The following is a 227076-nucleotide window of genomic DNA, read 5'->3' as shown; positions in this document are numbered from 1 at the left end:
CCGGTCGGCGGCGCCGATCACCAGCGTGATGACCACCGCGATCAGCGCGTAGGAGGCGAGCGCGACCGTCACCACGAGCAGCGTGTCGCGCACGGTGCTGGTCAGCGGGTCGTCCTGGATGGCGGCCAGGGCTCCCGCCCGGGACTCGACCTTCGCATGCGGAGCCGCCTGCGCCAGCGCGGCCGGCGTGGCGTTCCCGTCGATCAGCAGCGTGTTGACCGCCGGGCGCTGGTTGACGTCGAACGGCACGACGATGAACTTGCCCTGGGTGAAGAATCCCGGCACCGCGGGGATGACGCCCTGCGTGGTGATCCGCAGCCGCGACTGCCAGCCGATCTCGAAGGTGCCGCGCCCGCGTAGCTCATGCGAGACCAGCGCCGGAATCCCCGAAGCGGTCGCAGGCAGCGCGGGCAGGCTGATCGGCGTGCCGGCGAGCAGCTTCCGCCACCGTGCCAGGTCGACCGCGATGATCTGGGCGCGTTCTGGCGTGTGGCCGACCTGCACCGTGGCGGTCTGCGCGGGCACCACCCGCCGCACGCCGGGCACCTGGCGCACCCGCTCGACGACCTCGGCGGTCAGCTCCCGCTCCGAAGAGATCTTGAAGGGCGCTCCCACGCTCTGCCACGCCGCCAGCCGCTGGGTGCCGGCGACGCCGTCGGAGATCACCGACGCGAACACCGACACGCCCAGCGCGGGCAGCAGGATCAGCACCGGCAGCACGCTGAACGAGCGCGCCCTGGCCGCCCGCGTCAGCCCCAGGAAGGGCACGGCGGGCCGCATGCGGGCAGCCAGCCGGACGAACAGCCGCAACGGGTACGGATAGCAGCGGATGGTGATGAGCGCGGCGGCGAGCGTGAGCGCGAGCGGCACCAGCAGCAGGAACGGATCCTGGCCCTCCTGCGCCACCTGGGTGGTGAGCCCGCGGGTGCGCAGCAGGTAGGCGCCGGCCAGAGCGAGGCCCACGACCAGCAGCTCCAGCGTGATCCGGCGGACGGACGGGCGGGCCGCCACCACGTCGTCGCGCCGCTCGTGCAGCGGCGCCCGGTGCGTGACGGCGATCCGCGCGGCGGCGAACGCGAGCGCCGTGCCGATCACGGCGGCGGGCCCCAGGTGCACGATCGGCAGCACGGGCCCGGGAAAGAGGTACGACAGCGCGTACCCGGTCACGGCGGCGGGCGCGACCGCCAGCGCGACCAGCCCGGCACCGGTGCCCGCGACCTGCCGCAGCGAGCCGCCCCGGGCCCGCGTCAGGGAAAGGCCGTGGTCCATCCGGTCGATCAGGAGCTGCACGGCCAGCACGATCACGCCGAGCGCGACCAACAGCAGCCCGCCGAGCACCAGGAACATGACGGTCTGGGCGGTCGCCAGCGCGGTCAGGAAGTGGCCGAGCACCGTAGGCAGCCCGGTCATCAGCGTGCTGCCGGCGAAGATACCCGGTTGCAGCTTCATCCGCCGTTCGAACTCGTTCACCCCGGAGGCCAGCTCGGGCACGTCCAGCGCGGCGGCCGATCGGTGGTGGATCGGCAGGACCCACTGGTAGGACAGGTTGCGGTCGTCGCCGCTGAGCGCGGAAAGGCCGGCGTCCGGAATCAGCGCGGTGGTGTACCACTCCGAGTCGAGCTTGCCTGGCGGCACCACCTGCCTGACGTGCAGGATGTCGCTGTTGTGGGTCCAGTAGCTGTCGGCGGCGTCCTTGGCACGGAAGATGCCGACGATCTTTACGGCCGCGTAGTTGCTCTCACCGATGATCTTCGTGTCGCCGAGTTGGAGGTGCATCAGGTCGCGGGCCTCGCCCACGATGCCGACCTCGAAGAGCGGGATGGTCATCCCTCTCCAACGCATCTGGGTCGGCTCGCCCGGCGCGCGGCCCTCGACCCAGTCGACGCGCCGGTCGCTGTCGGACAGCCAGCCCAGGTTGATGAACGTCCAGCCGCCCGACTCGTGCACCGGCGTCTTGTAGGTCTTGGCGCTGGCGTGGCCGGTGCCGGTGCCCGGTGGCGGCACCAGGTTCTTCAGCGGCGCGGGCACGAGCTCGCGCAACTGCTCGTCCTGCGCCTCGAACTGGGCGCGCTCGCGCAGGTCCTGGGCGGCTCCGCTCGACGCGAGGACCGCGGTCAGGTCCACCCGCACGGCCGGCGCGCTGCTCAACGACTGGCGCAGCGCCTGGTCGAACGCCGCCTGCATGACCCGCGGCAGGCCCGACACGAGCAGGCACGCGCTCAGCGTGAGCAGCATCAGGACGGCCACCGCCCCGAGGTGCACCCGGGCGAGCAGCAGGAGCTTCACTGGTCGTCTCCTATCCGCAGTGTCCTGCCGAGCCCCTGCCTGCGCAGGCTGCGAGCCAGCCCGGCGACGATGCCGAACAGCACTGCCGCGACCAGGACCAGCATGATCGCCGTGGCGAGCCACGGGATGTCGAGCAGCACGGCGGGCGTAACGGCCGAGGCCTGCCCGGTCAGCACGATGTGCGGGACGACCAGGCTGCCCACGACGCCGGCGAGCGCGGTGCCCGCGGCCAGCGACAGGCCGATGACGAAGGCCTGCTCGACGGCCAGCAGCCCGAACACCTGCCTGAAGCTGACGCCGAGCGCGCGCAGGATCGTGAACTCCGCCATCCGCTCGCGGGCGGCGACGGCGGCGTTGACGAGGAAGCCGAGGGCCGCGAACACCAGCGCGGCCAGGAAGCCGAGGATGAGCGCTCCCTGCAGGCCGCTGGCCAGCGGGTCGTCGCGCAGCTCGGTGGCCAGCTCGCCCTGGTCGACCACGGTGACGTCCCATTCCGGCTTGCTCCTGAGCGCGGCGTGCGCGGGCCCGGCGTCACCCGCGAGCCACCACTCGGTGGCGGGCCTGGGCTGCTGGCCGGCCAGGTGTCCGTGAGCCTGGAGCGTGGCCCAGTCGACGAGGACGGCGGGCTGGCCGGGCTCCGTCGTGGGCATCTGGTCGACGACGCCGACCACCTTGACGTCGATGACCCTGCGGTCCAGGTTGATCTGCCCGCTCTGGCCGGCCGCCAGCTTGCTCGCAGCGGCGAGATCCGCTGTGAGCAGCACCGGCACCGGGCCGGGCTCGGCGGGCGGGGCGAAGGCGGCCACGACCGGCTCCCCGCCCTGCACCTCCAGCCTGACCTCCGGCGCGCCGAGGTCGCGCCCGTCCGCGCTCAGGCCTGTCAGCCTGATGTTCGCGACGCCGTCCTCCGGCGGGGTGGCGACGAAGCCGTGGACGGACAGAGGATAGGTGATCTTTCCGCTCCGCCCGGCGAGTGCCCGGAGGTCCACGCCGAGCCGGCCCTGGCCGAGGTCGGTCATCGGCAGCTCGCGCCAGACGCCGAGGGCGTCGGAGATCCGGACACGGAGCGGCAGGTCGCGGTCCATGCGCGCGGCCACCGTCAGCATGGTCGGCTCGCCGGGGAGCTCCAGCGCTCCGGCGCTCGGCCGGCTCGCGCCCAGCCCGCGCGCCATCTCCCCGACGGACTGCGCCGACAGGTCCGGGCGCAGCTGGAACAGCTGCTCCAGCTTGCCGGCGTCCAGGCTGAGCAGGGTGGCGGTGTCGCCGCCGACCTCGGTCTGGCCGCGGAAGGCCGGCGAGACGGCCGTGACGCCCGGCAGCGCGGCGAACGCGGTGCCCCGGCCGAACGTGCCCAGCTCCGGCCCGTCCGGCGGCCCGGAGACCCGCAGGTCCGTGCCCGCCTGGTGGCGCGCCTGGTCGAGCTGGGAGGCCCGCCAGGTGGAGGCGGTCGCCATGGACACGATGCCGATCGCGATCGCCATGGTCAGCAGCAGCGCGGGACCGGCGTACCTGAGAGGGCGTCTGCTCACCTGCCACGCGCCGAGCGCGGGGGCCAGGCTCGGCCGCCTGGTGGTGATCCGCTCGGCGACCTTCGAGATGCGCGGGACCAGCCGCAGGCCGAGCATGCCGCCGGTGAGCAGGGCCAGCGCGGGGCCGGAGATGATGAGCGGGTCGATGCCGAGGCCGCCCCCGGCGGTGGTGGTGACAGGCGCCCCGTAGTGCTGGAGCTGCCAGATCGCCAGCGCCGCCACCACCAGCAGCGCCAGGTCCGCGCCGGCCCGCTCGATCAGCCCGCGCCCGCCGCCGCGGCCGCGCGAGGCCTGCTGCTCGACATAGGTACGGCGCGCGCCGGACAGGGCGGGAAGCATGAGGAGCACGGCCGAGGCCAGCGCCACGCCGATCGAGACCAGGAACGTGCCCAGGTCCGCCGCCGGTGCGAGCCGGACGCCGGAGGCCTCTATCCAGGGCAGCGAGTTGACCAGGGCGAGCAGCGGCGGGCCGAGTAACGGCGCGACGAGCGCGCACGGCACCGCCACCAGGAGCGCCTCGCCGCCCGCCAGCGTGGCCAGGCGCAGCGTTCCAGCGCCACGCGAGCGCAGCAGCGCGACCTCCATCCGCCGGTGGTCGGCGAGCAGGCGGGCGGTGAGCATCAGCGCGTACGCCGCGAGCAGCAGGAGCTGCAGCACCGGGATCAGCATGGTGGAGCGGGCGACCAGGGAGGCCGTGTCGAGCTGGGTGAGCATCTCCGGCAGGCGCGTGATGGCGGTGCAGCTCGCGCAGCCGTTCGCCCTGAGTGACTCGGGGAGCTCGGCGACCCCGGCGGCCAGCGGGCGCAGCCGCTCCGGCGTAAGCGTCCGCAGGTCGGGGACGGCGGTCCAGGTGGTGCTGACGTTGGTGGCGAAGCGGGCCAGGAACGTCTCGCGCGGCACCATCAGCGGGCCGTACGTGGTGAACTCGCCTGTCTCGACGCCCCTGCTGAGCAGTTGCTCGCCGGCCCAGCGGTCGCCGAACGGGTCGTCGAGCTGGAAGACTCCGGTGATGCGGACCTTGACGGGCTCGCGGGCCAGGCGGCCGGCCACAGTGATCTCCCGGCCGGTCTCGAACCCGGCCGCCGTCGCCGCCGACAGGGGGATGGCGGCCTCGACCGTGTCGCCATCGCCCGTGGCGGGGCCGGGCCACGTGCCCGAGACGAGCCTGGCCTGCTCGTCCAGGCCGTCGTAGCTGCCGAACCTGAGCAGCTCGGGCACCTCGCGGCGCTCCTGGCCGGGCATCACGTAGGAGTCGGAGCGGAAGCTGGTGATGATGTCCGCGCCGACGCCGGTGAAGGTCGTGGCCACCTGGTCCCGTACGGCCCGGTCGCGCTCCGGGAAGGTCTCGCCCGTCACGGAGGAGCCGATGGTGAGGGCCACCTGGCGCAGCGGAGCGGTCTCCATCGTCCGGCGCACCCCGGCCTCGGCGATGGAGGAGGCGTACATCGTCAGCGCGACGAGGGTGGTGGTGGCGAGCAGGATCGAGCCGAACGCCGCCAGCAGGAGCAGCGGCTCGCTGAACGCCCGCTTGACGACCAACGGCCCCCGCATCAGTCCCCCTTCGCCTGTTTACTGAACCCTTGGGCAGGAAGGTGACCGGGGGCAAGTGATCGATTCAACGGTGACGGAGCCGATACGCTGCGGCGATGCGCATGTGATATCGAAACTGTGACAAAGTCGCCCTGGACTTACTCCGTGCGGCGAAGTACGGCGCCGGACATCAGAAAACGCCGCACCCCGGATGGGGAGTGCGGCGCTCCGGTGACAGCAGACCTACTTGGCGGAAAGCGCCGCGGTCTGCTTGGCGATCGCCGACTTGCGGTTGGCGGCCTGGTTCTTGTGGATGACGCCCTTGCTGGCGGCCTTGTCGAGCTGGCGGGCAGCGACGCGCTGGAGCGCGACGGCCTGCTCGAGGTCGCCCTGCTCGGCAGCCTCGCGGAACTTGCGGACGGCCGTCTTCAGGGAAGACTTGACCGCCTTGTTGCGCAGGCGGGCCTTCTCGTTCTGCCTGTTGCGCTTGATCTGGGACTTGATGTTCGCCACGAAGAAGCCTCGGTGAAAGTCTGGGTGATGGATGGGCGCGCGGGCTCGATGAGAGGGCGCGCCACACGCAAGTGAACAGGTTACCAATAACCCGGGTGGCTGCTCAAATCAACGACCAGGGTTTGTGGACTTTCAGGATAGCCACTGCGTCGCGTACTCCCGCCAGTCCTCCTCGGTCGCCGCGAAGTCCACGTACATCGCGAGGCCGAACCGCTCGCGCCTGCCGTGTTCAGACAGCGCCAGCTTGGCGCCCTGAGCGGCCAGGGCCACGCTCTCCGCGGCGTCACTCCAGGAGACGCCGTGATCGTGGTAGGCCGGTGCGCCTAGGAACACCCACTTGGACTCGGGCACCAGGTCGAGGGCCACCTCCGCCTGCCGCGCGACGTGGCCGCCGTAGAGCGACCCCAGCGGCATGCCCGAGTCGTACGTCATGACGGCGACCTGGTCGACGCGGGCCACGACCTGCTGGAAGAAGCCATGTGACCAGTACTTGTCGTGGTCGAGGGCGGCTCTGGCGGCCAGGCGCATGCCGGGGTACGGCTCAAGTTGCGGGGTGGACGTGGACAGCAGCTTCGTGTGCCGCCTGGTCTGGTCGAGGAGGGTCAGGAAATCGGTGTCGCCGTCGCCGATGGGCTCGAAGTTGTAGTGGATGCCGTCGTAGCCGATCTTCATGATGGCGGCGACGCCGTCCAGCACGTTCTGCCTGGGCCGGGGGTCGTCCAGGTCCAGAACGTTGTTGACTTTCTGGCCGAGCCAGGCGGAGACGCGGACGCCGGGAAGGTGCGTTTTTACCCATTTAACGAAATTTCCGGCGTTGGGGTATTTGGCTGGATCTAGGCGTCCGTCCCGGTTGAAAGGGCCGGAGTGGACGTACAGATCTCTGATGCCCGTGGCGCGGAGCTGTGTGGCGAGCCGCTGCACGTCCGGCTCGGTGCGGCGGCCGTCGACCCACATGTGTCCCAGCCACATGGCGTCATTGCCGGTGCTCTTCGCCCAGTCCGCGGGCGCGCCGGTAAACTGGATACGGAGCGTGCCGGCGACCAAGACGACCAGCGCGATCAGGATGGCCAAGGCGAGCGCGAGCACGCGCAAGCCGCGGCGGAAGACGGTTCGGGCAATCACCCGGGCATGTCACCATGAAAGACTGCTTGACCTCAACCCTGTCGAAACGGACTTCGGTGCGCATTCAGCCTGGCCAGACCGACCCCGCGTTGATCCGCAACTTCTGCATCATCGCGCACATCGACCATGGCAAGTCGACCCTTGCCGACCGGATGCTGCAGATCACCGGCGTGGTCGACGACCGGTCCATGCGCGCCCAATATCTCGACAGGATGGACATCGAGCGCGAGCGCGGCATCACTATCAAGTCGCAGGCCGTGCGGCTGCCCTGGGACGGGCACGTCCTCAACATGATCGACACTCCGGGCCACGTCGACTTCACCTACGAGGTGTCCCGGTCGCTGCAGGCGTGTGAAGGCGCGATCCTGCTGGTCGACGCCGCGCAGGGCATCGAGGCGCAGACGCTGGCCAACCTCTACCTGGCGATGAACAACGACCTGCACATCATCCCGGTGCTCAACAAGATCGACCTGCCCGCGGCGCAGCCGGAGAAGTTCGCCGAGGAGCTGGCCGGGCTGATCGGCTGCGACCCGTCCGACGTGCTGCGCGTGTCGGGCAAGACCGGCGTGGGCGTGCGGGAGCTGCTCGACCACGTGGTCCAGACGGTTCCGCCGCCCGTCGGCGACGCCGACGCGCCCGCCCGCGCGCTGATCTTCGACTCCGTCTACGACACCTACCGGGGCGTCGTGACCTACCTGCGGGTGATCGACGGCCACCTGGGCAAGCGCGAGCGCATCCTCATGATGTCCACCAAGGCCGCGCACGAGACGCTGGAGATCGGCGTCATCTCGCCCGAGCCCAAGGTGTCCGAGCTGGGACTTGGCGTCGGCGAGGTGGGCTACCTGATCAGCGGCGTCAAGGACGTGCGCCAGTCACGGGTCGGCGACACCGTGACCACGGTCGTCAAGCCCGCCGAGGAGATGCTGGCGGGCTACGACCATCCCCGCCCCATGGTGTTCTCCGGCCTGTATCCGATCGACGGCGACCAGTATCCCGAGCTGCGCGAGGCGCTCGACAAGCTCCAGCTCAACGACGCCTCGCTCATCTACGAGCCGGAGACTTCGGCCGCGCTCGGGTTCGGCTTCCGCGTCGGCTTCCTCGGCCTGCTGCACATGGAGATCATCCGTGAGCGGCTGGAGCGGGAGTTCGGCCTGACGCTGATCTCCACCGCGCCCAACGTCGTCTACCGGGTGGTCATGGAGGACGGCAGCGAGCTGACCGTCACCAACCCGTCGGAGTTCCCCACCGGCGGCAAGATCGCGCAGGTCTTCGAGCCGGTCACCAAGTCGACCATTCTGGCCCCGGCCGAGTTCATCGGCGTGATCATGGAGATCTGCCAGGGCAGGCGCGGCCAGCTCCTCGGCATGGACTACCTGTCGGAGGACCGCGTCGAGATCCGCTACACGCTGCCCCTCGGCGAGATCATCTTCGACTTCTTCGACCAGCTCAAGTCCCGCACCCGCGGCTACGCCTCGCTCGACTACGAGCCCGCGGGCGAGCAGGAGTCGGAGCTCGTCAAGGTGGACATCCTGCTGCAGGGCGAGCCGGTCGACGCCTTCAGCGCCATCGTGCACAAGGACAAGGCCTACGCCTACGGCGTCGACATGGCCAAGAAGCTGCGTGAGCTGATCCCCAGGCAGCAGTTCGAGGTGCCGATCCAGGCCGCCATCGGGGCCCGCGTGATCGCCCGCGAGAACATCCGCGCCATCCGCAAGGATGTTCTGGCCAAGTGCTACGGCGGCGACATCTCCCGTAAGCGCAAGCTGCTGGAGAAGCAGAAGGAAGGCAAGAAGCGGATGAAGATGGTCGGCCGCGTCGAGGTGCCCCAGGAGGCCTTCGTCGCAGCTCTGTCGACCGACTCCGGCGCCGACAAGCCCAAGAAGTAGCGCTCTCGGAGTCCGAGGACGTCGGGCGCGGCTGGAAGCGGGGCTACCCGTCACCTCGCCGGGCTCTCGCGCGCAGCACGAACGCGGCGAGCACGGCAGCCCCTGCCAGCGCCTGGGCGACCAGGAAAGCGGTGATCCCCGCAGGCCGCGTCGTCAGGGCCATGGCGGCGGGCAGGCAGCCGAGCAGCGCCAGGTCGACTCCGGTGAGCGCCCAGAACACCGGCCCTGTCGGGATGGCGCCGCCCGCCATCTCGATGACCGGCATCGAATGGTCGACCGGCGCCCTCCTGGCCATCCGCAGGGCGGCGGCTGCGAGCGCCGGCGCGGTCAACGGCCCGAACAGCCACCAGCCACCGCCCGCACCGCCCAGGACGGCCGGCTGGGCGAGCTCGACAACCACCAGCGCCGACGCGGTCCACACCCCGCCGAGCACCGCGGGCAGCAGCGCGCGCGCCAGCAGTGCGGTGCGGGGCCCCACGCCGAGCAGGCGCGCCAGCGCCGGGTTGTCGCCGTCTCTGCGCGCCCCAGACACGCCGGTTGCGGCCACGGCCAGGCCCCCTGCCAGCACGCTCACGCCCACCGCGGGGCCGTGCGCGCCCGCCTGCGCGAGTACGGCGGGCAGCGCCGCGGACGCCGCCAACATCGCGAGCCGCGCCGGGCGGCGCGCCAGCCGGAGCCAGTCCGGCCACGCCATGGCGAGCGGTGCGGGCATCGACGGCCACCGCGCCGAGCGCAGCTTGCGGGCCCGCCAGTGGTTGTCCTCGGCGATCCAGGTCAGCGCGCCTGGATCCAGCGTCACGGCCGCGGACGCCACATGCCCGGCCCTCGTGGAGGCTGCCAGCAGGGACCTGGCGGGCATCCGGCCGAGCATCACCCACGCACGCCGTACCAGAAGAGCGGCGAGGGCCGCCGCGCCCGAAGCGGCGGCGGCCACCGCCGTCAGGGGCGCGCCCGCCGCGGCGGCGAGCGGCACGCGCGCCGGCCCGAACGCCGCGACCAGGGCCACCACCAGGAGCACCGCGAGCGCCGTGGAGAGCCACACGTGCCACGAAGAGGACGCCTGGCCGAGCACGGCCAGCGCCATCCCGCCCGCGCTCGCGGACATCCCCAGCACCATCGCGCCGACGAGCCGCCACGTGAGCTGGTCGGGCGCGCCCAGCACGGACAGCAGTGCCAGCCCCAGCACGGCCCCCGCCACCAGCGCGAGCACCGCCAGGACCCGCGCCGGGCGGGCGAGCACCGCCCGGCGATCCAGAGGTGTCAGCACGAGCCACGCCGCGTCGGACGGGGACAGCAGCACCGGCCCCAGGGCCCGCGCCCCGGCCAGGGCCGCAGCCAGCGACAGCGCCAGCAGCGCTGTGCCGGCCCCCATCCTGGTGACGTCCGCGTGACCGCCCAGCGCCTCCACCGCGGCGAGGGCGGGCCGGCCCAGCACCGCCACGGTCATCGCCAGCATGAACAGGGTCGTGTAGCCGTCGAGCAGGCCGGGGGAGGTGCGGCGCCGCGAACGGACGAACGCCCGCACCTCGCGCACGGAGGCGGCAGGGTGGGTGCTCATGTGGTCCCTCTCGCGGTGCTCACCCGGCCGCCGGCCGGTGAGACCTGACGGCCCCGCGCGGCTAGCGCCTGGTCGTGGGTGGCCATGACGACGCCGCCGCCCTCGGCGGCGTACTCGTCCAGCAGTACGGCCAGCCGCTCGCGGAAGCCGGTGTCGAGGCCGCGCTCCGGCTCGTCGAGCAGCAGGAGCTCGCTGGGCCTCAGCAGCGCGGTGGCGAGGAGGAGGCGCTGACGCTGACCGGTCGACAGGTTCAGCGGCGGCGCGTCGGCGCGCTCGGCCAGGTCGAACAGGCCCAGTGCGGCGTCCACGGTCAGGCGCGGTCCGGTGTGCACGGTGCGTGTCAGCTCCAGGTGCTCGCGGACCGTGAGCCCCGGATACCAGGCCGGCTCCTCGCCCACCAGCACCGCCCGCCGCCAGAAGGCGGGCTCGTCGGCGGGCGGCGCGCCGAACACCTCCACCGTGCCGCCGGTGACGGGCAGGAGCCCGGCCAGGCAGCGGAGGAGGGTCGACTTGCCGGATCCGTTGGGGCCGACCACGGTGACCAGCTCCGCCGCGGCGACGGTCAGGTCGATGTCCCGCAGCACCGGGTTGCCGCCGAGCTCCACGGAGAGGCCGCTGACAGCGATGATCATCTGACGCACGGTTCGAGCCTAGCCACCATGTGACAGGAGTGGCGATCCGGCCGGATCGCCGTGCGGGACGGGGATTCTGTCGGTGGCGGAGGCTAGCTTTGGGTCATCCGAACACCTGTGCGACTGGAGGGTGACATGATTGCTGCTGAGCGATTCGAGCGTGCTGCCGTGCTGGGGGTCGCCGTGGCGGAGGAGACGCGGAGGCTGATCCGGCTGCATCTGATGCCCGCGGAGGTGGGGGAGGACGGCAAGGTCGTGGTGGATGTACCGTTCCCCGACGCCGCCGTGGTGACGGCCCTGCTCGACGTGGCGGCGGACTGTTTCGGCGAGCGGGGCGAGTCGGTCGAGGAGACACGCCAGGCGGCCCTGGAGACGCTCTTACAGCTGGCCGACTTCGACGCCGACTCCCAGCTCAACGCGACAAATCGGTAAACCCATGCGGTGCTGTCGCGTTCCTGGGCTACCGTCGCGGTATGCGTGCTATTTCAGTAAATGTCGGAAAAGCGATTGACGCTGAGTGGGCGGGCAGGCTGGGGCGGACGGCCATCGACAAGCAGCCCGTGACGCACCGCGTGGCGGTCGGCGCCAACGGGCTGGCCGGCGACGAGCGTGCGGACGAGAAGAATCATGGCGCGCCGGGCCACGCCGTCTACTCCTATGCCCGTGAGGACTACGACTGGTGGGAGCGGGAGCTCGGGCGCGAGCTGCGCGACGGCCAGTTCGGTGAAAACCTGACGACGTCCGGCATCGACGTCAACGGCGCGCTGATCGGTGAGCGATGGCGGATCGGGACCGCGCTCCTCGAGGTGAGCGGGCCTCGGGTGCCGTGCGTGGTGTTCCGCAACTGGCTGGACGAGCCGGGCTGGGTCAAGCGGTTCACCGAGACCGGGCGGCCGGGGGCTTACCTGAAGGTCGTTGAGCTGGGGGAGCTGGGCGTGGGCGACGAGGTGGAGGTCGTCTCCAGGCCCGAAGGGAGCGTGACGGTCGCCGAGTCGTTCCTGGCCTATCACGGGGACGAGGAACTGCTGCGCCGCATCCTGGCCGTGCCCGGACACGACAGCCAGTGGGACCGGGTGGCCACCCGCGTCCTGGGGGCCGCCTTCTGACGCCCGGCCGGGCGACCGAACCTCGCGCGGACGCGGGCGCGTGCGCATCCGCGCGAGGAGAAGCGGGGCCGTCCGGCCCCCGCCGCCTCAAGAGCGTGCGGTGGGCCGGAGCGCGGAGGGCTACCTGAGAACCGTGTAGAGGGCCGAGGTGAGGGAGGCGCGGGAGTCGTCCTGGTCGATGGACCACATCATGGAGCCGCCCAGCCCCTTGAGGCGGATGTAGGCCGCCTTCTGCAGCAGCACCGCCGGGTCGTCGTACGACCAGAACTCGTTGCCGTCGTACAGCCAGACCGTGCCGGTGCGCAGGTCGCGGTGGCGCTTGCCGGGCTTGGTCACCAGGTCCTTGTAGTCCTCGCTGCCCGCCGCCCACTTGCCGGGGGCGGGCCCGGCGGCCGGCTTGTAGAGGCCGTCGCCGCCGGCCGTGACGCCGGTCCAGCCCTGGCCGTACGCGGGGACGCCGATGACGAGTTTGCGGGCCGGGGCGCCGCGCCGCAGGTAGTCGCGGACGGTCTGGTCGACGCTGTAGCGGACCTCGTTGGGGTCGCGGCGGTCGGTGAAGAGGTTGCCGTTGTGCCCGGTCCGGGTCTCCCAGCTGCCGCGCAGGTCATAGCCCTGGATGGTGGCGAAGTCGAGCTGGTCGAAGACGCGCCGCACCTCGAAGCCGGCGTCGATCTTGGCCGCGGCGGCGGGGAGGAAGGCGGTGAGCTGGGCCTTGGAGGAGAACGCCGTGAGCTGCGAGCGGAGTTCCTCGACGAAGAGGGTGAAGTTCCGCTTGTCCTCGGGCCGGATGATGTTGCCCTCGGCGCCTGACGAGCCTGGCCACTCCCAGTCCAGGTCGATGCCGTCGAACACGCCTGCTCCCGCTCCCGGTTCGAGGCCGGGGAGGTTCCCGCGGAGCCACAGGTCGACGCAGGATCGGGCGAGTTCGGCGCGGGACTCGGGGGTGAGCACGGCGTCGGAGAAGTACTTCGAGCCCGTCCAGCCGCCCAGCGAGATGAGGGCCTTGAGGCCGGGGTGCTTGGCCTTGAGCTTGCGGAGCTGGTTGAGGTTGCCGTTGAGCGCCTGGCCGGTCTCGTCGGCCACGCCGTCCACGCTCTGCTCGGCGGGGACGGGGCGCTGCCAGTCGGCCCACGGGTCGGCCGAGTAGCAGGCGCCTTCGGGGTTGACGAAGCCGAAGGCGTAGTTGACATGGGTGAGCTTGGCGGCGGCGCCGCTGGTGTCCATGTCCTTGACGTGATAGTTGCGCCCGTAGACGCCCCACTGGATGAAGTAGGCGACCCGCTTGAAACGGGCGTCCTTGCCTGTCTGGACCTGGGCCTGGGCCGGCACCGCGACCGCCGTGAGGCTGAGTAAGAGGGAGAGTGCGATGAGAAGCTTCTTCACGGAGGGCGCCTCCCGGGAGGATTCTTATAGGAAACTTTCCTATAAGTTGCCCGGATCGTAGAGCCACCGGATCGGGCAGTCAATGGCAGCGGGCACACTGGTAGGCGTGCCATCCACGTTGCCTGACGGAGATCCCGCGCCCGCTTCCGGCGAGCTGCCGGACAGCGCCCTGCTCGGCCTCGGCGAGCGGCCGTTCGGCTTCTACGTGCACGTCCCGTTCTGCGTGACACGCTGCGGCTACTGCGACTTCAACACCTACACCGCCACCGAGCTCGGTCCCGGCGCCTCGCACCGCGACTACGCCGACACCGCGATCGCGGAGATACGGCTCGCACGCCGGGTCCTCGGCGAGGTGGATCTTCCGGTCGAGACGGTGTTCTTCGGCGGTGGCACGCCGACGCTGCTGCCGGCCGAGGACCTGGCCAGGATCCTGGCGGCGATCGACGCCGAGTTCGGGCTGAAAGCGGGCGCGGAGGTGACGACGGAGGCGAACCCCGAGTCCGTCGATCCGCACTATCTGGAAAGACTCCGCGCAGGCGGCTTCAACCGGGTCAGCTTCGGCATGCAGAGCGCCCGCGAGCACGTGCTGAAGGTGCTCGACCGCCAGCACACGCCGGGCAGGGCCGCGCAGGCCGTGCTGGAGGCGCGCAAGGCCGGGTTCGAGCACGTCAACCTCGACCTGATCTACAGCACGCCGGGAGAGTCCGACGACGACTGGCGCGCCTCGCTGGCGGCCGCGGTCGCCGCCGAGCCCGACCATGTCTCGGCCTACTCGCTCATCGTCGAGGAGGGCACTCGGCTGTCGGCCAGGATCCGCCGCGGCGAGCTGCCGATGCCCGACGACGACGTGGCCGCCGACCGCTACCTGATCGCCGACGCGATGCTGGCCGAGGCCGGATTCCGCTGGTACGAGGTGTCCAACTGGGCCACCTCCGACGACGCCCGCTGCCGCCACAACCTGCTCTACTGGACCGGCGGCGACTGGTGGGCCGTCGGCCCCGGCGCGCACAGCCACGTCGGCGGCACCCGCTGGTGGAACGTCAAACACCCCGCCCCCTACGCCCAGCGCCTCGCCGAGGGCGTCTCGCCCGCGCACGCCCGCGAGGAACTGACCGCCGACGACCGCGTCACCGAGCGCCTCATGCTGGAGCTCAGGCTGTCATCCGGTTACCCGCTCGCCGACGTCGCCCCTCGGGCGCGCACGCGAGTCGCCGCGGCCCTGGCCGAGGGGCTGCTGGAGCCGGAGGCGTTCAAGACCGGCCTGATGGTGCTCACCCTGCGCGGGCGGCTGCTCGCCGACGCGCTGGTGCGCGACCTGCTCAGCTGATCAGCCGGATGCTGACCGGGTAGCGGTAGTTCGCGCCCTGGTTGGCGGCTATGGCGGCCTGGATCTGGAAGATCAGCGACACGACCCAGACGACCGGGATCAGCAGGAACCCGATCAGGACGATCGCCAGGACGCCGGCCACCATGTAGCCGATGAACACGGTGATCTGGAAGTTGAGCGCCTCGGCCGCCTGGTCCCTGACATACGGGGACTCGTCCTTCTTCACCAGGTAGAGGACCAGCGGGCCGACCCACGAGATGAGCAGGCCGAGCAGGTGCGCCACCATGGCCATGGTGGTGTCGTCGCTACCCGGACGCGGGCCGTACCTGCCGGGTGTGTGCGGCTGACGTTGCGGCGGACCCGCGTACCCCGGCGGCGGCGCGTATCCGGGTGGTGGTGCGTATCCGGGCGGCGGCGCGTATCCGGGCGGCGGTGGGGCGTACCCGGGCGGCGGCGGTGGCTGACCGTAGCCGTAACCGGGCTGAGGCTCCTGCCCAGGCTGGAAGCCGTACTGCGGGGGCTGAGGGGTGTACGGGAAGCCGGGCCGCGACTCGGGCTGGGGGCCGGGCTGTGGGTCGTACTGATGGCGGGGCTGTGACTCAGAGTCGGGGCCGGGCTGAGAGTCGGGCTGTGGGTTGTACGGGGAGCCGGGTTGGGATTCGGGCTGGGAGCCCGGCTGAGGGGCGGGGCCTGGGGTGGGGTGGGCGCTTGGCTCGGGTTGGTCTGCCCGGCCACCCTGCGGACTGTGCTCGGGCTGAGGACCGGACTGGCCGCCAGGACCGGGCCGATCGCCATGGTCGGGGTGGGCTGCGGGAGTGGGCTGCGCGCCCGAGGTGGGCTGGGCGCCCGAAGTGGGCTGGGCGCCCGAGGTGGGCTGGGGAACCGGGCCCGGCTGGGCATCCGGGTCAGGCTGGGGATTTTGGCCCGGCTGGGTGTCCGGGTCGGGCTCGGCGGTGGAGCCGGGCTGCTCGGCGGTGGAGCCGGGCTGGAGGCCGGGGTCGGGCGGGGCGGGGTCCTGCCGGCCCGAGGAACGGGCGCCGGGGATGCGGACCGTCGCGTCGTCGTCCGGTGGGGGGTGCGGGTCCTGGCTCATGATGCCTCCGTTACGAAGTCGATGAGTTCCTCTACCCGGCCGAGGAGTTCGGGCTCCAGGTCCGCGTAGCTGGAGACGGCGCCGAGGATGCGCCGCCACGCGTCGGCCGGCTCCACGCGCCAGCCCAGCGCGGCGATCACGCCTTCCTTCCACGGCACCCCTCGCGGCACGTCCGGCCAGGCCGGGATCCCGACCGAGGACGGCTTGACCGCCTGCCAGATGTCGATGAACGGGTGACCGACCACGAGCACGTGCGGAGAGGTCACCCGGGCGGCGATGCGGCTCTCCTTGGAGCCCGCCACCAGGTGGTCGACGAGGACGCCGAGCCGGCGACCCGGCTCGGGCGCGAACTCGTCGACGATCTCCGGCAGATCGTCCACGCCCTCCAGATACTCGACCACGACGCCCTCGACGCGCAGGTCGTGGCCCCAGATCTTCTCCACCAGCGCGGCATCGTGCACGCCTTCGACATAGATGCGGCTCTGCCTGGCCACCCTGGCGCGCAGCCCCTCCACGGCGATCGAGCCGGACGCGCTGCGCCTCGGGGCCCGCGCCGTGGCGGCCTGTGGCCGTACCAGCGTCACGACCTTGCCCTCCAGCCGGAACGCGGCGGGCTCGAGCGGGAACAGCCGGCGCCTGCCGAAGCGGTCCTCCAGGGTGACCGCCTCCTTGTCGCAGGCCACCACGGCGCCGCAGAAGCCGCTGTCGGCGTCTTCCACGACCAGATCCGGCTCGGCCGGCACCTGGGGAATCTTGCCCTTGCCCGGGCGCCGCCAGTTTCCCGCGAGAACATCACCCTCGTACACACGGGGACCGTAGCAAATCACCCTCTGACTGCAAGGCGCTTCCGGTGGCTGCTGCGGCGTACCAGCACCACGATCGTCACGATGATCGCGGCGAGCACGCAGACTCCGGGGACGAGCACCAGCAACGCCACCCCGCCCAGGACCCCGCCCACGGCGGCGGTCACGTCACGGCCGACGCCGAACCGCACGTCCGCCTGCTCCTGGGTGATGCAGGTGAGTTGGTAGTCGCCCGCGGCGGGCGCGTTGATTCGCAGGACCTGCTGCCACTTCGTGCCCTCCAGCGTGAGGTTCTGCGTGCCGGACACCGGCAACAGGGTGGCCCGGCCGGGGCCGCCGGAGATCTGGCACTGGTAGTGCACCCGCGTGTCGCTGGCGAGGTAGACGACGGGGGCGTCGGCCGGGTCGAGCGACACGACGGCCCGCTCGCCGGCGGTGAAGGTCTTGGTCGGCGCCACGCTCTCCACACTGTTGACCAAACCGCTGACGGAGAGGATCACGCCTGCGACGATGCACGCGACGGCGAGCCCCCAGGCGACGCCGATCCACCGCAACCGGGGCCTGACCGCCTTCGGGTCCACGGGCGGCGCGAACGGCGGCTGGAACGGTTGGCCGAACTGGTCGAAGGCAGGCTGGTCGAAGGCAGGCTGGTCGAAGGCGGGCTGGCCGTACTGCTGGGGCCCGCTCTGCTGGGGCCCGCTCTGGCCGTACTGCTGGGGTCCGCTCTGTTGGGGCCCGCTCTGGCCGTACTGCTGGGGTCCGCTCTGGTCGAACAGCGGTGCCTGGCCGTACTGCGGTGGTCCCTGGCCGTACTGCGGTGGTTGCGCGTATTGAGGGGGTTGCGCGTACTGCGGTGGTGGGCCGTACTGGGGTGGTGGCCCGTACGGTGGCGGCTGCCCGTGCGGGGGTGGCTGACCGTACGGCTGCGGCTGTCCTTGCGGTGGTGGGCCGTACTGGTCGGGCTGTCCCTGCGGTGGCGGGCCGTACGGGGAGGATTGTGGTGGCTCGTCGGAGGAATGCCCCGGCTCTGACGGGGGACCGTATGGCGGAGGGTGTGATTTGTCGGTCATGTCGGCAAGTGTGAGGCTTGTTATTCACGCACGCCAGCAGCGGTGAGCCCACGGCGTTATCGCACCTTGTGAGTGAGAGCCGTACACTTGGCACTCGGGAACACAGAGTGCTAGACCTGGCGTTTCCCGTAAGGCAGCGGTAGGAGGTGCGCACGTGCTCGACGATCGTAAACTCGCGGTGCTTCGCGCCATTGTCGAAGATTACGTGTCGACCAACGAACCGGTGGGCTCCAAGGCGCTCGCCGAGCGTCACAACCTGAAGGTCTCGCCGGCGACGGTCAGAAACGACATGGCCGCGCTGGAGGAGGAGGGGTACATCACCCAGCCGCACACCAGCGCCGGGCGGGTGCCGACGGACAAGGGATATCGCCTGTTCGTGGACAGGCTCTCCCAGATCAAGCCGCTGTCCGGAGCCGAGCGCAGGGCGATCGAGACCTTCCTGGCGGGCGCGGTGGACCTCGACGACGTGGTGACCCGCACGGTGCGGCTGCTCGCGCAGCTGACCAGGCAGGTCGCCGTCGTGCAGTATCCGACGCTGACCCGCTCCACGGTGCGTCACGTCGAGCTCGTGCCGCTCACCGAGCGGCGCGTCATGCTGGTGCTGATCACCAACACCGGCCGCGTCGAGCAGCGCGTGATCGAGCTGCCCGAAGTGGTGGAGGACACCCGCATCGCGCACCTGCGCGCGGTGCTCAACAGCTGTCTCGACGGCTGCGGGCTGGGCAACGTGCCCGACCTGGTGGCCGACCTGCCCGAGCGGCTGCCGGCCGAGGATCGTCCCGCCGTGGCGACGATCCTGTCCGTCCTCCTCGAAACGCTCGTCGAGCGCCACGACGAGAAGATCGTCTTCGCCGGTGCCGCCAACCTCGCCGGAGCCGGCTTCAGCGTCGGGCTGCGCGACGTGCTCGAGGCGCTGGAGGAGCAGGTCGTGCTCATGCGGCTGCTCGGCGAGACATCCACAGACACCCCGTCCGCGCTCACCGTGCGCATCGGATCGGAGAACGCCTACACCGGACTCCGCGGCACGTCCATCGTCGCAACGGGATACGGTTCAGGCGACAACCAACTGGCCCGGCTCGGCGTGCTGGGTCCCACGAGGATGGACTACCCCGTGACGATGGGCGCCGTGCGCGCGGTGGCACGCTACGTCAGCCAGATCCTGGCTGCATCTTAAGAGGTCGATAAGTGGCAAACAGCGACTACTACGCCACCCTCGGGGTGCGCCGTGACGCCAGTCAGGACGAGATCAAGAAGGCCTATCGCCGGCTGGCTCGCGAGCTGCACCCTGACGTGAATCCCGATCCCGCCACCCAAGAGCGGTTCAAGGAGATCACGCAGGCCTACGAGGTGCTGTCGGATCCGAGCAAGCGCCAGATGTACGACCTGGGCGGCGACCCGTTCGGCGGCGCGGGCGCGGCGGCCGGCGCCGGCGGCTTCGGCGCGGGGTTCCCGTTCAGCGACATCATGGACGCCTTCTTCGGCACCGCCGCCGGCGCGCGCGGTCCGCGAAGCCGCGCCCGCAGGGGCCGCAACGCGACCATCCGGGTCGAGCTCGACCTGCGCGAGACCGCGTTCGGCACCACCCGCGAGCTGGTCGTCGACACGGCCGTGATGTGCGAGGTGTGCCAGGGCGCCGGCGCGGCGCCGGGCACCCACCCCGACACCTGTGACATGTGCAACGGCCGCGGTGAGATCTCGCAGGTCACCCGGTCGTTCCTGGGCCAGGTCATGACCTCGCGGCCATGCCCGCAGTGCGGCGGCTTCGGCAGCATCATCCGCCACCCGTGCCAGGAGTGCTCCGGCGACGGCCGGGTGCGCACCCGCCGCACGATCAAGGTGCGCATCCCCGCGGGCGTCGAGGACGGCACCCACATCCAGCTCGCCGGCGAGGGCGAGGTCGGCCCCGGCGGCGGCCCGCCCGGAGACCTCTTCCTGGAGATCGTCGAGCGCCCGCACGAGATCTACGAACGGCGCGGCGACGACCTCCACTGCACCGTCCAGATCCCGATGACGGCCGCCGCGCTCGGCACCATCCTCACCGTCGAGACGCTCGACGGCGCCGAGGAGATCGACGTCCGGCCGGGCACGCAGTCGGGCCAGGTCATCACCATGTACGGGCGCGGCGTGCAGCGGCTCAACGAGACGGGCCGGGGCGACCTGCTCATCCACGTGAACGTCGAGACCCCGCACCGCCTCGACACCGCCCAGGAGGAGCTGCTGCGCGAGCTGGCCAAGCTGCGCGGCGAGGAGCGCCCGCCGGGCAAGTTCGCCCCGGGCCAGCAGGGCTTCTTCTCGCGGCTGCGCGACGCCTTCAACGGGCGCTGAGGCCGCCGAGCAGCTCTGGCGGCTGCTCGGGCCGCGGCGCCACCGCCATCAGCTCCTCCGGGAGCGCCACCCGCGCGGTGACGCCGCAGCGGAGCGACTCGTGCAGCCACACCCTGACGCCGAGCCGCTCGGCCAGCCTGCCCACCACGTGGTGGCCCAGGCACCGGGTGGGGGCCACCAGGAAGCTCTCCTCGCCGCGTAGCCGGGCGTTGGACGTGGCCAGCTCCTCGGTGGTCATGCCGACGCCGTGATCGGTGATGGTGATGCGGCACTCGCCGTCGTCGGCGCGTGCCCACACCTCCACCTGCGAATCGGGTGGCGAGAAGGTCAGCGCGTTCTCCACCAGCTCGGCCAGCAGGTGGGCCACCTCGGCCACGACCGCGCCCCTGAGCGGCGCGCCGTCCACCACGCGCAGCGTGACCCGGTGGTGGTCCTCGACCTCGGTCAGGGCCAGGCGCAGCACGTCGGCCACCGGGACGGGCTCCGACGAGCGGCGCGGTCCCCGCTTGCCGGCCAGGACCAGCAGGCTCTCGGCGTTGCGGCGCATGCGGCTCGTCAGGCGGTCCAGCTCGCAGAGCCTGGCCAGGGTGGCGGGGTCGGACTCGTTGCGCTGCAGCACGCTGATGAAGCTGAGCTGGCGGTGCACCAGGTTGCGGTGGCGCACGCCGAGGTCGACCAGCGACTCGGTGGTGTCGCGCCGCAGTGCCGTCCGCTCGGCCGCCATCCGTACGGCGCTGCGGTGCATGTCGCCGAGCGCGCCGGCCACCTCCGCGAACTCGTCGTCGCGGCGGCCGGCCCAGGGCAGCGCGGGGACGCCGGGGCCGGCGGGAGGGTCGCCGGACGGCGGGAGGCCGTCCTCGACGCGGGCGACGTGGTCGGCCAGCTCGCCCGCCTGGCCGGCCAGGCGCCGCAGGGGGCGCAGGATCGAGCGGGCGGTGAGCGCGCCGAGCACGAGCATGCCCAGGACCAGCGCGGCCCCCAGCGAGCCGAGCACGGTCAGGTGCCGGGTGCCGCGCTCCTCGGCCGCCAGGGCCAGCGCGCGCACCTCCTCCGTCACCGACTGCTGCACGCTCCTCAGGGCGTCGTCGTAGGCGGTGGTCGCGGTATGCCAGGCACGTGGGCTCACCGACAGCGCCGTGCCGCCCTCGACGGCCTCCAGCTCCATCGCGGCGACCCGGGCCGTCCGGCCGCTGTGCTGGGCGCCGGCCAGGGCCGCCTTGCCCGCCGGGGTGGCCAGCCGCTCGAACCTGGCGAAGGCGTCCGCCTTGGCGGCGCGCATCTGGAGGAGGCCGAGGTGGCTCTCAGGGGTGAACGAGCCCGCCGCGAACGCCCCCGTGATGGTGGCTCGCTCCTGGCAGGCCTCCTCCTTGGCTCTGCTGATGGCCTCCAGCGCCTGCAGTCCGCGCGCCAGCGCCGGATCGCCGCGCCCCGGCCCGGCGGCGGAGGCGTCCAGCAGGGCCGAGATCGCCCCCGTGAACGAGGCGAAGGCCGTCTGCGCGGTGGCGGTGCCGGAGCGCGCCGCCCGCAGGCCCGCGAGCGGGTCGCGCACGCCGGGTGTCAGCGCGTCGAGCCTGGCCCTGGCCCGGTCCGTGGCGCGGCGTCCGGAGTCCAGCTCGGCCGCGAACCGGGTGTCACCGGCGAGCAGTCCCACGGTGAGGCCGCGCTCGCGCTGGAGCGAGTGGATCAGCTCCTGCGTGGCGAGCACCCGGCCGGCGTGGCGGGCGGTCGCGGCGGCCTCATCCCTGGTGCGCCACCGGTCCGCGGCGCCCGCTCCCAGGCCGGCTATCAGCAGGAGCGTCGAGACGGCCAGCGGCAGGGCGAGGCGCGCCCTGACGGGCGGCGGCCAGGGGAGCCGGCGGGAGACGGTCATCGCGCTGACCCCTCGTAAAGTGACTCAGGAAAGTGCGACTGCACGTGACACGATATTGCGCTACGTGTTCGCTTGGCTGCATAACGTCAAGAATCTGGAGTGCCTGGGGTGACGGTTCCGGTGTTCCTCGCGGCGGATCTGAGCGGGTCCGAGCTGGTGCTCGACGGGCCCGAGGGGCGGCACGCCGCCGCGGCCCGGCGCCTGCGGGAGGGCGAGCGGGTCGACCTGACCGACGGGGCGGGCTCGGTGGCCGAGTGCGTGGTGCGGGAGGTGCGCAAGGACGCGCTCACGCTGGACGTGCTGGCGCGGTACGAGGTCGCGGCCCCGCAGCCCAGGCTGGTCGTCGTCCAGGGGTTGCCGAAGGGCGACAGGGGCGAGCTGGCCGTGGAGATGATGACCGAGGCGGGCGTGGACGTGATCGTGCCGTGGGCGGCCTCGCGGAGCATCACCCAGTGGAAGGGCGACAAGGTCGCCAAGGCGCTGCACCGGTGGCGGTCGACGGCGCGCGAAGCGGGCAAGCAGGCGCGCCGCTTCCATCTGCCCGAGGTGACGGAGCCGGCGTCGACCGCCCGGGTGGAGGCGCTGCTGACTGGCGCGGCCCTGGGCCTGGTGCTGCACGAGGAGGCGGCCGAGCCGCTGTCGCGGGTGGCGCTGCCGGCCGGCGGCGACATCGTCGTGGTGGTGGGACCCGAGGGCGGGGTGTCGGATCAGGAGCTCGCCGCGTTCCGGGGGGCGAAGGCGCTGCCGGTGCTGCTCGGCCCGACGGTGCTGCGCACCTCGACGGCGGGAGTGGCGGCGGCGGCGGTGCTGCTCGCCAGGACCGGCCGCTGGTGAGGGATCAGGTCACGGAGCGGCGGGGGGTGTGCCCAGCAGCGGGCTGGAAACGTCCGTCGGCGTGGGGACGGCGTCGCCCGGGGGGCACTCCTCGGCGGGGCACGACGTGGCCGGGATCTCCGTATCGGAGAACGTCGGCGTGGGGGTGGGGGTCGGGGTGGCCGTGGGACAGTCGGACGGCGGCTCCACCTGCTCCTCGGCGGCCGACGGGCAGGGGGTGGGCGTCGGGGTGGGCGTGGGCTTGCTGGTCGACTTGGCCGTCTCCGACGCGGGTTGCCGGGGCGGTGAAGTGATCGGGTCGGGGACGACCGGCGACGGCGGCACGTCGTCGCGGACGGTCGACTTGGGCGACGGGGGTCGGCTGGTCGAGGACTTGGCCGGAGGCGTGCTGCTGGAGGTGCTGCGCACCTCCTGATAGGGCTGCTCGATCACGCGCTGGCGCAGCTCCGGGACCACCATCACGATGGTGCCCGCCACCAGCACCGCGCTGGCGGCCGCGGCGCCCGCGCGCCACCAGAACAGGTTGCGCACTCCGCGCCGCTCGATGCGGGCCCGGATGATCTCCAATCCTTCCGGCGAGGGTACGACCGCGTCCGCCTCCGCGCGGAGCGCACGGCGCAGGATGTCGCCGTGCTCGTCGGGGGGCTGGGTCATGACATTTTCTCCAGGACGGATCGCAAGGCGGCCATGCCACGTGCCGTGTGGCTCTTGACCGCGCCCTTGCTGATGCCCATGGCGTGGGCGATCTCAGCCTCGGACAGATCACCGTAGTAGCGAAGGACCAGTGCCTCTCTCTGACGTGCCGGCAGGGATCTCAGTGCCTCGATGACGGCGGAGCGTTCCAGCTCACCGATCGCGCCGTTTTCGGCACTGGGCGCATCGGGCAGCCCCTTGGGTGCGTACTTCTCGACGACCGCGCGGTGACGCAGCACGGAACGGGACCTGTTGACGACGGATTGACGCAGGTAGGCGAGTGCTTTGTCGGGGTCACGCAGTCTGCGCCAGGCGCCATGGATGGCGACGAACGCGTCCTGCACGACTTCCTCCGCGGTTGCCATGTCGCGTACCAGCAACACGGCGAGACGCACCAATGACCGAAAGTGCGCGCTGTAAAGCGCGGTCACGGCCACGTCGGCATCCCACCCGACCGGCACCGCCCCCATGGACCTGTCGGCCAGGAGGGTTTCGGTGGTCACATCAGTGGGACGCGCGGCCTTGCCTGAGGGTTTACGCTCTTCCGGTTCCTTAGGGGGCATGACCCAGTCGTGTCCTCGCCAGGTGGCCTCGCCCGACCCTGAATCGTCTTTTTCGTTGAAGTGTCGCACACACACCCTAACCTCGCCGATCTTCGGGCGTCACGACGGTTCGGATTACCGATTCGCAACGCTGATCAGGGGCTGGGCGGCACACCAGGTCAGAGCCGGGCGGGCTAGCGAGGCCTATCGGTAAGGTGATCGGGTGACCGACTGCCTCTTCTGCAAGATCGTGGCCAAGGAGATCCTGGCCGAGGTCGTTCTCGAGACCGACAGGGCGCTGGCGTTCCGCGACAACAACCCGCAGGCGCCCACCCATGTGCTGGTCGTCCCGAAGGAGCATCACGCCGACGCGGCCGCCCTGGCGGAGGCCGACGCGGGGCTCGCCGACGAGGTGCTCAAGACCGCCCACGCGGTGGCCGTCGGGGAGGGCGTGGCCGAGGCCGGCTACCGGATCGTGTTCAACACCGGGCCCGCCGCCGGGCAGACCGTCTTCCACGTTCACGCGCACGTCCTGGGCGGGCGTGGCCTGACGTGGCCGCCCGGGTGATATTGGCGCGAGCAATCCGGCTGCTCCCGGCTACGATGTGTGGAGAAGCACAGCCAAACAGACCGGGAGGCATCAGGCCGCTGGCCTGCCCATGTCCGAACTACACGAAGCCCGACGCACGGCACCTCCATCGCGCACGCAAGCCAAGGTGCTGATTCCGGACGAATACCCCATGGTCAGCCTCCTGGGCTCCCGCGACGAGCTGCTACGCGTCATCGAGGGTGCCTTCAAGGCAGACATCCATGTGCGCGGAAACGAGATCACCGTCACCGGCAGCCCCGACGAGAGCGGCACGGTGGTGCGGCTGTTCGAGGAGCTGGTCGAGGTCCTGCGCAGCGGCGGCGAGCTGACGCCCGACGCGGTCGAGCGGAGCATCGCCATGCTGCGCATGACGTCGGACCGTCCGGCGGAGGTGCTGTCCCTGGACATCCTCTCCTCGCGTGGCCGCACCATCAGGCCCAAGACGGTCAACCAGAAGCGCTACGTCGACGCGATCGACAAGCACACGGTCGTGTTCGGCATCGGCCCCGCCGGCACCGGCAAGACCTATCTCGCGATGGCCAAGGCCGTGCGCGCGCTACAGGAGAAGCGGGTCAACCGGATCATCCTGACCCGGCCCGCGGTCGAGGCCGGAGAGCGCCTGGGCTTCCTGCCCGGCACCCTGTACGAGAAGATCGACCCCTACCTGCGCCCGCTGTACGACGCGCTGCACGACATGGTCGACCCCGACTCGATCCCCAAGCTGATGGCCGCGGGCACGATCGAGGTCGCGCCGCTGGCCTACATGCGAGGCCGCACGCTCAACGACGCCTTCATCATCCTCGACGAGGCCCAGAACTCCTCGGCCGAGCAGATGAAGATGTTCCTGACCAGGCTCGGCTTCAACTCCAAGATTGTCGTGACGGGTGACGTCACCCAGGTCGACCTGCCCTCGGGCACGGTCAGCGGCCTGCGGGTCGTCCAGGAGATCCTCGACGGCATCGACGACATCCACTTCTCCCGTCTGACCAGCGCCGACGTGGTCCGCCACAAGCTGGTGAGCGAGATCGTGGACGCCTACGGCCGCTACGACGCCCTCCAGGAGCCGAGCTCCGCCAAGGCCATCCAGCAGCGGAGCAAGCGTCGATGAGCATCGAGGTCAACAACGAGTCCGGCGTGGAGGTCGGCGAGGAGAGTCTGGTCTCGCTGGCCACCCACGTGCTCGGCGAGATGGGCATCAACCCGCTCGCCGAGCTCTCCATCGTGGTCGTCGACGAGGACGTCATGTCCGAGCTGCACGAGAAGTGGATGGGCGAGCCCGGTCCGACCGACGTGCTCGCCTTCCCCATGGACGAGCTGCGGCCGGGCGGTGGCGCGCGCGGCGACGCCGACAGCCCGGCCGATCCGGCGCTGCTCGGTGATGTGGTGCTCTGCCCCGAGGTGGCTGCCAGGCAGGCGTCCGAGGCCGGGCACAGTGCTCAGGAGGAGCTGGAGCTGCTGTGCACCCACGGCATCCTCCACCTGCTGGGCTACGACCATGCCGAGCCTGAGGAGCACAAGGAGATGTTCGGCCTGCAGGCCCGGCTGCTCGAAGGGTGGCGGGAGGTGCGCAGCTCCCGGTGAACGCCTGGTTGCCCTTGGCCGTCGTCCTCGTCATGGTCGGCGGCCTCATCGCCAGCGCGGAAACGGCGTTGACCCGCATCTCCAGGGTGCGGGCCGAAGAGGCCGTGCGCGATGGAAAGCGCGGAGCCCAGCGGCTGCACGCCATCGTCGCCGACGCGCCGCGCTACCTCAACCTCCTCCTCCTGCTCCGGCTGTGCTGCGAGATGGTCGCGACGGTGATCGCGACGCTACTGTTCATCGACCTCATGGACGACCAGGGCTGGGCTTACGTGTCCGCCGCCGCCGTGATGATCGTGGTCAGCTATGTGATCGTCGGGGTGATGCCCCGCACCCTCGGCCGCCAGCACGCCGAGCCGATCGCGCTGGCCAGCGCGCCCATCGTCTACGGGCTGACCAAGATCTTCGGTCCGCTGCCCAAGCTGCTCATCCTCCTCGGCAACGCGCTGACTCCCGGCAAGGGGTTCCGCGACGGGCCGTTCACCTCGGAGGCCGAGCTGCGTGATCTGGTCGACCTGGCCGAGGAGCGCAGGGTCATCGAGCCGGACGAGCGCGAGATGATCCACTCGGTCTTCGAGCTGGGCGACACGCTCGTTCGCGAGGTCATGGTGCCGCGTACCGACATGGTCTACATCGAGCGTGGCAAGACGCTCAGCCAGGCGCTGTCGCTCGCGCTGCGCAGCGGCTTCTCCAGGATTCCGGTTGTCGGCGAGAACGAGGACGACGTCATCGGCATCGCCTACCTCAAGGACATCACCCGCCGGGTGCACGAGTCCGGCGAGGACGGCGGCGAGGAGCGGATCGAGTCGATCATGCGCCCGGCCACCTACGTGCCCGAGAGCAAGCCGATCGACCAGCTCCTGCGCGAGATGCAGGCCAAGCAGACCCACCTGGCCATCGTCATCGACGAGTACGGCGGGACGGCCGGCCTGGTCACCATCGAGGACGTGCTGGAGGAGATCGTCGGCGAGATCACCGACGAGTACGACCAGGAGGCGCCCCGCGTCGAGCCGATGGCCGACGGCGCGCTGCGGGTGACGGCCCGGATGCCGGTGGACGAGCTGGCCGAGCTGTTCGACACCGAGATCGAGGTCGACGACGTGGAGACGGTCGGCGGACTGCTCGCCCACGCGCTCGGCCGGGTGCCGATCGCGGGGTCGGAGGCCGAGGTGGCCGGGCTGGAGCTGACCGCCGAGAGCCTGGCCGGTCGCCGCAACCGGATCAGCACCGTGGTCGTGCGCCGGGTCGCGCCGTCGTCGGGCGACATCGTCCCGGCGGCCGCCGAGCACGACTGATCGGCGGCTGATCGGCGGCGCAAGTCTTCTACAAGTCTCCTGCAACCGCCCTGGACCAGTCTCTTCATCGACGCCCTGTGCGGTGGGTGTCACGAGGGAAGCGTCCGAACGCCGGGTGGGGTTCGCGGCGGGAGGACGCTCCCCTGGGGGGACGGCAACGTCATGGTCTGCTAGCCGATCGCGACGTTGTTCGGCGTAAAGGGTGTTCTCGTCCGGATAGCCGGACGAGGGCACCCTTTTAGCATTTGATCGTTTATTGGCAACTCTGGTGGATTGCCGTTTTCGTCGGTCGGGGAGATTGCGATTCGGGGGTAATCATGGATCGCGGAATGCGGATCATCGCCTGCGGGCTCCTGGCCGGTGCCCTGGCAGGATGCGGCGGGGGTACCGCGGCAGTCGAGGGCGTGGACGTACAGGCTCTTGCTCAGATGCGGGAAATCCTCAGCAAGGAGCCCAGGCTGCCCGACGGCTTCTCGCCTCGGCGCGAGCAGGCGTGGCGGCCGCCGTTCACGGCGGCGGATCGCAACTGCCGCGCCGTACTGGACGCGGCCGGAGGGCGGGCGCCCGCGCGGGCGCTGACCGCGCAGGCGGCGGCCAGCTACCAGGGCGACGAGCTGGGCGAGCAGGTGGGCGTGGGCCTGGCCCGATACGCCGGCTCCGAGGCCGAAGGACACATCGCCGAGCTGTCCAGGGCCCTGGAGGCATGCCGGGCCGTGCGGGCGGGGAGCGGAACCCACCTGCGCACCACCATCCTGCCGATCAGGGACGTGGCCGACGAGGCGGTGGGCGGCGAGCTGCGCGGGCAGCTGAACGGCTATCCGTACACGCTGGACGTGGTGCTGGCCCGATCGGGTGACACGCTCGTCTCGCTGGTGCACACCAGCATGGCCGAGGTCGACCCGCAGCGCACGCGGCAGCTCCTCGACGCTGTCGTCAGGATGGCGACCGCCTAACCTGGTCCTCGTGACTCTCGATCCCGAAGACAGCAAGATCATTACGTTGGCCCGCGCCGCCAGGGCCCGCAACGGCACGGCCGAAGGCGCCGCCGTACGCGACGAGACCGGGCGCACCTACTCGGCCACCGACGTCACGCTCACCTCGCTCGCGCTCTCGGCCGTGCAGGTGGCGGTGGCGACGGCGGTCTCCAGCGGCGCGCGGTCGCTGGAGGCGGTGGCGCTGGTCACGGCCGGCGAGCCGAGCGCCGCCGACCAGGCGGTGGCGGCCGAGCTGGGCGTCAAGGCCCTGCTCGTGGCGGACCCGGACGGCACGCCGCGCGCCGGCGGCGGAGGCTGACATGCCGATGTCCCCGTTCCTGGCACGGTTGCGGGCCAAGGTCGGCCCCGACCTGCTGATGCTGCCGTCGGCGAGCGGCTGCGTGTTCGACCCGTCCGGCAGGCTGCTGATGGCCCGGCACGGCGACGTCGGGCTGTGGGCCGCGCCCGGCGGCGGCATCGATCCCGACGAGCGGCCCCAGGACGCCGTGGTGCGCGAGCTGCGGGAGGAGCTCCGCATCGACGTGGAGGTGCGCGGGCTGATCGGCGTCTACGGCGGGCCGGAGTTCCGCACCCGCTACCCGAACGGCCACGAGGTCGCCTACGTGATAGCCGTCTACGGATGCGCGCTGGTCTCGGGCACGCCCACCCCCGACGAAGACGAGATCACCGACGCCCGGTGGGTCACCGAGCAGGAGCTGGACGGACTCACCATGACCGCCTGGTCGCCGCGGGTGCTCCCCGACGCGTTCGCCTGGTGGCGTGACCAGGCTCGATGATGGGCCAGAATGCACTATGTGACTTCGCCAGACAACCATCGCGCCGGATTCGCCTGCTTCGTGGGGAGGCCGAACGTCGGCAAGTCCACGCTGATGAACGCCCTGGTCGGCACGAAGGTGGCGATCACCTCCTCCAAGCCGCAGACCACCAGGCGGGTCATCAGAGGCATAGTCCACCGCCCCGAGGCGCAGATCATCGTCGTCGACACGCCGGGCCTGCACCGGCCGCGCACGCTGCTCGGCGAGCGGCTCGACAGCCTCGTGCTGTCGACGCTCACGGAGGTGGACGTGATCGGCTTCTGCGTCCCGGCGAACGAGCCGATCGGCAAGGGTGACCGGTTCATCGCCGACAAGCTCACCGCCGTCAAGAACACCCCCGTCGTCGCCGTGGTCACCAAGTGCGACCTGGCCACCCGGGAGCAGATCGCGGCGCAACTCCTCGCGGTGTCGCAGATCGCCGAGTTCGCGGCCATCGTCCCCGTCTCCGCGCAGTCGGGGGAGCAGCTCGACGTGCTGGGCGACGTGCTCATCGAGCATCTGCCCGAGTCGCCGCCGCTCTACGAGGGCGGGCAGCTCACCGACGAGCCCGAGCAGGTGCTGGTCGGCGAGCTCATCCGGGAGGCGGCGCTGGAAGGCGTCCGCGACGAGCTGCCGCACTCGATCGCCGTGGTGGTCGACGAGATGCTGCCGCGCGAAGGCCGCGACGACCTGCTCGACATCTACGCGCACATGTTCGTCGAGCGGCCCTCGCAGAAGGCCATCGTCATCGGCCACAAGGGCGAGCGGCTGCGCGAGGTCGGCACCAAGGCCCGCCAGCAGATCGAGGCCCTGCTCGGCACGAGGGTCTATCTGGACCTGCGGATCAGCGTGGCCAAGGACTGGCAGCGCGACCCGAAGCAGCTGCGGCGGCTGGGCTTCTACGACTGACCGCTACGACCGGCGGCGGACGAGCGCGAGGACCGCCAGGACGACCACCGCGACGGCCGACGTTAGGGCGGCGAACCAGCCGTACCTGATCACCGGCTCGATCGACAGCAGGCGGCCCAGGTCGATCGAGATCCGATCCCGGATTCCGGCCGAGTCGGTCACGAACAGCACCAGGACCAGCGCCGCCACCGCCCCCGGCAGCACGGCCAGTGCGGCGACCCGAGGACGGGTGAGCAGCCCCGCCACCCCGCACCCCAGCGCGGCCAGTCCGGAGACGAGCGTGTAGACGCCGAAGACGTCGTCGATGCCGCGGATGTCGTTGGACACCCCGCCGCCGATCAACTCGCTCCTGGCCTCGACCCCCGCCCACGGCAGGATCGCGCAGAACACCAGCATCGCCCCGGCCAGCACGACGGCGAGCGCGTAGCCGCGACGCTTGGGGCGAACCGGCGAAAGGTAGTCGGCCACACGATCACGATAGGCCGACGGCGGCCTTCCGGCCACTATCCGCGAGGCGCTCCTCGCGGTGCGGGAAGGGCGGCTCGACTCCGTCGCAGGCGGCGGGCGTCGGAGCGGCCCTGGCCCGGCCTCTGGCCGCTTCACGCGGGCGACGGTGGTGAGTGGCCGGTCAGGACCGCGGCTTCGGCCCATTCGAGTCTGGCGCGGAGGGCGACGGCGTCGGGGGCCAGGGCGGAGACCAGGGTGACGGGGGCTGTAAGGGGCAGCGCGGCGACGCCGTCGGCGATGATGACCCGGGCCGCCGGAGAGGGGCCCGTGATCAGGGTGGTGCCCACGCAGCGGGCGTCGCCGTAGACAGCCGGCGAGGTGTCCAGGGCCGGGTCGCCGACGGTGAACTCCTGCCTGAGCAGGGGCTCGCCGTCGAGAGTGGCGTCGAAGCGGGCGTGGCAGCGGCCCGGTCTCTCGCCGTACCGGCCGAAGACGATCTCTTCGCGCCAGAGCACGCGGGCTTCCCGGGCGAGCTCCAGGCGCACCTCGATGCGGTGGGTGCAGCCCGCGGCGAGGACCGTCGGCTCGGGGGTGAACCGCAGCGTGGCTCCGGCGCCGACGCAGGCGGTGATCAGCATGCGGGACTCGCCCTGACCGGGCAGGACCAGGGTGCTCGCGACCGAGGCGAGCTCCACCGTGGTGCCGGGGGCGATGTCCAGGTCGAGCTCGAGGTGGTCGCCGCCGAGGGGGCCCGCCGCTGTGGAGACCAGGTGCACCGAGCGCGGGCCCGTCTGCCGGAGGGTCAGCGGGGGAGCGGACCTCAGCACCGGGAACGTGGTGCGGCCCGCCGTCAGGGCGGTGGACAGCTCGGCCCGGGCCCGCATGGCCCGGCGGCCGGCGGGTCGGGCACGATCGGCCGGCTGGGCCGTGGGCGCGGGCATGTCAGGCGTGCTGGCGGAGCCAGGCTTCGACCTGGTCGTTCACCCAGGTGGCCGGTTCCGTGGCGGCGGGGTCCTGCCTGATGGAGGTGAACAGGACCGGCCGGCCGGCTCGCACCGCCGCCGCGTCCCTGGCCATCACGCCGAGGTCGGCGTTCACCAGAGGGGCCAGGTCCGTCTTGTTGATGACCAGGAGGTCGGCGGTGGTGACGCCGGGGCCGCCCTTGCGGGGGACCTTGTCGCCACCCGACACGTCGAGGACGAAGATCTGCCTGTCCGCCAGGCCGCGGCTGAACGTGGCCGTCAGGTTGTCGCCTCCGCTCTCGACGATGACCAGGTCGAGCGGGCCGAAGCGGTGCTCCAGGGTCTCCACGGCGTCGAGGTTGGCGGCGATGTCGTCGCGGATGGCGGTGTGCGGGCAGCAGCCGGTCTCGACGGCGAGGATGCGGTCCTCGTCGAGGACTCCGGTCCTGCGCAGGAAGTCGGCGTCCTCGGTGGTGTAGATGTCGTTGGTGACCACGCCGAGCTGGAGAGACGGGCCGAGCGTCCGGCACAGGGCGGCAACCAGCGCCGTCTTGCCGCTGCCCACCGGGCCGCCCACGCCCAGGCGGAGCGCCCGGCCGTGGCCGTCGGGGGCGTGGTGATGGTCGTCGTGGCCGGCGCCCATGGGCAGGTCCTTCCTAGGAGACGAACAGTCTGATCTGGGCTCGCGCGTGCCGCTCGGCCAGGAGGTCCAGGGCCGGGGCGGAGTGGGCGGGCAGGGCCGCCCAGGCGGCGGCGAGGCCGGCCGGTGAGCGGGGATCGTGCCGGCCCTGTGGTGCGGGAAGCTCCCGGGAGAGGTCCGCGAGGAGGCGGTGGACGGCCACCGGGTCGAGCCCGAGCAGCCGGACCGCCGCCGTGGCCGGGCCGCTGACCGCGTGGTAGGCCGCCGCCATGGCGGCGTCCCCGGGCGACGCTCCCGCCGCGTGCGCCGCCGCCCCGAGCGCGAGCGGGTGATGAGGACTCGGTACGGCCTGCGCCAGCTCCTCCAGCACCGGCGACGGCCACAGGCGGCGCGCCACCCGGAGCAGCAGCCTGCCCTGCACGCGTGACGCCTCCCGCTGTGCGGGTGAGGCGGTCCGGGCGTCGGCTTCGGTGTCCAGATCGGCCCAGGTGGGCAGGGCGGGCCGGGCCGTACGGGAGGCGAAGGCGCAGGCCGCCGCGGAGAGAGCGGCCGCGACCGCGCCCGAGGTGTGGAGGCGGCCCCTCAGGAACGCCTCCAGCGACGGCACATCGTGCACGGCGCCCGCGGTCACCGCCTGCTCGACGCCGCCCGAGTGGGCGTGGCCTCCGGCGGGGAGGCGGGAGTCGGTGAGGAGCAGGATCGCGGGGTTCATCAGAAGAGGAAGTAGCGCTGCGCGAGCGGCAGCGTCCGGGCGGGGGCGGGCTCGATCAGGTCGCCGTCGATCCGGACCTCGAACGTGTCCGGCGCCACCTCGATCCTGGGCAGCGCGTCGTTGAGCGGCATCGCCTCCTTGCCGCGTCCCCGTACGTCCGCCACCGGCGCCAGGCGGCGGCGGACGGGAAGGCGGTCGGCGAGGCCGGACTCCAGAGCGTGCGGGGAGACGAAGTGCAGCGAGGTGGCGGCGGCCGTGGCCGGGGCGGCGCCGAACATGGGACGCGGCATCACTGGCTGGGGCGTGGGGATGGAGGCGTTCGCGTCGCCCATCTGGGCCCAGGCGACGACGCCGCCCTTGAGGACGAGCGCGGGTTTGACGCCGAAGAAGGCGGGCTCCCACAGGACCAGGTCGGCGAGCTTGCCCGGCTCGACCGAGCCGACCTCCGCCTCCAGGCCATGGGCGACGGCCGGGCAGATGGTGTATTTGGCGATGTAGCGGCGGGCGCGGAGGTTGTCGGCGGGGCCGCCGAGCGAGCCGCGGCGGCCCTTCATCACGTGCGCCGTCTGCCAGGTGCGGATGATCGTCTCACCGGCGCGGCCCATGGCCTGGGAGTCCGAGCCGATCATCGAGATGGCTCCGAGGTCGTGCAGCACGTCCTCGGCCGCCATGGTCGACGGCCTGATCCTGGATTCGGCGAAGGCCAGGTCCTCCGGGATGGACGGGTTGAGGTGGTGGCAGACCATCAGCATGTCGAGGTGCTCGTCGAGCGTGTTGACGGTGTGCGGCCTGGTCGGGTTGGTGGAGGAGGGCAGCACGTTGCCGTAGGAGGCGACGCGGATGATGTCGGGCGCGTGCCCGCCTCCGGCGCCTTCGGTGTGGTAGGCGTGGATCGTCCGGCCGCCGATGGCCTCCAGGGTGGACTCGACGAACCCGGCCTCGTTGAGCGTGTCGGTGTGGATGGTGACCTGTACGCCGCTCGCGTCGGCGACGGTCAGGCAGGCGTCGATCGCGGCCGGCGTCGTGCCCCAGTCCTCGTGCAGCTTGAAGCCGGAGGCCCCCGCCGCGAGCTGCTCCCACAGCCCTTCGGCCGAGACCGTGTTGCCCTTGCCGAGCAGCGCGAAGTTGAGCGGATAGGAGTCGAGCGACTCCAGCATCCTGGGCAGATACCAGGTGCCGGTGACGGTGGTGGCCTTGGTGCCTTCGACGGGCCCGGTGCCGCCGCCGACGATCGTGGTCACGCCGGAACCGATGGCCTCGTCGAGGATCTGCGGGCAGATGAGGTGCACGTGGGAGTCGATCGCACCCGCCGTGAGGATCTTGCCGTTGCCGGCGAGCACCTCCGTGGACGGGCCGATGACGATGTCCACGCCGTCCATCGTGTCCGGGTTGCCGGCCTTGCCGAGGGCGGCGATCCGGCCGTCGACGACGCTCACGTCCGCCTTGACCACGCCCCAGTGGTCGAGGACGACCGCGCCGGTGATCACCAGGTCGGCGGCGCCTTCGGCGCGGGTGGTCCTGGCCTGGCCCATCGACTCGCGGATCACCTTGCCGCCGCCGAACACCGCCTCGTCGCCCGCCCCGGCGGGCCCCATGGACAAATCCTCGGTGACCTCGATGAACAGGTCGGTGTCGGCCAGCCTGATCCGGTCGCCGGTGGTGGGACCGTAGAGGGCGGCGTAGCGAGCGCGGGAGAGCTCAGGCATCGAGCGCCCCCGCCTGCTCGGCGCGCAGGCCGGGCACCATCCGGTGGCCGGCGATGGGCACCAGCGTCACATCGCGCTCGACGCCGGGCTCGAACCTGACGGCGGTGCCCGCGGGCACGTCCAGGCGCATCCCCCAGGCGGCCTGCCGGTCGAAGTCCAGACCCGGGTTGGCGACGGCGAAGTGGTAGTGGGAGCCGACCTGCACCGGCCGGTCCGCGGTGTTGACGACCCGCACCGTGACCCGCTCGCGGCCCGGGTTCAGCGGGATGGTCCCCTCGGGGTGGGTGTACTCGCCGGGGATCACGGGATCGGCCTGTGCACGGTGACGAGCTTGGTGCCGTCGGGGAAGGTGGCCTCGATCTGCACGGTGTCCAGCATCTCGGGCACGCCTTCCATGACGTCGTCCCTGCCGAGCACGGCGCGCCCGGCCGCCATCAGGTCCGCCACCGTCCGGCCGTCCCTGGCCCCCTCCATCAGGAACGACGCGATGATCGCGGTGGCCTCGGGATGGTTGAGCCGCAGACCCCTGGCCTGACGCTCCCGCGCCACCCCGGCGGCGACGTGGATGAGCAGCCGCTCCTGCTCGTGTGGGGTTAGCCGCATGGCCGGACCTTAGGAACCGTTCGTTTCCGCGGTGTTGCCGGGACATGTCGAGTCGGTTTCCTTCAGGACCGGTCGCGAAGAGCTCGCCGACCGCCCGAGCCGACCGCGGGTGCGGGAGGTCTGCCCGGGAGACCCGGCGATGCTGTCGGTCAGTGACTCGAATCCGGATACGGCGGGCACGTCGTGCGCACCGGCTGCTGTTCGCCGTGTGAGATCAACCGGCGGCCCACAGGCGTGCCGACCGGACGATCTCCTCCAGGTCGCCGCTGTGCGCGCCGTGCCAGTAGACCTGGCCGCACAGCTGGCACTGGCCGTAGGCGTCGTAGCCCTGACGGGTTCCCGAGCGCAGCACCGCCTCCACGTCCCGCTTGGCGACCGTGGCCAGCTCGCCGTTGCAGGCCGTGCACCTGGTCCATGGGCGCAGCGGCGGGGTGAAGCGTTCGAGCAGGTCGCGGAGCTGGTCCGGGGCCCGCGAGCCGCGCACGTACGCGCCGAGCCACAGGGCGCGGCGGCGCAGCAGGCCGCGGTCCTGGGTGAGCAGCACGCGCCGCTCCTCGTTGGCCTGCACCACCAGGGACGGGTCGTCCATGTCGTTGTGGTAGGCCGCGTCGATGCCGAGCAGGCGCAGCCGCCTGGCGAGCGTGCCCAGGTGGACGTCCAGCAGGAAGCGTGGCTCGGCGGGCAGCGGCTGCGGCCTGGGCACCGCCTGGACCTCCACCACGTCACCGGCACGAGGCTGGTAGGACGGCGGCACGCCCCGGCCGTCGACCGTCATCGGGCCGACCTCCGTCAGCGGGATGCCGGCCGACTCCACATGGTGCCCCAGCGTGGAGGAGCCGTCGGTGACGATCCGCTGCGTCCGGGCGCGCCGGCTCGCGGGCAGGAACATCATCAGCTCTGGCGCGATGCGAAGAAGTGCGTCCCTTTCCGTCACAACGACCATTGTGCCGAATTCGGTAACGTACCTTTGTGTCGCTGACCCGCCGTGCCTTCCTCGCGCTGACCGCGCTGACCGGGCTGGGGGCCGCCGGGTGCTCGGCGGGTGACGCCGGGCCGACCGCGCTGCGGCTGGCGACCGGCCTGGCGGGCGGCCCGTACGAGGTGCTCGGCGACCGGTTCGCGGCCGAGTTGCGGCACGACGGCTTCGAGGTGCGGGTGCTGCGGACGGCCGCCAGCGTCGAGAACCTCACCATGCTGGCCGGTGGCCGGGCCGACGTGGGGTTCTCGCTGGCCGACAGCGCCGACGACGCGGTCCGCGTAGGCAGTCAGCCGGTGTCCGCGCTGGCCAGGATGTACATGAACTACGTGCACCTGGTCGTGGCCGAGGACTCCGCCGTCCAGGAGCTCGCGGACCTGGCCGGCCGCGCCGTCTCCATCGGCGCGCGGGGCTCCGGCACCGCGGTCACCGCCGCCAGGGTGATCGCCGCGGCGGAGCTGGCGAGCGCGCCCCGCGTCGGCAGGCTGGGGCTCGACGAGTCGATCAAGGCGCTGGCCGGGGGCGACATCGAGGCGTTCTTCTGGTCCGGTGGCGTGCCCACGCCCGCACTCGCCTCGCTCGGCGACATCAGGCTCGTCCCGCTGGAGCCGCTGGTCCCGGTGCTGCGCCGCGCCTACGGGCCGGTCTACGAGCCCGCCACCGTCCCCGCGGGCGTCTACGGCGGGGCCAGGGTCATCACGACGGTCGGCACCCCCAGCTATCTGATGTGCCGTACGAGTCTGCCCGACGAGATGGCGTTCACCGTCACCGAGACGCTCTTCCGCGCCCGCGACCGTCTCCAGGCCCCGTCCGCGCCCGGCGGCCGGCTGGACGAGCGCTACGCCATCGGCACCGGAGTGGTCCCCCTGCACGCGGGCGCCGCCCGCTACTACCGCACGGCGTACGGCTGAGGCAGCTCCAGCTCCACCACCAGCCCGTGCGGCGTGGCCGGCAGCAGGCTCAGCGTGGCGCCGCACCCCTTGGCGAGCTCCGCGGCGATGGCCAGGCCCAGCCCGCTGCCCGGCACGTTGGCGTGCGCGGTCGAGCGCCAGAACCGGCCCGCCGCGTCGGCCCGCTCCTCCTCGGCCAGCCCCGGCCCGTCATCAGCGACGCGCAGCACCCCGTCGCGCAGGGTGACTCTCACGGTGCCGCCCGCGGGCACGAACTTCTGCGCGTTGTCCAGCGCGATGTCCGCAACGCGCGCCGCCGCCCCCGGCACCGGCGACGCCCCCGGCACGTCGATCACGAGCCGGAGATCCTTGGCCGCGTACACCTCCCGCCACACGGCGAGCCGCGGCGCCAGCTCGGTCTCCCTGTCCTCGGCGCCCACCCCCGCCTCCACCCGGGCCAGCGCCAGCAGATCCTCCACCAGCAGCGCCAGCCGGTCCAGCTCCGCCATGGCCTCCTCGAACTCGGCCGAGCCGTCCGCCCGCAGATGCGGCTCCAGGTTCTCCAGGCGCAGCCCCAGCACGGTCAGCGGGGTGCGCAGCTCGTGCGAGGCGTCGGCGACGAAGGCGCGCTGCCGCTCCATCGCGGCGGAGACCGCGTCGGCCATCGCGTTGAACCGCTCCTCCAGCCGCCGCAGCTCCGACGGGCCGACGCCGGGATGCGCCCGCGCGTCCAGGTGCCCCTCGGCGATGGCCCGGGTGGTGCGGTCGAGCTCGGTGACCGGCCGCATGATCCAGCGGGCCAGCCTCCTGGCGGCGAACACCGCGTAGGCCAGCGCGATGAGCGCGCCCAGCGCCAGCGCCCCCCACACCAGCGAGACGTCCAGCCGGGCCTGGTCGGCACGGGCCTCCAGCAGCACCACGCCGGACAGCTGCGCGTCGCGCCCGGCGGGCTCGGCCAGCAGCACCTCGGCCGGGCCGAACGGGCTGATCGTCGGCAGGTCCTCGGTCGTACGCCCGGACAGGGCCAGCCGCATCGCCTCGCCGTCGTCGGAGTCGAAGTGCCCGGCCGTGACCAGGATCGTGCCGTCACGGTCCCGCACCCGCACGCCCGCGTCGTACAGCTCCGAGTAGCGCACCATCTCGTACGCCAGCGCCGTGCGGTCGCCGTCACGCGCGGACTGGTCGGCCAGCTCGGCGAAGCGGGTGGCGTCGGCGCGCCGGTCAAGGAGCAGCCGGTTGGTGCGGTGTGAGGCATAGGCGAAGCCGAGCGGCACGGCCAGCGCGGCGATCAGGAAGACGATCAGGGTGGTGAAGGTGACCACCAGCCGGGAGTTCACGCCGGCGACTCCAGGGCCGGCCCCAGGCGGTAGCCGGTGCCGCGCAGCGTCTCCACCAGCCCGGGGCGGCCCGTCTTCGAGCGCAGGCCCGCCACGTGCACGTCGAGCGAGCGGGACGCCGACAGCAGCGGGTCACCCCAGACCTCGTCCAGGATCTCCTCGCGGCTGCGCACCACGCCGGGCTCGCGGGCCAGCAGCGCCAGCACGTCGAACTCGCGCCTGGTCAGCGTCACCGGCTCACCCTCGACCGTCACCTGCCTGGTCTCCAGATCGATGCGGACGTCGCCGACGCTCACCACGTGGCCGCGCGAGGGCATCGGCCGGGTGCCGCGCCGCATCACGGCCTCCATGCGGGCCATCAGCTCGGCCGTGCGGAACGGCTTGATCAGATAGTCGTCGGCCCCCGAACGCAGCCCGCGCAGCACGTCGCGCTCCTCGGTGCGGGCCGTCACCACGATGACCGGCACCGCCGACCCCCGGCGCAGCCGGCGCAGCACGTCGAGCCCGTCCATGTCCGGCAACCCGAGATCGAGCAGCACGAAGTCGACGCCCCCCGCCAGGCGGATGGCGTCGACTGCCAGCCCCGCCCGCCTGACCTGGTGGCCGTGGCGGGCGAGGGCGGTGGTGAGCGCGGAGGCGAGCCGATCGTCGTCCTCGACCAGCAGAACTCGCATACGGACCAGATTAGATGCGGACCGGCACCGCGTTCTCAGCCTGCTGCTGCTCTTCGGCACGCGACAGCGGCTTGTCGCGGGTCTCCCGCATGGTCAGGTAGACCACCAGCGACACCGCCGCACAGGCGGAGACGTACCAGTAGAAACCGGACTCGATGCCGGCGTCCTTGAACCACAGCGCCACGAACGAGGCGGTGCCGCCGAACGCCGCGTTGGCGATCGCGTACGGCAGCGCCACGCCGAGCGCCCGCACGTGCGTCGGGAACAGCTCGGCCTTGACCACCGCGTTGATCGAGGTGTAACCGGTGATCACGAGCAGGCCCGCCAGGGACAGCACGAACGCGCCGAAGAAGCCGGAGACGGTCGACAGCGCCGTCATCAGCGGCACCGTGCCGAGCATCGAGCCGATGCCGAAGGTGATCAGCAGCGGGCGGCGGCCGATCCGGTCCGACAGCGCCCCGGCCAGCGGCTGGACGCACATGAAGACGAACAGCGCGCAGAAGCTGACCGTCGTCGCGGTCTGCTTGGGCAGGCCGGCGGTGTTCGCCAGATACTGCGTGAGGTAGGTCGTGTAGGTGTAGTACGCGACCGTGCCGCCCATGGTCAGGGCGATGACGAGCAGCGCTTCCCTCTTGTGCTGCAGCAGCGCCCTGATGGTGCCGCGGCCCTCGCCGGAGGCGCCGTCCTCGCGCTCCTCCTCGTCGTAGGCGTCGGTCTCCATGAGGCTGCGGCGCAGGTAGAACACGACCGCCGCGGCGAGCGCGCCGACGATGAACGGGATGCGCCAGCCGTAGGACTTGAGCGCCTCCTCCGTCATCGTGTTCTGCAGGACGATCTGCAGGCCGAGACCGATCAGCTGGCCGCCGGTCATGGAGACGTACTGGAAGCTGGAGGCGAAGCCGCGCTTGCCGGGCGGGGTCGCCTCGGTGAGGTAGGTGGCGCTCGCGGCGTACTCCCCGCCGACCGACAGGCCCTGCAGCAGCCGGGCCACGAGCAGCACAACGGCGCCGAAGTAGCCGACGGCATCGTACGTCGGGGCGATGGCGATCAGCAGGGCGCTGGCGGACATCAACGTGACGGTGAGTGTGAGCGCGGCCTTGCGGCCCTTCCTGTCGGCGTAGCGGCCCAGTAGCCAGCCTCCGACCGGGCGCATGAAGAAGCCCACCGCGAAGATGCCGAAGGTGTTGAGCAACTGCGCGGTCGTATTGCCTTCAGGGAAGAACGAGGCGGCGAAGTAGAGGGCGAAGCTGCTGTAGACGAACCAGTCGTACCACTCGACCAAGTTGCCGACAGAGCCGCCGATCACTGCCTTCCACGGCACGCGGGCTTTGCTCACAGGGATACCTCCTGGGGAGTAGTTGCAGGCCAGAGCCTGTCCGCAGAAGGTTGTTCGGGCAAGGGAGCGGGGCTCAGATCTAACGTCCGCTTAACATCGGCGCAACGCGAGGCCGTTAGCCGGTCCTGTCGGGCCCGACCGCCAGGCGCCACTCGTTCCACGTGTCGAACAGCTCGAACCCCATGGCCTCGTTGATCGCCAGCATGTGCGTGTTGGAGGTGGCGTTCCAGGTGATGACGCGGTCGAGGTGCGGTTCGCGCTCGCGGAGCCAGAACAGGTTGGAGAGCTTGAGCAGCAGGCCGAGGCGGTGGCCGCGGTGCTGCCTCAGCACGGTCGTGTCGCCCTGGTGCCCCCACCCGTCCGACCGGTCCGCCGCGAGGAGGACGCGCGTGTAGCCGGCCGGGGCGCCGTCGGAGGTCCGCCTGGCCAGGATCGTGTAGCAGTCGTCGCCCGCCTCCGGGATGCGCCGCTCGCCGACGCGGACGCGTTCGACGGGCGTGTTGATCTTCTCCACGCCCGCGACGCGCGGCGCGTCGTTCATCCCGTCCATCACGGCGGCCAGATCGGGCAGCAACTCCGGGCTCGCGGGGCCTGTCCAGCGCTCCAGGTGGTAGCCGGCCGGATCGGGGAGCATCCGCTCGAGCGCGTCCCAGTCGGCCTTGCGCAGGTCGAGCACGTTGCGGGCCTCGGCCACGCCGACCGTGCAGCCGTGCGCCCGCGCGCCGACGCCCTCGGCAGGCGTCGTGGCGAGCAGCAGCCGCCTGCCGTCGGCGCGCAGCCGGCCGACGGCGTGGGCGAGCAGGGCGGAGCCCAAACCGCGGCCGCGCCGCTCCGGGCGCACCCCGAACGCGAAGAGGCGGCCCGCGTGGGCGTTGTCGAACGTGGGCAGCGCCAGCACGTAACCGGCGACGACCTGGCCGTCCTCGACCACCACCCAGGGCTCGGCGCGGGCGCCGGGGAATCCCTTGGCGGCCATCACGCGGAAGCGGGCGGCCGGGAACGACGGACCCGGCACGTCGGCCGACGCGGCGAGGAACGCGTCGTGGAAGTCGTCGAACAGACGGCCCGGCCGCTCCGCGTCGATGCGCTGGATCTCCATGAGCTCACACAACCGCACCGCGGGCCGGGGACGCGAGCGGTTTACTGCTGGTAGTGCTCCACCTGGTCGGCCGGGCGGGCGGCGGCCCCGTCCGGGTCCTCGCCGGCGCCGCGGCGCGCCCGGCGCTGCCGGAGCAGGTCCCAGCACCGGTCGAGCGCCACCTCCAGCTCCTTGACCCGCGCGTTCTCCTCGTCGGTGGCGACCTCGCCCGACCTGAGCCTGCCGCGCAACTCGTGCTCCTCGTCGACCAGGGCGCTGATCGTGGAGAGAATCTCGTTGTCCCGCATGTCCAAGACTCTACTGACCTCGTGATAGAAAGCGCCCTATGTCTGGTATCGCGCTGGTAAGAAAGCCTGGCCCTCGAATCGCCGAGGGCATCGTCACCAACATCCAGCGTGAGCCAGTGGACCGCGCGCTGGCGGCCGAGCAGCACGCCCGCTACGTGGCGGCGCTCGGCGACGGCGGCTGGCGGGCCGTGCACGCCGAGCCCGCCGACGACCTGCCCGACGCGCCGTTCGTGGAGGACGCGGTCGTGGTGGCCGGGAGGCTGGCCGTACTCACCAGGCCGGGCGCGCCGGAGCGGCGGCCGGAGGTGGAGTCCGTGGCGGCGGCCGTACGGCTGCTCGGGATGAAGGCGGTGCGGATCACCGGGCCGGGAACGCTGGACGGCGGGGACGTGCTGCAGGTCGGGACCACCGTCTACGTGGGCAGGTCGGCGCGGACCAACGAGCAGGGGGTCAGGCAGCTCGCCGCGCTGCTGCCGGAGCGGAAGGTCGTCTCCGTGCGGCTCACCGGCGTGCTGCATCTGAAGTCGGCGGTCACCGCGCTGCCGGACGGCACACTCATCGGCGATCCGGCGTACGTGGACCTGCCCGGCCTGCTGGTCCCGCCGGAGGAGTCGGGGGCGCACGTGGTGCCGCTGGGCGGCGACCGGGTCCTGATGGCCGCCTCCGCCCCGGAGACTGCTGCCATGCTCGAAAAGCGCGGATTTAGTGTGACGGCAGTGGATATTTCGGAATTTGAGAAGCTGGAAGGCTGTGTCACCTGCCTCAGCGTGCTCATCCCCACCACCCCCTGACCAGCGACGGCCGTTCCGAGCACCGCCGTGACCTGCGTACTCTCACCATGTGAGAACGGGACGGTCCACGGCGAGACGTCTGATAGCGTGAAACCCATGCTGCGCGGACTCCTTCTTAGCTGCCGCGGCGGGGGCCACTAGGCCGGCTCCCTCGCCGCGGAGCCTGTCATGCGCGTCGGCCGCTTCCACTCGACCGACGAGGAGCACCCGACATGACCGCTCAGCAGCCCAGCCCGATGCCGTTCCAGCGCTACCAGCCCTTCGAAGCGATCCGGCTGACCGACCGCACCTGGCCTGACAAGGTCATCACCGAGGCCCCGCGCTGGTGCGCGGTCGACCTGCGTGACGGCAACCAGGCGCTGATCGACCCGATGGACGCCCACCGCAAGCTCCAGATGTTCGAGCTGCTGGTGAAGCTGGGCTACAAGGAGATCGAGGTGGGCTTCCCTGCCGCCTCGCAGACCGACTTCGACTTCGTACGCCAGATCATCGAAGAGGACCGGATCCCCGGCGACGTGGTGATCCAGGTGCTGACCCAGGCCAGGCCCGAGCTGATCGAGCGCACCTTCGAGTCGATCCAGGGCGCCAAGCAGGCCATCGTCCACCTGTACAACTCCACCTCCACCCTGCAGCGCCGGGTGGTCTTCGGCATGGACAGAGACGGCGTCACCGCGATCGCCGTCGAGGGCGCCAAGCTGGTCAAGAAGCTGGCCGACGCCAGCGACGTCGACGTGCGGTTCCAGTACTCGCCGGAGTCGTTCACCGGCACCGAGCTGGAGTACGCCGTAGAGGTGTGCGACGCCGTCAACGAGGTGTGGCAGCCCACCCCCGACCGCAAGGTCATCGTCAACCTGCCCGCCACGGTGGAGATGGCCACACCCAACGTCTACGCCGACCAGATCGAGTGGATGCACCGCAACCTGGCCCACCGCGACTCGATCATCCTGTCGCTGCACCCGCACAACGACCGGGGCAGCGCCGTGGCCGCCGCCGAGCTGGGCTACATGGCCGGCGCCGACCGCATCGAGGGCTGCCTGTTCGGCAACGGCGAGCGCACCGGCAACGTCTGCCTCGTCACGCTGGGCATGAACCTGTTCTCCCAGGGCGTCGACCCGCAGATCGACTTCAGCGACATCGACGAGGTCCGCCGCGTCACCGAATACTGCAACCAACTGCCCGTGCACCCGCGCCACCCCTGGGGCGGCGAGCTGGTCTACACCGCCTTCTCCGGCTCCCACCAGGACGCCATCAAGAAGGGCTTCGAGCACCTGGAGCGCGACGCGGACGCGGCCGGCTTGCCAGTGGACGAGTTCACCTGGGCCGTGCCCTACCTGCCGATCGACCCCAAGGACATCGGCCGCACCTACGAGGCGGTCATCCGCGTCAACAGCCAGTCCGGCAAGGGCGGGGTCGCCTACATCATGAAGGCCGACCACCAGCTCGACCTGCCGCGCCGGCTGCAGATCGAGTTCTCCAAGGTCGTGCAGGCCCGCACCGACGCCGAGGGCGGCGAGATCAGCCCGGCCGCCATGTACTCCATCTTCCAGGACGAGTACCTGCCGACCCCGCACAACCGCTGGGGCCGCCTCGGCCTGATGGCGCACCGCCACGAGTCCACCGTCGACGACAAGGACCGCATCAACGCCGACGTGCGCGTAGACGGCGAGATCCGCGAGATCGAAGGCGTCGGCAACGGCCCCATCTCGGCGTTCATCGACGCCATCGCCGGCGTCGGCATCAAGGTGCGGGTGCTGGACTACGTCGAGCACGCCATGAGCGCGGGCACCGACGCCAAGGCCGCCTCCTACCTGGAGTGCGACGTCGACGGCCAGGTCCTGTGGGGTGTGGGCATCGACGCCAACACCACCACCGCCTCCCTCAAGGCGGTCATCTCCGCGGTCAACCGCACCGCCCGCTGACCACCCCGTTTCCGCACCGGACCCCGCACGATCTGCGGTGCCCGGTGACCGGCGCACGCCCACAAGGCCAGGCGCCCCTCACTCGACCGCGTCCCCCGATCACGGGGCGGCGCGGTCGGGTCGTTATCCGGGAACGCAGTCGTACACCTCGCCGTAGCGTCTCTGGGCGATGCGCATGAGGTCGGTCAGATCTTTGATTCCGTCTCTGCCTTTGGCGACCTGGGACAAGTAGATGTCCAGGAGTCGTTCTTTGCCGCCGCAGCGGAATTTCGCGCTCACCCGGTACGGCTGGTCGGCCAAAAGGCCATTCGTCAGGTAGGCGGCCATGCCAGCACCGAGATCGGTAGGAAGGGTGACCCCGCCATGCCGTGTGTAAAGGCTACGCCGGTCATCGAGTAGAAAGTCCATATGCTCCTGGCTTGTCCCACCGCCCACTTGCAACCAGCCCACTTCAAGGGGATGAGGCTTCGTATCAGGGGACCAGCATTCACCGCTTTCCTCATTGCCGGCCGTTTTCTCCGAGAGGGGTGCTTTTACACCGCTCGCCAAGCGAAAGGCCTGCTCGGGGATAAGCTTGCAGACATATGGCGAGGCATCCATCATCGGTTGGGAGGGCGGAGCCGGTATGGAGACAGTGTCATTCTCCGGATCGCAGGCCGCGGCGACTAGTACGAGAGCCATCAGGGCGGCAGCTGGGCGAGAACGCCTCATTCGCCACCTCCGGGGGAGGAAATGCCAAGCCCGAGATTAGCGTTTACCGCACTGACGCTGCTGAGGTCGCCGCTAAAACGATCGAGCAGATCACTGCTTCCACCCTTCTTCCGCACCCATGCAAGGAAGCTGCTGTATTCCTGCGGACTCATTTCGGCAAAGGGCTTGATCGTAGACGGAATTCCGGTCGCGAAGATCCGATCTTTCCTGTAGGCGTCGTCGAGCATGCCCTTGTTCAGCATGGCAGTGGCGAGCATCTGCTCCGCTAGTCTCTCCACCGCCAGCCGGTTGTCCGCTAGCGCACGGTAGGTCTCATCCAGTTCCCGTCCGTGTTCGGACATCCGCTGGGCGACCTTCTCGGCGATTTCGTTGTACGTGGCTCCGGCGAGCTTGTCGTACCCCTTGCTTAGCAGCTCGCCGAATGCTCCCGCTGCCAACTCGCCCACTTGCCTGGCTCCCGGCACCGGGAGCAGTCCTATCGCGTCGCCCACCATGGCCTTCAGCGACTCATCCGCCTTCTTGCCGTCCAGCCCTTGGGCGATCAGCATCTGGCGGCGGATCTCCACGATATAGGTGAAGGGACTTGCCTCCTCCACGGTCCGGTCGGTCAGGAACTGCTTGGCGTCGGCTTTGTCGACCCATCCATTCTCATTGAGGTCGAACGCCTTGACGTCGGCCTCCGTGAATCCGAGCTGCTCGGCGTTGGAGGCGTCGAGGCCGACCGGGGGTACGGTGTCGAGCGCTGCTCGCATGTGTTCGGTCTGCGCTCTCACCAGCGCCTCGAACCCCGCGTCGTGAGAGGTGGCCAGCGCCAGCGCGTAGGACATGTCCTGGGCCGCGACCTCGCCGAAGGTCGCATGGTTCAGGTAGAGCCGGGAGAGCTGGTCGACGTTGGCGGCGATCGCTCGGGCCAGGGGGTAGCTCAGCGACGCGTACCGATCGAACGCCTCCCTGTCCCGGATCTCCAGGTTGCCGTCGGCGGCCTTGCCGAAGGCGCCGCGCACCTCGTCCGCGACGATCTTGGTCATCTCGGCGGCCAGCTTCTGCGAGGTCGCGTCCCGGCCGGTCGTCGCGGTGACCAGCAGGTCATTGAACGGCGCGTGGTCGTCCAGGTAGCGGGCGGCATCCCATCGGGTCGTGAGCAGGTAGTCCAGCACGGACTCCTTCCACCCCGCCGGGGTGTGGTCCAGCAGGGCATGGGACGCCTCCCGGCTGGACCTCGCCGCGTGGAACAGGTCGTCCACCACCGATGACCTGCCCTTCGCGCCCGGGACGCCGGCATGCGTCCCCGGTCTCAGCAGGGTGCCGAGGCCGAGCGCGCCGGCCAGGTCGACTATGGGGATCTGGGCGTCCGCGAAGGTGCGGCCCAGCCAGTCCTTGCCCGCCGCCCATCGGTCCTTGCACTGCTCGTGCTCGTAGACGATCACGTCACGCCCGACGGCTTCCATGAACTCCTTCGAGAACGGCGTCCTGCCGTCGTGGGCACTCCAGATGAGCGCCTGGGCCTGGTAGCCCGAGTACTTGATGTCACCGGTCTCGTGTTCGGCGCGGCCCTCCTTGGCCAGGTCCTGGAGGAAGGTTGCGCCCGCGTACGCGGGATTCCTCGGGTCGGTCCCTCGGGCCAGGGCCGTGCTCAGCATGCGCAGGACGTTCCTGCTCGATGTCGAGAGCTGGGCGGAGTCGGCGTCGCGCAGCCGCGTGGCGAGGGAGCCGGGCAGCCGCGTCACGCCCCGGGCGCCCAGGGCGCCGAGGAACGCCTTGACGAACTCCGCGTCCCCGGTCCGTGAGGCGTACCACTCCAGCTCCACCAGTGCCTGCGCGTCCCCGTTCGCGGCGTCCAGCGCGGCGCGACCGGCGAGCGCCCCGTCGAGCAGCCCCTTGGCCGCGTCCAAGCCGTCAGGCATCTCCAGGAAGCTCCCGGCGGGTGTGCTCAGGCCGAAGGTGACCTTCTGCCGCTGCAGTTCGTGGACCAGCTTCTGCCGCCGCCGCAGGTCCTCGGCCTGCGTGGTGACCCGTCCGGCCAGCTCCCGCAGTCGTATCGCCGGCGAGGCGTCCAGTCCGGCGCTGCGCAGCTCGCTGTGCAGGGCCCGCGCCAGTTCCTCCAGCCGCCTGGCCGCCTCGGTGTGCTTGCCCGCCATGGCGTCGAACGCGGGCTGCCTGACCCCGCTGAACTCCGTCATGGTTCGTCCGGGAGCGAGCCCAGCTTCTGGTGCGCGCTGTCCACGGCCTGCGCGAGCATGCTGCGAAGCTCCTGCTGATCCGCCCGAAGCTGGGCGTCGAACCGAGCACCTGCCGACCCCACCCATGCGTCGCCGTCCATCAGGCGGCAGGACGGATCGAGCGCCCACCAGTGCTCGTCCGACAGGCGCTGGATCCGCTGCGCCACGGCCCGTATCGCCTCGCGATCGAGGTCAGCCACGTTGATCCCCTCGTACGGCTCGCTGCACGAGAATTAGATCAGGAGGCGGCGTCTTCCGCGTCGGATCAACGGCAGGTCAGCAGGACAAGCTCATTGCCGGTGAAGGGTATGGCCGTTTCGGTCCGGAAATGGGCGGCGACAGTCACCTGCACTATGTGAGGCCACTTAGTGAACGTTGCGTTTCTTACGTGCAGCGCTTACTCTTCTTAGAGAACGGCTCGTTCTCTAAGGGGTGACCAGGTATGGCGCTCGTGCTCTCAGGGCTGATGCTCGCGATGCTGCTCGGCGCGCTCGACCAGACGATCATGGCGCCGGCGCTCCCCGCCGTGGCCGGGAGCCTCGGCGGCCTCGAGCAGATGCCCGCCGTGATCAGCGCCTACCTGGTGGCCGCGACCGTGGTCATGCCCGTGTACGGCAAGCTCGGCGACCGGTTCGGCCGCAAACCGCTGATGCAGGTGGCGATCGTGGTGTTCGTCGCCGGCGCCGTCCTGTGCTCGATGGCCTCGACGATGCCGCAGTTCATCGCGTTCCGGGCGGTGCAGGGCGTCGGGGGCGGTGGGTTGATGATCGGCGCGCAGGCGATCATCGGGGAGATCGTCAGCCCGCGCGAGCGTGGCCGCTACCTGGGGATGATCGGGGCGGCGTACATCGTCGCCGCCGTGGGCGGGCCGCTGCTCGGCGGGTTCTTCATCGACACCGTGGGATGGCGGTGGATCTTCGCCGTCTACCCGCCGCTCGGGCTCCTGGCGTTCGCCGTGCTGACCGCCACGCTGAAGCTGCCCAAGCCCGTCTCCCGCGCCCCGATCGACGTCGCGGGGGCGCTCACGCTGGCCGTCGCCGTGGTCGGCGTGGTCATGCTGGGGCAGACCAGAAACCCCGCCTTCCTCGTCGTCACGCTGGCCGGGCTGGTGGCATGGCTGGTGAGCGCCCGGTTCGCCGCCGATCCGATCCTGCCGCTGCGGCTGTTCAAGGACCGCGCGTTCGCCGTACCCGTGACGATCAGCCTGCTCATCGGGTTCGCCCTGTTCGGCACCCTCACCTACATGCCCGCATACCTCCAGATCGCGCTGCGTTCCTCGGCCACTCAGGCGGGGCTGCTGGTCACCGCCCTGATGGCCGGCGTGCTGGCCACCACGATCGTCTCCGGCAGGCTCATCACCAGGACCGGCCACTACAAGGGCTACCCGGTGGCGGGCACTGCGGTGGCGGCGGCCGGGCTGGCGCTGCTGCCGGCGGCCGCCGGCGACGCGGCCGCGCTCGCGGGCGTGATGCTGCTGATCGGGCTCGGCGTCGGGCTGGTCATGCAGGTCATGGTGCTGGCCACGCAGAACGCCGTGGACTACGCCGATCTGGGCACCGCCACGTCGTCGGTGACGTTCCTGCGCCAGATCGGCGCCTCCGCGGGGGTGGCCCTCGTCGGGGCGCTCATCACCCGGCAGTTCGCCGGCGGCGTCCTCACCGCCACGCCGTCGCGGCTGCCCGAGAGCGTGCGGGCCGCCTTCGCCGACGCCGTGCCGCTCGTGTTCGCCGCCATGGCGCCGCTGCTGGGCGTGGCCTTCCTGCTCGCACTCGCACTGCCCGCGCGTCCCCTCCGCACCACCGCGTACGCCCAGGAGAGATCATGAAACTTGTCGCACCCCTGCGTGCCTTCGGCCGCGGCGACCTCGCCCTGGCGGGCGGCAAGGGGGCCAACCTCGGGGAGCTGATCCGCAACGGCTTCCCGGTGCCCGACGGCTTCGTCGTCACCACCGACGCCTATGACCCCGAGCACGCCGAGGTGTCCGACGAGCTGCGCCAGGAGATCGCCGCCGCGTACGCCGAGCTCGGCGGCGGAGCGGTGGCGGTGCGATCCAGCGCCACCGCCGAGGACCTGCCGGGCGCGGCGTTCGCCGGGCAGCAGGACACCTACCTCAACGTCATCGGCGAGGACGCGCTCGTCGACGCGGTGCGCCGGTGCTGGGCCTCGCTTTGGAACGAGCGCGCCGTCGCCTACCGCGACAGGCTCGCCATCGACCACGCCGGCGTGCGCATCGCCGTGGTCGTGCAGCGGATGGTGGAGGCCGAGACGGCGGGGGTGATGTTCACCGCGAACCCCGTCACCGGGCATCGCGGGCAGCTCGTGGTCGACGCCGGCAGCGGGCTGGGCGAGGCCGTCGTCTCCGGCCTCGTCACCCCCGACCACTACGTGCTCGGCCCTTCGGGCGAGGTCGCCGCGTGCACGCCCGGCCGCCGCGAGGTGGTCATCAGAGGTGCGGCGGGCGGCGGCGTCACCCGGGAGAAGGGGGCAGGCACCGAGTCCGAGCCGCTGCCCGGCGCCGTGCTGCGCGAGCTGGCCGGGCTCGGCACCGCGGTCGCCGCCCACTTCGGCCGGCCCCAGGACATCGAGTGGACCTACGCGGGCGGCGAGGTGAGCCTGGTCCAGGCCCGGCCGATGACCGCGCTCCCGCCCCCGCCGCTGGGGCGGCTCAACCCGATGCGGCGCAAGCTCGGCTCGGTCCTGATCGAGTACGTGCCGGTGCGGCCCTACCCGATCGACATGTCCACCTGGCTCCCGTACGGCCCGGCGGGCCTGATGGCTCAGGTGACGGAGTACTTCGGGCTGCACGGCGCGTTCGAGGGCTTCCTGCGGGAGGAGGACGGCGTCGTCTACCGGATGGTGCCGCCGGCGCCGCGTCCGAGCCCGCGCGTGCTGACGGCACCGTTCCGCCTGGCCGCCAAGGCCAGACGGTACGACCCCGCGCGGTGGACGGACGACCCGCGCTTCCAGGCCTTTCTCGGCAGGACGCGCGAGCTCGCCGCCCTCGACCTGGGTGCGCTGCCCTGGCCGGAGCTCGCCCGGGTGCCGAGGATGGCGCTCGACGCCGTGCAGCCGGTGGCCGGCCTGCGCATCGACTACCTGCCCGCCAGCGGCCTGGCGCTGCTGCGGCTGCTGCTGGCGGTCAAGCTGCTCGGCAGGGGCAGGCTTTTCAGCGCCCTGATCGCCGGCGGGCGCACCCGCACCGCGGACGCCAACCATGCCCTGGAGGAGCTGGCCGAGGAGGCCAGGCTCACCGGCGCCCTCGACGGCGAGCGGCTGCCCGCGGCCTTCGAGACGAAGCTCCAGGCCTTCCTGGCCGAGTACGGCCACCGCGAGACCGCCACCCCGCTCCTGCTCACCCCACCCACCTGGGCCGACGCCCCCGAGACCGTGCTCGACCTGGTCAGGCTGCTGGCGGCCGAGCCGCCCGCCCCCGCCGCCGCCGGACAGGACGCGCTGGACCGGCTGCTCACCCACCCCCTCCTGCGCGGCAGGCGCGGCCGCGCCAGGATCGCTGGCTGGGTGCGGGCGGCCCGCGACGGCGTCGCCTTCCGCGAGGACAGCCACTTCTACTTCACCCTGCCGCTGCCCGTCCTGCGCAGGTCGCTCGTGGAGATGGGCCGCCGGCTGCGTGACGCCGGGGTGCTCGACGCCCCGCAGGACGTCTTCCACCTGCGGCTGGAGGAGCTGGAACGGATCGAGGACGGCGCCGGGATCGGCGCCGTCGCCGGGCGGGAGCTGCGCGCGAGGGTGACCGCCAGGTCGGCCAGGCGCGAGGAGCTCGCGGGCGTGCGGCTCATCGACCCCAGAGCGGTCTTCCCGGCCCGGGAGATGGGGGACGCGCTCGTCGTGGGCGCGCCCGCGAGCGCCGGGACGGCCACCGGCCCGGTGAAGATCATCCGGGATCCGTCCGAGTTCGGCCGGCTCGACGGCGGCGACGTGCTCGTCTGCCCCTACACCAACCCGTCGTGGACGCCGCTGTTCCAGCGGGCCGCCGCCGTGGTGGTCGACGCCGGCGGCAGCGCCTCGCACGCGGCCATCGTGGCCAGGGAGTACGGCATCCCGGCGGTCATGGGCACCGGCGACGGGACCTCCGTGCTGACGGACGGCCGGCTCGTGACCGTGGACGGCGACGCCGGCCGGGTCACGGCGGCGGCTCCGTAGGATTCCTGTCATGGTCACCGACCACCGCAAACAGCCGCGCCGCCGTGGCGAGGCGCTCAGCTCCGCCATCTTTCAGGCGGCCCTCGACGAGCTCGCCGAGGTGGGGTACGCCCAGCTCACCATGGAGGGGGTCGCCGAGCGCGCCGGGGCCGGCAAGGCGTCGCTCTATCGTCGCTGGCCCACCCGCATCGAGCTGGTCATGGCGGCCGTCTATCACTCGCTGCCCGACCTGGTCTCCGTGCCCGACACCGGCAGCCTCCGCGAGGACCTGCTCGACGTGCTGCGGCGGTCGTCGGCGGCACTGTCGGGGCCGGCGGGCGAGGCGATGCGCGGACTGCTCAGCGAGGTGCTGCGGGACGAGTCCGTCGCCAGGACCTTCCGGGAGAACTCGCAGGGCGCGAGCCGGAAGATGATGGCCGACATCGTCCGGCGTGCCGTCGAGCGCGGCGAGGTCGATCCGGCCGCCGTCACGCCGCGCCGCCTCGACTCCGGCCAGGCGCTGATCAGGCAGCACTTCCTCTTCCACGGCCCGCCCATCCCCGACCAGCTCATCGTGGACGTCGTCGACGAGGTCATGGTCCCGCTGCTGAGGGCTCCCTAGCGCAACCCCATCGTCGCGCCCACGAGGCGCATCGCGTGCTCGAAGGCCGTGCGCCGCTCGTCGATGGTGTTCTCCATCTGGCCGAAGAGCTCGAAGCTGACCCAGCCGTACAGCGCGGTCCACGCGGTGATCGCGCGGAAGACCAGCTCGTCGGGCGCGCCGGTCATGAGGGTGCGGAGGTTGTCGGCGTCGGGCCGCAGCGAGGCCGGGGGAGGGCCCACCAGGGCGGGCGGGTCCATCGCGCCGGCGTCGTGGGCCTGCGAGACGAGCAGCCCGAGCACCGTCACGTCGCGCAGCCGGGCCGCGATGGTGTCCTGCGGCGCGTGATAGCCGGGCACGGGTGAGCCGTAGAGCAGCGCGTACTCGTGCGGGTGCGCCAGCGCCCAATCACGCACGCCGTGGCAGATCGCCAGCCAGCGGCCGGCGAAGTCGTCGCGCGGGCGGGCGGCGTCGGCCTGCTCGACGGCCTCGCCCAGCGCGTTGTAGCCGTCGATGATCAGCGTGGTGAGCAGGTCGTCGCGGCTCGGAAAGTAGCGGTAGATGGCCGACGACACCATGCCCATCTCGCGTGCCACGGCGCGCAGCGACAGGCCGCCCGCCCCCTCGGTGGCGAGGTGACGGCGGGCGATGTCGGTGATCTCCCTGGTCAGTTCGGCTCTGACGCGTTCTCTCGCGGTACGGCTCGCTGTCATGCCGAGCACGCTACCAGAGCGTCGAACAGAAAAGAGAGCACCGCTCTTGACGAGCTGTGCTCTTTTGGGAGAGCATTGCTCTCGTAAGTGAACGACAGTCACCAGGAGGACGAAATGCTCGCCATCGCCAAGGGCGCCAACATGGCTCTGATGTTCCTGCTGGAGCTCGGCGTGCTGGCCTCCACGGGCTACTGGGGCTTCACCGTGAGCTCCAACTGGGCGATCAAGGTGCTGGCCGGGCTCGGCGTGCCCGCCCTGTTCATCGCCGCGTGGGCGCTGTTCGGCGCCGCCGGCGGCGAGAACGCCACCTTCCCGGCCATCGGCGCCGCCCGCGTCGTCCTGGAGATCGTCTGGTTCGGCGGCGGCGCCCTGGCGCTCTACGCCGCCGGAGCCGTGACCCCGGCTGCCGTCTTCGCCGCACTCTTCATCCTCAACGCGGTCCTCCGCATCATCTGGAAGCAGGCTTGATCATGGGAAAGCACGTCGTAGTCGGTTCCGGCCAGGTCGGCACGCATCTGGCCACCAAGCTCATCGCCCAGGGGCACGAGGTCACCGTGGTGACCCGCTCCGGCCGCGGCCCGGCAGGCGCCAGGAAGGTGGCGGCCGACGTCGCCGACAGGGCCCGGCTGACCGAGGTCACCAAGGGCGCGGACGTCCTCTACAACTGCGTGAACCCGCAGTATCACCGCTGGCTCACCGACTGGCCGCCGATGGCCGAGTCGTTCCTGGCCGCCGCCGAGGCGACCGGCGCGGTGCTGGTGATGCTCGGCAACCTCTACCCGTACGGTCCCGTCACCGGGCCGATGACCGAGGACCTGCCGCTGTCGTCGACCAGCCCCAAGGCCCAGGTGCGGGCGAAGATGTGGGCCGACGCGCTGGCCGCGCACCAGGCGGGCCGCATCAGGATGACCGAGGTGCGCGGCTCGGACTACTTCGGCCCCGGCGCGACCGACCAGTCCTACCTCGGTGATCGCTTCCTAGTGCCGCTCAGGGCGGGCAGGACCATCTCGCTGCTGTGGCCCGCCGACCTCCCGCACAGCTGGACATACCTGCCCGACGTGGCGGACGCGCTGATCGTCGCGGGCGGTGACGAGCGCGCCTGGGGCCGGCCGTGGCACGTGCCCACCACCGAGCCGCTGAGCTTCCGGCAGATCGGCGAGCGGATGGCGGCGCTGCTCGGCCGCCCGGCGCCGAAGATTCGGACGCTGCCGTGGCCGCTGGTGCGAACCATGGGTCTCTTCTCGCCCATGGTGGGGGAGCTCGCGCACACCCGCTATCAGTTCGTGGCGCCGTACGAGCTCGACTCCTCGGCCTTCCAGCGGACCTTCAGGGTCGCGCCGACCCCCATGGACGAGGCGCTCAAGGTTACGCTCGGCGCATGAGAATCGCCATGATCGGCCTGGGCGACATCGCGGAGAAGGCCTACCTTCCCGTGCTGTCCGCCCAGCCAGGCCTCGACCTGCACCTGTGCACCCGCGACAGCGCCAGGCTGGAGCGGCTCGGCGAGACCTACCGGGTCACCGGCCGCTCCACGTCCGTGGACGAGGCGATCAAGGCCGGGATCGACGCGGCGTTCGTGCACGCCGCCACGAGCGCCCACCCCGAGATCGTCGAGGCGCTGCTCAGCGCCGGGGTGCACGTCTACGTGGACAAGCCGATCGCCGACAACCTGGCCGACTCCGAGCGGCTCTCCCGGCTCGCGCGCGAGGAGGGCAGATCGCTGATGGCGGGCTTCAACCGGCGCCACGCCCCCGGCTACAAGGGGCTCGCCGAGCTTCCCCGCCATCTCGTGCTGATGGAGAAGAACCGCGACAACCACCCCGACGACCCGCGCCGGGCGGTGTTCGACGACTTCATCCACGTGGTCGACACACTCAGGTTCCTGGTCCCCGGGCCGGTCACCGGCACCCGCATCCGCACCCGCACCGACGGCGGGCTGCTGGAGCACATCGTGCTGGAGCTGTCCGGCGACGGCTTCACCGCCATCGGGGTGATGAACCGGATGAGCGGCGCGAGCGAGGAGACCTGCGAGGTCATGGGCGCGGGCGTCAAGCGCCGGGTGGTCAACCTGGGCGACGTGATCGACTACGCGGGAGGGGAGACCCTGACCAGGCGGCCCGACTGGGTGCCGGTCGCCCGCCAGCGCGGAATCGAGCAGATCTGCCTGGAGTTCCTCGCCGCCGTCCGCGACGACCGGCTGATCACCGCGGACGACGCGCTGGTCACCCATGCCATCTGCGAGGACATCGTCATGGCGAGCCTGCCTCCCGCCTGAGCCGCATGGACCGGTCGGCCTCCTCGTACATGCGGGCGAACAACTTGCCGCCGAGCCGGGTGAGCACGGTGAAGCCGTTGGTGTCGCTCAGCGGGCTGGAGGAGGAGACGACCCCCGCCACCGCACCGCCGTACACGGCGGGGCCGCCGCTGCCGCCCGCGGCGGCGTGGCAGTTGCGCGTCACCAGTACCCCGGGGCCGTTCTCGGCGCCCTCCACCGCGTCGCCCAGGCAGCGGTACATCCGGGTGCCCGGATACCGCTTGCCCTTCGGATAGCCGAGCAGCTCAAGCCCTCGCAGCGAAGTGCCCTTGCCGGTGGCCAGGGGGCGCAGCCCCCGCCCCGTCACGTCCTCCAGCGGCCGCTGCTCCGCGGTCGCCACCCCCACCAGACCGACGTCGTACGGCAGCAGGTCGGCGGAGTACGGCCGGCCGCGCCAGCGGGCCGGCACCCACGTCCGCACCACCGGCCAGACGCCCAGCGGCGGGCTGCCCCGGTCGTAGGCCGGCAGGAAGGCGAGCCGGCGCAGCATCCGGCCCTGGTGGTAGAGGCAGTGCGCGGCCGTCAGCACCAGGCTGCGGCTGCGCGAGCTGAGCACCGCGCCGCCGCACATCAGATGCGTGCCCGTGGCGGGATCGCGCCCGACCAGGACTCCGGTCAGCCGCCGTGCGCCCGTGAAGGGGCGGGACACCGGGGCGTAACCCAGCCGGTCGCCGTCGGGGGTGAGCACCTTGTGCAGAGGGATGTTGCGATGCGACACCTCCGTGACGGCGGCCGGGTCGAGCAGGGCCAGAGCGAGCACCAACCTGAACACGTACCCACTTCTAGCAGGAAACGATCACTGCTCTGACCTGCGACATCAGTGTTTACCTAACTGTGTACTGGGCGGCCAGCGCGCGCAGCCGCGCGTGCGCGGACTCGTACACCTGCGGGGTGCCGAGGCAGGTTTTCGGCAGCTTGGCGACCATCGTGTAGTTGGTGTCGCACACGTTGCCCACCGGTGCCTGCCCGGCCTGGCTGACGAGCTGATAGGCGTCGAGCGTGTCCAGGCCGGTCAGCGTGGACGTCCAGGTGACCAGGTCGTGCTGGCTGATGCGGTAGGCGTCCTCCAGGGGCCTGGCCGAGCCGGTGGACATCAGGTGCAGGTCGTCCTCCATGCGCGGCCACGGCGTGAGCACGCCCTTGATCAGCTCGACCGCCACCACCGTGTTCATGGCCGCCTCGACCGCGGTGCCGCACACCTCGCCGTGGCCCTGCAGGCCGTGGCCGTCGCCGATGGAGAACATCCCGCCCTCGACGTTGACGCCCAGGTAGACCGTGACGCCCGCGCGCAGCTCGGGGGTGTCCATGTTGCCGCCGTGCGCGTCGGGGGTGATCGTCATGCGGACCTCGTTCGCCCCCGGCGCCACCCCCACCGTGCCGTGCATCGGGTCGAGCGGCAGTTCCACGCTGTAGTCGCTGTTCCGGGCGTGGTAGACCGCGACGCCCCTGGCCACGTCGAGGTCGTAGCGCCAGACGCGCTCCTCCAGTGGCGGCTGCAGCATGGCGGTGGTGTGGGTGCCGGTCAGCGCGCCGAAGTGCGGGAAGGTGCTGGAGACGGCCCAGTCCCTGGCCGGGGTGATCGAGACGAAGTGCAGCGCCAGCGTGTCGCCCGGTTCGGCCCCCTCGACGTGGAAGGGGCCGGTGACCGGGTTGAGGTAGGGGAACTCGCACACCTGGGACGGCAGGTCGTCGACCGACTGGACGCGGCCGGCGAAGCAGTCCTCGGTGAACAGCTCCATGATGGTGCCGGGCCGGATCTTGCCCACGGCGGGCCGCCCGCCGAAGGTGTAGCTGTATTCCTCCGGCGCGGGACGGTAGGAGACGACGTTCATGAGACCTCCGAGGGCATCGCGGGCCGGCGGCCCAGGGCGGACAGGACGATCGCCACGATCAGCCCGACGCCGAGCCAGATGAAGCCGAGCACCTGGGCCGCGACGGACGCGTTGATCACGACCAGCACCAGCACGGCGAAGCCGATCACCGGCAGGACCAGGTGCGCGAGCCAGTTGCGGCTGCGCTGCCGGACCACGTAGTGCACCACGACCGCGATGTGCAGCAGCAGGAACGCGGTCATCGCGCCGAAGTTGACCATCGAGCTGAGCAGCCCGATCGCGTCGGCGTAGAAGCTGAGCCCGACGCCGAGCGCCAGGGACACCAGCGCGACGGCGAAGGTGGCGTTGACCGGCACCCGGTGCTTGCGGTGGACGCGGGCCAGGAACGACGGCAGCTGGCGGTCCCTGGCCATCGCGAACAGCAGGCGGGAGGTGGCGGCCTGAGCGACGAGCGAGTTGGCGAAGCCCCACGCGATCGCGGTCGCCACGGCGGACAGCACCCCCAGCCAGGGGCCGCCCGCGTACGTGGCCGTGTCGTAGAAGGCGTTGTCCAGGCTCGCGTCCGGGGCGAGCAGCGCCGCCCTGTCCGGCACGAGCAGCGCCGCCACCCAGGTCTGCACCACGAACAGCACCGCGGCCAGCGCCAGCGCGGCGACCATGGAGCGGCCGAGCCTGCGCGCGTCCTCCCGGTTCTCCTCGGCCAGCGTGGAGATGCCGTCGAAGCCGAGGAACGACAGCACCGCGACCGACGCGGCGCCGAGGACGAGTGTCCAGGAGAAGGACGAGGAGTCGTAGAGCGGGGTGAGCGCGCCCGCGGTGGCCCTGCCCTGGGCCAGTGCGATCGCGCCGACCACCAGGAAGATGGCGAGCACGACCAGCTCGGCGGCGAGCATGATCCGGGTGATCCGGGCCGTCATCTGGATGCCGAGGTAGTTGACGATGGTGTTGAGCAGGACGAAGGCGATCAGCCAGGCCCACACCGGCACCGCGGGCAGGAACGAGTTCATGGCGGTGCTCGCCACCAGGTAGAGCAGAGTCGGAACGAGCAGGTAGTCCAGCAGGATCGCCCAGCCGGCCATGAACCCGACCGGGGCGGCGATGCCGCGGCCCGCGTAGGTGTAGACGGAGCCCGCCATCGGGAACGCGCGGGCCATCTGCGCGTACGACAGCGCGGTGAACGCCATCGCGACCAGCCCGATGACGTATGCCAGCGCGACCATGCCGCCCGAGATCGCGAAGACGGTGCCGAAGATGCCGAACGGGGCGATCGGCACCATGAAGATCAGCCCGTAGATCATCAGGTCGGCGAAGCCGAGGGAGCGCTGGAGCTCCTGTCGGTAGCCGAACTGCTCGATGGTGCTCATGGGGACGGCTCCTCTGTCCGTGGGGGGAGATTCGTCACCCTAGAGGTAATGTTTTCTAATGAAAAGATTTCTGTAGAAAGAAATCCAGCCCGTCCGCTCTGCCGAGGTGTACCCGCTGCCTGACCTGCCGATTCACCAGCGTCAGCGGTCCCCGCGCGCTGGTGATCGTGGTCCCGTCCGCGACGGCGTCCACCGCCGGAACGGCCAGCGTCCCCGCCCGCCCGGCGAGGGCCGCGAACATGGCCACCGCCTCGTAGCAGCCCTGCCCGTGCGCGTTGAGCATGGGCGCGTCCGGCCCGAACCGGCCCGCGTAGCGCTCGGCGAAGTCCACGCTGGCGTCCGTGCCGAGGCCACGGAAGTAGCCCATCGAGGCATACAGCTCGCCGGTGCCGTCGCCGCCGATGGCGAGCAGCCCGTGCTCCTCCAGCGCCCCGCAGAGCCGGGCCGAGCCCAGCCCGGCGGCCGCGTAGGCCCGGTTGAACGCCACCAGGTCGCTGCCGATCAGGGTGAGCAGGATCGCGTCCGGCCGGGCGTCGGCCACCCGGTCCAGCCAGCGCGCCGCCTCGCCGTACCTGACGAACCGCTCGCCCACGACGGCGGCGCCCCGCGCGCGCAGCCGGGTGCGGGCGCTACGGTGCACCAGGCGCGGCCAGACGTAGTCGTTGCCCAGCAGGAACCAGCGCCGCGCGCCCCTCGCCCCGACCAGCCACTCGATGCCGGGCTCCAGCTGCCTGCCGGGGGTCTCGCCGAGGAAGTAGACGCCCGGGGCGTGCCCGCCGCCCTCGTACGGTGGCGCGTAGACGAACGGGACCCTGCCGCCGATCGCCCTGACGACCGCCAGCCGGACATCGCTCGCATGGGTCCCCACCACCGCGTGCACGGCCTTGGCCCCCACCAGCCCGCTCACCTCGGCCGCCACGGCCCGAGCCGCGCGCCCGCCGTCGACCAGCACCAGCTCGACCGGCCTGCCGAGCACGCCGCCCACGGTGTTGAGCTCGTCGGCGGCCAGCAGGGCGCAGTTGATCGCGCACGGGCCCACCATGCCGAGCACGCCGGACACGGGCACCACGAGAGCGATCCGGAGCGCCCCGGTGGGCAGGAGTCGCGCCTCGAAGGGATCGACGATCGCCGCCACGACGACGAGTATCCTCCTGGATAGCTCACAGGTGAAAGGACCGACGTTGATGGCTACCACCGGGCTCGGGTCCTCCCTGGCGTACCTGCTCAGCCGTGCCGAGCGCAGCGTCAACCGGGGCATGGCCGCGGCGCTGGCCGGCGAGGACGTCACCGTGGAGCAGTCGCGCATCCTGCGGGCCCTGGGCGACGGGCGCGGGCACTCTATGGGCGACCTGGCGGAGGCCGTGCTCATGCCGCACCCGACGCTCACCAAGGCGGTCGACCGGCTGATCGAGCGGGCGCTGGTCTATCGGGGCCCGTCGGCGGGGGACCGGCGCCGGGTGGCCGTCTTCCTCGCCGACCGGGGCGCCGACCTGCTGGCCCGGGTGGACGGCGCGGTGGCCGAGCACCATCGGCTCATCGCCGCCGCCTTCGGCCCGGAGCGCACCGAGCGGCTGATGCTGGACCTGGAGTCGCTGGTGGAAGAGCTCGACCGGGCCTAGCGGGCGGACCCGCCGGAGCGGGCCCGCCCCGACGTCACGGGTAGAGGCCGCGCATCTGGTGGGCTTCGGCCACCCGGCCGACCCCGATGACGTGGGCCGCCTGGCGCAGTGACAGGGCCCGCTCGGCGGCCAGCGACTTGACCTCGCCGTAGGCGCTCTGCATGAGCTCGTGCAGTCTGCGTCCGACCTCGCCCTCGCTCCAGGAGTAGGCCTGCATGTTCTGCACCCACTCCAGGTAGGACACGATCACGCCGCCGGCGTTGGCCAGGATGTCCGGCACCACCACGGTGCCGTTGGCCGCGAGGATCTCGTCCGCCTCGGGAGTGGTGGGGCCGTTGGCGCCCTCCACGACGAGGCGGGCGCGCACGCGCGGCGCGTTCGTCTCGGTGATCGCGCCTTCGAGTGCCGCGGGCACCAGCACGTCCACGTCCAGCTCGAACAGCTCGTCGTGGCCGAGGGCGTCGGCGTGGCGGTAACCGAGCACCTGGCCGGACTCGGCCACCCAGGCGCGCAGGTCGGCGATGTCGAGGCCGCCGGGGGCGTGCACCGCTCCCGAGACGTCGGAGACCGCGACGACCCTGCAGCCGGCGTCGGCGAGGTACTGGGCGGCGAGCGCGCCGACCTTGCCGAAGCCCTGCACCGCGACCGTCACGCCGTCCGGCGCGTGGCCGAGCGCGGACAGGGCCGCGATCTGGACGCCGCGCGAGGTCGCGCCCGACCGGCCGAGCGAGCCGCCCAGCGTCGCCGGCTTGCCGGTGACCACGCCGGGCACCGCGTAGCCGGCGTTGACGCTGTAGGTGTCCATGATCCAGGCCATGGTCTGCTCGTCGGTGCCGACGTCGGGGGCCGGGATGTCCTTCTCCGGGCCGATCATCGGCAGGATCTCGTTGACGTAGCGGCGGGTCAGCCGCTCCAGCTCACGGGTGGTGAGCGCGGTCGGGTCCACGGCCACGCCGCCCTTGGCGCCGCCGTACGGGATGCCGACCAGCGCGCACTTCCACGTCATCCACATGGCGAGCGCGGTGACTTCGTGGATGTCGGTGCCGGGATGAAACCGGATGCCGCCCTTGGCCGGGCCGCGGGAGACGTTGTGCTGCACCCGGTAGCCCTGCACGACGTCCATGCGGCCGTCCTCGCGCCGTACCGGGACCGAGACGGTCAGCGAGCGGCGGGGCGTGGCGAGCATCGTGTGGAGCCCGTCGTCGAGCCCGAGATGCTCGGCGGCCTGGCCGAGCTGGTAGAGAGCGGAATCCAGGGCCTGTCGGCCAGGTGTGATCTGTGCCGGCGTCCTTGACGGCACCATGACGCTCATGGAAGAGGTCCTCCTGTTATGGATGCCCAAAAATTGGGTAAGGCGCCGTTGCCTAAACCCTTATGGGCGTACTTGTCGTGATCAGCCTAGAGCGGGGTGTTTGTTGTTGCCTAGGGTTCTGCTGCAGTTCAGAGGCCGAGCCGCTGATCAAGATGCTCCGGACGCGACACTCTGGCAGGCTTGTGGCCCTATGTGTGCCGAACTGTTTAGCCGGGGGGTTTAATGCCCGCATTGGTGATCGGGCCGATGCTGCGCTATGTCGATTCTGCCAGCGCTTCGATCTTCGTGGAGACCGAAGAGCCCTGCGAGGTCACCGTGGAGGCAGGCGGCCGGCCCTACAAGTCGCCCACCTTCACCGTCCACGGTCACCACTATGCGTTCGTCGACATCACAGACCTTTCCCAGGAAGCGGCCCCCTATGCCGTAAAGCTGGACGGTGAGGAGGTGTGGCCGCTGGAAGGGCGGCCGCCCAGCCGGATCCGGCTGTTCCCGGCCGAAGGACCGCGCACGATCGCGTTCGGCTCATGCCGCACCAGCGTGCCGCACGACGCGGCGCACATCCTCACCCACGGTCACGACGTGCTGCGGTCCCTCGGCGTCCATCTGGCGAAGACGGACGCCGATCCGGGTCCGGACCTCCTGCTGCTCCTCGGCGACCAGGTCTACGCCGACGGTCCCTCGCCCGAGATGCTCGAGTTCATCCACTCCCGCAGGGACACCGAGCCCAAGAACGAGATCGCCGACTTCGAGGAGTACGCCGAGCTCTACCGCCTGGCCTGGACCGATCCCGACATCCAGTGGGTGCTGTCCACCGTCCCGACCGCGATGATCTTCGACGATCACGACCTGCGCGACGACTGGAACACCTCCCTGACCTGGCGCCACCAGATGGCCAAGACGAGCTGGTGGCAGCGCCGGGTGGTCGCCGGGCTCGGCGCGTACTGGGTCTACCAGCACCTCGGCAACCTCTCGCCGCAGGAGCGCGCGGACGACCCGCTGCTGCGCATGCTGATGGAGAGCGGCGAGGACGGCGCCGCCGCGCTCGACTCCTTCGCGGCCCGGGCGGACGCCGATCCGTCCAGCAACCGGTGGAGCTACGCCCGCGACCTCGGCCACAGCCGGCTCGTCATGGTCGACACCCGGTGCGCCAGGCAGCTCACGCCGCGCAACCGCCGGATGCTGGACCCGGTGGAGTGGGCGTGGCTCGAAGACCAGGCCTCCCAGCCCGCCGACCGGCTGATCATCGGCTCGTCGATCCCGTTCCTGCTGCCCGAGGGCGTGCACGGCGTGCAGAACTGGAACGAGGCGCTCTGCGACGGCGCGTGGGGGCCCGTGGTGGCGCGCCTGTCGGAGATCTTCCGGCAGGCCGTGGACCTGGAGCACTGGGCCGCGTTCAGGCGCTCGTTCGACGACCTGGCCAGGCTGCTGATCGGGCTGGGCAAGCCGGTCCTGGTGCTGTCGGGCGACGTGCACTACTCCTACGTCTCCAAGGCCCGCACCGGCCCGGTCTACCAGATCGTCTGCTCGCCGATCCGCAACCCGCTCAGCCGGGTGCTGCGCTGGGCCAACGTGCTGACCCAGTTCGGCGTCGCCACGCTGGTCGGCGGCCTGCTGGCGCGAATGGCCAGGGTGCCGAAGCCGCCGTTCAGGTGGGGAGTGATCAAGGGGCCGTGGTTCCAGAACGCGATCGCGACGCTCACCTTCCCCGAAGCCGAGGCCACCTGGTACGACTCCACCGGCGACGACATCAGGCAGGTCGGCTCTGTGCGGGTCGAATGAGGACGAATATCGTTCGGTGCTTGTGAAGAACGACCAATACACCGTCGCCGTGCCGTTCTACGACCTGTGGCACGAGGACGGGCACGTGCCGAGGGTCCGCGAGTCACTGCCGGCGGTGCTCCACGGCCTGCGAGGCGGCGTCATGGAGATCGGCGCCGGCACCGGGCTGATCACCGAGGTCATCGCCCGCGCGACCACCGGCGAGGTCTACGCCGTCGAGCCGTCGCCGGTCATGCGCTCGGTGCTGGTGTCCCGGCTCGCCGAGCGCCCCGACCTGCTGCGCCGGGTGACCGTGCTGCCGTACGGCGCGCTGGACGTGGACGTCGACGAGCCTGTCGAGGCGGTGGTGATGATCGCGGTCCTGCAGTCCTTCGACGCCCCCGGCCGCGCGGCGCTCTGGCAGGTCCTCGCCAGGCAGCTCCGGCCGGGAGGGACGCTGGTGCTCGACTGGCGCGACAGGAAAGCGCCCGTGCCCGGCGAGCCGGAGCTGATGGGCTCCTACGGGGTCGGCAGGCACCTCTACCAGATCCAGGGGCAGGTGCTGGCGGTCGAGGGCGAGCTGGTCCGCTCGCGCTTCCTCTACCAGATCCGGCAGCGCGGGGTGCTGATCAGCGAGGACGAGGTCGTCAGCGAGAGTCACCGGCCCCCCAGGTGGCGGCTGGACGCCGAGCTCGAAGCAGTCGGATTCGCGCCCGCCGAGGCTCCTGAGGGCCTGCTGGCGTGGCGCCTGCGGAGATAGCGGAAACCGGGGACGTGGTGGCCGCTCAGGAGTGCCACAACCGTTGGCCGGGCCCTCTTCGGACCCTACTTCGAGGGTGGAGGACGACGGCTGGTCCGCGCGCGGTACGGCCCGCGTCCCTGAGGGGGCGCGGGCCGTACCGGGTTGTCAGCGGAACGAGGCGATCGCGTCGGCGAGCTGGTCGACCGCCCAGAGGAGGTCCTCCTCGGAGATCACGATGGGCGGCGCGAGCCGGATCGTGGAGCCGTGGGTGTCCTTGGCCAGCACGCCGCGGGCCAGCAGCGCCTTGGACACCTCGCGGCCGGTGGCCAGCGACGAGTCGATGTCGACGCCCGCCCACAGGCCCCGCCCGCGTACCGTCACCACACCGTGGCCGATCAGGCCGCGCAGCCGCTCGTGCAGGACCTCGCCGAGCCGGGCGGCCCTGGCCTGGTATTCGCCGGTGTTGAGCAGGTCGATGACGGCGTTGCCGACGGCGCACGCGAGCGGGTTGCCGCCGAACGTGGAGCCGTGCTGGCCAGGCTTGATCACGCCGAGCACGTCCTCGTTCGCGGCGATGGCCGAGACCGGGACGACGCCGCCGCCCAGGGCCTTGCCCAGGACGTAGATGTCCGGCACCACGCCCTCGTGGTCGCAGGCGAACGTCTCCCCGGTGCGGCCGAGGCCGGACTGGATCTCGTCGGCGATCATGAGCACGTTGTTCTCGGTGCAGATCTCGCGCACCTGGGTGAGGTAGCCGTCCGGCGGCACCAGCACGCCGGCCTCGCCCTGGATCGGCTCGATCAGCACCGCGACCGTGTTCGCGTCGATGGCCGTCCTGATCGCCTCCGCGGAGCCGTACTTCACGACCGTGAAGCCCGGCGTGTACGGGCCGAAGTCGGCGCGGGCGTCCTCGTCGGTGGAGAAACTGATGATCGTCGTGGTGCGACCGTGGAAGTTGTCCTCCATCACGACGATGTTGGCCTTGTCCCGCTCGACCCCCTTGACCAGGTAGCCCCACTTACGGGCGACCTTGATCGCGGTCTCCACCGCCTCGGCGCCGGTGTTCATCGGCAGGATCATGTCCTTGCCGGTGAGGTCGCCGAGCCCGGCGCTGAACCTGGCGAACTGGTCGTGGTAGAAAGCGCGGCTGGTCAGCGTCAGGTGCTTGAGCTGCTCCTGCGCCGCCTCGATGATCTTGGCGTTGCCGTGGCCGAAGTTGAGCGACGAGTAGCCGGACAGGAAGTCCAGATAGCGCCTGCCCTCGACGTCGGTGACCCAGGCGCCGTGCGCCTCGTGGATCACGACGGGCAGCGGATGGTAGTTGTGCGCGCTGCGGCGCTCGCTGACCTCAATGAGCTCTGCGCTGGTGGTCATTCAGATCTCCCCCCTGATCTCCAGTGTGCAGCACTTGGGGCCGCCACCTGCCTTGCGAAGCTCCGACAGATCGACCGGGATCACCTCGTAGCCGCGCCGCTTCAGCTCGAGCTGAAGGTCGCCGGCCTCAGAGTTGATCACCACGTTGGTGCCGTCGCTGACCGCGTTGAGGCCGAGCACCTCGGCGTCGTCCGACGTCGCGAGCACGGCCTCCGGGAACATCCGGCGCAGCACCTGCCGGCTGCCTTCGGAGAAGGCGCCGGGGTAGTAGGCGACGTTGCGGCCGTCGAGGGGGAACAGGGCCGTGTCGAGGTGGTAGAAACGCGGATCTACCAGCGACAACGAGACTACCGGACGGCCCAGGAACTCCTGTGCCTGGTGGTGCGCGGTGATGTCGGTGCGAAAGCCGGTGCCTGCGAGGATGACCTCGTCGAGAGTGAGGAAGTCACCCTCGCCCTCGTTGACGTGGGTGGCCTCCAGCGTCTCGTACCCGCGCTCGACGAACCAGCGCAGGTACGCCGGGCCCTCCGGCCCCCGCTCGGGGAAGGCGAACCTGGCGCCGTAGACGCGGCCGTCGACGACCAGCGCCCCGTTGGCGGCGAAGACCATGTCGGGCAGCCCCTCGATGGGGTCGATCAGGCTCACCCGGTGACCGAGGCTCTCGTACACCGCCTTGAGACCCTCCCACTGCCGGATCGCGACGTCGCGATCGGCGCCGGCCTCGGGATGCATCCACGGGTTGATCGCGTACTCGACCGTGAAGTGATCCGGGCGGCACATCAGGAAGTGTCTGGGCATGCAGGGCTCCGTCGTTCTACGTGGGGAAACGTCCTCAGGTGGGGGACCGAGCACAGCATAAGAAACAGCGTTGCCGCAGGTAAGAGGGCGGTATTGCGTGTAGGTGCGGGTTTGTTGCGAGTCTCAGCCCGGGACCGGCGATCCGTTGCGCGGCTCCGCCAAAGCGCTCCCGGGAGGGCTGTCGACCAGCCTGGAGAGCACGATCGAGCTCTTGGTCCGCACCACGAAAGCCTGCGCCGCGATCCTTTCGATCACCTTCTCCACGTGGCGCACGTCGGTGGCGCGGATGTGCAGCAGCGCGTCCGCCTCACCGGTGATCGTGGCCGCGCCGACCACCTCCGGGAACTTGGCCACGGCCAGCGCGATGTCGGACGGCTTGGTCTTGCCCTGGCAGAACAGCTCGACGTACGCCTCGGTGGTCCAGCCCAGAGCCTGCGGCGCCACCCGGGCGCTGAAGCCGGTGATCGCGCCGCTGTCGCGCAACCGGTCCACCCGCCGTTTGACTGCCGAGGCGCTCAGCCCCACCTGATGGCCGATGTCGGCGTAGGTCGCCCGAGCGTCCTCGACGAGCGCGGCGATGATGTCACGGTCCAGCCGGTCCAGTTCCACGGGCTCTGTATACAGCTTCGGCCGTGTGGCGCGCGACGACCGAACCAGGGGAGACTGGGCGCTTCACTGCTGGCCGGAAGGTTGCGAAGAGATGAGCAGAACGAAGTTTCCAGATGGTTTCGTCTGGGGGACGTCCACGTCCGCCTATCAGATCGAGGGCGCGAACGCGGAGGACGGCCGCGGCCCATCCATTTGGGACTCCTTCTCCGACTCGCAGGCAGCCTGCGATCACTACCACCGCTATCCGGAAGACGTGCGGCTGATGAAGGACCTGGGCCTGGCCGCCTACCGGTTCTCGGTGAGCTGGCCCAGGGTGCTGCCCGAGGGGGCCGGCCGGGTGAACACCGCGGGGCTGGACTTCTACGACAGACTGGTCGACGAGCTGCTGGGTGCTGGGATCGCACCGTACGTCACGCTCTACCACTGGGATCTGCCCCAGGCGCTGGAAGATCGCGGTGGCTGGCCGGAGCGCGACACGGCGCACCTTTTCGCCGACTACGCGCAGGTGGTGCACGACCGGCTGGGTGACCGGGTGAACACCTGGTTCCCGCTGAACGAGCCGTGGGTGGCGGCGTTCGTCGGTTACGGCTCCGGCATCCACGCCCCCGGCAGGAGATCGGCCGCCGACGCCTTCACCAGCGCGCACCACATGCTGCTCGCGCACGGGCTGGCGGCCGGCGTGCTGCGCTCGGCCGGCGCCGCCAAGGTCGGCGCGGTGCTCAACTTCGCCCCCGTGCTGACACCTGCCCAGGTGACCGACTTCGGCAGGAAGCTCTCGGAGGAGGACGCCGAGGCGGTGGACAGGATCGACGACCTCGTGCACGGCCAGTTCCTGGAGCCGATGCTGCGCGGGCGCTATCCGGCCCGCGTGCTGGAGATCGTGGACCGGACCGCCGGTCTCGCGCACGTGCGCGACGGAGACCTGGAGGTCATCGCCCAGCCCCTCGACCTGCTCGGCGTCAACTACTACGCCCCCAGCGTCGTGCAGGCACAGCCGGGCGAGCCCGCCGACCCCGCCTATCCGGGCAGCGAGGGCATCCTGTTCACCACCGTGCCGACCGCCGTGACGGCCATGGGCTGGCCCATCGTGCCGGGCGCGCTGACGCTGCTGCTGCGCCGCCTGTCGAAGGAGTATCCCGACCTGGAGATGATGATCACCGAGAACGGGGCCGACTTCGCCGACACCGTGACCGTGGACGGCGTCCGTGACGCGGACCGCGTCAGCTTCATCGAGGAGCACCTGCGCGCCCTGCTGACCTCCATCGAGGAGGGCGCCAAGGTGCGCGGCTATCTGATCTGGTCGCTGCTCGACTGTCTCGAATGGGCCGACGGCTACCAGCGCAAGTTCGGCATCGTGCACGTGGACTTCGCCACCCAGCGGCGCCGGATGAAGGACAGCGCGCTGTGGTACCGCGCCGTGGTCAAGCGCGGCGGGCTCGGCGAGGACCGGCCGAAACGCCCCACGCTGGAGACCGTCGCCGCGCGCGCCAACGTCTCCAGGGCCACCGTCTCGCGCGTGGTCAACGGCGAGACCTCGGTCAGCGCCGACGTCCGCGCGAACGTGCTGCGGGCCGTCAAGGAGCTCGGCTACGTGCCCAACGCGGCGGCCAGGAGCCTGGTCACCCGCCGCACCGACACCATCGCGCTGGTCCTGTCGGTCCCCAGGCAGGGCGGCGACGCGCTCACCGCCGCCATCGTCCAGTACGTCACCAGCGTGCTCGAAGGCGCGGGCAAGCAGATCACCCTCATGCTCTCCGACACCGCGGAGAGCCACCGGCGCATCGTCCAGCACGTGGAGGCGGGGCTGGTGGACGGGGTGATCCTGCTCCCGTCCGACGGCGGCGACCCGCTGGCCGAGCGGCTGGCCCGCACCGACGCCCCCATCGTGCTGCTCGGCAAGCCCGCCATCACCTCGCTCGTCCCGTACGTGGACGTGGACAACGCCGCGGGCGCGAGCGCCGCCACCGAGCACCTGCTGCGGCAGGGGCGCCGGCACATCGGCATGGTCTGCGGCCCCACCCACCTGGTCACCGTCCAGGACCGGCTGGCCGGTCACCGCGACGCGCTGCAGCGAGCGGGCATGCGACCGCACCTCGCGCTCGCCGGCCTCACCAGGGAGTCCGCCGTGGCGGCGACCACGCGGCTCCTGAGTGACGATCGCCAACTGGACGCCGTCTTCGCCAGCAGCGACCACCTGGCCGCCGGCGCCCTGCGGGCGGCTGCCGAGGCCGGCCGCCGGGTGCCGGACGACCTGGCCGTCGTGGGCTTCGACGACATCGAGGCCGCCGCCTGGACCACCCCCGCGCTGACCACCGTCCGGGTCCCCGTCGCGGACCAGGCCAAGGCGCTGGCCAGGCTCCTGCTGTCGAGGCTGGAGGGCAGGCCGACCACCTCGATCGTGCTGCCCACCCGACTCGTGGTCCGAGAGAGCGGGTGAGCCCGCACCGCGGCGGTTAGCATCGAAGGACAGCCCCCCGCTGGAGGCCAGATGCGCTTGTTTCGCCGCCACCACGACGAGCCCGTCGATCCCGGGCAGGTCACCCGCATCGCACCAGCCGTCGGCTACGACGGCGACCTCTACCACCTGCCCGACTGGACGGCCCGCCGCCGCGAGGAGCGCGAGCTGGGCCACCGCCATGCCACCGACGGGCAGATCGACACGCTGACCCTGCAGACCGGCAGCGTGCCCCGCTTCCACGAGCTCGAAGACGAGCGGCTGGGCGAGCTGGCGGAGATCGAGGACCTCACCGAGCGGGAGGTCCAGCGGGCGCGGGCCGCCTTCGAGGCCCAGCGGATCAAGCTGGCCGAGTCGCAGCGCGCCTTCACCGACGCCCGCGCGGCCCTCGACGACACCCAGCCGAGGGTCGCCGAGCTGGAGCAGCCCAGCAGGCGCCCCGGTGACGGCCGCCCCAGCTCGATCGCGCTGTCGGGCAGCCACTGGCCCACCGTGCGCCGCTGGCTGCCCGCCGCGCTGCTGCTGCTCCTCCTGCTGATCGTCGAGGTGCCGATCCTCTATCAGGTGATCCTGAGCTGGGGCGACAGCATCGCGATGACCGCGCTGCTCGCCGCTGGCGCCGCCCTCATCATGCTGGTCGCCCCGCACATGTACGGCAGGGCGTTCCGGTCCTGGCAGGAGCACGGCAGCTCCGCCAGAGGGCGCTGGCTGCTGGCCGCCGTGGCGCTGGTCTGGCTGGGGCTCATCGTGGCCGTCGCCGTGCTTCGCAGGGACGCCCTCGTCAGGCCGCTGGTCGTGGACGGGCAGGAGATCGGGCCCACCTCCGACGGCGTCGGCCAGTTGCCCACGATGATCCTCCTGCTGGCCCTGCTCATCGCCACCGCGCTGATCGCCGCCGATCTCGGCCGCCGGATGCACAACCCCAACGACCGGAGGCTGCGCGAGCTGCGTGCCAAGCGTGACGCCGAGGCCAGGGCGTGCACCACGGCCCAGGCCGCCTACCAGCAGGACGCCGGCTACGCCGAGAGCATCGCGCAGTATCTGGAGTCCGCCGACCGGCGCAGGGCCGGCCGGACCCGGCAGCTCGACAGCGGCTACGACAGCCTGGCCACGGCCTACCTCGGCGGCGTGGTGGAGGGGCTGCGCGACCCGGAGGCGGCGAGCTGGGCCGAGCGCATCGTGGCCAGGCGCCGCGACGCCGGTGCCCGCGGCACCTGACGACGCCTGACCTCGATGCCGTCGCTCAGTTCGTGCCGAAGGTGAACCAGTTGACGTTGACGAAGTCGGCCGGCTGGCCGCTGCTGAACGTCAGGTAGACGGTGTGCGTGCCGGTCACCGGCGAGATGTTCGCCGGGATCGTCCGCCAGCTCTGCCAGCCGCCCGTGCCGGCCAGCGCGAAGTCACCGATCGGCGGCGCGGTCGGGCTGCCGAGCCTTACCTGGACGAGCCCGCTCACCCCGGCGCCCGCCCCGGACGCCACCCTGGCCCTGAACTGCGTGGCGGCCACGGTGCCGAAGCTCACCCCGTCGAAGCGGAGCCAGTCGCCGTTGGCGATGGCGCCGACGTTCTGGCCGCCGCCGGTGTCCGTGGTGCCCTCCACGATGGTGCCCGACTGGGCCTGGTAGCGCTCGGCCTGGATGGTCGAGCGGGCGTCCACGCCGCCCGGCACGGTCGGGGTGATGGTCGGCGTCGGCCCGGTGCTGCCGCTCTGCCACACGGCCACGTAGTCCACCACCATCGGCCGTCCCGGCACGGTGGCGGCGGTCGGCGTCGAGCTACCGGCGACGCCGTTCGGGAACGCGCCGCCCATGGCCACGTTGAGCAGCAGGAAGTAGCCGGCATGACCGGTCATGCCGGCCCACGTGCCCGCGTCGAACTGCGACTGGCTCAGGCTGTGGAACTGCTGGCCGTCCACGTACCAGCGCAGCTGGTTGGGGCTGACGCTGCGGTCCCACTCGAAGCGGTAGGTGTGGAAGGAGGACTGGCAGGTCGAGCCGGGGCAGGCGCGGCTGGCGCCGAGGCCGTTGGTCTCGTTGCACGGGCCGCCCGGGTTGACGCCGCAGTGCAGGACGGCCCACACGGAGTTGATGCCGTTGACGTTCTCCATGATGTCGAACTCGCCGATGGCCGGCCAGTTCCAGTAGTTGCCCCGGTAGGGGGAGCCGAGGGCCCAGAACGCCGGCCAGTAGCCGGCGGCGGCCGCGCCGGTGACGTCGGGCATCTGGATGCGGCCCTCGATGCGCAGGATGCGGCCGTCGGCCGGCTTGAAGTCGCCCCGCCTGGTCTCGACGCGCGCCGAGGTCCACTCGCCGGAGGAGCCGCGCTGCGGCGTGATGCGCAGGTTGCCGGAGCCGTCGAGGGCGAGGTTGGACGCGCTGGAGGTGTAGTTCTGGATCTCGCCGGTGCCCCAGTTCGCGGGGCCGCCGGGATAGTTGTGGCCGGTGTCGACGATCCAGTTGGCCGACGAGGGCGGCGAGCCCGCCGAGCCGTTGAAGTCGTCGGACCAGACCAGTGACCAGCCGGACGGGGTGGGTGGCACGGCCGCGGAGGCGCTTACGGCCACGTGGACGAGGAGGCCGCTGAGCGCGACCACCGCCGCTGCCATCGCGGCGAGCCGTCGGCGTCCCGCCGATCGAAGGGTTCGCACTGTCATCGCTGCTCCTGGGGGATGCGGAGGCGGATGGAGAGAGCGCTCTCTTAGCGAACGTAAACACAGTTCTTAACGCACTGTCAATATTCCGCACCACAAGCTTGACAGCGATTTGCGGGTGGCGCGACCGAGGCGGGAGAGCGCTCTCACTCGTTACAGCAGGTCCACGGACGCGGCTCCCGCTCCCTCCAACGCCTCCGTCCAGAACGCCTCCAGCAACGGGAAGCGGTCCGGACTCGACGTCTTCTCCCGCAGGAACCCGTGCACCGTCACGGCATAGCCCGTCATGTCAGGCAACAGCCGGGCGTCCCGCAGTTCCTTGATCTTCGCCTGTCTCGCCGCCTCGCTGAGATCCAGCTTGCCGACGTCCAGCTCGCCCCGGTTGTTGATCAGGTCGCTGAAGACGATGAGCTGGTGCGCCTTGTCCGGCTGCCGCTGCGCGCCGGCCTGCTTCACCGCGTACCGCAGCGCCCCCAGCACGTCGGACCCCTCACCCTCGGCCGGGCAGTCGAACAGCTTGACCGCCCGCGGCAGCACCTCGGTGACGCGGTGCTTGCGCACGCGCTCCTCGACGACCGGATTCGCGTTCGGATTCTCGGCCGTGGTGGCGGCGACGGCCACCGGGTCCTGGCGGCACGAGCTGCTCTCCGAACTCCCCGTCACCGCCGCGAAGGCGATCCAGTCGCACCCCTCGGCGAACGGGGGCAGCTTCGAGGTCACGTCGTTCCTGGAGGTCGCCGGATCGGCGTACGTGGTGGAGTCCACCACGACCCCGCACACGGCCCGCGCCTGCGTCCCGCACCCGGCCGTCCCCGCCGCGACGAGCGCCAGCACCGCGGCGGTCGCCATCCCGCCCCGCACCCCTCCGCGTCCCGGTCCCGGCCCGCGCCCGGCTCCCCGTCCCGCCTCGCCTCCCATGCCGCGCCCCTCACTGGTGCCCATCGCGACCTTCCGCGCCGCCTTCATGATCTCTGCGTACGTGACCCGCTCCCCGCGCCTCCTGGACACTCTGGTCAGGGCCTGTTGCGGGGGTGGTCTGTGGTCGTCGGCCGGTGTGGTCGGGGCTGGTTGTGAGGGTGACTTGCAGTCGTTGGCCGGTGTCGTCGGTGCCGGTCGTGGGGGTCGTCCGCGGTGCTTGGCCGGTTCCGTCCGGTTCCGCCGCGGGCGCCTGCGGCCCCTCCCGGCTCGTGCTGTCGCCTTCCGGCGTGTCCCGCTCGGTCGCCGGTGAGGGCGTGGCGGGTGGCAACTGGCGCCTGGTCTGCGTGGTCAGCTGCATCGGACGGACCTCGGCGTGCCACACCTCGATGCGCTCCTCGACCTCGTGAAGGATGCGCCCCATCTCCTCCCGCCCGGACACGCCCGCCGGACTGTCGCCGGTGGAGTCCATCGCGATGACCTCGCCCTTCCACAGCGAGGGGATCTCCTCCCGGCGGGGATGCGCGCGCATCACGCCGCTCCGGTAGGCGGCGATGACCTGCTCGGCCCTGGCGTGCAGGGCTTCGACGGCGTGGTTCCGCTCGATCAGCGCGCTCTCCCACTCCTGCGCGAGCTGCTCGATGTGCGCGCGGGCCCGCAGCACGGTCTCGCCGGCCTCTTCCAGCACCTGCTGCCGCCGTGCCTCCGACCGCCGCCACCGGGCTTCGGCGATCGAGATGAACGGGTCCTCCGGCGCCCCGGAGGAGGGAGGCGGCGCCGTACCGGCGGCGGTTCCCGCGTGCGGGCCTTCCCCCGCCGCCGCGGGCCACGATCCGGCGTCAGCGGGAGGCGGTCGTAAGTCGGCGTCAGGGGGAGTGGCGTGGCCGTTGGCGTGGGGGTCCGGGCGCAGATCGGACCGGCCCAGCTCGCGCATGATCGTCTGCCGGGCGCCGAGCGCGCGCTCCAGCAGGGCGGTCCGCCTGGCCGCCAGCTCCCTGTCGACCTCGGTGATCTGCTCCCGGGTCCGGGCGCGTACCTCCGAGACGTACGAGGGCTGGTATTTCGGATCGGTGAACTCGTTCAGCGGGTGCCTGCGCGCGTCCCGCATCCCCCGCCTGCGTGCTTCCTCTCGCTCGGCCGGCGGATCGCTCCGCCTGAACAGCCGCGACAAGAACGCCATCCGCGTCTCCCGGCTCCGGGTGCCCTGGATTCCCAGACTAATCGGTCACTTCCCGCCCTAGCGGTCATGTCCTCGATGAGCTCGGGAACGCACGAAGCCGGCCGCCTGAGACGGCGGCCGGCCACGTGCGGGAGGGGTGTGCGTCGCGGAACTATGCCTTCTCGGCCTCACCGGTGGCCTGCTCCATGACGTCCTCGGGAGAGGCTTCGAGGTCCTGCTCGGCGTCGGCGCCGGCCTGGGCCGAGGCCTTGTCCAGGCGGACCCAGCTCGTCACGCTCTCCACGGCGAAGAGCACGAACAGGTAGGCCGTCAGCACGGACAGCACCGCGGGCAGCCAGCCCAGCGCCGCGCCCACGCCGATGATGAGCAGCCGGAGCTCCCAGCCGAGGCCGGCGTGGAAGACCCAGGCGGGTGGCCAGATGCTCTGCCTGGTCCGGTAGACGGTGTCGTAGGTGTGGTAACCGACCACGTACACCAGCACGAACAGCAGCCACTTCGGCGCGTCGGCGGCCAGGCCGATCACGATCATGGTGAGGAACTCGGTGCCGCGCAACAGCGGCGGCGTGAGCCAGTCGAGGCGGCCCAGGTGGTCGCGGGGGGCGGTGGGCAGCACCAGGAGCACGACGAGCAGCGGCGGGACGAGCAGCATCGGGCCGGGCCTGAGCAGGCCGGTGGCGGTCAGCGCGATGACGGCCAGCAGCGCCGCGAGCGTGGCGGGAACGGGGGGAAGGCCCTTGCCGAGCTTGCCTGCCAGCGCGTGGACCAGGGGCCCGTCGTCGCGGTAGGCGAGCAGCCGGGCCGTCTGGATGCGCCGGCGCTCCTCGTCGGGGTCCGGCGTGGGGGTGGCTGCGGCCTGCGGGTGGGTGATCATGCGAGCGACCTCATGAGGCGTCCGGTCAGGGTGTAAGCGGCGGCGACGGTGCCCCAGATCACCAGCGTGAGGAAGGTAATGCGGGCGTCGAAGAGGGCGGCGGTGATCGCGATAGCCGCGAACCGCTCGCCGATGGGGAACACGATCATCTTACGGGCCCAGTGGACGGCACGGTACTTGCCGGCCTTGGACCACATCTTCAGCAGTCCGCGGATGCCGTGGCTGCGCTCCACCTTGCGGCGCTCCAGGGCCTTGCGCAGGTCCTTGTCGTCGGGTGCGGCCAGGGGCAGCGTCGGGAGCAGCGCCGGGGGCTTGCGGCGGTTGGAGACGCCGAAGGAGAAGTCGAGCAGGTGGCGCACGGACTGCAGGCCGATGGCCGCCAGCGCGAGGATCCAGATGTCGTCGCCGTTGCCCGACACCACCCAGCCGATGGACAGCCCGGCGAAGACGACATACTCCTTGAACCGGTCGAAGGTGGCGTCCAGCCACGCGCCGAGCACCCCGAACTTGCGGGCGTAGCGGGCGACCTGGCCGTCGACGCAGTCGAAGACGAACGCGAAGTAGATCAGCACCCCGCCCGCCACCATCCACGGCCGGTCGCCGGTGGCGAAACAGGCGGCGGCGGCCACGCCCAGCGCGATCGAGATGAGCGTCACCTGGTTGGGCGTCAGGCCGCGCCTGGCCGCCCAGCGGGCGATGAAGCGGGAGTAGGTGGAGACGAAGTAGGTGGTGAAGAAGCCGTCGGCGCCCTTGACCGCGTTGTCGAGCCTGGCCCGGTCCTCGTTCATGCCGGACATCTCGGAGCCGGCCTCGTTGGCCTCTTCCTGAGTGGTGACCCGGCGGTAGAACAGGTCGCGGCGGCCCCGGATGCCGACCGACACGCCCTTGCGCGTCAGGCCGAAGGCGATGAGCTGCACCAGGTCGTCGTCCTCGCCGAACGTGTCGGCCATGTCGGCCAGCTCGCGGCAGGTCTCGGCCAGCACCGGGGCGTTGCGCGGGCTGATGTGGATCGGGCCGAGCAGCACCGCGTTGGGCCTGGTCACCTTGTGGGTGGCCGTGCCGGCCGACACCACGCGGGACTTGCCGATGCGGGTGCGGACGGGGAGCCCCTCCACCCGGCTCATGCCGATCTCGGGCTCGGCCTCGTCGATCGGGACGGTCTCGGCCTGCTCCTCGTTCGCCTCGTCGGCCGCCTCGTCCGTCACGGGACGCGGCTCCTTGGCGACGAGCACCAGCGCACCGCGCTTGGTCTTGGTGATCTGGTAGATCAGCTCGTCGTGGACGACCGAGTTCTCGGGGATGATGAGGACAGGCTCCGTCGCGGAGGCGGCGACCTCGGCCAGTGCGCGCAGTGCGGCGGCCACGTCGCCGGTGGGGATCGTGGCAGGCTGCGGGTCCATCGTGCGGACCTGACTGCGCAGCCGCTCGACGACGGTGGGATTGCCGGGAAGTGCGGCTAGCCTCAGACCGGTCGGAGCGGTGTCGGGGCCGGGCGAAGAGCCCAGCAGGACCACGCGGGTCATGACTCCCTTTCGAGGCGGTAACGGGGGGTTGAACAACGGGCAATGCGGGACAGGCGTCAGAGTCTAGTGAGGGTTGCTGAAAGTCGCGTCACACCACAATGGGTGTAGCACGAACTTCCGCCACTTTGGTACGGCCATAGGATGGGCAAGTGAGTCTCTACCGTGACGAGGGCGTCGTCTTGCGCACTCAAAAGCTCGGCGAAGCCGATCGAATCGTCACGGTCCTGGCCAAGCGGACAGGCAAGGTGCGGGCGGTCGCCAAGGGCGTGCGCCGCACCACTTCGCGCTTCGGAGCCAGGCTGGAGCCGTTCACGCATGTGGATCTCCAGTTCCACACGGGCCGCTCGCTCGACGTCGTCACCCAGGCCGAGACGATCAGGCCGTACGGCGAGGCCCTGGCGATCGACTACCCCCGCTACACGGCGGGCACCGCGATGCTCGAGACCGCAGACCGGCTCACGCACGGCGAGAAGGAGCCGGCGCTGCGGCAGTTCCTGCTGCTGGTGGGCGGGCTGCGCACGCTGGCCGACGGCGAGCACGAGTCCCGGCTGGTGCTCGACGCCTACTTCCTGCGCTCGCTGGCCGTCGCCGGTTACGCCCCCGCGCTGGAGGCCTGCGCCAGGTGCCAGGCCCCGGCCGTCAGGGCGTTCGCCATCGTGGCGGGCGGCGTGGTGTGCGGCGCGTGCAAGCCGGCCGGTTCCGCGGTGCCCGCGGGGGAGACGATCGGGCTCATGACGGCGCTGCTGCGCGGCGACTGGGCGTCGGCCGACGCCTCGCAGCCGCGCCACCGCAGCGAGTGCAGCGGCCTCGTGGCGGCCTACCTGCAGTGGCATCTGGAGCACGGCATCCGCTCACTGCGACACGTAGAAAGAGAGCCTGTGTGAACGTCCGTCCGCCGTCGCCGCACCCGTCCGGTGCGACGCCGCCGCCCATCCCGCGCGACCTGGTGCCCAGGCACGTGGCCATCGTCATGGACGGCAACGGTCGCTGGGCCAAGGCTCGCGGGCTGCCGCGCACCGAGGGGCACAAGGCGGGCGAGGCGTCATTGTTCGACGTCATCGAGGGCGCACTGGAGCTGGGCGTCCCCTACCTGAGCGCGTACGCCTTCTCGACGGAGAACTGGAAGCGCTCACCCGACGAGGTGCGCTTCCTCATGGGCTTCAACCGTGACGTGATCCGGCGCCGCCGCGACGAGCTGCACGCCATGGGCGTGCGGGTGCGCTGGGCGGGCAAGCCCGGCCGGTTGTGGAAGAGCGTGATCTCCGAGCTGCAGTCGGCCGAGGAGATGACCGAGCACAACCGCAAGCTGACGCTGCAGTTCTGCGTCAACTACGGCGGCCAGGCGGAGATCGTCCAGGCGGCGCTCCGGCTGGCGGACGACATCGCGGCCGGCCGGGTCAGGCCGTCGAAGGTGAACGAGAAGGTGTTCGCCCGCTACCTCGACGAGCCGGAGATTCCCGAGGTCGACCTGTTCGTCCGCTCCTCCGGAGAGCAGCGCTTCTCCAACTTCCTGCTGTGGCAGTCGGCCTATGCCGAGATGGTGTTCCTGGACCGGCTCTGGCCCGACTTCGACCGCAGGGACCTGTGGGAGGCCTGCGAGATCTACGCCAAGCGCGACCGGCGCTACGGCGGGGCGCTGCCCAACCAGGTCTAGGGTTCCCGGCCATGGACCGGTCCGGACGTGGACGTGGCCGTGGACGTGGCAGCGGAGGACCGTGAGCTTGCCGTGGGGCGGCGCGGGGAACGTCACCTCCATGCGGCGACTGATCTGGAACACCGCCCTGATCATCGCGCTCTACTACGTGCTGCCTCTGCAGGAGGGCCTGCCCGCCTGGCTGGGGTGGCTGCGGGTGGCGGCGTTCGTGGCCGGGCTCGCACTGGTGGCCTGGAGCGTCGCCAGGGAGGTAAGGAGGCAGGTCCGCTCCGAGGGGCGCGGCCTGCCCGAGACGGGGCTGGCGCTGATGACCGTGGCCGGGGTGATCCTGTTCGCCCTCGCCGACTACGCGGTGGCGTCCTGGCGGAGCGGGGAGTTCGCGGGGCTGGAGACCAAGACCGACGCCCTGTACTTCGCGGTCTCCACGCTGGCCACGATCGGCTTCGGCGACGTGCACCCGGTCGGGCAGGTCGCCAGGGGGCTGGTGCTGGTGCAGATGGTGTTCAACGTGGTGGTGCTGGCCACCGCGGCCACCCTGCTCACCCGGCGGCTGAGGCGTGGGAGTGCGGGGGATGGGCCCAGGTGAACCCTCAGGCGCGGCGGCGGGCGCGGTAGGCCGCCACGTGCATGCGATTGCCGCAGGTGCGGCTGTCGCAGTAGACGCGGGACCGGTTGCGCGACTCGTCGACGAAGACATGGCCGCAGTCGGGGGCCGAGCAGGTGCGAAGCCGCTCCCACTCGCCCTCGACGAGCAGGTGGGCCAGCGCCACCCCGCAGTCGGCCGCGAGGTGTTCGGCCAGGGTCGCGTCCGGGGCGAAGTAGTGCACGTGCAGCGGGTGCCCGTCGTGCTCGGTCAGCCGGGGCGTGATCCGGGTCTCCGACAGCAGCGCGTTCAGGGTGCGCACGGCCGTGGGCTGGTCGGGGGCGACGAAGACGCGGTAGAAGGCCTCGCGCACCATCCGCACCTGGCCGAGGTCGCGGACGGTGAGCGTGGAGACGCCACTGACCTCCCGCGATTCGACGAACGACTGCAGTTCGGCCAGGCTCGCCAGAGCGTCTTCCCCGCCGGTGCTCGGCGAGGTGTTGATGAGCTCGACCACGGTGGCCAGCGCATACACCGTGTCATGGCCAAACGGCATATTGACTCCTGTCAGGGCCGGTTCTAGCGTGGTCGCAGCGTATCTCTCCCACGGGGGGTCGGGGGTTTCTGTGAGTGCACATCGCCGTATCGTGCTGATCGCGATCGTGGGTGCGCTGATCATCTCCACCTCCGCGCCCCTGGTTCGGCTGGCCGGCGTCTCGCCCGCAACCTCGGCCCTGTTCAGGTGCGCCTACGCGGTGCCGCCGATGCTGGTGCTGGCCTGGATGGAGCGCCGCCGGCTCGGCCCGCTGACCGGCCGGCCGCGCAACCTGGCCTGGCTGGCGGGTGTCCTGTTCGCGCTCGATCTGCTCTTCTGGCATCACACGATCGACTACGTCGGCGCCGGCCTGGCCACCGTGCTGGGCAATCTGCAGGTGTTCATCGTGGCGTTCGCCGCCTGGGCGCTGTTTCGCGAGCGGCCGTCGCGCAACATGGTGATCGGCACGCCGGTGGTGTTCGCCGGGGTGGTGCTGATCTCCGGCGTGTTCGACAGCGCGGCGTACGGCGCGAACCCGGCCCTGGGCGTGGCCGCCGGCGTCGCGACGTCGATCGCGTACGCGGGGTTCCTGCTGCTGATGAAGGCCGGGGCGGGACGCTCGGCGGGGCCGCTCGCGCACGCCACCGTGGTGGCCACCGTGGCCATGGCGGCGCTGAGCCCGCTGTTCGGCGGCGCCGACTTCGTGCCGAGCTGGCCGGCGCACGGCTGGCTGCTGCTGCTCGCGCTCGGCCCGCAGGTGCTCGGCTGGTCGCTCATCGCGTACTCGCTGCCCAGGCAGCCCGCCGCGCTCACCGCGCTGCTCCTGCTCGTCCAGCCGATGACGACGGTGGCCGTGTCGGCCGCGCTGCTCGATGAGCGCCCGTCGCCGCTCCAGCTCGCCGGGTGCGCGGTGATCGTGCTGGGGGTCCTCTACGGCTCGCGGCGCGCTCAACCGGCCAGGGACGTCCTGGAGCAGGACGAGCAGGTGCCGAAGACCTCGACCGTGTGAGTGATCTCGGTGAAGCCGTGCTCGGTGCCGACCGTCTCGGCCCAGCGCTCGACGGCGGGACCCTCCACCTCGACGGTCCGGCCGCAGCGGCGGCAGACGAGGTGGTGGTGATGCTCGCCGGTGGCGCACGCGCGATAGACCGACTCGCCGTCGTCGGTGCGCAGCACGTCGACGTGGCCGCCGTCGGCCAGCGCCTGGAGCGCGCGGTAGACCGTGGTCAGCCCGATCTTGGCGCCGTGCTGGCGCATCTCGGCGTAGACGTCCTGCGCGCTGCGGAAGCCCTCGCTCTGCCGGAGGGTGTCGTGCACGGCATCGCGTCTCGTGGTCATGCGACCTCCTTGACGCTCACGCTGCGTCGCTCGCTCACTGTGGACTCCTGGGACGATCTGCCTCGCCGTACGAACTTACCGACACCGAGGGCCAGGACGAAGCCGAGCAGAGCAAGAAGCACGATGGCGGCGCCGGGCGCCACCTTGGCCGACTGCGCCGAGACGAGCAGCCCGCCGACCGCGGCGATCACGCCGAACAGCATGGCCAGCAGCATCGTCGACCGAAAGCCCCTGGTGAGCTGCTGGCTGGTCGCCACCGGGATCACCATGAGAGCGCTGACCAGCAGCAGTCCGACCACCCGCATGGCGATGACCACGGTGAGCGCGGCCGTGACGGCGATGAGCAGGCTGAGGAAGCGCACCGGCAGGCCGCTGGCTCTGGCCATCTCCTCGTCCTGGCAGAGCACGAACAGCTCCCTGCCGAAGATCCCGACCACCAGGAGCACCGCGACGGCCAGGCCGCCGATGACCCAGATGTCCAGCCGGCTGACGCTGGCGATCGCGCCGAACAGGTAGGAGTTGAGCTTGGCGTTGCTGCCCCCGGGCGCGATGCCCATGAGCATGACGCCGCCCGCGATGCCGCCGTAGAACAGCAGTGCCAGGGCGACGTCGCCGCTGGTGCGGCCGCGTGCCCTGACCACCTCGATGGCGACGGCGCCGGCGATCGCGACCGCGACGGCGGTGAGCACGGGCGCGGTGCCGGTGAGGAAGCCGAGCGCGACGCCGGTCAGGGCCACGTGGCCGATGCCGTCGCCGAGCAGGGCGAGCCTGCGCTGCACGATGAAGGTGCCCACGGCGGGCGCGCAGAGCCCCACCAGCAGTGCCGCGATCAGGGCGAGCTGGAAGAACTCCCTGCCCAACAAGTCGATCATGCTTCTCCCTGCCAGCCGCGCAGCGGTCCGGCGGCGGCCTCGGCGGCGTGCGGATGCACGTGCTCGTGTCCCGGCCTGGCGCACTCGCCTTCCGGCTCGGGCGGCGGGCCGTCGTGCGCGATGCGGCCCTCCCGCACCACCACGCCGCGGGTGATGAGCGGCTCCAGCGGGCCGAGCTCGTGCGCGACGAGGACGATGGTCTTGCCGCCGGCCACCAGCGTGGCCAGCGTGTCGGCGAGCAGTTGCTGGGTGGCCGCGTCGACGCCGGCCGTGGGCTCGTCCATCACGTAGGTGTCGGGCCGGCCGGCCAGCGCGCGGGCGATCAGCACCCGCTGCTGCTGGCCTCCGGAAAGCGCCTGCACCGGGTCGGCCGCCCGGTCGGCGAGCCCGACGGACTCCAGCGCGCTCGCGACCGCCTCCCGGTCGTCGGCGCTGGTGAGGCGGAGCCTCTTCTGCCGGGAGATCCGCCCGGAGGTGACGACCTCGCGGACCGTCGCCGGCACGCCGCCGCCCACCGCCAGGCGCTGCGGCACGTAACCGACGCGCCACCAGTCGCGGAACCTGCCGGGCGGCCTGCCGTACAGGAGGGTCTGGCCGCCGGAGAGCGGCGTGAGCCCGAGCAGGGCGCGGATCAGGGTGGACTTGCCCGAGCCGTTGGCGCCCATGATCGCGACGACCTCGCCCGGGCGGACGGTCAGGTCGACGCCGCGCAGGATGGGCCGGCGGTCGAGCGTCACCCGGCCGTCGGTCATCGTGAACGCGTTCTCGCTCACGAGGTGCATCCCAGCGCCGTCTTCAGGGTCTGGAGGTTGCCGCGCATGGCCGACAGATAGTCGCCCGCGGGCTTGCTCTCCAGGGGGTCGAGCACCGCCGTCCTCGCGCCGGCCTCGCCGGCGAGCACCTCGGCGACCTTGGGGCTGACCAGCGTCTCGGTGAAGACGGTGGTCACCTTCTCGGCCTTGGCCAGCTCGGCCACCTCGGCGATGCGGGCGGGGGAGGGCTCGGACTCGGGATCGAGCGTGATGCCGACCTGCTTCAGCTTGTAGCGGTCGGCCAGGTAGCCGAACGCCTCGTGCGCGGTGATCATGGTCTTGGCCGAGCAGCCCGCCAGGCCCTTGGTGAACTCCTGGTCCAGGGTGGTGAGCGCGGCCGCGGTGGTGGCCGCCCGGTCCTTGTAGCCCTGCGCGTGCGCCGGGTCGGCGGCGGCCAGGCGCTCGCCGAGCTTGGTCGCGACGGTGGCGAAGCGGGACGGGTCGAGCCAGATGTGCGGGTCGTAGGAGACCTCGTGCTCGTGAGCCGCCTCGCCTCCCTCGTGCTCCTCGTGCTCGCCCGCCGGGATCGTGCTGACCGCGGTGGCGGCGTCGAAGCTGCTGTCCTCGGCGACCGCCTCGTCCACCGCCGGCTGCACGCCCTTGATGTAGACCGTCAGCGTGGCGTCCTCCAGGTCGGCCATCTGCTGCGGGCCGAGCTCCAGATCGTGCGGCTCCACGCCGGCGGCGGTCAGGCTCTTCACCGTGAGGTCGGGTCCGCCGACCTGCTCGGTCAGCCACTGCAGTGGATAGATGGCGGCGAGAACCTGCGGCGCCCCTCGAGGGGCGGCGGCGGTCCCGGAGCCGCATGCGGTGGCGGTGAGCAGCAAGGCGCCCGCGAGCATGCCGGCTGCACGCTGGCGGGAATGTCCTGACATCATGTGAGACAGTATGCTGCAAAATGAAAATGGTTGTCAAAACCGATGATTGTTGGGATGCCGGACGGCGGCGCTGGGGGGCAGGCCGGCACCGTACGGCATCCCGCCATCACCCCGGTTGCCGGAGCCCGGAGTGACGTCCAACCGCGGGGAATGGGTCAGGCGGTCATGGCTCGCCATCCTTCCATTCTGTATACAATCTACGGATTCCGAGCTAGCCCGCGCGGACAAGGTTCTCGGCCAGCAGGTCGCTGACCGCGTGGATCGCGCGCAGCGTCGGCACCTCGGCGCCGGTGAGATCGGCCAGCTCGACCACCGCCGCCAGCAGCACGTCCAGCTCCAGCGGCTTGCCCTTCTCCAGGTCCTGGAGCGTAGAGGTCTTGTGCTCGCCCGCCTTCTCCGCTCCCCGCAGGCGGCGCTCGATCGAGATCCCGGGATCGCAGCCGACGTTCCGCGCCACCTCGACGGTCTCGCGCATCATGGCCCTGACCAGCTCCCTGGTGCCGCTGTGCCGGCAGATGCCGGCCATGGTGGCCCTGGCCAGGGCGCTGATCGGGTTGAAGGCGATGTTGCCCATGAGCTTGATCCACACATCGCGGCGCACGTCGCGCTCCACCGGGCACTTCAGCTCGCCGGCCTGGGCCGCCCGGCTAAAGGCGGCGCACCGCTCACTGAGCTCGCCGTTCGGCTCCCCGATGGAGAAACGGGTGCCCTCGAGGTGGCGGATCACGCCGGGCTCCTCGATCTCGGTGGCCGCGTAGACGACGCATCCGATCGCGCGTTCCAGCGGCAGCGCGGTGGTTACCGCGCCCTCCGGGTCCACGCTCTGGATGCGATAGCCCTCGTAGGGGCCCTTGAGTCCGTGGAAGTACCACCACGGGATGCCGTTCTGCGCGGCGATGATGCTCGTGGCCTCGTGCAGCAGCGGCTCGATCATGGGGCCCGCGGCGGCGTAGCTGTTCGCCTTGAGGCCCAGGAATACGTGGTCCACCGGGCCGACCTGGTGAGGGTCGTCGGTGGCATGGGGGTGAGCGACGAAGTCGCCCCTGGGGCTGAGCACCCGGACACCGGATTCGCGTATGGCCCGCAGGTGCTCGCCTCTGGCGATGAGATGCACCTCGACTCCGGCCCTGTGGAGAGCTGCCCCCACATACGCGCCGATGGCGCCGGCGCCAAGAACAGCGACCTTCATGCACTCGCTCCGTTCTCGCGTCGGATCGTGCATTCGGTATACAGTATGGAAAATGTCGGGTCAAGGAGCCGGTGGATGACCGTTGTTCGACATGGACCTGCGGTGGGGACGGTGCCGTGGGCAGCCGCCAGACAGCCCGCGACCGGCGCCGTGCGTTCGCCACCCGGACGCGGAGAGGGCGGTCCCCGGGATGGGGGGCCGGGGACCAGGTGGAGCTGATCGAGTTGCCCCAAGGGGGCTAGACAGGCGGGTGACGACAGGGTAACCATGGCGTTCATACGGTATGCAGTATGCGGGAGACAGTCGCTGAGAAGGGTGCATGATGTCGGAAACGATCTCTGGTGGTCATCTGGTAGCCAAGGCGCTCAAAGCCGAGGGCGTGGACGTGATCTACACCCTCTGCGGTGGCCACATCATCGATATCTACGACGGCTGCGTCGATGAGGGCATCGAGGTCATCGACGTGCGCCACGAGCAGGTGGCCGCGCACGCGGCGGACGGCTACGCGCGGATCACCGGCAAGCCGGGCTGCGCGGTCGTCACCGCCGGGCCCGGCACGACGGACGCGGTCACCGGCGTGGCCAACGCCTTCAGGGCCGAGAGCCCGATGTTGCTCATCGGCGGTCAGGGGGCGCTCAGCCAGCACAAGATGGGCTCGCTGCAGGACCTGCCGCACGTGGACATGATGACGCCGATCACCAAGTTCGCCGCCACGGTGCCGAGCACGGAACGGGTGGCAGACCTCGTGTCGATGGCCTTCCGCGAGTGCTATCACGGCGCCCCGGGCCCGTCGTTCCTGGAGATCCCGCGCGACGTGCTGGATGCGAAGATCCCCCTGGAGAAGGCGCGGATCCCGAAGAACTACCGGGCCTCCACCAAGCAGGCCGGCGACCCCGAGGCGATCGAGCGGCTGGCGGACATGCTGGCGCACGCGGAGAAGCCGTGCATCCTGCTCGGCAGCCAGGTCTGGACCTGCCGGGCGACCGATGCGGCGATCGACTTCGTCCGCGCGCTGAACGTACCGGCCTACATGAACGGCTCGGCGCGCGGCACGCTCCCGCCGGGCGACCCGCACCACTTCCAGCTCAGCCGCAGGTACGCCTTCACCGAGGCCGACCTGATCATCATCGTCGGCACCCCGTTCGACTTCAGGATGGGGTACGGCAAGCGGCTCTCGCCGACCGCCACCGTGGTGCAGATCGACCTCGACTACCGCACTGTCGGGAAAAATCGGGACATCGACCTGGGGATCGTCGGCGACGCCGGCCTCATCCTGGCGGCGGCGGCCCAGGCGGCGAGCGGCCGCATCGACAACGCCGCGGCCAGGCGCAAGGAGTGGATCGAGGAGCTGCGCGCCGTCGAGACCCAGGCCTACGACAAGCGCCTGCCCCGCCAGCTGTCGGACGCCCAGCCCATCGACCCCTACCGCCTGGTCCACGAGATCAACGAGTTCCTCACCGAGGACAGCACCTACATCGGCGACGGCGGCGACATCGTCACCTTCTCCGGCCAGGTCGTGCAGCCCAAGTCGCCCGGCCACTGGATGGACCCCGGACCGCTCGGCACGCTCGGCGTCGGCATGGCCTTCGCGATGGCCGCCAAGCAGGCCCGGCGCGACAAGGAGGTGCTCTGCCTGTTCGGCGACGGCGCCTTCAGCCTGACCGGCTGGGACTTCGAGACCATGGTCCGCTTCGACCTGCCGTTCATCGGCGTCATCGGCAACAACTCCTCCATGAACCAGATCAGGTACGGCCAGGCCGCCAAGTACGGCGAGGAGCGTGCCCGGGTCGGCAACACGCTGGGTGACATCCGCTACGGCGACTTCGCCAAACTCCTGGGCGGCCACGGCGAGGAGGTCCGCGACCCGGCGGAGATCCGCCCGGCCCTGGAGCGGGCCCGGGAGTCGGGCAAGCCATCGCTGATCAACGTCTGGGTCGATCCCGACGTCTACGCGCCGGGAACCATGAACCAGACCATGTACAAGTAGGCAGGTCCCTGACATGAAGGCACTCGAAGGTGTCCGCGTCCTCGACATGACCCACGTCCAGTCCGGCCCGTCCTGCACCCAGCTCCTCGGCTGGCTGGGCGCCGACGTGGTCAAACTGGAGTCCCCGACGGGCGACATCACCCGGCAGCAGCTGCGTGACGTGCCCGGCGTCGACAGCCTCTACTTCACGATGCTCAACTGCAACAAGCGCAGCATCACGCTCAACATGAAGAGCGAGCGCGGCAAGGAGCTCTTCACCGAGCTGGTCAAGGACGCCGACATCCTGGTGGAGAACTTCGGCCCCGGCGCGGTGGACCGCATGGGCTTCACCTGGGAGCGGCTCCAGGAGATCAACCCCCGCCTGATCTACGCCTCCGTCAAGGGCTTCGGCGCCGGCCGCTACGCCAAGTTCAAGGCGTACGAGGTGATCGCCCAGGCGATGGGCGGCTCGATGTCGACCACCGGCTTCGAGGAGGGCCCGCCGCTGGCCACCGGCGCGCAGATCGGCGACTCCGGCACCGGCATCCACGTGGTCGCCGGCATCCTGGCCGCCCTCTACCAGCGCGAGCACACCCAGCGCGGCCAGCGGGTGCAGGTCGCCATGCAGCACGCCGTGCTCAACCTGTGCCGGGTCAAGCTCCGCGACCAGCAGCGCCTCGCGCACGGGCCGCTGCGCGAGTACCCGAACAGGACCTTCGGCGACGAGGTGCCCCGCTCGGGTAACGCCAGCGGCGGCGGCCAGCCCGGCTGGGCGGTGCGCTGCGCCCCCGGCGGGCCGAACGACTACATCTACGTGATCGTCCAGCCACCCGGCTGGAGGCCGCTGTCGGGCATCATCGGCCGGCCCGAGCTGGCCGAGGACCCCGAGTGGGCGACTCCGGAGGTTCGGCTGTCCAAGCTGGACAAGATGTTCCAGCTCATCGAGGAGTGGACCATCCGGCACGACAAGTGGACGGTCCTGGACCGGCTCAACGCCGAGAACATCCCCTGCGGGCCGATCCTGTCGACCAAGGAGCTGGTCGAGGACGAGAGCCTGCGCGAGGAGGGCATCGTCGTCACGGTCGACCATCCGGAGCGCGGGGAGTTCGTGACCGTCGGCAGCCCGTTGCAGCTGTCCGACTCCCCGGTCGACATCACCACCCCGCCCCTGCTCGGCGAGCACAACCAGGAGATCTACGGCCCGCTCGGCGTGAGTGCCGACGAGCTGGCCGAGCTGAAGACGAACGGAGTCATCTAGTGGAGCAGCGTGCAGGGGCCGCGAGCGCGGTCAGGGAGATCCTGGACAAGGCCATCGCCGAGGGGCGCACGGGTCTGACCGCCCCTGAAGGCCGCGGGATCTGTCAGGCGTACGGCATCGCCACCCCGGGCGAGGCGCTGGCCGGGTCGGCGGAGGAGGCGGCGGAGCTGGCCGCCGGGCTCGGCTTCCCGGTGGTGCTGAAGATCGTCTCACCGGACATCCTGCACAAGACCGACGCCGGCGGCGTGCTGGTCGGGCTGAAGACGGCCGAGGAGGTTTGGGACGGCTTCGAGCAGATCCTGGCCAGCGCCCGCGCCTACGACTCCGACGCCCGCATCGACGGCGTCCAGGTGCAGCAGCTGGTCGGCGGCGGCTACGAAGTCATCGTCGGCGCCGTCACCGATCCCACCTTCGGCAAGCTGGTCGCGTTCGGGCTGGGCGGTGTCCTGGTTGAAGTCCTTAAGGACGTGACCTTCCGACTTGCCCCGGTTTCGGGTGATGATGCGCTTGGGATGCTCGACGACATCAAAGCGGCGCAAGTGCTGCGAGGTGCCCGTGGTGCCGCGCCCGCGAACCGGGAGGCGCTGGCGGCGCTGATCGAGCGCGTGGGAAGCCTGGTCAGCGACTTCCCCGAGATCGTCGAAGTGGACCTCAACCCGGTCTTCGCGGACGCGAACGGCGCCGTCGCCGCCGACGTGCGGATCCTCATCGGCGAGCCCCCCGAAGAGGTCACCCGGCTCTCGCGGGAGGTGATCCTCGGGCAGATGACGCGGATCTTCAAGCCGCGTTCCGTCGCCGTCATCGGCGCCTCCGGGGAGAGCGGCAAGATCGGCAACTCGGTGATGCGCAACCTCATCAACGGCGGCTATCAGGGCCAGATCTTCCCGATCAACCCCAAGGCTCCCGAGATCCTGGGACTGCCCGCGTACAAGAGCATCTCCGACGTCCCGCACGACGTGGACGTGGCCGTCTTCGCGATCCCGGCCAAGTTCGTCCCCTCGGCGCTGGAGGAGGCGGGCGAGAAGGGCGTCGCGGGCGCCATCATGATCCCCTCAGGGTTCGCCGAGACCGGGAACGTGGCCGGCCAGCAGGAGATCGTCGACATCGCCAGGCGCCACGGCGTGCGCATGCTCGGCCCCAACATCTACGGCTACTACTACACGCCGGAGAACCTCTGCGCGACGTTCTGCACGCCGTACGACGTCAAGGGCAGCGTGGCGCTGACCTCGCAGAGCGGCGGCATCGGGATGGCCATCCTGGGCTTCAGCCGCACCACCAAGATGGGCGTCTCGGCGATCGTCGGCGTCGGCAACAAGGCCGACGTGGACGAGGACGACCTGCTGACCTTCTTCGAACAGGACGACAACACCCAGGCCGTGGCCATGCACCTGGAGGATCTCAAGGACGGGCGCGGCTTCGTCGAGGCGGCCCGCCGGGTCGTCAAGCACAAGCCGGTCATCGTGCTGAAGGCCGGGCGCACCGCGATGGGCGCGCGGGCCGCGGGCTCCCACACCGGCGCCCTGGCCGGCGACGACAAGGTCTACGACGACATCCTCCGGCAGGCGGGCGTGGTGCGCGCGCCGGGGCTCAACGACATGCTCGAGTACGCCCGCGCGCTGCCGCTGATGCCCGCCCCCAAGGGCGAGAACGTCGTCATCATCACCGGAGCGGGCGGCTCCGGCGTGCTGCTGTCCGACGCCTGCGTGGACGCCGGGCTGACGCTCATGGACATCCCGCCCGATCTCGACCAGGCCTTCCGCGCCTTCATCCCGCCGTTCGGCGCGGCCGGCAACCCCATCGACATCACCGGCGGCGAACCGCCCTCGACGTACGCGAACACGGTCCGGCTCGGGCTCACCGACGACCGGATCCACGCGCTCGTCCTGGGCTACTGGCACACGATCGTGACGCCCCCGATGGTCTTCGCCGAGCTGATCGCCCAGGTCGTGGCGGAAGAGCGGGCGAAGGGGAACATCAAGCCGGTGGTCGCGTCGCTGGCCGGAGACACCGAGGTTGAGGAGGCCAGCGAGTATCTGTTCGAACACGGCGTGGTCGCGTATCCGTACACGACCGAAAAGCCCGTGGCGGTACTCGGCGCAAAGTACCGCTGGGCACGGGCTGCCGGACTGCTCCGCTAGGAGCCGATTCGGAGCAGGCGAGGGGGCGCATCGGGGCCGCGCAGTAAGACAAACAACCCCCCAGGAGGTCCGTAGGTGGACACATCGAACACTCCGGCGGCGTCAGCGCCACCGGTTGAGGACGAACGAGTATGGAAAGCGGGCCGGCTTGAGCCGATGCCCATCAGGAAACTCCCCGACGCGCCTCCCTCGGTGCACATTCTGGGGCCCACCGTCTTCCTCGTGGCCCTGGGCGTCGGGATGGGCGAGTCCTACATGTGGCCCAGGCTGGTGCTGCTGTTCGGGCCGGAGATCAGGTGGCTGTTCCTGATCGGCGTGACGCTCCAGGCCGTGGTCATGCTGGAGATGGCGCGCTACGCCATGGCCACGGGGGAGAGCATCTTCTCCGGCGCGGCCCGGGTGTTCAAGCCGCTGATGTGGTTCTTCTTCATCGTCGCGATCGCCGTCTACATCTGGCCGGGGCACCTCTCGGCCGGCGCGGCGGCGCTGGAGGAGATATCCGGAATCCCCTGGGTCGTGACCGCCGTCGCGGGGCTCATCCTGGTCGGCGTGGTCTTCAGCTTCGCCAAGGTGATCTACAACGTGCTGGAGAAAGTGCTGTCGCTGCTCATCGGCACGCTCGTGGTCGGCACCTCGGTGGTCGCCGCCATGGTCGGCTCCTGGGACGACGTGGTCACCACGATCTCCGGCATGTTCGCCTTCGGCTACCTGCCGGCGGAGGCCATGACGGCGGCCTGGTTCCCGGTCATCGTCGGGGCGTGCGCGTTCGCCGGGCCGTCGGGCATGCAGCAGATGTGGTACACGCTGCACCTGCGTGCCGCCGGTGCCGGCATGGGCGCGCACATTCCCAAGGTCCGCGGGCTCCGGCACGCGGGCGAGGAAGAGGCCATGCCCTCGCGTGGCTTCATGTTCGACACCGACGACCCGGCGGAGATGGCCAAGTGGAAGGGCTGGCGGCGCTGGGTCACCTTCGACGCCCTGCTCCTCTTCTGGGGCATCACCATGCTGGTCACGATCTCCTTCACGGTGATCGCCCAGGCGGCGGTTCGGCAGAACCCCGCGGTCCGTACGGCCATCCAGGGCGACGACCGGGAGGTGGCGCTCAGCGCCATGTCGGACGCCGTCTCCTCGGCCGGCAGCTCGGCCCTCGGTGTGATCTTCCTCGGGTTCATCGCGCTGATCGGGCTGAACGCGACTCTCGGGCTGTTCGACTCCTTCTCGCGCGGCCAGGCCGACATGGCCTACAACTTCGTGAAGGGCGCGAAGAAGCTGCGCATGTCGCACCTGTACGCGGGCTTCCTGTGGGGGGTGATCATCTTCGGCATCCTGATCCTGCTGTTCGGCCCCGCTGACGGGCCGAGCGGGATCCTGGACACGCTGGCGTTCCTGTCGACCTTCGCGATGGGCGCGTACTGCGTGACGCTGCTGCTGGTCAACAACCGCATGCTGCCCAAACCGATCAGACCGAAATGGTGGACGAACCTGATCATAGGATTTGGCGCGTTCTTCTACCTCGGCATGCTGTTCTACAGCCTGTTCGCCTTCGGCGTGGTCGTGGGCTGATGATCGAACGGCAAAGCCTCGAACTCGCCCTGCCAGGGGCGTCGATCGGAGCCGGAGCCGGCGCCTTGGCCGGTGGGCTGACCCTTCTCGCAGGGCAGCCCGCCGGTCTGGTGGCGCTGTCGGCGCTGTCGCTCGCCGTCCCCCTCGCCTTCTTCGGCGGGCTGTACGGCGTCCTGCTCGGTCACGGAGTGTTCCGGCCGGGAACCTTCGGGCCCGTCGGCCTCTACTGGATAGCGGGCTTCCCGCTGTCCCGGCTGGTCCAGGAGAGCCTGACCGGAATCGGCCTGGCCGACGGCGTGCTTCCCTTCCTGGCCTATCAAGCGATGTTGAGCCTCGGCTTCGCGATCGGCTTCCTCTGGCTGCACGAGCGGTTCATGCCGCCATGGCTGCTGCGCCACGCCGAGGGCAACCCGCGGGCGGAGACGCTGCTCAGCCAGTACATCAGTCACGCTGAGCAGATGCGGCCGAGGTCGAAGAAGGGAGCGCGCCGATGAACGTGCCCGCCTGGGCCTGGCTCGCCACTGTCGGCGTTTTCGGCCTCGTGCTGGCGTTCGATTTCTATCTTGTCGCCCGTAACCCGCGCGAGCCCGCCTTCAAGGAGTGCGTGCGCTGGGTGTCGCTGTACGTAGCTTTGGCGGTGGTCTTCGGGGTCGGGCTGCTGCTGGTGTCGGGCCCGCAACACGGCGGCGAGTTCTTCGCCGGCTGGATCACCGAGTACTCGCTCAGCGTGGACAACCTCTTCGTCTTCCTGCTGATCATGAGCCGCTTCCAGGTGCCGCGCGAGCATCGCCAGAAGGTGCTGCTCATCGGCATCATCCTGGCGCTGGTCATGCGGGGCGGCTTCATCGCCGCCGGCGCGGAGGCGGTGGAGAGGTTCGACTGGCTCTTCTACGTCTTCGGCGCCTTCCTCGTCTACACGGCCTGGAAGCTGATCGGGCACGAGGAGGAGGAGGCGGAGTTCTCCGAGAACATCGCCCTGCGCACGGTCCGCCGGGTGCTGCCCACCACCGACACCTACTACGGCGGCCGGCTCACCGTACATCTCGGGCGCAGGATGGTGACGCCGATGCTGATCGTGATGGTCGCCATCGGCACCACCGACCTGCTGTTCGCGCTCGACTCGATCCCGGCGATCTTCGGACTCACCAAGGAGCCCTACCTGGTCTTCACCGCCAACGCCTTCGCCCTCATGGGGCTGCGCCAGCTGTTCTTCCTCATCGGTGGCCTGCTCGATCGGCTGGTCTACCTGAGCAAGGGCCTGTCCGTGGTGCTGGCTTTCATCGGAGTGAAGCTCATCCTCGAAGCCCTCCACCACGACGGCGTCTCATGGGCGCCGCAGATCCCGATCCTGGCGTCTCTCGGCGTCATCATCGGCACGCTCGCCGTGACCACGGTGCTGAGCCTGCTCAAATCGGCTCGGGACGCCAAGGTCGCGCAGGCGGCGGAGCCGGAGAAGTCGGAGTCGATGGAGCGCTGAACCTGCCGCGCGCGGGGGCGACCACCCCTGTGCGCGGCGCTTCAGCTAGCTGCGCGCACTTGTTTGCACATCATGCTCTGCGACCCACTGGGTCATGTAGTGCTCCGCCCGCTCGGCGGAGTGCTGCTTGCTGATCGCGGTGGCCAGGCCGATGCCGATCATCCGGCCGTCGGCGGGCTGTCCAGCGGGATCACCAAGGAAGAAGCGGACAAGCGCCTTCTTCATTCTTCTTGCACCTCCCATCACTGTCATCCTCTGCCCGAGGTGTTTCGGGACAAGCGTTCTCGTGTGAACGCCGAGTCAATTCGTGGACGGCGTGCGGGGACGCCGCCGTCGCACCGGCTTGGGGGCGGGCTCGACCGGCTCGTTCTCGCGCTGCTCCATGTAGGAGGCGCGGGTGTGCTCGGTGTGCTCTCGCATGATGTGGGCGGCGCGGTGCTCGTCGCCGGCCTCGATGGCGTCGATCAGCGCCGTGTGCTCCTGCCAGGAGGCCATGCCACGCTGGCGGGCCACAGGCGTGTGATACCACCGCACCCGGCGGGCCACCTGGCTGGCCAGCTCGGCCAGCACGCTGTTGCCCGACAGCGCGGTGACCAGGGCGTGCAGCTCCGAGTTGGTGGCCACGGCGGACTCGACGTCGTCGGACTCCACGGCCGCGATGCCGCGCGCGCACAGGACGCGCAGGCGGCGCACGCCGTCCTCGCCCGCGTGCTGCGCGGCCAGCCTGGCGGACTCGGTCTCCAGCAGCGCGCGGACGGCGAGCAGCTGGTCGGCCTCCTCCACCGTCGGAACGTGCACGAACGCGCCCTGGCCGGGGTGCAGGTCGACCCAGCCCTCGCCGTTGAGCTGCTGCAGCGCCTCGCGGACGGGCTGCCGCGAAACCCCGAGCAGCTGGGCCAGCTCGCTCTCCACGAGGTGCTGGCCGGGCTTGAGCTGGCCGGAGACGATGAGCTCCTGGATTGCCTCGATCACGCTCTCCCGGAGCGTGGCAGGGCGGGGGATCTTCGTGGCCGCCGCCTGACCGGCCTGATCCGACAGCAACATGAAAGTCTCCAGGACTGCTTAATGGATTTAGTCGACTGCCTACAGCATACCGCTAAGCATGGTCACCAAGTCGTGAGTCTCGTCACAGAGAGCCACGTCACAGCGCTGCCTATTCCCGGGGGCGCCATCACTGATGGCCGTCACAGGGGGATGGTGGCGGGCAGGCCGGGTGCGCGCAACCGCAGCGTCCCCAGTGCGGGCAGGGCCGCGAGCCCGCCGGCGATCAGCAGGGCCGTCGCGGGCGCGGACAGGGCCAGCAGGGCCAGGGCGACGGCCATCACACCCGCCACCGCCTTCGCGCTGTAGACCACGGCATGGATCTCGCCTACCCTCTCGACGCCGAAGAAGTCGCGCACCAGGCTGGCGACCAGAGGGTAGAAGGCCCCGCCGCCCAGACCGGCGGCTATGGCGCCGAGCCAGAGCAGCGGTCCACCCGCCTGCGCCAGCACCGCCTCGTGAGCGGCGAGCCCCGGCGCCGCCTGGGCGAGGCCTGACGCGGCGGACTCCGGCGTCACACCCGTCGCGGCGAGCTCGCGGAACGGACCGGCCGTCGTGACGTCCTGCATGGCCGCCAGCAGGAGGACCTGGCCGGCGGCGAGCACGGTCAGGACGGCGGCGAGCACCTGGCGGCGGCCGAACACCTCCGAGCAGCGCATGGCCGCCGACCGGCCCGCTCCGTTGAGCGCGACCATCAGGGCGAGCGCGCCCCACGAGCCGGTGGCCGCCACCGCGACCACGTCGAACAGGGACACGGCGCCCGCGCACGCCAGGATCACGGCGAGTGCGGGCAGCGCGCGCGTGCGCATGGCCTGGGCCAGCCCGAACTGCTTGACCGCCGCGGGGTTGCGGCGCAGGATCGCCGCGTCCAGCGCGTGCGCGCGCGGGTCCACGGTCTCGGGCCACCAGTGCCGGGGCGGCAGCCGCAGGAACCGAGCCGCCGCCCCGATCGCCACTGCGGCCAGCGCCGCGGCCACGGCGAACGCGACGGGCGTCGCGGAGGGGGCGATCCCGGCCCACACGAGCAGCGGCACCGCGCCGTACCCGAAGGCGCCGGTCGCCAGGCTGACCCGGACCGCGGGCCGGTCGGGGTACCAGGAGGAGACGGCCTCGCTGCAGACGCCGTAGACGGCCCCCACCCCGAGGCCGCCGAGGACGGCGTACCCGAGAAGGGCGAGAGCGTAGGCGGGCGCGGCTCCCGGCGCGAGGCCGGAGGTGGTGGAGAGCAGGGCGAGGGTCAGCAGGCCCACGGTGGTCAGGGCGGCGCCCAGGCCCAGGGCCGTGCGCACCGATACGCGGCCGCGCCGTACGAGGTGCAGGGCCGGCAGGGCGCCGGCGGCCTGGCACACGACGCAGGCGGCCAGCAGGAACAGGCCGGATGCGCTGCCGGCGAGCAGTGCGGCGAAGCCGTACTGGAGGGGGCTGATCGCGGCCATGGCCGCGAGGGCGAGCCACAGCATCCGGCTGCGGTCGGCGGGGACGGGTCCGACGAAGTAGGAGCGTCCACGCCAGTCCCTAACTACTTCTGCATTCTCCATACTGTATGGAATATCCAGGAAGTGGTCGGCTGTCGAGCCCCTAGACGGAGGATATTCCATACGGTATACCGTCTACAAAGGAGGCTCGAATGGACCTGTACGAACATCAGGCGAAGGAGCTCTTCGGGCGCCACGGGATCCCGATCCCCGCGGGCAGGGTCGCGGCCACCCCTGAGGAGGCCAGGGAGATCGCAGCCGAGCTGGGTGTGCCCGTGGTGATCAAAGCCCAGGTGAAGACCGGCGGCCGGGGCAAGGCGGGCGGGATCAAGGTGGCGGCGGGACCGGCCGGCGCCGAGGAGGAGGCCGCCGGCGTCCTCGGCATGGACATCAAGGGTCATGTCGCCCGCACGGTGCTCGTCGAGGCCGCGACGGTGCCCTTCGAGGAGTACTACGCGGCCTTTCTGGTGGACAGGGCGCAGGGTGGCTTCCTGGCCATGGTGTCCGGCCAGGGCGGCATGGAGATCGAGGAGCTCGCCGAGACCGATCCGGACGCCATCGTGAGACTGCCGATCGACCCGGTGGCCGGTGTGGACGCGGAGACCGCGCGGCTGCTCGCGGCCAAGGCCGGCCTGCCGGAGGCGGCGGCGCCGGTCCTGGAGCGGCTGTGGCAGGTCATGATCGAGGAGGACGCGCTGCTCGTCGAGGTGAACCCGCTGATCTGTACCACCGACCAGCGAATCGTGGCACTTGACGGCAAGGTCACCCTGGACGACGCGGCGGCCTTCCGCCACTCGTGGGAGTACGCGGAGCGTTCGGACACCTTGGAGGACCAGGCCAGGGCCAAAAGGCTCAACTATGTCAAGCTCGACGGCCGCGTCGGCGTCATCGGCAACGGCGCGGGGCTGGTCATGAGCACGCTGGACGTGGTCGCCGGAGCGGGCGCGGCCCCGGCCAACTTCCTGGACATCGGCGGCGGCGCGTCCGCCAAGGTCATGGCCGACGGGCTGGAGATCATCCTGGCCGACCCCGACGTGCGATCGGTGCTGGTCAACGTCTTCGGCGGCATCACGACCTGCGACGCGGTGGCCAACGGCATCGTCACCGCACTCGAACTGCTCGGCGAGCGCGGCCTGACCAGGCCCATCGTCGTGCGGCTGGACGGCAACAACGCCGAGGTGGGGCGGCGCATACTCAGCGACGCCAGGCATCCGGTGGTCCGCCAGGTTTCCACCATGGACGGCGCCGCCGAGATGGCGGCCAGACTCGCGGCAGGTGCGTGATGGCGATCTTCCTGACCAAGGACAGCCGGGTGCTCGTCCAGGGCATGACCGGCGCGGAGGGCAGCAGGCACACCGCCCGCATGCTCGCGGCCGGTACGGAGGTGGTGGCCGGGGTGACCCCCGGCAAGGGCGGGCGCTCGGTCGACTTCGGGGAGCGCGCGGTGCCCGTCTTCGGCTCGGTGGCCGAGGCGATGGCCGAGACCGGCGCCGACGTGTCGGTGGTCTTCGTCCCGCCGCGCTTCACCCGTTCCGCCGTAGAGGAGGCCGTCACGACCGCGATCCCGCTCTGCGTGGTCATCACCGAGGGCGTGCCCGTGCACGACGCCGTCCGCTTCCGCGCGCTCGCGGCCGGGCGGACCAGGATCATCGGGCCCAACTGCCCGGGACTGATCAGCCCCGGGCAGTCGTCCGCCGGCATCATCCCCGCCGACATCACCTCCTCCGGGCGCATCGGCCTGGTCTCCAAGTCCGGCACGCTGACGTACCAGCTCATGTACGAGCTCCGCGACCTGGGCTTCTCCACCGCCGTCGGCATCGGCGGCGACCCGGTCATCGGCACCAGCCACATCGACTGCCTCCAGGCCTTCCAGGACGATCCGGGCACCGACGCCATCGTGATGATCGGCGAGATCGGCGGCGACGCAGAGGAACGGGCCGCCGCCTACATCGAGCGGCACGTCACCAAGCCGGTGGTCGCCTACGTCGCGGGCTTCACCGCCCCCGAGGGCAAGACCATGGGCCACGCGGGCGCCATCGTGTCCGGCTCGTCCGGCACCGCCGAGGCCAAGAAGCAGGCGCTGGAAGCGGCCGGCGTCCGGGTCGGGCGAACCCCGTCGGAGACCGCCAGGCTCATGCGCTCGGCCCTGGGCAGGGCGGCGGCATGAGGTTCGACGTCAACCTCTCGATCCTCTTCACCGACCTGCCGCTCCTGGAGCGGCCCGCCGCGGCGGCCAAGGCCGGGTTCGACGCGATCGAGCTGTGGTGGCCGTTCGGCACGCCGGAGCCGCGGGGCGCCGAACTGCGGGCCCTGCGCGAGGCCGTCCAGGAGGCCGGGGTCCGTCTCGTCGGCCTGAACTTCGACGCCGGGGACATGGCCGCCGGCGAGCGCGGGCTGCTGGCCAGGCCGGACGGCGCCGCCAGGTTCCTGGCCAACGTCGACGTCGCGGTCGCCCTGGCGGGCGAGCTGGGCTGCGGCGTGCTCAACGCCCTGTACGGCAACGGTCCGGAGACCGACAGGCAGCTGGCCGTCGCGAACCTGCGCACGGCGGCGGACGCGGCGGCCGGGATCGGCGCGACCGTGGTCGTCGAAGCCCTCAACTCCCACGAGAACCCGAAATATCCCATCACGTCGTCCAGCGCGGCCTTCGACCTGATCGACGAGGTGGACAGGGAGAACGTGGCCTTCCTGGCCGACCTCTATCACCTGCACCGCATGGGCGAGGACGTGACAGCGCTCATCGACACGCACGCCGGCCGGTTCGGCCACGTGCAGATCGCCGACGACCCCGGCAGGGGGCAGCCCGGCAGCGGGCGGATGCCGTACCCGGAGATCTTCGCGCGGCTGGAAGCCGCGGGCTACCGGGGGCACGTCGGGCTGGAGTACCGGCACGAGGGGCCGGGCGCGTTCGCTTGGAGGCAGCAGTGAGCATCGGTTTCGTCGGCCTGGGAATCATGGGCAGCCCGATGGCGGCCAACCTCGTCAAGGCCGGACATGACGTCACCGGCTACGACGTGAGCGCCGAGCGGGTCGCGCAGCTCGTCGCCCAGGGTGGCAAGGGCGCGGACAGCGTGGCCGAGGCGGTCGCGGGCGCGGACCTGGTCATCACCATGCTGCCCGACTCGCCGCAGGTGGAGCAGGTGGCGCCGGACATCGTCCAGCACGGCCGGGCCGGACTGCTCTACCTGGACATGAGCACGATCAGGCCGGAGACCTCGCGCTGGGTCGCGCAACTGGCCGCGGACCGGGGCATCCGCGCCCTGGACGCCCCGGTCAGCGGCGGGGAGCGCGGCGCGATCGACGGCACGCTCTCCATCATGGTCGGCGGGGTGGCCGACGACGTCGAGGCGGCCCGGCCCGTCCTCGCCGCGCTCGGCACCACGATCGTGCACGTCGGCCCGCCGGGCGCCGGGCAGACCGTGAAGGCGGCCAACCAGCTCGTCGTCGGCGGCATCTACGGCCTGGTGGCCGAGGCGATCGTGCTGCTGGAGGCCTCCGGCGTGGATCCGGTGGCGGGGCTGGACGTCCTCGCGGGCGGCCTGGCGGGGTCCCGGATCCTCGATCTCAAACGGCACACCATGATCAAACGCGAGTTCGCCCCCGGCTTCCGCATCGACCTCCACCACAAGGACATGGGCATCGCGATCGCCGCGGCCCGCGAGGCCGGGGTCGCCCTGCCGCTCACCGGGCAGGTCGCCCAGCTCGTCGCGGCGGCCAGGGCGCAGGGGCACGGCTCGCTCGACCACTCCGCGCTGCTCAAGGTGATCGAAGGGCTCAACAGATGAAACGTGTTCCGTGCATGGAGGCCGTGGTCGCGGTGCTGGAGTCGGAGGGCGTGGACACCGTCTTCGGCATCCCAGGAGCCGCCATCCTGCCGCTCTACGCGGCGCTCCAGCACAGCTCGATCCGGCACATCACGGTGCGCCACGAGGAGGGCGGCACCCACGCCGCCGACGGCTGGTCCAGGGTGACCGGCAACGTCGGCGTCTGTATCGGGACGTCCGGACCGGCGGGCACCAACATGATCACCGGCCTCTACACCGCGATGGCCGACTCGATCCCGATGATCTGCGTGACCGGCCAGGCCGCCACCTCCAAGCTGCACCAGGAGGCGTTCCAGGCGGTCGACATCGTGGAGATCGCCAAGCCGGTGACCAAGTGGGCGGTGCAGCTCAAGGAGCCCGCCCAGGCGCCCTGGGTGTTCCGCGAGGCCTTCCGCGTCGCGCGCTCCGGGCGGCCCGGCCCGGTGCTCATCGACCTGCCGATCGACGTGCAGCGGGGCACCTGTCTGTACGACCCCGAGCTGGACGCGCCGCTGCCCGTCGAGGTGCGGCGGCCGCTGCCCCAGGTGGTGCGCCGGGCCGTGGACATGCTCGCCGCGGCGAAGCGGCCGATCATCCTGGCCGGCGGCGGCGTGATCATCGCCGACGCCGCCGAGGAGCTGCGCGCCCTGGCCGAGCACCTCCAGGTGCCCGTGCAGGTGACGCTCATGGGCAAGGGCGCCTTCCCCGAGGACCACCCGCTGTTCGCCGGCATGGCCGGGATCCAGACCCAGACCAGGTGGGGCAACGCCGCGTTCCTGGACAGCGACCTCGTCCTGGCGGTGGGCGCGCGCTTCGGCGACCGGCACACCGGCGAGCTCGACGTCTACCGCAGGGGCCGCCGCTTCATCCACGTGGACGTCGAGCCCACCCAGATCGGCCGGGTCTTCGAGCCCGACCTCGGCGTCGTCGGGCACGCCAAGCCGGTGCTGGCGGAGCTGGCCGCCGAGGCGCGCGGCCGCACGGCCGCCTGTGAACCCGGCAAGTGGGTGCGCAGGGTCGGGGAGCTGCGCCGCACCATGGCGCGCAGGGACGACTTCGACGACGTGCCGATCAAGCCGCCGAGGGTGTTCAAGGAGATCAACGAGCACTTCGGCAGGGACACCACCTTCGTCACCGCGATCGGGCTCTACCAGATCTGGTCCGGCCAGTTCCAGACGACCTACCTGCCCCGGCGCTACCTGGTCTGCGGCCAGGCGGGGCCGCTGGGCTGGGAGATCCCGGCGGCGCTCGGCGTCAAGTGCGCCTATCCGGAGCGTGACGTCGTGGTGGTGGTGGGCGACTACTCCTTCCAGTTCCTCATGGAGGAGGTCGCGGTGGCGGCGCAGTACCGCATCCCGTTCGTCATCGTGATGATCAACAACGAGTATCTGGGCCTGATCCGGCAGGCCGAGATCCCGTACGACATGAACTTCGCCGTGGACCTCCACTACGGAGAGGGCGGCATCGACCATGTCAAGGCGATGGAGTCCTTCGGCTGCCCGGCGCGCAGGGTGGAGGTGCCCGGTGACATCCGCGACGCGCTCGTCTGGGCGTCCGCCGAGGCCGCGCGCGAGCGGCTGCCGGTGCTCGTCGAGGTGATGGTGGAGCGCGAGGCCAACGCCGCCATGGGGCCCTCGCTGGAGGCGATCAAGGAGTTCGAGCCGCTGCCCGAGCTCATCAGCGTCGACTGGTCCGACTGAGGAGGGCCCATGCAACTCAAACCGGGCACAGCCTGGCAGGACGCCTACGCGGGATGCCGCTCAGCGGCGCCGGAGGCCTTCCACGACGACCGGGTGCTCAATCACTGGGGCGGGTTCTGGCAGCGTGACGGGCGGCCGGCCCCCGTCTTCTCGCCGCTGGACGGCACCGCCATCGCCGGCCCGCCCCGGCTGGACCGGGCAGGAGCGGGGCGGGCCGTGGCGGGCGCGGTCGAGGAGCACCGGCAGTGGCGGCACCTGCCCCTGGCCGAGCGCAAGGCGAGGGTCGCGGCGGCCGTGGAGTCCATGGCCGAGCACCGCGACCTGCTGGCCCTGCTGCTCGTCTGGGAGATCGGCAAGCCGTGGAAGACGGCCCGTGCCGACGTCGACCGCTGCCTGGACGGCGTGCGCTGGTATCTCGCCGAGATCGACCGCATGGTCGCCGGGCGCACGCCCCTGCCGGGGCCGGTCAGCAACATCGCGAGCTGGAACTATCCGATGAGCGTCCTCATGCACGCCATGCTCGTGCAGGCGCTGGCCGGCAACGCGGTCATCGCCAAGACACCCACCGACGGCGGGCTGGCCTGCCTCACCCTCGCCTGCGCGCTGGCCGTGCGGGAGGGACTGCCTTTCACCCTGGTCAGCGGGGGAGGGGCGGAACTGTCGCCGGTGCTGGTGGCGGGGCGGTCGCTGGGCTGCGTGTCGTTCGTGGGCGGCAGGGACGCCGGGGCGAACGTCGCGACCTCGCTGGCCGACCTGGAGCGCAGGCACGTGCTCGAGCAGGAGGGGCTCAATGCCTGGGGCGTGTGGGAGTACTCCGGCTGGGAGACGCTCAGCGGTCAGATCCGGAGCTCCTTCGACTACGGCAAGCAGCGCTGCACCGCCTACCCGCGGTTCGTGGTGCAGCGGTCGCTGTTCCACGAGTTCCTCGGCGCCTATCTGTCGGCGGTCGGGTCGCTGCGCTTCGGGCATCCGCTCGCGGTCGCCGAGCCGGACGATCCGCTGCCCGAGCTGGACTTCGGGCCGCTGATCAACGCCTCGAAGGCCAAGGAGCTGGCCGACCAGGTGGACGAGGCCGTGGCGCGGGGCGGGGTGCCGATCCACCGGGCGTCGCTGGATGACGGACATTTCCTGCCCGGTCAGGATATTTCGGCGTACGTTGCGCCGGTGGCGTTGCTCAACCCGCCCCGCTCCTCACCCCTGTTCCACGCCGAACCGTTCGGGCCCGTCGACACGATCGTGCTCGTGGACACCGAGGCGGAGCTGCTGGCCGCGATGAACGCCAGCAACGGCGCCCTGGTGGCCACCCTGTCCTGCGACGAGGAGGAGACCTTCGGCCGGCTCGCCCCAGACGTGCGGGCCTTCAAGGTGGGGCACAACAGACCCCGCTCCCGGGGTGACCGCGAGGAGCTGTTCGGCGGGCTCGGCGCCTCCTGGCGCGGCGCGTTCGTCGGCGGCGAACTGCTGGTGCGGGCGGCCACCCAGGGTGGCGACGGCGAGCGCCTGCCCGGCAACTTCCCGCACTACACGCTGCTGCCCCAGAACCCGCTCGGCTAGAACATCCCGAACCGGGTCGCCACGACCAGCACCAGGAAGGTCGCCATGGCGACCCGCAACAGCTTGCCGCCGACCTTGAGCGACGGCCACGACAAATAGGCCAGCCAGACGATGAACGCCAGCACCGGCAGCACCGCCACGCCGCCGGGCCAGCTGGTGACCACGAACCCGGTCAGCAGCAGGATCACCATCAACGCGGGCGCCACCCACCGGGGCACCTGCGTGAACAGGAACGCCAGCGGCGTGGCGCTGCGCTGCTCCACGGCCTTGCGCAGGCCCGTCGCCCCGGGCGTGAAGAACTGCTCGCCGGGCGGCAGAGGGCGCTTGGGCTTGGCGCCCTTGGCCGGTCGCGGCTGGGCGAGTGGATGCTTGCGGCGGTCGTTGTTGGTGGCCACGGGCCGAGCCTAGCGCCGTAAGAATCGCTCCGTCGGTGCGGATCCGTCTGACATCCTGATGTGCGTGCTCGCCGTGATCCGTTACACCGTTCCAGAGTCCCAGTCCCAAGACTTCGCCAAGCAGGGCCACGCCATCCTCGACACCCTCGCCGCCCAACCCGGCTACCTGCGCGGCAGGCTCGCCAGGTCGGTCGACGAGCCCAACCTCTGGGCGCTCGTCAGCGAGTGGGAGGGCGCCGGGTTCTACCGCCGGGCGCTGTCCGCCGCCCGGATGGCGATGTATCCCCTGATGATCCTCATGGTGAACGAACCCAGCGCCTTCGAGGACGTTTACCTGCAAGACGGGTCGTAGCGATACTCGCGCGCGGGGGCGCGCGAACGTCCCCTAAGCTGGGAGCTTCACCGAACCTTCCTCGCCGACCTCCAGCCGGAAAGAGATCCAACCAACATGGCACGACGCACAGACGTCATGGACACCATCGTCAGCCTCGCCAAGCGCCGCGGGCTCGTGTACCCGTCGAGCGAGATCTACGGCGGACTGCGCGCGTCGTGGGACTACGGTCCGCTGGGCGTCGAGCTGAAGAACAACGTCAAGCGGCAGTGGTGGCTGTCCATGATCCAGGCCCGCGAGGACGTGGTGGGCCTCGACTCCTGCGTCATCCTGGCCCCCGAGGTGTGGCAGGCCAGCGGCCACGTCGAGACCTTCTCCGACCCGCTGACCGAGTGCCAGTCCTGCCACAAGCGCTACCGTGCCGACCACCTCCTCGAGGCCTACGAGGAGAAGAACGGCAGGGCGCCCGAGCAGGGCCTGGCCGACGTCACCTGCCCCAACTGCGGCAACAAGGGCTCCTTCACCGAGCCCAGGCAGTTCAGCGGCCTGCTCAAGACCTACCTCGGCCCGGTCGAGGACGAGTCCGGCCTCGCCTACCTGCGCCCCGAGACGGCGCAGGGCATCTTCATCAACTACCTCAACGTGCAGCAGTCGGCGCGCAAGAAGATCCCGTTCGGCATCGGCCAGGTCGGCAAGTCGTTCCGCAACGAGATCACGCCCGGCAACTTCATCTTCCGCACCCGCGAGTTCGAGCAGATGGAGATGGAGTTCTTCGTCAAGCCCGGCACCGACGAGGAGTGGCACCAGTATTGGATCGACGAGCGCTTCCGCTGGTACTCCGATCTGGGCATCAACAAGGACAACCTCCGCCTGTACGAACACCCCCAGGAGAAGCTGTCCCACTACTCCAAGCGGACGGTCGACGTCGAATACCGCTTCAACTTCACCGGCTCCGAGTGGGGTGAGCTCGAAGGCATCGCCAACCGCACCGACTTCGACCTGACTGCCCACTCCAAGGCGTCGGGCGTCGACCTCAGCTTCTTCGAGCAGGACACCGGCGAGCGTTACGTCCCCTACGTCATCGAGCCCGCCGCCGGTGTCGACCGGGCGACGCTCACCTTCCTGCTCGACGCCTACACCGAGGACGAGGCGCCCAACGCCAAGGGCGTCATGGAGAAGCGCACCGTCATGCGCCTCGACCACCGGCTCGCCCCGGTCAAGGCCGCGGTGCTGCCGCTGTCGCGCAACGCCGACCTGTCGCCCAAGGCCCGCGACCTCGCCGCGCAGCTGCGCAGGCGCTGGAACGTCGAGTTCGACGACGCCGGCGCCATCGGCCGCCGTTACCGCCGCCAGGACGAGATCGGCACGCCGTTCTGCATCACGGTCGACTTCGACACCCTCGAGGACCAGGCCGTCACGGTGCGCGAGCGCGACACGATGAGCCAGCAGCGCATCTCCCTCGACCAGGTCGGCTCCTACCTGCGCCAGCACCTGAACGACTAGATCCGGCTGAACCCCGGGCCGCCGAGCCGATCATCCTTCGCCGGCCCGCTGTCCGGTTCCGCCGCCTTCACAGGCCGCCCGCCGTCCATCCGCGGGCGGCCTGCGACGTTCTGTGTCCGCGTCTGTCCGCGTGCACGTGTCCGTCCGCGCGGTGTGACACAAAACCGCGGCGGGTTCAGGCTCACCCCCTTCTCAGGGCCCCTTCTCAGGCCAGGTGGCGGCCGAACCACGCCAGCACCCGCTCGTACGCCTGCGACGCCGCCTGAGGGTTGTAGCGCTGGCCGGTGTCGTTGAAGAAGGCGTGCCCGGCGCCGGGGAAGGTGACGAGCTCGTGGGTGAGCCCGGCCTTCTCCAGGGCAGCCTCGGCGGCGTCGCGGGTGGCGTTGACGCGGTCGTCCTGCTCGGCGTAGACGCCGAGGACGGCGGCCTTGCTGCCAGCCATGTCGGCGTTGTCCGGCAGCGGACCGTAGAAGGGCGCTGCGGCCGCCAGGCGCGGCTCGGCTGACGACAGCATGAGCCAGGTCATCCCGCCCCCGAAGCAGAAGCCGATCATGCCGAGTTTGGCCCCCTCCGCCCGGTTCGCCAGCTCGCCCAGTGCCGCCTTCATGTCGGCGACGAAGCGGGCGGGCTCGATCTCGCCGAGCTTGGCGGTCACTTCGGCCGTGTCGCTGAAGGAGGCGGTGCCGCCCTCGCGTGACAGCAGGTCGAGCGCGAGCGCGGAGTAGCCGCTGGCGGCGAGACGGCCGGCGACCGAGCGGATGTGGTCGGTGAGGCCGCGGTTCTCGTGGATGACCAGGACGGCTCCCTTCGGCTCCGCGGCGGCCGCCCACGCGCCCTGCAGCGTCGCCCCCTCGGGGCCGGCGAAGGTGACGGCCTCGGTCGGCAGCGGCGACGGGCCGGCGGGGCTGGGCTGTGCCGTGGGGGTCGCGGACCCGGAGGTCGCCGGGCCGGTGGGGCCGGCCGGTGCCGCTTCCTGGGGCGCGCCGCAGGCGGCGAGCAGGGCGGTGGCGGCGGGCAGTGCGAGCCCGAGCAGGCCCAGGCGCCGCAGCGCCTCGCGCCGCGGGATCAGTCCGTCCACGTGGTCGGTGGCCACCTCTTCTGCGAGATAGCGCTGGAAGGGCGTCATGCGTGGAGGTGTACCCCCCTCCACCGAAAGACCGTATAAAGGCCGGGGTTACGTACGTTTTCGCGTGCTCTTGATGGCATGCCCTTGTACCTAGGAGAGGACAGGGGACCCATGGCACGCATAACACGCTTCGCGGCCGTACTGGTGGCCGGTGGAGCGCTGCTCATGACGGGCAGCGCCGCCTTCGCCGACCCGGAGCCGTCCGCCCTGGAGCTCAGAGTGGTCGTCGACGACTGCCCCGAGGTCAGGCCATGACCGATGCCGCACTGCTGGAGCGGGCGCTGTTCGAGGTCAAGCGGGTGATCGTCGGGCAGGACCAGATGGTCGAGCGGCTGCTGGTGGCGGTCCTGGCACGGGGGCACTGCCTGCTCGAAGGGGTGCCCGGCATCGCCAAGACGCTGGCCGCCGAGACCATGGCCAAGGTGGTGGGCGGCACGTTCGCGCGCATCCAGTTCACGCCCGACCTGGTGCCGTCCGACATCGTCGGCACCAGGATCTACCGCCCGTCGACCGAGACCTTCGACATCGAGCTGGGCCCGGTCATGGTCAACCTGCTGCTCGCCGACGAGATCAACAGAGCGCCCGCCAAGGTGCAGTCGGCGCTGCTGGAGATCATGGCCGAGCGGCAGGTCAGCATCGGCGGCGTCACCCACCAGGTGCCGACGCCGTTCCTGGTGCTGGCCACCCAGAACCCGATCGAGTCCGAAGGCGTCTACCACCTGCCTGAGGCCCAGCGCGACAGGTTCCTGCTCAAGGTGGACGTGGACTATCCCAGCGAATCGGAGGAACTGGCGATCGCCTACAGGATGAGCGTCGACCCGCCGAAGCCGCAGCCCGTCCTGAGCCCCGAGCAGGTGGTCGCGCTGCAGCGCCGCGCGGACGAGGTGTTCGTGCACCACGCCGTCGCCGAATACACCGTCCGCATCGTCTACGCCACCCGCGCCCCCGAGCGCTACGGGCTGCCAGGCCTGGGCCGGCTGCTCGCCTTCGGCGCGAGCCCGCGGGCCACGCTGGGCCTGCTGGCGGCGGGCCGGGCGCTGGCCCTGATGCGGGGCCGCGACTACGTGCTGCCCGACGACATCCGCGACCTGGCGCCCGACGTGATGGCGCACCGGCTGGTGCTGTCCTTCGACGCGCTCGCCGACAACGTCTCGCCGAGACAGATCGTGGACCAGGTCCTGGCCACGGTGCCGCTGCCGGTCATCGCCCCGCAGCAGGAAACCGCGGCATGATCTCCTACCTGACGGCCGAGCCCGCGCTGCGCCGGCTGGAGCTGACGATCACCAGGAGGCTGGACGGGCTGCTCCAGGGCGAGCACCTCGGCCTGTTCCCCGGCCCGGGCAGCGAGCCCGCCGAGGCCAGGCCGTACCAGCCGGGAGACGACGTGCGGCGGATGGACTGGAACGTGACCGCCCGCACCGCCGAGCCGCACGTGCGTGAGCTGGTCGCCGACCGCGAGCTGGAGATCTGGACGCTGCTCGACGGTACGGCCAGCATGGACTTCGGCACCGCGGCGATGGAGAAGCGGGAGCTGGCGCTGGCCGCGGTGGCGGCGATCGGTTTCCTCACCCAGCGCACCGGCAACCGGATCGGCGCCCATCTGCTCCACGGCGGCGGCGTCAGGGTGCTGCCCGCCAGGACGGGCCGGCCCCACCTGATGGCGCTGCTGCAGGCCGTTTTCGGGCTGCAGCGCACCCCGCCGGGCACCGCGGGGCCACTGCTCGGCGTCGCGACGGCCCAGCTCGGCCGGGTGGTCAGGCGGCGAGGGCTGGTCGTCGTGGTGTCGGACTTCCTCGACGACCCGCGGACGTGGGAGTCGGAGCTGCGCAGGCTCACCGCCCGGCACCAGGTGCTGGCGGTGGAGGTGGTGGACCCGCGCGAGCTGACCCTGCCCGACGTGGGGATCCTGACGCTGATCGACCCGGAGACGGGCAGGCGGCGCGAGGTCTCCACGGCCAGCGCGCGGCTGCGGCTCAGGTACGCCGAGGCGGCGGCCGAGCAGCGCGGCGCCATCCAGGACGGGCTGCGCCGGGCCGGTGCGTCCCACCTGCGGCTGCGCACGGACGGCGACTGGGTCCGCGAGCTGGTGCAGCACGTGCTGCGGCAGCGGCGGCTCGCCCGCCTGGCCGTTCCGGCCAGGCCCGCGACGGGCCCCGAGCCGGCAGGGCCCGAGCCCGAAGGTGGTGGCGCGGCATGACGCTGCTCTCACCGGTCTGGCTGCTGCTGCTCGTCCCGGTCGCGCTGCTCGCCGTCGCCTACGTGCTCGTGTCGCGGCGGCGCAGCGCGTACGCCGTCCGGTTCACCAACCTGGACCTGCTCGACAAGGTCGCCCCGCGCGGGCCCGGGTGGCGCAGGCACGTCTCGGCCGCGGCGCTGCTGGGCATGTTCGTGCTGCTGGTCGTGGGCTTCGCCAGGCCGACGGCGGAGGTCCAGGTGCCCAGGGAGCGGGCGACGATCATGGTGGCGTTCGACGTGTCGGCCTCCATGAGCGCCACGGACGTCGCACCGGACCGGTTCACGGCGGCCAGGCAGGCGGCCACGCAGTTCGTCCGCGGCCTGCCTCCCCGGTTCAACCTGGGGCTGGTGGCGTTCTCCTCGCAGGCGGCGGTGGCGGTCCCGCCCGGCACCGACCGGCAGACGGTGCTGAGCGCGCTCGACCGTCTGTCCACCTCGTCCGGCACCGCCATCGGCGAGGCGGTCTACTCCTCGCTGGAGGCGATCGCCGCGCTCGACACCGAGGAGGAGGCGCCGCCCGCGCACATCGTGCTGCTGTCGGACGGCTCCAACACGACCGGCCGCACGGTCTCGGAGGCCGCGCGGGAAGCGGCCTCGCGCGGCGTGCCCGTCACCACCATCGCCTACGGCACCCAGGACGGCGTCATCGAACTCCAGGGCAGACAGGTGCCCGTGCCGGTCGACGGCCCGGCGTTGCAGAGCCTGGCCGAGGCCGCGGGGGGCGGCTTCTACGAGGCGGCCAGCGGTGACGAGCTCCAGGCGGTCTACGAGGACATCGGCACCTCGGTCGGCTACCGGACCGAGCGGCAGGAGATCTGGCAGTGGTTCGTCGCGGCGGCGCTGCTCTCGGCGCTGCTCGCGGCGGTGACCTCGATGCTGTGGTTCGCGAGGCTGCCGTGAACGGGCTCGGCAGGCCGAGCGGGCCCGACTTCCGCACGATACCCCTCAGCGCCCCGGCCGAGCCGGTCCCGCGGCACGCCGCGGCCGGGGGCACGCCCGCCGCGTCACCCAGGGGCGGCCGGCTGCTGGTGACCGCCGTGCTCGTCGCGGCGCTCACCGGCGGCGCGGCAGGGCTGGCGGGGGCCGCGATCTTCCGGGGGAGCGAGCCGGCCCCCGCCACCGCGCTGCCCCGGGCGGCGCCGGTCCCGGCGGGCGGCGTGACGGGCATGAGCGCCACCGCGGCCCGGGTGCTGCCCAGCGTCGTCTCCATCGAGGCGGGGCGCGGCGGCGGGTCCGGCTTCGTGGTGGACGGCCGCGGCCACATCCTCACCAACGCGCACGTGGTCCGAGGGGAGAGCCGGGTGACCGTGGTGCTGAACGACGGGCGCAGGCTCCCGGCCCAGGTGCTCGGCACCGACTTCGCCGAGGACCTCGCCGTGCTGGAGACCGAGGAGGTGGTCGGCCTGCCGGCCGCCTCGCTCGGCAGGTCAGCGGACCTGTCGGTCGGTGACCAGGTGCTCGCGATCGGCTCGCCGCTGGGCCTGTCGGGGACGGTCACCGCCGGCATCGTCAGCGCGCTGGACCGCGAGGTGCGGCTCGGCGGCTCCGCCCGCACGGCCGTGCAGACCGACGCCTCGATCAACCCCGGCAACTCGGGCGGCCCGCTCGTCAACGCGCGCGGCGAGGTCGTCGGGGTGAACACCGCGATCGCAGCCGGGCGGGGCGGCGGCAACATCGGCATCGGCTTCGCCATCCCCATCGACCGCGCCGCCCCCATCGCAGAGCGAATCATCCGAAACTAGGGTCCGAGTATGCGATTGCTGGTGGTCGAGGACGAGGAGGATCTGGTCGACGCGCTGCGCGTCGGCCTGATCCGGGCCGGATACGCCGTGGACATCGCCTACGACGCCCCGGCCGCGCAAGAGAAGCTCCAGGTCAACACCTACGACCTGATCCTGCTCGACCTCAACCTGCCCGGTGGCGACGGCTTCCAGCTGTGCCGGACGGCCAGGGCCGCGGGCAACGGCGTGCGCATCATCATGGTCACCGCCCGTGACCGGCTCGACGACCGCGTGCGCGGGCTGGACGAGGGCGCCGACGACTACCTGGTCAAACCGTTCGCCTTCCCCGAACTGCTGGCCAGGGTCAGGGCGCTGCTCCGCCGGGACACCGGCGGCACCTCCGTGCTCGAAGTGGGAGCGCTGCGGATCGACACCGCGAGGATGGAGGTGTCGCTGGGCGGCAGGGCCCTAGCGCTCACGCCCAAGGAGTACGGCGTGCTGCACTACCTGATGACCAGGCCCGGGCACGTCGTCTCCAGCGAGGAGCTGCTCGAACACGTGTGGGACGAGCACGCCGACCCGTTCACCAACACCGTGCGCGTGACCGTCGGGAACCTGCGCCGCAAGCTGCAGGAGGACGGCCTGATCGAGACGGTGATCAGCCGCGGCTACCGGCTCAGGGAGCCAGCATGATCCACACCATCCGGTTCCGGCTCACCGTGCTCTATTCAGGCCTGCTCTTCCTGCTCGCGGCACTGGTGCTCGGCGGCATCTACTACGCCGTCTCCCGCTCCACCGAGCAGCGCTCGTACGCCACCGAGATGGCCAAGGCCTACCGGGACGGCCAGTACATCGGCAAGCGGGAGGTGGTGCTGATGGAGGAGGTCGAGAACGCGATCAAGCTCGGGACCCTCGACACCCTGCGCGCCTACTCCCTCCTCACGCTGGGCGCCCTCTTCCTGGCCAGCCTCGGCATCGGCTGGATCCTGTCCGGCCGGGTGCTGCGGCCGGTCCGGTCGATCACCCGTACCACCGAGGAGATCCAGGCCACGGACCTGTCGCGGCGCATCACCCTGAACGGGCCGCGAGACGAGCTCAAGGACCTGGCCGACACCATCGACACGATGCTGGAGCGGCTGGAGGCGGCGTTCCGGGCGCAGCGCCAGCTCATCGACGACGCCTCGCACGAGTTGCGCAGCCCGCTGACCATCATCCGGGCGAACGTGGACGCCGTGCTGCTGTCGCCCGAGGCCAGCGACGAGGAGCGGACCAGGGCGGTCGCCATCGTGGACCGGGCGACGACCCGGATGACCCGGCTGGTGGAGGACCTGCTGGCCAGCGCCAGACGCCAGGGCACCGCGTTCGCCGACGCCGACCTCGACCTGTCGCGGGTGGCGGGGGAGGCATGCGAGGAGTACGCGGCGCTCGCCACCGCCCGCAGCCTCGTGGTGACCCGCGACCTGACCCCCGGCCTGGAGACGACCGGTGACCAGGACGCCCTGCGGCGGGCGGTGGCCAACCTGCTCTCCAACGCCGTCCGCCTGTCGCCGCCGGGCGGGCGGGTCGGGGTCGCCTCCGGCAGGTCGGGGCTGGACGGGGGAGCGGCGGAGATCCTGAGCGGCCCGTCGCGGATGAGCAAGCTGCGCCCGTCGAGCCGCGCCGGCGCCAGGGCGCGCGCGGAGGCCGAGGGTCTGGAAGCGGGGAGGGCCGGCGTGGACGCCGGCAGGACGGGCCAGGCGGAGGCCGGCATGGCGAAGGCGGGGCCGCCGGGCGCCGGCAGGGCGGGCGGGTGGTTGTGGGTGGCCGTGCGCGACGACGGACCCGGGCTCGCGACGGCGGACCAGGCGCGGGTGTTCGACCGGTTCTGGCGTGGGGAGGCCAGCCGCCGCGACCGGCACACCGGCCTCGGCCTGGCGATCGTCCGCCAGATCGTGGAGTCGCACGGCGGCAGGGTGGCGGTCTTCTCGCAGATCGGCCAGGGCGCCACGTTCGTCCTCTGGCTCCCGTCCCGCGACGCCGCTCCCGGCCCTGTCCCCGACTACAACCCCCTCACCTGAGCCCTCACCCCAGCGCGTTCTGCCGGCGGCGGCAGACGGCCAGGGTGACGGCGTAGGCGAGGGGCGGCAGCACGAAGACCGCCACGCGCAGGCCGTACAGGAACAGGGTGTAGGCGTCGTGCGGCACGGTGAGGAGGGCGGCCGGGGCGCGCGGGTCCGGGGGGATCGCGGAGACCCAGGTCGCAGCCCAGAGGACGGTGAAGAAAGTGATCACCGCGATGCCGAGCGCGGTGCGGACCGGGGCCTGCGAGGGGCGGTCCAGCAGATGGTGGAAGGCGTCGTCGCCGGTGAAGCGGCGCTCCAGGAACGGATAGAACAGCAGGATCGTGAAGAAGGCGGTCAGCGCCAGCAGCGGGATCCACAACCCGATCGACAGCACGAAGCCGAAGACCGTGAGCTCCCAGCCCGGTGACAGCCGCAGGCCGCCTTCCAGCACCCCGAAGTACCAGAAGGGCTGGGCCGACGGCGGCGGCGTTCCGGGCCGGTACGGGCCGTGCTCCCAGACCGGGTTGACCGTGACGAGCGTGGCCGCCAGGGCGATGGCCCCGATCGTGAACAGGGCGGTGGCGGCGTTCTTGACCGCGAAGTACGGGAAGAACGGGCCGCCGGACACCTTCGACTCGGCGCTCCCGCCCGCGCGCCGCTCGGTGTGCTTCTGCCGCCAGGTGAGGATCAGCCCGTGCAGCGGCACCACGGCCAGCAGGATCCCCGGCACCAGCAGCACGTGCGTGACGAACAGGCGCGGCACGACCTGCCCGGGGAAGGCGCCGTCGAAGGCGAACGACGACAGGTACGTCCCCACCAGCGGGATCGACAGCAGGAGGCCCTGGGCCTCGCGCAGCCCGGTGAAGGCGAGGTGGTCGGCGGTGAGCGAGACGCCGAGGAACGACTCGAACAGCACCAGCGCGAACAGGATCACGCCCAGCATCCAGGTCAGCTCGCGTGGCTTCCTGAACGCGCCGGTGAAGAACACCCTGAAGAGGTGCGCCACGATCGCCAGCACGAACACGGTCGCCGCCCAGTGGTGGAGCTGGCGCATCAGCAGCCCGCCGCGCACGTGGAGGCTGGTCTCCACGACGGAGGCGTAGGCCACGTCCGGGTTGGGCTTGTAGAACAGCGTCAGGAACGTGCCCGTCAGGACGAGCAGGACGAACGAGTAGAGAGCCAGTTCGCCCAGCAGGAAGGACCAGTGGCTGGGGAAGAGTTTGCGCAGGTTGACGCGCGTCCAGCCGGCCAGGCCCAGGCGGTCGTCGAAGAAGCGCACGCCCTCTTGCGCGGTCTTGGCCGAGCCCACGACGATGCGCCGGGGCCGCCCGGGTTTGGTAGGAGTGGCCATCAGGGCCTCCTGTAGGGGGTGTGACCCGATTCTGCATGCGTTGCCGTGGATACTCAAGAATTGGTTTGAACCATTGGTATAAACCAATCAGTGAAGCAACGGAATATTGATTGGATTAGACCTGTCTTAGGGTGTTCACCAGGGGAAACAGTGACTTAACCTATGAGTGCAGTTTCATCATCAATTCCGCCGGTAGAGTCCGGAACAGGAGCGTTGATTGGAGCTGTGGTGGCCAAGTACGTTTACGACTTCACCGAGGGCAACAGGAATCTCAAGGACCTGCTCGGCGGCAAGGGAGCGAACCTCGCCGAGATGACGAACCTCGGGCTGCCCGTTCCTCCCGGGTTCACGATCACCTCGGAGGCATGCCGCCATTACCTGGCCGAGGGTTCCGTTCCCGACGGCCTGGAGCAGGAGGTCGCCGGGCACCTGGGCGCCCTGGAGGAGGCCATGGGCAGGCGGCTCGGCCAGGCCGACGACCCCCTGCTCGTGAGCGTCCGGTCCGGGGCCAAGTTCTCCATGCCGGGCATGATGGAGACCGTCCTCAACATCGGCCTCAACGACGAGTCCGTGCACGGCCTCGCCAAGCAGTCAGGCGGCAACGAACGCTTCGCCTGGGACTCCTACCGCAGGCTCATCCAGATGTTCGGCAAGACGGTCCTCGGCATCGACGGCGAGCTGTTCGAGCACGCGCTCGACACGCTCAAGGGCGCCCGGCAGGACACCGACCTCGACGCGGGCGAGCTGCAGGGGCTGGTCGAGACGTTCAAGGGCATCGTCCGCGAGCAGACCGGCGAGGACTTCCCCGCCGACCCGCGCGAGCAGATGCGGCTGGCCGTCATGGCCGTCTTCGACTCCTGGAACGCCCCGCGCGCCATCCTCTACCGCCGCCAGGAACGCATCCCCGCCGACCTGGGCACCGCCGTCAACATCGTGGCCATGGTCTTCGGCAACTGCGGCAACGACTCGGGCACCGGCGTCGCCTTCACCCGCGACCCCGGCACCGGCCAGCAGGGCGTCTACGGCGACTACCTGCAGAACGCCCAGGGCGAGGACGTGGTCGCGGGCATCCGCAACACGATCCCGCTGCAGGAGCTCGAACGCCTCGACAAGCGCTCCTACGACGAGCTGATGTCGATCATGGAGACGCTCGAGAACCACTACCGGGACCTGTGCGACATCGAGTTCACCATCGAGCGCGGCAAGCTCTGGATGCTGCAGACCAGGGTCGGCAAGCGCACCGCCGCCGCCGCGTTCTGCATCGCGATCCAGCTCGTCGACCAGGGCCTCATCACGATGGACGAGGCCGTCACCCGGGTCACCGGCGATCAGCTCGCCCAGCTCATGTTCCCGCGCTTCGACGGAGGCGGAGGCAGGAAGCGGATCGCCAAGGGCATGAACGCCTCGCCCGGCGCGGCCGTGGGCAAGGCCGTCTTCTCCTCGGAGCGGGCCATCGAGCTGGCCGAGCAGGGCGAGGACGTCATCCTGGTGCGCCGCGAGACCAACCCGGACGACCTGTCCGGCATGATCGCCGCCAGGGGCATCCTGACCAGCCGCGGCGGCAAGACGTCGCACGCCGCCGTGGTCGCCCGCGGCATGGGCAAGACCTGCGTGTGCGGCGCCGAGGAGCTCGAGGTGTCGGTGTCCGAGCGCAGGTTCACCGCGCCCGGTGGCGTGGAGGTCGGCGAGGGGGACGTCATCTCCATCGACGGCACCAGCGGCGAGGTCTACCTCGGCGAGGTGCCGGTCGTCGACTCGTCCGTGGTCGAGTACTTCGAGGGCACCGAGCCCGCCGATGACCTGGTGAAGGCCGTGGACCGGATCATGCGGCACGCCGACGCGGCGCGCCGGCTGGGGGTGCGGGCCAACGCCGACGCCCCCGAGGACGCGGCCAGGGCGCGCCGGTTCGGCGCGGAGGGGATCGGGCTGTGCCGGACCGAGCACATGTTCCTGGGCGAGCGCAGGCAGCTCGTCGAGGACCTGGTGCTGGCCTCCGGGGCAGAGGAGAGGCAGGCGGCGCTGGATGCCCTGGAGCCACTCCAGAAGTCCGACTTCATCGGGATATTTCAGGCGATGGGGGAGCTGCCGGTGACGGTGCGCCTCATCGACCCCCCGCTGCACGAGTTCCTGCCCGACCTCGTGGACCTGTCGGTCAAGGCCGCCACCGGCGAGGCCACCGACAAGGACCGCGCCCTGCTGGTGGCCGTCAAGAGGCTGCACGAGCAGAACCCCATGCTGGGCCTGCGCGGCGTGCGGCTCGGCCTGGTCATCCCCGGCCTGTTCGCCATGCAGGTACGGGCCATCGCCCAGGCCGCCAAGGAGGTGCCGGGGGCCCGCCCCGAGATCATGATCCCCCTCGTCGCCGCCGTACAGGAGCTGGAGGCCGTCCGCGAGGAGGCCGTCGCGATCCTGGCGGAGGCGGGCGTGGAGGCCCTCGTCGGCACCATGATCGAGACCCCGCGCGCCGCGCTCACCGCGGGCCAGGTCGCCGAGGCCGCCGAGTTCTTCTCCTTCGGCACCAACGACCTCACCCAGATGGTCTGGGGCTTCTCCCGCGACGACGTCGAGGCGGCGTTCTTCTCCCGGTATCTGGAGCTCGGCATCTTCGGCGTCTCGCCGTTCGAGACCCTCGACCGCGACGGCGTCGGCCGGCTGGTGGCCCAGGCGACCGAGGAAGGCCGCCGCGCCAGGCCGGACCTCAAGATCGGCATCTGCGGCGAGCACGGCGGCGACCCCGACTCGGTGCACTTCTGCCACGACACCGGCCTCGACTACGTGTCCTGCTCCCCGTTCCGCATCCCGGTGGCCCGGCTGGAGGCGGGCCGAGCCGCGCTGAGCGACAGCGACTCCGACAGCCGCTGAGCTACCCGGCCGCCTGCGGCTGCTCCTGCTCGGCCTCGGGCGGCACGTAGTCGTGGCGGACGCCCAGGTCGCCCAGCCACTCCCGCAGGCCGGCGACGGCGGCCGGGTCGGCCGCGACCTGGGCCGCGTACTCCGCCAGCGCGACCTCCTCGCCGTCGTCGTACACCAGACGGGCCGGGCCCGACCAGGACAGCTCCCACCGGGCCTGGCCGTGCTGGATCAGCACCGCCTCCAGCGCCCGCGCCACCACCCTGGCGAGCACCGGCTCCGGGGCGGTCCAGCCCTGCTCGCGGAGCCCTTCCTCCAGCTCGGCCTGCCTGCCGCGGGCGATCGCCTCGAAGGCGGCGTCCAGGTAGGGCCTGTTCGCCCCCACCACCCGCCGGCCCGCCAGTGCCAGGTCGCGCAGCGCGTGGGCGTTGCGGGCGGCGTAGACGCCGTGGGAGACCAGCTCCTCCCAGGACACGGCGCGCAGCGTGGTCAGCCCCTGCGGGCTCCACATCGACTGCTCGATGGCGTGCGCCGCCACGTTCGCGTCCTGCAGGAGCGTCAGCGCCGAGCGCGGGTCGGGCACCTGCTCCGGCTCCGGCAGCGCCTCGATGGCCGCCAGCCGCTCGGCCAGGCTCGGGTGCGAGTCGTAGGGAGAGGTCTCCACCGGCCGCTCGACCAGCTTGGCCAGCTCCGCCTGCCTGGCCGTGTCGTTCAGCAGCGAGTGGAAGCCCCCGAACACCGCCACGGGACGGCAGCCGCCCGCGCCGGTCATCGACAGGTAGTCGTCGGTGTAGACCTCCCAGGCGGTCGCCGTGTAGTGGATCTTGCGAAGCGCCTGCGCCATGGCCTGGCGCCCGGCGATCACCACCGCGAACTCGTCCGCCTCCAGCTCCTGCCGCCGCGAGACGGCCTGCGAGACGCGCAGGTAGAGTTTGGCGTACAGGGAGAACAGGCGCTGGATGAACGGGTGCCTGCGCAGGTTGTGGACGGTCGCGATGAGCGAGACCCGGCCCCGGTAGACCGGCGCTCCCAGGCGGGTGTGCGCGCCGCTGTAGTGGCCCAGCTCGTGCCCGAGCACCGCCCGCATCTCGTCCACCGTCAGCGTCTGCAGCAGCGGCAGCCCGATGTACATGCGCCGCCGGGTCGCCACCAGCCCCAGGAACCTGGTCTCCTCCGAGACGGCCGCGTTCACCTCGGGCACGAGGCGGATCTCGTCCGGCGGCGCGGTGCGCACCCGCTGTGCCAGGTCCTCCACCGTCCGCCACAGGGCCGGCTCGTGCTCGCGGGTGACCAGCACGCCGGGCTGCTCGCCGCCGCTGCGGCGGCTCACCATGATCAGAGCCTGTACGAGCGCGGCCGCGGCCAGCGTCAGGACGATCGCCGCCCGCAGACCGTTGGCGTGGAAGTCGATGAGCAGCAGCACGTCGAAGAAGACGGCCGCCGCCACGACGGAGCCGACCAGCACGTAGAAACCGGCGAGCAAGGCGAAGGCCAGCACGGCCCGCAACGCTGTGGTCATAGGGGAGGGCTCCCGGGGAAGGGGGTTCTCGCGAGGCTCGACACTAGCGGAGACCGGAAACTGGATAAAATCACAGCTCTTATGGTCGGTTATGACGAGCACGATCGAGCACGATGGGTTCCGGAGCCTGCCGGCAGCCCCGGACGCAGCGCGTTCGAGCGCGACCGCGCCCGCGTGCTGCACAGTTCCGCACTGCGCAGGCTCGCGGCCAAGACGCAGGTGGTGGGGCCGGCCGAGGCCCTCGGCGCCGGGCAGCACATCCCGCGCACCAGGCTCACGCACTCGCTGGAGTGCGCCCAGGTCGGCAGGGAGATGGGCGCCACCCTGGGCGTCGACCCCGACCTGGTGGAGACCGCCTGCCTGGCGCACGACCTGGGCCATCCACCGTTCGGGCACAACGGGGAGGTGGCGCTCAACGCCCTGGCCGCCTCCTGCGGCGGCTTCGAGGGCAACGCGCAGAGCCTGCGGCTGCTCACCAGGCTAGAGGCCAAGGTGCTCGCCGACGACGGCAGCAGCGCCGGGCTCAACCTGACGCGGGCCGCCCTCGACGCCTCCATGAAGTACCCGTGGACCTGCGAGCGGTCGCCGAAGTTCGGCGTCTACGACGACGACCTGCCCGTCTTCGCGTGGATCAGGGACGGCGCGCCCGACGGCCGGGTCAGCTTCGAGGCGCAGGTCATGGACTGGGCCGACGACGTCGCCTACTCCGTGCACGACCTGGAGGACGCGCTGCACTCCGGCCACGTCACCCCGGAGGCGCTCCAGTCGCCCGCCGAGCGGGCGCGGGTCTGCGAGATCACCCGCACCTGGTACGCACCCGGCGCCGACCCGGCCGAGCTGGAGGAGGTCTTCGCCAAGCTGGTCGCCGACCCGCTCTGGCCGCGCCGCTTCGAGGCCACCCTGGCCGACCTGGCCGGGCTCAAGGCCCTCACCAGCGGCCTGATCGGCCGCTTCTGCCAGGCCGCCCAGACCGCCACCATGGACGCCTACGGCCCGCGCCATCGCGTGGACCTGATCGTGCCGCCGGCCACGCTGCTGGAGTGCGCACTGCTCAAGGGCGTCACCGCCCACTACGTGATGACCACCGACGACCACCACGCCAACCAGGCCCGCCAACGCGACCTCATCACCGAGCTGGCCGCCCTCATCACCCTAGGCGCGCCGGCCACGCTGGAACCCGCCTTCCGCCCCGCCTTCCTGACGGCCGACAGCGACGCCGCCCGTGTCAGGGTCGTGATCGACCAGATCGCCTCGCTCACCGACACCTCCGCCGTGGCCTGGCACCACCTCCTTTCGCGATGACCTGCGCGGGCGGATACTGCCCCCATGACCACCTATGTGATCGTCGGCGCCGGCCTGGCGGGAGCCAAGGCGGCGCAGACGTTGCGCGAGGAGGGCTTCGACGGCGACATCGCGCTCATCGGCGTGGAGGCCGAGCGGCCCTACGAACGACCGCCCCTGTCCAAGGACTATCTGCAGGGCAGGAGCGAGCGAGACAAGATCTTCGTGCACCCACCGGGCTGGTACGAAGACAACGGCGTGGATCTGCGACTCGGCGTCCGGGCCACCCGCATCGACCTCGACCGGCACACGGTCAGCCTCGACAACGGCACGCGGCAGCCGTACCACAAGCTGCTCGTCGCGACCGGCGCGACGCCCAGGCGCCTGCCCGGCCCCGCCCTCTACCTGCGCACCGCCGCTGACAGCGACGTGCTCAAGGAGCGGCTGGCCGCCGGCGGCCGGGTGATCGTCGTCGGGGCCGGCTGGATCGGGCTGGAGGTGGCCGCGGCCGCGCGCCTCGCCGGGTGCGAGGTCACCGTCGTCGAGCCTGAGCCCACGCCGCTGCACAGGGTGCTCGGCCGCGAGCTCGGTGACCTGTTCGCGGCCCTGCACCGCCGCCACGGCGTCGACGTGCGCCTCGGCACCGGCGCGGCGGAGATCACCGGCACCGGCGTGCGGCTCAGCTCCGGCGAGCGGCTGGCCGCCGACCTGGTCGTGGTCGGCATCGGCGCCGCCCCCGACGTCGGCCTCGCCCGCGACGCCGGCCTGGACGTCGGTCAGGGCATCCGCACCGACGCGAGCCTGCGCGCCTCGCACCCCGACGTGTACGCCGCGGGAGACGTCGCCGAGTCCCTCAACCCGCTGTACGGCCGGCGGATCCGGGTCGAGCACTGGGCCAACGCGCTGCACAGCGGGCCCGCCGCCGCCAGGTCGATGCTCGGCCAGGACGTCGTCTACGACCGCGTGCCGTACTTCTACACCGACCAGTACGAGCTCGGCATGGAGTTCTCCGGCGACACGGCGGGCTACGACGAGGTCGTCTACCGGGGCTCGGCCGACGACCTCGAGTTCGTCGCCTACTGGCTGCGCGAGGGCCGGGTGATCGCCGGGATGAACGTGAACGTCTGGGACGTCGTCGACGACATCCAGGAGCTGATCAGGTCCGGCGTCACGGTCGACCGAAAGGATTTGCCGTCGGGTCCAGGGTGAACGGATTCTCCTCGGGCTCGGGCTCGGAGGTCCTGCGGGTCTTCGGGACCTTCTTCGACGCGCACAGGACCGTGCAGCGCGGCGTCTCACCGAGTCTGCCGCGCAGCGCCAGCGCCTCCTGCCGGGGCGACAGCGTCCGGTTGCCCGAGAGCCAGGCGTCCAGATAGTCCCAGGGCTCGACCATGCCCCTGCGCACCCACCAGAAGGATGAGCCGGTCTTCCAGGAGATCGCGAAGTAGAGGTTGGGGCCCGTGTCACGGGCGTTGCCGGTGTTGCCGACGCGTCCCAGCAACTGGCCGGCCGACACGCGCACGCCCGGCCTGATCCCGTCGGCGACGCTGTCGAGATGCCCGCCGAGGTAGCGGACGCCGTCGTCGCCGACGACGGTGACGAACCTGCCCTCACGGTGGGCGCCCGAGTCGGTGGACGGCAGCCACCTGTTGCGGGTGTTGACCTCGTCGACGACGCCGCCGACGGGCGCGACGAACGCGCATCCCTTGGCCGCCCAGATCGTCGTCTTCGGCAGCACCAGCAGCCTGCGCTGGTAAGTGATCTCGCAGCCCTTGACGGGGAAGGTGTAGGTGTACTTCGAAAGCTTGGGCGGCGGCACCCTGACCGGGTCGTCGCCCTCGGGGGGCCGCACGGCGGCCTGATGCGTCGGGGTCGGCACCGGGATGGTCGCGGTCACGGCCGGGGACGCCGTGTCCGTGGCAACGCCCGTGCCTGTGCCCGTGCCTGTGCTCGTGCCCGGCGCGTCCGACGGTGACTGCGCGCTGACACCGGCGATGCCGGTCGCCGTGGTGCAGGCGGCCGTCATCAGCACGGCACCCATCACCGCCGCCCACCGCACGCCCAGCCCCGGTCGCATGATCTCCACCCGCGTCACCGTATCCGACGACAACCTTTACCTTTGTAGCCGACGGGGACCGTTCCCATAACAGCTTTCCCGCTATCGGCAGGCACCGGCTCGCCCCTGCCGCCCGGCCTGTCACGAAGGCCACAGGATTCTCGCGCCGGGCGGTGAGAGTCTGTCGGAGTAGCGCAATAGACTCACCGGCGTGGCTGGCCGGATCCGTGATGTCGACATCGCACTCGTACGCGAGCGTTCACCCATCGCCGACGTGATCGGCGAGCACATCCAGTTGCGCAACGCGGGCGGCGGCAACCTCAAGGGGTTGTGCCCGTTCCACGACGAGAAGAGCCCGTCGTTCAACGTCACCCCCGAGCGCGGCATGTTCTTCTGCTTCGGCTGCTCCGAGGGCGGCGACGTCATCACGTTCGTCGAGAAGATCGAGCACCTGTCGTTCAGCGAGGCCGTGGAGCGGCTGGCCCAGCGGGCCGGCATCCAGCTGCACTTCGAGCAGGGCGGCTACGTGCCCCGGCGCGACCACGGGGAGCGCGCCCGGCTGGTCGAGGCGCACCGGGCCGCCGCCGAGTTCTACGCCGACAAGCTGCTCGGCCCCGACGCCGCCCCCGGGCGGCGGTTCCTGTCGGAGCGGGGCTTCGAGCGGGCCGACGCCGAGACGTTCGGGGTCGGTTACGCCCCCAACGAATGGGAGGCGCTGGCCCGCCACCTCATGGGGCGCGGGTTCACCGCCGACGAGCTCGTCAAGGGCGGGCTCGCCAAGCAGGGCCGGCGCGGGCCGATCGACCGCTTCCGCGGCCGGCTCATCTGGCCGATCAGGGACGCGACCGGGGACGTGATCGGGTTCGGCGCCCGCAAGCTGCTCGACTCCGACGACGGCCCCAAATACCTCAACACCCCCGACTCGCCCCTTTACAAGAAGAGCCAGGTCCTCTACGGCATCGACCTGGCCAAACGCGAGATCTCCAAGCGCGCCCAGGCGGTCATCGTAGAGGGCTACACCGACGTGATGGCCTGCCATCTGGCGGGAGTCCCGACCGCGGTCGCCACCTGCGGCACCTCCTTCGGCGAGGAGCACATCAAGATCCTGCGCCGGTTCCTGCTCGACCAGGCCGAGTTCCGCGGCGAGGTGGTCTTCACCTTCGACGGCGACGCGGCGGGCCAGAAGGCGGCGCTGCGCGCCTTCGCCGACGAGCAGAAGTTCGTCACCCAGACCTACGTCGCCATCCAGGCCGACGGGCTCGACCCGTGCGACCTGCGCGTGAAGCAGGGCGACGCCGCCGTCCGCGACCTCATCGCCAGCCGCGAGCCGCTGTTCCAGTTCGCCATCCGCAGCACCATCGCCCGCTACGACCTGCGCAGCAACGAGGGCAAGATCGCCGCTCTGGACGCGGCGGCGCCCATCGTGGCCGCCATCAAGGACACCGGCCTGCGCAAGCGCTACGCGATCGACCTCGACCGGTGGCTCGGGTTCATGGACGAGCGGTTCGTCATCCAGCGCATCTCCGAGGTCGGCCAGGCCCAGCAGGGCCGTCCCCAGCGCGCCCCCAGGGCCGCGCCCGTCGACCCTCACGTGCGGGTCGAGGCCGAGCTGCTCAAGCTGGCCGTGCAGCGGCCCGCGCTCCTCGGCCCCCGCTTCGACGCGCTCGACCCGCAGGCGTTCACCGCCCCGGACCACGTCATCCTGCACCGCGTCATCACGGGCGCCGGCGGCCTCACCGCCGCCGGGCACGGCGGGCGCGAATGGGTGGACCTGCTGCTGGAGCACGCCCACGAGGAGGGCGCCCGCGGGCTGGTCACCAGGTTCGCCGTCGAGGCGATCCAGGCCGAATCGGGCGCCGAGGAGCGCTACGCCGCCGCCATGCTCGCCGCCCTTGAGGCCGTCGCCGTCGATCGGGCGATCGCCCAGGTCAAGTCCCGCATGCAGCGGCTCAACCCGGTGGAGGAGCAGCAGGACTACAACAAGCTGTTCGGCGAGTTGGTGGCGCTGGAGCAGCAGCGCCGCGTGCTCCGCGACCGCGCCGCGGGCAGCTGACCCGCCGAGCCGCCGTGCTGCGGTGATGACGCGGCGGCGAGGCGGCGGCGAGGGCCGGGGGAGCGGCTGATCGGGCGGCGCGGAGCGAATGTGCGGACCGGCACGGCATAGATCGTCGGAGTCTTACGCGACGCCCTTCGAAGTACGCCGGTAGACGAAACTTCTCAGGCGGTAAAGCCGGGTGGTTGAGTCGGTATCCCGGATGATCCCCGATGGTTCCGACGGGGAAAAGCGCTGATGGGGCGGTGTCCGGGCAGCCAAGGGCGGGCGTCCGGCCTGGGGGCGTCGCCGGGTACTGCAATCCAGTTCGCGTAATTGACTTTACTTTCCTGATCAAACTCCAGCTAAACCCTTAATGGATCTCAATTCGGTAAGGGTGATCGCCTTACCTTCTGTGCCAAAAATGGGTCTGCCATTTTATGGAACCAATACTGCAGACTGTCTCCCGTGGGTGCATCGGTGCTGCCAAGTGGACCGCCATCCGTCGATCAGGTGGCGGACCTCGTCGCAAAGGGAAGGGAGCGCGGAAGCGTAACCGTCGATGACGTCGCAGCCGCGCTTGACCGATCCGAGCTGCCGTCCGACGCGCTGGAACGCGTCGTGCGGATGCTCGCCGAGAACGGTGTGGAGGTCCTCGAGCCCCAGGGCGACGAGGAACCTGCCCGCGCCGATGAGGAAGACGTAGGCAAGCGGGCGCCGACCAGCGATCTGGTCCGGATCTACCTGCGGGAGATCGGCCGTGTGCCGCTGCTGACAGCCGAAGAGGAGGTGGAGCTCGCCAAGTCGATCGAAGCCGGCCTGTTCGCCGAGGACAAGCTCGGCAACGGAGTCTCGCGTCTGGCCTTCCCGGAGTTCAGGGAGCTCGTCTGGCAGGGCACGCGGGCCAAGCAGCGCCTCATCGAGGCGAACCTGAGGCTCGTGGTGTCGATCGCCAAACGCTACGTGGGCCGCGGCATGCTGTTCCTGGACCTGATCCAGGAGGGCAACCTCGGTCTGATCCGCGCGGTCGAGAAGTTCGACTACACCAAGGGTTACAAGTTCTCCACCTACGCCACCTGGTGGATCCGCCAGGCGATCACCCGGGCGATCGCCGACCAGGCGCGGACCATCCGCATCCCCGTGCACATGGTGGAGACCATCAACAAGCTCGTCAGGGTGCAGCGGCAGCTTCACCAGGACCTCGGCCGCGAACCGGTGCCCGAGGAGATCGCCAAGGAGATGGACCTTCCCGTCGATCGGGTAGTGGAGATCCAGCGCATCGCGCAGGAGCCGGTGTCGTTGCAGTCTCCGATCGGCGAGGAGGACTCCGACCTCGGTGACTTCATCGAGGACGCCGACGCTGTCGTGCCCATGGAGGCGGCCGCCTTCATCATGCTGCAGGATCAGCTCGACGACATCCTGGCGACTCTGTCGGACCGCGAGCAGCGCATCATCCAGCTCCGCTTCGGTCTGGCCGACGGCCATCCGCGCACGCTGGAGGAGGTGGGCAGGGAGTTCGGCGTCACCAGGGAGCGCATCCGGCAGATCGAGTCGAAGACCCTGGCCAAGCTCAGACACCCGACCAGGGCCCAGATGTTGCGGGACTATCTGGATTGAGGGCAGTCAGGACGGCGGGCCGGGGATTCCTCCCCGGCCCGCCGTCGTTCACGAGCAGCCCTCGAACTCCGGTACGGCCACCGTCCCGATCTTCAGCCCCGTGGAGCCGAACCACTTGCGCAGCAACTTCTCGGCCGTGCCGTCCTGGTACATGCCGGTGATCACGCGGTTGACCTCCTCGCAGCTCTCCACGTCGCCCTTGCGCATGCCGACCCCCGTGCGCTGCTCGTTGAACTGGGCGTTGACCAGCCGCATCCCGCCGCCGTCCTGCTTGGCCAGACCGGCCAGGATGACGTCGTTGGTGGTGATGGCGTCGACCTGGTCCGCCTTCAGCCCGGCCAGGCAGGCCTTGTAGTCCTTGAACGGCAGCACCCGCGCGGCGACCTTGCGCTCCTCCAGCACCCGCGCGGCCGCGTTGGACCCTTGCACCTCGCAGATGCGCCGGCCCTTCAGGTCGCGCACGTTGCGGATGCCCGTCTCTCCCGGCCGCACCAGGATGTCCTGGTAGGAGATGTGGTACGGCCCCGCGAACAGGACCCTGGCCTTGCGGTCCTGGCTGATCGTGTACGTGGCCACGACGAGGTCGGCCCTGTCCTGGAGCAGCACCCGCTCCCGGTCGGCGGCCAGCACGGGGATGAGCTCGACCTCCTTGCCGAGCTTGCCGGCGATGTAGCCGGCGACGTCGACGTCGTAGCCCTCGAAGGAGCCGTCGGGGTTGCGGAACCCCACCGACGGCAGGTCAGGGCGGACGCCGATGACGATGCGGTCCTTGTCCACCACGCCTTCGGCGGAGCCCATGCCGCACGAGGCGGTCAGCAGCGCGATCAGGGCCAGCGCCGCCGCCGGTAGCAGCCGCTTCATCTGTACTCCCTCAGTCGAGGCCACACGCCGGCGAGGAGCAGCAGGCCGATGCCGCCCATCGCGAACGGGATCAGCCGCCACAGGCCGTCGAGCGCGCTCTCGCCTTCGCCGACCGCCCGCTCGAACACCGCCTCGTGTCGGTCCGCGAGCGCCACCAGCTCCTTGTCGTAGGCGTCGAAGGCCTCCCTGACCGGTCCCAGGCGGGCGCTGACGGCTTCGCCCGCCTTGCCCTCGGCCACCAACTGGCGGAAGGTCGTGTCCGCCGCCTGGAAGCGGGCGTAGGCGTCCAGGGCGGGGCGGCCTGTCTTGCCGCTGAGCTGGAGCCCCAGCATGCCGAGGTAGTCGCCGGACTTCTGCGCCACCTTGTCGTGGTAGGTGTCCAGGTTCCCCGCTTCGAGGTAGAGCACCTTCTGCGACTTGTCGAGGTAGGTGTGCTCGTAGGTGTCGGCGCGCTCCCTGTCCAGCAGGAAGCGGCTCTGGTCGCCCTGCATGCTGTTGCCGATGGCGCGGGCCCTGGCCAGCGTGACGACGGAGTCGAACCCCTCGGATTTTGCGGTCTGCAGATGGTCGAGATCCTGCCTGAGCACGCTCACCCCGGCGACGAGCGCCACCAGGGTCACCACGGTGGCGGCCACCAGCGCGAGCCCGAACACGCGGCGGAAGTGCCGCGCCAGGTAGACCTGCAGCCGCAGCAGGCAGACCAGCGCCAGCAGTCCCGCCACCACCACCGCCCACCGCAGGAAGGGCAGAGTGGCGGTCTTGTCGTCGTAGGTGCGGCGCACGATCGTGCTGCTCTCCAGCGTCAGGTTGTACGCCTGCGGGAGCAGGGTCTGCCGCATCAGGTCGGTGGCCTGCCGGTAGACCCGCACCACCTCGGCGGGCGGCGGGCCCGCCGGGTGACCGGACTGGGAGTCGAGCAGCAGCGCCTGCGCCGCCAGGCCCTCGTAACGGCCGAGCCCGTCCAGCACCGACTCGATGGTCCGCCGCTCGGCCTGATCGTCCCCGGCCAGTTCGAACGCCTTCAGCAGCGCCTGGTTGGCCATGGAACGCTGCTGCTCGTAGCGGGCGATGGCGGCCTGGCGGCGGGCGCCGTTCTCGCCGCCCATCACGAGCACGTCGGCGATCTGCGCGTCCATGTCGCTCAGCCCGAAGTAGAGCCCGGCGGTGGCGACGACCTGCGGGCCGGAGTCCCGGCCGATGACCCGCAGGCCGTCCCCGGCGGTAGAGGTGCCGGCCGCGATGGCCGCGAAGAGCAGCGCCAGCGCCGCGGCCGCGACGCCGGTGAGCACCCTGATCCTGCCGGGCACGCCACGCCGGACCGGCCGGGCCGGCCGGGCCGGCCGGCCCGGCGGCGCCTGCGCGGGCGGCGCCGGCGGCTGGGTCCGCATCACGGTCAAGGCGTCCCCTCCCTGATCGTGATGACCGTCCAGGCCCCCACGTGGATGCGGTCGCCGACGCCGACGGTGACGGGCGTGTTGACCGCGACGGGCTTGCCGTTGACCCGGGTGCCGTTGGCGGATCCCGGGTCGACGAGCATCCAGGAGCCGTCCGGCTGCCCGAGCAGCACGGCGTGCAGGTGTGACACGCCCGGATCCGACGGCGGCCCGGACAGGTCGATGTCCGGCTGGAGGTCGCGGCCCCTGCTGCGCCGCCCGATGCGCACCTGCTCGGCGGCCAGCGGGAAGGAGCGTTCCGGGCAGTACGGGGGGAAGGAGACGGCGTCGGCGTCAGGGCCGCCCTCGGCGATCACCTGCTCGTAGTAGGCGCGGTCGGCGGCGGTGACCGCCTCCCACTGGGCGCTGGTCACCGGGAGCCGCACCGGGGTGGCGGAGCCGTCGAAGGCGTGGCCGCACACCTCGCAGAACTGCCCGGCACGCGGCGTCTGGCAGATGGGGCAGCTCTCCGCCGCCTGCTCCCCGGCCGGGTGCGCTGCCGGCCGGGGCTCGGGGGCCGCGGGTGCGGCTCCGGCGATCTGCGAGCCGCACACGTCGCAGTAGTCGTCGCTGCCCGACGTGTGGCCCTGGGGGCAGGTCGCCATCAGCTGCCCCCCTCGGTCTTGCGCAGCCTGCTGGTGCGGACGGATCCGGTGTCGAGCTCGATCTCGTCGGCCTTGTCGACGTTCCGGCGCAGCCGGGCCGTACCGCTGCCCGGATCGACCTCGACCACCTTGTCCAGCAGCCTGGCGGTGTCCTCGCGGCCGGAGTCGGTGGCGATCTGCTTGGCCTTGGCCAGCCGGGCGGTGGCCGTCTGGACGTCGCCCGCGGCGCGGGCGCTGAGCCCGTCCTGGATCAGCTCGTGCAGCTCGGCCTGGCCCGTGTAGTGGGCGACCTTGCCGTTGATCCTGGTGGACTGGGCCAGGTCGTCGGTCCACTGGGCGAGCACGTTGCCGCTGGCGTAGACGTCCTGCGTGTCCGGCCGGACCAGCTTCACCCAGCCGGCGCGGATCTCCTGGCCGATCTGGCCGGGCGCGACCTCCACGCACAGGTGGTATTCGCGTTCCTCGGATCCCCACGAGCCGGTGGGGTAGTCGCCGGTCAGCGGGTTCACGTCGACCCGCTTGCCGGTCAGATCGAGCAGCGTGGGGGAGACCTGCTTGACGAACTTGAGCGTGGCGGCCTGCGGCACCCACACGCGCAGGGACAGGTCGGCCACGGTCTTGCTCATCGTGGTCTGGACGATCCGGCGGAAGAAGTCGTTCAGCTCGTTCTGGTTCCTGACGAACTCGACGGTGCCGAGCAGCGCCTCGGCCACCACGTGCAGCTGGCCGGGCACCCAGTCGGTGCCGATGCCGAGGCTGTCGCAGACGAACTTGCCGCTCCAGGCGGACAGCACGCCGCGGAACACCTCGTCGCTCTCGTTGTTCTGGCCGTCGGTCATCAGGATGGCGTGCCGGATCGCGTTGGGATGCGCCGACAGCAGGTGGCCGGCGAGTTTGAGCCACTCGCCGATCGAGGTGCCGCCGTTCGCGCTCAGCCGGGAGATCGCCCGCTGGGCCTCCGCCCGGGTGGCCGGAGTGGCCCGCACGAGCTGGTTGCCGCGCGGGTAGACGAGCCGGGCCGACTCCGTCCCGGAGACCACCGCGAAGAACACGCCGTCCCGCAGGGTCTCCACGGCCGTGGCGGCGGCCTGCCTGGCATCGCGGATCTTGCTGCCGCTCATCGAGCCGGACGTGTCGACAATGATCACTTCGGCGGCCTCGGTGGGGGCGGAGGTCGCCGGTACACCGCCGGTGGAGGCGATGGTGAGTACGGCGTGCACCTCCCGGCCGTCGGTGGGGAGGTACTTGTTCTGGTCGATCTGCAAAGTAAAGGTGGGCTGGTCACCCATGCGAGCCTCCTAGGGGGATCAGGACGATGGTCACGTTGTCTTGGCCGCCGGAGTCGAGCGCGTGGCGCAGCATCTCGCGGGCCTGTTCGAGCGGGGTGCCGGAGGTGGGGAACCGGTAACCCTCCAGATAGCGCCACAGGCCGTCGCTGCAGACGAGCAGCAGCCCGGGCGCGGGCGGGACGAAGGTGCGCACGCGCGGGACGACGTCGGCGTAGTCGGCGCCGAGCCAGGCGGTGATCTCGCCCGTCGGGGCGGCGTCGTCCTCGGTCAGCAGCGCGCCGCCGGGCAGCCAGTAGGCGCGGGTGTCACCGGCCCAGCAGAGCGTCACCCTGCCCGGCTCGGCGACCGCGGCCACGTAGGTGCAGGCCGGGGCGCTGTCCACGGACTCGGCCAGCTTGACCACGGCCTGCCCGGCCAGTGCGAACGCCTCCTCGTGCGGCAGGCCGCGGGCCAGCGCGGCGGCGGCCGCCTCCACCGCGGCGGCCGACGCCTCGTCGGCGCGCGGCGAGCTTCCCACGCCGTCGCAGACGACCGTCACGATCGACCCGGCGGGAGGCACCCTGACCGTCGCGCCCTCCTCCAGGGCGGCCGACGGCAAGGTGGCGATCTCCGACCCGTCGGCGGCCTGCGGGGCCGCGCTCTCCGACCCGTCGATCGCCGACGGGGCGGCGCTCTCCGTCCCGTCGGCCGGTGGCGGGGTCGCGCCGTCCGCCCTGCCGGCGGGCAGCAGCGCCATCGCGTCCTCGTTGCGGGCGCGGCGCAGGCCCTTGTCGGTCACGCCCGCCGCGCCGCCGTCGAGCTCCAGCTCCGCGTGGTCCCTGACGGTGGGCTGGCGCAGCCCGCAGTGCTCGCAGTAGCCCTCCGCGTCCACGGCGGGCGCCCCGCAGGCCGTACAGGACGGGGAGGTGAGCGCGTGGCCGCACGCCTCGCAGTAGGCGTCGCCCGCCATCACTTGGGTCTGGCAGACGGGGCAGTTCACAGCCACGTCCGGGGGCGTACCTCGTTGGCCTGGTCGACCAGGGCGTGGCGCTCGGCACGGGAGGGCGCCGCCACCGCGAGTCTGCGGTAGATGTCCTCCAGCCGGCGGCGGATGCCCCGCTCGCTGAACGGGCTGCCCGCCAGCAGCAGCCCCGCGGGCGGGGTGCCGGTGTCCAGCCAGGCCAGCGCGGCGCGCAGGACCTCGGCCGTGAGGTGCTCGCGGCGGCGCGGGTCGAGGTCGGCGAGCTGCTCCAGCCTGGTCGCCGCGGCGGCGAGTTCGCCGGGGACGAGCCCGGCGGGGTCGGGCCGCCTGGAGGTGGCGGCCACGAGCGCGACCTGCGCGGCCATCCGGTGGCTGGAGGTGACGGGCACCTCGTCGAGCACGCCGGGCCGGCCGTTCCTGGCCAGCCCGAAGGCGGCGCTGACGTAGGAGCGGTCGGTCCGCCACACGCTTTCGTACCAGCGCAGGGGGTTGTGACCGGCGCATTCCAGGGCGAAGCCCAGGCCCAGCCGGGGCGCGATCTCGCCCGGCAGCAGCGACACACAGGCGTCGAACGTCCGCACGGCCGACGGCAGGTCGCCGGCCCCCAGCGCCGCCACCGCGCGGTACCACGTGACGCGCCAGTCGCCGGGCAACAGGCGCTCCAGCTCGTCCAGGACCAGCGACGCCTCCGGCGAGCCGTCCTCGATGAGCAGCCTGGCCAGCGTCAGCCGGGTCTCCGGGGTCTTGGTCATGGCCCGCACCTGCGTCAGCAGCTCGCTCGGATGGCGGCCGGCCAGTCCGGCCAGCGCGCCCGCGGCCGGGTCCTCGGGGTCCACCAGCGGCACGGGCAGCGCGGCCACCGCGTCCCGCGGATCCAGGGCGTCGAACACCCTGTCGTCCGCGTCGGCCAGGCCCGTCCCCACCGGCGCGCGCTCCGGCCCGAACAGGGTGGAGTGGGCCGGGTACGGCACGCCGTCGGCTTCGGCGCTGATCTCGCGCAGCACGCCGACGAGCTGGTCCTCCATGTCCTCGGCGCTGGCGAACCTGGCGGCGGGGTCGGGCGCGGTGGCCCGGCGCAGCAGCCGGGCGAACGACTCGTGACCGCAGTCCTCGGGCAGCGGGACGGCCGCGCCGCCCCGGGCCGGGCTGAAGGACGGGATGGCCAGCACGGCCAGCGTCCTGGCCACCGTGTAGAGGTCGGAGGCGACGGACGAGGGCTGGGTGTCCAGTTCGGGCGCGTGGTAGCCGACCGTGACCCACGACGTGCCCGCGGGCGAGCCGACACGCTGTACGGCGCCGAGGTCGATGAGCTTGAGCCGCTTGCCGACCCGGATCACGTTGGCCGGCTTGAGGTCGCAGTAGACCAGCCCCTGCTCGTGCAGATAGCCGAACGCGCGCAGGATCTCGCGCCCGTACATCAGCGTCTCGCGCAGCGGCAGCGGGCCCTGCCTGCGCAGCTCGTGCAGCGACTGGCCGCCGACGTACTCCATGACGATGTAGCCGAGACCCGCCGAGCGCTGGAAATTGAAGATCTTGACGATGTTGTGGTGATCGACCGTCGTCAGGAACTTCCGCTCGGCCTCGGCCGCGGCCAGCGCCTCGGTGTCGGCGGTGTTGAGCAGGCCCTTGAGCACCACCCAGCGGCCGTCGAGGTTCTCGTCGGCGGCCAGGTAGATCCAGCCGAGCCCGCCGTGCGCCAGGCAGCCCAGCACCCGGTACTGGCCCGCCACCAGGTCGTCCTTGACCAGTTTGGGAGTGAAGGAGAAGGGGGTGCGGCAGTGCGGGCAGAACCCGTCGGGCCGGCCGGGCCGCCCGTCCCGCGACCGCCCGACCGGCTCGCCGCACGCCGGGTTGGCGCAGAAGCGCTTCTCCTCGGGCACCTTCGGGTCGGCCAGCACGGCGCCGGCCGGATCCCGGTACGGCACCGACGGCAGGTCGGCGATCTCGGCGAGCACGCCCGCCCGCGACCGCCCGCTGCTCACCGGCCCGGTCACACCCCTGCTCGAAGGCCCGCTGTGCACGGGGGCCGGGTGCTGGGAGCCGGTCTGTACGGGCGCCGACAGCGACGCCGGGGTGGCCGACGTCGGGAAGACGGCGACCGAGGGCGGACCGGACGGCGTGGCCGCGTGCCCGCACAGGTCGCAGTAGCCCTCTTCGATCGTGCCCGTGCAGCCGGGCTGCGCGCAGGACGTCATCGGCTTCCTCCGTGAATGGCACGCTTGTACAGGTCGACGGCCGTGGCCGCCTTCGTCAGGTCGCAGGGGGCGCTCCACAGCAGCGCCCGCGCCTGCGTGTAGAGGCGGACGGCCTCCGGGTCCTCGGCCATGCCCTTGCGCACCGCCTTGGCCTGGGAGGCGACGAGCAGCCCGCGTAGCTCGTCACGCCTGCCGACCAGTCCGAACAGCGCCTTCGCGGTGGCCCGCGCCTGCCGGGCGGCCTCCTCGGCCTGCTGTTCGAGCGCCGCGAGCCGCCTGGAGCGGGTCAGCCAGGGGTCGGCCGAGGCGTCCAGCGCGTCGAGCTCGCCGGCCAGCTCACTCACCCGGCTCCGCGGCTGCGCCTGGGGCGGCAGGGTGATCTTCGCCACGACGGCGCCGTGCGCCAGCCGGGCCTCGCTCTCCGCCGCGCGCACGCGGTCGAGTGAGGCGTCCAGATTCTCGCGCCGCCTGCCGTACTCGTCCCTGACGGCGATCGCCTGCTCAAGGTCGGCGCGGGTGTTCGCGAGGTGGCGGGTGATCGGGTCGAGCTCCTGCTTGACGGGGGCCGCGTCGAGCGGGTCTTCGAGCACGGCGGCGCGCAGGCGTTTCAGGTCGGCCCGAGGGCGGGCCAGGTCGAGGGTCTCGCCGAGGCGGAGCAGGAGGTCGTCCACCTGGCGCAGGGCGCTGTCGGCCTCGTCGAGGCGGGGGAGGAGGGCGGTCCAGGCGGCGTCGATCTCCGTGAGCGCGCTCGTGGCAGTCTGGAAGGCGGCGTCCATCCGCATCACGGTCTCGTCCAGGGTGAGCCGCTCGTCCGCCCTCGGTAACAAGGAGCGCTGCTCGACGGGCCTGGGCGGGGCCTTCAGCACGACCGAGGGCCCGGCCAGCAGCTCGGTGAGCGCGGCGAGCTCCTCGCCGCCGAGCCTGCCGCGTCCGGCCCGGATCTGCTCGGCGTCGCGCAACACGTTGCGGTAGGCGTCGTACAGCGACCACATGGTGGCCAGCGCGGCCTGCGCCTGGTCCCAGCGCTGCTGGGTCCGGCCGCGTAAGGCCGCGCCCTTGAGTAACTGGTAGGTGGTGTGCGATTCCAGGTCGAGCAGGTCCCCGGAGATGCGGTCACGCTCCGCGCCTCTCGCGCCGAGCGCGAACTCGGCCGCTTCCCTGCTCATGGGTGGTCCCAGACTGATCACGCTCCCCGTGCAGCAGGCCCCCGATGCCGTCGTCTACCGGCACAACGGGGGAACCTGTCCGGTTGGTTCCAAGGGTAGGGGAACCCCTGACTTGTCCCTGATTGAACCCTGTCTCACCTGCAAAACACTTAAAGGATCTCGTACGGTCGGTGACATGGGACGAATTCTTCTGATCATCGCAGCGGTCATCGCCGCCCTCATCCTCGTCGGCCCCCTCGTGGGCTTCATCTTCACCCTGGTCAAGTGGGGCCTCATCATCGGCGCGGTGGCGCTCGGCGTGATGTTCCTGACGAAGTGGGCCAAGAGAACATAGCGTCATGCTGCATCCCGGCGCATAGTGGGTTGATGGAGGCGCGGCCAGCGGTCGACGACGCCGCGCTCGGGCGCGAGGCGCTGTCCGTGCTCGAGGCGAACTGGACGGGAAGCGCCACCGTGCCCGCGCCCGGCCTCTATCCCCACCAGTGGAGCTGGGACTCCGCGTTCGTGACGATCGGCCTGGCCAGGCACCGCCCCGACCGGGCCCGCGCGGAGCTGCTCGGCCTGCTCAAGGGGCAGTGGGCGACCGGGATGCTGCCGCACATCGTCTTCCACACGCCCGAGGCGTACTTCCCCGGCCCGTCCGTCTGGCGCTCACACGACCACGAGTCCGCGCCGCCGGTGCTCACCTCCGGACTCACCTCGCCGCCGCTGCACGGGCTGGCCCTGTGGTGGCTCTACCGGCACACCGGCGACGTCGCCTTCGTCAGGCGGACCTTCCCCGCGATCGCCGCCCAGCACGCCTACCTCGCCGGCGCCCGCGACCTCGGCGGCTCCGGGCTGGCGGCCATCGTGCACCCCTGGGAGTCGGGCATGGACGACAGCCCCGCCTGGGACCAGGCGCTCGCCGCGCTCCCGGAGATCAGGTACGGCTACCGCAACGTTGAGCTCGACGAGCGTCACCCGGACAGCGACCACGACCGCTACGTCTGGCTGGCCCTGCGCTACCGCAACGCCGGCTACCGCCCCGAATACCTGCGCGACGACCACCCGTTCGCGATCGAGGACCCGATGTTCAACGGGATCTGGCTCGCCTCCTGCCATGCCCTGGCCGAGCTCGCGCCGCTGGCGGGCGTGGATCCCGGGCCGCATGCCGAGCAGGCCGAGCGCATCAGGGAGGCGCTGCTAGACCGCCTGTGGGACGGCTGCTTCTACGCCCGCGACCTGCGGGCCGACCGGCTGATCCGGATCTGCACCGTGGGCGCGTTCGGCCCCCTGCTCGACCCGGGGCTGCCCAGCGACCACGTCAACGCGGCCGTCGAGGTGCTCGAGTCGGCCAGGTTCATGGGCGCGACCGGCTACCCCGTGCCGAGCTGCGAGATCCGCGCCTCGCAGTTCGACCGCACCCGCTACTGGCGCGGCCCCTCCTGGGTGAACACCAACTGGCTGCTGCGGCACGCGGCCGCCGTGCACTCGCTCGAACCCCTGGCCCGGCAGCTCACCAACGGCACCCTGCGGCTGGTACGGCAGGCGGGCTTCCGCGAGTGCTTCGACCCGTTCGACGGCAGCGGCCGGGGGTGCAGGGACTTCTCCTGGAGCGCGGCGCTCACCCTGGATCTGCTCGCCGATACCGTTGAGGTATGAAAGCCTTCCGCCGCCTGCCCGCCGACGTCCGCAAGTCCCTGGCCCTCCAGCCGGGCGAGCGGGTGCTGACGTTCAGCCCCGCCGCGGGCGACGGTTTCGTGGTGGCCACCAACCTGGCCCTGTTCCTCGCCGACGGCACGCGGGTGCCGTACGAGACGATCGACAGAGCCGCCTGGGACGAGGAGGGGCTGCGCCTCCTCACCACGGACGGCGCGCGGCACCAGGCACCCGTGCCGGACCCGCGGCTGCTGCCGGAGACCGTGCGTGAACGGGTCAACGCCACCATAGTGGTCAACAAGCATGTGGCACTGCCCGGGCGGGGCGGAGTGCGGCTGGTGGCCAGGCGCCGGCCCGCGGGCGAGATGGTGGGCTGGACGTTCGTCTTCGACGAGGGCCTCGACCCCGAGGACCCCGGGCTGCGCGCTCAGGCCGAGCAGGCGCTCGAAGGGCTGCGGCGCAGCATGGGCGTGTGAGACGACACACGCCCATGCCCGCCCATCAGTAGGGAATCCCGCTCGTGTCGGCGGTCTTCGGCGTGTCGGCCTTCTCTTCCGGCCAGCCGGTGCCGGTGTCGCCGTCGTGGCCGTGCCGGTTGCCGAACGGCATCCGCTGCTGGAGAGGGCCCACCTTGGACCGTGCCATCTCTCCGGCCTTGGACATCTGTGCGCCGATCACCCCTGCGGTTTCCTGCACCCTGGGGTTGTCGGCCACACGCTGTGCCGTCCGCTTGATCTGCTCGTACCGTTCACGGCCTGCTCGGCTACCGAGCACGTAGCCGACAGCCAGTCCCATGACGAATGGCATTCGATATCGCATTTTGCACCTCCGCTCCCACGGCCCTACCCCGCTCACGATGCGACACGCACTCTCGGAGTGCGCTAATCTATTCCTGCGCGCGACGGAGAGGGTGAAACCCTGGCCGATCAGCGCGAACGTACGATCCCGCGTAGCTCAACGGCAGAGCAGCCGGCTGTTAACCGGCAGGTTATAGGTTCGAGTCCTATCGCGGGAGCCACACAGAAGACCCCCTCCCGGGATCGGGAGGGGGTCTTCGTCTTCGCTCAGGAGGCCCTGTTCTTCCTGCCGCCCAGGACGCCGAAGAACGACCAGCCCAGGGCCAGGATGACCGCGCCGATTCCGGCGATGAGGCCGATGTCGCCGACGTTGAGCATGGCGAGAATCGCGACCGCCGCGCCGAAGATGAAGGTCAGGGCCATCATGACGGTGAGGGACGTCTTTCTGTTCATGGTCACCACGATCACCCTGCCTGTGGCCACGGTGTATCCACCGATCGATGGACATCCACCGGTAACAGGGAAAAGATGCCGTTCGTGGGCAGTCCCGTAGGGGCGCGGGCGGAGAGCGCCTGGCTCCGTTCCTATCCCTTCTGGGACGCGTACTTCGCCATCGTGCTGGCCGCCACCGTCGTCGGGATCGTCGTCGACACCGGCGCCCCCGCCTCCGAGGCGGTCGCCGCGGTCCTGCTGCTCCTGCTCGCCCTCGCCTATGTGGGGTGGGGGCGCAAGGCGGTGCAGTCGGCGATCGCCCCCGCCGCGGCGAGCCGCTTCTACGCCGCCGCGATGCTCGTCCTGTTCACCGCCGCCGACCTGATCGAGCCGGTGGCGGCGATCGCCCTGTCCGCGCTGGTGCCGATGGCCTTCATGTCACTGCGCCTGCCGCACGCCGTCGTGCTGATGCTGGCCCTGTTCACCGCGCCCACGATCAACTTCATGACCGTGACCGGCGTGAACCCGTTGCTGATCCTCGCCGCCCTGGCCATCGGGGTGTCCGGGAGCGCGCTGCTCGGGGTGTTCATCGACCGGTTGAGCGTGCAGAACCACGAGCGCGCCCGGCTGATCGAGGAGCTCGACCGCACCAGGGGCGCGCTCGCCGCCGTCAGCAGGCAGGCGGGCGTGCTGGCCGAGCGCGAGCGGCTGGCGGGCGACATCCATGACACGCTGGCCCAGGGGTTCGGTGCGATCATCATGCTGCTGCAGTCCGCCGAGAGCGGCTCGGACCGGCACGTGGCGCTGGCCATGCGCACCGCCAGGGAGAACCTCGCCGAGACGCGCGCCCTCATCGCCGCGCTCACCCCGCCCGCGCTGGACGGCGCGAGCCTGGAGGAGGCGCTGGCCCGGCTCGCCACCGGCTTCGGCCTGCCGGTGGCGCTCGCCGTCACCGGCGGCCCCGCCGCCCTCCCCGCCGAGACGCAGGTGGTGCTCGTGCGCGCCGCCCAGGAAGGGCTCGCCAACGTACGCAAACACGCCCGGGCGAGCGCGGCCCGGCTGGCCCTCGACCACTCCGGCGGCTGGGTCCGCCTCACGGTCGCCGACGACGGCCGCGGCTTCACGCCCGCGCCCGCCACGGCGTCCGGCACTGACGGGCCCGACGGCGCGCCATCGGACGAGACGGGCGAGGCGAACAAGGCGGGCGGGGTGGCGGGTGCGGGTGGCTACGGGCTGCGGGTGATGCGGAGCCGGGTCGCGCGGCTCGGCGGCACGGTCACCGTGGACAGCGCGCCCGGCCGCGGCACCACGATCGTGGTGGAGGTGCCGTGCTCTCGGTGATGATCGTGGACGACCACCCCGTGGTGCGCGAGGGGTTGCGCGGGATGCTCGCGGGGGAGCCGGACATCGTGGTGGCCGGAGAGGCCGGGTCGGGAGACGAGGCGGTCGCGCTCGCGCCCAGGCTGCGCCCTGACGTGATCCTCATGGACCTGCGGATGCCGGGCGGCGACGGGCTGAGCGCGATCGAGCGGCTGGGCGACGGCTACCGGATCATCGTGCTGACGACGTACGAGGGACATGAGGACGTGGTGCGTGCCGTCGCCGCGGGTGCCGCCGGCTACCTGCTGAAAGACGTGTCGCGGGCGGTGCTCGTGGCCGCCGTGCGGGAGGCGGCCTGCGGTGGGACGGTGCTGTCGCCCGCGGCGGCCACCTGCCTGGCCGCCCGCCCCGAGCCGGCGCCCGCGGGGCCGCCCGCCGTGCTGTCCGCCAGGGAGCGGGAGGTGCTGGAGCTGGTGGCGCGCGGGCTGACGAACGCGGAGATCGGCAGGCGGCTCTTCATCGGCGAGGCCACGGTCAAGACGCATCTGGTGCGGGTCTTCGGCAAGCTGGGCGTCTCCGACCGCACGTCCGCGGTTCTCGCCGCGATGGAGCTGGGTCTGGTACGGCGGCGCGGCGACTGAAGATTTCACCCGTTGTAGTCATAAGGTCACACACTTTCTTGTTTCGCCGGACAGGTGTGGGCTCGACGGTTAAGGATGGGAGCTGCCGTGCCGGTCCCGTCCGGTGCGGCTGCCGCGGACAAGCCGGGGGGTGGCGTGGAAAGGGCGCCGCCGGCAGGAGGCGCCGCCGACCCGGAATCGGCGGGGCGCTCCGTGAACCGAAAAGTGCTGGTTACTGCGTGCGTACCTGGATCAGATCCCTGCGCCCCTTCGACGTCCTGCCCGTGCCGGCCCTCATCGAGCGGACGACCGACTTCCGTGAGGCCGAGCGCTTTCTCAGGCTCTTCCACGCCGAGCACCCGACCGCCGGCGGCCTGCCCGCGCGCCTGCGCGACGTGGCCAGGGACATCGCCCGCCACGGGACCTACGTGCACACCTTCGAGGAGTTGCAGTTCGGCGCCAGGGTGGCCTGGCGCAACAGCAACCGCTGCATCGGCCGCCTCTACTGGAAGTCGCTGAGAGTGCGCGATCGCAGGGAGGTGACCAGCGCCGAGGGGGTGGCCCTGGAGTGCGTCGCCCACCTGCGCGAGGCGGCGGGCGAGGGCAAGATCAGGCCGGTCATCACCGTCTTCCCGCCCGACCTGCCCGCTCGCCGGGCCCCGCGGGTGCTCAACGAGCAGCTCATCCGCTACGCCGGGCACCGCACCCGCGACGGCTCGGTCATCGGCGACCCCCGCCAGGCCGACCTCACCGCCCTGGCCCTGCGGCTGGGGTGGCGGGGCGGGCTGGGCAGGTTCGACGTGCTGCCGCTGCTCATCGACCCCGGCCTGGGCGAGCCGCTGCTGTGCAACCTGCCGGGCGACGCGGTGCTGGAGGTGCCGATCGTCCACCCCGAGTTCCCGTGGTTCGCCGACCTCGGGCTGCGCTGGCACGCGGTGCCGGCGATCTCCAACATGTGCCTGGAGATCGGCGGCGTCTGCTATCCGTGCGCGCCGTTCAACGGCTGGTACATGGGCGCCGAGATCGGCGCCCGCAACCTGGCGGACGCCGACCGCTACGACCAGCTCCCGGTGGTCGCCGAGCGCCTCGGCCTCGACACCTCCACCGAGCGCTCGCTCTGGCGCGACCACGCGCTGGTCGAGCTGAACGTGGCAGTGCTGCACTCGTTCGAGGCGGCGGGCGTGACCATGACGGACCACCACACGGAGTCGGCCCGATTCCTGACGCACCTGGCCCGCGAGGAGAAGGCGGGCCGCACCTGCCCGGCGGAGTGGTCGTGGATCGTCCCGCCCATCTCGGGCGGCGTGACCCCGGTCTTCCACCGCTACTACGACAACCCCGCCCTCACCCCGAACTTCGTGCCGCGCCACTGACGGGATCCTTGCGCCCCCGACCTAGAACATGCTTCTGTTATCGCATGGCCGAACTCGTACTCTCCTCGCTCGACCGAGGCGTGCTGACCCTCACGTTCAACCGCCCGGACCGGCTCAACGCCTGGACCGACGCCATGGGCCGCAGCTACTTCGACCTCCTGGCGCAGGCCGAGCAGGATCCCGAGGTGCGAGCCATCGTGGTGACCGGAGCGGGCAAGGGCTTCTGTTCCGGGGCCGACTTCCAGACGCTGACGTCCATCCAGTCGGGCACCTACGACGAGGCCCCGGACCCGCGGCCCAACACCTTCCCCACGACCATCGGCAAGCCGATCATCGCCGCCGTCAACGGCGCCTGCGCCGGCCTCGGCATGGTCCACGCGCTGGTCTGCGACCTGGTCTTCACCTCGGAGGAGGCCAAGTGGACCACGGCGTTCGCCCGCCGCGGGCTGATCGCGGAGTACGGCCTGTCGTGGGTCCTGCCCCGCGTCATGGGCCAGCAGAAGGCCATGGACATCCTCCTGTCGGGCCGGACCTTCACCGGAAAGGAGGCCGCGGAGCTGTCCCTGGCCAACAGGGCCCTGCCGCCCGGAGAACTCCTCGAAGCGGCCCAGTCCTACGCGCGAGACCTGGCCCGGCACAGCTCCCCGGCCTCGATGTCCATCATCAAGCGCCAGATCTGGAACGACTGGACCACGACCCTGGAGGAGTCGGCGAAGGCGGCCACCCAGGAAATGCTCGCCTCCTTCGGCCGCCCGGACTTCGCCGAAGGCGTGGCGAGCTTCCTGGAGCGTCGCGCGCCCGACTTCCCCCCGCTCTGAGGCGGTCCTACGAGAGCCGGTGCGCTCCCTTGGCGGGCGTGGCCGGCAGGAAGCGGGGCGGCGTCCAGGAGCGCTCGCGGTAGGCCGCGAGCACCGACTCCTTGACGCCCTCCAGGCGCTCCTCGCCCACCAGCGCGATCGCCGACCCGCCGAAGCCGCCGCCCGTCATCCGGGCTCCCCGCGCGCCGCCGCGCACGGCGGCCTCCACAGCCACGTCCAGCTCCGGCGAGGACACCTCGTACTGGTCGCGCAGCGACAGGTGTGAGGCGTTCAGCAGCGCGCCGATCTCGCTCGTGGCGCCCGCGCGCAGCAGCCCGACCAGCGCCTCCACCCGGTGGCTCTCCGTCACCACGTGCATGACGCGCTTGCGCTCGTCGCCCTGCAGGCGGTCGAGGGCGCCCGCCAGGTCGTCGACGTCGCGCAGCGCGGGGACGCCCAGCTTGCGGGCCGCCGACTCGCACTCCGCCCGGCGCTTGGCGTACTCGCCGCCGGCGTGCTCGTGGTGCACCTGGGTGTCGATGATGAGCACGCGCAGGCCCTTCGCCGCCAGGTCGAGCGGGATGTTGCGGGAGCCGAGGGTGCGGCAGTCGAGGAACAGCGCGTGACCCTCCTCGCACAGCGCGGAGGCGGCCTGGTCCATGATGCCGCAGGGCATCCCGACGAAGTCGTTCTCGGCACGCTGGCTGAGCAGGGCGATCTCCATGGGAGTCAGGCCCAGGCCGTGCAGGTCGTTGAGCGCCGAGGCGACGGAGACCTCGAGGGCGGCGCTGGAGCTGAGGCCGGCGCCCTGCGGCACGTCGCCGTCGACCGCGATGTCGGCGCCGCGCACCCGGTCGCCGAGCATGGCCAGCACGCCCACCACGTAGCGGGTCCAGCCCCGGGACTCCTCGCGGGTGGCCATGGTGACGGGCTCGGGGGAGGAGGCCTGGAGGGACAGCAGGCGGATCGTCTGGTCCTCGCGCGGGCTGACGGCGGCGGTGACGCCCCACGGCACCGCGAAGGGCAGCACGAAGCCGTCGTTGTAGTCGGTGTGCTCGCCGATCAGGTTGACCCGGCCGGGCGCGTGCCAGACAGTCTCGGGGTCCGCGCCGAAAGCGGCACGAAAAGCTTCAACAACGCGCATAATCCGACACCTCTCAACAATGGCCCGACCGTAGACTAGCGCGCGAGAAGGGTGCCGCGACACGAGGAGGGGGCGTGGAGGAGCTGCTGGATCCCGCGCTCGGCGACGTGCGGCTCTTCCTCGTGCACGACGACAACAAGGCGCGCAAGCTCCGCTACAACCTCGGCCCCGCCCGCGTGCTCACCTTCGGCGGCGCCTACTCCGGCCACATCAGGGCCGTGGCGGCGGCCGGGCGGCGGCACGGGTTCGAGACCATCGGGGTGATCCGCGGCGAGGAGCACCTGCCGCTGAACCCGTCGCTGGCCTACGCCGCGGCCTGCGGGATGCGGCTGGACTACCTGGACCGGGCCTCCTACCGGCTCAAGCACACCCCCGAGATGGAGGCGCGGCTGCGCGAGCGGTGGGGGGACGTGGCGATCCTGCCCGAGGGCGGCAGCAACGCGGCGGCCGTGCGCGGGTGCGCCGAGTTGCCCGGGGAGATCGGCGCGGCGTACGACGTGATCTGCTGCCCGGTGGGCACCGGCGGCACGCTGGCCGGGATCTCGGCGGGGCTGCCCGCCGGGAAGCGGGCGCTGGGTTTCGCGGTGTTGAAGGGGGGCGGCTTCCTGACGGAGGAGGTGGCCCGGTTGCAGCGGGAGGCCTATGGGCGGGTCTGGCCGAACTGGTCGATCAACCTGGACTACCACTTCGGCGGCTACGCCCGCACCACACCCGCCTTGAACGGACTTATCGCGAAATATCGAGTGGAAGGGGTGTATGTGGCGAAGATGTTGTACGGCGTGCTCGACCTCGTACGGCAGGGCGCCTTCCCCCGCGGCACCAGGATCGTCGCCGTCGTCACCGGTCAGCCCTCGACCCCCGTCGCCGAGTGAGCCGCCCCGACCGGCTTCGACTCGGGTGCTCGTTGTAGTGCAGCATGCCCGCCAGCCCCTGACCGGCCAGGCACAGCAGGAACAGCACCAGGAACGCCACCGACAGCGCGTTGTCCTTGATCTTCCTCATCCGTGGGCCAGCCCGATCGCGAAGACGAAGGCCAGGCCGGACACGATCACGAGCACGGTCAGCGCGAACATCACCCGCATCAGCCCTCAACCTCGCACTCGTACGGCAGGTCGCGCACCGGCTCGCAGCCCGCTGCCCTGATCCGCCAGCCGGTGCTGTAGTGGTGCAGGAACAGGGTGTCGCCCGCGAGCCGCACCTGCGCGTCATCGCCCCAGACGCTGACCTCGGTGACGCCGCCGCCGGCGCCCAGGTCCAGCTCGCGCAGCGCCTCGGCGCAGCTCTGGCCGGGGTCGGGCAGCTTTTCGGCCGTCTTCCCGGCGAGCATGGCGCAGGCCGCGTCCGCCTGCTCGGAGGCCAGGGCGGCGTGGAACCGCTCGGCCGCCCGGGCCGGTCCCGTGGTGTCGACCGAACAGCCGATGACCAGAGCGGCCAGAGCGACCAGCAGGCTGCCGAGGGTGAGCCTCATGCGCCACTGCTACCCGCTTGGTCATCTGACATGCTGATGCGATGCAGAGAACCGACACGCCGACCTCCTGGGACGAGCGCAGCACACTGACCACGTTCCACGACTACGCCCGCGCCACGGTGATCCACAAGTGCGAGGGGCTGGCCGACGAGGACGCCAGGAAGGCGCCGCTTGCCACGTCACCGCTGATGACCGTCGCCGGCGTGGTCAACCACCTGCGCTGGAACGAGCACTGGTGGTTCGAGGTGATGTTCCTCGGAGACGAGGACCGGGGACCGTGGACCGACGAGGATCCCGACGCCGAGTTCACGGTGGCGCTGGAGGTGCCGCTGGAGCGGCTGCTGGAGGAGTACGAGGCGCAGTGCGCGCGGGTGCGGGAGCGCATCGCCGGCATCGACCTGGACGCCCTGTCCAAGGGCAAGGAGAGCAGAGGCGGGCACCTCACCCTGCGCTGGGTGATCGGTCACATGACCGAGGAGACCGCCCGGCACAACGGCCACCTGGACATCCTGCGCGAGCTGATCGACGGCTCCACGGGCGCCTGATCAGCGGGAGTGGAGGCGGCGGAAGTCGTCGAGGCTCTGCCGGTAGAAGGCGAGATCGCTCTCCAGCTTCCGCCGGCTGAGCCGATCAGGCTGCGACTCCCTGAGCGCCCGGCCCATCTCGGTCCAGAACGCCTCCAACGGCAGCTCGGCGCCGCCCTCCGGGAAGAACTCCAGGGCCTGCGCCACCGCGTCGGCGGCGAAGCGCCAGCCGGCCGCGACCCGGCCGAACCCCTCGGCGTCCGAGGGATCCGCCGCGAAGAACAGCCCGCCCTCCAGCGCCCTGCTCGCGTACGTCGCGGCCACGAGCACCCACTGGCCGGGATCGATCAGCTCGGAACGGCCGGAGCCGAAGGTCAGCTCCTGCTCCCTCGCCGCCGCCTCGGCCTCGGCGGGAACGAGCACCTCCGCGTCGCCGAGCCGCAGCACCCAGCCGTCCTCCTCCCGGACGACCACCGCCTCACGCGAGGCGCCCTGAGCCTCCAGGTCGAAGTAGAGGTAGGCCTCCACGAGTGAACGGGCCAGACCGCGCTCAGGCATAACGCTCCGCCAGCTCCTGGTAGGCGGCCCTGACGACCAGCAGCCGGTCGAGCTGGAACCTCCCGGGCTCGGCCGCCCGCAACCGCTGCCCGCGCTCGGACCAGAACCCGTCGCCGGGCACCTCGTCCGCGCCGGGCGGGACGAACTTGACGACCTCCTCGACGGCCACCGCCGCGACCTTGAGCGCGCGCCGCGCCTCGGCCCCGTCGTCCACGGGCACGTTGCCCGCCGACAGGTCGGCCACCCACAGCCACTCGCCCGCGTCGAGCAGCTCGGACGGCTCCGGACCGCCGAACGTCGGATAGCCGGCGGGCAGCACGGCCTGCGCAGGCAGCCCGAACAGGTATTCACGCGACGCCCCGCACGCCTCGCACGTGCCGGAATAGCGGTTTGCCGGCCCTGCCTCGACGTCGATCAGCCCGCTGTGCCAGGTCGTGTCCGCCGACCCGCAGGCGCACGGGTGGAGATCGAGGTAGAGGTGCGCCTCATCCCTCGTCCGCGCCACCGCGAATGCCATAGCCGTCCTCTCCTCGGGAGGTCCCCATCATGCCGGAACGCGATCCCGCTCACACCTGGACCGTGTCCGGTGTGCCAGGCGCCCGGACCGGCTGCTGCTCGGTGCGGCGGCCGCATACGCAGGGCTCGCCCGCGGGGCACCGGCACTCCCGTTCCGGCGGGTACCAGCCGGTCGTGTTGGCGAGCACGCGGAGGTGGGCCAGGTAAGCGGGCCAGTCCCGGGGACGCCGGCCGCTCGCCAAGGTCGCGAGCTCGGCCGCCAGCGGCCGTGGGACGAGCGCCCACACCTCCGGGCCGGCGGCCGTGGTCAGGTCGAACAGCACGCCCAGCCGCCCGGGCCGCTGCGCCGCGGTGGCGGCCCGGGCCTGGCGTACGGCCTCGTAAAGCTCGGCCATGGCCGCGTGGGCGGCGGGCGCCGCGCCCAGCGCCCGGGCGACCGCCTCCGCGGCCGCCGCTGCGGCGGCCCGCTCGTTCGCGCCGATGGTGAGGTGGTCGTCCACCTGGTAGGTCAGCATGCCCGGCTCAGGGGCCCCGTCCCGGGCCGCCCGCACCTCGACGGGGATGGGCGGCCGGCCGGGCAGCATGATGTCGAGCAGGCCGGGACCGTACACGCGGACCCGGCCGCCCATGACCGCGGCGCCGCGCCCGATGGCAGCGGCCGCCGCAGCCTCCGGCAGTGTCGCTTCGCCGCGGATCGCCGCGACCTGCTCAGGGGTGAGCTCGCCGGCCCGCGCCAGCGCCAGCAACCTGGGCGCCGCTCCGGCCCGGCCGCGCGCCAGGCCCGCCCGCTCGGCCTCGCTCAGGCCGGCCATCTCCTCCGGCCCGACCGCCGAGGCGGGGGTCATGGCGTTGAGCAGCATCGCGATCCTGCCCTGCGACCGGGTGTCGGCCGGCGCGCGCGGGCCCGTGCCCCACGGCGGCGGCGGCTGGGGGTGGCCGCGGCGTTCGATGTCGGCGGCGATGGCGTCGATCGCCTCGGCCAGGCGTTCGCGCCCGGCCTGGTCGGTGGCCGCGCGCCACTTGCCTGACAGGTGGGCGTGCTCGTCCAGGCGGGGGATCAGGCAGAGGTCGGTGCCCTCGCTCTGCCCCTCCGACAGCGACGGCCTGATCACGCCCTGCGGCGCGCCCGCGGCGGTCGCGGCGGACGCCTGCGCCACGTGCGAGATCTCGTGCACCAGGACCGACGACACCACCTCCGGATGCACGCGCAGCCCGATGCGCAGGACATGCGGGTCGTCCGGCGTGCCCGCGCGCAGCTCGGTGGTGGAGTTGAGACCCTCGCCCGGCTCCTCGACCAGCACGCGGACGTGCTGGTCCCCGGTGGGGAGCTGGACGGTCAGCATGTCGTCCGCGCTCCAGGACAGGTGGGCGGCCGCCCCGGCCAGGTCGCCCGCGGGCAGGCTCTGCGCCCGCACCTCGGGAAGGGTCAGGTTGAGGCTCCCGGTGGTCCGGCCCGACTTGCTGAAAGGCGTGTCCTCCAGCGCGGGCGAGGTCACGGTGCCGACCGTCACCCCTTGGGCGGTGCTCCCGCCCACGGGCGTGCTGGACTCCTCCCGGTTGGCGGGCCAGACCGGCTTGCCGAGGTCGACCGCGACGATGCCGCGCGTCCTCAGCTCGGCCATGACCTGCTGCGCGAACGTGCCGGGCACCTCGGAGTTCATGAAGACGTGGCGCAGGTCGACCCCGACCCGGTGGGCCGCGTCCAGCAGCGCCGGGGAGAGGGTGGCGAACGCGTCGGCGAACCCGCCGTCGGCGGTCTCGCTGTACACCGAGCCATCGGGGGCGGCCCGGTAGCGGTGGACTCCGTCCGCCTCCCGGATCGCCACGCGGGCCACCGCACCGCGCTCGCGGGCGGCCAGGCGCGCGTCCTGCAGGGCCGGGATCAGCCCTTCGCGGCCCTGGTTCGGCAGGAAAGTGAAGGTGGGCCAACCGGGGTCCACGGACGGCGCGAGCCGCACGCCCGCGTCCATCCGGGCGAGCAACTCCGTGATCTCCTCCCCGAAGAGGGTCACGTCCACCTCGCCGGTGGAGGCGCCCGGCAGGTGGACGGGCTTGCCGTCATCCTTGCTGTTCCCGTCGCGCAGCCGATCGACGGGCTGGAAGGTGAGGTCGTAGTCCACCCTGAGACGGACGATGTAGGCCTTGCCCTTGACGAACATGCTGCGCTCACGGCGTGCCCCGCGGTGGTCGGAAACGCTCTCCGCAGCCTGCTCGCCGAACCGTGCGCCACCTTTGAGGCCCGAGTCGCCGTCATTCACGGTGCCGCTCCCGCTGACGGGAAGGACGCGGCTGCGGGAGACCGTCACGTTCTGGGAGGTGGCCTTCCTGTCGACCTCTCCCTTCTCCGCGTCGAACGGCCCGGCGATGACGGTGAAGTCCGTCGTGCGGGCCTGGATCGTCACCTCGTCAGGCACGATGTCGCTGCCGGCGGGCCCGGCCATCCGCTCGAAACCCGTAAGCAGAGCCGACACGGACAGCCGGCCGATCAGCTCGGCCCGACGCTCCGCGACCGCCTTTCTGCCCCACATCTTCGCCAGCTGGGCGGTGACGACGGTGTAGAGGCTCGGCCTGCCCGGGATCTCCGCAAGCCTGTTCGGGAAGTGGCCGGGGCGCAGCTCGACCTGCCGGGGGTCGGGCACGATGTCGACCGGTCCCGGATCCTCGGCGGCAGGCCGGATCATGCCGGTCGGGATGCGCCGCACCAGGCTGGCCCGGTAGCTGACCGGCGGGCTGGTGCGGGGCCTGCCCTGGCGGGTCACGTCGCGGGCCTTGGACAGGACCACGCCCGCGCGCACCGATCGCGTCGTGACCTCGATGACCAGCCTCGCGCCCTGCTCGACCAGGTTGTGGCCGTTGAAGAGGGCCTCCCGCTGCAGCCGCGCCCTCTGCTCGTTGGTCGAGCCGGAGTACCCCTGGCCCCGGTCCGTCGACACGCCGGTCCCGTTCTCGTCCTTCTGCTCCGTGTTGCTGACGTCCACGCCCGCCGAGTAGGAGCCGTTGTACCCCTCGGAGTGCGAGAGATCCAAGTAGCGGTAACGCTGGACGATGGACCCGGCCTGCGAGGTGTGCGTGATGAACGTGGCCCTGCGGGAGTCCGCGGGGTCGTCGTACTCCAGCCGTACCTTGACCGTCAGTTCCTGCGCCTGCGCGGTCTGCGGGCCGACGTGCACGTGGTAGCTCTTTTCGAAGCCGCGCTCCGACCACATGTCCTCGACGCGGATCAGCGCGGCCTCTGCGGAGAAGTCGACGTCCAGTTCCTCGCGCAGCGTCGGGCTCTCGGCTACGGCCTGGGGGTCCGCGGCCCGCACGGCGTTCAGCACCGCGTCCTCGAAGTCGACGTCGTTGCCCTGCTCGTCGGTCAGGTGGAGCGCATCGATCGCGCCAACGCCTGTCGCCCTGTCATACGACGGCGCCAGCACGACGTCGCGTGAGCGCTCGATCAGGTCCGCGGCTTCGCTCAGCGTCCGGTCGAGCTGCTGCTCCGTGTTCCCCTGCTGGGCCGTGGTCGCCGCCGCGCCGAGCCCCGTCAGCTCCTCCAGCATGGCGAGCAGGGCCCGTGGGGTGTGCCGCTCGGCGTGCGTCGCGTCCACCCCGGTCGCGACGTACCGCTGGACCAGGGGCACGGCGAGGCTGGGGTCGAGGGGCAGGCTGCCGTTGAGCAGGCGCTCGACCGCGTCGCCCACCAGGGCTGCGGGGAGGGTGAGGTCGCCCTGGGCGTACAGCAGCAGCGCCTCGAACTCGGGGATGGAGAACAGCGCGGTGCCCTGCGCGGTGGCCGTCGAGCTCTCGCCGAGGGGAACGCGGCCTGCCACCGGCAGCGCGTGCGCCGCGCTCTCGGAGCCGGTGAGCGTGAAGTCCACGGGGGCCCGGAGGATGTACTGGCGGCCGAACTCGATCGTGAGGTCCTCGTTGCCCCAGATGTCGAGGACCCCGGTGGAGACGGAGGTGCCTCCGGAGCGGGAGGGCAGCGAGAGCTTGCCGCCGTCGCTCGACGTTCCGCCGCCGTCGAGGTCCGAGGCGCTCACCGAGCCGCCGACGGTGAGGCCGGACGATCCGCCCCAGGACACACCGGCGCTCTGGAGGCCGAACAGGATGTTCCCGCTCACGTGGTCGACCACGCCCAGCAGCTCCACCTCTCCGACCTCACCCGCCACCGACAGCGCCGACTGGGTGGGGGTGCCCTGGGCGCGGATCGCGAGGTTGGTGGTGAGCGGCCTCCTCAGCACCCTGGCGTGTCCGACGAGGTTGCGTACGCCCAGGAACGTCCTGATCTTCTGGTAGGCGGCCGAGTCCGCGCGCGTCCCCCTCGGCAGCACCTTCTCCGCCGCCTGCAGCCCGCCGGGCATGTCCATGTGCAGGAGTCTCGATTTGGACTGCAACTTCCTGGACATCCTGCCCAGGGACACGGGCGCCGAGGCGGTGTCCGGCGGGAGCAGGTCCACGGCGAACAGCAGCTTGGCCGTCCCCCTGCGGGAATCCAGGAGGGTCGACTCCCCGTCGTGCAGGAGCTCGACGGTCAGATCGTGGGCCAGAGAGAAGATCGCGACCGGGCCGGTGCTCTCGTGCAGCGTCACGACGTTGACCGTGCTGCCGACGCTGGAGCCCGCCGTACGGGTGCGGTTCCCGCCGCCGCTGACTCCCACATTGTGTGACAGTCCGTCGTGTCCCTGGTCCGGACCGTCACTCTCGCTCGCGGAGGCGGTGCCTGCGTAGGTCCTGGACCGGCTGATGGCCAGGGCCGAGGTGTCGGAGCCGATGTCGAGGTTGACGACCGTCTCCGAGTCCGAATGCCCGACGTACTGATAGTCCCCGAAGTCCTGCTTCAGCGAGATGCGCATGATGTAGTGCTCAGGAGCGCCGTTCAGCCCGCTTACCATCAGGTCGACTTCGAGGCCCTCGTCCTGCGCCAACGGGTCGTAGCCGGCCCGGATCCGGTGCTCGGACAGCTGCTCGGCGACCTCCTGCAGGTTGAGTACCTGGCTGGCGCGCATCAACCGGTTGGACGCGTACTGCGGCACCCCGTCCACCATCTTCGGGACGATGCCGCGCTCAGCGAGCTCGTCCAGCACCTTCTGCCTGACCTCGTCCAGCCCGTCGATCTCCTGGACGAGAGCGGGTCCCGCGCCGCGCATCTGGCCGGGGCCGTCGCCGAGCCAGGCGGGCAACTCGGCCTTGCGGCCCGGGGGCGGAGTGGATCGCGGATCGCCGCGCAGCACCTGGTTCCCCTCCGCGTCGAGCAGCCGCCGGCGCTTGGAGTACACCAGAGCCGCGCGATCGACCGGCAGGCCGAAGCGGTAGGCGGCCGACTCCCGCATGCTGATCAACGCCCTGCTCGTGACCGGCGGCAGCTTGACGGGCGGTTTGCCGATCAGCTCCACGACGAACGTGGTCTTCAGCACGACCTTGTAGCCCTGCCCATGGCTGGTCTTCCGGTGCACGCTCGGGTGGATCGCCTGCCTGTTGGCGGTGGCCGAAACGGACCGCGACACCGATCTGGAGCCTTTGGCGTTGGGCCCGAAGGTGGGATGGTAGTCGCCGAAGCCGCCGGTCTCCTTCAGCGCGGGATGGTTGAACCCGACCGAGACGCTCCCCTCCATCGATCCCCCCGACGACGCCCCGCCCGGCGTCGCGGCGAAGTCGACGAGCACCTCCTCCTCGAAGACCTCGGCGGTCGCCCCGCCCAGCGGCTCGCTCTCCTCCAGCACGAGGCTGGTCTTGGCGCGCACCCTCGCGTGTGGTTCGCCGTTCTTGGTGAAGACGTGCTCGTGACCGGTGTCGACCGCGTGGCGCATCCGGTGGGGCAGCTCTTCGGTGACGAACGTGCGCAGCTGGTTTCTGGCGACGGCGCCGACCTCGGTGTACTCCCCGCCGAGCACTGCCGCGATCTGGTCGAGAGCGCCCTCCATGCCGGTTATCCCGCTGAGGACGTGGTTGGGGAGCTTCGGGTCGCGCCGGTCGGCGCTGATCCGGACCACCTTGCTCGGCGGCTGGTCGGCGTAGCCGTGCGAGAGCCACAGTCGCTGCGAAGAGGCGTCGCCGGGTGCGCCGGAGTCCACCGTGGTCGTCCCACTCCAGCCGCCCGTCCGGCGGGTGCGAATCTCGACGGTCCACGTCGCCGCGGCGTCGAACAGCAGCGACTCGCTCCTGTTGTCGGAGACCTGGCCGCCCTGCGCGAAGCCTCCCACGCCGCCTGTCGCCGACCGGTTGCGCCCGGCCGCGACCTCGACGCCGATCCCCAGCAGCTCGGTCAGCCTGGCCCACTCTCCTTCGGGCATGAGCTGTGCCAGCACGCCGGTGTTGAAACCGGCGGACAGTCCGCCGCTGTTCGACTCGGTGGCGGAGACCGTCCGGCCCGTCTCGAAGAACAGGCCCACCATCATCTCCGACGCCTTCACGTCCGGGTCGATCACCTCTACGAGGTCGGCGAGGGTGAGCTTGACCCGCACCTCCGCCGCCCTGCGTCCGCGCCCCACGCGCAGCACGACGCCGTCGGGGGAGACGAGCTGGTGGAAGTCGGCTCGCAGGGCCTGCTCCAGCTCGATGGGGGTGAAGGTGTGGCCGACCCCGTTGCGCTTCAGGAGGTTGTTGACGGTGGTGGTGAGGGTGGTCAGGTGGGCGAGCTGATCCGTCGGCTGGGCGGCGGACAGGGCGGCCTCCTGCGGCAGCGCCGCGGCCAGCGCTTCCAGGTAGCCCCGGTGCTGCCGGGTGGCCTCGACCGCCCGACTCGCGGCGATCTCGGCCGTGCCGGTCTCACCTGGCGCAGCGGGCTCGCTCATCGCCGAGAGCAGCTCCTGGTAGGCCCGTCTCGCCTGGGTGGCCTGCTTCAGCGCGGGTTTGTACGCCTCGGCGATCCTGGTGTGCCGGGCCTCCGTGGCGCGGTGCGCCCGGTTCTCCTTCCGCGCCTCGCGGGCTCGCTCGAAACGGCCCTGGTCGTGCTGCTTCAGCTCCTTGCGCGCCCTCTCTATCGCCTTCCGGGCCTCCTTGCGCGCCTCCTTCGCGGTTGTCCTCTTCGCCCCGATCTGATCATTGAGGGCCTGCTCCGCCCGCACCAGCGCCTCGATGACCGCCCGGACCTCCGTTGCGGCCGGGTTCTCGCCGATCACAGCCGGCGCCTGCCGCGGCCTGACGTCCTGCGTCGGCGCCCAGGGGGGCGAGGGCGGGATGTGCCCGAGCTGGCGCAGCCGGCGGTTCACGCCGTCGATGCCGACGGCGATGAGCCGCTTCTCCGGAAGTGAACGGGCCAGCCGCCACTTCTCGGTCAGGACCGTCAGCTCGTCGAGCCGGCCGGGCACGGTGTCCGCCACGGGGGCGGCCGGGCCGGCGGGCCGGCTGACCTGCAGCATGGCGCTGGCCTCGTCCTGCAGCTCCGTGAGGTCGAGGACCTGCTCGGCCCGGGTGTCCAGAGCGGTGCGGATACGGGTCATGGTGGCGTGCGGAATCGTGTGCACGCCACTGCCGGACGGGATGAGGAGGTCGCCCGCCGGGTTGACCACCGCGCCGGGGAGGTCTGCGGTGATCGCCCCGAGCAGCGCCGTACGGGCTCGGGCGGCGGCGGTCATCGGCTCGGCGGCCGGACTCGCCCCGGTGAGGGAGGAGCTCGCCTCCGGGGAGCCGACGGCGGCTCCCGCTGGGGCGCTCGACTGTGCGGGGCTGTCGGGCTGCGTGGTGACGCCGTCCGGAGCAGGCGCCGCCGGCGCGGCGCCCGGCTGGGCCGGAGGGTTCTCGGGCTGGGCGGCGGCGCTGTCGGGGGCCTGTGCGGGCGCGGCGTTCGGCTGCGCGGGGCCGCTGTCGGGCTGGGCGGCGGCGCTGTCGGGGGCCTGTGCCGTCGTCGCGGCGCCGGGTGCGCGCTGTTCCCCCGTTTCGGCGGTGCCGTTCGGAGCGGGCGTCGCCGCGGCGGCGGGTCCGGGACGCGGGGTCTCGTCGGGGGCGCCGTCCGGCTGCGGCTCCGGACGCGTGGTCGTCTGGTCGCCGCCCTCCTGTGAGCTGGTGCCGCGCCTGTTCGAGGCGGGGTCCGCGTCCGGTGTGGCGGCGGCTCGCCTGCTCTCGTCGTCACGTCCCGTCGTGGACGAGGTGGTTCCCGCCGCCCCGGCTCTTGCAGGCGCCGCGGGCGCTGCGGGAGTCGCGGGGTCGGGCTGGCGTGCGGCCGCCGGCGTGCCGGGCTGCCCGCCGCCCGTGGTGGGGCCCCCACCCGAGGGGTTCCCGTCCGGCCCGCCACCGGGCGGCTCACCTGCGGCGCGGGCGGCGTCGGTGCGCGCGGCGGCGTCGTGGGCGGCGGCGAAAGTGGTCATCGGATGGGCCAGTGCGGTGTAGACCGAGGGATTGAACGGGCTGATCGTCCCGGTTCGCCCGGCGCCGCCGAGGAAGCCGCCCATGAGGGAGTCGGCCGTGAACGGGTTCTGCCACTGGTCGTAGACCACGCCGTTGGCGACGAAACTGCCGGCCGGGGAGGCGATCATGTTCGTCATGCCGGTGGTCAGCGCGCGGCCTCCGAATCCCGGCGCATGCCTGGTGAGGCGCGACACCGGGCCGGCCAGCCCCGTGCCGACGATCGCCCCGGTGCCCGCGCCGATGAGCGCGGCCTGGGATTTCTGCCAGTCCCATTCCTCGCGGGTGCCCATCTTGATCTGCTGGCGCTGGGCGGCCCAGTCGATGAAGAACTCCTCGCCCATCTCCTCGGGGAGCTCCTTGAGCAGCTCCCGGCCGATCCCCGTGCCCAGCAGCCTGACGATGGCGGCGCGCCCGGTGGCGCCGCTGAGCGTGGTCACTCCGGCCAGCCGCGCCGCGCTCAGCTGCCTTCCGCCCAGGGTCATGAGCCTGACGAGGATCCGGCTGATGGCGGCGCGGGCCGCCGCCGCGTACGGGCCGATGATCACGGTGGAGGTGCCGGCGCTGAAGAAGGAGGCGAACAGGGCGATGGCGATGGCGACGACCGTCACCCAGAAGGCCACGTTGATGGAGAGCTTGGAGTACTGGGTCTCGACGGCGAAGTTGCTCGCCTGCTGCGAGTAGCTCTGCGCGTTCCGGGACACCCCGCTCAGTCCGGCTTCCTTGCCGTACAGGAACTGGGCTCTGGAGACGAAGTTCCCGGTGGCGGGCGCGTTCCAGCCCGTCACGATGGCACGCGCCGCCGCCCCCGCCTGCGGAGCGGAGCCGGTGACGTCCGCGCTCAGGCCGTCGTACGCCTGAGCCAGCTTCGACAGGCCGCTCTCGCTGGCCTCCGGCCACTTCTGCCCGGCCGACAGCATGGGAATCAGCCAGTAGACGACCCACTCGGGCAGCGCCTCGGTCTCCCACACGGGGAGGACGTCGGTGTCGATGCGGACCGCTGCCTGAGCGCTCGCCTGGCCGCCCGTCCCCTGAGTGCTGGGGGCGCCGCCGTTGAGCGTCACGTCCTGGGCCTCAGATCGCCCGCCTCAGCGCCTCGAGGTCGGCCCGCATGGCGGCGTCCGTCCGCAGGGTGTTGTCGACGGACTTGCGGACCCTGTCTCCCGCGTCGGGGATCTCCTTGGCGATCTGGGCGCACTGCGTGAGCATGTGGTCCGGCCCGCCGTCCCGGAAGTGGGCGGCCTTGAACGCCTTTCCCTCGGCGCCGTCTCCCCACGGAGCGGCGGCGAGGGCCTCCACGACCTGGGCGATCCTCCCTGACAAGGTCCGTTCGAGGTCCTCGGCCATCGTCGACCACTGGGAAAGGCCGTGGTCCACCATGGACTTCATGATCTCCGTGCCGTCCCAGAGCCTCATCGCCTGCCCTCCATCCGGTCGGCGAGCTGCGTCAGGGCGGTTTCGAGGTCGCCGTCGAGGTGCGCCTTTAGCTCCTCCGGGGGGATGACGGGCTCGAAGATCTCGGTGATGCGCTCCTGAGCCCTGGCCGCCGCCCGCCGGGTCGTCTCGGTGATCGTGTCCGCCAGGTGCCGTGCGTCAGGCCGCCGGTAGATGCGCGGGTCGAGGTCGAGCCGTACGAGCTCCCCGCGCGCGCCCACCGTCACCGACACCAGGCCGTCGCTCGACTTCTCGGTGATCTGGACCGCTCTGGCCTCGGCATGCAGCTCCATACCCGCGTCCTGGATCTGCTGGAACATGCCGCGCAACTCATCGGCATACGCCCTCATCGCCGCCGCGTCGGGATGGCCGAGCGACTCCATGAACACCTCCTGAAGCCCTGCCGTATCCGGTGTCGCTCACGACCCGTTTGTGTTACTGGTCAGTTTCCTTCACATGAACATCGGAAGACAAGAGGTCCTGTCAAAAGTATTGATTTCGGACATTCAGTGGTATGGCGTGCTCCTGCAAGCCGGTCACCTCCGCGCGAGGCACCCAGAGGCGGTACACACCTCGCTCGACGCGCTCCATCCCCAGCTTGAGCGCGTCGAGCGAGGATCCGCCCGGGTATTCGAGCAGCACCCGCCCGTCACGCTCGCCGTGCACGTGGAACAGCTCTCCCCGCCACCGGCACGCCGTCGTCACGAAGTGCAGCGCCGAGCATTCCGCCGCGGGCACCGTGCGCACGTGGCAGCCCGGCTCGACCTCTTCGAAACCGTCCGCCGGCTCGGGACTGCGCAGCCGTATCCACAGTTCCAGAGCGTGCGGCTCGGGGCTGGCCGCGTAGTCCGCGTCCCGCCAGCGGGCGCGGTAGAAGTGCAGGCTCATCGCGTCCCGATGAGCAGCCACCGCCGCAGGTCGCCGTGGTACAGCGCGCGCCGGTGCTCGGTGCCGCCGTGGGTGAGCTCCCAGATCTCGGCGCCGTGCGGCAGGCCCACGCCGTACACCTTGTACTCGCGGATGACGTGGTCGACGTTCGGGACCAGGCCCATCCCCACGAACGGCGGCTCCTCGACCACCCAGCCGGCCACCGCGTCCCTGCGCTCCTCGTCGGTCCCTCCGTACGGGGTGCGGTAGAGGTCGAGACCCGTGGGCCGCCAGCGCAGGATGTTCAGCGAGCCGCTCTCGGTGAGCATGTCCGGCTGCCTCAGCGCGTCGGCCAGCACGGCAGGCGTCGCGATGTGCGAGACGTCAAGGGCGTGATGGCAGTAGCCGGAGATCCTCGGCTCGCCCCCGGTCAGGAGATCGTGGACGTGGGCGGGCGAGAGCAGCTTCTGGACCGCCGGCACCCCTGAGGCGGGGTCGAGCAGCCGGTCCTGGGCCAGGGTGGGCACCGCCAGCCTGGCCACCGTCCCGGACTCCAGCAGGAAGGCGGCCGTCAACCCCGGATTGATCGCCAGCCCCCACCACGGGTCCGGCCAGCCGGCCGCCAGCTCGACCAGCGAGGCGACGCGGCAGTGCGTGGCGACCCCGCCGGTGGCCAGCCGCATCGCCTCGACCGACGTGTACGCGAGCACCCACGTCCGCCCGGAGCCGGTGGCCGTCGCCCAGGCGGGCGTCTCGGTCCCGGCCGCCGCGGCAGCGGTGATCGGGAGTGCCAGGTCGGCGTCGCGGAGCAGGCCCAGGGACAGGGCCTCCTGCCCGTCCCGGCAGGCCGCCCACAGCCGCTCCTCGAACGGCGTGACCGGTTGATGATCGTTCGACGTCACTTGGCCATTTTGCCTGACTCGTGGTCGCGGCGATCGCCTCGGAACCCCGCCACCGCCTCGCTGCTGCGAACCTCGAAGGGCTGAGAAAAGGTGGATGTCCGGGGGCGGGCCTCTCCGTGGACGGTGTCGTCCGGCCTGGTGGAGGAGGCATCGGGCCGGCTGCTCAAGGACGGGGTGGCTGGACCGTTCGACCGCCGGCCAGGGGCGGGCGGCCGGGTTCCTTCGACGGTTCGGTCATCCGGATCCGGGCTGCTGCTCGGCGACGGGCGCGGGGAGCCGCTTGCCGAACGGGACGGTGCGCAGGGCCCGGAGCCGTTCGGCGGCGCTCGGGTGGCCGTGGTCGGCGGCGAGCCTGTAGTAGAACCTGGCGATGTCGAGCTTGGCCGGGCCCTCCTGTTCGTAGGCCTGGCCGTAGGTGAAGGAGAGGTTGGCCGCGAACTCGATGGGGCGCGGATGGCCCGAGAGCGCCTCGGCGTCCGAGTGACGTTGCCGCATCGCGGCGTGGATCCAGTAGCGGGCGGCCGCTGAGTCGCCCGTCAGCAGGTGGATGATCGCCAGGCGGTGGGCGGACTCGGAGTCGCCGTCGCCCGCCAGGCGGACCAGGCGGGCGACGGTCCTGGTGGTCCGCCGCTCGGCCTCGTCGGCGGGTGTCCTGAAGAGGTCGTACGACCCGGTGGAGTGGGGCCCGGTCTGCTCGTTCCTGGCGGCGCGCCAGCGGGCCTGCCACTGCTCCACGCTGCCGAGGGCGTCCGTGGGCAAGCCGGTGAGCTGGGCGTGGCGATGACAGACCATCACGAAGGAGGCGACCAGCCGCCAGTCCGGCAGGCGTTCCCGCTTGCCGTTGAGGATGTCGCTGACCGTGCTGCCAGGCAGTTCCTTGGGGACGCCCGGCGCGCGTGACAACCGTTGAATCTCGGAATAGCTCGGCTGGCCAGCCGATTCCCGCAGCTCTATGAGCGCAGCTATGAAGGCGGAATGGGATCCGGCCCTGAGAGTGTCAGTCATCGTCCTTGGTGGAGTTGGCGGGAGTAATGCCGCCATATTTCCAGAAATAGCGCGGTAGGCCGGGGCACTTCGGAAATTCCATCTCATCCGGTCGCTGTGGCCACTTCACATGATCGCTATCCCCTCTGCCTCAAGAGTAGCGTCGAGTGCTGGTTCGGATAGCTAGCTGAGCTTGTGTCCTTATTGCCGGATCAGCTGTCGAATCAATCCGGATAAAACCGGATGATGTCGGAAGATCGCGGAAATTTACGTCCTCGGTGGTTCATTCCGGACCCGTACGGATCCGTCCGAACACGTTTGGACCGCTGGCCGATGGCCTTTCCGAAGCAGCATGGTTGGCCGCATTCATCGCTGCGCTTCAGGAGGCCATTGCCCCATGCCGTTACTCACGGCTCACCTGTCAAGCATCGTGTACTGCGCCGACGCTCCCTGCCTGGCAGACGAGCAGCTGCTGGTCACGCTCTTGACGACGTGGGTGCTCGCGACTGGACGCACTCCGCCCGCCGTACGCCCTGACCGCCTCACCCCCGAAGAACTCATCGACTTCTGGGCCGACGACCGCACCTAGAGAAAGAGGACCGATGTTCAACACGAGTCAGCTACTCACGCTCACTCTGACGATCATGATCGCTGCGATCACCTGCGCGCTCGTCCTGGCCGCCGGCGCAGAGTGGCCGAGCGCCCTGCTCAGCGGCGGCGGCGCGGGTGGGGCGACGCTGGCGACCCTGCCCAAACTGCTGAACAGGCGCGACTCATAGCCTGGTCACGTCCCGGCGCCCGCTGCGCTGCCGGGCTGTGCGTGCCGCCGCCCGCGGCCGGCCGGTCGATCCGGGTCAGCGGTCCGCGGCCGGCAGGACGCGGTCGTACTCGATCACGAGGTGCTCAGGCCCCCGCAGGATCGAGCTGGGCCGGTACGGCGGCGGGTCGGCGACCAGCCGCGGGTTCACCAGCCGGTTCGCCAGCTCCCGGAGCGCGACCTGCGCTTCGAGCCTGGCCAGGGGTGCTCCGAAGCAGGCGTGGATGCCGCCGCCGAACCCCAGGTGCTGGATGTAGGGACGGTCGGGATCGAAGCGGTCGGGGTCGCACAGGTGGCGGGGGTCCCGGCTGCCCGAAGCGAGGGCGAGCACGATGGAGGAGCCCCTGGGGATGGTGACATCCCCGATGACGATGTCGTCGAGGGCGACACGCTGCGGCAGGAAGTGCACGGGCGGTTCGAAGCGCAGCAGTTCCTCGACGGTGTGGATGACCAGGTCCGGCTCGTTCCGCAGCCGGTCGAGCAGCTCCGGGTTGCGCAGGAGGGTGAGCATCCCGTTGGTGATGAGGTTGACCGTGGTCTCGTGCCCCGCGATGAGCAGCAGCGTGGCGGTCGTCATCACCTCCACCTCCGTCAGCTTCCCCTCGGGGCCCTCGTAGGTGACGAGCCCGGAGAGGATGTCGTCGCCGGGGTTCGCGCGGCGCTCCCGGCCGAGCTCGCCCAGATACTGCGCCAGTGCCATCCTGGCGGCCTGCCTCCGCTGGTTGCGCTCGGCCTCGTCGCCCTCGCCGGGCCCGATCGTCTCCACGATCTCCTGCGCCCACCCGTGGAATTTCGGCTCGTCCTTGCGCGGCACACCGAGCAGGCGGCAGATCACGCTCACGGGGAACGGGTAGGCGACGTCCTCGACGATGTCGGCCCGCGTCCGGTCCGAGATGCCGTCGATCAGGTCCGTGACGAGGGTGAGCAGCTCCCCGCGCAGGTTCTCGACCGTGCGCGGGGCGTGGGGCGGCCCGAAGTGCCGCATCGTCAGCCGCCTGATCCGGTCGTGCTCGGGCGGGTCGATCGCGATGAACGAAGGAGGCAGCTTCTCGTCGGCCGGCGGCTGCGACAGCTTGCGGCGATCCGAGCTGACGCGGGGATCGTGCAGCAGCGCGACGATCTCCGCGTAGGTGCTGACGACGTAGCTGCCGTCCTCCTGCCTGGCCACGGGCGTCTCGCGGAGCTCCCTGTACAGGGTGTACGGATCGGCCCGGTTGGCGAACCGGTGAATCTGCTCGTAGATGCTTGCCGGCGGCACGAGGTCGCCCCCTCACTCGTCGTTGCTGGTCTCTGGTGTCACTGCGGAGGACGTACGAACGAGGCCCGGCGTTCGGCCGGGTCGTGTCCTGTCACCACCACGGTCGCGCCCTGTGCGGCGGCGATCCGCTGCCGGACCTCGGCGGGGACGGGCCGCAACTGGTCGGGCCCGCCGACCATGCGGAAGTCGGGAGGGAACGGCGCGGCCTGCTCGATCTGGCTCCGGTAGAAGTCGAGCCACATCGCCTGGTCGAACGTGACCGCGGCGGTGATGCGACCGCGGTAGCCGTAGACGGCGACGAAGCGGCGCTCCTCCACCGAGCCCTGCGTGATCACGACCTCGTCGGCGATGCTCGGGACGCCGACCGACTTGATGTTGGTGCCGAACTGGTTGGACCAGAAGACCGGCAGCGACAGGTGCGGCCAGCGGTGCGCCTGGTCGCTGATCATGTTGTGGGCGGCGACCTCGGCCTGGGCCACGGCGTTGCCCCAGTGCTCCAGCGACATGAACTCGTAGTGGAAGACCGGGTGCGGGAAGCGGGCGATGTCGCCCGCGACGAACACGTCGTCGGTGACCAGGCCGTTGATGTCGACGGCGCGGCAGCCGGCGTCGGCGGCCACTCCCCACGGGCCGGCCGCCAGCCCCGACCCCTCCAGCCATTCGACGTTGCGCACGGCGCCGAGAGCGACCACCGCCATGTCGGCCTCGACGGTGCTGCCGTCCGACAGCCGTGCCCCTGTGAGCCGGCCGTTCGCGTCGCCCTCCAGCGCCGAGACCGTGACGTCGCAGCGCAGGTCCACGCCGGCCGCGCGCTGCATGTCCGCGGCGATCTGGCCGATCACCTTGCCCAGCGCCCCGATCAGCGGCGCGGGGCCGGCCTCCACGACGGTCACCGGCAGGCCGAGATCGAGGCAGACGGACGCCACCTCCGACCCGGTGAACCCCGCGCCGATGACCAGCACCCGGTTGACGCCCGCGGTCAGCCGCTGCCGCATCCGATCGGCGTCCTCCAGGGTGCGCAGCACGTGCACCCCGTCGAGCGCGGCCTCGTCCGGCCTGGGCCACGGCCTGGCGCGCGCCCCGGTGGCGATCAGCACCTTGTCGAAGCCGATCTGCCGGCCGTCGGCGAGAACCACCTGCTTGGCGGCGATGTCCAGCCGCGTCGCCGGGGTTCCGGCCAGCCACTCGACGTCGATCTCGCGCAGTCGCGGCAGCACGGTGCGCTGAGGGGCCACCTTGCCCATCAGCACCTGCTTGGACAGCGGTGGCCGGTCATAGGGCGGGTACGGCTCGTCCCCGATCAAGGTCAGCGTCCCGGCGAACCCGTCCCTGCGCAGAACCCCCGCGGCCCTGCCTCCCGCCAGGGAGGCGCCGACGATGACGATGCGCCCGCCCCGCTTGAACTCCTCGTCGCCCACGGTCGTGGGGTGGGCCAGCTCAGGGTCCCTGGTCCTGTGCTGGGTGGCCATCCTGTCGATGTGGATGGCCTGGACCGGGCAGGCGGCGGCGGCCTGCAGGACCCGCTCCCGCTGGGCGTCGTCAGGATCGGTGTCGTACATGAGCGCTTCCTCGCCGTGCATCCAGAACACGTCGGGCGCCAGGAAAGCGCACTGCCCGTAGCCCTGGCAGCGCGTGAGATCAACGACAGCTCGCACAGCAACCCCCGCCGGACCGGACGGTCACGCGCCGCCGGGCCGATCTTGTACGACGTACCCGGTTCCTCGTTGGCGCTAGGTGAAGAAACGCTATGCGTTGGGCATTCAGGGCGGCTTCGCACGCCCGCGGCCGTGGATCGTTCAGCCGGACGCGAACACCTGCGCGTCGTCGGCGAACGCCTTGAACTCCAGGGCGTTGCCCGCCGGGTCGAGCAGGAACATCGTCCACTGCTCGCCGGGCAGTCCCTCGAAACGCAGGTAGGGCTCGATGACGAACGCGGTGCCCGCCTCGCGGAACCGGTCGGCCAGCTTGTGAAATTCCGGAATTGTCAGGATGAGCCCGAAATGTGGGACCGGTACGTCGTGGCCGTCCACCGGGTTGTGCACCTGTTCGGCACGGGTGGCCACCAGGTGGGTGACGAACTGGTGGCCGTGCAGGTTCCAGTCGATCCACCTGTCGGAGCTGCGGCCCTGGGCGCACCCGATGAGGTCGCCGTAGAAGTGGCGGGCCGCGTCCAGGTCGTCGACGGGCACGGCCAGATGGAAGCGGGGAATCGTGGGCATCGGGAATTCCTGCCTTCCTGGAGCGATCACTGACCACCCTGCCAAGCCGGCGGCGGGAACGCCAGTTTCGCCCGGGCGGCGCCCGGATCGAGCGTGACTTCCCGGAGAGGAGAACTTCTCGGCGGGGCCGGCACTCCAAGTAGGGGTAATGCTCGCGGGGCAGAAGGAGATCGTCATGAAGAAGGCGCTCGTCGCGGTTCTGGCAGGCGGGGCGTTGCTCACCGCCGGCACGCCCGCGCTCGCTGAGACCGCCAAGACCACGCTGGGCCCGTACGGCTACGGCAAGGTCAAGCTCGGCATGAGCGCCAAGAAGGCCAGGGCGACCGGGAGGATCGTGTTCAAGCTGGCCGGAGGGGAGGGCTCGTGCTCCGGCTGGGACCTGAAGGCGCACCCCAGCGGCAGGAACAGCGTGGGCCTGTACATCTCACGCAAGCGCGGCGTGGCCGTGATCTTCGCCCCGAAGGGCGTCAGGACACCGGAGGGCATCGGCATCGGCTCCACGATGAGCCAGGTCAAGAGGGCGTACCCGCGCCTCAAGACCTCGATGACCGGGGGGCACAGCGTCTCCGTCCCCGGCAACTCCAAGGCCTACTACGCCTTCTTCGAGTCCAAGGGCAGGCTCGAAGGAGTCGCCCTCGGGCTCGACTCGCAGGACTGCGTCAGCTGAAGCCCGGCCCGAGCACTCCTAACCGAGCTGGTCGAGCACGGGCGTGACCAGCTCGTTCAGCTCGCGCACCAGCACCGTCACGACGCGGGTGGCGCTCTGCTCCACCTCGTCGTGCGGGCCCTCAGGCTCCGGCGGCAGATCGTCGAGCGGCACCGGGACCTCGATGAGCAGGCTGGCCCGGACGAACGGGCGCCGTGCCAGGTCCTGCTGCGTCGGCTCGACGTACTGGCCGAACGTCTCCTGCCAGCTGAGCCAGCCGCGGTCGCGCCACCAGGTCCGCGAGGCCGTGAGCTGCGCCGGCAGGGGTGAGACGACCCTGATGCGCGCGTTCAGGGTGCCGTCCCAGGTGTTGCGGACGCAGGTCGCCTCCAGGACGCGCCGGTCCCAGCGCACATAGCCCGGCGAGAGTGACGGGGGTGTGGCCAGCCGCCAGGCCGCGCAGGCGAACCTGACGGGCGCGATGTCGCCCCACTCGAACTCCTCCAGGTTCTTGCGCACGTGCACGGCGAAGCGCCCGTCACGATCCCTGTCGAACTCCTGGTCGATCCAGAACGCCTTGGCCATGCGGACTACGTTACGGCGCTGCCCGCCCAACGCGTCACCGGACCCGCGATCGGAGCCCTCTCGTGGCGTGCTCGCCGGCCCCGGAGGGCTCTCGGCGTCGATCGCGAGTATCCCGAATGGCCTGTGACGGAAGTGGTCAGATGTGTAGTTTTTTCACTTCATGGATATACAGGGAGTGGAAATATGTCGTCAGAACAGCTCGAAACGGCCATGCGGAGTTGGGAAGCGGGAGATCTCGACGGGGCCGCCGTGCTGTTCCGGGAGGTCGCGGCCACCGGCGACCCCGAGGCGTCACACCTGCTGGCCTGCCTCCTGGAGGACACCGGAGACCTTGACGGCGCCGAGGCGGCACACCGGTCGGTGATCCAGTCGGGCGACCCGGTGTTCGGCCAGCGATCGGCCATCGCCATGGGTTTGATGCTGGTCGCCGCCCGCGAGTGGCCGGCCGCGCACCGGGTGCTGTCCATCGCGGCCGACGGCGCCGACTTCGAGGTGGCCGCCCTGGCCGACACGGCGCTGGTGCTGGTGTGCACGGAGCTGGGCGACGCCTCCGGCGCCGCGGTGGCGCTGGAGCGGGCTCGCCGCTGCGACAGCCCCTCGGTCGCGGAGCTGGCCGAGCGCCTTGAGCTGCCGGACATCGCCTTCCCCGCCTTCGCCACGCCGGCCGAGCTGTACGAGGTGGCGGAGGACGAGGAGGACTACCGCCGGCTCCTCACCTGCGGCGACCCCGAGGTGGTGTCGCTGTCGGCGTTCCGGCTCTACCAGCTGTACGCCGACGAGGGGGACTGCGAGGCGTCCCGCGAGGTGTGCGAGCACGCCATCGCCGTGGGGCACCCTGATCACCTGGCGATGGCGTACAAGCTGCTCGGCGGGGTGCTGGTGGACCTCGGCGAGTACGCCGAGGCGGTCGGCGCCTACGCCAGGGCGGCCGAGGACCCGCGGCCCGAGCTGCGCCTGCCCGCCCTCCTGGAGCAGGCCAAGGTCATCGCCCAGCTCGGCGACGAGGACGCGACCAAAGCGATCTTCCACCGGGTGATCGCCAGCGGCCAGCGCGAGTACGCCGTCGAGGCGTACGCCTGCCTGGCCCAGATGCACACCGAGGCGGGCGAGGTCGCCGAGGCGCTGACCGCGCTGCGCGCCGTGCTCGACGCCGGGGAGTCGGAGTGGTCGTCCATCTGCGTCACCCTCCTCGGGCTGCTGCTCGATGAGCATCCGGAGTCGTACGGACCCGTCATGGAGCTGGTCACGACGGCCGCCGGGCATCCTGACTCCGACACCGCGTTCAAGGCGGCGCTGCTGCTCGACCACGACGCGCGGCAGCAGCCCCTGGCCGACCCGGTGGCGGAGCAGGCGTGCCAGGACGCCGACGACGGCCTGGCCCGCCTGCGGGCAGGAGAGCTGGAGGAGGCCAGGCGGTTGCTGCGCCGGGCCGCCGACTCCGGCGCGGCCACCCAGTCGGTCAGGGCCATGGTGACCCTCGCCGAGCTGGAGCTCGGCGAGGGCGATCGGGAGCAGGCCGAGGAGCTGCTCTGCTACGTCGCCCAGGGGGACGACCTGGTCCAGGGCTTCACCGCCACCTTCCTGCTGCACCTGCTGAGCGTCTCGGGCACGGACCTGCACCCGGTGCTGCGGGCGGTCGTCGACCACCAGCGGCTGGGCAGGGAGGAAGGGCTCATCCGCTACCGCGCCGCCATGGACCACGACGACCCGGCCACGGCCGCCATCGGCACCGCCGTCTTCGCGCAGGTGCTGGCGTCCATCGGGTACGAGGTGTCGGAGGCGGCCAAACTGTTCGAGTCGGCCGCCGGCACCGGTGACCCGTTCGCCCTGTCCTACACGGCCGCGATCCACAAGGAGATCCTCGTCGGCCAGGACCAGCGGGAGCAGGCGGTCGAGCTGCTGCGCCGGGCGCGCGCCTGCGGCCATCCCGCGCTCGCGCCGTGGGTGGCGTACGGGCTGGCCGAGCTGGTGGGCGAGGATCCCGCGGAGGCGAGAGCCGCCTACGCCGAGGTGCTCCGGGCCGAGCACGCCGGGCTGCGCGCGCAGGCGGCGGGCGGGCTGCTGCGGGTCTACGAGCAGCAGGGCGACCTGCTGGCGGCCTGCAGGCTGCACGAACGGCTCATCGCGGAGGGCGACACCGCGCGCAGCGGCTGGCTCCTCGGCCTCACCCGGGTCAGGCTCGACGACGTCGAGGGCGCCCGGGCGGCGTTCGGCCTGGTGCCGGACGGGCACCCCGAGCAGGGAGAGATGGGGCGCTGCGCCAGGCTCCTGCTCGACCGCGACTTCGCCGCCGCCGGGCGATCGCTCGCCGCCATCCCGGACGACGGCAGGCAGTGGCTGGCGACCATGCTGGCGGTGCAGAGTGCGCGGGTGTGGCAGCGGGAAGGCGAGCGGGCCGCCGCCGACGCGGCCCTGTCGCTCGTGCTGGAGGCGGGTCACCTGGACGTCAGGCAGCAGGCGGGCTGTCACCTCGGCGCGCTCCGGGACGACGCGGGTGACCGGGCCGGTGCGATCTCCGTCTGGGAACGCGCCGCGGAGGGGGCCGACGAGGGGCTGGCCGCCGTGGCGCTGCGCGGCCTGGGCGGTGCCTGGCTGGCGCAGAAGTCGTACGACGCGGCGGCGCGGGCCTACGGCCGCGCCCTGACCCTGGCCCCGGACGACCGGCACTCCGCCCTGCGGCTCGGCGAGGCGCTGGTGGGCGCCGGTGACCTGGAGCGGGCGCGTGAGGTGCTCAGGGACGCCTTCGGCGACGCGGCGGAGCTTCACCTGGCGGGTTTCCTGCGCGACCACGGTCATCTGACGGCGGCCATCGCCGCACTCACCTCCGGCCCCCCGCCTGAGGTGGGGGCCGGAACCGCGTCCGCGGTGGCGCGGATGCTGGGTGAGTTGCTGGCGGTCAGCGGGGATCCGGCCGGGGCGCGGGATGCGTTCGGACGGGCCGTCGCCGCCGACCCGGAAGGCGCCGGGAGCACGCTCGTGCGGGCGGGGCGGTGCCTGGAGGAGGCCGGGGACGGCGCGGGGGCGCGGGAGATGTTCGAGCTGGCCGCCGTGCGGGACGGGGACGAGTGGGCCGCGTCCGTGGCCAGGACCTGGCTGGGGACGGCGTCGCCCCAGGAGGTGCCGTGGGGGCTGGCCGCGCTCGGGGACCATGAGGGGGCGCTCAAGGCTCTGACGGAGTCGACCGGGTCGGCGGCCCAGGCGGAGCTGATCCTGGCGCTCGACGCGGACGACGTGCCCGAGGTGCGCCGCCTGCTGGCGGAGCGGCCCTCGGCGGAGGCGTTCGCCGAGGTCCTGGACGTGGCCGCGACGCTGGAGGGCGCGGATCCGGCCGAGGAGCTGTACCGGCTGGTCATCGAGCTCGGCGAACCGGATGAGCGCGGGCGGTCCGGCATGCGGGGAGAGACGGCCGGGGCGGCCGCGGCCGCGCGCGTCGGACTCGGCGGGCTGCTCGCCGGCCGGGGGGAGCACTGCAGGGCCGAGCTGTGCCTGCTGCCCGCCACCCGGGACGCCGGATCCGCCGAGCCGGCCTGGCGCGGGATCGGGGTGGCGCGGTGGGAGCGCGGCGATCTGGACGGGGCCGTCGAGGCGCTGCGTGCCGCGATGCCCGCCGCCGCCGTACAGCTCGCCGAGCTGCTTCGGGAGCGTGGCGACGCGGAGGAGGCCCGGCAGGCGCTGGACGCGGGCGTCGCGGCGGGCGACCTGGAGTGCCTGCGCCACCTGATGGTCCACCTGCTCCAGCACGAGGAGTACGCGGCCATCCCCGAGGAGGCCGAGCAGGCGGTGGGCAGCGGCGATCCGGAGACGGTGGCCGTGGGCTACTGGACGTGGGGCGAGGCGTGCCGGAGCACCGGCGACCTGGCGGGCGCGGTGCTGATGTTCCGCAAGGCGATCGACGCCGGCCACGCCGATGTCGTGCCGTCCGTCCGCGGCGACCTGGCCCAGGCCTTGCGCGCCTCGGGGGACGCGGCCGCCGCGGCCGAGCAGGCCTTGCTGGCCGTGGAGTCCGCCGATCCGGACGCCGCGGCGAGGGCGGGCGTCGACCTGGGCTGCTGGCTGCACGAGGACGGGGATCCGCTCGGCGCGGCCGACGCGTTCGCCGCGGCGGTGCGGGCGAGGCCGGGCTCCGAGGCCGCGCGGATGGCGTCGAACAACCTGGCGGTGCTCGCCCGGCAGGCCTGCGAGCGGGCGGAGCACCAGCTCGCCGTGCAGATCCTGTCGCGGATGGGCGAGGAGGCCGCCGGCCCGGCGCGCCGGCTCGGCGAGCTCTGCGACGACCCGGCCGCCGTACGCCTCTACTACGAGCTGGCCGGCTCCGATCCGTACACCGAGCTGGAGCTGGCCGGGCGGCTGGCGGAGCTGGGGGAGACCGCCGAGGCCCGCGCCAGGTACGAGCGGCTGAACGGGCACGAGGACCCCGACGTGCGCTTCGTCGCCGGCGGCAGGCTGCTGGACCTGCTCGACTCGCAGGGCGACGCCGCGGCCTTCCACCTCCTGGCCGAGCGCCAGGCGGGTGACTCCGACAGCCCGGTCCAGGGGGTGTTCGGCAGCCTCCTCGGCCTGCTGCAGGAGCGGGAGGGCGACACCGAGGCGTCGCTGCGCACGCTGCGGGCGGCGGCCGAGGGCGGCGAGCCGACCGCGCTGACCGTGCTGGCGCAGGCGCTGGTCGGTGCCGGGCAGGTCGCGGAGGGGCGGGAGGTGTACGAGCGGGTGCTGGAGGAGGGCGACGCCGGCCTGGCCGCCAGGGCGATGGTGGCGCTCGGCAACACCTTCCACGACGAGGACCCGGCGCTGGCCCGCGGCTGGTATGTCAGAGCGGTGGGGGCGGCCGAAGGGCACACGGCCGCGCTGGCCGCCATGTACCTGGGCGCGCTGGCCAAGCGCGAGCGGGACTTCCCCGAGGCGCTCGGCTGGTATCAGCGGGTCATCGACGCGGGCGACACGGAGTCCGCCATGGCCGCGGCGCACCTCGGCGAGCTGTGTTACTGGCTGGGCGACCGCGACGGGGCGCTGCGCTACTACGACCTGACGCTCAACCTCACGGAGCGGCCCGAGCTGGTCGCCGAGGCCGCCTGCCGCCTGGGGGAGATCCGCTACGCGCACGGCGATCTGCCGGCCGCCCGCCGGCTGCTTGAGCTGGCCGTGGAGACGGGCGACGACGCGTTCGCCCCCGAGGCGGAGGACCTCCTGGCCAAGCTCGGGTGAACTTGCGGTTAATTATTTGACCGAATAGTCTCATCCAGTCAAACATTTGGGGTGAGACGATGGTCAAGGCCGGCCGACCCGCGCAGGATCCGGTACGCCAGCAGGAGCGGGCGCACCGGATCCTCGACGCCGCCGCCGAGCTGATCCTGCGCTGGGGCTACGACAAGACCACCATCGACGACGTGGCCAAGCAGGCGGGCGTCGCCAAGGGCACGATCTACCTGCACTGGAAGACACGCGACGCGCTCTTCGCCGCGTTGCTCCGCCGCGAGCGGGTGCTGATGATGGAGGAGGTCCGCGCCGCCGCTCCCGCGAGCCCGCGCGACCTGATCGGCGGGCTCGCGGGGGCGCTGCTGCGGCGGCCCCTGATGAGGGCGCTCATGCTGGGTGACGCCGAGGTGCTCGGCAAGCTCAGCAAGCAGAAGCAGGAGAGCGCGACGACGCCCGCACTGTCCAGCGCGTTCGAGGACTACCTCGGCACGCTCGCCGAGCAGGGCGTGATCCGCTCGGACCGGGCTCTCGCCGAGCACCTCACCGTCGTCAGCTCGGTGCTGTACGGGTTCCTGTTCACGCACGCCCTGCTGCCCGAGCCGGCGCGCGCGCCGGACGACCGGTTGCGGGAGCTGATCGCCGACACCGCCGACCGGGCCCTCGGCACGAGCGAGCCGGCGCTGCGAGCCGGCGCCCGCGCGGTGGCGCAGGCCACCCTCGACTATCTCGACACCGTCGCGGAGGTCGCCCGCCACAAGCTGGCGCTCTCCCTCGGCTCTGAGGAGCGCAATCCGTGAAAGCCGTTCTGCCTCTCGATGACGCCGCCGCCGACCTCGCCACAGCGGGTGGCAAGGGCGCCTCCCTGGCCAGGCTGACCAGGGCCGGGCTGCCCGTTCCCGGCGGATTCCACATCACCACCGAGGCCTACCGGACGTTCGTGGCCACTTTCCGCGACCGGATCCTCGCGGCCGTCGCCGCGGGCGACACCGGCGGCATCCCGGACCTGTTCGCCGCGCAGGACATCCCGGCCGGCATCGCCGCCGAGATCCGCTCGGCCTACGAGGCGATGGGCGACGACGTGCCCGTGGCCGTCCGCTCGTCCGCGACCGCCGAGGACCTGCCGGACATGTCCTTCGCCGGCCAGCAGGACACCTACCTCAACATCAGGGGCGAGGCGTTGCCGGACGCGGTCCGGCGCTGCTGGGCCTCGCTGTGGAACCCCCGCGCCATCGCCTACCGCGAGCAGCACGGCGTGCCGCACGACGACGTCGCGCTGGCCGTGGTGGTCCAGGAGCTGGTGGACGCCGACGCGGCAGGCGTCATGTTCACCGCGAACCCCGTCACCGGCGACCGCGACGAGACGGTGATCAACGCCTCCTGGGGCCTCGGCGAGGCGGTCGTCGGCGGCCAGGTCACGCCCGACACGGTCGTGGTTTCCGCCGGGAAGGTCACCGAGGCGCGCACCGGCGACAAGGCCGTGATGACCGTGCGCACCCCCGACGGCACCCACGAGCATCCGGTGCCCGAGGAGCTGCGCGCCGCGCCCGTGCTCGACGAGCCGCAGGCCCTGGAGCTCGCCGGGCTGGGCGCGCGCATCGAGGAGCTGTACGGCGCGCCGGTGGACATCGAGTGGGCCAGACGCGACGGCGCGTTCGCCATCGTCCAGGCCCGCCCGATCACCCGCATCAAGCAGCGGGTCGAGGAGTGGAACGACAGCCTCAAGGGCGACTACCTGTGGACGGGGGGCAACCTCGGCGAGGCCATCCCCGACGTGATGACGCCCGCCACCTGGTCGTTCGTCCAGCTGTTCATCCGCGAGGCGATGTCGGCCTCGACGCTGCCCGGCTTCGACCTGGTCGGCAACATCGGCGGGCGCTTCTACATGAACCTCAGCGTGACCATCTCCATCGCCAGGGCGCTGGGCATGCAGAACAAGCTGGGCGCGATCGAGCAGGTCTTCGGCAAGGTGCCCGGCGGGCTGGACGTGCCGATGGTGGCGGTGTCCCGCTGGGACATCGTCAAGCGGGTCCTGCCCATGGCCGTGCGGATCCGCAGGCGGGTGCGCGACAACCTCAAGGGCATGCGCGCGTTCCTGGCCGCCTCGCCGGGCCAGTGCGAGGAGCTGCGCGCCCGGATCGCGGCCACCGCGGCGGGTCCCGAGCTGGCCGAGCTGTGGGCGCGCGAGATCGAGCCGCACGTCGTCACGTCCTGGCGGATGCTGGAGGCCGCCGGGAGGCAGGGCGGCTCGACGCTCGTCTTCACCCGCGACAGGCTGCGCAAGCTGGCGGGCGAGGTCGACGCCGAGGCGATGCTCACAGGCGTCAACACCGACGGCGAGCTCGCCAGCCTCGGACTGCTGACCGGCCTCGGCAGGCTGGCCAGAGGCGAGATCTCCCGGCAGGAGTTCGCGCTCGGCCACGGGCATCGCGGCCCGCACGAGTTCGAGGTCTCGATCCCGCGCCCCGGCGAGGACTCCGGCTGGATCGACGCCCAGCTCGCCGGGCTGCGCGAGGCGCGGATGGACACCGAGGCGCTGCTGGCCCGCCAGCAGGAGGCCCGGGAGCAGGCATGGGACCGCTTCGCCCGGCGCCACCCGCGCAAGGTGGCCCGGATGCGAGCCAGGGTGCGCCGCTGGAACGCCGTCGTGCGCGACCGCGAGGCCACCCGTTCGGAGAGCATCCGGGCGTTCTGGGTGCTGCGCGCCTTCGTCGTGCGCGCCGGAGAGCTCACCGGCCGCGGCGACGAGCTGTTCTTCCTCCCCGTGGACGAGATCCTCGCCGTCCTCCGCGGCGACACCGCGCCGCTGGAGAAGATCCCCGTACGGCGCGCGACCTACGAGCAGTACGCCGCGCTGCCGCCGTACCCGGCGCTGATCGTCGGCCACTTCGACCCGGTCCGCTGGGCGGCCGGCCCGGACCGGCGCGGCGACGTCTACGACGCGCGTGGCGGCAGCGCCCCCGTCAGCGACACCGTGACCGGCTTCCCCGGCGCACCCGGCGTGGTCGAGGGCGTCGCCCGGGTGATCGCCGGGCCGGAGGACGGCGACCGGCTCAAGCAGGGCGAGATCCTGGTGACGACGCTGACGAACGTCGGCTGGACGCCGATGTTCCCGAGGGCGGCGGCGGTGGTGACCGACATGGGCGCGCCTCTTTCGCACGCCTCGATCGTGGCCCGCGAGCTGGGCATCCCCGCCGTGGTCGGCACCGGCAACGCCACCATGAGGCTGCACGACGGCGACCGCGTCAGGGTGGACGGCGAGCGCGGCACGGTCGAGCTGCTCACCTGACCACCATGATCGGCGTAGGGGGAGAGGCGCCCAGGACGGCCCGCCGGACCTCTGGCCGAGCGCCCGCTGGGCCTGACGTACGGCCTCGCCGCCCAGCCGGCCCCCCTGGACCGGCTGGGCGGCCGCGCGTGCTCCCGGCCCACCGGCCGGGAGCGTCAGGACGCGGGAGCGATCACCTCGTCGGGCAACGCGTTGGCCGCCACCACGTCGCGGTACCAGTGGGCGCTGTCCTTCCAGGTGCGCACCTGTGTGTCGTGATCCACGCGGACGATGCCGAAGCGCTTGGCGTAGCCGTGCGCCCACTCGAAGTTGTCCATGAGGGACCACAGGAAGTAGCCCCGCACGTCCGCGCCACCCTCGATGGCCTCCGCGACGGCCGTCAGGTGGCGGTGCAGATAGTCGACGCGCTGCTCGTCGTGGATGTGCCCGTCGGCGGACACCACGTCGGGGAAGGCGGCGCCGTTCTCGGTGATCATCAGCGGCAGTGCCGGGTAGTCGCGGTGCAGGCGCAGGAGCAGCTCCGTCAGGCCGGTCTCGTCGATGTTCCAGCCCATCTCGGTGTACGGGCCGGGCTGGCGGACGAAGTCGATGTCGTCGCAGGCGATCCACGGCGAGGCGGCGCCGTCCGCGTGGCCGTCGGCGCTGTCGCGCTCGCTGACGCCGTCCCACTGGCGGACCAGGACGGGGTTGTAGTAGTTGACGCCGAGCAGGTCCAGCGGCGCGGCGGCGGTCGCCTCGTCGCCGTCCAGGACGAAGGACCAGTCGGTGACCGAGGCGGTGTCCTCGATGAGGTCGCGCGGGTAGGCGCCGTCGAGCATCGGGCCGAGGAAGGCCCGGTTGGCCAGCGCGTCGGTGCGGCGCACGGCCTCGGCGTCGGCCTCGGACTCGCCGCGGACGTGGTGCAGGTTGAGGGTGACGGAGATCCGCGCGTTGGGGGGGATCACCTCGCGCAGCGCCCTGGCTGCCAGGCCGTGGCCCAGGTTGAGGTGGTGCACCGCGGCGAGCGCGGCGGCGGCGTCGGTGCGGGCGGGGGCGTGCACGCCGGAGGCGTAGCCGAGATAGGCCGAGCACCACGGCTCGTTGAGGGTGATCCAGGTGTGCACCCGGTCGCCGAGCGCCTCGCCCATCCGCCGGGCGTACTCGCCGAAGCGCAGCGCGGTGTCGCGGTTCGGCCAGCCGCCCGCGTCCTCCAGCTCCTGAGGCAGGTCCCAGTGGTAGAGGGTCGCCACGGGGGCGATGTTCCTGGCCAGCAGGCCGTCGACGAGCCGGGAGTAGAAGTCCAGGCCTGGCTGGTTGATCCGGTCGCCGCCGGCGGGCAGCACGCGGGGCCAGGAGATGGAGAAGCGGTAGGCGCCGACGCCGAGGCCGGCCAGGATGTCCAGGTCCTCCTCCAGCCGGTGGTAGTGGTCGCAGGCGACGTCGCCGGTGTCGCCGTTGGTCACGAGGCCGGGGGTGTGGGAGAAGGTGTCCCAGATCGACGGTCCGCGACCGTCCTCGAAGGCCGCGCCTTCGACCTGGTAGGCGGCCGTGGCCGTGCCCCACAGGAAGTTCTCGGGGAAGCTGGGCATGGGGGTCACTCCTAGGAGCTCAGGACGATCTCGATGTGATCAGTTTCGCCGTCCGCGGCGACTCGTACGCCGCCGGAGACGGTCTCGAGCGTGCCGCCGGTGCCGCCGATGGCTTCGGTGACGCCGGCGAGCGAGAGATTCCAGCCGGTGGGGGCGCCTTCCGTGCGGCGGGCGCGCACCCGGCCGGCGGAGCGGGACACCTCGAACACGGCGGCCGCCGCTCCGCCGGCGCCGGGCACGGTGACCGTGCGGTGGTCGCCGTTGGCCAGTCCGTAGGCGGTCAGGGTGACGCCATCGGCGTAGTCGTAGTCCGGCCGGTCGGTCCGGGCCCCCGTCGCCAGGACCGCGCCGGGCCGCACCAGCAGCGGCAGGCTGTCGAAGCCGTGCCGTTCGGTGTGCCAGCCGGGCCCGGACACCGTGCCGCCGTCCAGCAGCCGGGTCCACACGCCGTCCGGCACGTAGTAGGACACCTCGCCGTCCGCCGAGAACACCGGCGCCACCAGCAGATCGGGCCCGAGCATGTACTGGGCGTCGAGATACTCGCAGCCTCGGTCGCCGGGGAACTCCAGCTGCATGGCCCGCATGACCGGCATGCCCTCCCGGCTGGCCTGCACCGCCGCGGCGTACAGGTAGGGCATCAGGCGGGCCTTCAGCCGGGTGAAGGCCCGCAGCACGTCGACGGACTCCTCGTCGAACAGCCACGGCACCCGGTAGGACCGGCTGCCGTGCAGCCGGCTGTGCGACGACAGCAGGCCGAAGGCCACCCAGCGTTTGAAGACCGCCGGGTCCGGCCGCCCCTCGAACCCGCCGATGTCGTGGCTCCAGAAGCCGAACCCGGCCATGCCGAGCGACAGCCCGCCGCGCAACGACTCGGCCATCGCCTCGAAGGTCGACTCGCAGTCGCCGCCCCAGTGCACCGGCAGCCGCTGCCCCCCGGCCGTCGCCGAGCGGGCGAACAGCACGGCCTCGGCCGGTCCGCGGCGCTCGGACAGGACTTCATGCACGGTCTCGTTGTAGAGCAGGCTGTAGTAGTTGTGCATCCGCTCGGGGTCGGAGCCGTCGGCGTAGACCACGTCGGTGGGCACCCGCTCGCCGAAGTCGGTCTTGAACGAGTCCACCCCCATGTCGAGGAGCTCGCGCAGCTTGCCCGCGTACCACTCGCGGGCCGCCGGGGAGGTGAAGTCCACCAGCGCCCGGCCCGCCTGCCAGTGGTCGTCCTGCCAGACGCCGCCGTCCGGGCGGCGCAGCAGGTGACCGGCGGCCATCCCCTCCTCGAACAGCGCCGACGCCTGCCCGATGTACGGGTTGATCCAGACGCAGATCTTCAGCCCGCGCTCCTTGAGCCGCGCCAGCATCCCCGGCGGGTCGGGGAAGACGTCGGGATCCCACTCGAAGTCGCACCAGCGGAACTGGCGCATCCAGAAGCAGTCGAAGTGGAACACGCTCAGCGGCAGGTCCCGCTCGGCCATCCCGTCGACGAACGATGTCACGGTCGCCTCGTCGTAGTCGGTGGTGAAGGACGTCGACAGCCACAGGCCGAACGACCAGGCCGGAGGCAGCGCCGGGCGGCCGGTCAGCGCGGTGTAGCGGCGCAGGATCTCCGCGGGCGTCGGGCCGTGGATGACGAGGTACTCCAGGTCGTGCCCCTCGGCGCTGAACTGGACCCGCGACACCGTCTCCGAGCCCACCTCGAACGACACCCGGCCCGGATGGTTGACGAACACACCGTAGCCGCGGTTCGTGAGGTAGAAGGGGATGTTCTTGTACGCCATCTCGCTGCTGGTGCCGCCGTCGTCGTTCCAGATGTCGACCGACTGCCCGTTGCGCACCAGCGCGCCGAACCGCTCGCCGAGCCCGTACACCAGCTCGCCGGCGCTCAGGTGGAGCTGCTCGACCATGAAGTGCCGGTCCCGCGGGTCGCTGACGATGCCCAGGGACTTGGCACCGCTGCGCGTCAGCTCGCGCCCGCCGGCGCTGAAGGTCATGTCCCAGGGCGCGTCCCTGCTGACGCTGACCCGCAGGGAGCCGCTGGTCAGCGTGGCCGCCTCGGCGTCGAGACCGACCTCGACCGCGGGGTGCTCGTCGTGGATCTCGAAGGCGGGCGCGGCCGGCACCGACCCGGCGAAGTGCACCGCGCGGACCCGGATCACGTCCGCCATCGGCGAGGAGACGTCGACGCGCAGCACGGGCCCGTCGATCGTGTTGCCGCGACGGGTGATCGGCCTGGTCGGAGCCAGGATCCGCAGTGTGCCGGCGGCCGCGGTCACGTCGAAGGCCGCGTCGGCGTACTCGCCCCGCGTGCCGGGACGCATCCGCCAGTAGCCGTCTTTGAACTTCATGTCTTCCGTTCTCTGAGAGGTGGGGTCAGCCCTTGACGCTGCCCGCGACCAGGTCCAGCCGCCAGAAGCGCTGCAGGAACAGGAACAGCGCGACGATCGGGATGATCGACAGCAGCGACCCGGTGATCACCAGCGTGTAGAGGGCCGGCTGCGAGGCGCCCCGGTTGAGCAGCGAGTAGAGCCCGACGGTCAGCGGGAAGAGGTCGTCGTTGGCGAGCATGATGTACGGCAGCAGGAAGTTGTTCCAGATGGCGATGAACTGCAGCAGGAACACGGTGACCAGGCCCGGCGTCATGATGGGCGCCGCCACCGACCACAGCAGCCTGAACTCGCTGGACCCGTCGACCCGCCCGGCCTCGAGGATCTCGTCGGGCACGGCGGCGTCGGCGTAGATCCGGCACAGGTAGATGCTGTACGGGCTGATCACGCTGGGCAGGATGACCGACCAGTACGTGCCGACCAGCCCCATCTCCGACAGCAGCAGATACTGCGGGATGGCCAGGGTGATCTGCGGCACGAGCACGCCGGCCAGCAGCGCCCCGAAGATCAGCCGCTGCCCGGCGAAGCGGTACTTCGCCAGCGCGTAGCCGGCCGCCGCGGAGATCACGACCGTCAGGAACGCGCCGCCGCCGGCGTAGATGAGGCTGTTGAGCATCCACAGCCAGAACCGGCCGTCGCCGTAGTCGTTGAGCGCTGCGAGGTTGCCGGTGAGGCCGCCGTTGAAACTGGGCCACCCGGAGAAGGTGGTGAACAGCTCCTCGGAGGTCTTCGTGGCCGCGAACACCACCCACAGCAGGGGCAGCACGGCGTACACCCCGCCCAGCGCCAGGACGATTGTGGGCAGCGTCTTCGGCCGGGTGCCGCGTGGCACGCTCATCGCTCGCTCCTCGTGTTGCGGACGCGGAAGACGCCGAGCGCGCCGAGTGACAGCAGCACGGTGGCGCCCGCCAGCAGCACGGAGGTGGCGGCGCCGAGGTAGATGTCGTTCTCCACGAACGCCTGCTGGTAGACGCGCATCAGGGGCACCCAGTCCTGGGTGATGGCGTTGGTCATCGGCCGCAGCGTGGCCGGCTCGCTGAAGACCTGGAGCATGCCGATGAGGGTGAAGACGGAGGTCATGGTGAGGGCCGGGCGCAGCAGAGGGATCTTGATCTTGAGCGCGATCTGCCACTCGGCGCAGCCGTCGAGCCTGGCCGCGTCGTACAGCTCCTTGGGGATGGCCCGCAGGGTGGTGTAGAGCACCACCATGTTGAACCCGACCGAGCCCCAGACCGCGATGTTGGCGACCGAGAAGAAGATCGACACGTCGCCGAAGAAGTCGGCGGCCGGCAGCCCGATCGCCTCCAGCGCGGTGCTGATCGGGCTGACCGCCGGCAGGTAGATGAACCCCCACAGAAGGCTGGCGATGACTCCCGGCACCGCGTACGGCAGGAAGATGGTGATCCGGGAGTAGCGCTTGCCCCCGACCCGCGGCGCGTCGAGCAGCAGGGCGAACAGCAGCGCCAGGCCCATGGTGGCGGGCACCATGACCAGGCCGTAGGCCAGCATCCGCTGCAGCGACTCGAAGAACGCCGAGTCCATGAACGCGTCGAGGTAGTTCTCCAGGCCGACGAACACCTCGGTACGGATGCCGAAGCCGGCTCCGCGCACCCGCATGGCGTGCAGGCTGAGCCAGATCGCGTACCCGATCGGCACCAGGATGAAGACGACGAACAGCACGACGGCGGGCGCCGTCATCAGGTACGGCGCGGCTGCCGCGCCGCGCCGCCCGGAGGACCGGGCGGGGGACTGTCTGGTCATGTGTGTGATCCGTTCTGCGTGCTGGAACGCTCCAACGTCAGGCGGAGCCGTCTCAGCCGCCGGCGACCTCGTAACCCTGCTTCTTGAGGTCCGCGACGCTCAGCTCCTGGACCTTGGTCGCCACGGCCGCGAAGTCGGACCTGTCCTTCACGGCGGTCGGCATCAGGTCCTCGAAGGCGCCATAGCTGACGTTGGTGTTCGGCCCCCAGCTGCTGAAGCCGCGCGCGGTCTGCGCGATCTGCGCGGCGGCCTCGTAGTAGTCCGGCTGGCCGGTCATGTACTCGGGGGCGGCGTCGAGCCCGCCGGAGGTCTGGCCCGCGGTGGCGGACGGGTAGAGGCCGATCTCGACGAGCACCTTCAGCGCCTCGGGGTCGGTGTTCATCCACTTGGCGAACTTGGCGGCCTGGGCCTTCTGCTTGGAGGAGGCGCTCACCGCGGTGGAGGAGCCGCCCCAGAAGCCGGTGAACTGCTCGCCCGCGTTCCACTGGGGCAGCGGGGCCATCTTCCACTTGCCCTTGCTCGACGGCGCGACGCCCGCGAGCACGCCGGACCCCCAGACGGCGCTCGGCCAGGCGATGATGGTGCCGTCGTTCATCTGGCTGTTCCACTGCGGGGTGTACATCGGGTCGCCCAGGAGCGCGCCGGAGTTGACCAGCCCGCCCCAGAAGCTCAGCATCTTGCGGGTGGCGGGGTCGTCGATGGCGACCTTCCAGGCGCCGCCGTCGTTGGTCCACCAGCTCGCCCCGGCCTGCTGGGCGAAGCCGGCCAGCCAGCCCGCGTCGCCGGGGGAGAACGTGGTCAGGTAGCGCTTGTCGTCCTTCTGCCTGACGGTCTCGGCGAGCGCGCCGAACTCCTCCCACGTGGTGGGCACCTTCAGGCCCATGTCCTCGAAGATGTCGGCCCGGTAGAACAGCATCATGGGGCCGACGTCCTGGGGCACGGCGTAGGTGGCGCCGCCGAAGGAGGTCAGGTTCCAGGTCCCGGCGGGGAAGGCGGACTTGACGTCGCCGATCGCGCTGCTGAGGTCCTGCAGGGCGTTGTTGGTGATGAGCGTCGGCAGGGACTGATACTCCACCTGCAGGATGTCGGGCGCGTTGCCGGCCTTGACCGCGGTGAGGAACTTGGCGATCAGCTCGTCGCTGGCGGCCTGGCCGCTGAGGGCGACCTTCTGCGTGGGGTTCTTGGAGTTCCACAGATCGACCACGCGCTGGATGTTCTCCGCCCAGGCCCAGAAGGTGAGCGTGGCGGCGGCGTTCTCGTCGCCGCCGATGGGGGAGGCGGCGGGGGCCGCGGCGTCCCCCGTGCCGTCCGTGCCGCCGCTGCCGCAGGCGGACAGGAACAGCATCGCCGCGGACGAGGCCAGGAAGGTTCTTCTGCTGTGCATGGGGGTCTTTCTCCTAGAGGGTGTCGAGCGGGCGGAGGGCGGCGACCGCCCTGGGGGCCAGGGTGATCCGGCCCTCCGCCGTGGATCCGGTGAGCAGGTCTTCGGCGGGAGCCGGGATCGGCACGTGCGCGTCGCCGTCGCCGTGGTTGAGCAGGAACAGCACCGGGCCGCGGCGGACCGCCTCCACGCCGGGGGGCAGCTCGGGCAGGGCGCCGGTGACGCCCGCGTCCGCCAGCATCCGCGTGGTGAGCTCGGCCAGCGCGTCGTGCTCGGGCATCGTCGCCACGTACCAGGCGACGCCGTCGCCGCTGCGATGCCGCAGCACCGCCGGGTGGCCGGCCAGGTCGCCCTCGGTGAAGGCCGCCACCGGCTCGGCGCCGTCGGAGCGGACCAGCTCCGTCCAGGTGTGCGCGGCGAAGCCGGTGCCGTCCGCCCAGCGGCAGCTCACCGGCCGGCCCTCCGGCGCGGGCAGCCACTCCTCGCCCGAGGCGCCGAGCACCTCGCGCAGCGGGGCGGGGAAGCGGCCCGTGCGCACGTGCGCGAGGGGATCCACCACCCCGGAGAACGGGCCGACCACGAGCACGCCGCCGGCGCGCGTGTACGCGGTCAGCGACGCGGCGTCGGCATCGCTGATCAGGTAGAGGTTGGGCACCACGACCAGCGCGTATCCGGACAGGTCGGCCGAGGGCGGCACCAGGTCGACGGCCACTCCGCGCTCCCAGAGCGGCCGGTAGTAGCTCAGCAGCTGGCCGGTGGAATCGAGCCGGTCGCTGGGCTGGCCGCGCTCCTCCAGCGCCCACCAGCTCGCCCAGTCGTGCACCATGGCCACCTTCGCGGCGACCCGCGTGCCCGCGACCGGGGCCAGCCGGCGCAGCTCGGCGCCGTGCGCGCGCACCTCGGCGTGCAGCCGGGTGTCGGGGCCGGCGTGCGGCAGCATCGCGGCGTGGAAGCGCTCGGCCCCGAACCTGGAGGCCCGCCACTGGAAGTAGCACAGCCCGTCCGCGCCGCGCGCGAGCGCCTGCAGCGACTCCAGGCGCAGCTGCCCGACCGGCTTGGGCAGGTTGTGCGGGCGCCAGTTGACCGCCGTCGTGGCCTGCTCCATCAGCATCCAGGGCCGCCCGCCGCCGAGGCCGCGCATCAGGTCGTGGGTGAGCGCCGAGCGGGCGGGGGCGAGCGGGTCGGCGGGGTCCGGGTAGTAGTCGTTGGCGACGAGGTCCTCTTCCGGCGCCCACGACCAGTAGTCGACCGGCTTGAACAATCCCATGAAGTTCGTGGTGACAGGCGTGTCCGGGGTGCGGGCGCGCAGGATGTCGCGCTCGGCGCGGTAGTGCGCGAGCAGCGCGTCGGACCCGAACCGCCAGAAGTCAAGCCGCTGCGTGGGGTTGATCATGTACGGCGCGCGGCGCGGCGTGATGACCTCCTCCCAGTCGCTGTAACGCTGGCTCCAGAAGGTCGTGCCCCACGCGTCGTTCAGCGCGTCCAGGTCCCCGTAACGCTCCCGCAGCCAGGCGCGGAACGCCGCGGCCGAGTCGTCGCAGTGACAGATCTGGCCGTACTCGTTGCCCACGTGCCACAGCGCCAGCGCCGGATGCCCGGCGTAGCGGTCGGCCAGGTCGGTCACGATGGCCAGCGCCCGCTCCCGGTAGACCGGCGACGACGGGCAGAACTGGTTGCGGGCGCCGTACCAGAGCCGGTGCCCGGACTCGTCGACGGGCAGAGTCTGCGACCAGCGGTGGCCGAGCCACGGCGGCGGCGAGGCCGTCGGGGTGGCCAGGTCCACCGCGATGCCGGCGTCGCCGAGCAGGTCGAGCACCCGGTCCAGCCAGCCGAAGTCCCTGGCGCCGGGCTCCGGCTCGATCCGCGCCCAGCTGAACACGCCGACGGTGACGAGGTTGACCCCGGCGGCCTTCATCAGCTCGACGTCCTCGGTCCAGACGTGCTCGGGCCACTGCTCGGGGTTGTAGTCGCCGCCGAAGAGCAGCCCGCGGCCGTGGGTGAGGGTGTGCATGCCCGGTCGTGTCACGGAGCCGTCCCCGTCCGGTCGGTGTGGCCGCCGCGCCCGGCGGGCGGCGGGCCGGAGCTGTCGCCGGCCACCAGCCGGCAGGGCACGAGGCGCTGCTGTGCCGCGCCGCCCTCGCCGGCCTGCAGCCGGTCGATGAGCATGCCGGCGCCGAGCCGGCCCAGCTCGGCGCTGGGCGGCTCCAGGGTGGTGAGCCTGGGGTGGAACATCTCGGCGACCCGGGCCGAGGAGAGCACCAGCATCAGCGTCAGGTCCCGGGGGATCTGCCAGCCGAGGTCGGCCACGGCGGCCAGCACCCCCACCGCGGCGTGGTCGCTCATCACGGCCAGCGCGGTCACCTCGGGGTGCTCGGCGATCAGCCGCTGGAACGCCTGCCGCCCCTGCTCGGCCGAGTCGGCGCGGAAGTCGCCGACGTAGCCCAGCCCCGCCTGGCCGGCGGCCGCGGCGAACTCTGCGCCTGCGCGGATGGTCGGCCCGTACTGCGCGGAGTAGGTGTCGGTGGAGTGGTTGAAGAAGGCCAGCGCGCGATGCCCCAGACCGGCCACGTGCGCGACGGCGTCCCTGGCCATCCGGGCGAAGTCGATGTCGGCGTAGTCGATCGGGCCGGGCTCGCGGGTCCGCCCTATCATCGCGAACGGCACCCCGGCCTGCGACAGGAACTCGGTCCGCTCGTCGTCGAGACGCACCTCCATGAGCAGCACGCCGTCGACCAGGCCCAGCCCGGTCAGATAGCGCAGCTCCTCGACCGGGTCGGCGTTCTCCGGCGACAGCAGCAGGTGGTAGCCCTGGGCGGTGGCCGCCTCGGCCGCGGCGGTGGCGAACTGCATCTCGGTCAGCCCGAAGCCGCTGTGCGGAGCCGGGAACAGCAGCGCCAGGATGCGGGTCCGTTTGCTCACCAGACCGCGCGCCAGCACGTTGGGGCGGTAGCCGAGCTCGGCCGCAGCCTGCTCGATCCGTTGCTTGGTGGCCGCCGCCACCGGGCGGGTGCCGTTCAGCGCCGCGGAGACCGTGCTGACGGCGACGTGTGCGCGCTCGGCCACATCGCGTAACGAAGTCATCCGACTTCGGCCCCCTTCGGCCCATGAGATGCTTGTCGAAACGTTTCGCAAAACGTATGGGCCGATTTATGGAGATGTCAATGGTGTTAATTGAGATGTCCTAAACCTGGCGGTCTAGGGTTCGACCAGCCCCGCGCGGATGGCGTAGCGGGTCAGCTCCAGGCGGTCGCGCATGCCGAGCTTGCTCAGGATGTTGGCGCGGTGCCGCTCGACGGTCTTGACGCTGATCACCAGCAGGTCGGCGATCTCCTTGGAGGAGTGCCCCTCCGCGATGAGCTTGAGGATCTCCTCCTCGCGCGTGGTCAGCAGGCTGGCGGGCAGGCTCTCGCCCTGGTCGTCGCGCCGCAGATAGTCGCGGATCAGCGCGGTGACCGCGGCCGGATACAGGAACGGCTCGCCGCGCATCGCCGCCCTGCACGCCTCCAGCAGGTCCCGGTCGGCGACCGACTTGAGCACGTATCCGCTGGCCCCTGCCTTGAGGGACTCGAACAGGTACTGCTCGTTGTCGTACATCGACAGCATGAGCAGGCGCACCTCGGGAGCGCGCCGCGAGATCTCCCTGGCGGCCTGGATGCCCGTCATGCGCGGCATGGCGATGTCGAGAATGGCCAGGTCCACACCTTCGCAGGCCAGCTCGACCGCCTCGGCGCCGTCGCCCGCCTCGGCCACGACCGTCAGGTCCGGCTCGGCGTCCAGGATCAGCCTCAGGCCTCGGCGCACGAGGGCGTGGTCGTCGGCGAGCAGGATGCGGGTCGGTGCCAACCTGATCAGTTCCCTTCGTCCTGGACGGGTACGGCCAGACGGATCGCGGTCCCGCCGGTCGGCGGGTGGGTAATGGACAGGCGTGCGCCGACGAGCAGGGCGCGCTCGCGCATGCCGCGGATGCCGGCGCCTTCGTTGATCGGCCCGCCGCGCCCGTCGTCGACGATCGACAGCAGCACGCCGCCGGGCTGCCGGCACAGCGACAGCTCCACGCGCGAGGCGTGGGCGTGCCGGGCGACGTTGGTCAGGCCCTCCTGCGCGATGCGGTAGACCACCAGCTCGGCCTCGCCGCCCAGCGCCGGCAGCCGGGAGTCCAGCCGGCGGGTCACCGGCGCGTCGCTCATCGCCGAGAAGTCGGTGGCCAGCGCGTTCAGCGCGCTGATCAGGCCCAAATCCTCCAGCACGCCGGGCCGTAGCCGCCGGGCGACCTGGCGGACCTCGTCCAGGCTGGACCGGACCGTCTCCTGGATGGTGTGCAGGTCCTCGCGCAGCTCGGCCGGCGCGCGGTCGACGGCCCCCTTCAGGCCCAGCAGCACCACGGTGAGGCTCTGGCCGATCTCGTCGTGCAGCTCACGGGCGATGCGCTGCCGCTCGGCCTCCTGCGCGGCCAGCGCGTGCGCGCTGGACTTCGTCCGCTCGCTCTCCAGCCGGTCCAGCATCGCGTTGAACGCGCCGATCACGTCGGTGAGGTCGCCATTGCCCTTGTCGGTCAGCCGGTCGCTGGGCCGCAGCAGGTCCACCCGCCGCATGAGCGCGGTGAGCGCGTCCAGCGGGGCCAGGCTCCTGCGCAGCAGCAGCGTGTTGGCGGCCAGCATCATCGCCAGCCCGATCGTCAGCACCGGGATCTCGGTGAGCAGCACCGGCGAGGACACCGTCGCGGGGGACAGCGCCAGGACCAGCGTCCCGACGGTGAAGACCAGGCCGTTGATCGCGATGATGCGCCAGAAGAGGCCCTGCACCGGGGTTCGCCGCCGTTGATCGGTCATACGCCCCACCCTTGCCGCTGACCGGCCTCGCCGTCCATCCGGCGTGGCCTCCATCCGCGCCCGCACTCCACGCCCTCGTCCGCGCCCTTCTACATGGTGCCCGCACGCGGAGATGGGTGTCAGACCCGATGGTGCTGCGGCGTCCCCATTGTCGAGACTTGACATACCGCACCCGTATTGACCCAAGGACTTGCCATGAAAAAACTGTTGATACCCGTACGGTATTCGCTGACGGCATCATGTGACCTGAGCCTGGCCCGCCTCCGGACCGGACCGCCGGGGCGCACCCGATGAGCGGTGCGCTTGCCCTGACCGTCTTCGTGGTCGCCTTCTTCTTCATCGCCACCGAGAAGATCGACAAGGTCAAGGTGGTGCTCATCGCCGCCGGCGTGATGGCGGCCTTCGGGCTGATCCCCGGCGCGCAGGTGTTCTTCTCCGAGCACTCCGGAGTCGACTGGAACGTCATCTTCCTGCTGTTCGGCATGATGATCATCGTCGGGATCATCAAACAGACCGGGGTCTTCGACTTCCTGGCCATCTGGGCCGCCAAGAAGTCGCAGGGCAGGCCGTACCGGCTCATGGTGATGCTGATAGGCATCACCGCCGTCGCCTCGCCCTTCCTGGACAACGTCACCACGATCATGCTCGTCGCGCCCGTCACCATCATGGTGTGCGCCCGGCTCGCCATTCCCGCCCAGCCCTACCTCATCGCCGAGGTCCTCGCCTCCAACATCGGCGGCGCGGCCACCCTCATCGGCGATCCGCCCAACATCATCATCGGCAGCCGCGCCGGGCTGACCTTCAACGACTTCCTCTTCCACATGGCGCCGATCGTCGTGGTCATCCTCGCGGTCTTCCTGCTGGTGTCGAGGTGGATGTTCCGCCGCTCGTTCCGCTACAACCCCGACCGGGTGGCCGAGGTGATGGCCTTGCAGGAGCGGCGGGCCATCACCGACCCCGGGCTGCTCCTCCGCTGCCTGATGGTGCTCGCCCTGGTCATCGTCGGCTTCGGCCTGCACGCCGTGGTGCACGTGGAGCCGTCGATCGTGGCCCTGCTCGGCGCGGGCGTGATGATCCTGGTGGCCCGCTCGGACGTCTCCGCGACCATGCGCGAGGTCGAGTGGCCGACGCTGGTGTTCTTCATGGGCCTGTTCGTCATGGTCGCCGGGCTGGTGCACACCGGGGTCATCGCCACCGCCGGCGAGTGGGCGATCGGCGCCGTGGGCGACAACTTCTTCGGCGCGGCCACCTCGCTGCTGTTCGGCTCCGCCGTGCTGGGCGCCTTCTTCGACAACATCCCCTACGTCGCCACCATGACGCCCATCGTCGAAGGCCTGGTCGCGCAGGCTCCGGACGCCGCCACCGGCCAGGCGCTGTGGTGGGCCTTCGCCCTCGGCGCCGACTTCGGCGGCAACGGCACCGCGGTCGCGGCCAGCGCCAACGTGGTCGCCATCGGCATCGCCGCCAGGTCCGGGCACCCGATCTCGTTCTGGCAGTTCACCAAGTACGGGCTGGTCGTCACCGTCTTCAGTTCGGTGCTGGCCTGGATCTACGTCTATCTGCGCTACTTCGCGTGAGTTCGGAGGGGAGTCACGATGACGTCGCCACAGCTGTACGTGGTGCCTACGTCCCGACCCGAACGGAGGAAACCGGCTATGGAGATCACACCCGCTACCGTCCCCGGTGTCGGCACGGTCCACCAGTGCCGCACCCGCCATGGGGGCAGGCTCGCGGTCATCGACCACCACGACGGCAGGCGCGAGCTGATCGTCTACGGTCCAGGTGACTCCGCGCAGCCCGTGGAGCTCGAGAGGGACGAGGCGGACCAGCTCGCCGAGCTGCTGCACAGCCGGTCCGTCGCCGACCGGCTGGCCGCCGTCGAACGCCGCCTGGCCGAGCTCGCCTCCCGAGCCGGTTAGCGATTCACCGGGCCGCGGGGGGACGCCGAGGGGGCGCCTCAGCCGAAGCCGGGGGCCGCCTGACCCGTCTGCGGCCCACGGCCCAGCAGCAGGACGCCCAGCCACAGCAGCGCCATCCCCACCGCGACCAGGGCCGAGTCCCTGCCGATGCCCAGCGTCGCCCCGGCCAGCACCACCACGCCCGACACCGCCACGGCGGCGCTCACCGGCGTGACCCGGCGCAGCACCGCCAGGAGCACGGCGAACACCAGCAGGGCGACGAAGAACAGCTGCGCCCCGATCGTGTAGACGGCGGTCTCCACGATCGGGTTCGCCTTCGCGCCCTCGATCGCCGCCCGCAGCGCCGCCCCGTCGGCCGAGGCGAGCCCGGCGGCGAGGTCGATGGCGAGCTGGACGACGTTGGCGGCGACGCTCAGCAGCGCGACTCCCGCGACCGCCTCCACCGCCACCCTCCGGCCACCGGTCACCGGGCCCGCCATGCGCCGCAGCGCCAGCGTCATGACACCGAAGAACAGGAACCCGACCAGCCAGACGGCGTGCGCGGCCGTCCACCAGGGGCCGGGCACGAGGTCGCCGTCGATGGGCAGCATGAGGATCCAGCCGCCCAGGAACGCGGCGGGTCCGGCGGTGAAGGAGGCTGCGGCCAGGCGGTCCCGGAGTTTCATACCGCCACACTGCCCGCCCGCTCCCTGCCGGCGGATCAGTGATCGTCCCTGAGGTTTCCCCGATCCCCGGCCCCGGACCCGCGGGTGTTTGCCCGTGGAGCCTCGGGGCAGATCGCTCCGACCAGGGAACGCACGTTCGAGGGAGGGCGCGATGAGCAACGGGCCGGTGGAGAAGGATCCGGGCGAATGGACGACCGGTGAAGAGCCCATGACGGCTCCGCAGGAGTCCTACCTGCGCACCCTGGCCAGAGAGGCGAGCAGGGAGGTGCCCGGCGGGCTCAGCAAGGCCGAGGCGTCACGCATGATCGACGAGTTGCAGGAGGAGAGCGAGCGCCTGCGCGCGTCCGACGGCAAGGCTTGAGATGCCCCCCGGGGAGCCCCGGGGGCTTGGCCTGTACGGCCCGCGCACCGCACCGCGCGGGCCGTACAGGTGCTTCAGCGGAGGCGGCCCGCTCCCGCGCCCGGGGGGACGAGCGCGCGCAGGGCGCGCGGTGGGTGGATCCGGTCGAACAGGGTCGGGGCCTAGCCCACGTCGGTGCCCAGGCCGGCGCCGGTCGCGGCGTTGTGGGCGGCGACCAGGTCGGTGGGCGCGCCGTTCACCAGGTTGTCCCCGGCGGTGATCGCGGTGCCCTTCAGGACCGTCAGGACCTCCTCGGCGGGGATGCCGTCGAAGGCGTTGCTCTGCGCGTACACCCGCGAGCCGAAGCCCACGCCGATACGTGCGTGGCGCCGGACACCTCGACGTTGTCGAAGGAGGCGTTCCAGTTGCCGTCCTCGCCGTCGGTCGGGTCCCACTGCGGGAAGCAGTCGGAGGTGTCGGTGATGGTGAGGTTGCGGACGATGACGTTGTCGGAGTTTCTGATCCGCAGGCCGAAGCTCTTCAGCGCGGCGCCGCGGCCAGGCTGTAGCCGCCGGTCGCGTAGTCGTCGCAGGTGAGGGGGTTGCCCGTGGCGTCGGCGCCCGCTCCAGGAGTTCACCCCGCCGAAACTTTCGGCATCCGGAGCCGGTTAACATGCAGTACGCCCGTCGTGGAGAGGAGTCCGCATGCCCCGCGCGGCGAGACGGACGGTCACGCTGCACGACGTGGCGGCGGCGGCGGGGGTCTCGGTCGCGACCGCGTCGCGGGTCCTGGGCGGCAGCTCGCGGACGGTCGCGCCGGAGTTCGAGGAGCGCGTGCTGGCCGCGGCGGCCGCCCTGCGCTACACCGCGGACGCCTCGGCCAGGGCGATGCGGCGGGCGGGCGAGTCGATCACCCTGATCGCCGACGACCTGACCACGCCCGCCATGGGGATCATCGTGGCGGCGATGGAGCGGCAGGCGCGCATGTCCGGCGTCTTCGTCACCGTCTCCTCGACATGGGCGGCCCCCGAACGGCAGCTCGAAGCGGTCCGTGTGCTCCGCGCCCTGCGCCCGCGCGCGCTGGTGCTGACCTCCAGCAGGTTCGGGGCCGGCGAGCTCGACCACCGCCTGCTCGACGAGCTGCGCGCCTACGAGCGCGACGGCGGGCGGGTGGTGATCGCGGGCGTCGCCCACGGCTCCTTCGACTCGATCGCCTTCGACAACCACGCCGCGGGCCGCCTGGTGGGGGCGCACGTGGCGCGGACCGGGCACGGCCGGGTGACGATCCTGGCCGGGCCCGCCGAGCGGGTCAACTTCGCCGGCCGCGTGTCCGGGTTCGTCGAGGGGCTGCGCGGCGGGGGAGTCCAGGCGCGGCGCATCAGGGTGGTGCACTGCGAGGCGAGCCGCCAGGGCGGCTTCGACGCGGCGCGCGAGCTGCCCGCCGGGCGGACGGACGCGGTGCTCGCCGTCAACGACGTCATCGCGATCGGCGCGCTGTCCGCCTTCCGGGCCGCCGGGGTCGCCGTGCCCGCCGACGTCTCCGTGACCGGCGTCGACGACATCCAGCTGGCCGCCGACGTGACGCCGCGGCTGACCACCGTGGCGCTGCCCCTGGCGCACGTGGGGGCCGAGTCGATCCGCCTGGCGCTCAGGGAGCGGGGGACGGCCGAGCACCTGACCGTCCAGGGCCGGCTGGTCATCAGGGACAGCACGCGGGCCTGACCGCCTTGACGGTGGCGCGGCGTGACATGCAGACTGCGGAATACGTTTTCCCGGCGCCTGAAGGATCTCATGTCTCAACGCAACTACCGGGCCGCGATCGTCGGCACCGGTGGGATCGCCACCGCCCACGCGCAGGCCCTGGCCGGCTCCGGCGGCCGGGCGAGCCTCGTCGCCGTGGTCGACGTGGACCTCGACCGAGCCCGAGCCTTCGCCGCCGCCTGGGACGTGCCGCACGCCTACGCGAGCCTGGCCGAGCTGCTGCGCGAGGAGGAGCTGGACCTGATCCACCTGTGCACCCCGCCGCTGCTGCACGCGCCGCAGGCGCTGGAGTGCCTGGAGGCCGGGGTCACCGTGCTGATGGAGAAGCCGCCCACGCTCTCCCTCGCCGAGCTCGACACCCTGATCGAGGCCGAGCGCCGCTCCACGGGCCACGTAGCCACCGTCTTCCAGCACCGCTTCGGGGCCGGTGCGGCCCGGCTGCGGAGACTGCTGGCCTCCGGCCGGCTCGGCCGCCCTCTGCTGGCCACCTGTCTGACCCAGTGGTACCGCGACGAGGCCTACTTCGCCGTCCCCTGGCGCGGCACCTGGGTGTCGGAGGGCGGCGGGCCCACCATGGGCCACGGCATCCACCAGTTCGACCTGCTCTTCTCCGTGCTCGGCCCCTGGCAGGAAGTCAGCGCGATGGCCGCCCGCCAGGCGCGCGACACCGAGACCGAGGACGTGTCGATGGCGCTGGTGACGTTCGACAACGGCGCGATGGCCACGGTGGTGAACTCGGTGGTGTCGCCGCGGGAGACCTCCGTGCTGCGCTTCGACTTCGAGCGCGCCACCGTCGAGGTCGAGCACCTGTACGGCTACACCGACGACGACTGGACCGTGACCCCGGCTCCGGGCCACGAGGACGTGGCCGAGCTCTGGGAGCCCGGCGCCGCCACCGGCGTGAGCAACCACGACGGCCAGTTCGCCCAGGTCCTCGACGCGCTCGACCGGGGCGAGGCGCCGCCGGTCACGCTCGAGGAGGCGAGGCGGACGATGGAGTTCGTCGCCGCCGTCTACGCCTCCTCGTTCACCGGCGAGCGGGTCCGGCGCGGGCAGATCGGCCCCGGCAGCCCGTTCGCCGAGCGGATGGACGGCATCGGCGCCCCCTGGCGCGCCCCGTCGGAGGCGAGCCGGTGACGACCACCCTGCGGGCCCTCCACGCACTCGGCCGTTCCGTCTCCGTCACCGCCGGCGACGTCGAGCTCTTCACCTACACCTACCGGCCCGACACCCCCGTGCTGGAGTCGCCCAAGCCCTACCTGCACCCGATCCGCACCCTGACCGGCGAGGTGGTCTCGCTGTTCCGCCCGCACGACCACGTCTGGCACAAGGGCATCGCCTGGTCCCTGCCGCACGTGGGCGAGCACAACTTCTGGGGCGGGCCCACCTACGTCCACGGCAGCTCCTACGTGCAGCTCGACAACAACGGCAGCGCCGTGCACCGGGACATGACCGACCTGTCGGCCGGCGATGACCGGGTCCGGATCGGGCACCGCCTCGACTGGATCTCGCAGGCGGACCTGCCCGTCATCGAGGAGCGGCGGGCGCTGACGGCCACCGTGGTGGACGAGGCGGCCTGGGCGCTGGTGTTCGAGACGGCCATGACGAACGTGTCCGGCGGCACGCTCGACTTCGGCTCCCCGACCACCAAGGGGCGCGAGAACGCCGGCTACGGCGGCCTGTTCTGGCGCGGGCCGCGATCGTTCACGGGCGGCGTCATCCAGTCGCCGGCCGGCGCGGGAGGCGACGAGTTGCGGGGGACGCGGGCGGAGTGGTTCGGCTTCCGCGGCCGCCACGACGAGTCCGGCACCTCCTCGACCGTCGTCATGGTCGACGACACCGCCAACCCGCGGCACCCGCCACAGTGGTTCGCCCGCAGCGAGGACTTCGCCTGCCTCTGCCCGGCGCCGTTCTTCAGCGAGGAGGTCGGGCTGCCGGACGGGGAGACGATGAGCCTGCGCTACGCGGTCGTGGTGGCCTGCGGGGACCGGGGCGAGGACGGCACGGAGCTCCTGGCCGGGCAGGGCCGCGCCGCCCTGGCCGCCGGGCGGGACCCGGCATGACCCCCGCCTTTCCCGGTGGCACGTCGGTCAGCCGGCTGTCGGTCTACTCGGGTGCCTGCGCCGACGGCCTGGAGGGCGGCACGCCGCACCTGCACACCGCCTCCACCGAGGCGTACGTCGTCATCGGCGGCCGCGGCGCCCTGCAGACGCTCGACATGAGCGGCTTCCGGGAGACCGAGCTGAGCGGCGGTTCGACGGTGTGGTTCACGCCCGGCACCATCCACCGGGCGATCAACCGAGGCGGCCTGGAGGTGGTCGTCGTCATGCAGAACGCCGGCCTGCCCGAGGCCGGCGACGCCGTCATGACCTTCCCCCCGGAGGTCGTCGGCGATCCGGCCCGCTACCGGGAGGCCGCGACGCTGCCTCCCGGCGACCCCGGCACGGTGGAGGCGGCGGTCCGGAGGCGGCGCGAGCTGGCCGTGGCGGGGTTCCTGCGGCTCGCCGAGGCCGCCCGCGAGGGCGACTTCGGCCCGCTGCGGCGCCTGTACGGCAGCGCGGTCGCGTTGGTGCGGCCCTCGGTCGCGGGCTGGCGCGAGATCTGGGAGGGCACGGTCGCCCGGGAGGCCCGCGAGACGGCCGAGGTGCTCGACGCGCTCGAACGCGGCGACGGCGAGCACCTGCTGCACTCCTCGCTGCTCGAATCCCCGCCTGAGAGCCGGTGGGGCATGTGCGGCCACCTGCGCGCCCACGACGTGGCCAGTCCACACGTCCACGTCCCCCCGGAGCGCCATGCATGACGCCGCGCCGGCGCAGTCCGCCACCCTGCACGACGTCGCCAGGGAGGCGGGCGTCTCCATCGCCACCGCCTCCCGCGCGCTCAACGGCAGCGCCCGCAACGTCCGCACGGAGAACGCCTCCCGGGTGCGTGCCGCGGCGGCCAAGCTCGCCTACCGGCCGCACCCGTCGGCGCAGGCCATCGCGCGAGGCTCGACGAGGACCGCCGCGCTGGTGGTCGGCGACGTGGCCGACCCCTACTTCTCCGCCATCGCCGGGGGCTTCAGCCAGGCCGCGGAGGCCGCCGGGCTGATCGTCACCCTGGCGGTCGCCGGCCGTTCGCCGCAGCGCGAGCTCGAGATCGTCAGAACGCTGCGCGGCCGGCGGCCGCGCGTCATCGCGGTCGCCGGCAGCCGCGTCGACGGCGCGGACACCCGCGGCGCGCTGGCCGGCGAGCTGGAGGCGTATCAGGCGGCGGGCGGCCGGGTCGTCATGGTCAGCCAGCGGGACCTGCCCTTCGGCACCGTCACCGTCGACAACGCCGGCGGCGCCCACCAGCTCGCCCGAGCCCTCGCCGGCGCGGGCTACCGGCGTTTCGCGATCTTCCGCGCGCCTGCCTCCGTCCGCACCTCCCGCGACCGGTGTGAGGGTTTCGCGGCGGGCCTGCGCGCCTCGGGCGTCACCCTCGACGACAGGTTCGTGATCGAGACCGAGTTCACCCGCGGCGGCGGCTACGAGGCGGCCCGCAAGCTCGCCGAACGCGGACTCGACGGCGTGGAGATCGTCTTCGCGGTCAGCGACGTGATGGCCATCGGCGCCATGACGGCCTTCCGCGACGCCGGCTTCGTCCCCGGCCGGGACATCGCGGTCGCCGGCTTCGACGACATCGACTCGGCGATCGACGTCACCCCCGCGCTCACCTCCGTCGCCGTGCCCCTGCGGGAGGTGGGCCTGGCCGCGATGCGGCTCGCGCTCGGCGACGGCCCCGCCACGGACACCGTACAGATCTCCACCGGCGTCGTCCTGAGGGAGAGCACACCCGGCCGGCGGTGAGCGCCGCCCGCGCACGCCTCACCAGTCGTGGACGGTGCCGTCGCGCAGCCGGCTGAACGGCAGGTAGGCCGTCTGGTAGGGGAACCCGCCGGCCGCGTCGGCGTCCAGCGTCACGCCGAGGCCGGGCCGGTCGCCGGGGTGCAGCATGCCGTCGGCGAAGGTGAACGACTGCTGGAACACGGAGTCGGTCAGCGCCCCGTGCTTCATGTACTCCTGGATGCCGAAGTTGTGCAGGGACAGGCCGAGGTGCATCGCGGCGGCCATCCCAACGGGGGAGATGTCCGTAGGGCCGTGCATGCCGGACTTGATCTGATATTGGGCCGCGAACTCCAGGACGCGCTTCAGATGCGTGATGCCGCCGGTGTGGGTGACGGCGGACCGGACGTAGTCGATGAGCTGCTCGCGGACGAGCACCTGGTAGTCCCAGACCGTGTTGAAGACCTCGCCGATGGCCAGCGGCGTGGTGGTGTGCTGCCGCACCAGCCGCAGCGCCTCCGGGTTCTCGGCCGGGGTGCAGTCTTCGAGCCAGAACAGATCGTACGGCTCCAGCGCCCTGCCGAGCCTGGCCGCCTGGATGGGGGTGAGCCGGTGGTGGGCGTCGTGCAGGAGCGGCAGCTCGGCCCGAACTCGCCGCGCACCGCCTCGAAGACGGCGGGCAGGCCGGACCGGCTCGCGCCGCCGAGCAGCTGGTAAAGGGGCATCCCCGCAGCCTGCGCCTTGAGGTCTCACAGGGCGACGTCGACCGCGGCGATGGCGGCCATCGTGACGGGGCCGCGCCGCCAGTAGGCGCCGCGGTAGAGGAACTGCCAGGTGTCCTCGATCGCGTGCGCGTCGCGGCCGATCAGCAGCGGGACCACGTGGTCGCGCAGGTAGGCGACGACCGCCAGCTCCCGGCCGTTGAGGGTCGCGTCGCCCAGTCCCACCAGGCCCTCGGCGGTGGTGATCCGCAGGGTGACGAAGTTGCGGTCGGGGCTCGTCACCACGACGTCGGCGGCCTCGATGATCACTCTTGCCTCCCTGATTCCGCCAAGGATACAGATCCGATCTCCGGTGCCTGACGAACTAGGAATGAGCATCGAAATATGAGAAGTAAAGGCGTGTCCAATCCACGGTTATTCCGATCGGAGGCTTTTCGTGTTTCCTTTCGTCGACCCGCTGAGTGGAACGACTTCCTTATTGTGGGATTCGATGACCGTCGATCGTTTCTACTCCTCTCGGCGGTGGCTGGGCTTCTGCGCCGCGATGTCCAGCGTGCCCGCGGGAGCCGTCACCGCCGAGCTCTCCGGAGGTGGCCTCGCGGCGCTGCCGGTCTCCGTGGTCAGCGGCCCGACACAGCCGTTCTACGACTGGACCGCCATCCTCGCGGCGCGCGAGCTGCCCGCGCCCGGGCCCTTCGGGCTGCTCGCCGGTCCGCAGGGCGGATACCAGACCCATCTGCTCGCCACCCCCGGCGCCGATCAGGGTGAGGTGGGGGCGGCCCTTCGCGCGGCCCTGGAGGAGGTCGGGCTGCCCGCCATGGCGATGTACCTCACCACCTCGGACGCCGCGGCGCTGGGAGCGGCCGGGGTCGAGGCGCTGCCCGTGCTGCTCGGCGCCGACGCCTGGCTGCCGGTCCCGGAGGAAGGCTGGCAGGCGTGGACGCGCTCGCTGGGCAGGAGCCGCGGGGAGATGGTCAGGAGGGAGATCAGGCGCTTCGAGTCGGCGGGCTACGAGATCGTCGACGCCCCGCTGAGCGACTGGGTCGGTCAGGCCGCGGCGCTCCTGGCGGGCACCGAGGCCAGATACGGCCACGGCGGCGACTATCAACGGGCGCTCACCGAGCAGGTCCGGCACCTGGGCTCGGCCGCGCGGGTCATCTGCTGCAACCCGCCGGGCGAGCCGCCCGTCGGTTTCGTCCTCTACTACGTCCACGGCGACACGCTTCACCTGCGCTCGGCCGGGTTCGACTACGAGCGGCTGCGCGGCGCGGCCGAATACTTCAACCTCGTCTTCTACCTGCCGATCCGGCGCGCGGCGGCCGCGGGTGTCCGCTGGGTGCACGCCGGGATCGAGTCCACGCAGGCCAAGGCGATGCGCGGTGCGGAGCTCAGGCCGCTCTGGCTCCTCGACCTGTCGCCCGGCAGCCTCCTGGGGGACCGGCCGGACGCCGTACGCACCGCCAACTCCCGCACCCGCGCGTCGATCTCGGCCACGCCCTTCCTCGACCGGTGCTGGCGCCTCGGCGACGCCGCGTCCGCCTGGTTCGAGCCCCGTACCCTGGTGTGACTTTCGCGAGGAGAGGGAGATATGCGGAAATACGTGATTATGGGAGTGCAGGGGAGCGGCAAGGGCACCCAGAGCACGTTGCTCGCCGACGATCTCGACCTGGTCCACATCAGCGTCGGAAACATCTTCCGCTGGCACGTCAAGAACCACACGAAGCTCGGCGCCCAGGTCCGCCGTCTGGTCGCCGCCGGCGAGTTGGTGGGAGACGACCTCGTGGAGGAGGTGGTCGGGGACCGGCTCCAGCAGCACGACTGGAACTTCGGGTTCGTCATCGACGGCTTCCCGCGCAGCCGGCGCCAGGCGGAGTTCTTCCTGGAGAGCTATGACATCGACGGCGTGATCCTGCTCGACCTGCCCGACGACGAGGTGCGGCGCCGGGTCCTGGCCCGGCGGCTGTGCTCGCGGTGCGGCATGGACTACAACCTCATCGCGCACCGCCCCGAGGTGGAGGGCAGGTGCGACGTCTGCGGCGGCGAGCTCGTCACCCGGGAGGACGACGCCCCGGACGCCCTGGCCAGGCGGCTGCGCGACTACCACGACAAGATCGACCCGGTGGTGGAGCTGTTCCGCGGCAAGGAGTACGTGATGACGATCGACGCCAGGGCCGGGAAGGTCGCCGTCCAGCAGGAGATCCGCGCCCGGCTCGACCTGCCGCCCTACACTCCGCGGGAGGCCGCGGACCCCGTGGAGGCCCGCGGCTGACGGCCCGCGCCGAGGACCAAGGTCCCGGCCGGGGCAGGCCGTACGGCACTGCACGCGCCGGGCGGCAGGCGATGTCATGGAGACATGCAGAGCGCAGCCAAACCTCTGGAAGGGGCCACCATGGCCACCACCGCGAAGCCCGGCTTAGACGCGGGCACCGCTGAGAGCGCCACCCGTCCCGTCGACTACGTGTGGGCCGTCGCCCGGATCGCGCTCGGCTGGACCTTCCTGTGGGCCTTCCTGGACAAGACGTTCGGCTGGGGATTCGCCACGCCGGCCGACCGCGCCTGGATAGCCGGCGGCAGCCCCACGACCGGCTTTCTCAAGGGCACCGGCGAGAACGCGCTCGGCGGCCTGTTCTCCGCACTGGCCGCACCAACCCCTTCGTGGACGACCACATCGTCTACTCGATCGTGCTGATCGGCCTGGCCCTGGCCCGCGCCGGCGACACGCTCGGCTTCGGCAGGCTCCCGATCATCGCCAGGAACCCGTACCTGAAGTAGCGGGCAGCCCTTCCCGCCCACCCCGAGCAGGGGTGGGCGGGTTCGGCGTGATCAGCTCTGTCCGGGGGCGGTCTCGTGGCCGGGGAGGCCGGGGGAGCGCCTCTTCTGCTTCAGCTCCGCCTCGTAGATGTGCGGCCGCCCGTCCGCGAGGCGCTCGCGCGCTTCGGCCTCCACGGCCTGGAAGGTCGCGTAGTACAGGGCGTCGTACTCCTCGCACACCTGGAACGTCCAGCGCCCCTCGATGACGTTCAGCCCGATCAGATCCCGCTCGATCCGGTCGGCGATCTCCTGATGGCCCGCCCCGCGGAGCAGCTCGACGGCCCTGTCCAGGCCGGCGTCCGCGCTGCCGGTGAGCTGGTGCCAGGCGTACAGGTGCCCCCGCGCCCGGTGCGTCCTCTCCAGGGCCTCGCTGATCGCGCCCAGCGCCTCGACGATCTCGTCCGTCATCCCCTCGGGCCGGCGGTGGCCGGGGTCCGGCTCGCCGGTGACATGTCGATCAACCATGCTCGACGGGCTACCCGGCCGGGACACCGGCGAACCGGGGCCGACCACGGTCACAGCCCGCTGAGGACGTCCGGCCTGTTGGTGATGATCCCGTCCACCTGATAGGAGATCAGGCGGCGCATCGTGGCGGGGTCGTCCACGGTCCAGGCGAAGACCTCCATGCCGTGCTCGTGGACGCCCTCGACGTAGTCCCTGCCGAGGTCGCCGTAGGGCGGGTTGATCTGGTCGGCGAACTCCGCCAGGCGGGGGAGCTCGCCGGTCGACGGCGTCCCGAGCAGGCCGATGGGGGCCTCGGGCATCACCTGGCGGAACCTGCGCATCGCGTTCCAGTCGAACGACTGCACGATGAGCGGCCCGTCCCACGAGCGGCGCAGCTCGGCGGCGACGCGGGCCTCGATGCCCGGGTAGAGCTCGGGCGACTTGATCTCCACCAGGAGGCCGAGCCCGCTCGCGCCCATCGCCCGCAGCGCCTCCCTGAGCGTCGGCACCCGCTCGTACCCGCTGCCGGCCCACGAGCCCGCGTCCAGCTCGCGGACCTGCGCCATGGTGAAGTCGCCCACCCGCCACGGCGCCCGGCCTGGGAAGACCCGCTCCACGTCGGTGGTGCGGGCCAGCGTGGTGTCGTGCACGAGGATGAGCTCGTGGTCCCTGGTCTCCTGTACGTCCAGCTCGAACATGTCCGCGCCCTGCCGCGCGGCCAGCCTGAAGGCCGTCAGGGTGTTCTCCGGCGCGTACGCAGAGGCGCCGCGGTGTGCGACGTTGGCGATCTGCGGAGGCGGGGCGGCGGTCGCGGTGGCGGTGCACGCCGCCAGCGCCACCAGCACGGTCGTGATGATCAAGCCTGTTCGTCGGATCATGGGTCTCCTCGTACTCGGGGAGTGGCCGGGGATCCGAACATGACCGGCTGGCATGACCAACTGTTGAGGGGAGAGTGGACCGCCGGTGAGCTTCCGGCGTATGTCTTACCGGGCTGTCGCCGGCATCGCCGGGGCGACCACGTGCCTGGTGGTGGACCAGGCGACGTACAGCAGGGGCGCGCACGCCAGCAGCACGCCGACCACCGGCTTGACCAGGATGACCGCGACGGCCAGGGCGAGCACGGCGACGGTGGGCGCGGTCAGGTACCAGCGGCGCGCCACCAGGAAGAGACACGGCAGGACCAGACCGCGCAGCCGCACGCCGCGCGGCGTCTCGGCGACCACCACGAGCAGCGCCACGGCCACGGCCACGGCCAGCGCGGTCGCGGTGGCGAAGAACGGCACCAGCAGCGGCCCCCACGAGGTCCGCGAGACCACGACGGCGTCCAGGACCAGCACGCTCACCAGCGCCGCACCCGCGGCCCAGACGGCGAGCGCCCGGCCGGCGGCCTGGCGGTAGCCGCCCCAGAACGCGCCGAGCACGGCCGTCGACCCCTCGCCCAGCGCGGCGAAACACCTGAACGCCCCGGCGAGCGCCGGCGCGCACAGCGCCGACAGCACGGCGAAGAACGGCCACGACGCCAGCGGGTCGCGCACGATCGCCAGCGCCAGGAGCAGCGGCGCGCACGCGACGGCGAGCAGCACGTTCGTCATCAGGCCGACGTACACGGCGCCGAACACCCTCTCGTACGTCTCCTGCCTGGCGGGCCGGAGCAGGCCGCGGATCGCGCTCATCCCTTCAGCCCGCTCGTCGCGATGCCCTGGATGAAGTAGCGCTGCCCGAACAGGAAGATGACCAGGATCGGCAGCACGGAGAGCACCGCCCCCGTCATGATCATGGCGTAGTCGGCGCTGTACTGGCCGATGAACGAGCGCAGGCCGAGCTGGACCGTCCACAGCTCGTTGCTCGTCAGGTAGATGAACGGCCCCATGTAGTCGTTCCAGGTGCTGACGAAGGTGAGCAGGGCCAGGCTCGCCAGCGCGGGCTTCGACAGCGGCAGCATGATCCGCCGGTAGATGCCGTACTCGCTCAGCCCGTCGATGCGCGCGGCCTCGCACAGCTCGTCGGGGATCGACATGTAGTACTGCCGCATGAGGAACACGCCGAACGCGCCGAACGCCTGCAGCAGGATGATCGCCAGGTGCGTGTTGGTCAGGTCGGCCTGCTGCATCATGATGTACTGCGGCACCATGTACGCCTGCCACGGCACCGCGATCGTGCCGATGTAGAGCAGGAAGAGCGTGTCCCGGCCGGGGAAGCGCACCTTGGAGAACCCGTAGGCGGCGAAGCTCCCGGTGAGCACCTGCAGGAAGGTGATCGTGACCGACAGGAACACCGAGTTGCCCAGATAGGTCGCCAGCGGGATCTGCGTCCAGATGTCGACGAAGTTCGACCAGCGCAGCTCCTGCGGGATCCACTCGATGGGGATGGTGAAGACCTGGTTGTCGCGCTTCAGCGACGACGACAGCATCCACGCGAACGGCACGAGCACGATCGCCGTCACCACGGCGAGCGCGGCGTACGCCAGGACCGTGCGGACCAGGCGCCGTCCGCGCCGCCGCGGACCGGAGGAGGGCGCCGGCGGGCGGCGCCGCGCGGCCGGGGGAGCATCGTGCAGCGCGGTCATGTGGCACTCCTCCGCTCGTTGAGACGGAACTGGACGACCGTCACGGTCAGGACGATCACGAACAGCACCAGGGCGATCGCCGAGGAGTAGCCGAACTCTCCCTCCCTGATGCCCTCCCTGTAGACGAGCAGGGCCAGGACCAGCGTGCTGCGGCCGGGGCCGCCCTCCGTCATGACCTGGATCAGGTCGAGGATCTTGAAGCTCTGGATCGTCAGCATGACCAGGACGAAGAACGTCGTCGGCCGCAGGCACGGCAGCGTGATGCTCCAGAAGCGCTGCCAGGCGCCGGCGCCGTCGACCTTGGCCGCCTCGTAGTACTCCCTGGGGATCGTCTGCAACCCGGCGAGGAAGAGCACCATGTAGTAGCCCATGTCCCGCCAGACGCTGGTCATGATCACCGTCGGCATCACCCAGTCGGTGCTCGCCACCCACCTGGGCGGGTCGGAGATCCCCAGCACCTGCAGGAACTGGTTGACCGGGCCCGCCGTCGGGTTGAACAGCATGTTGAACACGACGGCCACGGCGACCAGGGAGGTGATGTACGGGAAGAAGGCGGCGGTGCGGAAGAACTGCACGCCGCGCAGCTTCCTGTCGAGCACCAGCGCGAGGCAGAGCGCGGCGATCAGCGTCAGCGGGATGTGGCCGGCCGCGTAGTAGAGGGTGTTGAAGAGCGCGACCCGGAAGTTCTCGTCGCCCAGCAGCCGCTGGAAGTTGTCCAGTCCCACCCACTCCGGCGCGCTGTAGGAGTCCCACTCCATGAACGCCAGCGCGAACGCCGCGACCATGGGGACGAGCGTGAACAGGGCGAAGCCGACGAAGTTCGGCAGGATGAAGCTCCACCCGATCAGGGTGTTGCGCCAGGCCCGGGGCCGCCGGGGGGGATCTTTCGGCGCGGCCGGCGCCGGTTGCGTCATTACATGCGCCATGATGATCCTTTGTAGCTCCTTCGGTGCGCGCCCGAGCAGGCGGCGGGCGCCGGACATCGCCGGGCCCGCCGCCGGTTCTCAGTTGAGTACTTCGCTCTTGACGCGGTCGTTCATCGAGCGGATGCCGTCGGCGGGCGACTTCTCGCCGACCATGATGAGCTGGTGCTCCTCGTTGAGGATCGTGTCGATGTCGGAGGTCTTGTCGCTGACGGGCATTTCCAGCACGACCTTGTCGGGCTCGAACGCCTTCTTGGACATCGGGTCGGCCGGCATGCCCTTGAGCGAGAAGTACGCCTCGGTGATCTCGGGGCTCTGCAGCGCCGGCACCACGCCCACCTTGGTGATCGCGTCGGCGCCGGCCTTGCCCGCGGCGAACTGCACGAACTTCCTGGCCATGTCGGCGTGCTCGGCGCGCTTGTTGACGGCGAAGGCCGTCGGCGAGCCGAACGTCGTCACGTCCGTGGCCCCCGGCCGCTGCGGCATCGGGGCCAGCCCCCACTCGACCTTGCTGGCGCCCTTCTCCTTCGCCTCCAGGATGCCGGAGATGTACCAGGTGCCCATGGGCATCATGGCGGTCGCGCCGGTCTCGAACATGGTCCGGTAGTCGGCCTGCTGCGCGGTCGCGGTGCCGAAGTCCAGGGCGTTACCGGCCTTCTGCAGCCCGAGCGCCAGGTTGTACTGATCGGTGAAGAAGCTGTAGTCGCCGCTGAGCTGGTCGCCGCCGGTCTGGGCGGCCGAGATGGCCTGGACGACCGAGCGCCACGTGTGGTGGTAGGTGCCGTAGGTCTTCTTGGCGCCGTCGCCCTGCGTGAGCTGCTGGGCGTACTTGGCGTACTCGTCCCACGTGATGCCGTCGTCGAACTTCACACCGGCCTTGTCGGTGAGGGTCTTGTTGTAGTAGAGCAGCCAGAAGTCCTGGCGGTACGGCATCGCGAAGTAGGCGTTGTTGACGTTGAAGGCGTCCAGGCCGGCCAGCTTGGAGGTGTCGGTCGACTTCACCAGATCGGTGAGGTCGACGAGTTGCCCGCGGCTGGAGTAGCGCGAGTAGTCGGTGACGTTCTTCATGGTGATCACGTCGGTCTTGTCACCGCCGGCGAGCATCGTGGTGACCTTCTCGGGATAGTCGTCGGCCAGGATGTCGACCGGCTCGATCTTGACGCCCGGGTTCGCCTTCTCGAAGGCGTCGAAGAGCGCTTTGAACTCGGGGGTCTTGGCGAGGTTCCACACCGTGACGGACAGCGTGACGTTGCCCCCCTCCTCGGCGGGCTCGGCAGCGCCTCCGCACGCGGTCACGGCGAGCGCGAGGACGGCAGCCGCCGCCGTGCACTTCACAAGGCGGCGTCGCACTCCGCGCCCTCCTAGCGTGTTCGAAGCGATCATTGATCCGGTCTCCTTTCCATCGAGCCGGTCTCAGAGCTCAGGCGCTCACCACGAACTCGTCTGGGGTGACGGCCGCGCGCGGCGGCTTGCCGGACAGGTAGCGTTCGAGCTCGTCGAGCGCACTCTCACTCATGCGCCGGGTCTCGGATCCGAGAGAGCCGGCGATGTGGGGGGTGATCATGACGTTGGGCAGGTCGTACAGCAGTGAGTCCGCGGGCAGCGGTTCCGGCTCGGTGACGTCGAGGATGGCGTCGAGCCGTCCCGTGGCGCACTCGCTCTCCAGCGCCGCGGTGTCCAGGACAGCGCCACGCGCGGTGTTGATCACCGTAGCGCCTCGTCGCAACAGGGCGAGTTCCTTCGCCCCGATGAGGTGACGGGTGGACGGCAGCGCGGGAACGTGCAGGGTGAGCACGTCGCAGCGGCGCAGCAGCTCGGGCAGCGGGACCAGGTGGGCGCCGGCGGCGCTGACCTCGGCCGGGTCGGCGTACGGGTCGGCCACCAGGATGTCCACCTCCAGGCTTCGCAGTCGATCGGTGACCCGGCGTCCGGTCCGTGAGAAGCCGACGACGCCGATGGTCCGCCCGCGGTTGGACAGCTCGCCGCGCGAGGCGGCGTAGGACCAGGTGTCGCGATGTTCGCGCGCGTCCTGGGCGAGGAACGGGGCCTTCTTGCCGGCGAAGATGACCGCCGCGAGGGTGAACTCGGCGACCGGGATCGCGTTCTCGTCGGCCGCGGTGGTCACGAGGATCCCTCGGCGCCACACCTCGTCGGTGACGAAGGTGCGCACCGTGCCCGCGCAGTGGAAGATCGCCCGGAGTTTCGGCGCGTCGGCGAGCCGCTCCGCCGTCAGCTCCGGGCAGCCCCACGACGTCACGAGCACCTCCACCTCGCGCAGCCGGCTTCGCACGTCCGCCGCGTCGAGGTCGGTGACGGGAACCGGGTCCGCGAGCTCGGTCAGCGAGCGCAACCGGCGTAACTGCGGCTCCTGGAACTGCACGCTGAAATGCGCGGGGTCCATGACCAGCAGGGCCTGCGGTCGGCGTCCGTCTCTCACTCGGGTCCCTTCGGCGGCAAGCGCTTACCAGTGCCGCCGATCATGTCCGATCGTTTCAATCACGTCAACACTTTGTTAATCAAAAACGATCAGTTCATGCGATCGTTATTGATCGGTCGGCGTGGTGCTCCTGTGCTGCGGAAGATCGGTGATGCTCATGTAACAGGAACGAAGATGCGATGTTGTCATCGGCCTCCGAAAGCGTCAAGGCCTGTGCGCACAGGTGATCGAAGTGAGCGTTTCTGATCAGAAAGCGTCTTGACGCCCCGCGGTGACGGTGCCAGCATCACCTCCCGTCGCGATCCGGCGACGCCCCCGCCGCACAGGAGGACCGCATGCGCACCCTGCGAGAGTTCGACGACCGGCGGCTCTCGCCGTACACCGGGTGGACCCGAGACCACTGGGCGGCGCTCGCCGACGACCTCCTGCTGACCGCCCGGCGCCATGCCTCCGACAGCCACGCGCGCGTCTCCTTCCCCGGCCCCGCCGGAGGGTACGGCGCCGACGTCGACGCGCTCGAAGGCTTCGCGCGGACCTTCCTGGCGGCCGGCTTCCGGGTGGCGGGGGAGGGCGGGCGTGACCCGCACGGGCTGATGGAGTGGTACGCCAAGGGGCTGGCCGCGGGCACGGACCCGCACTCGCCGGAGCGCTGGGTGAGGCTCGACGAGCACGACCAGGCCAAGGTCGAGGCCGCGTCCATCGCCCTGGTGCTCCACCTGACCAGGCCATGGCTGTGGGACCGGCTCGACCCGCGCGTCCAGGAGCAGGTCGTCGACTACCTGACGCCCGCGATCGGCTCCGGCTACCCGCCGATCAACTGGATCTGGTTCCAGATCGTGGTCGAGCAGTTCCTTCTCTCGGTCGGCGCCGGTGCTCCGGACGCTCCAAGGGCCGACATGCGCCGGGACATCGACGAAGGGCTCGCGCTCACCGACGGCTTCGCGCGGGAGAACGGCTGGTACGCCGACGGCGCCGAACGGTCCTACGACCACTACGCCGGATGGGCCCTGCAGTTCTACCCGTTGTTGTGGACGGAGATGGCGGCAGGGGACCCGGCGGCGGACTCGCGGCGGCCGGTCTACCTGCGGCGGCTGGAGCGCTACCTGCGGGACGCGGTCCATCTCGTCGGCGCCGACGGATCCCCCCTCATCCAGGGGCGCAGCCTCACCTACCGGTTCGCCGCCGCCACCCCCTTCTGGACGGGCGCCCGCGCGGGACTGTCCACCCCCGCCCCCGGCCTACTGCGCCGCGCCGCCTCCGGCATCGTCCGCCACTTCGCCGACCACGGCGCCCCCGACGACGACGGCCTCCTCACCCTCGGCTGGCACCACCCCTGGCGGCCCATCGCCCAGTCCTACTCCGGCCCGGGCTCGCCCTACTGGGCGGCCAAGGGCCTGTACGGCCTGTCCCTGCCCGCCGACCACCCGGTGTGGACGGCCGTCGAAGAACCCCTCCCGATCGACACCGGCGACTACGGGCTCGCCATCCCCGCTCCCGGCTGGCTGGTCAGCGGCACCCGCTCCGACGGCATCGTCCGCGTGCTCAACCACGGCACCGACCACTCACACCCCGGCACGAACCTGACCGACTCGCCGCTGTACGCCCGCCTCGGCTACTCGACCGCCACCTCCCCCGTCCTCGCGGGCGAGCACGCCGACCAGCCGCTGGACCAGTCGGTCGTCATCCTCGACGAGCACGGCCTGCCCAGTCACCGCACCGGCTTCGAGACCCTCCTGCTCGACCAGCTCCCCTCCGGCACCCTCCTCGGCGCCTCCCGCTGGCAGGCCCACTGGGTCGTCCCCGACGCCACCGGCCCCGACCACGGCTCCGGCCGCTCGGGCACGGTCCGCCTCGGCCCGCACATCACTGTCCTGTCCGTCGCCCGCGGCCCGTGGGAGGTACGGCTGGTACGCCTGGCGGAGGCAGGCGACACCCCAGGCGTGCTGCGCATAGGCGGCTGGCCCCTCCCCGCGCGGACTCCGGCCTCCGACACGGACCGCGGCGAGACGGCGGCCACCTGGAACGGCGCCGCTCACTCCCGCGTCATCCCCGGGCCGGGACTGGACCTGTCGGGCGTGACCGCCGCCGAGGACTCCTCGCCGCTCGCCGCTCGGACGCTCATCCCGTGGTGCGCCACCAGCACGGCCGCCCAGCCGGACAGGTGGTACGAGGCGGTGGTCCTCCTCGGCGGCGAGGAGCCGCCGGAGGCGCCGGCGCTCTCCTGGGACGGCCCGGCGAGCGCCCGCATCTCCTGGCCGGACGGAACGACCGACACGGTGGACACCTCCGTCGCCCTCGGCTGACCGGACGACGCCCCAAGGGGAGGGTGGCCGCGCTGGAAGCCGACCGGTCCGCGACCGCCGGGCTCGGCCAGCTCCAGGGGCCGGCGCAGCTGGGAGACCTTGGTCTTGCAACGTGTTGCCGGGCGGCACTCGTGCACCAGCAGGTCGGCCAGCAGCGCCCGTGACTTCGCTTCGGGCACCCGCACCGGTCGCCCGTCAGCTGTCCACACCGCCAGGGGACCAAGTACTCCAAACCGCACCAGGTCACCTAAGCCCGGCACGAACGATCTTAACTCGTGACGAGGGGAGTCGCCTGGCGAGTCCGGGGGCATCCCGCCTGTCCCTGAGCACCTGGGTGAGGAGCGACTCCTACGACGAGGACGAGCGGACGATCAGCCGTGGTTCGACGACCACCCGGTGCGCGGGCCGTTGCGGGTCCGGATCGGCCAGGCGTGCCGCGAGCAAGGCGAAGGCCGCATGGCCGATGGCCGACTTCGGCGGGCGGACCGCGGTCAGCGGCGGGTCGCACAGCTCGGCCACCTCGTCGTCGTAGGTGACGACGGTGAGGTCGCCGGGCACCCGGATGCCGCGCTCCTGGCAGCGCTCGACCAGGCTGATCGCCTCCGGGTCCGAGTGCACCAGCAGCGCGGTCGTACCTGATGCCAGGGATCTGTCGAGCACGTCGTCGACCACCGCGGACCACTCGGGGTCCCGCTGGTCGACCGTGGTGACGTCGAGTGCGCCGTTGAGAGGAAGGCCGAGCTCCTCGCAGGCCTGCCGCCAGCCGCGCCGTATGTGCGGGGCCGTGGGGCTCTGCAGCGTGGTGATCACCCCGACGCGCCGGTGGCCGAGCGCTGCGAGGTGCCGCACCGCCATCGCCGCCCCGAGCGCGTGGTCGCTGACCACCGACTCCATCGCCTCCTGGTAGGGCCCGACGGTGGCGGTGCGTTCGATGAGCACCACCGGCACGTCGGTGTGCTGCAGCCACCGGACCAGGGCCTCGCCGTCGTCCCCTGTGGTGGTCGGCGCGACGAGCAGCCCGTCCACCCCCACCGACTCCACCAGCCAGGAGAGCTGGCGGCGCTCGTCGGCGGCCTGGTAGGTGGCGCCGCGCAGCACGATCCTGGCGCCGGACGCCGCGGCGGCCTGACGGACGCCGCGGATCACGTCGGGCCAGTAGTAGTCGAGCGACGGGACGACCACGCCGATCGTGAGCTGCTGCCCCCCGCCGTCCGGAACGGGCGCCGCCTGCGGGGCCGGCGTCTCCGGATCCTTGACGGCGAGCGTGTCGGCGAGCGCTCCACCGTGGAGCACGGCCCCGCCGCGCACTCGGCGGATGAGCCCCTGGGAGGCGAGCAGCGCGATGTCGCGCCGGACGGTGATCGCGGAGACGTCGAGCTCCGTGGCCAGATCGTTGACGCGTACGACGCCACGCCGGCGCAGCAGCTCGACCACCTGGGCGCGGCGCTCGTCGGGCAGCGGCGTGGGGGAGTCGGCGACGCTCACGGGCGCACCTCCACCCGGACCTGGAGCGAGCCGCGCGCCGTGTCGGGCAGCCGCAGCTCCAGCCGGGTCAGCCGCTCGCCCCACACCGCGCGGAGCATCGGATCGTCCAGCTCGCGTACGGTGAGCGAGGCCGTGACCGGCCCCGGATCCCAGGTGACGAGCACGTCGCGGGCGCCGTCCAGGGGCCGCACCGCCACGTGCCCGGCGGCGAGGTCCACCTGCCCGGCCAGCAGGAAGTGCAGCACGCTCGGGGCGCCGCCCGCGCCGGTGAAGCTCCAGACGTCCTCGATCGTCACCCGCGACGCGGCCCGGTCGAGCCGGGCAGTCCGCCGCCACCGTTCCAGCTCGGGTACGGGGTACGCCGCCGCGAGGTCCATCCGCGCCTCGAACACTCCGGGCGTGTCCACCGCCTCGGCGTCGCGGGCCCGGAACCGGCTGCCCTGCCCCTGTGGCGTGCCCCGTACCTCCGGAACGCTGTGCCAGCTGCTCTGCATCGTCCAGATCGCGTAACGGTCCGGCCCGAAGGTCTGCGCCGTGTACGTGGGCCGTCCCGCGTCCACGATGACCGGCACGCCGTCCACGGCGACGACGACGGCGCCGACGTCGTTGTGGTTGTGATGCTCGCCGTTGTGCCCGCCCTTGACCGCGAGCGTGAGGCCGAGCGGCGTCCCGGCGGCGGGCCGCGCGAGGCCGACCTGCGTGCCCGGCAGCCAGAAGCCGGAGACCAGGGGCGGCTCGCCCCCGGCCGCCCGCCGCCACTCGGTGTCGGCGAGCTCGTTCAGCGCCCGGCCGAGCTCGGCCGTGACGGAGACCGGACCCTGATGTGCGGCGGCGTGCCGGACCGCGTCCTGCTCTCCGAGCCGTCGGGCCCACCGGTGCAGCGCCTGCCAGGGGAAGTCACTCGACGGCCGGGCCCGGGCGTCGGCGAAGTTCAGATACCACGGCCCGCCCAGGTGCATCCGGTGCGGGAAGCGTACGGTCTCCCGCACGACCGGCACCCGGCCGGCGCTGAGCGCGCCCGACGTGGCGTGCTCCAGCACGTCGAGCGCCTCCAGCGCGCGGCAGGCGCCGTTCCACCAGTATTCGTAGCCCTCGTCGATCGAGCCGTCGGCCGGCAGCGCCGCGAGGTAGCGGTCGACGCCCTCCAGAGCCAGCGCGACCTGCCGCGCCCGCTCGTCCCCCTGCTCGCCCAGGCGCAGCGCGGCGACGAGGATGTTGCCGCAGATCCACGGGCACCAGTTGTGCACGTCGCCGTCGAGCCCGAGCCAGTGCCAGTCGCGCCGCCGCGTGAACGGCTCCAGTACCCGCACCCGCACCTCCGCCCGCGTCCGCTCCCGCAGTCCGGGGAACCGCGCGTCCAGCCGCGCCCCGAGCGCGTGATCGGCCCAGGCCAGCTGGGCGGCCACGTCGGCGGCCCCCAGATCGAGGCACGGCTCGGCCACGTCGGGCAGGACCGTCCCCCTCGGCCGGCACGTGTCCTCATGCGCCGGCCAGCACCACGAGCTCTGCTCGCACAGCAGGACCATCCCGTCGGCGGCCTCGTCCAGCCACCGCTCGTCGCCGCTCGCGACCGCCATGAGCACGGCCCGGGTCAGCCGGTCCTGCCGCCCGAACACGTTGCCCTCGTAGACCGTGCGGTTGCCGTCGCGGAAGTAGCGCGCGTACTGCGAGGCCAGCGGCTGCGGCCACGGCGTCCCCAGCTCGGCCTCCGCCCGCTCCCGCACGGCGACCAGCGGGCCGGCCTCGCCGGCCGCGGCGGCGCTGGAAGGCGCGGGCAGGGCGGCGTCCGGCGGCAGCAGGGTGTGGACCAGCCTCTCCCACGAGGAGGCGGCTCCCCAGGCGGCGAGCAGAGGACCGGGGCTGGTGTGGCTCGGCGGGCGGGTGGCGGTGCCGGGTGCGGTGTGCGTCATAGTCCTCCTCGCGGGGGACCCCATAGTACCGATCGGATGTGATCGAAGTTGAATCAACGAACACATCGTTCGCCGCTGCCGATCGGCGTCGTATCCCCGCATCCGCCTCGACGGACGAGACCGCGCCCGCCATGGGACGAGGTGGCGCGCTCGCCGTCCGATCACTTCCGAACAGAGGAGAACATCACCGACGGGGGTCCAGTCGATCGGCAGCTAGGCGTGAAGTGCCGGGGGCGGGGGCAGTGGAGGGCCTTCTCTCAGGAAGGGGCCGGATGCCGGAGACGATTGAAGACAGGTGCGAGCGGGTGGCGCGCGACGTCCTGGGCCTGGACGAGCTGCGGCCCGGCCAGCTGGAGGCGATGGCGGCGCTGGCGGACGGGCGCGACACCCTGGCGGTGATGCCGACAGGGGCCGGGAAGTCGGCGATCTACCAGGTGCCCGCGCTGCTCCTGGACGGCCCGACGCTGGTGGTGTCGCCGCTGGTCGCGCTGCAACGCGACCAGGTGGAGGCGCTGCGCGAGCGGGACGAGGAAGCGGTGAGCCTGGACGCCGCGACGTCCGCGAGGGAGCGGGCCTCGTCGTTCGAGTCGTTGCGCGCGGGCGAGACGGAGTTCCTGTTCTGCGCCCCCGAGCAGCTCGCCCGGCCGGACGTGGTGCGCGAGCTGGCCGCCGCGGCGCCGTCGCTGCTGGTGGTGGACGAGGCCCACTGCGTGTCCGCGTGGGGGCATGACTTCCGGCCGGACTACCTGAGGCTCGGGGCCGTCGTCGAGGCGCTCGGCAGGCCGGTGGTCGCGGCTCTGACCGCCACGGCGGCGCCGCCGGTGCGGGCGGAGATCGTCGAGCGGCTCGGCATGCGGGATCCGCTGCAGATCGTGCGCGGGTTCGACCGGGCCAACATCCGGCTGGAGGTGCGGCGCTCGTCCGGCGACGGCGGTGAGGAGGTGGCCGAGGCGGTCGGCGAGCTGGACGTACCCGGGCTCGTGTACACCAGCACGCGCAAGCAGACCGGTCAGCTGGCGCAGCGGCTGGCGGACGGCGGTGTCAGGGCCGCCGCCTACCACGCGGGCATGCGCAGGGCCGAGCGCGACGGGGTGCAGGCGGCGTTCATGGCGGGAGACCTGGACGTCGTCGTGGCCACCAGCGCCTTCGGGATGGGGATCGACAAGCCGGATGTGCGGTTCGTCGTCCACGCCCAGGTGCCCGGGTCGCTGGACTCGTACTACCAGGAGATCGGGCGGGCGGGCAGGGACGGGGAGCCGGCCGCGGGGGTGCTGTTCTACCGGGCGGAGGATCTGGGGTTACAGCGGTTCTTCACCGGGGCGCTCCCCGACGAGGAGGCGCTCGCCCGGGTCGCGGAGGCGGTGGAGGCCGGTGGGCGGACCGACCGCAAGCGGCTGCGCGAGGAGCTCGACCTCACCCCCCGGCGGCTGACGTCGCTGCTGAACCTGCTGGAGAAGGCGGGCGCGGTCAGGCTCGGCACCCGTACGGTCGGGTGGGCCGGACAGGCCACGGCCGAGGCGGCGCGGGCCGCCAGGGCGGTGGCCGAGCAGCGCCGGGACATCGAGCGCACCCGCCTGGAGATGATGCGACGCTACGCCGAGACCCGGGACTGCCGGCGCGTGTTCCTGCTGGGCTACTTCGGCGAGCGGCTCCCGGCTCCGTGCGGGAACTGCGACACCTGCCATGCCGGGACGGCGGTCGAGCAGAACGGCGCCGAGGCGGGCCCCTTCCAGATGCACGCCCACGTCGAGCACACCGCGTGGGGGCCGGGAGAGGTCATCCGCCGCGAGCGGGACCGGCTGACCGTGCTCTTCCGCGACGGCGGCTACCGCGAGCTGCTCCTGTCCGCCGTGATCGAGGAGGGCCTGATGCGCGAGACGGATGCGCCCGAGCTGGTGTGAACATGGTCTGACCGGGCAGCGGTTGACCACGGAGAAAGGAGCTCTGACATGCTCGTATGCGGGATGCTCGACCCCGGTCCCGCCGATGTCGGCGCGGACCGCGGCCTGATCGCCGACGCGGTGCACGCGCTGTTCGACTGTGCGCAGATCTGCACGGCATGTGCCGGCTCCTGCCTCGGCCAGGAGCAGCTCGCCCTGCTCCGCACGTGCATCCGGACCGCTCTGGACTGCGCCGACCTCTGCGAGGCGACGGCCAGGGCGCTGTCGCGCCGCCTCGGCTACGACGCCGACCTCACCCGCGCCCAGCTCAGGGCCTGCATCGAGATCTGCTTCCGCTGCGCGGAGGAGTGCGAGCGCCACGCGAGCGAGCACGAGCACTGCCGTGTGTGCGCCGAGGACTGCCGCCGGTGCGCCGCGAGCTGCCTGGCGCTCCTCACCGCGTTCGGCTGATCCCGCGTCACCGGGCATCGGAGCGGGTGGGGCACCATGGAGCTGTGAGCGAGAGCGCGAGGAGGTCGCTGGCCGACCTGGTGGCCGGCGGCGAGGTTGCGGTGCTCAGCGGGGCGGGCCTGTCCACGGAGTCGGGCATCCCGGACTACCGGGGGCCGACGGGCCTGGCCCGCAAGGCCGAGCCGATGACCTACCAGCGGTTCGTCGGCAGCGCGCAGGCGCGGCGACGCTACTGGGCGCGCAGCCACGTCGGCTGGCGGCAGATCGGCGCCGCGCGGCCCAACGACGGGCACCGGGCGGTGGCCGAGCTGGAGCGGCGCGGCCTGCTCGCCGGCATCGTCACCCAGAACGTCGACGGCCTGCACCAGGCGGCGGGAGCGCGGCGGGTCATCGAGCTGCACGGCGGCCTCGACCGGGTCGTCTGCCTGTCGTGCCGGGCGCGCACCCCCCGCACCGAGCTGGAGCGCCGCCTCCGGGCGGCCAACGCGCAGTGGGACGCCGCCGCCGGCCAGATCAACCCCGACGGCGACGCCGTGCTCGACGACGAGCAGGTCGAGGGGTTCCGGGTGGTCGACTGCGAGACGTGCGGCGGCCTGCTCAAGCCCGACGTGGTGTTCTTCGGCGAGAACGTGCCCCGCCCCCGCGTGGACGAGTGCTTCGCCCTCGTGGCGGGCGCTCGGGCGCTGCTCGTCCTCGGCTCCTCGCTCGCGGTCCGCTCCGGCCTGCGGTTCGTCGGCCGGGCCGCCGACCTCGGCATCCCGATCGCCATCGTCAACCAGGGCCCGACCCGCGGCGACGCCGACGCCGCTCTCACCCTGGACGCCCCGCTCGGGTGGACGCTCACCGACCTCACGTCCCGGCTGGAGCAGCGGCTCAGCCGGGCACAATAGACGGCATGCCCGCTCCAGCCACCTGCCCCTGCGGCCTGCCCGCCCCGTACCAGGACTGCTGCGGCCGCTTCCACCGCGGCGAGGCGTCGGCCCCCACGGCCGAGCTGCTCATGCGGTCGCGCTTCGCCGCGTTCGGCACCGGCGACGCCCCCTACCTGCTGCGCACCTGGCATCCGGCCGACCGCCCCGCCCGCCTGGACCTGGACCGGCGGCTGCGCTGGACCCGTCTGGAGATCCTGCAGACCACGGGTGGCGGCGTCGTCCACACCGAGGGCACCGTACGGTTCCGCGCCCACTACGTCGAGCGCGGCCGGCCGGGGGAGCTGGAGGAGCACAGCAGGTTCGTCCGGCTCGACGGCCGCTGGGTCTACGCCGGCGTCGTCTAGCGCTTCGCGGTGCGCGGCAGGCGCCGGGTGATCGCGGGCAGCAGCCCGTGCGGCAGGAAGAGCACCACGACGATGAGGACGAGCGCGTAGACGGCGTACGACAGCACGCTCGGCGCGTAGGTGGGCATCCCGGGCAGCGCGCCGACGGTGTTGAGCGCCTGCACCAGCAGGGTGACCGCAGTGGCGCCGACGACGGCTCCCCAGATGGTGCCGAGCCCGCCCACGACGGCCATGACGATGTACTGGATCGAGATCAGCACCGGGAACGAGCCGGGTGCCACGTAGCCGGTGTAGAAGCAGTAGATGCCGCCCGCCAGGCCGGCGAACGCGGCCGACAGGGCGAACACGACGAGCTTGTAGCGGCCGACGGGGATACCGGAGGAGGCGGCGGCGGTCTCGCTGGTGGCCAGGGCGCGCAGGGCGCGGCCGGGGCGTGAGGTGATGACGTTGTGGGTCGCCAGCATCACCAGGGCGAGGCCCGCCCACGTCAGATAGGCGTACGCGACCGCGCTGCTCATCTCCCACGACCCGATGCCGAACTGGGGGATGGCCTGCAGCCCGATGTCGCCGCCGGTGATCTCCAGCTGCCCCGCCAGGGACAGCAGGATGAGCTGCATGGCCAGGGTCGCGAAGGCCAGGTGGTGGCCGCGCAGCCGCAGCAGGGGTGTGCCGATCACCAGCGCGGACGCGGCCGCGACGAGCGGGGCGGCGATCAGGCCGGCGAGCGGGGGCACGCCGCCCAGGGTGAGCAGCGCGGCGGTGTACGCGCCGATGGCGTAGAAGGCGCCCTGGCCGAGCGAGACCTGTCCCGCGTAGCCCATGAGCAGCGAGACCCCGACGGTGACCATGGCCGCCAGGCCGAGCAGGATGTAGACGGCCAGCGCGCTGTCGTCGAGCAGCGCGGGCAGCGCGAGCGTGACGGCGGCGGCCACGAGCCCGCCCGCGAGCCGCTTCACACCGTTTCCTGGTGGATGGTGGAGCGGCGGCTCGCCTGGACGATCATCACGACGATCATGAGTCCCAGCGCGACCTCCAGCTGATGCGACCCGTAGCCGTAGCCCGCCGCCATGGTCTCGGCCACGCCGAGCAGCAGCGCTCCGGCGAGGGTGATGACCGGGCGGGTGAGCGCGCCGAAGACGGCGGCGGCGAAGCCGTTGACGATCAGCGTGACGTCGGTGTCGAAGGAGATCGGCCGCAGGGGCGTGATCAGCACCCCGGCGAGCCCGCCGAGCAGGCCGCCGAGCGCGAAGGCGAGCAGCCCCATCCGCCGGGTGTCGATGCCGACCACCCGGGCGGCGTACGGGTTGGAGGCGCACGCGGTCAGCGCCTTGCCCAGGTAGGTGCGGCCGAAGAAGAGCGCGAGCAGCACGAACGTCGCCGCGGTGACGCAGATGACCAGCAGGTGCTGGGTCTGGATCCGCGCTCCCGCGATGGTCACCGAGCCGGCCAGGCCGGGGGCCGAGCGCGGCTGGTCGCCCCACAGGACGATCTCGACGGCGTAGGCCAGCACGCCCACGCCGAGGGTGACGATGAGCGCCGACAGGGGGCTCGTGCCCCGCCGGCCGATGGCGACCAGGCCGGTCAGCAGCCCGGCCACCGCCCCCGCCAGGACGGCGGCGACCTCGCTGAGGCCGTGCGGCAGCCCCATCCCCAGCAGCGAGGAGGTGCACAGCCCGGCGACCACGGCGAACGTCCCCTGGGCGAAGTTCACCACGCCGGTGACCCGGTGGATGACGACCAGGCCGCTGGCGATCAGCGCGATCGCGCACCCGACGGCCAGGCCGTTGAGCAGGTACGTCAAGAAGGCGCTCACGGTCCCACCCCCGCGTCCGGGACGCTCATGTGATCGCCCCGCCGAGGTAGGCGCTGGCCACCCGCGGATCCTCGGCCAGCTCGGCGCTGTCCCCTTCGGCCACCAGCCGCCCGGACTCCAGCACGTACGCCCGGCGGCACAGCTCGAAGGCCAGGCGCGCGTTCTGCTCGATGAGCAGCACGGTCAGCCCGTGCTCCCGGTTGAGCTCGGCCAGGTGCGCGGCCAGGTCGGCGGTGACGTTGGGAGCGAGGCCGAGCGACAGCTCGTCGACCACGAGCGCCTCGGGGCGCGACATCATGGCCCGGCCGAAGGCCACCATCTGCTGCTCGCCGCCCGACAGCACGCCCGCGCGCCTGCTCGACAGCTCGGCCAGGCGCGGCAGCAGGTCGTACACGGCGGAGGGGTCGCGCCGCCCCGAGCGCCAGCCGCCCAGAGCCAGATTGTCGGCGACCGACATATCAGGAAAGAGCTGGCGGCCCTCCGGGATCAGCGCCAGCCTGCCCCCGACCCGGACGGTGCCCGAGGCCGGGGCGAGGAGGCCCGCCAGCGTGTTGGCCAGCGTGGACTTCCCCGCCCCGTTCGGCCCGAGCAGCGCCACCATCTCACCCTGCCCTACCGAGAGGGTGACGTGATCGAGAGCGGTGGCCGTGCCGTACGAGACGACCAGGTCCGTGACGTCGATCATGAGGCCTGTCCGAGATAGGCCGCGAGCACGAGCGGGTCCTCGCGGACCTCGGCCGGGGAGCCGTCGGCGATGACCTGTCCGAGGTCCAGGACGACGACGCGGTCGGCGAGCCGCGTCACGAAGGCGACGTCGTGCTCGATGAGCAGGATGGTCAGCCCGCCCGCGCGCAGCTCCTCCACCAGCGCGGCGAGGTGCTCGCGCTCGCCGCCGCGCAGGCCGGACGCGGGCTCGTCGAGCAGCAGCAGCCTGGGCCGCGCGCACAGGGCGCGGGCGAGCTGCAGGGCGCGCTGCTGCCCGATGGGCAGCAGGTCGGTGGGCCGGCCGGCCCACTCGGCCAGCCCGACCCGGTCCAGGGCCGCGTCCGCCTCGCGCGCGATCTCCCGCTCGTCGCGGTGGTGGCGGGGCAGCCGCAGCGCCGCCGACACGAACCCGGAGCGGGTCCGGCCGTGCATGCCGACCATGACGTTCTCCCTGACCGTCATGCCGCGGAAGACCCTGGCCCCCTGGAAGACGATGGACATGCCGAGCCTGGCACGCCGGTGCGGCGCGAGCCGGTCGACGCGGTGCCCGAGGAAGGAGATCTCGCCCCGGTCGGCCGTCAGATGGCCGGTGATGAGGTTGAACAGCGTGGACTTGCCGGCGCCGTTGGGCCCGATGATGCCGCACACCTCGCCCTCGGCGACGCCGAGCGTGACGTCGCGGACGGCGTAGACGCCGCCGAAGGAGCGTGAGACCCCGGTGACCGTCAGCACCCGCTACCCCGCGTTGACGGTCTTGGTGAGCTGCTCCTTGGCCCAGTCGGTGGGGACGAACTCGCCGTCCTTCACCGTGTTGACCGAGATGAACTCGGGGGACAGGCCGGAGTGGTCGGTGGGGGAGTAGCGGAAGCGGCCGTTCGGGGTGATGAGGTCCATCGACTCCAGAGCCTGCTGGACCTTGGCCTTGTCGGTGCTGCCGGCCTTCTTGATCGCCTCGAACAGCAGCAGGCCGGCGCTGTAGCCGTCCTGGGCGAACTGCGGCGGCGGGTAGCCGTGCTTCTGCTCGTACGGCCCGGCCATCTGCTCGATGATCTGCTTCTGCTTGCCGTCGGGCAGGTGCTCGCCCACGACGCCGATGGCGCTCTGCACGGTCATGCCCTCGGCGGCGGCGCCCATCGGCTCCAGCCAGAGCTTGCTCGCCTGGGAGGCGGTCAGGAACAGCGGGGTCTTCAGCCCGGACGCGGTGTACTGCTTGGCCGCGGTGACACCCGGCGCGCCGGAGCCCCAGAAGACCAGCGCCTCCGCCTTGGACTCGCGCACGTGGGTGAACAGCGGGCTGAAGTCGGAGGTGTTGGTCTCGTACGGCTCGTCCACGGCGATCGTCACGCCGTACTTGGGAGCCAGCGCGACCATCGCCTTGTGCCCGGACACCGAGTAGGCGCTCTTGGAGTCCCAGGCGACGGCCACCGTCTTGATGCCCTCGGCCTGGATGTACTGCAGATAGCGCTCGGCGTACATGCTCGACAGCGCGGGGGTGACGAAGACGTAGGACTTGATCGGCTCGACCTGCTCCTGGGCGGGGGCCAGCGACAGATAGGGCATCTTGTCGCGCTGGGCGATCGGCTCGATGGCCAGCGCGCAGTTGGAGAAGACCGGGCCGATGAGCGCGTCGATGTCGCCCTTGATCTGGTTGTAGGCCACGATGCCCTGGTCGGGAGCGGTCTTGTCGTCGCGGGTGACCAGCTCCACCTTGCGGCCGAGCAGCCCGCCCTGGGCGTTGACCTGCTCGACGACGAGCTCCACGGCCTTCTTGTCCTCGCTGCCCAGCGGCGTGTAGTTGCCGGTCAGCGAGACGATGAGGCCGACCTTGATCGGGTCTCCGGCGCCGGACTCCTCGCCGCCGTTGCCGCCGCAGGCGACCGCGGCCAGCACGAGACACGCCAAGGACGGGAGAAGCCTGCGCATATGGACCTCCTGGACCCGCGTCTTATGGCCTCACTCCGTGAGGCGGCTCGGTCGCTGGGGGAGCCGCCGCCTTCCCTCGTCGCTCTGGTCGCTTCGCTCCCGCCGCTCCTCAGTCCAGGCGACGGCGCTCCCTCGCGTGCCCTGAATTTAGGCAGGTACATTACGGCTGTCAATAGAATGCCCAACTTATGGTCGGGAGCGGGGACGTGGCGGCACAGGGGCGCGAGGGCGGCGTACGACCCCAATCGGTGATCTTGACCTTCCTCGGCGACTACGTGTACGGCCGGGGCATCTGCGTGTTCTCCGGGAGCTTCATCGAGGCGTTCGCCCGGGTCGGGATCTCCGAGGAGGCGACGCGCTCCACGCTGACCCGGATGGTCAACCGCGGGCTGCTGCGCCGCCAGCGGGCCGGGCGGCGGATGTACTTCGGCCTCACCGCGACGAGCGCCCAGGTGCTCAAGGACGGAGAGCGGCGCATCTGGCACAGCGGCGTCGTCAACGACGCGGGCGAGGACCGGTGGACGCTCGTCGGCTTCTCGCTGCCGGAGTCATGGCAGCGGCAGCGGCACGAGTTGCGTTCCCGGTTGATCTGGGCCGGGTTCGGGCCGTTGCAGAACGGTCTGTGGATCGCTCCCGGCGAGGTGGACGCGGCCAGGGTGATCGACGGGATCGGCGCTGGGGTGAAGGTGTTCTCGGCCGAGCCCAAGCATCCCACCGACATGCACGCGCTGATCGGGGACGCCTACGACCTGGCGGGGCTGGGGCGGCGCTACGAGGGGTTCCTGCGGCGCTGGGATCGGGCCGACCCCGAGTCCGGTGCGCCGGACGACCTGGCCCGCTCGCTGATGCTGCTCACGGAGTGGCTGCAGATCATCAGGACCGATCCCCGGCTCCCGCTCCGCTACCTGCCGTACGGCTGGCCCGCCGAGAAGGCGCAGCGGATCTGCCATGTCCTGCACGAGCGGTTCAAGCCGGAGGCCGCGGCGATCGCGGCCGGGATCCTCGACACGGTGCCGGACGCATGCGGGGAAAGTTGGGCAGAACGGTGACAGCCGTTGCCTAGTGGCCTAACTTGATGGCGAGACCGTCGAGGAGTGCCGATGCGGAATCAGGGGCTGGGCTCGTGGCCGGCACGCAGGGCGCGGATGACGCCGGACCGGGTGGCGCTGACGTACCGCGGCCGGGACCGGACCTACCGCGACCTGCACGCCAGGGCGAACCGGCTCGCCCGCGCCCTCGCTCGCCTCGGCGTGCGGCGCGGCGACCGGGTCGCCTACCTCGGCGCCAACGATCCGGCGCTGGTGGAGACGTTCTTCGCCACCGGGGCCCTCGGGGCGGTGTTCGTCCCGCTCAACACCCGCCTGGCCGCGCCCGAGACGCGCTACATCGTCGAGGACGCCGGGGCGGAGATCGTCCTGCTGGGCGAGGGGCACGACGGCGCCGGCCTGCCGGGCCGCCACGTGTCGGCGAACGGCTACGAAGACCTGCTGGCCGAGGGCGACCCCGGGGCGATCGACGAGCCGGTGAGCCTGGACGACCTGTGCCTGATCATGTACACCTCGGGCACGACGGGCCGGCCCAAGGGCGCCATGCTCACCCACGGCAACCTGGTCTGGAACGCCTTCAACCTGCTCGTCGACGTCCCGCTCGCCGATGACGAGGTGACGCTGATCAGCGCGCCCATGTTCCACATCGCCGCCCTGGCCCAGACGCTGATCCCGTCGGTGCTCAAGGGCGGCAGGGCCATCCTGGAGCCCGCCTTCGACGTCGACACGACCTTCGACCTGATCGAGGCCGAGCGGATCACCGTGATGTTCGGGGTGCCCGCCATGTTCACCTTCCTGACGCAGTCGCCGCGCTGGGCGCGGGCCGACCTGTCCAGCCTGCGCCACCTGCTGTGCGGCGGCGCGCCGCTGCCCGAGCCGCTCATCCGGACCTACCAGGATCGCGGGCTGACCCTCCTGCAGGGGTACGGCCTGACCGAGACGGCGCCGGGCGCCCTCTTCCTGGCGGCCGGGCACCCCGCCGACAAGGCCGGCTCGGCGGGCGTTCCGTGCTTCTTCTCCGACGTCAAACTGGTCGCCCCTGACGGATCCCTCGCGGCTCCCGGCCAGCCGGGCGAGGTCCACGTACAGGGCCCGAACGTGACGCCCGGCTACTGGCGGCGGCCGGAGGAGACCGAGAAGGTGCTGTCGGCCGACGGGTGGCTGCGCTCCGGCGACGTCGGCGTCGCCGACGAGGACGGCTACGTCCGCATCTCCGACCGGATCAACGACATGATCATCTCAGGTGGCGAGAACATCTACCCGGCCGAGGTGGAGAGCGCCCTGTACGGCCATCCCGCGGTGGCGGAGTGCGCGGTGATCGGCGTCGCCGACCACAAGTGGGGCGAGGTCGGCAAGGCCCTGGTCGTGCTGCGGCCCGGTGAGACGGTGCGGCCCGAGGACCTGATCGCCCACCTGTACGGCCGGCTCGCCCGCTACAAGATCCCGAAACATGTGGAGTTCGTCCCCGAGTTGCCCAGAAACGCGGCAGGCAAGCTGCTCAAGGCCCGGCTCAGGACGCTCTACGGCGGGACGGCACGGTGATGGACGCGCGGCCCGCCCAACCCGGACAGAGCTCAACCGGACAGAGGAGATGACCCGCATGCGCACCTCGCCCCCGTTCCGCGCGGACCACGTAGGCAGCCTGCTGCGCCCGCCCGCGCTGCTGCGAGCCCGGGAGGCCGGCACCGGCCAGGAGCTGCGCGAGGCCGAGGACGCGGCCATCCGCGAGGTCGTGCGCAGGCAGGAGGAGATCGGGCTGCAGTCGGCCACCGACGGCGAGTTCCGCCGCGCCTCCTGGCACATGGACTTCATCTACCGGCTCGGCGGCATCGGCCAGGCCACCGACGAGCACATCACGGTCCGCTTCCACAACGACAAGGGGGACATCGAGTTCACCCCCGCCGCGCTGCGCGTCCACGAGAGGATCAGGCTCGACGAGCCGATCTTCGCCGACGACTTCGCGTTCCTGCGCGACACCGTGAGCACGGCCGTGCCCAAGCTGACCATCCCCTCGCCCAGCATGGTCCACTACCGGGGCGGCCCCGCCTCCATCGACCCCGCCGTCTATCCGGACGTCGAGGAGTTCTGGAGCGACCTCAGCGCCGCCTACGCCGAGCAGGTGCGCAGGATCGGCGCGCTCGGCTGCACCTACCTGCAGTTCGACGACACCAGCCTGGCCTATCTCAACGACCCCGCCCAGCGGGCCGAGCTCGCCGAGCGCGGTGACGACGCCGAGCACATGCACCTGCGCTACATCAAGCAGATCAACGCCGCGCTCGCCGCCAAACCGGAGGGCATGACGATCACCACGCACATGTGCCGCGGTAACTTCCGCTCCTCCTGGGCAGCCTCGGGCGGCTACGACTTCGTCGCCGAGGCGCTGTTCGGCGAGCTGGCGGTGGACGGCTTCTTCCTGGAGTTCGACGACGAGCGCTCCGGAGGCTTCGAACCGCTGCGGTTCGTGCCGCCGGGCAAGATGGTGGTGCTCGGGCTGGTCACCACCAAGCGAGGCGAGCTGGAGTCCAAGGACGCGCTCAAGCGCCGCATCGACGAGGCCGCCAAGTTCGTCGACCTGGACCAGCTCTGCCTGTCGCCGCAGTGCGGCTTCTCCTCCACTGTGGAGGGCAACCAGCTCACCTCCGACCAGCAGTTCGCCAAGCTGGCGCTGATCGCGGAGACCGCGCGGGAGGTGTGGGGCTGACCGCCCGGCCATACGGCTAAACGGCTGACCGGCTGCCTGGACGCAGCCGGCGGCCGAGCGCGGTGAACAGCCGCCTCGGCACGGTCAGCGCCAGCACGGCGAGCACCACGTGGACCGCGATGAAGGCGTACGCCTCGGTCCGCGTCGCCACGTGGCCCAGCCGGACCGTGATGTGGTGCGCCCAGTCCCAGACCTCCGGGATGCCGTCCAGCCTGCTGTTCAGCACCACCGCCACCAGGTCCTCCAGGCCGGACATCTGCAGGATCGTCATGGCCGCGCCGAGCCGCAGCACGCCCTCGCGCGAGCCGCCGCCGAGCCGGTAGGCCAGCACCAGCGCGATCATGATGAACGGCACGAACACGACCACGTGCAGGTAGAGGTCCTCGAACACGGCGGTGCCGTCGACCATGTCCAGCGCGGTCATGAACGTCGCGGGCACGAAGTAGCAGAGGAAGCCCAGGAAGATCGCGGGCAGCGCCACCAGGTGCAGCCGAAGCCGCCGCGCCCACGCAACGTCGATCCAGGCGACGCTGGCGAAGGCGGCGAGCTGCGGGGTCAGCTTGACCAGCAGCATCCAGATCGAGCTGATCTCGCGCTCGTAGGGGATGACGAACCGGACGACGGCGGCCAGCGCCACCGTCAGGGCGCCCAACAGTAGCGCGACGCGGTTGTCCCGCCAGAACGAGGATGAAGTGGACAGCATGCGATCCCAGTCAGTGTGTGGAGACGATTGGTGTGCCGTGTTCGGGGCAGGCGGCCGTGCCCAGCGCCTCGGCGCCGTCCGGCACGACGCCGGCCAGCACGGGCCGGCGCCGGCGCAGCGCCGTGACGGCCGTCGCCCGCCCGGCCGGGCGGGCATGGAAACGATGCCACAGCAGGTGGGTCCTGCCGCAGCCGGGATGGATCCCGGCGAAGTAGCCGAGGTGCGGATCGTGGACGACTCCAGGGCGGGATTCCCGTACGGCGCGCGCGACGTCCATGCGTTCGACGGCGTGCACCCGGACGCCGTGGAGCTCCGGCAGGATCGCGTCGAGGGCGGGCCGCTCGCCCACCACGATCGCCTGCCCCGCCCGCGTCGCCAGGCCGAGCGCGGTGGCGTTCAGCGCGCCACGCCTGGCCTCGTCGACGACCGGGGCGTCCGGTGCGAGCAGCACCCCGTAGCGCGGGCCGGCCGGGGTGAGGGCCCGCCGGTCGAGCACGGCTGAGCGCACTTCCAGCACCGGTGTCCGGCGGGGCGCGCCCGCGAGGGCGAGCGCGTCCCGCAGGTCCCGCCCGTCGCCGATCCACAGCGACGGCTCCTGGGAGGCGTCGAAGGGCCGGGCGAAGGGGCACAGGCGGTGCGACTGGCCGGTCAGCGCGGCGGAGGGGACGGCCTCCGGGTCGTCGAGTGCCCGCCCCGCCGCCACCCACTGGTCGCGGTAGAACGGCACCTGCCCGAAGGCCGTCCTGACGACCCCGCGGTAGGCCCGCTCCCAGCGCGCCGGAGAGAACCTAACCGGCATCGACACCGACCGTGACCAGCTCCTCGACCTCGGCCAGCACCCGCGCGACCTCGTCCGCCGAGGCCCCGGACGCGAGCACGTACCCGAGTTTGGCCCGGCACTCGGTGTAGGGCACGACCCGCTCGCCGGGCGAGGTGGTGACGAGCACGCCGGCCACGCCGGGCAGCGCGCGCGCCTCCGGCAGGCCGTCCAGCGCCATCAGCGTGCCCGCCCGGTCGGCGCGCAGCATGCGGACGGAGGCGTGCCTGCTCCAGCGGGGGGTGAGGTCGGGACGCTCGCCGACGGCGAGCAGGACGGCGGCGGCCACGGTGTCGACCCCGTACATCAGGCCGAGTGCCTCGCCCATGCCGTTGCCGCCGATCCGCGCGCCCATCTCGATCAGCACGACACCGTCGCCGGTGACGAACAGGTCGAGGTTCAGCGGGCCGTCGGTGTAGCCGACCTCGGCGCAGACGAGTTCGAGCTGACGCGTGACCTCCTTGGTCAGGTCCGGGTCGCGCGGGGCCATGTCGTGGCCGACGGCGACGACCCGCGGAGCCTCCACCACCCGGTCGCTGAGCCCGAGCAGGGCCACCTCGCCGTCCTGGAGGAACGCCTCCCCGCACAGGTCCTGGCCGGTGACCAGCTCCTCGGCGATCACCGTCGCCGACGGCGAGGCGGCGGCCGCGGCCTCGGTCGCCGGGCCGAGTTCGCCGGCGCCGGCGCACACCGTGATGCCCCTGGAGCTGCCGGAGTCCACCGGCTTGACGATGACGGGGAAGCCGAGCCGTACGGCCTCGCGCCGGACCCGCTCGGCCGAGCCGCTGACATGGGCAGGCCCGTCGAGGCCGAGCCGCTCGCAGACCTGCCGGAAGTACGCCTTGTCCGTCGAGGCCCGCAGGGCGGCGGGGGGCAGTCCGCCGGGCAGGCCGAGCCGCCCCGCCACCTCGGCGAGGGCCGGCAGGTTGATGTCGCTGCCCGGGGCGAGCAGCCCCGCCACGTCGTCGCGGTCGCGCAGGGCCGCGGTCACCGCCTCCACGTCGCGGGTGCTCAGATGGAGGAACTCGTCCGCCTCGCGCACGCCGGGCGCGTCGGCCCGCATGTCGACGCAGATGGTGCCCAGCCCGAGCCGCCGGGCGGCGCGGAAGGAGCTGATCGTGCCGTCCGAGCCGCCCAGGACGACCAGTCGTCTCACGCGCTGGTCACCGTCTGGGGGACCGTCCAGTGCACGCCGCGGGTCTCGATGAACCAGTCCACGGTCTTGGCCATGCCCTCCTCCAGCGAGACCAGCGAGCTCGGCTCGATGCCCACCGAGAGCAGGGTGTCGGTCCTCGCGGTGACGGCCGTGTCGGGGGTCTCACCCGGGCGCATCGGCAGGTCGGCGATGGGGACCGGCTTGTAGCCGCGGGCGACGCAGAGGTCGATGACGAGCTCGGCGACCTCCCGGATGGTCGAGGAGGTGGTCGGGCCGACCTCGACGACGTGGTCGAGGACCGTCCCCGCCGCCGCGGTCTCCAGGGAGGCCACGAGCCCGCGGGCCACGTCCGCGACCCAGACCATGTCCGAGACCTGGGTGCCACCGCCGTAGAGCTCGACCGGCATGCCGCTCAGGGCCCGGCAGATGACCGCCGGCGTGATCTTGCGGACCTTGCCGGAAGCGAACGGCGGCGCGGCCTGCTGGCGCGGGCCGTAAGCGTTTACGACGCGAACGTTGTTCACCCGCGTGCCGCGGTGGTTGTTGAACATGCGCACGAAGCGCTCGACGGCCGTCTTGGAGATGGAGTAGCTGTTGTCCATCCAGTGGTTGCCGACGCAGATGTAGACCCCCGGCAGGTCGTACTGGGCGATGGCCTCCAGGAAGTTGAGCCCGCCGATGAGGTTGGTCTCGGCGGCCGGGCGGGGGTTGGTGATCGTCTCCTGTGTGCCGAGCACGGCCGCGAGGTGGATGATCGCGTCACAGTGGGCCGCGAGCTCGGTCATCGCGGTGGCGTCACGGATGTCTCCACGCATGACCTCCCAGGGCAGGTCGTGGTCCGCACGGCCCCGGTGATCGAACACGAGCGGAACGTGGCCACGGGTAACGAGTTCTTCGCACACGTAGCGGCCGATAAAGCCGTTTCCGCCGGTCACTCCGACCTTCATTGCCACCCTCTTGAGTGAGTTCGGTGATGTGTGATGGATGCCGTGTGAGGCACAGCGTTGATCACAGCAGAAGTAATCTGGGAGGATCATGGCTAAATGAGAGTCTGTGTCCATCTTGTGATGATTTCTCCACCGAGGGTTATCGAGTGAATCTGTCCGTGCTGGATCCCTGCCGCGATCCCGAGCCGCCCGGCTGGGAGGAGTTCCGGCAGGCCGAAGGGCTGACCGCCATCTGGGCGTACGACGTCATCGCCGCGTCGTCGCAGGGGTCGTGGGCCCGCCCGCTGCTGGGCGTGTTCCACGACGGCGGGCGCGTGGTCGGCGTGGTCGGCGCGGTCTACATCGGGCTGCGCCGGCCGGCCTCCGGGCGCATGCCGCGCCCCCGCCGGGAGCCGCTCGTCCTCGATGTCCGCCTGCCCGGCCATTCCAACGAGCCGACCTGGCACTTCGGCGCCGACGTGCCGCCCGAGGTCCGCCGGAGCCTGCTGTCGCAGTTCGAGCGCGCCGCGGCCCGCCTGCTCGGCTGGGGGCTCGCGGGAGTGGTCTATCGCATGGTGGACGAGCCTCATCTGCCCTTGGTGGCCCGCCGCAGCGCGATCACGCGAGACTCTCCCGGCAGCACCCTCCTGCGGCTGACCTGGTCCACGACAGAGGGCTGGATCAGCTCGCTCAGCAAGAACCGCAGAAAGACGCTGCGCCGCCAGATCACGAGCATCGCCCAGGCCGGCGACCTGGACGTGCGAGAGGGGAGGACGCGCCTCGACCTCGACCCCGTGGAGATGGCCGAGCTGAACCGCCGGCACACGGCCAGGCTGGCGGCACGCTTCGACCCCCGGGCCCCGTTGCCCCCCGCATACTTCGACAGCCTGCTCCGGCGCGACGACGTGTCCGTCATCTCCTACCACTCGGCCGAGCGGCTGCTGGCCTTCGGGATCGTGTACGAGCACCCGATCTCGCCCGTGAGCGGGCCGTGGGCGGCGCTGCGGCCGGAGGAGGGCGGCCGCAAGGACCTCTATTTCGACGTCCACGCCCGCATCGTCCGGCGGGCGATCGACGCGGGCGCCAAGCAGGTTCTCTTCGGCAGGGGCAGGGTGGAGATCAAGACGTCACTGGGTTTCGAGTACGTCCCGATGAGGTTCGTCGTCGTCCCCCGGTGGGCGATGGGATGAGCCTCACCCTGCAGATCCTCGACCCCCGCCACGACCCCGAGCCCGCCGACTGGGAGCGGCTGCGCACCACCGCCGGCCAGTGCGTGACCTGGCGCTACGACCTGCTGCGCGCCTACGCCTGGGCCGCCCAGGCGCCGCTCCTGCTCACCGTCCTGCGGGAGGCGGGCACCGCGATCGCCGCCTTGTCGGTGTCGCTGCGCGGCATCCGGCCACACCGCGGCGTCTACGCCGAGCGCCGCGACCCCGCCGGCCTCCTGGACGTCCACGCGCCGGCGAACCGCTCCCAGAAGGGCTGGTGGTTCGCCGGGGATCCGGCGCCCGAGCGGCGGCGGGAGTTGCTGCGCGACTGCCTGCGCGGGCTCCGCGCGGAGCTGGGCGCCGGCTGGCGCGGCGTCGTGTGGCGCGAGGTGTCGCCCGGCGAGCCGGAGGTGCTCCCCGGCCGGGTCAGGATCAACCTCCCCACCGCGCCACTGGCCAGGCTCGCCACCCCCTGGAGCGGCGTCGAGCAGTGGTACGCCCTGCTCGACCGCGCCCGCAGGGACTCGCTCAGACGGCGGGCCAGGGGCTTCGCCGCCGATCCGAGCCTCAGCATCCGGGTAGGACCCGCCCGCGACCTGGTGACCGCAGCCGAAGCCGCCGAACTGCGCGCCGAGAACGACCTCAAGCACCGCAGCAGGCTGCTCCCGCTCGCCCCGCTGCCGCTGCCCTATCTCGAAGCCCTGGTCGGCGGCGACGAGGTGATGGCCATCGGCTACCGCGACCGAGGGCGGCTGATCGGCCTCTCGCTGATCCTCGACCACCCCGACTGGCCCATCTGCCTGAGCTGGGGCGCCCGGCTGCCCGAGGACGGCGGGCGCAAGCACCTCTACTTCGACGGCTACGTCCGCATGGTGGAATGGGCCATCGGCTCCGGCAAGACCGGACTCGTCCTCGGCAAGGGCCAGGCGGAGGCCAAGAGCGCCCTCGGTGCCGACCTGGTCCCCTCCTCCGCCCTGGCCGTGCCCCTCTGAGCTCCCTCTGATCCTGTGGACACCCCCATGACGTGTGTGCAATGCGGGCACCCGCACCCCGCCCTGATCGCCAGACGCCTGCGACCGGCCCGCTACTCCTGCCGGTCCTGCGGCGCCGTCTTCAGGGCCGGCCCCGAGCCCGCGCCCGGTCCGGAGCCTGAGCGGTTCGCGCCCGTGGACGGCGACCCGCTGGCGGCGTTCATGCCCGCCCGCATGGTCCGCTGGGTACGTGAGACCGGCGGCGACATCCCGGCCGGGCCGGACCGGGTGACACTCGCCCGCTGGTACAAGGACTTCGACGCCCTCGTCGCCGGTGCCAGAACCTCGGCCGAGGCGCGCGCCGCCGTCGAACGGGTCAGCGAGGTCCCCCTCGACGCGTTGCCCGCCAAGCCGCCCGCGTTCTCCAAGGTGTGCGGCGCCCTGCACGCCACCTGCTACGACCCCGGCCTCGCCGTGGCCAGGCTCGGCCAGGACGAGCCCTTCGTCGCCGAGCGGGTCGGCCACCTTCGACGCTGGCTCGCCACGGCGGGCCGGTCCACGACCTGGCCGGCGGCCCCCGAGTCACCGCCCCCTGCCCGCGACGCCGTCGAAGGCCTGCTCACATTGCCGGACTCGTTCACCACCGACCAGGTCAGGACCCTGTTCTGCGCGCTGTTCGGGGTGGACAAGGGGCCGTCCGTGCCGGGAGTGCGCGACCGGTTCGGGGACGAGCGCATCCGCCAGGCCCTGCTCGCCTACCTGGAGACCGGCGACCGTCCCCTGCGCCGGGCCGTGCTGGCCGAGCTGGCGGACGAACCGGACGTCGCGTGACCGCCGTCGCCGAGCACCGCATCGGGCCGCGCCGGCTGCTCACGCTCCTGGGCGGCCGCGCCACCTTCCGCCTGCTGCTGTACGGCTCCGCGGGCGTTCTGGTAGCCGCGTGGAGCAGGGAGGACTTCAACGCCTACGGGGCCGCCGTGGGCGCGGTCGGCTGGCTGAGCATGGTGGTCCAGTCCGGCCCGGAGAAGGCGGCGCTCACGCTCATCCCGCGCGCCCGCCGCACCCGCGAGCAGCTCGCCGGCATGCTCCGCGCGGTCGTCGCGTACGTGCCGCTGCCCTTCACCGCGGCCGCCGCCGCCGGGCTGGTCCTCGCGCCGAACTCCACGGTCACGATCTACCTGCTCGCCATCGCCTACTACATCGGCCTCGGCTGCGGCATGCTGGGCGTGGCCGTTCACCGGGCTCTCGGCCGCTACACCCGCGACACCGTCCACTTCTCGCTCCTCGGCCTGGGCATGATCGCTCTGGCCGTGCTGGCCTTCACCGCCGGCCTCCGGCCCTCCGGCTATCTGGCCGGGCTGGTCGCCCTGGTCACCATGCTGAACCTGGCCCTTCTGCGCGGGCTGCCGCGAGGCGGTGGGCCGAGCCGGACGCTGCGCGGCATCCTGGCAGGCACGGTGGCGCTGATGGGCGCCGCCGACGTGATGAGCAACGCCATCGTGGGGACGCTCTTCGTGGAGCTGTCGCTCTCCGCCCACGCCGGCCAGAGCGGCGACCTCTACCTGATGATCCTGGGCTGGGGCTTCGCCGCGTCCGTCGTCTACACCGTCCAGCGGATCTACCAGCCCCGGCTGGCGCTGCTGATGACCTCGGACGGCTCGGACCAGGCACGGGTGCTCGCCAGGCGGGTGGCGAACCTCGCCGTCGGGGCAAGCTCCCTGTGGCTGGTGCTCGCCGGCGCGGCGCTGGCCGGCGGCCTCGCCGGGACCCGCTCGCTGATCGCCCTCGGCCTCCTGCTGGCGTCGCTGCTGCCCGCCAACGCGCTGGCGAGCTTCGGCCTCTTCGTGCTGGAGAATTCCGGCAAGGCGGGCCTGCGCTACAGCGCCAAGGCCGTCGTCCTCGCCTGGGCGGCGGTGGCCGCGCTCGGCGCGCTCGTCATCCCGCTCGCCGGAGCGGCCGGTGCGGTGTACGCGCTGGGAGCGCAGGGATTCGTACTGGGACTCGCCCTTAGGAGGCGCATATGACGACCGGGCTGACCGTGCTGGTTCCCTGCTACAACGAGGGACCCCAGGTGGAGACCGCACACGGCGAGCTGGTCGAGGCGCTGAAGGAGATCGGCGAGCTGGAGATCCTCTTCGTCGACGACGGCAGCACCGACGACTCCCTCGACCGGATCCGCCGGCTGGCCGAGACGGACCCGCGGGTGCGCTACCTGTCCTTCACCCGCAACTTCGGCATCGACGCGGTGATGGCCGCCGGGTTCCGCTACGCGGGGCAGCCGTGGACGGTCCAGTGCGACGCGGATCTGCAGGTGCCGCCGGGGGAGATCTGGGCCCTGCTCGACAAGGCCGCGGAGGGCTACGACGTGGTGTTCGGCGAGCGGCGGGGCCGGCGTGACCCTCTCGTCCGCAGGGGAGGCTCGGCCGGGCTGCACTGGGCGGCGCGGCGCGTCTTCGGCATCGACATGCCCCGCGGCGCCTCCACCTTCAGGCTGGTGCGCACCGGCCTGGCCAGGACGATCACCGAGCTGCGGCTGCCCTGGTTCATCCCGGCGGTACCCCTGGTCGGCGCCAGATACGCCGCCACGCCGGTCGCGCACCGGCCCAGGACGGCGGGCCGGTCCAAACTCCGCCTGGCCAGGCTGACCGCGCACTCCTTCGAGCTGTTCTTCGGCTTCTCCTGGCGCCCGCTCGCCGCCGTCTACGCGGCGGGGGTGCTGGGAGGCGCCCTCGCGCTGGTGTTCGCGGTGCTCGGATACGCCGGTCTGGCGGGCGGGCCGGTGATCGCGGCGACCCAGCTCCTGCTCACCGGCCTCACGGTGGCGGCGGTGGCGCTGGTCGGGCGGTACCTGCACCGGCTGCTGCGCGACACGGCTCGCCCGCGTACCTACTACGTCAAGGACGCCAACCTGCCGCTGCTGCCCGAGGACACGCTCACCGGCGGTCTGCCCAGCCCGCAGCCTCCCGCTCGCGCCGTGCGGCAGAGGGGTTAGTCAGCTTCTCGGCCGTAAACGACCGAGCTTG

The 227076-nt window shown here is 71.6% G+C and carries 211 protein-coding genes and 1 tRNA gene (1 of these 212 running past the window's edge); 100 read left to right on the top strand and 112 right to left on the bottom strand.

Translation table 11 applies throughout. The features are described 5' to 3' along the window. The 4 genes from V5E28_RS03210 to V5E28_RS03195 form a co-directional block, all read right to left on the bottom strand. Positions 1–2286, bottom strand: partial view of an FtsX-like permease family protein gene (locus tag V5E28_RS03210; protein ID WP_336204784.1) — the 5' portion only. Its footprint begins 330 nt before the window's first position; only the first 2286 of its 2616 coding nucleotides appear in the window; its start codon is at positions 2284–2286; the stop codon falls past the left edge of the window. Further along, positions 2283–5366 (bottom strand): ABC transporter permease, encoded by a 3084-nt coding sequence (locus tag V5E28_RS03205; RefSeq protein ID WP_336204783.1) that lies wholly within the window; start codon positions 5364–5366, stop codon positions 2283–2285. The genes V5E28_RS03210 and V5E28_RS03205 overlap by 4 nt, the downstream gene beginning before the upstream one ends. Before the next feature lie 222 nt (positions 5367–5588). Beyond that, positions 5589–5858: a 30S ribosomal protein S20 gene (gene rpsT, locus V5E28_RS03200; protein ID WP_336204782.1), complete on the bottom strand. Its 270-nt coding sequence runs from the start codon at positions 5856–5858 to the stop codon at positions 5589–5591. Positions 5859–5990: 132 nt separating this feature from the next. Continuing rightward, the gene (locus V5E28_RS03195; RefSeq protein WP_336204781.1) at positions 5991–6980 is read right to left on the bottom strand and encodes a hypothetical protein; all 990 of its coding nucleotides are present in this window, start codon (positions 6978–6980) and stop codon (positions 5991–5993) included. A 56-nt stretch (positions 6981–7036) separates the two neighbouring features. On the opposite strand from V5E28_RS03195, the gene lepA reads away from it, so the two are divergent. Beyond that, positions 7037–8866 (top strand): translation elongation factor 4, encoded by a 1830-nt coding sequence (gene lepA / locus V5E28_RS03190; protein ID WP_336204780.1) that lies wholly within the window; start codon positions 7037–7039, stop codon positions 8864–8866. A gap of 43 nt (positions 8867–8909) precedes the next feature. On the opposite strand, the gene V5E28_RS03185 is transcribed toward lepA, so the two are convergent. Both V5E28_RS03185 and V5E28_RS03180 read right to left on the bottom strand, forming a co-directional pair. Then, a complete protein-coding gene (locus V5E28_RS03185) occupies positions 8910–10424 on the bottom strand; it encodes a DUF6297 family protein (protein ID WP_336204779.1) in 1515 nt (504 codons plus the stop codon). After that, positions 10421–11056, bottom strand: a complete 636-nt coding sequence (locus V5E28_RS03180) for an ABC transporter ATP-binding protein (protein WP_336204778.1) — start codon at positions 11054–11056, stop codon at positions 10421–10423. The genes V5E28_RS03185 and V5E28_RS03180 overlap by 4 nt, the downstream gene beginning before the upstream one ends. A gap of 135 nt (positions 11057–11191) precedes the next feature. On the opposite strand from V5E28_RS03180, the gene V5E28_RS03175 reads away from it, so the two are divergent. Then, positions 11192–11488 carry a hypothetical protein gene (locus V5E28_RS03175; RefSeq protein ID WP_336204777.1) on the top strand — a complete coding sequence of 99 codons (297 nt, stop codon included), beginning with the start codon at positions 11192–11194 and terminating at the stop codon, positions 11486–11488. Positions 11489–11616: 128 nt separating this feature from the next. Beyond that, entirely contained in the window at positions 11617–12162 is a 546-nt protein-coding gene (locus tag V5E28_RS03170; RefSeq protein ID WP_336204776.1) for an MOSC domain-containing protein, read from the top strand. Positions 12163–12282: 120 nt separating this feature from the next. Here V5E28_RS03170 and V5E28_RS03165 read toward each other — a convergent pair whose 3' ends face one another. Then, positions 12283–13545, bottom strand: a complete 1263-nt coding sequence (locus tag V5E28_RS03165) for a glycoside hydrolase family 18 protein (RefSeq protein ID WP_336204775.1) — start codon at positions 13543–13545, stop codon at positions 12283–12285. A gap of 106 nt (positions 13546–13651) precedes the next feature. Here V5E28_RS03165 and hemW point away from each other — a divergent pair, with 106 nt between their 5' ends. Then, the gene (gene hemW, locus V5E28_RS03160) at positions 13652–14872 is read left to right on the top strand and encodes a radical SAM family heme chaperone HemW (protein ID WP_336204774.1); all 1221 of its coding nucleotides are present in this window, start codon (positions 13652–13654) and stop codon (positions 14870–14872) included. On the opposite strand, the gene V5E28_RS03155 is transcribed toward hemW, so the two are convergent. From V5E28_RS03155 to V5E28_RS03145, 3 genes are read right to left on the bottom strand one after another with little or no spacing between them, the layout of a single operon-like run. After that, a complete protein-coding gene (locus tag V5E28_RS03155) occupies positions 14865–15965 on the bottom strand; it encodes a DUF4870 domain-containing protein (RefSeq protein WP_336204773.1) in 1101 nt (366 codons plus the stop codon). The genes hemW and V5E28_RS03155 overlap by 8 nt on opposite strands. Continuing rightward, complete coding sequence (locus V5E28_RS03150) at positions 15962–16771, bottom strand: DUF3097 domain-containing protein (protein WP_336204772.1); 810 nt, start codon at positions 16769–16771, stop codon at positions 15962–15964. Before V5E28_RS03150 ends, V5E28_RS03155 begins: the two co-directional genes overlap by 4 nt. Positions 16772–16788: 17 nt before the next feature. Then, the gene (locus V5E28_RS03145) at positions 16789–17349 is read right to left on the bottom strand and encodes a hypothetical protein (protein ID WP_336204771.1); all 561 of its coding nucleotides are present in this window, start codon (positions 17347–17349) and stop codon (positions 16789–16791) included. Between the two features lie 27 nt (positions 17350–17376). Here V5E28_RS03145 and V5E28_RS03140 point away from each other — a divergent pair, with 27 nt between their 5' ends. The 3 genes from V5E28_RS03140 to dnaJ all read left to right on the top strand — a co-directional run bounded on the left by V5E28_RS03140 (position 17377) and on the right by dnaJ (position 20163). Further along, positions 17377–17799, top strand: a complete 423-nt coding sequence (locus tag V5E28_RS03140) for a hypothetical protein (protein ID WP_336204770.1) — start codon at positions 17377–17379, stop codon at positions 17797–17799. A 193-nt stretch (positions 17800–17992) separates the two neighbouring features. Beyond that, positions 17993–19012, top strand: a complete 1020-nt coding sequence (hrcA, locus tag V5E28_RS03135) for a heat-inducible transcriptional repressor HrcA (RefSeq protein ID WP_336204768.1) — start codon at positions 17993–17995, stop codon at positions 19010–19012. Between the two features lie 11 nt (positions 19013–19023). Next, the gene (gene dnaJ, locus V5E28_RS03130; RefSeq protein WP_336204766.1) at positions 19024–20163 is read left to right on the top strand and encodes a molecular chaperone DnaJ; all 1140 of its coding nucleotides are present in this window, start codon (positions 19024–19026) and stop codon (positions 20161–20163) included. Here dnaJ and V5E28_RS03125 read toward each other — a convergent pair. Beyond that, entirely contained in the window at positions 20150–22033 is a 1884-nt protein-coding gene (locus V5E28_RS03125) for a sensor histidine kinase (RefSeq protein ID WP_336204764.1), read from the bottom strand. The two genes, dnaJ and V5E28_RS03125, sit on opposite strands and share 14 nt — an antisense overlap. A gap of 108 nt (positions 22034–22141) precedes the next feature. Here V5E28_RS03125 and V5E28_RS03120 point away from each other — a divergent pair, with 108 nt between their 5' ends. Beyond that, positions 22142–22867, top strand: a complete 726-nt coding sequence (locus V5E28_RS03120; RefSeq protein WP_336204762.1) for a 16S rRNA (uracil(1498)-N(3))-methyltransferase — start codon at positions 22142–22144, stop codon at positions 22865–22867. 9 nt (positions 22868–22876) lie between these two features. On the opposite strand, the gene V5E28_RS03115 is transcribed toward V5E28_RS03120, so the two are convergent. Together V5E28_RS03115 and V5E28_RS03110 are read right to left on the bottom strand one after the other, a co-directional pair. Further along, positions 22877–23521 (bottom strand): hypothetical protein, encoded by a 645-nt coding sequence (locus V5E28_RS03115; protein WP_336204760.1) that lies wholly within the window; start codon positions 23519–23521, stop codon positions 22877–22879. After that, complete coding sequence (locus tag V5E28_RS03110; RefSeq protein WP_336204916.1) at positions 23518–24030, bottom strand: SigE family RNA polymerase sigma factor; 513 nt, start codon at positions 24028–24030, stop codon at positions 23518–23520. The genes V5E28_RS03115 and V5E28_RS03110 overlap by 4 nt, the downstream gene beginning before the upstream one ends. 295 nt (positions 24031–24325) lie before the next feature. On the opposite strand from V5E28_RS03110, the gene V5E28_RS03105 reads away from it, so the two are divergent. From V5E28_RS03105 to era, 8 genes are all read left to right on the top strand, one after another. After that, on the top strand, positions 24326–24670 hold the full coding sequence (locus V5E28_RS03105) for an HIT domain-containing protein (RefSeq protein ID WP_336204758.1): 345 nt from the start codon (positions 24326–24328) through the stop codon (positions 24668–24670). A gap of 91 nt (positions 24671–24761) precedes the next feature. Next, positions 24762–25799 (top strand): PhoH family protein, encoded by a 1038-nt coding sequence (locus V5E28_RS03100; RefSeq protein WP_336204756.1) that lies wholly within the window; start codon positions 24762–24764, stop codon positions 25797–25799. Continuing rightward, complete coding sequence (gene ybeY, locus V5E28_RS03095; protein ID WP_336204754.1) at positions 25796–26272, top strand: rRNA maturation RNase YbeY; 477 nt, start codon at positions 25796–25798, stop codon at positions 26270–26272. Before V5E28_RS03100 ends, ybeY begins: the two co-directional genes overlap by 4 nt. After that, complete coding sequence (locus V5E28_RS03090) at positions 26269–27564, top strand: hemolysin family protein (RefSeq protein ID WP_336204752.1); 1296 nt, start codon at positions 26269–26271, stop codon at positions 27562–27564. Before ybeY ends, V5E28_RS03090 begins: the two co-directional genes overlap by 4 nt. Before the next feature lie 329 nt (positions 27565–27893). After that, entirely contained in the window at positions 27894–28517 is a 624-nt protein-coding gene (locus V5E28_RS03085; protein ID WP_336204750.1) for a hypothetical protein, read from the top strand. A gap of 10 nt (positions 28518–28527) precedes the next feature. Then, positions 28528–28857, top strand: a complete 330-nt coding sequence (locus tag V5E28_RS03080; RefSeq protein WP_442945754.1) for a cytidine deaminase — start codon at positions 28528–28530, stop codon at positions 28855–28857. A gap of 1 nt (position 28858) precedes the next feature. Continuing rightward, the gene (locus V5E28_RS03075) at positions 28859–29335 is read left to right on the top strand and encodes an NUDIX domain-containing protein (protein WP_336204748.1); all 477 of its coding nucleotides are present in this window, start codon (positions 28859–28861) and stop codon (positions 29333–29335) included. Between the two features lie 18 nt (positions 29336–29353). Then, positions 29354–30262 carry a GTPase Era gene (gene era, locus V5E28_RS03070; RefSeq protein ID WP_336204746.1) on the top strand — a complete coding sequence of 303 codons (909 nt, stop codon included), beginning with the start codon at positions 29354–29356 and terminating at the stop codon, positions 30260–30262. 3 nt (positions 30263–30265) lie between these two features. Here era and V5E28_RS03065 read toward each other — a convergent pair whose 3' ends face one another. The 8 genes from V5E28_RS03065 to V5E28_RS03030 form a co-directional block, all read right to left on the bottom strand. Further along, a complete protein-coding gene (locus V5E28_RS03065; RefSeq protein ID WP_336204744.1) occupies positions 30266–30730 on the bottom strand; it encodes a hypothetical protein in 465 nt (154 codons plus the stop codon). Positions 30731–30861: 131 nt separating this feature from the next. After that, positions 30862–31650, bottom strand: a complete 789-nt coding sequence (locus V5E28_RS03060; protein WP_336204743.1) for an urease accessory protein UreD — start codon at positions 31648–31650, stop codon at positions 30862–30864. A gap of 1 nt (position 31651) precedes the next feature. After that, the gene (gene ureG / locus V5E28_RS03055) at positions 31652–32314 is read right to left on the bottom strand and encodes an urease accessory protein UreG (RefSeq protein WP_336204741.1); all 663 of its coding nucleotides are present in this window, start codon (positions 32312–32314) and stop codon (positions 31652–31654) included. A 13-nt stretch (positions 32315–32327) separates the two neighbouring features. After that, entirely contained in the window at positions 32328–33023 is a 696-nt protein-coding gene (locus tag V5E28_RS03050) for an urease accessory protein UreF (protein ID WP_336204739.1), read from the bottom strand. After that, positions 33023–34729 carry an urease subunit alpha gene (locus V5E28_RS03045; RefSeq protein WP_336204737.1) on the bottom strand — a complete coding sequence of 569 codons (1707 nt, stop codon included), beginning with the start codon at positions 34727–34729 and terminating at the stop codon, positions 33023–33025. Before V5E28_RS03045 ends, V5E28_RS03050 begins: the two co-directional genes overlap by 1 nt. Then, the gene (locus tag V5E28_RS03040; RefSeq protein ID WP_336204735.1) at positions 34722–35033 is read right to left on the bottom strand and encodes an urease subunit beta; all 312 of its coding nucleotides are present in this window, start codon (positions 35031–35033) and stop codon (positions 34722–34724) included. The genes V5E28_RS03045 and V5E28_RS03040 overlap by 8 nt, the downstream gene beginning before the upstream one ends. Further along, positions 35030–35332 (bottom strand): urease subunit gamma, encoded by a 303-nt coding sequence (locus V5E28_RS03035; RefSeq protein ID WP_336204733.1) that lies wholly within the window; start codon positions 35330–35332, stop codon positions 35030–35032. The genes V5E28_RS03040 and V5E28_RS03035 overlap by 4 nt, the downstream gene beginning before the upstream one ends. Positions 35333–35546: 214 nt before the next feature. After that, a complete protein-coding gene (locus tag V5E28_RS03030) occupies positions 35547–36266 on the bottom strand; it encodes a Mut7-C RNAse domain-containing protein (RefSeq protein WP_336204731.1) in 720 nt (239 codons plus the stop codon). A 35-nt stretch (positions 36267–36301) separates the two neighbouring features. On the opposite strand from V5E28_RS03030, the gene V5E28_RS03025 reads away from it, so the two are divergent. Beyond that, on the top strand, positions 36302–37219 hold the full coding sequence (locus V5E28_RS03025; protein ID WP_336204730.1) for a TAXI family TRAP transporter solute-binding subunit: 918 nt from the start codon (positions 36302–36304) through the stop codon (positions 37217–37219). Here the strand turns inward: V5E28_RS03025 and V5E28_RS03020 are convergent. The 5 genes from V5E28_RS03020 to V5E28_RS03000 all read right to left on the bottom strand — a co-directional run bounded on the left by V5E28_RS03020 (position 37198) and on the right by V5E28_RS03000 (position 41931). After that, positions 37198–38535, bottom strand: a complete 1338-nt coding sequence (locus tag V5E28_RS03020) for a sensor histidine kinase (protein ID WP_336204728.1) — start codon at positions 38533–38535, stop codon at positions 37198–37200. The two genes, V5E28_RS03025 and V5E28_RS03020, sit on opposite strands and share 22 nt — an antisense overlap. Beyond that, positions 38532–39209 carry a response regulator transcription factor gene (locus V5E28_RS03015; protein ID WP_336204727.1) on the bottom strand — a complete coding sequence of 226 codons (678 nt, stop codon included), beginning with the start codon at positions 39207–39209 and terminating at the stop codon, positions 38532–38534. The genes V5E28_RS03020 and V5E28_RS03015 overlap by 4 nt, the downstream gene beginning before the upstream one ends. 10 nt (positions 39210–39219) lie before the next feature. Next, positions 39220–40545, bottom strand: a complete 1326-nt coding sequence (locus tag V5E28_RS03010) for an MFS transporter (RefSeq protein WP_336204725.1) — start codon at positions 40543–40545, stop codon at positions 39220–39222. 115 nt (positions 40546–40660) lie between these two features. Continuing rightward, the gene (locus V5E28_RS03005; RefSeq protein ID WP_336204723.1) at positions 40661–41644 is read right to left on the bottom strand and encodes a GNAT family N-acetyltransferase; all 984 of its coding nucleotides are present in this window, start codon (positions 41642–41644) and stop codon (positions 40661–40663) included. A gap of 41 nt (positions 41645–41685) precedes the next feature. Then, positions 41686–41931: a DUF2630 family protein gene (locus tag V5E28_RS03000; RefSeq protein WP_336204721.1), complete on the bottom strand. Its 246-nt coding sequence runs from the start codon at positions 41929–41931 to the stop codon at positions 41686–41688. 38 nt (positions 41932–41969) lie between these two features. Here V5E28_RS03000 and ddaH (V5E28_RS02995) point away from each other — a divergent pair, with 38 nt between their 5' ends. Together ddaH (V5E28_RS02995) and leuA are read left to right on the top strand one after the other, a co-directional pair. After that, on the top strand, positions 41970–42722 hold the full coding sequence (gene ddaH, locus V5E28_RS02995; RefSeq protein ID WP_336204719.1) for a dimethylargininase: 753 nt from the start codon (positions 41970–41972) through the stop codon (positions 42720–42722). A gap of 212 nt (positions 42723–42934) precedes the next feature. Beyond that, a complete protein-coding gene (leuA, locus tag V5E28_RS02990) occupies positions 42935–44641 on the top strand; it encodes a 2-isopropylmalate synthase (RefSeq protein WP_336204716.1) in 1707 nt (568 codons plus the stop codon). Positions 44642–44764: 123 nt separating this feature from the next. On the opposite strand, the gene V5E28_RS02985 is transcribed toward leuA, so the two are convergent. From V5E28_RS02985 to V5E28_RS02975, 3 genes are all read right to left on the bottom strand, one after another. Next, the gene (locus V5E28_RS02985; RefSeq protein WP_336204714.1) at positions 44765–45244 is read right to left on the bottom strand and encodes a hypothetical protein; all 480 of its coding nucleotides are present in this window, start codon (positions 45242–45244) and stop codon (positions 44765–44767) included. A gap of 104 nt (positions 45245–45348) precedes the next feature. Next, entirely contained in the window at positions 45349–47532 is a 2184-nt protein-coding gene (locus tag V5E28_RS02980; protein WP_336204712.1) for a hypothetical protein, read from the bottom strand. Further along, the gene (locus V5E28_RS02975) at positions 47529–47771 is read right to left on the bottom strand and encodes a hypothetical protein (protein WP_336204710.1); all 243 of its coding nucleotides are present in this window, start codon (positions 47769–47771) and stop codon (positions 47529–47531) included. The genes V5E28_RS02980 and V5E28_RS02975 overlap by 4 nt, the downstream gene beginning before the upstream one ends. A 242-nt stretch (positions 47772–48013) precedes the next feature. On the opposite strand from V5E28_RS02975, the gene V5E28_RS02970 reads away from it, so the two are divergent. Genes V5E28_RS02970 through V5E28_RS02960 form a run of 3 tightly spaced genes read left to right on the top strand, consistent with a single transcriptional unit; the run spans position 48014 to position 52333 of the window. After that, entirely contained in the window at positions 48014–49396 is a 1383-nt protein-coding gene (locus V5E28_RS02970; RefSeq protein WP_336204709.1) for an MFS transporter, read from the top strand. Beyond that, complete coding sequence (locus tag V5E28_RS02965) at positions 49393–51732, top strand: PEP/pyruvate-binding domain-containing protein (protein WP_336204706.1); 2340 nt, start codon at positions 49393–49395, stop codon at positions 51730–51732. Before V5E28_RS02970 ends, V5E28_RS02965 begins: the two co-directional genes overlap by 4 nt. A gap of 10 nt (positions 51733–51742) precedes the next feature. Next, entirely contained in the window at positions 51743–52333 is a 591-nt protein-coding gene (locus V5E28_RS02960) for a TetR/AcrR family transcriptional regulator (protein ID WP_336204705.1), read from the top strand. Here V5E28_RS02960 and V5E28_RS02955 read toward each other — a convergent pair. Beyond that, positions 52330–53025, bottom strand: coding sequence for a TetR/AcrR family transcriptional regulator (locus V5E28_RS02955; protein WP_336204704.1), 696 nt, complete (start codon positions 53023–53025; stop codon positions 52330–52332). The genes V5E28_RS02960 and V5E28_RS02955 overlap by 4 nt on opposite strands. A gap of 87 nt (positions 53026–53112) precedes the next feature. Between V5E28_RS02955 and V5E28_RS02950 the strand changes: the two genes are divergently transcribed. Genes V5E28_RS02950 through V5E28_RS02940 form a run of 3 tightly spaced genes read left to right on the top strand, consistent with a single transcriptional unit; the run spans position 53113 to position 55300 of the window. Continuing rightward, positions 53113–53493, top strand: coding sequence for a YrdB family protein (locus tag V5E28_RS02950; protein ID WP_336204702.1), 381 nt, complete (start codon positions 53113–53115; stop codon positions 53491–53493). A gap of 2 nt (positions 53494–53495) precedes the next feature. Further along, positions 53496–54407, top strand: coding sequence for an NAD-dependent epimerase/dehydratase family protein (locus tag V5E28_RS02945; RefSeq protein ID WP_336204700.1), 912 nt, complete (start codon positions 53496–53498; stop codon positions 54405–54407). Continuing rightward, positions 54404–55300, top strand: coding sequence for a Gfo/Idh/MocA family protein (locus V5E28_RS02940; protein ID WP_336204698.1), 897 nt, complete (start codon positions 54404–54406; stop codon positions 55298–55300). The genes V5E28_RS02945 and V5E28_RS02940 overlap by 4 nt, the downstream gene beginning before the upstream one ends. Here the strand turns inward: V5E28_RS02940 and V5E28_RS02935 are convergent. From V5E28_RS02935 to V5E28_RS02920, 4 genes are read right to left on the bottom strand one after another with little or no spacing between them, the layout of a single operon-like run. Further along, positions 55275–56111 carry a trypsin-like serine peptidase gene (locus V5E28_RS02935; RefSeq protein WP_336204697.1) on the bottom strand — a complete coding sequence of 279 codons (837 nt, stop codon included), beginning with the start codon at positions 56109–56111 and terminating at the stop codon, positions 55275–55277. The genes V5E28_RS02940 and V5E28_RS02935 overlap by 26 nt on opposite strands. Positions 56112–56163: 52 nt before the next feature. Next, positions 56164–57171: an acetamidase/formamidase family protein gene (locus V5E28_RS02930; protein ID WP_336204695.1), complete on the bottom strand. Its 1008-nt coding sequence runs from the start codon at positions 57169–57171 to the stop codon at positions 56164–56166. Further along, complete coding sequence (locus tag V5E28_RS02925) at positions 57168–58535, bottom strand: APC family permease (protein ID WP_336204693.1); 1368 nt, start codon at positions 58533–58535, stop codon at positions 57168–57170. The genes V5E28_RS02930 and V5E28_RS02925 overlap by 4 nt, the downstream gene beginning before the upstream one ends. Positions 58536–58590: 55 nt before the next feature. After that, entirely contained in the window at positions 58591–59670 is a 1080-nt protein-coding gene (locus V5E28_RS02920; protein ID WP_336204691.1) for a substrate-binding domain-containing protein, read from the bottom strand. Between the two features lie 49 nt (positions 59671–59719). Between V5E28_RS02920 and V5E28_RS02915 the strand changes: the two genes are divergently transcribed. Next, positions 59720–60154, top strand: a complete 435-nt coding sequence (locus V5E28_RS02915) for a MarR family winged helix-turn-helix transcriptional regulator (protein ID WP_336204689.1) — start codon at positions 59720–59722, stop codon at positions 60152–60154. A gap of 34 nt (positions 60155–60188) precedes the next feature. Here the strand turns inward: V5E28_RS02915 and V5E28_RS02910 are convergent, their stop codons facing one another. Further along, a complete protein-coding gene (locus tag V5E28_RS02910) occupies positions 60189–61466 on the bottom strand; it encodes a Glu/Leu/Phe/Val family dehydrogenase (RefSeq protein ID WP_336204688.1) in 1278 nt (425 codons plus the stop codon). Between the two features lie 222 nt (positions 61467–61688). Here V5E28_RS02910 and V5E28_RS02905 point away from each other — a divergent pair, with 222 nt between their 5' ends. Both V5E28_RS02905 and V5E28_RS02900 read left to right on the top strand, forming a co-directional pair. Next, positions 61689–63245, top strand: coding sequence for an alkaline phosphatase D family protein (locus V5E28_RS02905; protein ID WP_336204686.1), 1557 nt, complete (start codon positions 61689–61691; stop codon positions 63243–63245). A gap of 22 nt (positions 63246–63267) precedes the next feature. Further along, positions 63268–63984 carry a class I SAM-dependent methyltransferase gene (locus V5E28_RS02900; RefSeq protein ID WP_336204685.1) on the top strand — a complete coding sequence of 239 codons (717 nt, stop codon included), beginning with the start codon at positions 63268–63270 and terminating at the stop codon, positions 63982–63984. 147 nt (positions 63985–64131) lie between these two features. Here V5E28_RS02900 and rocD read toward each other — a convergent pair whose 3' ends face one another. The 3 genes from rocD to V5E28_RS02885 all read right to left on the bottom strand — a co-directional run bounded on the left by rocD (position 64132) and on the right by V5E28_RS02885 (position 66747). Next, complete coding sequence (rocD, locus tag V5E28_RS02895; RefSeq protein ID WP_336204683.1) at positions 64132–65340, bottom strand: ornithine--oxo-acid transaminase; 1209 nt, start codon at positions 65338–65340, stop codon at positions 64132–64134. Then, positions 65341–66138 carry a dimethylargininase gene (gene ddaH, locus V5E28_RS02890; protein ID WP_336204681.1) on the bottom strand — a complete coding sequence of 266 codons (798 nt, stop codon included), beginning with the start codon at positions 66136–66138 and terminating at the stop codon, positions 65341–65343. It abuts the gene before it with no gap. A gap of 123 nt (positions 66139–66261) precedes the next feature. Next, positions 66262–66747, bottom strand: a complete 486-nt coding sequence (locus tag V5E28_RS02885; RefSeq protein ID WP_336204678.1) for an Lrp/AsnC family transcriptional regulator — start codon at positions 66745–66747, stop codon at positions 66262–66264. Positions 66748–66838: 91 nt separating this feature from the next. Between V5E28_RS02885 and V5E28_RS02880 the strand changes: the two genes are divergently transcribed. Both V5E28_RS02880 and V5E28_RS02875 read left to right on the top strand, forming a co-directional pair. Then, complete coding sequence (locus V5E28_RS02880; protein WP_336204677.1) at positions 66839–69184, top strand: GH1 family beta-glucosidase; 2346 nt, start codon at positions 66839–66841, stop codon at positions 69182–69184. A gap of 51 nt (positions 69185–69235) precedes the next feature. After that, positions 69236–70420, top strand: a complete 1185-nt coding sequence (locus V5E28_RS02875; protein WP_336204673.1) for a hypothetical protein — start codon at positions 69236–69238, stop codon at positions 70418–70420. Between the two features lie 25 nt (positions 70421–70445). Here the strand turns inward: V5E28_RS02875 and V5E28_RS02870 are convergent, their stop codons facing one another. The 5 genes from V5E28_RS02870 to V5E28_RS02850 all read right to left on the bottom strand — a co-directional run bounded on the left by V5E28_RS02870 (position 70446) and on the right by V5E28_RS02850 (position 76341). Next, entirely contained in the window at positions 70446–71855 is a 1410-nt protein-coding gene (locus tag V5E28_RS02870) for a glycoside hydrolase family 16 protein (RefSeq protein WP_336204672.1), read from the bottom strand. A 150-nt stretch (positions 71856–72005) separates the two neighbouring features. Beyond that, positions 72006–72818, bottom strand: coding sequence for a hypothetical protein (locus tag V5E28_RS02865; RefSeq protein WP_336204670.1), 813 nt, complete (start codon positions 72816–72818; stop codon positions 72006–72008). Then, entirely contained in the window at positions 72781–73947 is a 1167-nt protein-coding gene (locus V5E28_RS02860; RefSeq protein ID WP_336204669.1) for a hypothetical protein, read from the bottom strand. The genes V5E28_RS02865 and V5E28_RS02860 overlap by 38 nt, the downstream gene beginning before the upstream one ends. A 151-nt stretch (positions 73948–74098) precedes the next feature. Beyond that, a complete protein-coding gene (locus V5E28_RS02855) occupies positions 74099–74818 on the bottom strand; it encodes a DUF5941 domain-containing protein (protein ID WP_336204667.1) in 720 nt (239 codons plus the stop codon). Then, positions 74815–76341: a CDP-alcohol phosphatidyltransferase family protein gene (locus tag V5E28_RS02850; protein WP_336204665.1), complete on the bottom strand. Its 1527-nt coding sequence runs from the start codon at positions 76339–76341 to the stop codon at positions 74815–74817. Before V5E28_RS02850 ends, V5E28_RS02855 begins: the two co-directional genes overlap by 4 nt. 149 nt (positions 76342–76490) lie before the next feature. On the opposite strand from V5E28_RS02850, the gene recO reads away from it, so the two are divergent. The 3 genes from recO (at position 76491) to V5E28_RS02835 (ending at position 78581) form a co-directional block, all read left to right on the top strand. Continuing rightward, the gene (recO, locus tag V5E28_RS02845) at positions 76491–77225 is read left to right on the top strand and encodes a DNA repair protein RecO (RefSeq protein ID WP_336204664.1); all 735 of its coding nucleotides are present in this window, start codon (positions 76491–76493) and stop codon (positions 77223–77225) included. Further along, on the top strand, positions 77222–77995 hold the full coding sequence (locus V5E28_RS02840; RefSeq protein ID WP_336204663.1) for an isoprenyl transferase: 774 nt from the start codon (positions 77222–77224) through the stop codon (positions 77993–77995). The genes recO and V5E28_RS02840 overlap by 4 nt, the downstream gene beginning before the upstream one ends. A gap of 61 nt (positions 77996–78056) precedes the next feature. Beyond that, complete coding sequence (locus V5E28_RS02835) at positions 78057–78581, top strand: potassium channel family protein (protein ID WP_336204661.1); 525 nt, start codon at positions 78057–78059, stop codon at positions 78579–78581. Positions 78582–78585: 4 nt separating this feature from the next. Here the strand turns inward: V5E28_RS02835 and V5E28_RS02830 are convergent, their stop codons facing one another. Beyond that, a complete protein-coding gene (locus tag V5E28_RS02830) occupies positions 78586–79134 on the bottom strand; it encodes a CGNR zinc finger domain-containing protein (RefSeq protein ID WP_336204659.1) in 549 nt (182 codons plus the stop codon). A gap of 91 nt (positions 79135–79225) precedes the next feature. Between V5E28_RS02830 and V5E28_RS02825 the strand changes: the two genes are divergently transcribed. After that, a complete protein-coding gene (locus V5E28_RS02825; protein WP_336204657.1) occupies positions 79226–80122 on the top strand; it encodes a DMT family transporter in 897 nt (298 codons plus the stop codon). On the opposite strand, the gene V5E28_RS02820 is transcribed toward V5E28_RS02825, so the two are convergent. The 5 genes from V5E28_RS02820 to V5E28_RS02800 all read right to left on the bottom strand — a co-directional run bounded on the left by V5E28_RS02820 (position 80062) and on the right by V5E28_RS02800 (position 84202). Then, on the bottom strand, positions 80062–80451 hold the full coding sequence (locus tag V5E28_RS02820; protein WP_336204655.1) for a Fur family transcriptional regulator: 390 nt from the start codon (positions 80449–80451) through the stop codon (positions 80062–80064). The two genes, V5E28_RS02825 and V5E28_RS02820, sit on opposite strands and share 61 nt — an antisense overlap. Beyond that, a complete protein-coding gene (locus V5E28_RS02815; RefSeq protein WP_336204653.1) occupies positions 80448–81323 on the bottom strand; it encodes a metal ABC transporter permease in 876 nt (291 codons plus the stop codon). The genes V5E28_RS02820 and V5E28_RS02815 overlap by 4 nt, the downstream gene beginning before the upstream one ends. After that, on the bottom strand, positions 81320–82105 hold the full coding sequence (locus tag V5E28_RS02810) for a metal ABC transporter ATP-binding protein (protein WP_442945752.1): 786 nt from the start codon (positions 82103–82105) through the stop codon (positions 81320–81322). The genes V5E28_RS02815 and V5E28_RS02810 overlap by 4 nt, the downstream gene beginning before the upstream one ends. Then, on the bottom strand, positions 82093–83013 hold the full coding sequence (locus V5E28_RS02805) for a metal ABC transporter substrate-binding protein (protein ID WP_336204652.1): 921 nt from the start codon (positions 83011–83013) through the stop codon (positions 82093–82095). The genes V5E28_RS02810 and V5E28_RS02805 overlap by 13 nt, the downstream gene beginning before the upstream one ends. Positions 83014–83224: 211 nt before the next feature. Then, positions 83225–84202, bottom strand: coding sequence for a 2-dehydropantoate 2-reductase (locus tag V5E28_RS02800; RefSeq protein WP_336204650.1), 978 nt, complete (start codon positions 84200–84202; stop codon positions 83225–83227). A 319-nt stretch (positions 84203–84521) separates the two neighbouring features. On the opposite strand from V5E28_RS02800, the gene V5E28_RS02795 reads away from it, so the two are divergent. The 6 genes from V5E28_RS02795 (at position 84522) to V5E28_RS02770 (ending at position 92604) form a co-directional block, all read left to right on the top strand. Then, the gene (locus V5E28_RS02795) at positions 84522–86189 is read left to right on the top strand and encodes a thiamine pyrophosphate-binding protein (protein ID WP_336204648.1); all 1668 of its coding nucleotides are present in this window, start codon (positions 84522–84524) and stop codon (positions 86187–86189) included. A 13-nt stretch (positions 86190–86202) separates the two neighbouring features. Next, complete coding sequence (gene frc, locus V5E28_RS02790) at positions 86203–87426, top strand: formyl-CoA transferase (RefSeq protein ID WP_336204646.1); 1224 nt, start codon at positions 86203–86205, stop codon at positions 87424–87426. Then, positions 87426–89564: an acetate--CoA ligase family protein gene (locus V5E28_RS02785; protein ID WP_336204644.1), complete on the top strand. Its 2139-nt coding sequence runs from the start codon at positions 87426–87428 to the stop codon at positions 89562–89564. Before frc ends, V5E28_RS02785 begins: the two co-directional genes overlap by 1 nt. Before the next feature lie 156 nt (positions 89565–89720). Beyond that, complete coding sequence (locus V5E28_RS02780) at positions 89721–91127, top strand: Nramp family divalent metal transporter (protein ID WP_336204642.1); 1407 nt, start codon at positions 89721–89723, stop codon at positions 91125–91127. Continuing rightward, the gene (locus V5E28_RS02775; RefSeq protein WP_336204640.1) at positions 91127–91621 is read left to right on the top strand and encodes a hypothetical protein; all 495 of its coding nucleotides are present in this window, start codon (positions 91127–91129) and stop codon (positions 91619–91621) included. Before V5E28_RS02780 ends, V5E28_RS02775 begins: the two co-directional genes overlap by 1 nt. Next, positions 91618–92604 carry a TerC family protein gene (locus V5E28_RS02770; protein WP_336204639.1) on the top strand — a complete coding sequence of 329 codons (987 nt, stop codon included), beginning with the start codon at positions 91618–91620 and terminating at the stop codon, positions 92602–92604. The genes V5E28_RS02775 and V5E28_RS02770 overlap by 4 nt, the downstream gene beginning before the upstream one ends. A gap of 45 nt (positions 92605–92649) precedes the next feature. On the opposite strand, the gene V5E28_RS02765 is transcribed toward V5E28_RS02770, so the two are convergent. The 3 genes from V5E28_RS02765 to V5E28_RS02755 all read right to left on the bottom strand — a co-directional run bounded on the left by V5E28_RS02765 (position 92650) and on the right by V5E28_RS02755 (position 95183). After that, on the bottom strand, positions 92650–92829 hold the full coding sequence (locus tag V5E28_RS02765; RefSeq protein WP_336204637.1) for a hypothetical protein: 180 nt from the start codon (positions 92827–92829) through the stop codon (positions 92650–92652). A gap of 75 nt (positions 92830–92904) precedes the next feature. Continuing rightward, positions 92905–93648 carry a GntR family transcriptional regulator gene (locus V5E28_RS02760; RefSeq protein WP_336204636.1) on the bottom strand — a complete coding sequence of 248 codons (744 nt, stop codon included), beginning with the start codon at positions 93646–93648 and terminating at the stop codon, positions 92905–92907. A 140-nt stretch (positions 93649–93788) separates the two neighbouring features. Beyond that, entirely contained in the window at positions 93789–95183 is a 1395-nt protein-coding gene (locus tag V5E28_RS02755; protein ID WP_336204634.1) for a hypothetical protein, read from the bottom strand. Between the two features lie 89 nt (positions 95184–95272). Here V5E28_RS02755 and sucC point away from each other — a divergent pair, with 89 nt between their 5' ends. The 6 genes from sucC to V5E28_RS02725 are packed head-to-tail and all read left to right on the top strand — an operon-like array spanning position 95273 to position 102177. Beyond that, the gene (gene sucC / locus V5E28_RS02750) at positions 95273–96403 is read left to right on the top strand and encodes an ADP-forming succinate--CoA ligase subunit beta (RefSeq protein ID WP_336204632.1); all 1131 of its coding nucleotides are present in this window, start codon (positions 95273–95275) and stop codon (positions 96401–96403) included. Next, positions 96403–97287 (top strand): succinate--CoA ligase subunit alpha, encoded by an 885-nt coding sequence (gene sucD, locus V5E28_RS02745; protein WP_336204630.1) that lies wholly within the window; start codon positions 96403–96405, stop codon positions 97285–97287. Before sucC ends, sucD begins: the two co-directional genes overlap by 1 nt. Continuing rightward, positions 97284–98048, top strand: coding sequence for a hydroxypyruvate isomerase family protein (locus V5E28_RS02740; protein ID WP_336204629.1), 765 nt, complete (start codon positions 97284–97286; stop codon positions 98046–98048). Before sucD ends, V5E28_RS02740 begins: the two co-directional genes overlap by 4 nt. After that, positions 98045–98905 (top strand): 2-hydroxy-3-oxopropionate reductase, encoded by an 861-nt coding sequence (locus V5E28_RS02735; protein ID WP_336204627.1) that lies wholly within the window; start codon positions 98045–98047, stop codon positions 98903–98905. Before V5E28_RS02740 ends, V5E28_RS02735 begins: the two co-directional genes overlap by 4 nt. Continuing rightward, a complete protein-coding gene (gcl, locus tag V5E28_RS02730; protein ID WP_336204625.1) occupies positions 98902–100623 on the top strand; it encodes a glyoxylate carboligase in 1722 nt (573 codons plus the stop codon). Before V5E28_RS02735 ends, gcl begins: the two co-directional genes overlap by 4 nt. Positions 100624–100632: 9 nt before the next feature. Then, complete coding sequence (locus V5E28_RS02725; protein ID WP_336204623.1) at positions 100633–102177, top strand: aldehyde dehydrogenase family protein; 1545 nt, start codon at positions 100633–100635, stop codon at positions 102175–102177. On the opposite strand, the gene V5E28_RS02720 is transcribed toward V5E28_RS02725, so the two are convergent. After that, positions 102174–102572, bottom strand: a complete 399-nt coding sequence (locus V5E28_RS02720; RefSeq protein ID WP_336204621.1) for a DUF6703 family protein — start codon at positions 102570–102572, stop codon at positions 102174–102176. The two genes, V5E28_RS02725 and V5E28_RS02720, sit on opposite strands and share 4 nt — an antisense overlap. A 64-nt stretch (positions 102573–102636) precedes the next feature. Between V5E28_RS02720 and V5E28_RS02715 the strand changes: the two genes are divergently transcribed. Beyond that, positions 102637–102924, top strand: a complete 288-nt coding sequence (locus V5E28_RS02715; protein WP_336204618.1) for an antibiotic biosynthesis monooxygenase family protein — start codon at positions 102637–102639, stop codon at positions 102922–102924. 96 nt (positions 102925–103020) lie between these two features. After that, positions 103021–104406: a glycine--tRNA ligase gene (locus V5E28_RS02710; protein ID WP_336204616.1), complete on the top strand. Its 1386-nt coding sequence runs from the start codon at positions 103021–103023 to the stop codon at positions 104404–104406. A gap of 205 nt (positions 104407–104611) precedes the next feature. Here the strand turns inward: V5E28_RS02710 and V5E28_RS02705 are convergent, their stop codons facing one another. Further along, on the bottom strand, positions 104612–105532 hold the full coding sequence (locus V5E28_RS02705; RefSeq protein WP_336204613.1) for a dienelactone hydrolase family protein: 921 nt from the start codon (positions 105530–105532) through the stop codon (positions 104612–104614). A 111-nt stretch (positions 105533–105643) separates the two neighbouring features. On the opposite strand from V5E28_RS02705, the gene V5E28_RS02700 reads away from it, so the two are divergent. Genes V5E28_RS02700 through V5E28_RS02670 form a run of 7 tightly spaced genes read left to right on the top strand, consistent with a single transcriptional unit; the run spans position 105644 to position 111545 of the window. Continuing rightward, positions 105644–105787 carry a hypothetical protein gene (locus V5E28_RS02700; RefSeq protein WP_336204612.1) on the top strand — a complete coding sequence of 48 codons (144 nt, stop codon included), beginning with the start codon at positions 105644–105646 and terminating at the stop codon, positions 105785–105787. Next, on the top strand, positions 105784–106764 hold the full coding sequence (locus V5E28_RS02695) for an AAA family ATPase (RefSeq protein ID WP_336204609.1): 981 nt from the start codon (positions 105784–105786) through the stop codon (positions 106762–106764). Before V5E28_RS02700 ends, V5E28_RS02695 begins: the two co-directional genes overlap by 4 nt. Continuing rightward, complete coding sequence (locus tag V5E28_RS02690) at positions 106761–107729, top strand: DUF58 domain-containing protein (RefSeq protein WP_336204608.1); 969 nt, start codon at positions 106761–106763, stop codon at positions 107727–107729. Before V5E28_RS02695 ends, V5E28_RS02690 begins: the two co-directional genes overlap by 4 nt. Continuing rightward, positions 107726–108667, top strand: coding sequence for a VWA domain-containing protein (locus V5E28_RS02685; protein ID WP_336204606.1), 942 nt, complete (start codon positions 107726–107728; stop codon positions 108665–108667). The genes V5E28_RS02690 and V5E28_RS02685 overlap by 4 nt, the downstream gene beginning before the upstream one ends. Beyond that, positions 108646–109509 (top strand): S1C family serine protease, encoded by an 864-nt coding sequence (locus tag V5E28_RS02680; RefSeq protein ID WP_336204604.1) that lies wholly within the window; start codon positions 108646–108648, stop codon positions 109507–109509. Before V5E28_RS02685 ends, V5E28_RS02680 begins: the two co-directional genes overlap by 22 nt. 9 nt (positions 109510–109518) lie before the next feature. Continuing rightward, the gene (locus V5E28_RS02675) at positions 109519–110181 is read left to right on the top strand and encodes a response regulator transcription factor (protein WP_336204602.1); all 663 of its coding nucleotides are present in this window, start codon (positions 109519–109521) and stop codon (positions 110179–110181) included. Further along, positions 110178–111545, top strand: a complete 1368-nt coding sequence (locus tag V5E28_RS02670) for a HAMP domain-containing sensor histidine kinase (RefSeq protein ID WP_336204600.1) — start codon at positions 110178–110180, stop codon at positions 111543–111545. Before V5E28_RS02675 ends, V5E28_RS02670 begins: the two co-directional genes overlap by 4 nt. Before the next feature lie 4 nt (positions 111546–111549). On the opposite strand, the gene V5E28_RS02665 is transcribed toward V5E28_RS02670, so the two are convergent. Further along, entirely contained in the window at positions 111550–112881 is a 1332-nt protein-coding gene (locus tag V5E28_RS02665) for a cytochrome b (RefSeq protein WP_336204598.1), read from the bottom strand. A gap of 228 nt (positions 112882–113109) precedes the next feature. On the opposite strand from V5E28_RS02665, the gene ppdK reads away from it, so the two are divergent. Continuing rightward, positions 113110–115743, top strand: coding sequence for a pyruvate, phosphate dikinase (gene ppdK, locus V5E28_RS02660; RefSeq protein ID WP_336204596.1), 2634 nt, complete (start codon positions 113110–113112; stop codon positions 115741–115743). A gap of 1 nt (position 115744) precedes the next feature. Here ppdK and V5E28_RS02655 read toward each other — a convergent pair whose 3' ends face one another. Continuing rightward, positions 115745–117250 (bottom strand): M48 family metallopeptidase, encoded by a 1506-nt coding sequence (locus tag V5E28_RS02655; protein ID WP_336204595.1) that lies wholly within the window; start codon positions 117248–117250, stop codon positions 115745–115747. A gap of 81 nt (positions 117251–117331) precedes the next feature. Between V5E28_RS02655 and V5E28_RS02650 the strand changes: the two genes are divergently transcribed. Together V5E28_RS02650 and V5E28_RS02645 are read left to right on the top strand one after the other, a co-directional pair. After that, positions 117332–118552, top strand: a complete 1221-nt coding sequence (locus V5E28_RS02650; RefSeq protein WP_336204592.1) for a deoxyguanosinetriphosphate triphosphohydrolase — start codon at positions 117332–117334, stop codon at positions 118550–118552. Positions 118553–118576: 24 nt separating this feature from the next. Further along, positions 118577–119740: an NAD(P)/FAD-dependent oxidoreductase gene (locus tag V5E28_RS02645; protein ID WP_336204590.1), complete on the top strand. Its 1164-nt coding sequence runs from the start codon at positions 118577–118579 to the stop codon at positions 119738–119740. Here V5E28_RS02645 and V5E28_RS02640 read toward each other — a convergent pair. Continuing rightward, the gene (locus tag V5E28_RS02640; RefSeq protein ID WP_336204912.1) at positions 119700–120608 is read right to left on the bottom strand and encodes a M23 family metallopeptidase; all 909 of its coding nucleotides are present in this window, start codon (positions 120606–120608) and stop codon (positions 119700–119702) included. The genes V5E28_RS02645 and V5E28_RS02640 overlap by 41 nt on opposite strands. A gap of 190 nt (positions 120609–120798) precedes the next feature. On the opposite strand from V5E28_RS02640, the gene dnaG reads away from it, so the two are divergent. Next, positions 120799–122640 (top strand): DNA primase, encoded by a 1842-nt coding sequence (dnaG, locus tag V5E28_RS02635; RefSeq protein WP_336204588.1) that lies wholly within the window; start codon positions 120799–120801, stop codon positions 122638–122640. A gap of 492 nt (positions 122641–123132) precedes the next feature. Then, positions 123133–124236 (top strand): RNA polymerase sigma factor RpoD, encoded by a 1104-nt coding sequence (rpoD, locus tag V5E28_RS02630; RefSeq protein ID WP_442945750.1) that lies wholly within the window; start codon positions 123133–123135, stop codon positions 124234–124236. Positions 124237–124284: 48 nt separating this feature from the next. On the opposite strand, the gene V5E28_RS02625 is transcribed toward rpoD, so the two are convergent. From V5E28_RS02625 to V5E28_RS02595, 7 genes are read right to left on the bottom strand one after another with little or no spacing between them, the layout of a single operon-like run. After that, positions 124285–125097, bottom strand: coding sequence for a transporter substrate-binding domain-containing protein (locus tag V5E28_RS02625; RefSeq protein WP_336204584.1), 813 nt, complete (start codon positions 125095–125097; stop codon positions 124285–124287). Continuing rightward, positions 125094–126485: a hypothetical protein gene (locus V5E28_RS02620; protein ID WP_336204910.1), complete on the bottom strand. Its 1392-nt coding sequence runs from the start codon at positions 126483–126485 to the stop codon at positions 125094–125096. Before V5E28_RS02620 ends, V5E28_RS02625 begins: the two co-directional genes overlap by 4 nt. A gap of 5 nt (positions 126486–126490) precedes the next feature. Next, on the bottom strand, positions 126491–127135 hold the full coding sequence (locus V5E28_RS02615; protein ID WP_336204582.1) for an FHA domain-containing protein: 645 nt from the start codon (positions 127133–127135) through the stop codon (positions 126491–126493). After that, a complete protein-coding gene (locus V5E28_RS02610; protein WP_336204579.1) occupies positions 127135–128424 on the bottom strand; it encodes a vWA domain-containing protein in 1290 nt (429 codons plus the stop codon). The genes V5E28_RS02615 and V5E28_RS02610 overlap by 1 nt, the downstream gene beginning before the upstream one ends. Continuing rightward, a complete protein-coding gene (locus V5E28_RS02605; protein ID WP_336204576.1) occupies positions 128417–129409 on the bottom strand; it encodes a PP2C family serine/threonine-protein phosphatase in 993 nt (330 codons plus the stop codon). Before V5E28_RS02605 ends, V5E28_RS02610 begins: the two co-directional genes overlap by 8 nt. After that, positions 129400–131580 (bottom strand): serine/threonine-protein kinase, encoded by a 2181-nt coding sequence (locus tag V5E28_RS02600; protein ID WP_336204573.1) that lies wholly within the window; start codon positions 131578–131580, stop codon positions 129400–129402. The genes V5E28_RS02605 and V5E28_RS02600 overlap by 10 nt, the downstream gene beginning before the upstream one ends. Next, positions 131577–132746: a hypothetical protein gene (locus V5E28_RS02595; protein ID WP_336204572.1), complete on the bottom strand. Its 1170-nt coding sequence runs from the start codon at positions 132744–132746 to the stop codon at positions 131577–131579. The genes V5E28_RS02600 and V5E28_RS02595 overlap by 4 nt, the downstream gene beginning before the upstream one ends. Before the next feature lie 175 nt (positions 132747–132921). Here V5E28_RS02595 and V5E28_RS02590 point away from each other — a divergent pair, with 175 nt between their 5' ends. From V5E28_RS02590 to V5E28_RS02580, 3 genes are read left to right on the top strand one after another with little or no spacing between them, the layout of a single operon-like run. Then, positions 132922–133080, top strand: a complete 159-nt coding sequence (locus V5E28_RS02590; RefSeq protein ID WP_336204570.1) for a hypothetical protein — start codon at positions 132922–132924, stop codon at positions 133078–133080. Between the two features lie 32 nt (positions 133081–133112). Continuing rightward, complete coding sequence (locus V5E28_RS02585) at positions 133113–134387, top strand: amylo-alpha-1,6-glucosidase (RefSeq protein WP_336204568.1); 1275 nt, start codon at positions 133113–133115, stop codon at positions 134385–134387. Further along, positions 134384–134860 carry a hypothetical protein gene (locus V5E28_RS02580; RefSeq protein WP_336204566.1) on the top strand — a complete coding sequence of 159 codons (477 nt, stop codon included), beginning with the start codon at positions 134384–134386 and terminating at the stop codon, positions 134858–134860. Before V5E28_RS02585 ends, V5E28_RS02580 begins: the two co-directional genes overlap by 4 nt. A 25-nt stretch (positions 134861–134885) precedes the next feature. Here V5E28_RS02580 and V5E28_RS02575 read toward each other — a convergent pair whose 3' ends face one another. Further along, positions 134886–135203, bottom strand: coding sequence for a YtxH domain-containing protein (locus V5E28_RS02575; protein ID WP_336204564.1), 318 nt, complete (start codon positions 135201–135203; stop codon positions 134886–134888). 124 nt (positions 135204–135327) lie between these two features. On the opposite strand from V5E28_RS02575, the gene V5E28_RS02570 reads away from it, so the two are divergent. After that, a tRNA-Asn gene (locus V5E28_RS02570) sits at positions 135328–135402 on the top strand. Between the two features lie 46 nt (positions 135403–135448). On the opposite strand, the gene V5E28_RS02565 is transcribed toward V5E28_RS02570, so the two are convergent. Then, entirely contained in the window at positions 135449–135634 is a 186-nt protein-coding gene (locus V5E28_RS02565) for a hypothetical protein (protein WP_336204563.1), read from the bottom strand. Between the two features lie 84 nt (positions 135635–135718). On the opposite strand from V5E28_RS02565, the gene V5E28_RS02560 reads away from it, so the two are divergent. From V5E28_RS02560 to V5E28_RS02545, 4 genes are all read left to right on the top strand, one after another. After that, complete coding sequence (locus V5E28_RS02560; protein ID WP_336204561.1) at positions 135719–136954, top strand: sensor histidine kinase; 1236 nt, start codon at positions 135719–135721, stop codon at positions 136952–136954. Beyond that, positions 136942–137574, top strand: a complete 633-nt coding sequence (locus V5E28_RS02555) for a response regulator transcription factor (protein WP_336204559.1) — start codon at positions 136942–136944, stop codon at positions 137572–137574. The genes V5E28_RS02560 and V5E28_RS02555 overlap by 13 nt, the downstream gene beginning before the upstream one ends. A 218-nt stretch (positions 137575–137792) precedes the next feature. After that, positions 137793–138926, top strand: a complete 1134-nt coding sequence (locus V5E28_RS02550) for a nitric oxide synthase oxygenase (protein WP_336204556.1) — start codon at positions 137793–137795, stop codon at positions 138924–138926. A 44-nt stretch (positions 138927–138970) separates the two neighbouring features. Further along, positions 138971–139744 carry an enoyl-CoA hydratase-related protein gene (locus V5E28_RS02545; RefSeq protein WP_336204554.1) on the top strand — a complete coding sequence of 258 codons (774 nt, stop codon included), beginning with the start codon at positions 138971–138973 and terminating at the stop codon, positions 139742–139744. Between the two features lie 7 nt (positions 139745–139751). On the opposite strand, the gene galK is transcribed toward V5E28_RS02545, so the two are convergent. After that, positions 139752–140867, bottom strand: coding sequence for a galactokinase (gene galK / locus V5E28_RS02540; protein WP_336204552.1), 1116 nt, complete (start codon positions 140865–140867; stop codon positions 139752–139754). Positions 140868–140941: 74 nt separating this feature from the next. Here galK and V5E28_RS02535 point away from each other — a divergent pair, with 74 nt between their 5' ends. Beyond that, positions 140942–141739 carry a 1-aminocyclopropane-1-carboxylate deaminase/D-cysteine desulfhydrase gene (locus V5E28_RS02535; protein WP_336204550.1) on the top strand — a complete coding sequence of 266 codons (798 nt, stop codon included), beginning with the start codon at positions 140942–140944 and terminating at the stop codon, positions 141737–141739. On the opposite strand, the gene V5E28_RS02530 is transcribed toward V5E28_RS02535, so the two are convergent. Next, positions 141705–141869: a DUF6766 family protein gene (locus V5E28_RS02530; protein WP_336204548.1), complete on the bottom strand. Its 165-nt coding sequence runs from the start codon at positions 141867–141869 to the stop codon at positions 141705–141707. The two genes, V5E28_RS02535 and V5E28_RS02530, sit on opposite strands and share 35 nt — an antisense overlap. A 79-nt stretch (positions 141870–141948) precedes the next feature. Continuing rightward, positions 141949–142335 carry a hypothetical protein gene (locus V5E28_RS02525; RefSeq protein WP_336204547.1) on the bottom strand — a complete coding sequence of 129 codons (387 nt, stop codon included), beginning with the start codon at positions 142333–142335 and terminating at the stop codon, positions 141949–141951. A gap of 41 nt (positions 142336–142376) precedes the next feature. Between V5E28_RS02525 and V5E28_RS02520 the strand changes: the two genes are divergently transcribed. Next, the gene (locus V5E28_RS02520; RefSeq protein WP_336204545.1) at positions 142377–142880 is read left to right on the top strand and encodes a DinB family protein; all 504 of its coding nucleotides are present in this window, start codon (positions 142377–142379) and stop codon (positions 142878–142880) included. On the opposite strand, the gene V5E28_RS02515 is transcribed toward V5E28_RS02520, so the two are convergent. The 8 genes from V5E28_RS02515 to V5E28_RS02480 all read right to left on the bottom strand — a co-directional run bounded on the left by V5E28_RS02515 (position 142881) and on the right by V5E28_RS02480 (position 156364). After that, positions 142881–143417 (bottom strand): hypothetical protein, encoded by a 537-nt coding sequence (locus V5E28_RS02515; protein ID WP_336204543.1) that lies wholly within the window; start codon positions 143415–143417, stop codon positions 142881–142883. It lies immediately after the preceding gene. Next, a complete protein-coding gene (locus V5E28_RS02510; RefSeq protein WP_336204541.1) occupies positions 143410–143934 on the bottom strand; it encodes a hypothetical protein in 525 nt (174 codons plus the stop codon). The genes V5E28_RS02515 and V5E28_RS02510 overlap by 8 nt, the downstream gene beginning before the upstream one ends. Before the next feature lie 49 nt (positions 143935–143983). Then, entirely contained in the window at positions 143984–153322 is a 9339-nt protein-coding gene (locus V5E28_RS02505; RefSeq protein ID WP_336204538.1) for a cell envelope integrity protein TolA, read from the bottom strand. Between the two features lie 10 nt (positions 153323–153332). Next, a complete protein-coding gene (locus tag V5E28_RS02500) occupies positions 153333–153674 on the bottom strand; it encodes a hypothetical protein (protein WP_336204536.1) in 342 nt (113 codons plus the stop codon). Then, complete coding sequence (locus tag V5E28_RS02495; protein WP_336204534.1) at positions 153671–154075, bottom strand: YbaB/EbfC family nucleoid-associated protein; 405 nt, start codon at positions 154073–154075, stop codon at positions 153671–153673. The genes V5E28_RS02500 and V5E28_RS02495 overlap by 4 nt, the downstream gene beginning before the upstream one ends. Before the next feature lie 100 nt (positions 154076–154175). Further along, entirely contained in the window at positions 154176–154580 is a 405-nt protein-coding gene (locus V5E28_RS02490; RefSeq protein WP_336204532.1) for a hypothetical protein, read from the bottom strand. After that, a complete protein-coding gene (locus V5E28_RS02485; protein WP_336204530.1) occupies positions 154577–155461 on the bottom strand; it encodes an SseB family protein in 885 nt (294 codons plus the stop codon). Before V5E28_RS02485 ends, V5E28_RS02490 begins: the two co-directional genes overlap by 4 nt. Before the next feature lie 234 nt (positions 155462–155695). Beyond that, positions 155696–156364, bottom strand: coding sequence for a hypothetical protein (locus tag V5E28_RS02480; RefSeq protein WP_336204528.1), 669 nt, complete (start codon positions 156362–156364; stop codon positions 155696–155698). A 478-nt stretch (positions 156365–156842) separates the two neighbouring features. Between V5E28_RS02480 and V5E28_RS02475 the strand changes: the two genes are divergently transcribed. Further along, a complete protein-coding gene (locus V5E28_RS02475; RefSeq protein ID WP_336204525.1) occupies positions 156843–157034 on the top strand; it encodes a hypothetical protein in 192 nt (63 codons plus the stop codon). A 13-nt stretch (positions 157035–157047) separates the two neighbouring features. Further along, entirely contained in the window at positions 157048–157224 is a 177-nt protein-coding gene (locus V5E28_RS02470; protein ID WP_336204524.1) for a hypothetical protein, read from the top strand. Between the two features lie 75 nt (positions 157225–157299). Here the strand turns inward: V5E28_RS02470 and V5E28_RS02465 are convergent, their stop codons facing one another. The 3 genes from V5E28_RS02465 to V5E28_RS02455 form a co-directional block, all read right to left on the bottom strand. After that, positions 157300–158520: a cytochrome P450 gene (locus V5E28_RS02465; protein WP_336204521.1), complete on the bottom strand. Its 1221-nt coding sequence runs from the start codon at positions 158518–158520 to the stop codon at positions 157300–157302. 38 nt (positions 158521–158558) lie between these two features. After that, the gene (locus V5E28_RS02460) at positions 158559–160175 is read right to left on the bottom strand and encodes an FAD-dependent oxidoreductase (protein ID WP_336204519.1); all 1617 of its coding nucleotides are present in this window, start codon (positions 160173–160175) and stop codon (positions 158559–158561) included. Between the two features lie 141 nt (positions 160176–160316). Continuing rightward, the gene (locus V5E28_RS02455; RefSeq protein ID WP_336204517.1) at positions 160317–160739 is read right to left on the bottom strand and encodes a VOC family protein; all 423 of its coding nucleotides are present in this window, start codon (positions 160737–160739) and stop codon (positions 160317–160319) included. A gap of 175 nt (positions 160740–160914) precedes the next feature. On the opposite strand from V5E28_RS02455, the gene V5E28_RS02450 reads away from it, so the two are divergent. Continuing rightward, positions 160915–161406: a hypothetical protein gene (locus V5E28_RS02450; protein ID WP_336204514.1), complete on the top strand. Its 492-nt coding sequence runs from the start codon at positions 160915–160917 to the stop codon at positions 161404–161406. A gap of 18 nt (positions 161407–161424) precedes the next feature. Here V5E28_RS02450 and V5E28_RS02445 read toward each other — a convergent pair whose 3' ends face one another. Beyond that, entirely contained in the window at positions 161425–161970 is a 546-nt protein-coding gene (locus tag V5E28_RS02445; RefSeq protein WP_336204512.1) for a hypothetical protein, read from the bottom strand. Between the two features lie 183 nt (positions 161971–162153). Between V5E28_RS02445 and V5E28_RS02440 the strand changes: the two genes are divergently transcribed. From V5E28_RS02440 to V5E28_RS02430, 3 genes are read left to right on the top strand one after another with little or no spacing between them, the layout of a single operon-like run. Next, entirely contained in the window at positions 162154–167172 is a 5019-nt protein-coding gene (locus tag V5E28_RS02440; RefSeq protein WP_336204510.1) for a tetratricopeptide repeat protein, read from the top strand. Positions 167173–167231: 59 nt separating this feature from the next. Then, complete coding sequence (locus V5E28_RS02435; RefSeq protein WP_336204508.1) at positions 167232–167960, top strand: TetR/AcrR family transcriptional regulator; 729 nt, start codon at positions 167232–167234, stop codon at positions 167958–167960. After that, the gene (locus V5E28_RS02430) at positions 167957–170449 is read left to right on the top strand and encodes a PEP/pyruvate-binding domain-containing protein (protein WP_336204506.1); all 2493 of its coding nucleotides are present in this window, start codon (positions 167957–167959) and stop codon (positions 170447–170449) included. Before V5E28_RS02435 ends, V5E28_RS02430 begins: the two co-directional genes overlap by 4 nt. Before the next feature lie 155 nt (positions 170450–170604). Here V5E28_RS02430 and V5E28_RS02425 read toward each other — a convergent pair whose 3' ends face one another. From V5E28_RS02425 to V5E28_RS02385, 9 genes are all read right to left on the bottom strand, one after another. Further along, a complete protein-coding gene (locus V5E28_RS02425; protein ID WP_336204504.1) occupies positions 170605–172017 on the bottom strand; it encodes a GH1 family beta-glucosidase in 1413 nt (470 codons plus the stop codon). 11 nt (positions 172018–172028) lie between these two features. Further along, positions 172029–174356, bottom strand: a complete 2328-nt coding sequence (yicI, locus tag V5E28_RS02420; protein ID WP_336204502.1) for an alpha-xylosidase — start codon at positions 174354–174356, stop codon at positions 172029–172031. 25 nt (positions 174357–174381) lie between these two features. Next, on the bottom strand, positions 174382–175233 hold the full coding sequence (locus tag V5E28_RS02415) for a carbohydrate ABC transporter permease (RefSeq protein ID WP_336204500.1): 852 nt from the start codon (positions 175231–175233) through the stop codon (positions 174382–174384). After that, the gene (locus tag V5E28_RS02410; protein WP_336204498.1) at positions 175230–176156 is read right to left on the bottom strand and encodes a carbohydrate ABC transporter permease; all 927 of its coding nucleotides are present in this window, start codon (positions 176154–176156) and stop codon (positions 175230–175232) included. The genes V5E28_RS02415 and V5E28_RS02410 overlap by 4 nt, the downstream gene beginning before the upstream one ends. 52 nt (positions 176157–176208) lie before the next feature. Next, the gene (locus tag V5E28_RS02405; protein WP_336204497.1) at positions 176209–177540 is read right to left on the bottom strand and encodes an ABC transporter substrate-binding protein; all 1332 of its coding nucleotides are present in this window, start codon (positions 177538–177540) and stop codon (positions 176209–176211) included. 13 nt (positions 177541–177553) lie between these two features. Continuing rightward, a complete protein-coding gene (locus tag V5E28_RS02400) occupies positions 177554–179563 on the bottom strand; it encodes a beta-galactosidase (RefSeq protein ID WP_336204495.1) in 2010 nt (669 codons plus the stop codon). Then, complete coding sequence (locus V5E28_RS02395; RefSeq protein WP_336204493.1) at positions 179560–180618, bottom strand: LacI family DNA-binding transcriptional regulator; 1059 nt, start codon at positions 180616–180618, stop codon at positions 179560–179562. The genes V5E28_RS02400 and V5E28_RS02395 overlap by 4 nt, the downstream gene beginning before the upstream one ends. A 114-nt stretch (positions 180619–180732) precedes the next feature. After that, complete coding sequence (locus V5E28_RS02390; RefSeq protein WP_336204909.1) at positions 180733–181386, bottom strand: response regulator transcription factor; 654 nt, start codon at positions 181384–181386, stop codon at positions 180733–180735. Then, positions 181386–182366, bottom strand: a complete 981-nt coding sequence (locus V5E28_RS02385) for a HAMP domain-containing sensor histidine kinase (RefSeq protein ID WP_336204491.1) — start codon at positions 182364–182366, stop codon at positions 181386–181388. The genes V5E28_RS02390 and V5E28_RS02385 overlap by 1 nt, the downstream gene beginning before the upstream one ends. Positions 182367–182656: 290 nt before the next feature. Here V5E28_RS02385 and V5E28_RS02380 point away from each other — a divergent pair, with 290 nt between their 5' ends. Continuing rightward, positions 182657–183943, top strand: coding sequence for an ArsB/NhaD family transporter (locus V5E28_RS02380; protein WP_336204489.1), 1287 nt, complete (start codon positions 182657–182659; stop codon positions 183941–183943). 78 nt (positions 183944–184021) lie between these two features. Further along, entirely contained in the window at positions 184022–184285 is a 264-nt protein-coding gene (locus tag V5E28_RS02375) for a hypothetical protein (protein ID WP_336204486.1), read from the top strand. 38 nt (positions 184286–184323) lie between these two features. On the opposite strand, the gene V5E28_RS02370 is transcribed toward V5E28_RS02375, so the two are convergent. Next, positions 184324–184950, bottom strand: a complete 627-nt coding sequence (locus V5E28_RS02370) for a hypothetical protein (protein WP_336204483.1) — start codon at positions 184948–184950, stop codon at positions 184324–184326. A gap of 151 nt (positions 184951–185101) precedes the next feature. Between V5E28_RS02370 and V5E28_RS02365 the strand changes: the two genes are divergently transcribed. Further along, positions 185102–185311, top strand: a complete 210-nt coding sequence (locus V5E28_RS02365; protein ID WP_336204481.1) for a DUF3072 domain-containing protein — start codon at positions 185102–185104, stop codon at positions 185309–185311. A gap of 161 nt (positions 185312–185472) precedes the next feature. On the opposite strand, the gene V5E28_RS02360 is transcribed toward V5E28_RS02365, so the two are convergent. After that, positions 185473–185661 (bottom strand): hypothetical protein, encoded by a 189-nt coding sequence (locus V5E28_RS02360; protein ID WP_336204479.1) that lies wholly within the window; start codon positions 185659–185661, stop codon positions 185473–185475. A 333-nt stretch (positions 185662–185994) separates the two neighbouring features. On the opposite strand from V5E28_RS02360, the gene V5E28_RS02355 reads away from it, so the two are divergent. The 5 genes from V5E28_RS02355 (at position 185995) to V5E28_RS02335 (ending at position 190880) form a co-directional block, all read left to right on the top strand. Then, positions 185995–187011, top strand: coding sequence for a LacI family DNA-binding transcriptional regulator (locus tag V5E28_RS02355; RefSeq protein WP_336204477.1), 1017 nt, complete (start codon positions 185995–185997; stop codon positions 187009–187011). A gap of 69 nt (positions 187012–187080) precedes the next feature. After that, positions 187081–188187, top strand: a complete 1107-nt coding sequence (locus V5E28_RS02350; protein ID WP_336204475.1) for a Gfo/Idh/MocA family protein — start codon at positions 187081–187083, stop codon at positions 188185–188187. Continuing rightward, positions 188184–189113: a PmoA family protein gene (locus tag V5E28_RS02345; protein ID WP_336204473.1), complete on the top strand. Its 930-nt coding sequence runs from the start codon at positions 188184–188186 to the stop codon at positions 189111–189113. Before V5E28_RS02350 ends, V5E28_RS02345 begins: the two co-directional genes overlap by 4 nt. After that, positions 189110–189850 (top strand): cupin domain-containing protein, encoded by a 741-nt coding sequence (locus tag V5E28_RS02340; protein WP_336204471.1) that lies wholly within the window; start codon positions 189110–189112, stop codon positions 189848–189850. The genes V5E28_RS02345 and V5E28_RS02340 overlap by 4 nt, the downstream gene beginning before the upstream one ends. Continuing rightward, positions 189843–190880 (top strand): LacI family DNA-binding transcriptional regulator, encoded by a 1038-nt coding sequence (locus tag V5E28_RS02335; RefSeq protein WP_336204469.1) that lies wholly within the window; start codon positions 189843–189845, stop codon positions 190878–190880. Before V5E28_RS02340 ends, V5E28_RS02335 begins: the two co-directional genes overlap by 8 nt. 18 nt (positions 190881–190898) lie before the next feature. On the opposite strand, the gene V5E28_RS02330 is transcribed toward V5E28_RS02335, so the two are convergent. Both V5E28_RS02330 and V5E28_RS02325 read right to left on the bottom strand, forming a co-directional pair. Then, complete coding sequence (locus tag V5E28_RS02330; RefSeq protein WP_336204468.1) at positions 190899–191609, bottom strand: enolase C-terminal domain-like protein; 711 nt, start codon at positions 191607–191609, stop codon at positions 190899–190901. Next, positions 191606–191887: a hypothetical protein gene (locus tag V5E28_RS02325; RefSeq protein ID WP_336204467.1), complete on the bottom strand. Its 282-nt coding sequence runs from the start codon at positions 191885–191887 to the stop codon at positions 191606–191608. Before V5E28_RS02325 ends, V5E28_RS02330 begins: the two co-directional genes overlap by 4 nt. A gap of 181 nt (positions 191888–192068) precedes the next feature. On the opposite strand from V5E28_RS02325, the gene V5E28_RS02320 reads away from it, so the two are divergent. The 3 genes from V5E28_RS02320 (at position 192069) to V5E28_RS02310 (ending at position 194267) form a co-directional block, all read left to right on the top strand. Further along, entirely contained in the window at positions 192069–193145 is a 1077-nt protein-coding gene (locus V5E28_RS02320; RefSeq protein WP_336204466.1) for a GNAT family N-acetyltransferase, read from the top strand. 21 nt (positions 193146–193166) lie between these two features. After that, a complete protein-coding gene (locus V5E28_RS02315; protein ID WP_336204464.1) occupies positions 193167–193847 on the top strand; it encodes an adenylate kinase family protein in 681 nt (226 codons plus the stop codon). 120 nt (positions 193848–193967) lie between these two features. Further along, positions 193968–194267, top strand: a complete 300-nt coding sequence (locus tag V5E28_RS02310; RefSeq protein WP_442945749.1) for a hypothetical protein — start codon at positions 193968–193970, stop codon at positions 194265–194267. 134 nt (positions 194268–194401) lie between these two features. Here the strand turns inward: V5E28_RS02310 and V5E28_RS02305 are convergent, their stop codons facing one another. The 7 genes from V5E28_RS02305 to V5E28_RS02275 all read right to left on the bottom strand — a co-directional run bounded on the left by V5E28_RS02305 (position 194402) and on the right by V5E28_RS02275 (position 200759). Next, positions 194402–194854, bottom strand: coding sequence for a hypothetical protein (locus V5E28_RS02305; protein WP_336204462.1), 453 nt, complete (start codon positions 194852–194854; stop codon positions 194402–194404). A 50-nt stretch (positions 194855–194904) separates the two neighbouring features. Next, positions 194905–195711: a glycerophosphodiester phosphodiesterase gene (locus V5E28_RS02300; protein WP_336204460.1), complete on the bottom strand. Its 807-nt coding sequence runs from the start codon at positions 195709–195711 to the stop codon at positions 194905–194907. Positions 195712–195816: 105 nt separating this feature from the next. After that, entirely contained in the window at positions 195817–196506 is a 690-nt protein-coding gene (locus V5E28_RS02295; protein WP_336204458.1) for a hypothetical protein, read from the bottom strand. Beyond that, positions 196503–197399, bottom strand: coding sequence for a carbohydrate ABC transporter permease (locus tag V5E28_RS02290; protein WP_336204456.1), 897 nt, complete (start codon positions 197397–197399; stop codon positions 196503–196505). Before V5E28_RS02290 ends, V5E28_RS02295 begins: the two co-directional genes overlap by 4 nt. Beyond that, entirely contained in the window at positions 197396–198313 is a 918-nt protein-coding gene (locus V5E28_RS02285) for a carbohydrate ABC transporter permease (RefSeq protein WP_336204454.1), read from the bottom strand. The genes V5E28_RS02290 and V5E28_RS02285 overlap by 4 nt, the downstream gene beginning before the upstream one ends. Before the next feature lie 90 nt (positions 198314–198403). Continuing rightward, positions 198404–199672, bottom strand: a complete 1269-nt coding sequence (locus V5E28_RS02280; protein WP_336204452.1) for an ABC transporter substrate-binding protein — start codon at positions 199670–199672, stop codon at positions 198404–198406. A gap of 70 nt (positions 199673–199742) precedes the next feature. After that, positions 199743–200759 carry a hydroxyacid dehydrogenase gene (locus tag V5E28_RS02275; RefSeq protein WP_336204450.1) on the bottom strand — a complete coding sequence of 339 codons (1017 nt, stop codon included), beginning with the start codon at positions 200757–200759 and terminating at the stop codon, positions 199743–199745. Positions 200760–201094: 335 nt separating this feature from the next. On the opposite strand from V5E28_RS02275, the gene V5E28_RS02270 reads away from it, so the two are divergent. Continuing rightward, a complete protein-coding gene (locus tag V5E28_RS02270; RefSeq protein WP_336204448.1) occupies positions 201095–203062 on the top strand; it encodes a DUF2264 domain-containing protein in 1968 nt (655 codons plus the stop codon). Positions 203063–203410: 348 nt separating this feature from the next. On the opposite strand, the gene V5E28_RS02265 is transcribed toward V5E28_RS02270, so the two are convergent. Continuing rightward, complete coding sequence (locus V5E28_RS02265) at positions 203411–204547, bottom strand: substrate-binding domain-containing protein (RefSeq protein ID WP_336204446.1); 1137 nt, start codon at positions 204545–204547, stop codon at positions 203411–203413. Continuing rightward, entirely contained in the window at positions 204544–206457 is a 1914-nt protein-coding gene (locus V5E28_RS02260; protein ID WP_336204444.1) for a heparinase II/III domain-containing protein, read from the bottom strand. The genes V5E28_RS02265 and V5E28_RS02260 overlap by 4 nt, the downstream gene beginning before the upstream one ends. 272 nt (positions 206458–206729) lie before the next feature. On the opposite strand from V5E28_RS02260, the gene V5E28_RS02255 reads away from it, so the two are divergent. The 4 genes from V5E28_RS02255 to V5E28_RS02240 are packed head-to-tail and all read left to right on the top strand — an operon-like array spanning position 206730 to position 210084. Then, positions 206730–208358, top strand: coding sequence for a RecQ family ATP-dependent DNA helicase (locus tag V5E28_RS02255; RefSeq protein WP_336204442.1), 1629 nt, complete (start codon positions 206730–206732; stop codon positions 208356–208358). Between the two features lie 48 nt (positions 208359–208406). Then, positions 208407–208808: a four-helix bundle copper-binding protein gene (locus tag V5E28_RS02250; RefSeq protein ID WP_336204440.1), complete on the top strand. Its 402-nt coding sequence runs from the start codon at positions 208407–208409 to the stop codon at positions 208806–208808. Positions 208809–208852: 44 nt separating this feature from the next. Continuing rightward, complete coding sequence (locus V5E28_RS02245) at positions 208853–209698, top strand: NAD-dependent protein deacetylase (protein ID WP_336204437.1); 846 nt, start codon at positions 208853–208855, stop codon at positions 209696–209698. A 5-nt stretch (positions 209699–209703) separates the two neighbouring features. After that, complete coding sequence (locus V5E28_RS02240) at positions 209704–210084, top strand: YchJ family protein (protein ID WP_336204435.1); 381 nt, start codon at positions 209704–209706, stop codon at positions 210082–210084. Here V5E28_RS02240 and V5E28_RS02235 read toward each other — a convergent pair. From V5E28_RS02235 to V5E28_RS02215, 5 genes are read right to left on the bottom strand one after another with little or no spacing between them, the layout of a single operon-like run. Continuing rightward, positions 210081–211040 carry a branched-chain amino acid ABC transporter permease gene (locus V5E28_RS02235; protein ID WP_336204433.1) on the bottom strand — a complete coding sequence of 320 codons (960 nt, stop codon included), beginning with the start codon at positions 211038–211040 and terminating at the stop codon, positions 210081–210083. The genes V5E28_RS02240 and V5E28_RS02235 overlap by 4 nt on opposite strands. Next, positions 211037–211897: a branched-chain amino acid ABC transporter permease gene (locus V5E28_RS02230; protein WP_336204431.1), complete on the bottom strand. Its 861-nt coding sequence runs from the start codon at positions 211895–211897 to the stop codon at positions 211037–211039. The genes V5E28_RS02235 and V5E28_RS02230 overlap by 4 nt, the downstream gene beginning before the upstream one ends. A 25-nt stretch (positions 211898–211922) precedes the next feature. Next, positions 211923–212582 (bottom strand): ABC transporter ATP-binding protein, encoded by a 660-nt coding sequence (locus tag V5E28_RS02225; protein WP_336204430.1) that lies wholly within the window; start codon positions 212580–212582, stop codon positions 211923–211925. Further along, positions 212579–213334: an ABC transporter ATP-binding protein gene (locus V5E28_RS02220; RefSeq protein WP_336204428.1), complete on the bottom strand. Its 756-nt coding sequence runs from the start codon at positions 213332–213334 to the stop codon at positions 212579–212581. The genes V5E28_RS02225 and V5E28_RS02220 overlap by 4 nt, the downstream gene beginning before the upstream one ends. A 3-nt stretch (positions 213335–213337) precedes the next feature. Continuing rightward, positions 213338–214525 carry an ABC transporter substrate-binding protein gene (locus V5E28_RS02215; protein ID WP_336204427.1) on the bottom strand — a complete coding sequence of 396 codons (1188 nt, stop codon included), beginning with the start codon at positions 214523–214525 and terminating at the stop codon, positions 213338–213340. Positions 214526–214773: 248 nt separating this feature from the next. Here V5E28_RS02215 and V5E28_RS02210 point away from each other — a divergent pair, with 248 nt between their 5' ends. From V5E28_RS02210 to V5E28_RS02200, 3 genes are read left to right on the top strand one after another with little or no spacing between them, the layout of a single operon-like run. Continuing rightward, complete coding sequence (locus V5E28_RS02210) at positions 214774–215574, top strand: PaaX family transcriptional regulator (protein WP_336204425.1); 801 nt, start codon at positions 214774–214776, stop codon at positions 215572–215574. A 51-nt stretch (positions 215575–215625) separates the two neighbouring features. Next, positions 215626–217113 (top strand): acyl-CoA synthetase, encoded by a 1488-nt coding sequence (locus V5E28_RS02205; protein ID WP_336204424.1) that lies wholly within the window; start codon positions 215626–215628, stop codon positions 217111–217113. A gap of 58 nt (positions 217114–217171) precedes the next feature. Further along, a complete protein-coding gene (locus V5E28_RS02200) occupies positions 217172–218272 on the top strand; it encodes a 5-methyltetrahydropteroyltriglutamate--homocysteine S-methyltransferase (protein WP_336204422.1) in 1101 nt (366 codons plus the stop codon). A gap of 16 nt (positions 218273–218288) precedes the next feature. Here the strand turns inward: V5E28_RS02200 and V5E28_RS02195 are convergent, their stop codons facing one another. From V5E28_RS02195 to V5E28_RS02180, 4 genes are read right to left on the bottom strand one after another with little or no spacing between them, the layout of a single operon-like run. After that, entirely contained in the window at positions 218289–218975 is a 687-nt protein-coding gene (locus V5E28_RS02195) for a hypothetical protein (protein ID WP_336204420.1), read from the bottom strand. 10 nt (positions 218976–218985) lie between these two features. Further along, a complete protein-coding gene (locus V5E28_RS02190) occupies positions 218986–219774 on the bottom strand; it encodes a hypothetical protein (protein WP_336204418.1) in 789 nt (262 codons plus the stop codon). Next, the gene (locus V5E28_RS02185) at positions 219764–220948 is read right to left on the bottom strand and encodes an ATP-grasp domain-containing protein (RefSeq protein ID WP_336204415.1); all 1185 of its coding nucleotides are present in this window, start codon (positions 220946–220948) and stop codon (positions 219764–219766) included. The genes V5E28_RS02190 and V5E28_RS02185 overlap by 11 nt, the downstream gene beginning before the upstream one ends. Further along, complete coding sequence (locus tag V5E28_RS02180) at positions 220945–221895, bottom strand: NAD-dependent epimerase/dehydratase family protein (RefSeq protein ID WP_336204413.1); 951 nt, start codon at positions 221893–221895, stop codon at positions 220945–220947. Before V5E28_RS02180 ends, V5E28_RS02185 begins: the two co-directional genes overlap by 4 nt. Positions 221896–222041: 146 nt before the next feature. Here V5E28_RS02180 and V5E28_RS02175 point away from each other — a divergent pair, with 146 nt between their 5' ends. Genes V5E28_RS02175 through V5E28_RS02155 form a run of 5 tightly spaced genes read left to right on the top strand, consistent with a single transcriptional unit; the run spans position 222042 to position 227045 of the window. Next, the gene (locus tag V5E28_RS02175) at positions 222042–223064 is read left to right on the top strand and encodes a GNAT family N-acetyltransferase (protein ID WP_336204411.1); all 1023 of its coding nucleotides are present in this window, start codon (positions 222042–222044) and stop codon (positions 223062–223064) included. Further along, entirely contained in the window at positions 223061–224074 is a 1014-nt protein-coding gene (locus V5E28_RS02170; RefSeq protein WP_336204410.1) for a hypothetical protein, read from the top strand. The genes V5E28_RS02175 and V5E28_RS02170 overlap by 4 nt, the downstream gene beginning before the upstream one ends. 27 nt (positions 224075–224101) lie before the next feature. Next, a complete protein-coding gene (locus V5E28_RS02165) occupies positions 224102–224884 on the top strand; it encodes a hypothetical protein (RefSeq protein WP_336204408.1) in 783 nt (260 codons plus the stop codon). Then, positions 224881–226077: a hypothetical protein gene (locus tag V5E28_RS02160; protein WP_336204406.1), complete on the top strand. Its 1197-nt coding sequence runs from the start codon at positions 224881–224883 to the stop codon at positions 226075–226077. The genes V5E28_RS02165 and V5E28_RS02160 overlap by 4 nt, the downstream gene beginning before the upstream one ends. Beyond that, positions 226074–227045, top strand: coding sequence for a glycosyltransferase family 2 protein (locus V5E28_RS02155; RefSeq protein WP_336204404.1), 972 nt, complete (start codon positions 226074–226076; stop codon positions 227043–227045). Before V5E28_RS02160 ends, V5E28_RS02155 begins: the two co-directional genes overlap by 4 nt. The last annotated feature ends 31 nt before the right edge of the window (positions 227046–227076 follow it).

This window comes from Nonomuraea sp. LPB2021202275-12-8 (genome assembly GCF_037044575.1).
Lineage (GTDB): Bacteria > Actinomycetota > Actinomycetes > Streptosporangiales > Streptosporangiaceae > Nonomuraea.
This window is presented reverse-complemented; position numbering and strand designations above follow the sequence as displayed.

Coding starts and splice junctions, on each gene's coding strand:
- V5E28_RS03205 (WP_336204783.1), bottom strand. CDS start 5,366: ATGCGGGGGCCGTTGGTCGTCAAGCGGGCGTTCAGCGAGCCGCTGCTC.
- V5E28_RS03185 (WP_336204779.1), bottom strand. CDS start 10,424: ATGAGCACCCACCCTGCCGCCTCCGTGCGCGAGGTGCGGGCGTTCGTC.
- V5E28_RS03180 (WP_336204778.1), bottom strand. CDS start 11,056: ATGATCATCGCTGTCAGCGGCCTCTCCGTGGAGCTCGGCGGCAACCCG.
- V5E28_RS03175 (WP_336204777.1), top strand. CDS start 11,192: ATGATTGCTGCTGAGCGATTCGAGCGTGCTGCCGTGCTGGGGGTCGCC.
- V5E28_RS03155 (WP_336204773.1), bottom strand. CDS start 15,965: ATGAGCCAGGACCCGCACCCCCCACCGGACGACGACGCGACGGTCCGC.
- V5E28_RS03125 (WP_336204764.1), bottom strand. CDS start 22,033: ATGACCGTCTCCCGCCGGCTCCCCTGGCCGCCGCCCGTCAGGGCGCGC.
- V5E28_RS03115 (WP_336204760.1), bottom strand. CDS start 23,521: ATGACCCAGCCCCCCGACGAGCACGGCGACATCCTGCGCCGTGCGCTC.
- V5E28_RS03110 (WP_336204916.1), bottom strand. CDS start 24,030: ATGGGGGCGGTGCCGGTCGGGTGGGATGCCGACGTGGCCGTGACCGCG.
- V5E28_RS03100 (WP_336204756.1), top strand. CDS start 24,762: ATGTCCGAACTACACGAAGCCCGACGCACGGCACCTCCATCGCGCACG.
- ybeY (WP_336204754.1), top strand. CDS start 25,796: ATGAGCATCGAGGTCAACAACGAGTCCGGCGTGGAGGTCGGCGAGGAG.
- V5E28_RS03085 (WP_336204750.1), top strand. CDS start 27,894: ATGCGGATCATCGCCTGCGGGCTCCTGGCCGGTGCCCTGGCAGGATGC.
- V5E28_RS03075 (WP_336204748.1), top strand. CDS start 28,859: ATGCCGATGTCCCCGTTCCTGGCACGGTTGCGGGCCAAGGTCGGCCCC.
- V5E28_RS03060 (WP_336204743.1), bottom strand. CDS start 31,650: ATGCCCGCGCCCACGGCCCAGCCGGCCGATCGTGCCCGACCCGCCGGC.
- ureG (WP_336204741.1), bottom strand. CDS start 32,314: ATGGGCGCCGGCCACGACGACCATCACCACGCCCCCGACGGCCACGGC.
- V5E28_RS03050 (WP_336204739.1), bottom strand. CDS start 33,023: ATGAACCCCGCGATCCTGCTCCTCACCGACTCCCGCCTCCCCGCCGGA.
- V5E28_RS03045 (WP_336204737.1), bottom strand. CDS start 34,729: ATGCCTGAGCTCTCCCGCGCTCGCTACGCCGCCCTCTACGGTCCCACC.
- V5E28_RS03035 (WP_336204733.1), bottom strand. CDS start 35,332: ATGCGGCTAACCCCACACGAGCAGGAGCGGCTGCTCATCCACGTCGCC.
- V5E28_RS03015 (WP_336204727.1), bottom strand. CDS start 39,209: ATGCGAGTTCTGCTGGTCGAGGACGACGATCGGCTCGCCTCCGCGCTC.
- V5E28_RS03005 (WP_336204723.1), bottom strand. CDS start 41,644: ATGGAGATCCAGCGCATCGACGCGGAGCGGCCGGGCCGTCTGTTCGAC.
- V5E28_RS03000 (WP_336204721.1), bottom strand. CDS start 41,931: ATGCGGGACAACGAGATTCTCTCCACGATCAGCGCCCTGGTCGACGAG.
- ddaH (WP_336204719.1), top strand. CDS start 41,970: ATGTCTGGTATCGCGCTGGTAAGAAAGCCTGGCCCTCGAATCGCCGAG.
- leuA (WP_336204716.1), top strand. CDS start 42,935: ATGACCGCTCAGCAGCCCAGCCCGATGCCGTTCCAGCGCTACCAGCCC.
- V5E28_RS02985 (WP_336204714.1), bottom strand. CDS start 45,244: ATGATGGATGCCTCGCCATATGTCTGCAAGCTTATCCCCGAGCAGGCC.
- V5E28_RS02980 (WP_336204712.1), bottom strand. CDS start 47,532: ATGACGGAGTTCAGCGGGGTCAGGCAGCCCGCGTTCGACGCCATGGCG.
- V5E28_RS02970 (WP_336204709.1), top strand. CDS start 48,014: ATGGCGCTCGTGCTCTCAGGGCTGATGCTCGCGATGCTGCTCGGCGCG.
- V5E28_RS02965 (WP_336204706.1), top strand. CDS start 49,393: ATGAAACTTGTCGCACCCCTGCGTGCCTTCGGCCGCGGCGACCTCGCC.
- V5E28_RS02960 (WP_336204705.1), top strand. CDS start 51,743: ATGGTCACCGACCACCGCAAACAGCCGCGCCGCCGTGGCGAGGCGCTC.
- V5E28_RS02955 (WP_336204704.1), bottom strand. CDS start 53,025: ATGACAGCGAGCCGTACCGCGAGAGAACGCGTCAGAGCCGAACTGACC.
- V5E28_RS02945 (WP_336204700.1), top strand. CDS start 53,496: ATGGGAAAGCACGTCGTAGTCGGTTCCGGCCAGGTCGGCACGCATCTG.
- V5E28_RS02940 (WP_336204698.1), top strand. CDS start 54,404: ATGAGAATCGCCATGATCGGCCTGGGCGACATCGCGGAGAAGGCCTAC.
- V5E28_RS02930 (WP_336204695.1), bottom strand. CDS start 57,171: ATGAACGTCGTCTCCTACCGTCCCGCGCCGGAGGAATACAGCTACACC.
- V5E28_RS02925 (WP_336204693.1), bottom strand. CDS start 58,535: ATGAGCACCATCGAGCAGTTCGGCTACCGACAGGAGCTCCAGCGCTCC.
- V5E28_RS02915 (WP_336204689.1), top strand. CDS start 59,720: ATGGCTACCACCGGGCTCGGGTCCTCCCTGGCGTACCTGCTCAGCCGT.
- V5E28_RS02910 (WP_336204688.1), bottom strand. CDS start 61,466: ATGAGCGTCATGGTGCCGTCAAGGACGCCGGCACAGATCACACCTGGC.
- V5E28_RS02905 (WP_336204686.1), top strand. CDS start 61,689: ATGCCCGCATTGGTGATCGGGCCGATGCTGCGCTATGTCGATTCTGCC.
- rocD (WP_336204683.1), bottom strand. CDS start 65,340: ATGACCACCAGCGCAGAGCTCATTGAGGTCAGCGAGCGCCGCAGCGCG.
- ddaH (WP_336204681.1), bottom strand. CDS start 66,138: ATGCCCAGACACTTCCTGATGTGCCGCCCGGATCACTTCACGGTCGAG.
- V5E28_RS02880 (WP_336204677.1), top strand. CDS start 66,839: ATGAGCAGAACGAAGTTTCCAGATGGTTTCGTCTGGGGGACGTCCACG.
- V5E28_RS02875 (WP_336204673.1), top strand. CDS start 69,236: ATGCGCTTGTTTCGCCGCCACCACGACGAGCCCGTCGATCCCGGGCAG.
- V5E28_RS02870 (WP_336204672.1), bottom strand. CDS start 71,855: ATGACAGTGCGAACCCTTCGATCGGCGGGACGCCGACGGCTCGCCGCG.
- V5E28_RS02865 (WP_336204670.1), bottom strand. CDS start 72,818: ATGAAGGCGGCGCGGAAGGTCGCGATGGGCACCAGTGAGGGGCGCGGC.
- V5E28_RS02860 (WP_336204669.1), bottom strand. CDS start 73,947: ATGGCGTTCTTGTCGCGGCTGTTCAGGCGGAGCGATCCGCCGGCCGAG.
- V5E28_RS02855 (WP_336204667.1), bottom strand. CDS start 74,818: ATGATCACCCACCCGCAGGCCGCAGCCACCCCCACGCCGGACCCCGAC.
- V5E28_RS02850 (WP_336204665.1), bottom strand. CDS start 76,341: ATGACCCGCGTGGTCCTGCTGGGCTCTTCGCCCGGCCCCGACACCGCT.
- V5E28_RS02830 (WP_336204659.1), bottom strand. CDS start 79,134: ATGCCGTTTGGCCATGACACGGTGTATGCGCTGGCCACCGTGGTCGAG.
- V5E28_RS02820 (WP_336204655.1), bottom strand. CDS start 80,451: ATGACCACGAGACGCGATGCCGTGCACGACACCCTCCGGCAGAGCGAG.
- V5E28_RS02815 (WP_336204653.1), bottom strand. CDS start 81,323: ATGATCGACTTGTTGGGCAGGGAGTTCTTCCAGCTCGCCCTGATCGCG.
- V5E28_RS02810 (WP_442945752.1), bottom strand. CDS start 82,105: ATGCACCTCGTGAGCGAGAACGCGTTCACGATGACCGACGGCCGGGTG.
- V5E28_RS02805 (WP_336204652.1), bottom strand. CDS start 83,013: ATGATGTCAGGACATTCCCGCCAGCGTGCAGCCGGCATGCTCGCGGGC.
- V5E28_RS02800 (WP_336204650.1), bottom strand. CDS start 84,202: ATGAAGGTCGCTGTTCTTGGCGCCGGCGCCATCGGCGCGTATGTGGGG.
- V5E28_RS02795 (WP_336204648.1), top strand. CDS start 84,522: ATGATGTCGGAAACGATCTCTGGTGGTCATCTGGTAGCCAAGGCGCTC.
- frc (WP_336204646.1), top strand. CDS start 86,203: ATGAAGGCACTCGAAGGTGTCCGCGTCCTCGACATGACCCACGTCCAG.
- V5E28_RS02780 (WP_336204642.1), top strand. CDS start 89,721: ATGCCCATCAGGAAACTCCCCGACGCGCCTCCCTCGGTGCACATTCTG.
- V5E28_RS02775 (WP_336204640.1), top strand. CDS start 91,127: ATGATCGAACGGCAAAGCCTCGAACTCGCCCTGCCAGGGGCGTCGATC.
- V5E28_RS02770 (WP_336204639.1), top strand. CDS start 91,618: ATGAACGTGCCCGCCTGGGCCTGGCTCGCCACTGTCGGCGTTTTCGGC.
- V5E28_RS02765 (WP_336204637.1), bottom strand. CDS start 92,829: ATGAAGAAGGCGCTTGTCCGCTTCTTCCTTGGTGATCCCGCTGGACAG.
- V5E28_RS02760 (WP_336204636.1), bottom strand. CDS start 93,648: ATGTTGCTGTCGGATCAGGCCGGTCAGGCGGCGGCCACGAAGATCCCC.
- V5E28_RS02755 (WP_336204634.1), bottom strand. CDS start 95,183: ATGGAGAATGCAGAAGTAGTTAGGGACTGGCGTGGACGCTCCTACTTC.
- sucC (WP_336204632.1), top strand. CDS start 95,273: ATGGACCTGTACGAACATCAGGCGAAGGAGCTCTTCGGGCGCCACGGG.
- sucD (WP_336204630.1), top strand. CDS start 96,403: ATGGCGATCTTCCTGACCAAGGACAGCCGGGTGCTCGTCCAGGGCATG.
- V5E28_RS02740 (WP_336204629.1), top strand. CDS start 97,284: ATGAGGTTCGACGTCAACCTCTCGATCCTCTTCACCGACCTGCCGCTC.
- gcl (WP_336204625.1), top strand. CDS start 98,902: ATGAAACGTGTTCCGTGCATGGAGGCCGTGGTCGCGGTGCTGGAGTCG.
- V5E28_RS02725 (WP_336204623.1), top strand. CDS start 100,633: ATGCAACTCAAACCGGGCACAGCCTGGCAGGACGCCTACGCGGGATGC.
- V5E28_RS02710 (WP_336204616.1), top strand. CDS start 103,021: ATGGCACGACGCACAGACGTCATGGACACCATCGTCAGCCTCGCCAAG.
- V5E28_RS02705 (WP_336204613.1), bottom strand. CDS start 105,532: ATGACGCCCTTCCAGCGCTATCTCGCAGAAGAGGTGGCCACCGACCAC.
- V5E28_RS02700 (WP_336204612.1), top strand. CDS start 105,644: ATGGCACGCATAACACGCTTCGCGGCCGTACTGGTGGCCGGTGGAGCG.
- V5E28_RS02695 (WP_336204609.1), top strand. CDS start 105,784: ATGACCGATGCCGCACTGCTGGAGCGGGCGCTGTTCGAGGTCAAGCGG.
- V5E28_RS02690 (WP_336204608.1), top strand. CDS start 106,761: ATGATCTCCTACCTGACGGCCGAGCCCGCGCTGCGCCGGCTGGAGCTG.
- V5E28_RS02685 (WP_336204606.1), top strand. CDS start 107,726: ATGACGCTGCTCTCACCGGTCTGGCTGCTGCTGCTCGTCCCGGTCGCG.
- V5E28_RS02675 (WP_336204602.1), top strand. CDS start 109,519: ATGCGATTGCTGGTGGTCGAGGACGAGGAGGATCTGGTCGACGCGCTG.
- V5E28_RS02670 (WP_336204600.1), top strand. CDS start 110,178: ATGATCCACACCATCCGGTTCCGGCTCACCGTGCTCTATTCAGGCCTG.
- V5E28_RS02665 (WP_336204598.1), bottom strand. CDS start 112,881: ATGGCCACTCCTACCAAACCCGGGCGGCCCCGGCGCATCGTCGTGGGC.
- V5E28_RS02655 (WP_336204595.1), bottom strand. CDS start 117,250: ATGACCACAGCGTTGCGGGCCGTGCTGGCCTTCGCCTTGCTCGCCGGT.
- V5E28_RS02650 (WP_336204592.1), top strand. CDS start 117,332: ATGGTCGGTTATGACGAGCACGATCGAGCACGATGGGTTCCGGAGCCT.
- V5E28_RS02645 (WP_336204590.1), top strand. CDS start 118,577: ATGACCACCTATGTGATCGTCGGCGCCGGCCTGGCGGGAGCCAAGGCG.
- V5E28_RS02640 (WP_336204912.1), bottom strand. CDS start 120,608: ATGCGACCGGGGCTGGGCGTGCGGTGGGCGGCGGTGATGGGTGCCGTG.
- V5E28_RS02625 (WP_336204584.1), bottom strand. CDS start 125,097: ATGAAGCGGCTGCTACCGGCGGCGGCGCTGGCCCTGATCGCGCTGCTG.
- V5E28_RS02620 (WP_336204910.1), bottom strand. CDS start 126,485: ATGCGGACCCAGCCGCCGGCGCCGCCCGCGCAGGCGCCGCCGGGCCGG.
- V5E28_RS02615 (WP_336204582.1), bottom strand. CDS start 127,135: ATGGCGACCTGCCCCCAGGGCCACACGTCGGGCAGCGACGACTACTGC.
- V5E28_RS02610 (WP_336204579.1), bottom strand. CDS start 128,424: ATGGGTGACCAGCCCACCTTTACTTTGCAGATCGACCAGAACAAGTAC.
- V5E28_RS02600 (WP_336204573.1), bottom strand. CDS start 131,580: ATGACGTCCTGCGCGCAGCCCGGCTGCACGGGCACGATCGAAGAGGGC.
- V5E28_RS02595 (WP_336204572.1), bottom strand. CDS start 132,746: ATGAGCAGGGAAGCGGCCGAGTTCGCGCTCGGCGCGAGAGGCGCGGAG.
- V5E28_RS02590 (WP_336204570.1), top strand. CDS start 132,922: ATGGGACGAATTCTTCTGATCATCGCAGCGGTCATCGCCGCCCTCATC.
- V5E28_RS02585 (WP_336204568.1), top strand. CDS start 133,113: ATGGAGGCGCGGCCAGCGGTCGACGACGCCGCGCTCGGGCGCGAGGCG.
- V5E28_RS02580 (WP_336204566.1), top strand. CDS start 134,384: ATGAAAGCCTTCCGCCGCCTGCCCGCCGACGTCCGCAAGTCCCTGGCC.
- V5E28_RS02575 (WP_336204564.1), bottom strand. CDS start 135,203: ATGCGATATCGAATGCCATTCGTCATGGGACTGGCTGTCGGCTACGTG.
- V5E28_RS02565 (WP_336204563.1), bottom strand. CDS start 135,634: ATGAACAGAAAGACGTCCCTCACCGTCATGATGGCCCTGACCTTCATC.
- V5E28_RS02545 (WP_336204554.1), top strand. CDS start 138,971: ATGGCCGAACTCGTACTCTCCTCGCTCGACCGAGGCGTGCTGACCCTC.
- galK (WP_336204552.1), bottom strand. CDS start 140,867: ATGCGCGTTGTTGAAGCTTTTCGTGCCGCTTTCGGCGCGGACCCCGAG.
- V5E28_RS02530 (WP_336204548.1), bottom strand. CDS start 141,869: ATGAGGAAGATCAAGGACAACGCGCTGTCGGTGGCGTTCCTGGTGCTG.
- V5E28_RS02525 (WP_336204547.1), bottom strand. CDS start 142,335: ATGAGGCTCACCCTCGGCAGCCTGCTGGTCGCTCTGGCCGCTCTGGTC.
- V5E28_RS02520 (WP_336204545.1), top strand. CDS start 142,377: ATGCAGAGAACCGACACGCCGACCTCCTGGGACGAGCGCAGCACACTG.
- V5E28_RS02515 (WP_336204543.1), bottom strand. CDS start 143,417: ATGCCTGAGCGCGGTCTGGCCCGTTCACTCGTGGAGGCCTACCTCTAC.
- V5E28_RS02510 (WP_336204541.1), bottom strand. CDS start 143,934: ATGGCATTCGCGGTGGCGCGGACGAGGGATGAGGCGCACCTCTACCTC.
- V5E28_RS02500 (WP_336204536.1), bottom strand. CDS start 153,674: ATGAGGCTCTGGGACGGCACGGAGATCATGAAGTCCATGGTGGACCAC.
- V5E28_RS02495 (WP_336204534.1), bottom strand. CDS start 154,075: ATGGAGTCGCTCGGCCATCCCGACGCGGCGGCGATGAGGGCGTATGCC.
- V5E28_RS02490 (WP_336204532.1), bottom strand. CDS start 154,580: ATGAGCCTGCACTTCTACCGCGCCCGCTGGCGGGACGCGGACTACGCG.
- V5E28_RS02475 (WP_336204525.1), top strand. CDS start 156,843: ATGCCGTTACTCACGGCTCACCTGTCAAGCATCGTGTACTGCGCCGAC.
- V5E28_RS02470 (WP_336204524.1), top strand. CDS start 157,048: ATGTTCAACACGAGTCAGCTACTCACGCTCACTCTGACGATCATGATC.
- V5E28_RS02455 (WP_336204517.1), bottom strand. CDS start 160,739: ATGCCCACGATTCCCCGCTTCCATCTGGCCGTGCCCGTCGACGACCTG.
- V5E28_RS02450 (WP_336204514.1), top strand. CDS start 160,915: ATGAAGAAGGCGCTCGTCGCGGTTCTGGCAGGCGGGGCGTTGCTCACC.
- V5E28_RS02445 (WP_336204512.1), bottom strand. CDS start 161,970: ATGGCCAAGGCGTTCTGGATCGACCAGGAGTTCGACAGGGATCGTGAC.
- V5E28_RS02440 (WP_336204510.1), top strand. CDS start 162,154: ATGTCGTCAGAACAGCTCGAAACGGCCATGCGGAGTTGGGAAGCGGGA.
- V5E28_RS02435 (WP_336204508.1), top strand. CDS start 167,232: ATGGTCAAGGCCGGCCGACCCGCGCAGGATCCGGTACGCCAGCAGGAG.
- V5E28_RS02425 (WP_336204504.1), bottom strand. CDS start 172,017: ATGCCCAGCTTCCCCGAGAACTTCCTGTGGGGCACGGCCACGGCCGCC.
- yicI (WP_336204502.1), bottom strand. CDS start 174,356: ATGAAGTTCAAAGACGGCTACTGGCGGATGCGTCCCGGCACGCGGGGC.
- V5E28_RS02415 (WP_336204500.1), bottom strand. CDS start 175,233: ATGAGCGTGCCACGCGGCACCCGGCCGAAGACGCTGCCCACAATCGTC.
- V5E28_RS02410 (WP_336204498.1), bottom strand. CDS start 176,156: ATGACCAGACAGTCCCCCGCCCGGTCCTCCGGGCGGCGCGGCGCGGCA.
- V5E28_RS02405 (WP_336204497.1), bottom strand. CDS start 177,540: ATGCACAGCAGAAGAACCTTCCTGGCCTCGTCCGCGGCGATGCTGTTC.
- V5E28_RS02395 (WP_336204493.1), bottom strand. CDS start 180,618: ATGACTTCGTTACGCGATGTGGCCGAGCGCGCACACGTCGCCGTCAGC.
- V5E28_RS02385 (WP_336204491.1), bottom strand. CDS start 182,366: ATGACCGATCAACGGCGGCGAACCCCGGTGCAGGGCCTCTTCTGGCGC.
- V5E28_RS02380 (WP_336204489.1), top strand. CDS start 182,657: ATGAGCGGTGCGCTTGCCCTGACCGTCTTCGTGGTCGCCTTCTTCTTC.
- V5E28_RS02375 (WP_336204486.1), top strand. CDS start 184,022: ATGGAGATCACACCCGCTACCGTCCCCGGTGTCGGCACGGTCCACCAG.
- V5E28_RS02370 (WP_336204483.1), bottom strand. CDS start 184,950: ATGAAACTCCGGGACCGCCTGGCCGCAGCCTCCTTCACCGCCGGACCC.
- V5E28_RS02365 (WP_336204481.1), top strand. CDS start 185,102: ATGAGCAACGGGCCGGTGGAGAAGGATCCGGGCGAATGGACGACCGGT.
- V5E28_RS02355 (WP_336204477.1), top strand. CDS start 185,995: ATGCCCCGCGCGGCGAGACGGACGGTCACGCTGCACGACGTGGCGGCG.
- V5E28_RS02350 (WP_336204475.1), top strand. CDS start 187,081: ATGTCTCAACGCAACTACCGGGCCGCGATCGTCGGCACCGGTGGGATC.
- V5E28_RS02340 (WP_336204471.1), top strand. CDS start 189,110: ATGACCCCCGCCTTTCCCGGTGGCACGTCGGTCAGCCGGCTGTCGGTC.
- V5E28_RS02335 (WP_336204469.1), top strand. CDS start 189,843: ATGCATGACGCCGCGCCGGCGCAGTCCGCCACCCTGCACGACGTCGCC.
- V5E28_RS02320 (WP_336204466.1), top strand. CDS start 192,069: ATGACCGTCGATCGTTTCTACTCCTCTCGGCGGTGGCTGGGCTTCTGC.
- V5E28_RS02315 (WP_336204464.1), top strand. CDS start 193,167: ATGCGGAAATACGTGATTATGGGAGTGCAGGGGAGCGGCAAGGGCACC.
- V5E28_RS02310 (WP_442945749.1), top strand. CDS start 193,968: ATGGCCACCACCGCGAAGCCCGGCTTAGACGCGGGCACCGCTGAGAGC.
- V5E28_RS02305 (WP_336204462.1), bottom strand. CDS start 194,854: ATGGTTGATCGACATGTCACCGGCGAGCCGGACCCCGGCCACCGCCGG.
- V5E28_RS02300 (WP_336204460.1), bottom strand. CDS start 195,711: ATGATCCGACGAACAGGCTTGATCATCACGACCGTGCTGGTGGCGCTG.
- V5E28_RS02295 (WP_336204458.1), bottom strand. CDS start 196,506: ATGAGCGCGATCCGCGGCCTGCTCCGGCCCGCCAGGCAGGAGACGTAC.
- V5E28_RS02290 (WP_336204456.1), bottom strand. CDS start 197,399: ATGACCGCGCTGCACGATGCTCCCCCGGCCGCGCGGCGCCGCCCGCCG.
- V5E28_RS02285 (WP_336204454.1), bottom strand. CDS start 198,313: ATGACGCAACCGGCGCCGGCCGCGCCGAAAGATCCCCCCCGGCGGCCC.
- V5E28_RS02270 (WP_336204448.1), top strand. CDS start 201,095: ATGCGCACCCTGCGAGAGTTCGACGACCGGCGGCTCTCGCCGTACACC.
- V5E28_RS02260 (WP_336204444.1), bottom strand. CDS start 206,457: ATGACGCACACCGCACCCGGCACCGCCACCCGCCCGCCGAGCCACACC.
- V5E28_RS02255 (WP_336204442.1), top strand. CDS start 206,730: ATGCCGGAGACGATTGAAGACAGGTGCGAGCGGGTGGCGCGCGACGTC.
- V5E28_RS02250 (WP_336204440.1), top strand. CDS start 208,407: ATGCTCGTATGCGGGATGCTCGACCCCGGTCCCGCCGATGTCGGCGCG.
- V5E28_RS02240 (WP_336204435.1), top strand. CDS start 209,704: ATGCCCGCTCCAGCCACCTGCCCCTGCGGCCTGCCCGCCCCGTACCAG.
- V5E28_RS02225 (WP_336204430.1), bottom strand. CDS start 212,582: ATGATCGACGTCACGGACCTGGTCGTCTCGTACGGCACGGCCACCGCT.
- V5E28_RS02215 (WP_336204427.1), bottom strand. CDS start 214,525: ATGCGCAGGCTTCTCCCGTCCTTGGCGTGTCTCGTGCTGGCCGCGGTC.
- V5E28_RS02205 (WP_336204424.1), top strand. CDS start 215,626: ATGCGGAATCAGGGGCTGGGCTCGTGGCCGGCACGCAGGGCGCGGATG.
- V5E28_RS02200 (WP_336204422.1), top strand. CDS start 217,172: ATGCGCACCTCGCCCCCGTTCCGCGCGGACCACGTAGGCAGCCTGCTG.
- V5E28_RS02195 (WP_336204420.1), bottom strand. CDS start 218,975: ATGCTGTCCACTTCATCCTCGTTCTGGCGGGACAACCGCGTCGCGCTA.
- V5E28_RS02190 (WP_336204418.1), bottom strand. CDS start 219,774: ATGCCGGTTAGGTTCTCTCCGGCGCGCTGGGAGCGGGCCTACCGCGGG.
- V5E28_RS02180 (WP_336204413.1), bottom strand. CDS start 221,895: ATGAAGGTCGGAGTGACCGGCGGAAACGGCTTTATCGGCCGCTACGTG.
- V5E28_RS02170 (WP_336204410.1), top strand. CDS start 223,061: ATGAGCCTCACCCTGCAGATCCTCGACCCCCGCCACGACCCCGAGCCC.
- V5E28_RS02165 (WP_336204408.1), top strand. CDS start 224,102: ATGACGTGTGTGCAATGCGGGCACCCGCACCCCGCCCTGATCGCCAGA.
- V5E28_RS02155 (WP_336204404.1), top strand. CDS start 226,074: ATGACGACCGGGCTGACCGTGCTGGTTCCCTGCTACAACGAGGGACCC.